This window comes from Thioalkalivibrio sp. ALE14 (assembly GCF_000376845.1).
Taxonomy (GTDB): Bacteria; Pseudomonadota; Gammaproteobacteria; order Ectothiorhodospirales; family Ectothiorhodospiraceae; genus Thioalkalivibrio.
Genome location: NZ_AQXY01000029.1, coordinates 168,780 through 347,993, shown reverse-complemented (window position 1 = coordinate 347,993; position 179,214 = coordinate 168,780). Strand labels below are relative to the sequence as shown.

Below are 179,214 nucleotides of genomic sequence, written 5' to 3'. Positions count from 1 at the left end.
TCCTCGCGCAGCCGCCGCAACTCCTGTTCCTGACCGTTCGAGGCCGGCTCAGTAACGGCTTCGCCGGCCGCCTTGCGCCGCGCCTCACGCTGCCAGCGGGACAGCATGCTCCGGTTGATCCCGAGCCGCCGGGCCGCCTCCGTGCAGCCATAGCCCTGGCTCTCGACCATCGCAATCGCGTTGGCCTTGAACTCCCGGCTGTATCGCGCTCGTCTCTGCTTGCTCACATTCACCTCCAGTTACCCATCTAGTGTGGCTTAACTGGGGTGTCCGCTGTCATTGGACCACTTCACTCCGTGTCCTTTGTGCCCTCTGTGGTGAAAAAGCCTTTCGCGGCCTTCAAGCCACAACGGGCGTCTATTTCTGGCAGGTGGGGCAGTAGCTGCTGGCGCGCTGGCCGATGCGGCGGGTGCGCAGGACGCCGGCGCAGACGTGGCAGGGCTCCCCGGCACGGCCGTAGACGCGCAGGGACTGGCGGAAATAGCCGTGGGTGCCGTCCTCGCGCAGGAAGTCGCGCAGGGTGGTCCCGCCCTGTTCGATGGCCTCGGCCAGTACCGCCTTGATGTGCAGCGCCAGGCGCTGGTACTCGGCGCGGGTGACCCGACCGGCCGCGCGCCCCGGGCGGATCCCGGCGAGGAACAGCGCCTCGGTGGCGTAGATGTTGCCGACCCCGACCACAATGGCCTGGTCCATCACGAAGGCCTTCACCGGGCCGCGCCGGCCGCGGCTGCGGCGGAACAGGTAGTCTCCGTCGAGTGCCGGCTCCAGGGGTTCGGGGCCGAGGTCCGCCAGGAGCGGATGCGGGGTGCCGTCGGACGGGAGCGGCAGGCAGCAGCCGAAACGGCGCGGGTCGTGGAAGCGGATCTGGTAGCCGTTGTCGAGGTGCAGGATCAGGTGGTCATGCCGCCGCAGTGGCGTCTCCGGCGTGCAGTGACGCAGGCTGCCGGACATTCCCAGGTGCAGCAGCAGGCCCGTGCGGTCCGTTTCCAGCAGCAGATACTTGGCACGCCGGGATAGGCGGCGGACCCGCGTACCCGCCAGCTGCTGCGCCAGTTCCGTCGGGACAGGCCAGCGCAGGCGGGGGTCGCGGACCTCGAAGGCGGTGATGTGGTGTCCTGTCAGCAGCGGCTCCAGTCCGCGCCGGGTGGTCTCGACCTCGGGGAGTTCAGGCATGCACGCCCTCGATCTCCAGCAGCAGTTCCCGCCGGCAGATGTCGCCGCGCACCCACTGCACGATCGGCCCCGGGTGGGCCGCGTTGTAGTGCTCCGCCAGCACGGCCGAGACGCGGGTGCGGTCCTCCGGATGGCGCAGGTAGACGCGCAGCCAGGACGGCCGGGGCAGTTCGCGCCCGGCCGTGTCATGCAGGGCCTGGAGATTGGACAGGGTCTCGCGGGCCTGGGCGGCTACGTCGTCGGGGTGCCGGCTCTCGTGGCCGACGATGCTGGCGGTGCCGGAGAGCAGGATCAGCGGGCCGCTGGCGGTGTCCAGGCGGGTCGCGCGGGCAAAGGTCGGGCTCTTCGGGCTGTAGCGTTCCGGGTAGTGGTAGGCGCTCACCTGCCGGGGATTCTCGATTGGTTCGGCCGGGTGGCGGGTGGCGATCAGGTAGATCACCAGCCGGTCCCGGTCGCTGCCAATGGCGGTGGCCGCGGGCATGCTCGCCTGCGGGATCTCCAGCGCTTCCAGCGCCTCGGCCCGGCCCATGCAGAAGGCCTGGTAGCGCTCGAGACCATCCTCCTCGGCGTGGATGTTGCCGAAGAAGTTCCAGATGCGGGCCAGGTGCCCGAACCCCCGTGTGCGGCAGGCGGCGAGCAGGGCGCGGTAGGCCTCCTCGGTCCGGCCCCGCAGATTACGGTCCGGTCCGACCCAGGTCGCGAACAGGACGTCGTCATACTCCAGCAGGTGGACGCCCCCTTCCTGGGCGGCCCGGGGTATGCCGTCCGCCGCCCAGTACTCGGCGTAGGCGTCCGGCGCCAGCGGGTGCAGGCCCGGGTGCACCTCGAGGGTGTGGCGGCCGGCCTCGACCCCCGCCGGATCGCGCAACCGGACATGCAGCCCCGAGTCGAGGCCCGTGGCGGCTTCCGGCCTGAGCTGGCAGCGAAGGGACAGGGACATCGTCTAGCTCTCTTCCAGTGACGCGAGGAGGTCCTCGGTCCAGCGTACGGCTTCCAGGTAGAGCCGGCTGGAGACCGGTTCGGGGACGGGGGTGCTCGTGTTGTCGGGCGGGACTGCCGGGTCCTCGAAGGCGGCGATGGTTGCCAGCAGGGGCGCCAGTGGGCCGCTCCCCTCCAGGAGGGCCTGTTCCATCTCGTCGGACAGGTGCAGTTCACCCAGGATGCGCCGCAGCGGCACGCCCAGTACACGATCCAGGCCGGACAGCATGCCCAGGGTGAAATAGCGTTCGCATTCCTCGGAGGGCAGGCCCAGGGCGCGTGCCATCAGCATGCCCATGCGCGCGCGGATCATGACCTGTTCGAGGCCCTGGGTCTGACCGCCGGAACCGCGCAAGACCATCAGCATGGCAAGGCGCTTGATGCGCCCCTGTCCCAGGCGCAGGATCGCATCGTGCAGGGAATCGGTCGCGCGCTGGCCGCGGTAGGCCGGGCTGTTGGCGATGCGCAATAGCTGGATAGCCAGCCCCGGTTCGGCGGCGATCAGACCCTCCAGCTCTTCCGGCGAGGGGTCGGGCGCCTGCAGTGCCTTCAGCAGCCGCAACAGGGCGAGTTCGAGGCTTTCCAGGCGCTGGCCTTCGATGACGTGGGGGAAGGACAGGTGAAACCCCTGAAAGAGGCTGAACCCGAGGCGCTGGCAGTGGGCATATGCCTCGGCGGTCTCCACCTTTTCGGCCAGCAGTTCGACACCGAAGCGACGCAGTTTGGCGACTTCCTCTTCCAGGCGTTCCCCTCCCAGGCTGAGCACGTCCAGCTTGACCAGGTCCGCCAGCTCGACCAGTTCGGCGTGACTTTCCTGAAACTGGTAGTCATCCAGTGCGATGCGAAAGCCCCGGTCCTTCAACCGGCGCACCGCGGCGATCACCTCGGCATCGATCTCGACATCCTCGAGGATTTCCAGGACCACCTGCTCCGGCGGCAGGCTGGTGATGACCTCGTGCTCGAGAAAGCCGCGCGTCAGGTTGACGAAGGCGAGGTGCTTGCCGACCAGGTGTTCCAGGCCGATGTCGATGAAGGCGCTGCGCAGGAGATCGGAGGTGGCCAGGTCGCCGTCGGTGACCGAAGCGGCATCCAGGTGACCCGCGCGGAACAGGAGTTCGAAGCCGACCAGATTCTCCTGATCGTCAAAGATGGGTTGCCGGCCGACAAAAATTGGTTGCATGCTTGCGCCAGGGAAAACACGGATGGGCGGCCACGACTGCGTGCGGCAGGCCGGCTCGGGAGGAACACACGCACCATGGATTCGATTGATGCACCATTTGGCGAAGTCGTGGAGTTGCGCCAGATTCTGCACGACTCGGGGGTTCCGCTGCTGCGGATTATTATCCGCGATGGCGGGCGTTATACCAAGATCGAACTGGATCCGGCGACGGCCCATCGTTGGGGCCGCGTGATGACGCGTTGGGCCGAGACCGCCGCCGAAGGCAACGCGACGCCCGGGGAGGGCGGGCAGCCCGATCCGGTCTGAGCGGGCGCCGAGGGCCCCGGGTGAATTCGGACATTCATCCGGGCCCTTCAGGCCGGTTCATTCAGGTACGGCCATACGAAAAGGGCCCGGCACCGCATCCGCGGGCCGGGCCCTTTTCTGCCCTTGATCGGGTAATCGTGCCGGAGGGCGCGATTACTTGATCTTGGCTTCCTTGTACATCACGTGCTTGCGGACGACGGGATCGAACTTCTTGATCTCCATCTTCTCGGGCATGTTCCGCTTGTTCTTGGACGTGGTGTAGAAGTGACCGGTGCCGGCGGAGGACACCAGGCGGATCTTGTCGCGTGCGGACTTGGCAGCCATCGTGAAGCCTCCTTAGACCTTTTCACCGCGGGCACGGCAGTCCGCCAGGACCGCGTCGATACCACGCTTGTCGATAATGCGCATGCCCTTGCTGCTGACGCGCAGGCGTACGAAACGGTTCTCGCTCTCCACCCAGAAACGGTGGGAGTGCAGATTGGGCAGGAAGCGCCGCCGCGTCTTGCGGTGGGCGTGCGAAACGTTGTTACCGGTCGCCGGGCGCTTGCCGGTCACCTGACATACTCGGGCCATCGGGGGACTCCGGAATTTGGGTCTACCAGAAAGACGGCGGACTATAGCGCAGCCCCGGAGACGGCGCAAGGGAGCCCCGGTGGAAAACCCGGCGCGGCCGGGATGGCGCCGTCAGCCGTTCGCCTCCTGCCGGTGCTCCGCGCACGGGGCGGGTACGGTGCCTCTCGTCTGCGCCCATTCAAGCATGGCCTCCAGCGGCATGGGGTGGGCGATGCCGAATCCCTGGGCGGCGTCGCAGCCGTATTCGCGCAGCCGATCGAGGGTCCGCGCGTCCTCCGCCCCTTCGGCGACGACCTTCAGGCCCAGGTCGCGTGCCAGGCTGATGCTGGCGCGGGTGATCTGCGCGTCGACTGGGTGCTCCAGCATCTGGCTTACGAAGGCCTGGTCGATCTTGAGGGTGGTGACCGGCATGCGCTTGATGTAGGCGAGCGACGAGTACCCGGTGCCGAAATCGTCGATGGCAAGCTCCATCCCGGTCGCGGTCAGCCGCCGCAGGGCATGTATCACCTCGTCCGGGTCGGCCATCAGGGCGGTTTCGGTGAATTCGAGTTCCACCGCGCAGGGCGGAAGACCCGAGGCCTGGACCTTCTCCAGCAGGCGGTCGGCAAAGGCGGGATCGAGAAAGTTGCGGGCCGAGATGTTCACGCTCACGGGCATGTCCAGGCCCTGGGCGCGCAGGCGGGCGATATCCGCCAGCGCCAGGTCGAGGACCCGATCGGTCAGATCGTGGATCAGCCCGGTGCGTTCGGCAGGTGGTATGAACTGCCCGGGCGCGATCCGGCCGCGGACGGGATGCTCCCAGCGCAGCAGGGCCTCAAGGCCCTGCACGCGTCCGTTCGCGAGTGCGACCTTGGGCTGGTAATGCAGGTGCAGCTGGCCGTCGTCCAGCGCGCTTTGCAACTGACCCAGCAACTCCACGGTGTCCAGACTGTGGTCGTCACTGTGCCGGTTGTAGCTGCGGTAGCGGCGGCCGGAGTGGCTGGCCTCGTGCATCGCCATCCAGGCCTTGGTGAGCAGGCGGGTCGGCTCGTCCTGTTCGTGGAAGGGGAAGGACGAGAGGCCCGCGTGGGCCCCGAGGTAGACCGGGATGTCCAGGACATCGAACGGGGTCTGCAGGCATTCGATTGCGCTGCGCGTGAGCGTCAGGGCGTCTTTGCGGCTGCGGTGCGGCAGGATCAGGGCGAAGTGGTCGTCGTGTACGTGGAACAACCTGGCGCCGGCGGGTTCGGTCACTGCCTGCAGGCGGTCGGCAATCGTGCGCAGCAGCGGACGTTCGGCGGCAAAGCCCAGTGCGCTAATACTGTCCTGATAGTTGGCCATTTCCAGACTGATCACGAATACGCGCGTCGCGGCTGCCTGCGGCGCATCTGCCTCCCGCATCAGCTGGCGCACGTACTGTTCCAGCGACTCGCGGTTGGGCAGGCCGGTGACGGGGTTGTGGTAGGCCTGCTCCAGGAGCCGGTCCGAGTGCCGGCGCAGGGTGTCGAACAGCCAGCCGGAGAATCCGCCCAGCACCACGTAGATACCCGTGCGCGTGAGCCAGTTCAGGGTGGGCTGGTCGATTCCGCCGGCGGTATCCAGGGGCATGAAGGGCCCCAGGATCAGACCCGCCAGCAAGCCAAAGGCCAGGCCACCCCACAGGCCGAACAGGGCGGCGCCCAGCAGCACGGGTATCAGGATGAAGTTGAGGTACGCGGTGGAGGTACCGCCGGTCTGGTATACCAGCAGGGCGACCAGCGTCATCAGCACCAGGGCGCCAGCAGCGCCCGCGAGTCGCCAGCGTCCAGGGATTCCTTGCGAGCGCACATGCGACCCGGCGTCGCTAGGCGGTTGCGTCATTCCAGTTCCTTCTGTGTGGGAGGTGACTCTTATGGGGGCGCTATAGACACATATGAATGACGAGCGCCAGGCCCGGTTCCCGGGGTGCGCCTGCCGGGCCCTGACCGCCCTCGTGGCTCGGCGGGACCGCTGTTGCCGGTTGCGGGGGCTTGGTAGCATCCGGGGTTGGCACGGATTTCTTTTCTCCAGGGTGGGGCGGCATGGCTGATCGGCGTTTGCAGGTCTTTCTTACGGTGGCGCGGCTGCTGTCCTTTACCCGGGCCGCCGAGGTGCTGCACATGACGCAGCCCGCGGTGACCTTTCAGGTACGTCAGCTGGAAGAGCAGCTGGACACCCGGTTGTTCGATCGCAATCACAATCGAGTGACACTGACGGACGCCGGTCGCCTGGTTCAACGATATGCCGAGCGCATCTTTGACACCTACGGCGAGCTGGAGGCGGCGTTGCGCGAGCTGAAGGGCGCGGACGGCGGGGCCCTGGTGATCGGCGCGAGTACGACAGTGGCCGAATACATGCTGCCGGCCCTGCTGGGGGCCTTCCGCCGCGAGCATCCGGATATCGGGATCCGCCTGCGCGTGGGCAATACCGAGAGTGTGGTGGTGATGGTCGAGGAGGGCAGTGTGGACCTCGGCATTGTCGAGGCCCCGGTGACCCACCGCAGCCTGCAGGTTCAGCCGTGCCTGGTGGACCAGTTGCGCCTGATCGTGCCGACGGACCACGAGCTGGCCGGGCGTGACAGCGTCAGCGTCGCGGACTTCATCGAGCGGCCATTCATATGCCGCGAGGAGGGTTCCGGGACCCGCGAAGTTATCATGGAGTACCTTGGGCGCGCCGGATACGACCGCAACAGCCTGCGCGGCTGCATGGAACTGGGCAGTTCGGAGGCGATCAAGGGTGCGGTGGTGGCCGGTATGGGGATCTCGGTGCTGTCCGAGGCGGTGGTGGCCAAGGAGCTCGAACTGGGGGAGCTGGTGGCGCTGCCACTTTCACCACCGCTGGAACGGCCGATCTCGCTGGTGCATGCGCGGCAGAAGTTCCGCGTGCCCACGCTGGAGGTGTTGATGCAGTTCCTGCGTGGTTACTGCACCGGCTAGTACCCGTCCGCCCCGGATCCGAATTCAAATCAGGACTGACGTGACATGAAAAACTACTGCGTGGTGCAGCATACCTATTCCGAGTTTCTCGGACTGATCGAGTCGCAACTGGAAAAACGCGATATCGGCTTTTCCTACTACCGCCCGTTTGTGGGGCAGGACCTGCCGGGCTCCGCGGCCCAGTTCGACGGGCTGTGGCTGCTGGGGGGCGCCTGGCCGACCGCGGATCACGAGGAGAACCCGCAGGTCCCGGACGAGCTGTCGCTGATCGATATCTTCCGGCGCTCGAAGCGTCCGGTGGTCGGGATTGGCATGGGCGGTTTGCTGGTGGCCGAGCAGGCTGGTGGTACCGCACAGGAGGACCCGATGTATCGGGCTCGCTTCGTGACCGCGCACAAGACCGCGGCCGGGGAAGGCGACGAACTGGCGGAGGCCCTGGACGGCCGCCGTGTCCTGCAGCTGGTCAACGGCCGGGTGGACCTGCCGGACGACGTCCAGCCGGTCCTGGTGGACGACGACGGCGACTGGCTGGCGATCCGGCCGGATGAACTGACCTATGGCATGCTGTTTCGGCCCGAGATGAAGCCCGGAATGCTCGAGGACATCATCATGGAGGCGCGCCACAATCCGCCGCCGAACATGGGCGAGCTCCTGGGCGAGGCGCGCATGGAATGGGGCGAGATGCAGAAGGTGACCGAGGACGTGATCGTGGCCCTGGTGAAGGCGCTGGGTCTGATGCAGGAACGCCGCAAAATGCCGGTGTTCAGCCTGAAGATCGAGGACGAGGGATGATCCCGCCGCTGGGCACGGGTAACCAGGGCGGCCTGCCCGGGGGTGACCTCGGGTCGGTGCTCGGCGGCGCGCGCAAGAAGGGGCGCGAGGACCCGGCCAGGGCGATCGCCGATATCGCCGCGCGGCTGTCGCCCGAGGACCAGGCCAGCCTGCTGAAGTTTGCCCGCTTCCTGGAGCAGGAGTCACCGGCCCCCGCTCCGGAGCCGGTGCCCGAGCCGGAGCCGATCCCGCGTCCGGAAAACGAGTCAGTGATCAAGGCCATGCGCCGGCTGTCCGCGACCTACCACATGCTGGATCGCTCCAAGTTGCTGAACGAGACCTCGGCCCTGATGGGCCAGCACGTGATGCAGGGGCGCCCGGCGGTGGAGGTGATCGACGAGCTGGAGGTGGTCTTCCGCACCCATTACGAGAAGAAAGTTGCCCAGGATCCGGCGCGCCAGGCGGATGCCGGTGACGATCCGGAATCGGGGACGTCCTCGCGATGATCGATATCCTGCGCCAGTGGTACCAGCGGCATTTCACCGACCCGCAGGTGGTGATTCTGGCGTTCCTGCTGCTCGCGGGCTTCCTGATTATCATCTTCGCCGGGCGCATCCTGGCGCCACTGCTGGCCTCGCTGATCATCGCCTATTTGCTCGAGGGCGCGGTGCAGAAGTTCATCCGCTTCCATATCCCGCGGATCCTCGCGGTGACCCTGGTGCTGCTGGCCTTCCTGGCGCTGACCGTTGCGGCGCTTTTCAGTGTCGTCCCGTTGATGTCGGCCCAGGTCACCCAGCTGGTGCGCGAACTACCGGGCATGATCTCGGAGGGCCAGAATCTGCTGCTGCAGCTGCCCGAGCGGTATCCGCAGCTGATCACGGACGAGCAGGTCCTTGAGCTGATGGGGGCCATCCGTGCCGAGGCGACCCTGCTGGGGCAGCGTGTGGTGTCGTTCTCGCTGTCCTCGGCGCGGCACATCGTGGACGTGGTGATCTACCTGGTCGTGGTCCCGCTGATGGTGTTCTTCATGCTGAAGGATCGCGACCTGATCCTCGGCTGGGTGCGTGGCTTCATGCCCCGGGACACTCACCTGGCCAGCCAGGTCTGGCGCGAGGTGAACCTGAAGATCGCCAGCTACGTCCGCGGCAAGTTCATCGAGATCGTGATCGTCTGGGCAGTCAGCTTCCTGACCTTCAACTGGTTCGGGCTGGAGTATGCGGTGCTGCTGTCGTTCATGGTGGGCATCTCGGTGATCATTCCCTATATCGGCGCGGCCGTGGTGACCATCCCGGTGGCCGCGGTCGCGTACTTCCAGTTCGGCCTGAGTTCCGAGTTCGCCTGGGTGCTGATTGCCTACGGGGTGATCCAGTTCCTCGACGGCAACGTGCTGGTGCCGTTGCTGTTCTCGGAGGTCGTCAACCTGCACCCGGTGGCGATCATCGCCGCGGTGTTCGTGTTCGGCGGTATCTGGGGCCTCTGGGGGGTGTTCTTCGCCATCCCGCTGGCCACGCTGGTACATGCGGTGATCAAGTCCTGGCCGCGCGCCGACCGGTCCCCGCCCGAGGCGGCGGTAGCCGAATCCGGGGGCGAAGCCGCCTCGAAGTAGGCCGACATTCCAGGGCGCTGCGCCGCGAATTGGCGGGGCGGCGCCCTGCTCCTTTAATCGATTCAATAACAAGAAGAACGCATGACCGGAACCGAGATCCTGATGAACGTGACGCCCCAGGAGAGCCGCGTGGCTCTGGTGGAAAACGGTGTCCTGACCGAACTGCATCTGGAGCGGACCCGCCGCCGCGGGATCGTGGGCAATATCTACAAGGGCCGGGTGGTGCGTGTGCTGCCGGGCATGGACGCGGCCTTTGTCGACATCGGCCTGGAACGCACGGCCTTCCTGCATGCCTCCGACGTGGCGCCGGTGGAGCGCGAGGAACTCAACGGCAATGCGCTGTCGGGCGGGGATGCCCCGGCGGCCCCCACGGGCAACGGGAACGCCAATGGAGGCGGGACGCCGCCTCGCGAGGGCATCCGCGAGCTGCTGCGCGAGGGGCAGGACATCCTGGTCCAGGCGGTCAAGGACCCGCTGGGGTCCAAGGGCGCGCGCCTGACGACCTACATCACGCTGCCGTCGCGCAACCTGGTGCTGATGCCGAACCAGGCCAACGTCGGCGTGAGCACGCGCATCGAGGACGAGGGCGTGCGCGCCCGGCTGCGCGAGTCCATCGAACAGCTGCGCGACGAGCTGGCTCCGCAGCACGGCTTCATCGTGCGAACCGCTGCGGAGCTGGCGGATTACGAGGCCATGTACAACGACACTGCGTTCCTGAAGAAGGTCTGGGACAGCCTGCAGGAGCAGGCCGCCGGAGCCCCGCCGGGGACCGAGGTCTACGCCGACCTCCCGCTGGTCGAGCGCATCCTGCGCGACATGGTGGGGGTGGACATCGAACGTATCCGCATCGATTCGCGCGAGACCTATCAGAAGGTCTGCAGCTTCGTCGAACGCTATCTCCCGGAGCTGATCGGACACATCGAGCACTATCCCGGCGAGCGGCCGATCTTCGATCTGTTCAACGTCGAAGAGGAGATCCACCGTGCCCTGGAGCGCAAGGTGGAGCTCAAATCCGGCGGCTACCTGATCTTCGACCAGACCGAGGCGATGACCACCGTCGACATCAACACCGGCGGGTTTGTCGGCCATCGCAAACTCGAGGAGACCATCTTCAAGACCAATCTGGAGGCGGCCCAGGCGATCGGCCGCCAGCTGCGCCTGCGCAACCTCGGCGGGATCATCATTATCGATTTCATCGACATGCAGGACGAGGAGCACAAGCGTCAGGTGATCCGCGCGCTGGAAAAGGCGCTGGAACGCGATCACGTGAAGACGCAGATCTGCGACGTCTCGCCGCTGGGGCTGGTGGAAATGACCCGCAAGCGCACGCGCGAGAGCCTGGAGCATCAGATGTGCGAGCCCTGCCAGGTCTGCGGCGGGCGCGGCTACCTGAAGTCGGCGGAGACGGTGTGCTACGAGCTGTTCCGCGAGATCCTGCGCGAGGTGCGCCAGTACGACGCGCGCGAGCTGCGGGTACTGGCCTCGCAGAACGTGATCGACCTGCTGCTGGACGAGGAGTCCGCCGCCCTGGCGGAGCTGCAGAGCTTTGTCGGTATCCCGATCCGCTTCCAGGTGGAGACGCTTTATACCCAGGAACAGTTCGACGTCGTCTTCGTCTGAACTACAGGGCCCCGGCCCCCATCTCCATCCGGGAGGGAGCGACGCCAAGATGAATCACACGTGCGGACCCAGCAAGGATCGGGGTCCCGGCCGGCCGGGCAGGCCGCGGCGTGATCGGGCGGGGCAAAAATGAGTATTGCGTCACACAGTGTGCGGGTCACGCTGGGCGTTCTCCTGGCCCTGGTGCTGGCGCTGTTGATCGCGATGCTCGCGCTGCGCCTGGCCCTCCCGCACTGGGACGGCATGCACGCCTGGGTGGAGGAAACCGCCAGCGAGCGGCTGGATCGCCGGGTGACGGCGGACGGCGTCGAGCTGGGTTGGGCCGGCTGGTCGCCGGCGCTCGTGGCCCGCGACGTGCGAGTCGAGATGCCGGGCGGCGAGCCGGTCGCCATCGAGCGCCTCGGGGTCTCCCTGAGCGCAGGCGCCAGCCTGCGCAGCCGCCACCCGGCGTTCGCGGTACGCATCGAGGGCGTGGAGTTGCGCCTGGTGCGTCACGCCGACGGCCAGTTTTCCCTGCACGGGCGCGAGATCGGCATGGGCGAGGGCCGGGTGCTCACCATCCCCGTGGCCCAGTGGCCGGATGTCGAGGCGGAGGCGGTCCGGCTGACCTGGGAGGATCGCGGGGCTGGCCTGGAGTCCTCCGCGCAACTGGCCCGCGCGGCCTTGCGTACGGCCCACGACGGTTCGCTGCGCCTCTATCTGGACGGAGCGCTGGATGCCGGCGGCTCGGGTGCCGCGGGCGGGGATTTCGAACTGGGCCTGCAGGCCCCGGCGGCGGATCTGCGTGATGGCCGTTTCTTCCTGCGGGCCGACGCGGTCGATCTGACAGCCTGGCAGCCGTGGCTGGCGTATCTGGGCTGGCCCGCCCCCGAGGGTTCGGCCTCGCTGCGCCTCTGGGGCGCGCTGGCGGATGGGCGCATGGTCTGGCTGCGCGGGGACCATGAAACCACCCTGAACCTGGCCGGGGAACCCGTCGGTCCGGCGATCGGCCACCGCTTCGACTGGCGCGTGCGTGACGGCCGGCACCAGTCTTCCTGGAGCGGGACGCGTCCGGGCTCGGGCGATCTGCGCCTGGCGTATCGCCTGGAAGGCGAGCCGCGCGAGCTGGTGGTCGATGGGGTGGAGCTGGCGGCGCGGGACGTGGAGGTGGAGCCCTATTCGCCGTTATTGACCCTCCTACGGGAGGCGGCGCCCGAGCTGGCGGAGCGCATCGCCGAGCTGCATCCGCGCGGGACTCTGAGTGTTGCCCGCTTCGAGGCGCGGCGCGAGGAGGGGCGGCTGCAGCCGGTCTGGGCCGAGGCCGACGTGCATGACCTTGGCTGGCGCGCGGCCGGTGTGGGCCTCGGGGTGCAGGGGGCGGCCGGCTACCTGCAGTGGCGCCGTGGGGGCGTGGAACTGCTGCTGGACAGTCGCGACCTGGAAGTGGTCCTCCCGCGCGTGCTGGCCGATCCGGTGGCGCTGGACGTCGCGCGCGGCCGGCTGCGCGCGGAGCGCGATGACGCCGGGCACTGGCATCTGGCCGGGGAGGGCCTGCAGGCCGCCAATTCCGATGCCGCGGTTCGCGGCCGCATGCGGATGCGCCTGGACGGGCACGAGGCGGGCCCGCGGGTGGACATTTCCATGGATATCCTGCGCGCTGATGGCGAGCGCACAGCGCACTACCTGCCGCTGTACCACCTGCCGGAAAACACCTATCAGTGGCTGGTGGACAGTATCGTGACCGGGGTCTCCACCGGCGGCGGCATGGTCTATCGCGGGCGCGGGAAGGACTTCCCGTTCGCCGACGGCGAGGGCGTGTTCGACCTGTGGGCGGATGTGGAGGCGGGCATCCTCGACTACCAGGAGGGCTGGCCGAGGGCCGAGGATCTTGCCGGACGCCTGCTGTTCCACAACGCGAGCTTCCGGGCCGAGGGCGCGCGTGGGCGGATCCTGGACACCGAGGTCAGCGATACCCGGATCGGCATCCGCGATATGGAGAACGCGGTGCTCGAGCTGGAGGGGGCGGCCGAGGGCGATGCCGCGGATCTGCTGACCTATCTGCGCCAGGCCGACCTGCTGGAGGATGCGGCCGAGCTGCGCGATCAGGCGCGGCTGGACGGGCCGACCCGGCTCGGGCTGTCCCTGACCCTTCCGCTGCAGGAGGGTCGCATGGACGAGACCCGCGTGGCCGGGGACCTGGACCTGCGGGGAACCCGCGCCGAGGTCCCGGGCTGGCCGGCGGTGCTGGAAGACGTGGAGGGCCGGGTCCGATTCGATACCGCCGATCGCATCCGCGCCGAGGGGGTGACCGCCCGCGTCCATAACGAGACCGTGACCCTGGGGGCCGACTGGCCGCTGGATGGCGAGATGGCACGGCTGACGGCGAGCGGCATGCAACCCCTGGGGCCCTGGCTGGAGGACTATCCCCAGCTTGCCCCCTATCTTGAAGGTTCGGCTCACTGGGAGGCCCGGCTGCGCCTCGGTCCGGCGGTGGACGGGGTACGGCTGGACCTGAATTCGGATCTGGCCGGGGTTGCGATCGACTGGCCTGAGCCCATCGGAAAGCCGGCGGAGGAGGTCCGTCCGCTGGAGCTGACGCTCCCGCTGGGGCATGACGGCGCCGGTATTGGTCATCTGACGCTGGGATCAGTTCTGCGGGCCCATATGCGCCTGTCGCCCACGGCCGCTCCCGAGGACCCGGCGGTACGCGGCGCCGAACCGCGCACGGCCGCGCGCGGGATCGCCCTGCAGTCCATGGCCCTGGAGATCGGCGCGCCCAGCGCCAGTGCCCTGGCCCTGCCGGGGGCGGGTGTCTCGGTGCGCGCGCGTCTGCCGGAACTGATGGTCGATCCCTGGCTGGAGGCCCTGAGCGAGGCGCCGTGGGACGGGGAGGTGGACCTCGGTGCGGGTGGCGAGGATGGCGGCCAGACCAACGGGGCCGTGGCGCTGACCCGGCTGGAGCTGGATATCCGCGACCGCGTCCGCTGGGGCGAGCATGCGCTGCCCGGTCTGCGCTTCCTGGGCCGGCGCGGGGCCGCCGGCTGGGACCTGGAAGTGGCCTCCGACTGGCTGGCGGGCGAGGCCCGCTGGCGGCCGATGGCGGCGGGGGGGCGTGATCGCTGGGAGGCGCATCTGAGCTATCTGGTCCTGGAGGACCTCGAATGGGACGGCGAGGCCCGGCCCGATCCGGAGGTGAAACCCGTCGCCGCCGGGACCTTCGAGGACCCACGGGTGTGGCCAGCGGTGGACCTGACACTCGACAGCCTGGTGCTGGGCGATTACCGTTTCGCGGACATCGAGTTGGGCCTGGAGCCGCAGACGGACGGACTGGTGGTCCGGGATCTCGAGGTACGGGCCCCGGACGGGGATCTGCACGCGGACGCCGTCGGGGTCTGGGAGATCGGCCACGACGGCCTTCCGGAGAGCCGCCTGGACGTGACCCTGTCCGGCGATGACTGGGGTGCGGCGATGCGCTCGGCGGGGCTGTCGCGGGCCCTGGTCGGGGGCTCCGGCGAGGGCTCGCTGTCACTCAACTGGCCGGGGCCGCTGTATGCCCCGCGCCTGGCCCTGCTGGCGGGCTCCATGGAGCTGGCCCTGGAGGACGGGCGCCTGGCGGATGTCGAGCCTGGGGCCGGACGCCTGCTGGGGCTGGTCAGCCTCGATGTGCTCCCGCGGCGACTGCGGCTGGATTTCCGCGACGTGTTCACCGAGGGCCTGACCTTTGGCGAGCTGACCGCGGATGCCACCCTGCGCGATGGGGACCTCTACGTGCCGGCCCTGCGCATGGAGGGGCCCTCGGCGCGGGTGCGCCTGAGCGGGCGTACCGGGCTGGTGGCGCGCGACTACGATCACGAGATCGTGGTTGTGCCCAGCCTGCGCACGGCGCTGCCGATTGTCGGGGCGCTGGTGGGCGGACCCGTTACCGGGGTCGTGGTGCTGCTTGCGGAACGCGTGCTGGGGATCGGGGATCAGATAGAAGAGGCGGCCCGTGTCGAGTATGCGGTGACGGGCCCCTGGGACGACCCGCAGGTGCGCGTGCTGGTGGAACCGGCCGCCGATACCGACGGGACCGACAACGACTGACACCAACCGGGGGCGCGGGCCCCTGGCTGGTCTCGCAACGGAAGAGCGAGGTGACATGACTCAGGTAGCGGCCATCCAGATGGCCTCCGGACCCCAGCCCCAGGCGAATCTCCTGGAGGCGAAGCGACTGCTGCAGGAGGCCGCCGACAAGGGCGCCCGCCTGGCCGTGCTGCCGGAGAACTTCGCCTTCATGGGCATGCAGGAGACCGACGTGCTCGGGATCGCGGAGGTCGCCGACGGCGCCGGCCCGCTGCAGGCCTTTCTCGCGGAGCAGGCCCGGCGGCTGGGGCTGTGGATTGTCGGCGGGACCATCCCGCTGCAGACGCAGGGCGGCGAGCGCGCGCGTTCGGCCTGCCTGGTGTTCGACGATCAGGGGCAGCAGGTGGCGCGCTACGACAAGATCCACCTGTTCGACGTGCGTCTGCCGGACAGCACCGAGGCCTACACCGAGTCGAAGGTCTTCGAGCGCGGGGATCAGGTCGTGGTGGTCGACACGCCGGTAGGGCGCATGGGACTGGCAATCTGCTACGACCTGCGTTTCCCCGAGCTGTTCCGGGCGCTGCTGGACCAGGGCGCGGAATGGGTTGCGCTGCCTGCGGCCTTCACGGCGCAGACCGGGCAGGCGCACTGGGACGTCCTGCTGCGGGCGCGGGCGATCGAGAACCAGTTCTACATGCTCTCCGCCGCCCAGGGTGGCTTCCACGTGAACGGCCGCGAGACTTACGGGCACAGTGCCCTGGTGGACCCCTGGGGCCGCGTGGTGGGACAGTTGCAGCGCAATCCCGGGGTGCTGCTGGCCGATCTGGACCCGGCCCAGGCCGAACGCATCCGCAACAGCTTTCCGGCCGTGGAGCACCGCCGCCTGCCGTGCCCCGGAGCCATCTGACGGCGGGCCCGCTCTAACCCGGATGTTTCATCAATTGCACGCGCCCTCGCGGGTCTCTTGTCCGCACAGGAGAGTTTTCCTCAGTCGGCCGTATCGCCAATACGCCACTCCTTCGAAAAATCCCCTGTGCGGCCAATATCCTGCGCGGTCATCACGCGAATTCATGAAACATCCGGGTTAAACCCGCAACGCCCGCGCGCTTGAAAGCGCGGGTGCTGCCCCAAGCTCCATACTGGATACCCAAACGCTGGTCCGTCCTCGATACAGACGGGGCAGCGGATCTCCGGAACCCGAGAGGACTCCATGATCGATCGCCTTGCACAACAGACCCTGCTCGACCCCGCCGGCCTCGGCGACAGCGAGCTGAGCACCCTTCTGGGCACCACCTTCGGTCACGGTATCGACGGGGGTGACTGCTACTTCCAGTTCGCCAGCCAGGAGGGCTGGTCACTGGAGGACGGCATCGTGAAATCGGCCAGCTTCAATATCGAGCGCGGGGTCGGCATCCGCGTGGTGCGCGGCGAGCAGACCGGGTTTGCCTACTCCGACGACATCGCGATGCCGGCCATGCTGGAGGCCGCGAAGACCGCCCGCAGCATTGCCAGTGCCGGCCAGAGCGGGCGCATCGCAGTGGCGTCGCGCTCGCCCTCGCGCCCGGCGCTTTATGCCCCCGACAACCCGCTGGATTCACTCGACGAGCAGACCAAGATCGACCTCCTCAAGGAGGTGGATGCCGTGGCCCGCGCCGAGGATTCCCGGGTGACCCAGGTGATGTGTTCGCTGGCCGGGGTGCACGAGGTCGTGCTGGTGCTGAATGCCCAGGGCGAGCTGACCACCGACGTGCGTCCCCTGGTGCGCCTGAACGTGCAGGTGATCGTCGAACAGGGCGGGCGCCGCGAGTCGGGCACCTCCGGCGGCGGTGGCCGCTTCGGTTACCAGTACTTCCGCGAGGGCGGCCGGGCGGCGGGCTACGCCCGCGAGGCCGTGCGCCAGGCCCTGGTGAACCTGGAGGCGCGCGAGGCCCCGGCCGGTACCATGAAGGTGGTGCTGGGGCCGGGATGGCCGGGCGTGCTGCTGCACGAGGCCATCGGCCACGGGCTGGAGGGGGATTTTAACCGCAAGGGGACCTCGGCGTTCTCCGGGCGCATCGGCGAGCAGGTCGCGGCGAAGGGCATCACCATCGTCGACGATGGCACCCTTGAAGGTCGCCGCGGCTCGCTGAACGTCGACGACGAAGGCAACCCGACCCAGCAGACGGTGCTGATCGAGGACGGCGTGCTGCGCGGCTACATGCAGGACGAGATGAATGCGCGCCTGATGGGCACACGGTCCACCGGCAACGGCCGCCGCGAGTCGTACGCCCGGCTGCCGATGCCGCGCATGACCAATACCTACATGCTCGGCGGAGACGCCGATCCGGAGGAGATCCTGGCCTCGGTGGACGACGGCCTGTACGCAGTCAATTTCGGCGGCGGGCAGGTGGATATCACCTCCGGCAAGTTCGTGTTCTCCGCCTCGGAGGCCTACCGGGTGGAGAACGGCAAGGTGACGTATCCGGTCAAGGGTGCGACCCTGATCGGGAATGGCCCGGATGTCCTGACCCGGGTGTCGATGATCGGGAACGACATGAAGCTCGATTCCGGTATCGGTACCTGCGGCAAGGAGGGCCAGGGCGTGCCGGTCGGCGTGGGTCAGCCCACGCTGCGTATTGATGGCATGACCGTGGGCGGTACCCAGGCGGCCTGAGCGCCGGGCACCGGATAGACGGCGACAAGGAGGCAGCAATGAATCTCGATTTCCTCGAACAGGAACGTTCCCTGCCGGAAGGGCATGGCCACGACAAGATCGTGCAGTGGCATGTTTTCCGTGCGCGTGAGAAGGCCGAGCAGTTTGCCCACCACGTCGAGCTAAGCGGCGGCCAGGAACTGGTGGGCGGCTGGACGCGCGACAGCGTCGGCATGCTCTACTGGGTCGGCGTGCACGTCGACGACCTCGAGCGCTGGGGTAACGCCGGCGCGGTTCACAAGCACGGCACCCGGTTCGACTAGAAGGCCCTCGACCGGTCCCCGCCCCGGGCCATACGGTCCGGGGCCTTTTCCTCAAGATCCCCGATCAGTCATCGAGTAGCGGAACCCTGCATGAGCACATCTCCCGAACGCGTGAGCCCGGAACCCGTGTCCCAGGACGGCGAGGTCCAGGCCCTGTCCCATTCGCCGGAATCCCTTCAGGCACGGGTGCAGCGCACACTGGAGGCCGCGCGCGAGCGCGGCGCCTCGGACGTCCAGACCGTGGTCAGCCACAGCGTCGGGCTGGAGCTGGGCGTGCGCAAGGGCGAGATCGAGACCCTGGAGCACGAGCGCGACCAGAGCCTGTCGCTGATCGTCTATTTCGGCCAGTCCAAGGGGGCGGCCTCTACCACCGATTTCAGTGACCAGGCCCTGATTGACACCGTCGAGGCGGCCTGCCGCATCGCCCGCTACACCGAGCCGGACCCGTACGCCGGCATGCCCGATCCCGCGTTCAAGGCGGCCGACTGGGACGACCTCGACCTGGATCACCCCTGGGACTGCAGCGCTGCCGAGGCCACCGAACTGGCCCGTACCATCGAGGCCGCCGGGTTCGCGGCCGACGAGCGCATCGAGAATTCCGAGGGCGCCAGCGTCAGCACCCGGCGGGCGATCGCCTTTCTGGGCGACAGCCAGGGGTTCATGGGGGGCTATCGCAGCACGCGGCACTCGCTGTCCTGTGCGCTGGTGGCGCGCGACGACGCCGGCATGCAGCGCGACTATGCCTATACCGTCGCGCGCCACGCGGACGATCTGACCGCGGCCGAGCAGATCGGGCGCGAGGCCGCCGAACGCACCGTGCGCCGGCTGGGCGGGCGCAAGTTGTCCACCCGCAACTGCCCGGTGCTGTTCGCGCCGGAGATGGCCCGCACCCTGATCGGCAGCTTCACCCGGGCGATCTCCGGCCCGGCGCAGTACCGCGAGAGCTCGTTCCTGCTGAACGCCGTTGGCGAGAACGTGTTCCCCGCCTGGATGCAGATCGAGGAGCGTCCGCTGACCCCGCGTGCGCTGGGCAGCGCGCCCTTCGACGGGGAGGGCGTGCGCACCCGCAATCGTCCCCTGATTGCCGACGGCGTGCTGCAGAGCTATACGCTCGACAGCTACGCCGCCCGCCGTCTGGGGCTCGAGAGCACCGGTAACGCCGGGGGCGCGCGCAACGTGACCGTGGCCCCGGGCGACAAGGACTTTGCCGCCCTGCTGGCCGAGATGGGAACCGGATTCCTGGTCACCGAACTGATTGGCCAGGGCGTGAACATGGTCACCGGCGACTACTCGCGGGGCGCGGCCGGCTTCTGGGTGGAGAACGGCGAGCTGCAGTACCCGGTGGAGGAGATCACCATCGCCGGCAGCCTGAAGGACATGTTCCAGCGGATGGCAGCCGTGGGCACCGACGTCGACCGCCGCGGCAACATCCACACCGGCTCTATCCTGATCGAATCCATGACGGTCGCCGGCGACTGACCCCGCCCCAACTGCGCTGTGGGTGCTCGTGCCGGGCACCGACAGCGCATTCCCCCGCATCACCCGCACTGCTACTCTCGTTTCGGGGCCGCGTGGCCCGGGACCCGCGACCGGCCTGTCCCCGTGGGGTAGGTGTCTCCCGATGGCGAGAAACGGCCATGAATTTCTTCGAACAGCAGGATCAGGTGCAGCGCAGGACCCGCTGGTTGCTGGTCCTTTTTGCGCTGGCGGTGCTGCTGGTCGTCGGGGCCCTGGGTGTCCTCGTCTGGTCCCTGGGCGGCGGGAGTATGGCCATCGCCTGGACCATGGGGATCACCGCGGGGCTGATGGTGCTGGCGAGTCTGTATCGCGGCTGGCAGCTGCGTAAGGGTGGCGGTGGCTTGATCGCGCGGGAGATGGGGGGTATCCGGCTCGCAGGCCATCCCGCGGACCCGCAGCAGCGGCAATTGCGCAACGTGGTCGAGGAGATGGCCATCGCCTCGGGGGTGCCGGTGCCCGAGGTGTACGTACTGGAGCAGGACCTGGGCATCAATGCCTTCGCCGCCGGCTTCGCGCCGAACGATGCGGTGGTCGCCGTTACCCGCGGCGCGCTGGACAGCCTGGAGCGTGCCGAGTTGAAGGGCGTGGTCGCGCACGAGTTCGGGCATATCCTCAATGGCGACATGCGTCTGAACATGCGCCTGATCGGCGTTCTCTACGGGATCGAGGTCCTGGCGCTGCTGGGGCAGGGCGGGCTGGCGCGCCGGCGGCGCCGCCACAAGGGGGATGTCACGGAAACCGGGGTCGGCGTGCTCAGCGTCACCCTGATCGTGGTCGGCTATGCGGGGTTGGCCCTGGCGCGCTGGATCCGGGCGGGGATCTCGCGCCAGCGCGAATACCTGGCGGATGCCCATGCAGTGCAGTTCACCCGCGAGCCGGACGGCCTGGCCGGGGCATTGAAGAAGGTCGCCGCGCGCTATGCCGGGCTGAACGGCAATACCGAGGAGATTACCCACATGCTGTTCGCCAGCGACGCGATCGGGCAGATCTTCGAGACCCACCCACCCCTGCTGGATCGCGTGCGCATCCTGCAGCCGCAGTTTGATCCGGAGGAGCTAAAGGGGCTGCGCGAGCGGCTCAATGCGCGGGTGCGCGAGCGCGCTCGCGAGCGGGCCGTGGACGGGATGCAGCGCGAGCGCGAGGGGACCCTGCCCGGTGCGGGGGCCGTGGGCGATGCCCTTGGCGGGCACCCGGCGCTGACCCACATCCTGGGGGCGGGCATGCTGCTCACGGCCATCCCGGGGCCGCTGGCCTGGGCGGCGCGCTCGGAGGCGCGGGCGATCGATGTGGTGTTGTATTTGCTCCTGAGCCGCGAGACGGAGGCGCGCGAGCGGCAGCTGGCGATGATTGGCGAGGCGCTGGGTGTGGAGCGCCAGGAGGCCGTGGGCCGCCTGCAGCACGTGGAACCGGTGCTGCGCGAGGACCTGCGCCTGCCACTGCTGGAACTCGCGTTTCCGGCACTGCGCCGGCTGGACCGTCACGAACGGGCCCGCCTTCGGGGGCTGGTCGATCGCCTGATCCATGCCGATGGCCGGGTGGCGGTGTTCGAGTACGCGCTGGGGCGTCTACTCGAGCGGCAGCTCCGGGACGTACAGGACCCCGAAGCCGCCTCACGCCCTCGCCATGCCTCGCTGGAGGCGCACCAGGAAAACGCGCACTACCTGCTGGCGGTGCTGGCGCATCACGGTCATCCGGACGACCCCGCCGCGGCCCGCGCCGCATTGACCGCCGGTGTCGGCGTGCTCACCGGCGCGCTGCCACTGGCGGCCGAGATCCCGGAGGCCCTGACCGGAGCGGCCGGGGCGCGCGCCTGGGCCCGGGTCCTGGACCGGGTGCTGGAACAGCTGGATGATCTGCGCATGCGCGACAAGGACCGCCTGATCCGCGCGATGGTGGCCACCGCGAGTCATGGCGGGCAGGTGGTCACGGCCGAGGTCGAGCTGCTGCGGGTGATGGCGGCCTCGCTGCACGTCCCATTGCCGCTGGCGCTGGACGACTTTGCCATCGGAACGTCGGCCGGGGAGGGGGCTGGTTGACGCCGATACCGACGGATCTTGTGGCGGCTGCCTGCCTGAAATCGGGTCGAAGCGTATAGGCCCGAAATTAAATTCGCAGGCAAGTGTCGGATAAAAAGGGGGTTTTGGTGCAGCGCACGAGAAAATCCGAAAAAACACTATCAATGCGCAGCCGTTTGGGCGGACAATGGCCGCGAGGTAACGGTAACAGGCTCCATGCAGCACCAGGCGACACCCCGCAAGGGGCGTTCAGATTCGCAGTTCCGGTCCCGGTTGGGGCCGCAGAGAATCACGATCAATCTTCACCGTCGTTCGGTTGCCCTCCAGTCTCTCCCCCTCGAAATCCCAATCTACTATGAACAATCAGAGGTAACCGAAATGGCTACAGGTACAGTGAAGTGGTTTAGCGACGAAAAAGGCTTTGGCTTTATTACCCCGACCGATGGCTCCAAGGACGTGTTCGTCCATCACAGCGCCATCCAGGGTAGCGGCTTCAAGTCGCTGGCCGAAGGCCAGAGCGTCTCGTTTGACGTCGAGCAGGGCCAGAAGGGTCCGGCTGCCGCGAACGTCGAAGCGCAGTAAGACAACCCCGGCGCTCAAGCGCCAGGTTGTCGGAGAGCCCCGCCTTGTGCGGGGCTTTTTTTGTGGTGCATTACGCGCTACGCGAGATGGACTGTGCGGTGATCGATACCCGTCTGCGTTGATCCAGACCGGTGGCTTTCATCGTGAGCATCCGCAAAATGTTCGCGAAAGGCCGATCCATGGGGGCGGACGTGTTGGTTTTCGGTTCAGAAAATCATTTCGACTCCAAGGCCAAGGGCCCAGGCCTCGCGCCGGTCGGGGTCGCGATCGCCGCGTGGCCAGAAATGCCCGAGTATGACCTCGCCGATCAGCCAGTCGCGGTAGACGGGCTGGCGATAGATCCCGCGCAGGCCGTATTCGCGTACTTTCACCGGTCGGGCGGTCTCGCCGTTGGCCAGTGCCTCCAGTGAGATCTCCCGCTCCGGCCCGAAGGTGTGAAACACCCCCAGGGCAGTGGACCAGGCCGCCCCCCGCGTCTCTGTGCTGACAGTGGCGGAATTGCGCCAGCGAAATGCGCGGCGCTCGGTGAGTGCGTGGGCCAGGTTGAGGGATGTGGTCGCGCCTAGCCCATCGCTGGAGGACACGAACAGGGTCTCGCGAAAATGCAGCGTGGTGGTGTCATTCGGCCAGAAGATCCGGCGGTAGCGCGCCTGGGCATACGGCTTGTAGCCGCTGCGGACGCCCAGACGCAGGTCGACGTGCTCGCGCAGGTGATAGCCAAGTCCGCCGAACCAGGTCTGGTCCTCGTCACGGTCCTCCGGAAGCAGGAGCCATGGGCGTGAAAAAGTCTCTGGCTGATCCTCGACCAGTTCGTCCTCCGCGCCGCGTCCGAGGAACAGGTAGGCACGCTCGTTGACGTTGGGCATGGTCACGTTCAGGCGGAATCGCGCGGAGGCCTCGAGACCCTTGTCTTCGCGGTGGAGGCCACTGATCCGGATGCGCCCTGAAACCTCGCCACCGTTGTCCTCGAAGGGCTTGTCGCCGAACCAGCCATCGATGCTGCGAACCAGCCAGTGGGTCAAGTCGCGGGTGCCCTCGCGTGTCTGGTGAAGCCATTGGGGGGCGAATTTTCCGACGTCTGTGTCCTCGGCGGCGTGAGCGGGCGCCAGGGACAGGAACAGCAGCAGGACGAGACTCGGACATCGGCGCATGTGGTGGTGGCTCGAAGGGCAGGGGCGGGCTCATTGGGCGCCTCGCCGGACGAAGCATTGCCCCTAATACTACGATCAGGCCCCTTGTTGGCGCCTGCGAAGGCGGCGGAACGAACACAAACCCGGGGGCTTGTCAGTCCCGCATGGCAGGCCGCGCGAATGGCGTGTCCGCCCGGTCTACGGGTGTTTTTGCCGGATCGACAATGCAGGGGGTGCTGGGTGAGTCGAACAAGGCGTGGCACAGTACCCGCATGACGGAAGACAGGATGGTATCCAGAGAACAATTGCCTGAGGTGCTCGATCGAGCCTCCGTGCTGGGCGAGGTCTGGCAGCATTTCCCGGAGAACATGTTTCTGATCCGGGTCGACGGGCCGGACTTCGTTGTGGAGGCGGCCAACGCGAAGATGCAGGAGCTGTTTGCGCAGGACTGCACGGGCAGGCGTCTGCATGACATTCTTCCGTGGCATGTCGCGGAGGAGGTGGTGGCGCACTATCGCGAGTGCCTGCGCAGAAACGCGCCGCTGCGTTACGAGGAGCATGCCGCCTTCCGCAATGCTCAGGGGAAGGAGAAGGAGGGACACTGGCTGACGCTGCTGCTGCCGGTGCATGATGGGCAGGGGGCGATCACGCACCTGTTCGGGGTTTCCCAGGACGTAACCGAGCTGCGCCTGGCGCGCGCCAGCCTGGAACGCTACAACCGGGACCTCGAGGCCGTGATCGAGGAGCGTACAAAGGCTCTGAACCAGGCCAACCGGGAACTTGAGGAAGCGAACCGGCGGCTGGAGACGCTCGCATCCTGTGACCCCCTCACCGGGGTCGGCAACCGCCGGCATTTCCAGGCGCGGGCCGAGAGCGAGATGGAGCGGGCACGCCGTCACGGCAGTCCGCTTTCACTGCTGATCTTCGACCTTGACGGCTTCAAGCGGATTAATGACGAATCCGGCCATGCCGCCGGCGACACGATCCTCAAGCGGGTTACCGAGACCGCGCAGGCAACGCTGCGCGAAGCGGACCTTCTGGGACGCTTTGGTGGCGACGAATTCGTGGTCCTGCTACCGCAAACAACCCTGGCCGCCGCGCGTCGGATGGGCGAGCGTCTGCAGGCACGGGTGCAGGACGAGGCGGGCGTCTCGATCAGCCTCGGGGCGGCCGGCTTCCTCGCCGACGACACGCACCTCGAACCCCTGGTCCACCGCGCGGACGCCGAACTCCTCGCTGCCAAGCGCGCCAGGGCCAGGCGCTAATTCAGGATCCCAGGTTCGTTACAGGCCCGGTCAGAGGCCGAAGATTTCGGACTTGAGGTTCCACTTGGAGGCGAGGGTCTCGGTGGCGTTGAGGAATTCTTCGGCGCGGGTCGGGTGGTTCCACTGTCCTTTGGCGATCCAGGCCAGGGCGGTGTCGCGGTCCGGGGCGAGGGACAGGATGTGGATCAGTTCGCCGGCGTCGGCGCCGATCACCTCGCCGCCCAGCAGGGCCCCGGTGTCCATGTCGCCGATCAGGCGGACGAAGCCCTCGGGCTCGTCCTGGCCCAGTGCGCGCGGGGAGGTCTCGAAGGCGGCGAAGCCGACCGCCGGTTCCAGTTCCTCGTCCTCGGCGTCGTCCTCGTCCATGCCCAGCCGGGCCATCTCGACCGCGGAGTAGATGGCGATCGGGACGAAGCGTTCGTCCTGCTCGCGGGTGTTGCCGTTCTGGATGTTCTCGACCGCGATGGTCGCATCGGCCAGGGCATGGTTGGCGGTCTGCCACTCGCTGGCGACGTCGCCGATGGCGTAGATGTTGTCGACGTCGGTCTGCAACGTGGGGCGACGCTTCACGAAGCCGCGGGCGTCGGTCTTCACCCCGATCGCGTCCAGGTTCAGGCCCTCGGTGTGTGGCGTGCGCCCGGTCCCGAGCAGGACCCAGTCGACCTCGAAGGTGTTGCCTTCGCTGTCGGTGATGGTGACGCCGTCGTCCGAAGCCTCGACGCTTTCGTAGCCCTTGACGCGGGTGGGCTCGACGCCGTCCTCGGCCAGGCGTTCCTTCAGGGTTCCCAGCGCCTGGGGGCTGAATTTCTGGCCGGACAGCGGCTTGGAGCGACTCAGCCAGGTCACGTCCTTGCCGAGATGGTGAAAGATCCAGGCGAACTCGGTGGCGACCACACCGGAGCCGATGAGGGCGACGCGCTGGCCGGCCGGCGGCTTGTCATCGAACAGCATGTCGGTGGTGAGCACGCGGCCGGGCGCCGCCTCGAAGGGCGCGGGCACGCTGGCGGTGGCGCCGGTGGCGATGATGGTGTGGCGGGCGCTGACGGTCTCGGCGCCGTCGTCGGTGACGACCTCCAGGGTCTCGGCGTCGCGGAAGCTCGCAGCTCCATGGCGGTACTGGATCTTCAGGTGTTTCATGTAGCCGAGGTAGGAGTTGCGCACCTCGGTGACGACGTCTTTCTGGTGGTCCCAGGCCTTGCCCATGTCGGCGCTGAGGCTGCCGCTGATGCCACGGCCTTCGAAGTGGCGCTGGGCGGCGACGGTGCGGGCGGTGTGGTACCAGTCCTTCTTGGGTACGCAGCCGCGGTTGAGGCAGCAGCCGCCCCAGTCGCCCTTCTCGATGATGACGACGTTCAGTCCGCGCAGGGCACCCAGGACGGCGGCACGATAGCCCCCGGGGCCACTGCCGATGATGGCCAGGTCAAAGGTTTCGCTCATGATGGTTACTCGTCGGTCAGATCAATGATCGGGTCGTGCCATTCCAGCTGCGTCAGGTTCAGCTCGAACACGCGGCCGTCGGCCTCGTAGTCGAAACGCACCGGGACATGGCGCAGTTCGCGGGCGAACCAGGCGGACAGGGCGACGTCGCTGTCCTGGCTGCGGCGGTCGATGCGGATGGTCTCCACGCGGCCGATCGGGGAGTCCATCGTTTCGCGCCCGGCGTATTCGAACTGGTATTCGCGCAGGCGGTCGCGTTCCAGGGCCTGGACGGTCACGCGATCGCCCTCGCTGGCCAGCTCGCCGGTCTCCAGACGCTGCATCATCAGGTACAGCGAGCCGAGGAAGTCCAGGGTCCGTTCCGGCACCTCGAGTTCGAAGCGCTCGCCGTTGATGGTGCCGATCGCGCGGTGGGTTTCCCAGTCGAAGCGGGTTTCGACCTTGCGTTCCCGGCGCGGGGTGATCTGCTGGCTGCGCGACTGGACCAGCTGCAGATCGCCGTTGCGGGTGTTCATCAGAGCCTCGCGGCTCAGCTCGAAGCGGCCCAGGATGCGCAGGAAGCCGGAGACATGGGCATCCATCGCCATGCGGGTCTGGACGTCCTCGTGGTTGAGGGTGATGCGCGCCTTGAGCGTGTTGCCCATGGCGCTGGCCTCGTAGCTGGCGGTGTAGGGCGGGATCGGCCGCAGGTCGCGGTCCGCGGCTGCCGGGGTGGCCAGCAGGGCCAGTAGCAGGGCCGGCACCAGGGCCAGCATCATGGAAACGGCACGCCGGGTCATCGCGCGGCTAGCTCCGGTCCTCAGGGCCTGAACGTTCATGGGTGTCCTCGTCGAGTTGCAGCGGTGCCTCAAGCGGCCTGCCGTCGCCCTGCAGGATCCGCCCGGACCACTGAATTTCGCCTGAACACACGCGGCGCACGACTTCGGGGTACAGCCGATGCTCGGCCCGCTGCACGCGGGCGGCCAGGGTGTCGGGCGTGTCGTCGGGCGCCACCGGCACGCGGGCCTGCATGATCACCGGCCCGCCGTCCAGCTCGGGGGTGACGAAGTGGACGCTGGCACCGTGCTCGGTCTCGCCATCGGCCAGGGCGCGGGCGTGGGTGTCCAGGCCGCGGTACTTGGGCAGCAGTGAGGGATGAATGTTCAGCATGCGGCCGGTGAAGCGGTCCACAAAACCGGGGGTCAGGATGCGCATGAAGCCGGCCAGGATGACCAGGTCGGGGGTGTAGTCCTCGATGGCATCGGCAAGATCGGCATCGAAGGCCTCGCGCGAGGGGTAGTCCCGGTGGTTCAGCACGCGGTGCGGGATGCCGTGGCGTTCGGCGAACTCCAGCCCGCCGGCATCCGGGCGGTTGCTGATGACCCCGACCACGCGCCCCGGGATGCGCCCCTGTTCGCAGGCCTCGATCAGCGCTCCGAGGTTGCTTCCGCGCCCGGAGATCAGTACTACCAGGCGCCGCGCGGTCGTGTCCGGTTGCTCGATGGGTCCGCTCATGCGGCGGCGTAGGTGACGCCGGGCTGGTACTCGTCGCGTTCGCGGATCACGCCGATCGGCCAGCTGCGGATGCCGGCCCGGGCGAGCTGCGAACTGGCGGCCTCGACCCGGTCCTCGGGAAGGATCACGGTCATGCCGATGCCGCAGTTGAAGGTGCGCAGCATCTCTTCATCGCTGATGTCGCCGGCCTGCTGCAGCCACTGGAACACCGGGGGGCGGGCCCAGCTGTCCGGGTCGATGCGCGCGCCGAGGGTGTCCGGCAGGACGCGCGGGAGGTTCTCGGTCAGGCCGCCGCCGGTGATGTGGGCCATGGCGTGCACCGGGAACTCCTCCAGCAGCTCCAGCAGCGGTCGCACGTAGATCCGGGTGGGGGCCATCAGGGCCTCCCCGAGGGTGACGCCGTCGCCATCCGGCAGCGGGGTGTCGAGGCGGGCGCCGGCGTGCTCCAGCACGCGCCGGATCAGGGAGTAGCCGTTGGAGTGCGGGCCGCTGGCCTCCAGACCGAGGACCACGTCCCCGGCCGCGACCCGGCTGCCGTCGATCAGGGCGTCCTTCTCGGCGATGCCGACCGCGAACCCGGCGACGTCGTAGTCCTCGCCCTGGTACATCCCGGGCATCTCGGCCGTCTCGCCGCCGATCAGGGCGCAGCCGGCCTGCTCGCAGCCCTCGGCAATGCCGGTGACTACGTCCGCGGCGATGTCCACGTCCAGGTGGCCGGTAGCGTAGTAGTCGAGGAAGAACAGCGGTTCGGCGCCCTGGACGACAATGTCATTGACGCACATCGCGACCAGGTCGATGCCGATACTGTCATGACGACCGCTCTCCTGGGCCAGGCGCAGCTTGGTGCCGACGCCGTCGGTGCCGGACACCAGCACCGGCTGCCGGTAGCGGTCCATCGGCAGCTCGAACAGGGCACCGAAGCCACCCAGGCCGGCCATCACGCCGGGGCGCCGGGTACGCGCCGCGTGCGGCTTGATGCGTTCGACCAGCTCGGCGCCGGCCTCGATGTCGACACCGGCCTCGCGGTAGGTCAGGCCTGAACGGGATTCGGACATGGGTTCCCCGATGTTGAGTAAGCGCGGGTGGAGGCCGCGCGCTGCGGCGGTCTCGCAGAACCCGGCATGGTAGCGAGCCGGCTGCGGGCGTGCAAAGCAGGCCGGGACCCGCGGACGCCCTCGCGCCCGGTTGTCGCGAGCTTTCCCGGGCCCCCGGCCCGGCGCTTCCGGTCAGGGAGGCTGTGGTATTTTGTGGCGCCTGTCGAACGACGGAACGAGACCATGTCCCTGCATCCCCGAGCCTATCCGCGCCTGGCCCTGTTGCTGGGTCTGCTTTTTCTCATGCTGGCGCCGCCTGCCGCGGCCGACGGTCCGCTGGTGGTAACGGTCTCGTCCGAGGACGAGACGCAGGCGCTGGAGGAGGGTCTGGAGCAGGCGCTGGTGCGGCTGGCCGGGCTGCGCTCGGAGCCGGTGCTGGCGCTGGTCGACGAGATGCTGGAGGCGCGCGACGACGCGGGCTGGATCGCGGCGCTGGAACGTCGCCAGCAGGTGGACGACGGTGCTTACCGCCTGGAGTTCGACCGCTTCCGCCTGCGCACCGCGCTGCGCGATGCCGGTGTGCCGGCCCTGCTCGGGGAGCGCCCGGCGCTGCTGGTCTGGGCCGTCCACGACGCGGGCGGGCAGCGTGACCTGCTGGGGGATACGGTGGACGGGCCGGGGGTCCTCGCCGCGCTGGGCGATCTGGCTGAGGCCCGCGACATGCCCCTGCTGTTCCCGCTGGGTGACCTGCAGGACCGCCGGGCCGCGCAGCCCTCCGATATCGTCGGCGGGGTGACCGAACCGCTGGTGGAGGCCGCCCGCCGCTACGAGGCCGACGGCGTCCTGCTGCTGCACGTGCGTGAGACGGCGGGCGGGGCCGAGGCGCGGGTGATCGCCGTGCACGACGCCCGTGAGTACCGCAGTTCCGCGCGCGGCGAGAGCCCCGCCGCGGCGGCGCGCGAGGCGGTGGCGATCGGCCTGGATCAGGTGGGTGAGTCCCTGGCGCGAGTCGCGGCCGAACCCGAATGGTTGCGCCTGGGCTTTGCGGGTATCCAGGGCTATGGCGCCTTCGAGCGGCTGCGCGCGGAGCTGACGCGGCTGCAGGCGGTGGAGGCGGCGCGCCTGGATTCCCTGGCCGGCGACAGCGTGGTGCTGCAGGTCCGCACCGGGCTGGACCGGGATGACCTGGTGGATCTGCTGCGCGGTTCCGGCTTCGCCCGGGCCGAGGTCCCGGACGCCACAGTCGAGGCCGACGCCTGGCTGAGCCGGCCCTGAGCGTTGCCGCGTCGAACCGGATGCTGCCTCGTCACCAGATCCCCAATGCCGTCACGATCGGCCGGATCCTCCTGATCCCGCCGATCGTCGTGCTGTTGGCGCTGGAGCACTACCTGGTGGCGGTCGTGTTGCTGGCGATCGCCGGGCTGAGTGACGCCCTGGATGGCTGGTTGGTGCGGCGCTACGGCTGGCACACGCAGCTGGGCGCCTGGCTGGATCCGGCGGCGGACAAGCTGCTGATGCTGGGGGTCTACGTGGCCGTGACCCTGTCGGGACTGCTGCCGTTGTGGCTGCTTTTGCTGGTGGTGGGACGTGATGTCTGGCTGACCGCCGGCTCCGCGCTGTACCGGCTGTTTGTCGGGCCCCTGGCGATCCGGCCGCTGCTGATCAGCAAGGTGAACACCTTTCTGCAGATCACGCTGGTGCTGGTGGCGATCGTGAAGGTCGGCCTGCTGGCGCTGGACCCGATCTGGGTGCAGCTGCTGATGATTGTCGTGGCCTTCACGACCCTGGCCAGCGGCCTGGCCTATACCGTGCAGTGGGGGTATTACGCCTGGCGCCACCTGCGTGGACATCCGTATGCGGCGGGAACATCGGGGAGAAAATCATGACGACGCCGGCCCTGGATCGAAGCTGGCCGCTATCGGCTGCGACCCTTGCCGCCCTGGTCGGGCTCCTTCTGCTGGGCGGGGCGCTGTACCTGCTCGCGCCGATCCTCACGCCCTTCGTCGTGGCGCTGCTGATCGGCTATCTGTTCAATCCGCTGGTGACCCGCCTGGCGGCGCGCACCGGGCGCTCGCGCACCCTGGCCACCGTGGTCATCTTCCTGCTGGTGATGCTGGGGCTGGCGGCGCTGATCCTGATCCTGATCCCGCTGGCGATTGCCCAGTTCGAGCGGCTCACGCTGGCGATGCCGCAGATCCTCGGCTGGTTCGACGGGCAGGTGCGTCCGTGGCTGGAGGACCTGGCCGGGGACAGCCTGCCGCCCCTGGACGCCGGCGCCCTCCAGGGGCTGGTCGCCGAGCACTGGCGCGAGGCCGGCGGGCTGGCCGGCGGCGTGCTGCAGTGGATCGGCAGTTCCACCGGCGCGCTGGTGCTGGGGGTGCTGAACCTGGTACTCATCCCGGTCGTGAGTTTCTATCTGCTGCGCGACTGGCCGCGCGTTCTGAACGGGTTGCGCGACCTGCTGCCGCAGACTTGGCGCCCGGCGGTGCTCACCTTTGCTGCGGAGTCGGACGAGACGCTCGGGGCCTTCCTGCGCGGGCAGCTGCTGGTGATGCTGGCACTGGGCCTGTTCTATGCGGTCACGCTGACCGTGGCCGGGGTCGAGATGGGGCTGGCGATCGGACTGATCGCGGGGCTGGTGAGCTTCATTCCCTATGTCGGCGTGATCGTGGGCGTGCTGCTGGCCAGCGCAGCGGCGCTGGTGCAGGGCGATGGCTGGACCCTGCTGCTGATCGTGCTGGCGATCTTCGCCGTCGCGCAGGTGCTGGAGTCCATGGTCCTTACGCCCTGGCTGGTGGGGGACCGGACCGGCCTGCATCCGGTCGCCGTGATCTTTGCCGTGCTCGCGGGTGGTCAGTTGTTCGGCTTCTTCGGCGTGCTGCTGGCGCTGCCGGTGGCGGCGATCCTGGCCGTCGGCGTGCGGCATCTTCTGGTGCATTACCGGCGCCTGAATGCCGGGGAAGCGTCCTCGAAGCGGGAGGCCCCCGGGGAATGAGTGCCGGTCAGGGTCGCGAGGCTGCCCCCCAGCGCCAGCTGCCGCTGGATCTACGCCTGCGGGACACGTCGCGCTTTGCCGGCTTCTATCCCGGCAGCAACCCGCTCGCCCGGGATGCGGTGGAGGCCCTGGCCGTCGGATTCGGGATGACCGAGCCGCAGATCCTGCTGCACGGCCCGTCCGGCGTTGGCAAGACCCACCTGCTGCAGGCGGCCTGCCATCAGGGCCACGAACGCGGCGAGCCGGTGGCGTACTTGCCGCTGGGCGAGGTCGCATCCGCCCCGCCGCTGGCCGTGCTGGACGGCCTGGAGCGTGCCCGCCTGGTGGCACTGGACGATCTCGACCAGGTGGTCGGGCAGGGTGACTGGGACGAAGCTCTGTTCGGGCTGCTGAACCGCCTGCGCGATGGCGGCTGCCGGGTGTTGTTGGCGGCGACTCACGCGCCGGACGGGCTGGACAGCCGCCTGCCGGACCTGACGTCGCGGCTGGCGTGGGGGCCGGTGTTCCGCATGCAGGCACCGGAGGAGGACGACCTCAAGCGCATCCTCGCCCAGCGCGCCGCACTGCGCGGGCTGGAGCTGCCGGAGGCGGTGGCCGACTACCTGCTGCGCCACTATCGCCGTGACCTGGTGGCGTTGCTGGAACTGCTGGACCGCCTGGACCTGGCCGCCCTGGCGGAACAGCGGCGCCTGACCATCCCCTTTGTCCGCGACCAGCTCGCGCGTTCCTGACGTTCACCACGAAGCGTCCGACGAAGGGCGAGGTCAAGGTCAAGGACGGCTTACAGGAAGGTGAGAAGACGGGAAGGTTCTGGATGGGGGCCGAGGGAGTAAGGACCTGTAGGGGTAGCACCCAAGGAGTTCGTCATCCCGGCCGGAGCGTAACGCAGAACCGGGATCTCCGGCGTCGGGAACACTGCCTCGGCGAGATCCCGGATCACCGCTGCGCGGTGTCCGGGGTGACGCGTGTAGGCGAGGCACTGCGCACTGCGGCGGTGTTCCGGGCTATCCGTTCCAGCCAATAAATGGCCTTTCTTCCAGCCTTCCCATCTTCCTGTGAATCGCCCTTGACCTTGCCCTTCTCCGTACGCTTCGTAGTGGGCCCAAAACGCTCAGGAAGCGATTTGGCGGGCGCGGCGGGCGTCCAGCTTGACGTAGAGCAGGCAGCCGGCGAACCAGGCGAGGCTGGCGGCCGTCATCAGCAGGCCGTACAGGCGTGCGTCCGCCGCCGCGGCCAGGGTGATCCCCAGGGTCACGTAGGCCAGCGCCAGCAGGCTGGACCAGGCGTGGGTGTAGCGGCGCCCGTGCAGCATCCCGCGCAGCGGGAACAGCAGCGGCAGGACCAGGATCACCAGTGCCACCGAGATCGGCACGATCTCCGGCGGGTCGATCCATGTGGTCCACACCAGGATCAGGCCGAGCAGGGCCAGGTAGGCGATCAGCGCCAGCCCGCGCGCCGCGAGGATCATGCCGGCTCCCCGGCCTGCAGGCGGCGCGTGATGCGGCCGACCCGCTCGCCCAGTGCCGCGGCGATGCGCTGTTCCTCGCGGGAGACCGGATGTTCGCCCTGGCCGCCGGCGACGTGGCTGGCCCCGTAGGGTGAGCCCCCGGAGGTCGTGGTGCTCAGTTCCGGCACGGTGTAGGGCACGCCGACCCAGAGCATCCCCTGATGGATCAGGGGCATGGCCATGGTCAGCAGCGTGGTTTCCTGGCCGCCGTGCTGGGTGGCGGTGCTGGTGAACAGGCCGAACGGCCGGTCGACGAGACCTCCACTGGCCCACAGGCCGCTGGTGCCGTCGAGGAAGTGCTTCAGCGGCGCGGCCATGTTGCCGAAGCGGGTGGGGGAGCCCATGACCAGCCCGGCGCATTCCTCCAAATCGCGGGTCTCCGCGTAGGGCGGGCCGTCGGCGGGAACCGCCGGGGCGTCGCCGGTGATGTTGGTGCTCACCGGGGGGACGGTGCGCACGCGTGCGACCGCACCGGCCCGCTCGACGCCGCTGGCGACGTGACGGGCCAGCTCGGCGGTCGCGCCGTAGCGGCTGTAGTACAGCACCAGGACCTCGGGGGCCGCGCTCACGACAGGATCTCCAGCACCTGCTCGGGGGGGCGCCCGATGCGCGCATGGTCGCCGTGCACGAGGATCGGCCGCTCGATCAGTCTCGGGTGCTGGACCATGGTCTGGATCAGGGCCTCGTCATCCAGCTCCGCATCCTTCAGGCCCAGTTCGCGGTACTCCGCCTCGCCGGTGCGCAGGAGATCGCGCGGGGCGATGCCCAGCCGGTCGACGATGGCGCGCAGGGTGGCGGCATCCGGCGGGGTCTTCAGGTATTCGACGATCTGCGGCTCCACGCCCTGCTCGCGCAGCAGTTCCAGGGTCGCGCGCGACTTGCTGCAGCGCGGGTTGTGGTACAGCGTAGGGGCATCGGACATGAATCCACTCCGGAGGACAACAAATGACGGAGGCCAATGATAACCATGCCCGCCGCTGGCGTGTCAGCGGCCGGGTACAGGGCGTGTTCTTCCGCGCCTCCACCCGCGACGAGGCCCGGCGGCTCGGGCTGACCGGTTATGCCCGCAACGAACCGGACGGCAGCGTCGAGGTGCTGGCCGTGGGCCCGCGCGAGGCGCTCGACACGCTGGAGGAATGGCTGGCGGACGGGCCGCGCATGGCGCGCGTGGACGCGGTGGAGGCCGAGGAGGTTGAGCCGCCCGAAACCCCGCCACGGGATTTCGCCACGGGTTGAGGCAATGATGCGTCCGTAGCGCCGGGTTGCGGTTGCGGGTATCGGCCCGAGTGGACCCGAAAGGTCGTGACCGGGCTCAGAAGAGCAGGTTGATGACAATCAGCGAGACGACCATGAATAGCAGCGTGACGCCGGCCCCGGCGCGCAGGTAGTCGGCCACGCGGTAGCCGCCCGGGTCCATGATCAGGGCATTGACCTGATGGGTGGGCAGGATGAAGGAGTTGGATGCCGCGATCGCGACGATCAGAGCAAATACCCGCGGGTCGGCGTCGATGCCCATGCCCTGGGCGACGCTCGCGAAGCTGACCGCCAGGGGCACCAGCAGGACCGTGGCGCCGACGTTGGACATCACCAGCGTGAAGAAGGTGGTCAGCAGGAAGACCGCGACCTGCAGCACCCATACCGGCATGCCCTGTAGCTGTTGCATGCCGTTGGTCGCGATCCACTCGCCAGCACCGGAGTTCTCCACCGCCAGACCCAGCGGGATCAGCGAGGCCAGCAGGAACACCGTTTTCCAGCTGATGCCGCGATAGGCCTCGTCCATGCTGATGACGCCGGTGAAGATCATCCCCAGCGCACCGCCCAGCAGGGCGAGCGCCAGGGGCAGGTCGGTGAACAGCACCAGCCCCAGCCCCAGCGCGAGCGAGCCGAGCGCCGCCAGCGGCCGGTGGGTCTTCGAGGCCTCCTGCTTGCGGCGCGGGTAGCGGCTGGTGACCACCACAAAGTCGCGGTCGTCCTCCAGCGCCTGCAGATTCTCCCAAGGGGTATGTACCACCAGGGTGTCGCCGGCCTTCAGCGGGGTATCCGGGACCTCGTCGATGATCAGGTCGTCGCCGCGCTGGATGCGCAGCACCGAGATGCCGTAGGTGCGGCGCATGCCCTTGTCGCGCACCGTTTGCCCGATCAGCTCGGAGCCCGGGGGCACGATGACCTCGGCGATGCCGCCATGGCGGGCGGACAGGGCGCGGGCGAACACGTCCAGTTCGTCCTTCAGCCTCAGGCCGGTCTGTTCGCAGGTCGTCTCGATCGTGGTCACCGGGCCGAGGATCGCCAGATGCGCGCTGCGTTCCAGCTCCACGTCCCGGTTCGGCTCGATGCGGGTTTCGTCGGCTGTCGTGACGCCGACGACATGCACGCCGAAGGTCGCCTCGAAGTCACCGACGCTGAGTCCGGTCAGCGAGCTGTCCTCGCCGAGGCGCGCCTCGCGCACGCCGAAGTCCATCCCGTAGACGTCGCGGAACCAGGCCGAGGTGGTCTGCACACGGCTCTCGTCCGGGTCCTCGCCCTGTGGATCGCGGGCGGGCAGCACCCATTTTCCGAACAGGGCGAAATACAGGATCAGCATGGTCAGCAGGGCCAGCCCGATCGGTGTCACGTCAAACAGCCCGAAACCGTCGACATGCTCCGGCAGCAGGTCGTTCAGCAGGATCAGCGGGCTGGAGGCGACCAGGGTGAGGGTGCCGCCGACGATCGCGGCGAAGCCCATCGGCATCAGCAGGCGCGAGCGCGGGATGCGCGCCGCGGCCCCGATGCGGTTGATCACCGGCATGAACAGCGCGGCGGCCCCGATGTTCTGCATGAAGCTGGTGATGATGCCCACCGCGCCAGAGGTGGTGGCCATCACCCGGCGCTCGGTATGCCCGCCAAAGCGCAGGATCAGGTCGGCCAGGCGGTTCATGACCCCGGAACGGTCCAGCCCGGTGCCGATGATCATCACCGCGATGATCGCGATCACCGCATTCGAGGCGAAGCCGGAGAACAGCGCCTCGCCCTCGACGATCGGGGCGACCCCCGGCACCAGCGCCACCATCCCCAGCAGGAACAGCACGCTCAGCGCCGCCAGGTCGATCCGGATCACCTCGGTCACGAACAGCAGGATTGTCAGCCCCAGCAGGCCGAACACGATCCCCATCTCCAGGGTGAACACGATGCTTTCCACAGCGGTTAGTGACCGCCGCGCACGACGCGATTACTGATCAGTGGTTCATGGGTGCGCATGGCGCGGCCGCTGCCTTCGTTCAGGCGACGTGCGGGCGAACTTCCTGATCGAGCCGATTGCCCAGTGCTTGCTGAGCGCACGCCAGCTCGTAGTGGTCCTGAAGGTTCATCCAGAACTCGGGCGAGGTGCCGAAGTATCGGCCCAGGCGCAGGGCTGTGTCCGCGGTGATAGCGCGCTTGCCGCGAACGATCTCGTTGATCCGGCGGGGCGGCACGCTGATATCCAGCGCCAGGCGATACTGGCTGATCCCGGTCTCTTCCAGGAATTCGGCCAAGTGTTCCCCTGGGTGGATCGGGTTATGCGAATTCTCATCATTCATGGTCGCCTCCAGCAGCCCGCCTATCGGTGGTAGTCCACGATTTCAACCTTGTACGCATGGCCGTCGTGCCATTCGAAACAGATCCGCCATTGCGCGTTGATGCGGATGCTGTACTGGCCCGCCCGGTTTCCTTTGAGCCGTTCCAGGTGGTGCGACGACGGAACCTTCAGGTCGTCCAGTTGGGTGGCGGCATGGATGCGTGCCAGCCGCATCCGCGCACGGCGTACGATGTCGGCCGGCAGCCGGCGAGATGTCCCGCCCTGCGCTACCTGCTCGGCGTCCTTGCCTCGGTAGCTCCTGATCATGAGTTAACATTAACGCGACGCGTTAATAGGTCGCAAGGTTCATGTCCTTGCAGGTCAAATCAGCGTTCAAGGCGTTCGCGCAGGCTGTTAATCAGGTTGTCGAGCGGCAGGTGTTCGGCCTCGGGGGCGCGGCGGTCCTGGTATTCGAGTTCGCCGGCGTCCAGGCCGCGTTCGCCGATGACGATTCGGTGCGGGATGCCGATCAGTTCCATGTCGGCGAACATCACACCGGGGCGCTGTCCGCGGTCGTCCAGCAGGACCTGGAAGCCGGCGGCCTCGAGGTCGTCGTGCAGCTTGTCGGCGGCCTCGCGCACGCGCTGGGATTTCTTCGCGCCGATCGGGCACAGGGCGATGTCGAACGGGGCGATGGCGGTGGGCCAGCAGATGCCGCGCTCGTCGGAGTTCTGCTCGATGGCCGCCGCCACGACGCGCGAGACGCCGATGCCGTAGCAGCCCATGGTCACGACCTGTTCGCGGCCGTCCTCGTCCAGAACCCGGGCGCCCAGGGCCTGGCTGTACTTGTCGCCCAGCTGGAAGATGTGGCCCACCTCGATGCCGCGGCGGATCTCGATCGCCCCGGAGCCGTCCGGCGCCGGCTCGCCCTCGGTGATGTTGCGCAGGTCGGCGGTCTCCGGCTGCGGCAGATCGCGGCCCCAGTTCACCCCGGTCAAGTGGTGGCCGTCCTCGTTGGCGCCGACCACGAAGTCGGCCATGCCCAGCATGGTCTGGTCGGCCAGCACCGGGATCGGGCTGCCCACCGGGCCCAGCGAACCCGGATCGGCGCCGAACGCGGCGCGGATCTCGGAGGCCTCGGCCATTCGCAGCGGTTCCGCGATCCACGGGTGCTTCTCGGCCTTGACCGCGTTCAGCTCGTGGTCGCCGCGCAGCACGATGGCGACCAGGTCGGCGTCGATCGCGTCGGAGGCGGCGACCACCAGGGTCTTCACCGTGCGCTCGGTCGGGATGTCCAGGAACTTCGCCAGATCGTCGATGGTGTGCACGTCGGGCGTGGCGATCTTCTCCATCGCCGCGCCGGGGGCCGGGGCCGGCCCCGGCTGCGGACAGGGGGCCAGTTCGACGTTGGCGGCGAACCCGGCCGGGGAGAACGCGATGGCGTCCTCGCCGGATCTGGCCAGTACGTGGAACTCGTGCGAGGCATTGCCGCCGATGGCGCCGGTGTCGGCCTCCACCGCGCGGAAGTCCAGCCCGCAGCGCTCGAAGATCCGGCTGTAGGCCGTGTGCATCTGCTGGTAGGTCTCGGCCAGCGAGTCGCCGTCGATATGGAAGGAGTAGGCGTCCTTCATCAGGAACTCGCGCGCGCGCATCACGCCGAAGCGCGGCCGGCGCTCGTCGCGGAACTTGGTCTGGATCTGGTAGTAGTTCACCGGCAGCTGGCGGTAGCTGCGGACCTCGCGGCGTACCAGGTCGGTGATGACCTCCTCGTGCGTCGGGCCGAAACAGAAGTCGCGCTCGTGGCGATCCTTGATGCGCAGCAGCTCGGCGCCGTAGAAGTCCCAGCGCCCGGATTCCTGCCACAGCTCGGCCGGCTGCACCGCCGGCATCAGCACCTCCAGGGCGCCGGCGCGGTTCATCTCCTCGCGTACGATGTTTTCCACCCGGCGCAGCACGCGCAGGCCCAGCGGCAGCCAGGTGTACAGCCCGGAGGCCAGCCGGCGGATGTAGCCGGCGCGCAGCATCAGCTGGTGGGAGATGATCTCGGCGTCGGCCGGGGTTTCCTTCAGGGTGTTCAGCGGGAATTGCGAGACGCGCATCGGGGGCAGTCCGTGGTTGATGGCTGGAAAGGGTTCAGAACGTGGTGCCGTTGGTGCCCCAGAAGTGGCGCGGGGCGTCGGCGAATTCGATGTAGACGCGGGCCGGCTCGAGGCCCAGTTCGGCCTGCAGGGCGTCGCACAGCTTCCGCGACAGCTCGCGGGTCAGACCTTCCGGCAGGCCGATGCTCTTCAGTTCGCAGTAGGCGAGCGGATCCGTGCTCCCGCCAAAGCACATGGCCGGGTTGTGGCGGCAGGCCACCATCACGTAGCCCTCGGGCTTGCCCAGCCAGTCGGCGACCTGCGCGGACAGGCGCTGGCACAGGCCGGCGGTGTCGTCGGGCAGGGCGGCATTGGTCTCGACTTGCAGCAGCGGCATGGCATCCTCCGGGTCGTTCCAGAAAGGCCGCCATGATACGGGGAGCGCGGGATTGCTGCAGCGTGCGTGCCTAGCCCGGATATTTCATGGATTCGCGTGATGATCGCGCAGGATATTGGCCGCACAGGGGATTTTTCGAAGGAGTGGCGTTGGCGATACGGCCGACTGGGGAAAATTCCCTGTGCGGACAAGAGACCCGCGAGGGCGCGTGCAATTTATGAAACATCCGGGCTGGGGCCGGGTGAAACCCTTGTCAGGGTGGCTATACTCGCTGCGAGGGAGGCGATCCGGGCGCGGATGGGTCCGTCCGGATTGCGTCGAACATCAGGAAATAATAAATTAGAGAAATCTAATATATGGAGGCCGGGGCGTGTGCGAGACTGCACGCGGCCAGGAACCTCACCAAGCAAGGACAGACGCCTCATGACACGAATCCCGATGCGCCACGCCCTGTGGGGCCTGCTGCTGTTGCCATTCGCGGCCCAGGCGGAACTGCCATTCGACACGGTAACCGCCGAACGCCAGACCATCGCCCAGGAACGGATCCTGGATGGCCGTGTCGAGGCGGTGCAGCGTTCCACGATCTCCGCCCAGACCTCCGGGCGCATCCGCGAGATCTATGTGGATGTGGACGACTTTGTCGAGACGGACGAACTCCTGGTCCGGGTCAGCGACACCGAGCAGCAGGCCCGGGTCAGCCAGGCCGAGGGCGACCTTGCCGAGGCCCGTGCCCGCTTCAACGAGGCCCGCTCGGAATTCGAGCGGATCCGCGACGTGTTCGATCGCGGGGTGGTTTCTCGGTCCGAGTTCGATCGCGCCGAGGCGGCGCTGGAGTCGGCCCGCGCCCGGCTGCGCTCCGCCGAGGGCCGGGTCGAAGAGGCCCGCGAACAGCTTGGCTACACCGAGGTGTATGCCCCGTACTCCGGTATCGTCACGGAGCGTCATATCGAGGTCGGCGAATCGGTCAACCCGGGTTCGCCGCTACTGTCCGGGATCAGTCTGGACCAGCTGCGCGTGGCCGTGGATGTGCCGCAGCGCCTGATCCACAACGTGCGCGAACGGCGCAGTGCCGAGGTCCTGCTGAACGGTGACCGGGTGGCGGCCGAGAGCCTGACCATCTTCCCCTATGCCGATCCGGCCAGTTCGACCTTCCGCATTCGCGTGAACCTGCCGGAGCAGCGGGACCTGGGGCTGTTCCCCGGCATGTTCGTGAAGACCGCGTTCGTGGTGGACGCCGTGGAGCGCCTGCTGGTGCCGGTGGAGGCGGTGGTGTATCGCAGCGAGGTGATCGCGGTCTATGTGGTCGACGAGGAGGACCGCGTGGCGTTTCGCCAGGTGCGGGTCGGGCGTCAGCATGACGGCATGATCGAGATCCTCGGCGGCCTGGATGCGGGCGAACGCGTCGCGCTGGATCCGGTGCACGCGCAGATCTATCTCAAGGAACATCAGCAGGTGAACCGATGAGCGATGCCAGCACGGACCCGGCGTCCGAGCGCATGGGGATCTCCGGACGCATTGCCAAGGCCTTTCTGACCACCCAGATCACGCCGCTGCTGGCCCTGATCGGTCTGCTGCTGGGCCTGTTCGCGATCCTGGTGACCCCGCGCGAGGAAGAACCGCAGATCAACGTGACCATGGCCGACGTGTTCATCCCGTTCCCCGGGGCGAGCGCGCAGGAAGTGGCGCAACTGGTCGCCACGCCGGCCGAGCAGGTGCTCTCGGAGATCGAGGGCATCGACGATATCTATTCCGTCTCGCGCCCGAACATGGCGCAGATCACCATCCAGTTCGAGGTCGGCGAGGACCGTACGGCGGCCTTGGTGCGCCTGTACAACCAGGTCTTCTCCAACCAGGACTGGCTGCCGCCGGGCCTGGGGGTGGGCGAGCCGATCATCAAGCCGATGGGCATCGATGACGTCCCCATCGTCAACGTGACCCTGTGGACCGAGGACGATGATCGCGGCGGGCATGACCTGCTGCGGGTGGCGCACGGTATCGAGGCCGAACTGAAACGTGTGCCCGGCACCCGCGACATCTACACCGTTGGCGGGCCGGACCACGTCGTGCATGTGCGCTTCAAGCCGGAGACCCTGGCGGCCTACAACCTGTCGGTGGAGGATCTGCGTACCAGCCTGCAGGCCTCCAACTTCTCGCGTGACGCCGGGCAGTTCTATCAGGACGACGAGGAGATCCTGGTCCAGGCGGGCGATTTCATTACCGAGCCCGAGGCCTTCGCCGGGCTAGTGGTCGGCATGCACGACGGCCGCCCCGTCTATCTGGAGGACGTCGCCGAGGTCGTGCAGGGCCCGGCTTATGCCACCGAACATGTGCGCTTCGCCCATGGGGCGGCGGCCGGGGATCGTGCGCGCTTGGGCGACAGCCATCCGGCGGTCACGGTGGCGATCGCCAAGCAGCCGGGCACCAATGCCCCGGATATCGCCGATGCCCTGGTCGAACGCCTGGAGCAGCTGCGCGGGACCTACATCCCGGACGGGATCGAGACGACGATTACCCGCAATTACGGCCAGACCGCCGACGCCAAGGCCAATACCCTGATCCAGAAGCTGATCCTGGCGACCGCGTCGGTGGTTATCCTGGTGTGGATCGCGCTGGGCTGGCGCGAGGCCTTTATCGTCGGCGTGGCGGTGGTGATCACCCTGGCGATCACGCTGTTCGCCTCCTGGGCCTACGGCTTCACGCTCAATCGGGTGTCGCTGTTCGCGCTGATCTTCTCCATCGGGATCCTGGTGGACGATGCCATCGTGGTGGTGGAGAACATCCACCGGCACATGGCCAAGGGCGGCAAGAAGTTCCTGGAAGCCATCCCGCTGGCGGTGGACGAGGTCGGTGGTCCGACCATCCTCGCGACCTTTGCGGTGATCGCGGCACTGCTGCCGATGGCCTTCGTGACCGGGCTGATGGGGCCGTACATGAGTCCGATCCCGATCAACGCCTCGATGGGGATGATCATCTCGCTGGCGGTCGCCTACGTGGTCACACCCTGGCTGACCTACAAGGTGCTGCGCCGCCAGGCCGAGAAGCATGAACACGCCGCCCCGTCGGGGGGCAGCCACGGCGCGGAGGGCGAGAGCGCCTCCGCCGGTCTGATGAAGCTCTTCAATACCCTGCTGCTGCCGTTTCTCGGTAGCGGCGGGCGCAAGAAGACCAACCGCCTGGTGCTGTGGGTGGGCACGCTGGTGCTGATCCTGGCTTCGGTGTCGCTGGCGTACTTCCAGCTGGTAGTCATGAAGATGCTGCCGTTTGACGACAAGTCGGAGTTCCAGGTGGTACTGGACATGCCGGAGGGCACCAGCCTGGAGCGGACCTCCCGCGTCCTGGCGGAGATGGGCGACTACCTGAAGACGGTCCCCGAGGTGCACAACGTGCAGACCTACGCGGGCACCGCAGCGCCGATCAACTTCAACGGCCTGGTGCGCCAGTACTACCTGCGCGAGGGCTCGCATGTCGGCGATATCCAGGTGAATCTGGTCGACTCCTCGGAGCGTGACCGCAAGAGCCACGCAGTGGCCCTGGGCGTGCGCGACGCGATCAACGCGATCGCCGACCGCCACAATGCCGCGGTCAAGGTGGTCGAGGTCCCGCCGGGGCCGCCGGTGATGTCGCCGATCGTCGCCGAGATCTACGGGCCGGACTACGACGGCCAGATCGAGATCGCCCGGCAGGTGCGCGAACGCTTCGAGAACACCGCAGGCCTTACGGACATCGACGACTCGGTCGAGTATCCGGGGCAGAAGAAGATCCTGCAGGTCGACCGCGAACGCGCCGCGCGCCTGGGTGTGTCGCAGCAGGCGGTGGTGCAGGCGATCGAGACCGCCCTGTCCGGCGAGGACGTGACCTATCTGTACGGCTCCAATGTGAAGTACGCGGTGCCCGTGCGGCTGGAGTTCGACCAGGCCGAGAAGGGCAGCCTGGACCCGGTACTGGGGCTCAAGGTGCGCTCGCGCGACGGCACGCTGGTGCCGCTGTCCGAGGTGGTCAACGTGGTGGATTCCAGCCTCGAGCACTCGATCCATCACAAGAACCTGCTGCCCGTGGTCTACGTGATGGGCGACCTGGCCGGTGGGCTGGACAGCCCGCTGTACGGCATGTTCGACATGTTCTTCGGCCTGCGCGACCAGCCGATGGCGTATGACGAGCCGCTGGAGCAGCTGTTCATCGCCCAGCCGGACAACCCGTACAACTTCTCCCTGAAGTGGGACGGCGAGTGGCAGGTGACCTACGAGACCTTCCGCGACATGGGCATCGCCTACTCGGTGGGCCTGCTCCTGATCTACCTGCTGGTGGTGGCACAGTTCCGGTCCTACATGGTGCCGCTGATCATCATGGCACCGATCCCGCTGACGGTGATCGGGGTGATGCCGGGGCATGCCTTCATGGATGCCTTCTTCATGGATGCCAAGTTCACCGCGACCTCGATGATCGGGATGATCGCGCTGGCCGGGATCATCGTGCGCAACTCCATCCTGCTGGTGGACTTCATCAACGAGGAGATCCGCCGCGGCGTGGACGTGATCGAGGCGGTGGTGCATGCTGGCGCGGTGCGCGCCAAGCCGATCGTCCTGACCGGGCTGGCGGCGATGGTCGGGGCCGGGTTCATCCTCGATGACCCGATCTTCTCCGGCCTGGCGATCTCGCTGATCTTCGGCGTGTTCGTCTCCACCCTGCTGACGCTGGTGATCATCCCGGTGCTGTACTACCTGTACGTGCGCAGCCGGGTCGATCTGATCCGCGCCCAGGCGGCGTAGGCCGTACCGGTCATCGCGAGGAGCGCAGCGACGTGGCGATCTCCGTGGCCGGCCCGGGCGCCGGTCGGAGCGAGCGTCGGGGGTTCGTTGGGAGGTTACTCGCTGCGCTCGCCCTTCGGGCCGGCCTGCGGCCGTTCGACGCGCTACGCGCTTTTGTGCCACGGCCCCTGCGGGGCCTCGCAATGACGCGGTCAGGGTCCGGTGTTTTCGCTGCGTGCAGGCATGTGACTACAATCGGTGCCACTTAACCGAACCGGAGATGCTCGATGGATGTCGAGATGGGAGAAGAGGGCCTGAACGTCCTCGGAATCAGCCGCGAGCAGTGCGCAACGCTAGTGGAAGTGCTGAAGGCCAGCGAGGATCAGCGCTTCATGGACGACCCCGAACTGCGCAAGCTGTTCAAGCTGCTGGCCGTGTTGCAGAGCGATCTGTGGGACGACATGACCGCCGGGCAGTTCGACTTCGCCCCCTACAAGAAGCAATAGCCCCATCCGGCGCCTTCCCGGGCGCCTGCACCGGAGCCCTCCATGCCCGACAATGATTCCCGCCGGCCGTCGAATTTCGTGATCGGCAATATCTTCCTTGGCGCTGCCGCCATTATGCTCTTCTTCTTTGTGACGCTCTGGGAGATTCTCGGGGTGTTCGCGCTCTTGATGTGGATGGGCCTGGCCGCCATCGGGGTCTACTTCATCGTCAAGGACAAGGACATCAATCCGGGCGGCCCGCCGAACTGATTGCGGTCAGTGGCTCGCTACAGGAACAAGTAGCCGACGATCGCGACCGCCGCGATCACCGCGACGGCGTCCGCCGTCAGCGCGGCGGCCAGGGTGTGGCGCACGCGCTTGACGCCGATGGCGCCGAAATACACCGCAAGCACGTAGAAGGTGGTCTCGGTCGAGCCCTGCAGCGTCGAGACCAGAATGCCGACGTGGGTGTCCGGTCCGGTCGTCGGATCCTGCATGATGCCGGCCATGATGCCGTAGGCGCCGGAGCCCGAGAGCGGGCGCAATAGCGCCATCGGCAGCGCCTCCGCCGGCAGGCCGAAGGGCGTGGTCAGCGGGCCGACCAGCCCGACGAACATCCCCAGCGCACCGCTCTCGCGCAGCATGCCCACGGCGACCAGGATGGCCACCAGATAGGGAATGATGCGCAGCGCGACATTGAAGCCCTCCTTGGCCCCCTCGACGAAGACCTCGTAGACCGGTACGCCGCGGATCACGCCGTAGGACAGGAAGCCGACTACCAGCCCGGGGATGATCCATGGTGCGATCGCCTGGCCGTAGAGGATGGTCAGCGGGATGATGGCGAGCACTCCGGCCAGCACGGTCAGCGAGACCCATGCGGGATAGCCCTCGGTGGGGACCTCGATGTTCATCGGTTGCTGGTTGGTCGTGTCCGCTGTCGGGTCGACGTCCTGGGTGGGCTCGGCGGTCGCCTCCCGGCCGGCCTCGCGCATTGTGTCGTCCAGCTCGCTCGCTGCATCCGCGGACGTCCGGCCCGGATCAATGGTGCGGGTCGCCGGCGGCGGCAGGAAGTAGCGCTGCAGGATCAGCGCGCTGGCGATGCCGGCGATGGTCGCGAACAGGGTCGCGAACAGCGTGGTCGGCAGGATGGCGGCAGGGGCCTCGGAACCCAGCGAGGCGCGCAGGGCGATCACGCCGGTGGGCAGCAGGGTGATGCTGGAGGTGTTGATCGCCAGGAACAGGGCCATCGCGTTGGTCGCGGTGCCCGGGTGCGGGTTGAGCTTCTCCAGTTCCTGCATCGCGCGGATGCCGAAGGGCGTGGCGGCGTTGCCCAGGCCCAGGATGTTCGCGGAGAAATTCAGGATCATCGCGCCCATCGCCGGGTGTTCGGGCGGGACGGACGGGAACAGCCGCACCATCAGCGGCCGCAGCAGCCGCGCCAGCACGGTGAGCAGGCCGCCGGCCTCGGCGATCTTCATCAGGCCCAGAAACAGGGCCATTACCCCCACCAGCCCCAGTGCCAGTTCCACCGCGGAGCCGGCGGCGTCGATGGCGCCCTCGGACAGGGCCTGCATCGGCTGCTCGTCGGGATCGGTGGAACGGATCTCGCGGATCGCGGCCGTGGCCACGGCGATCACGATCAGGGCGAGAAAGATCAGATTCATGCGGTACCGTGCGCCACGGTCAGCGGTTCTCCCCGCGTGATACACCGCGCAGCACCGCATCCATCCCGCGGGCCGGCAGTAGCCACTTGAGAAAGGCGAACAGCCGGGTGGGGAAAGTCACGTGGTAGCGCACCCGCGGGCGGCGGGCCTCCAGGGCGTGCACCACGCAGCGCGCGACCGCTTCGGGCCCCAGCGTGAACGGGGCATCGGCCTCGGCGTCCGCCATGCGCGCCTCGGCGGCGCGGTAGGTCTCCTGCCACGGGCTGTGTTCGCGCTGGATGTGATAGCGAAAGGCCTTCAGCGCGTTGGCGCGGAATTCACTGCGGATCGGCCCCGGCTCGATCAGTGCAACATGGATGCCGGTGCCGTGCAGTTCCTGGCGCAGGGTGTCGCTCATGCCCTCGATCGCGAACTTGGAGGTCACATAGGCCCCGCGCAGGCGCAGCGCGACCAGGCCCAGGACCGAGCTGTTCTGGATGATCCGGCCCTCGCCGGCACGGCGCATCGCGGGCAGCACCGCATTGGTCAGCTCCAGCCAGCCGAGCACGTTGGTCTCCAGCTGCGCGCGCAGGGTCGCACGGTTGAGGTCTTCCACCGCGCCGGGCTGGCCATAGGCGCCGTTGTTGAACAGGGCGTAGAGGTGGCCTTCGGTGCGGTGCAGGATCTCGGTGACCGCGCTGTGGATGCTGGCGGAGTCGTCAAGATCCAGCTGCAAGGCTTCGAAGCCGTCCTTCTTCAACCGGGCGACGTCCTCTCCGCGTCGGGCGGTCGCGAAGACCCGGTAGCCGCGTTCGCGCAGTACGCGGGCGGTGCAGGCCCCGATGCCGCTGGAGCAGCCGGTGATCAGGACCGCGCGCGAGGGGGATTCGCTCATGGCAACGGGGTCAGTAGGTCAGCGTGGCGACGTCGTCCTCGACGACCTCGCCAATGAAGGCGGCACCGCCGCGCATCCCGTCCAGTTCCGGTACCGCGTTGTCCAGGGTCAGCCCGTTTTCGTCCATCGCGCCGGCGCAGGCGTAGAAATGGCAGCCGGCCTCGTGGGCATCCTGCATGAAGCTGTAGACCGACTTCTCCCTGGCCTCGCCGGGATAGATCTTGTCCGCCACGCCCTGACGCAACAGGCGCGTGGTGCCGGCGGCGAAATAGATCTCGACTTCCAGGTCCATTGCGGCGGCGACGGTGGCCTGGAAGAACGGGGCGCCCAGCGTGCCGGGGCGGTCGAGGTCCAGGTTGAGCAGCATGATCACGATCTTTTCGGCCATGACGGGTCCTTGTGCGGTCGTTTCGGCGTTTCGTTGCTTGGGGGAATGATCCGCGCTGCGGCTTCCGGGCGCAAACACGGATTGTCGGCAGGGAAGGCCTTTTATTCCCGCGAAACGGCCGCATAATACGCCTCAACCCGTGTTTTCGCGGATGCATTCCGAGGATTCCAGCCATGCCCATTTACGAATACCAGTGCAAGGACTGCGGCGAGATTTCCGAGATCCTGCAGAAGATCTCCGACCCGCCGGCCACCACCTGCCCCGAGTGCGGCGCCGAGGCCCTGACCAAGCAGGTCTCCGCCGCCGGCTTCCGTCTGGCCGGGGGCGGCTGGTACGAGACCGATTTCAAGAAGGACGGCAAGCGCAACCTGAAGGAGGGCAGCAGTTCGAGCGCCAGCAGCGCGCCGAAGTCCGAGTCCTCGTCCTCCGGTAGCGCCAAGACCGGTACCGCCGCGACCGGTACCTGATCCGTGCTGGTCTCCCTGCGCCGCTACCTGATTGCAGGGCTGCTGGTCTGGCTGCCGCTGATCGTCACCGGCTTCATCATCAAGCTGCTGGTCGACCTGCTGGACTTCACCATCCTCCTCCTGCCGCCGGCCTGGCGGCCGGAGGCGATTCTCGGCTTCTCCATCCCGGGTGCCGGCATCGTGCTGGCCGTGGTGGTGGTGTTCGTCACCGGCGTGGTGGTGGCCAACATCGTCGGTCGCAAGCTGGTGTCGGTGGGCGAATCCATCGTGCGGCGCATTCCGCTGGTCAGTTCGATCTATGGCGCGGTCAAGCAGGTTACCGAGACCGTGTTGTCCGATGGCGGGCAGGCGTTTCGCAAGGTGATTCTGATCGAGTATCCGCGCCGCGGACTGTGGTCGGTCGGCTTCATGACCGGGATGGCGGCCGGCGAGGTGCAGGATCGGACCGAGCGCGATGTGGTCACCGTGTTTGTCCCGACCACCCCCAATCCGACGTCCGGCTTTGTGCTGATGGTCCCGCGCGAGGAGGCCATCGAACTGGACATGACGGTGGAGGACGGCCTCAAGTTCGTGATGTCCATGGGGGTCGTCACCCCCCTGAAAAGCCCCGAGGATGCCCCGGCTCCGGTTGCGCGGGAGCAGGGCAAATCGTAAGATTTCCGGCCTTTTCGCGGGCGCGAGCGGCATGTTCGCCCCGTTTTCCCGACTAACCGTGCAGCCCCAGGTGGGGTGCCCTTCGGCTGGAACAGCGCAATGCGAACTCATCTGTGTGGACGTGTCACCGAGAACGAACTCGACTCGGAGGTGACCCTCTGCGGCTGGGTCAACCGCCGGCGTGACCACGGCGGCGTGATCTTCGTCGACCTGCGCGACCACGCGGGGCTGGTGCAGGTGGTGTTCGACCCCGACCGCGAGGACGTCTTCGCGCGCGCCGAGCAGCTGCGCAGCGAGTACGTGATCCGCATGACCGGTCGCGTTCGCCGGCGCCCCGAGGGCACCGAGAATCCGGACCTGACCACCGGCGCGGTGGAGATCCTGGGCCTGGAGCTGGAGGTCCTGAATGCCGCGAAGACCCCGCCGTTCCCGCTGGACGACGAGGACGTCGGCGAGGACACCCGCCTGCGCTACCGCTACATGGACCTGCGTCGCCCGGTGATGCAGCAGCGCCTGCGCCTGCGCGCGCAGGTGACGGCCGCCATGCGCCGCTTCCTCGAGGAACGCGACTTCCTCGACCTCGAGACCCCGATGCTGACCAAGGCCACGCCGGAGGGTGCGCGCGACTACCTGGTGCCCAGCCGCACGCATCCTGGCAGCTTCTTTGCCCTGCCGCAGTCGCCGCAGCTGTTCAAGCAGCTGCTGATGATGTCCGGCATGGACCGCTACTACCAGATCACCCGCTGCTTCCGCGACGAGGACCTGCGCGCCGACCGCCAGCCGGAGTTCACCCAGCTGGACATGGAGATGGCCTTCGTCGACGAGGCCGACGTGATGGACGTGACCGAGGGCCTGATCCGCCACCTTTTCCGCGAGGTCCAGGGCGTGGAGCTGCCCGATCCGTTCCCGCGTATGGCCTATGCCGAGGCGATGGCCCGCTTCGGTTCCGACAAGCCGGATCTGCGCATCCCGCTGGAGTTCACCGAGCTGACCGAGGTGATGCAGCAGGTAGAGTTCAAGGTCTTCAACGGCCCGGCCAACGACCCCGAGGGCCGCGTGGCCGCGCTGCGCGTGCCGGGCGGGGCCAGGCTCACGCGCAAGGAGATCGACGTCTACACCGAGTACGTCGGCCGCTACGGCGCGAAGGGCCTGGCCTACATCAAGGTCAACGACCCGGCCGATCTCGCGGGCGGGCTGCAGTCGCCGATCCTCAAGTTCCTGCCCGAGGACGTGACCCGGCAGATTCTGGAAAAGACTGCGGCCGCCGCCGGCGACCTGATCTTCTTCGGCGCGGACAAGGCCTCGGTGGTCAACGAGGCGATCGGTGCGCTGCGCGTGAAGATCGGCCACGACCTGGAGCTGGTCGAGGCAGGCTGGCAGCCGCTGTGGGTGGTCGACTTTCCGATGTTCGAGTACGACGACGGGGACAAGCGCCTGTACGCCCTGCATCACCCGTTCACTGCCCCGGCGGTGGACAGCCCGGACGAACTGCGCGCCAACCCGCGCGAGGCCCTGTCCCGCGCCTACGACATGGTGCTCAACGGCACCGAGGTCGGTGGTGGCTCCATCCGTATCCACAACCCGGAGATGCAGTGGGCCGCGTTCGAGGCCCTCGGCATCGGTGAGGACGAGGCGCGCGAGAAGTTCGGCTTTCTGCTGGATGCGCTGGAGTTCGGCGCCCCGCCGCATGGCGGCCTGGCCTTCGGCCTCGATCGCCTGGTGATGCTGATGAGCGGTGCCCACTCGATCCGCGACGTGATGGCCTTCCCCAAGACCCAGACCGCCGCCTGCCTGCTGACCGATGCCCCGGCGCCGGTCGGCGAGAAACAGCTGCGCGAGCTGGGCATCCGCCTGCGCCCCAGCGCTACGCAACAGGCCGGGTAACGGCCCGGCCGGTCGCGCATCATGGCCGGCATGCGCACCAGCGTTGTTACCGTCCACGGCTGGCATATGTCCGGCCTGGAGATGGCCTTGTTACGGCGTCGACTGCGCGCCGGGGGCCACGCGGTGTACCCGTTTCGCTACGCCTCGCAGCGTCAGTCTCCGGAACAGGCGGCTCGCGCGCTGGCGGCCTTTCTGGAACAGGTCCCCGGGGACCTGGTGCACCTGGTGGCACACAGCCTGGGTGGCGTGGTGGTGCGTCACCTGTTCGAGGTCGCGCCGGTGCAGCGCCCGGGCCGCATCGTGATGCTGGGTTCGCCCCTGGCTGGCAGTCGCGTGGCGGCGCGGCTGGCGCGGAACCGGGCCGGGCGCTGGTGGCTGGGCGCGGCGCTGGATCGCGGCCTGCTCGGTGGCAGCCCGATCCTGCGCGGGCGTGACATCGGCATGCTGGCCGGCAGCCGCGCGATCGGGCCGGGCCCGCTGATCGCGCGCCTGCCGCATCCGCATGACGGCCTGGTCGCGGTAGACGAGACGCGGGGCCCCGACGTCTCGCGCCACCTGACCTTGCCGGTCACGCACATGGGCATGCTGTTCGACACCGTGGTGGTGCGCGAGACCCTGCACTTCCTGGAGGCGGGCGAGTTCCTGCCCTGACGCCTGGCGAACCCCGTCAGGGGCAACAAGAATCGTCATCGCGCGGCGCGAAGCGCCGTGGCGATCTCGCTGGGTGGCTCCGGCGGCGGGCCGAACGTTACGGTCCCGTCAAGCGATTGCTTCGCCGCTGCGCTTCTCGCAATGACGGCTTGAGGTTCACCGCGTGGGCACGTCGTGCGCATCCGTGATTAGCGCGGCCCCAGCGATTAGACTGTGCGCATTCCGGTGCCCGGCGGTATGCCGGGTCGGCACAACCGAACCCAACTCAAGGAGTCGTGACCGAATGGCAGGCCACAGCAAGTGGGCGAACATCCAGCATCGCAAGAATGCCCAGGACGCCAAGCGCGGCAAACTCTTCACCAAGCTGATCCGCGAGATCACCGTGGCCGCGCGCCACGGCGGCTCGGACCCGGAGACCAACCCGCGCCTGCGCCTGGCGATCGACAAGGCGCTGGGTTCCAACATGACTCGCGACACCATCGAACGGGCCGCCAAGCGCGGCGCTGGCGAGAGTGATGGCGACAATGTCGAGGAAATCCGCTATGAGGGCTATGGCCCGGGTGGCGCGGCGGTCCTGGTCGACTGCATGACCGACAACCGCAACCGCACGGTTGCCGAGGTCCGCCACGCCTTCTCCAAGATGGGCGGCAACCTCGGTACCGACGGCTCGGTCGCCTACCTGTTCCAGAACAAGGGTGTGATCCGTTTCGCCCCCGGGCTGGATGACGAGGTGGTGATGGAGGCCGCGCTGGAGGGCGGGGCCGAGGATGTGCAGGTCGAGGACGACGGTGCCATCGAGGTGATCACCGAGCCGGAGACCTACCAGGACGTGCGCGCCGCGCTGACGGAGCGCGGCCTGGAGCCGGAAAACGCCGAGGTCACCTGGCGCCCGGAGACCCTCGCACCCCTGGATGCGGAGACCGCCGAGTCGGTCCTCAAGCTGCTGGACATGCTCGATGACCTGGATGACGTGCAGAACGTCTACACCAACGCCGACTTCCCCGAAGAAGTCAGCGGTGACTGACGCGGCCGCGGTGTGAGCGGCGTGCGCATCCTCGGGATCGATCCTGGTTCCCGCGTCACCGGCTTCGCGGTAATCGAGTTTGATCGCAGCCGCGGCCGTTCCTGCGGCCACGGCGTGATCCGGCCGAAGGCGAAGACCTTCCCCGAGCGCCTGGGCGAGATCTTCGCCGGCGTAGTCGAGGTGATCGACGAGCTGAAGCCCGACGTACTGGCCATCGAGTCGGTGTTCGTCGCCCGCAATGCCCAGTCCGCGATCAAGCTGGGGCACGCCCGTGGCGCGGCCATCTGCGCCGCCACCCAGGCCGGTCTGCCGGTACACGAATACGCCCCGCGCGCGATCAAGCTGGCCGTGGTTGGTGTCGGCGGGGCGGACAAGGAACAGGTCCAGCACATGATGCAGCAACTGCTACGCCTGGCCGAACCGGCCAGCAGCGACGCCGCCGATGCCCTGGCTGTCGCGCTCTGCCACGCCCACACCGAGCAGAACGAGGCGCGCCTGCAAGGCTCGGCCGCCGCCATGATCGGGGGGCGTCCATGATCGCCCGCCTGGAAGGGCGGCTGATCAGCCGCGAGGTGAATGGTGTGGTGATCGACGCCGGCGGGGTCGGCTACGAGGTCGATGTCCCGCTGTCCACGCTGGCGGCCCTGCCGGAGCCGGGCGAGACGGTCGTGCTGGCGACCCACCTGGTCGTGCGCGAGGATGCCCACCAGCTGTTCGGTTTCCTGAACAAGCGCGACCGCGACCTGTTTCGCCGCCTGATCCGGGTGAACGGGATCGGCGCCAAGCTGGCACTGGCCATGCTCTCCACCTACGCCGGCGACGAGCTGGCGGGCCTGATCAGTGGAGGTGACGTGACGGGCCTGGCCAAGGTGCCGGGCATCGGCAAGCGCACCGCCGAGCGGGTGGTCCTGGAGCTGGGCGAGCGCCTCGCCGAGATGGGCTTTGCCGCCGCGCCGGCCGGGGGCGTGGCCGGCAGCGAGCCGACTCCGGCGGCCGCGATGGAGGGCGAGGCGCTGGCCGCGCTGGAGTCTCTCGGCTACCCGCGGGCCAGCGCCGAGAAGATGGTCGCGGCAGTCCGCGACCAGGCGGATTCGGTGGAGACCCTGGTACGCCTGGCCCTCCGCGCCACCGTCAAGCGCTAACGCGCACCAAGCCGCGCGGCTCGCTTGCTGCCGTTTGAGGTGTCTTCCGCCCTGGGGCATGTCTCGCCCAGTAGAGGCTGGCCCTGGTTCGTCCTCCGGTGTTTACGTGCTTTCGTCCGGCCGCCTGCCACGCGCTCTCTCGCGAGCGCACCGCGAGGTACTTCTTTGCTCGTGCAAAGAAGTACCCAAGAAACACGCCCGACTGCCGCGACCCCGGCCCGCTGCGCGGGCCGGGGTTTCCCTCGCTCCGAGGCTTTTCGCGGGCGGCGCTGAACTCGCTGCGCCTTCGGCTTCGCTCAGACATCCAGCGCCCCCGTTTCTATTTAGAATCGTCCCGCGAAAAGCCTCTCCACTCGGCGCGACGACAACGGGGAGGTAGGTCCAAGCAACGGCTATCCCAGCGTTCTTGCCAGTGGATGATGGCTAGGTCTTCGAGCATCTTCGGCACGCTCGGCCTTCGGCCATTGCGTGCCGCGCCCGCAGAGCGGGCGCCGAGGGTGCTCGGGCGGCATTGCCTATTGTTGTGTCCGGGGGGAGGGAACACCTTCTGTCTTGACCTACTCTTCCCGTATGGAGCCCCTTGCGGAAGGGTTCTCGGGCCGGGGGAAGGCGCTGGATGTCTGAGCGAAGCGCAGCGTAGCGAGTTCAGCGCCGCCGGCCCGAGGGCCCTGGAGCAAGGTTCCCGGGCGAAATCCGGGTGCCCTTCTTTGGGTACTTTCTTGGGCAAGCAAGAAAGTACCTCGCGGCGCGCTGGCGAGTCAGCGCCAGGCAGTATGCGGACCGAAGCCACCGTAAACACCCGAGGCCGAACCAGGACCAGCCACCACGAGGTAGGCGGCGGGCCGAAAGCATCATAAAGACCGGGCGTCGAACCAGGGCCATCCTTAACGGCGCGTGATGAATCACCGCCATTCCAGAACGGCGAGCCACATGACGCCGAAAGCGGGGGTCTCGTTGGACGCCGCGCGCGGCGCTCGCGTACACTTGAAGGCGTATCCGTACCCGTCCTGAAGCTCCGAACCGTTGTCCGTGAATGGGGTCCTGTCCCCAGTGAAACGGTGCGGGAAAGGCCGGGTCGAAGATCCCGAACGAATCGCAGTATCGCCGCCGGCAAAGACCTGGCGGCCCCGACCCAGACCATCCGGAGGTCCCCCCGTGTCCGCGCCTGCTCTGCTCGTCCTGGAAGATGGCACTGTGTTTCATGGTCAGGCGATTGGCGCCCTGGGCCAGACGGTTGGCGAGGTGGTGTTCAACACCGCGATGACCGGGTATCAGGAGATCCTCACGGATCCTTCCTATCATCGGCAGATGGTCACGCTGACCTATCCGCATATCGGCAATACCGGGACCACCCCGGAGGATGATGAATCCGCGCGCGCCCATGCCGCGGGGCTGATCATCCGCGATCTGCCGCCACTGGTGTCCAACTGGCGTTCGCGCGAGTCGCTGCCGGACTACCTGCTGCGTCACGGCATCGTGGCGATCAGCGGGATCGATACCCGCAAGCTGACCCGGATCCTGCGCGAGAAGGGCGCGCTGAACGGGTGCATCCAGGCCGGCGAGGTGGACGAGGCCGCGGCCCTGGAAGCGGCGCGCGAGTTTCCCGGCATCAAGGGCATGGACCTTGCGCGCGAAGTCACCACGCGCAGCCGCTACGAATGGCTGGAGGGCACCTGGCAGCTCGGCGAAGAGCCGGCCCGGGTGGACCCGGAGCAGGCCGAATTTCATGTGGTGGCCTACGACTTCGGCATGAAGCAGAACATCCTGCGCATGCTGGCGGACCGTGGCTGTCGCGTGACCGTGGTGCCGGCCGAGACGCCGGTGGACGAGGTGATGGAGCTGAAACCCGACGGCGTGTTCCTGTCCAACGGCCCGGGCGACCCCGAGCCCTGCACCTACGCGATCGACGCGATCCGCGACATCTGCGAACGCAAGCTGCCCTTGTTCGGGATTTGTCTGGGGCATCAGCTGCTGGGCATCGCCAGCGGCGGCAAGAGCGTGAAGATGAAGTTCGGCCACCACGGGGCCAACCACCCGATCCGCCACGAAGAAAGCGGGCGGGTGATGATCTCGTCGCAGAACCACGGCTTTGCGATCGACGAGGACAACCTGCCGGCGACGCTGACGCCGACCTACCGCTCGCTGTTCGACGGCACGCTGCAAGGCATTGCCCGCACCGACTGCCCGGCGTTCAGCCTGCAGGGCCACCCGGAGGCGAGCCCGGGCCCGCATGACGTGTCCCCGGCGTTCGACGACTTCGTCGAGATGATGCGCGCCGCGCGTAGCTAAGTCCCTTTCCTGAAAAGAATTCCTGATTTCGACAGCCTGCGAGAGCTGCTCTATGCCCAAGCGTAACGATATCCAGAGCATCCTGATCCTCGGGGCCGGCCCGATCGTGATCGGCCAGGCCTGCGAGTTCGACTACTCCGGTGCCCAGGCCTGCAAGGCCCTGCGCGAGGAGGGATTCCGGGTGATCCTGGTGAACTCCAACCCGGCGACGATCATGACCGACCCGGAGATGGCGGACGCCACCTATATCGAACCGGTGGAGTGGGAGACGGTCGCCAAGATCATCGAGAAGGAACGCCCGGACGCCGTGCTGCCGACCATGGGCGGGCAGACCGCGCTGAACTGCGCGCTGGACCTGTCGCGCGAAGGCGTGCTCGAGAAGTACGGCGTGGAGATGATCGGCGCCAACGAGGCCGCGATCGACATGGCCGAGGACCGCGATCACTTCAAGGCGGCGATGGCCGACATCGGCCTGGACACCCCGACCGCGATGCTCGCGCACTCCTGGGAGGAGGCGCAGGAGATCCAGCCGAAGATCGGCTTCCCGGTGATCATCCGGCCGTCGTTCACCCTCGGCGGTTCGGGCGGTGGTATCGCCTACAACCGCGAGGAGTTCGAGTACATCGTCAAGAACGGGATCGACCTCTCGCCGGTGAACCAGGTGCTGCTGGAGGAGTCCGCGCTTGGCTGGAAGGAGTTCGAGATGGAGGTGGTCCGCGACAAGGCGGACAACTGCATCATCATCTGCTCGATCGAGAACCTCGACCCGATGGGTATTCACACCGGGGACTCGATCACCGTGGCCCCGGCGCAGACCCTGACCGACAAGGAATACCAGATCATGCGCGACGCCTCGCTGGCGGTGCTGCGCAAGATCGGCGTGGAAACCGGCGGCTCCAACGTGCAGTTCGCGATCAACCCCGAGAACGGGCGCATGATCGTGATCGAGATGAACCCGCGGGTGTCGCGTTCCTCCGCGCTGGCCTCCAAGGCGACCGGCTTCCCGATCGCCAAGGTCGCGGCCAAGCTGGCGGTGGGCTACACCCTCGACGAGCTGAAAAACGAGATCACCGGCGGGCTGACCCCGGCCTCGTTCGAGCCGTCCATCGACTACGTGGTCACCAAGATCCCGCGTTTCACCTTCGAGAAATTCCCGCAGGCCGAGGCGCGGCTGACCACGCAGATGAAGGCGGTGGGCGAGGCGATGGCCATCGGCCGCACCTTCCAGGAGTCGTTCCAGAAGGCGCTGCGTTCGATGGAGACCGGCATGGACGGTCTCGACGAGCGCATTGACCTGGATGCCGACGACGTGGTCGATCAGCTGCGCACCCGGCTCGCCAACCCCAGCCCGGAGCAGGTGCTGTACGTGGCCGACGCCTTCCGCGCCGGCTTCTCGATCCAGGATATCTTCGACCTGACCGCGATTGACCCCTGGTTCCTGGCTCAGATCCAGGAACTGGTGGACGTCGAGAAGGGCCTGCGCGACCGCATCCTGGGCGACATCAAGGCCGAGGAGATGTACCGCCTGAAGCAGCGCGGCTTCTCCGACCTGCGCCTGGCGACGATCCTCAACGAAACCGAGAAGGCCGTGCGCAAGCACCGCCACGGCCTCGGCGTGCGCCCGGTCTACAAGCGGGTGGATACCTGCGCGGCCGAGTTCGCGACCACCACCGCCTACATGTACTCCTCGTACGAAGAGGAGAACGAGGCCGAGCCGACTCACAGGCAGAAGATCATGGTCCTGGGCGGCGGGCCGAACCGCATCGGTCAGGGCATCGAGTTCGACTACTGCTGCGTGCATGCGGCGCTGGCGATGCGCGAGGACGGCTACGAGACCATCATGGTCAACTGCAACCCGGAGACCGTCTCCACCGACTACGACACCTCGGATCGCCTGTACTTCGAGCCGCTGACGCTGGAAGACGTGCTGGAGGTCGTGGCGACCGAGAACCCGGCCGGCGTGATCGTGCAGTACGGCGGGCAGACCCCGCTGAAGCTGGCCCGCGACCTCGAGGCCGCGGGCGTGCCGATCATCGGCACCAGCCCGGACTCCATCGACCTGGCCGAGGACCGCGAACGCTTCCAGGCCCTGCTGAACAAGCTGGGACTCAAGCAGCCGCCGAACCGCACCGCGCGCAGCGAGGAAGAGGCGGAGAAGCTGGCCGACGAGATCGGCTACCCACTGGTGGTGCGTCCGTCCTACGTGCTCGGTGGCCGCGCGATGGAGATCGTCCGCGACCGCGAGGACCTGCGCAGCTACATGCAGAACGCCGTGTCCGTCTCCAACGATGCCCCAGTGCTGCTGGACCGCTTCCTGGATGATGCGATCGAGGTCGACGTCGACGCGATCTCGGACGGCGAGAACGTGATCATCGGCGGGATCATGGAGCACATCGAGCAGGCCGGCGTGCACTCGGGCGACTCGGCCTGTTCGCTTCCGCCGTTCTCGCTGTCCCTGGAGCTGCAGGACGAGATGGTCGAGCAGGTGCGCAAGATGGCGCTGGGGCTGAAGGTCGTGGGCCTGATGAACACCCAGTTCGCGATCAAGGGCAATGACATCTACGTGCTGGAGGTGAATCCGCGCGCCTCGCGCACCGTGCCGTACGTCTCCAAGAGCGTGGGCCGGCCGCTGGCCAAGATCGCCGCGCGCTGCATGGCGGGACAGACCCTGCCCGAACAGGGCGTGGGCGACGCCGTCTACCCCGACTACTACTCGGTGAAGGAGTCGGTCTTCCCGTTCGCCAAGTTCCAGGGCGTGGACCCGATCCTGGGGCCGGAGATGAAGTCCACCGGCGAGGTGATGGGGGTTGGCCGCAGTTTTGCCGAGGCCTTCGCCAAGAGCCAGCTGGGTGCAGGCGTGCTGCTGCCGTCCACCGGCAAGGCCTTCGTCTCCGTGCGCGAGATCGACAAGCCGCTGGTGGGCGAGGTCGCGCGGCGCCTGGTCGAGCTGGGCTTCGAGGTCCTGGCCACCCGGGGTACGGCAAACGTACTGGAGGAGGCCGGGATCGCGGTGACCCGCGTCAACAAAGTCACCGAAGGACGGCCGCATATCGTCGACATGATCAAGAACGACGAGATCAGCTTCATCATCAATACCGTGGAGGGCAAGCAGTCGACCTCGGACTCCTACACCATTCGCCGCGAGGCGCTGATGCACAAGGTGGGCTATACCACCACGATCGCCGGGGCCAAGGCCACGGTGCAGGCCCTGGATCACCTGGGGGCGAATGACGTCTTCCGGCTGCAGGACCTCCACCAGGAAAACCTCGGAGGGAAAAGCGCATGAACAAGACGCCCTTGACCGTGACCGGCGCGGAAAAGATGAAGGAAGAGCTGAAGAAGCTGAAGGGCGAGGACCGCCCGCGCGTGGTCAACGCGATCTCCGAGGCGCGCGAGCATGGCGACCTCAAGGAGAACGCCGAGTACCACGCTGCGCGCGAGCAGCAGAGCTTCATCGAGGGCCGCATCCGCGAACTGGAGGCGAAGCTCTCCAACGCCCAGATCATCGACGTGACCACCTTGCCGCAGACCGGGAAGGTGGTGTTCGGGACTACGGTGGTGCTGGAGGCGACCGAGGACGGGCGCCAGGTGACCTACAAGATCGTGGGCGAGGACGAGGCCGACATCAAGAACAATATGATCTCGGTATCGTCCCCGATCGCGCGGGCGCTGATCGGCAAGGAAGAAGGCGATGTCGTGACCGTGCAGGCCCCGGGCGGGGAGACGGAATACGAGATCCTGGAGGTCCGCTACGTCAACTGACGCAGCCGGACCCGTCTGTCAGGCCGGGTCCAGGGCCACCTTCGGGTCGTCCGGGTTGCGGCGGAACAGGGTGGCGACATAGCCAATGCGCTGCACCCGCTCGGCGCCGGTGCGTTCGCAGAGTTCTTCCACGGCCCCGTTGCGGGCCTCGCGGTCGCCGATGTTCACCTTGATCTTGACCAGTTCGTGGTGGGTCAGCGCCTGCTCCAGTTCCGCCAGCACCGCGTCGGTGAGCCCGTTGCGACCGATGGTCACGATGGGCTTGCGCGGATGGGCGAGGCTGCGCAGATGGCGGCGTTGCGCGTCGGTCAGATTCACGGGAGGCCGTTTTCGGTGTTGAAACGACAAAATTGTAGCACGCCGCACGCTGGCGCAAGGATCGGGTATGCCCAAGCGTAGCCGCTCCAGCCAGCGCTGGCTGAAGGAGCATTTCGACGACCCTTACGTGCAGCGGGCCCAGCAGGAGGGCTACCGCGGGCGTGCGGTCTACAAGCTCCAGGAGATCGACGAGCGTGACCGGCTGCTGAAGCCCGGGATGCGCGTCGTGGACCTGGGCGCGGCCCCCGGTGGCTGGAGCCAGTACGCCGCGCAGAAGATCGGTCGCAAGGGTGTGCTGGTGGCGACGGACATTCTCCCGATGGATCCGATCCCCGGTGCCGAGATCGTGATGGGTGATTTTCGCGAGGATGCGGTGCTGCAGGAGATCCTGGCGAAGCTGGGCGACGAGCCGGCCGACCTTGTGCTTTCCGATATGGCCCCCAACCTTACAGGTACGGATGCCGTGGATCAGCCGCGTTCGATCCATCTTTGTGAACTGGCGCTGGACCTGGCGACCCAGATTCTGAACCCGCGGGGGGCGTTTCTGGTCAAGCTGTTTCAGGGTGAAGGATCCGATGCATATCTGGCCGAGGTTCGCCGGCGCTTCGGATCGGTCAAGGTGCGCAAGCCGAAAGCGTCGCGCCCTCGATCACGTGAAGTGTATGTATTGGCGCGCGAGCCCAGGGATGTGTAAAGCTCCCTGTCATTGACGATTGATGTTTTTCGAGGTGTCGTTTTGAACGGTCTGGCCAAGAACCTGATCATCTGGGCGGTGATTGCCGTCGTCCTGATGTCTGTCTTCAACAACTTCGGCCCGCAGCAGCAGACGCAGGATGTGCGGAGTATTACCTACTCCGAGTTCATCCGCGATGTGCAGGGTGGTCGCGTGGACAACGTGACCATCGAGGGCGAGAAGATCAAGGGCACCACGATCGAGGGCCAGCAGTTCACGACGGTGAACCCCAATGACCCCGGCTTGATCGGCGACCTGCTGCAGAACAACGTGGAGGTCAATGCCCACGAGGAGGCCGAGCGTTCCCTGCTGATGAGCATCCTGATCAGCTGGTTCCCGATCCTGCTGCTGATCGCCGTGTGGATTTACTTTATGCGCCAGATGCAGGGCGGCGGTGCCGGTGGCAAGGGCGCGATGTCCTTCGGCAAGTCCAAGGCCAAGCTGATGTCCGAGGACCAGGTCAAGGTCGGCTTTGGCGACGTGGCGGGCTGCGACGAGGCGAAGGAGGAGGTGACCGAGCTGGTCGATTTCCTGCGCGATCCGTCCAAGTTCCAGAAGCTGGGCGGCCAGATCCCGCGTGGCGTGCTGATGGTCGGTTCGCCGGGTACCGGGAAGACGCTGCTGGCCAAGGCCATCGCCGGCGAGGCCAAGGTGCCGTTCTTCAGCATTTCCGGCTCCGACTTCGTCGAGATGTTTGTCGGCGTGGGCGCCTCGCGCGTGCGCGACATGTTCTCCGAGGCCAAGAAACACGCGCCCTGCATTATTTTCATCGACGAAATCGATGCGGTGGGTCGTCAGCGTGGTGCCGGCATGGGTGGCGGTCACGACGAGCGCGAGCAGACCCTGAACCAGCTGCTGGTCGAGATGGACGGCTTCGAGGGCACCGAAGGAGTCATCGTGATCGCGGCGACTAACCGCCCGGACGTGCTGGATCCGGCCCTGCTGCGGCCGGGCCGCTTCGACCGTCAGGTAGTGGTGCCGCCGCCGGATGTGCGCGGTCGCGAGCAGATCCTCAAGGTCCACATGAAGAAGACCCCGATTGCCGAGGATGTCCGGCCGGACCTGATCGCGCGCGGTACGCCGGGCTTCTCCGGCGCGGACCTCGCGAATCTGGTGAACGAGGCCGCGCTTTTCGCGGCACGCGCCAACAAGCGCCTGGTGGATATGTCCGACTTCGAGCGCGCCAAGGACAAGATCATGATGGGCGCCGAGCGCAAGTCCATGGTGATGTCCGAGGACGAAAAGAAGCTGACGGCCTACCACGAGGCCGGGCACGCGATCGTCGGCCTGACGGTGCCGGAGCACGACCCGGTGTACAAGGTCAGCATCATCCCGCGTGGCCGTGCCCTGGGTGTCACCATGTTCCTGCCCGAGGAAGACCGCTACAGCCATTCCAAGACTCGCTTGCAGAGCCAGTTGGCGAGCCTGTTCGGCGGACGCCTGGCGGAGGAGATCATCTTCGGCGACGAGAAGGTGACCACCGGGGCCTCGAACGATATCGAGCGCGCCACGCAGATCGCCCGCAACATGGTGACCAAGTGGGGGCTCTCGGAAAAACTGGGGCCGCTGGATTATGGCGAGGAAGAGGGTCAGCCCTTCCTCGGTGGTCAGATGGGCAAGTCCAAGCCGATGTCCGATGACACCGCGCGCCAGATCGACGCCGAGGTGCGCCAGATCATCGATACCAACTACCAGCATGCGAAGCAGATCCTGGTGGACAACGTCGACAAGCTGCACGCGATGGCTGGGGCGTTGATGAAGTACGAAACCATCGACGACAAGCAGATCGAGGACATCATGGCCGGGCGGGAACCCCGCGAGCCGGCTGACTGGGACAGTGGCGGCGGCTCCGGTGGCTCGGCGCAGGCCGGTGACGAGTCCGGCGCTGCGGATGCCGAGGAAGGCTCCGGCGATGGTTCCGATGGTCGTGACGACGACAACAAGGGCGTCGTAGGCGGCCCCGCACCGCAGTCCTGACGGGCGCGTCCCCGCTCGTGACCGGGTTCGTTCCCGGTCGCTTTATCCGGCCGCCAGGCCCTTTGTCTGGCGGCCTTTTTCGTTGGACTCTCCGGGAGAGTGACCGTGGCGATCGATCAAGCCGTTCTGCAATGCGGTGAGCGCACCCTGGATCTGGGGCGGGCGCGCATCATGGGGATTCTGAACGTGACCCCCGACTCCTTTTCCGACGGTGGCCAGAACGCCCGGATCGACGAGGCTCTGGCGCGTGCCCGGGCCATGGTCGTGGAGGGGGCGGACATCCTCGACATCGGCGGGGAATCCACGCGCCCCGGCGCGGAGCCGGTGCCGCTGGCGGAGGAGCGGCGTCGCGTACTGCCGGTGATCGAGGCCCTGCATGCGGAGCTCGATGTGCCACTTTCGGTGGATACGATGAAACCGGCGCTGATGCGCGAGGCGGTCGCGGCCGGCGCCGGGCTGCTGAACGACGTCAACGGCTTTCGCGCCGAGGGGGCGCTGGAGACAGCGGTGGAGGCGGGCCGCGAGCATGGCGTGGCCCTTTGCGTGATGCACATGCAGGGCGAGCCTCAGTCGATGCAGCGGTCTCCGCATTACGGCGACGTCGTGGCCGAGGTCGGTGCCTTTCTCGAACAGAGAGTCGCCGATCTCCAGGCCGCCGGTGTTCCGCGCAGGCAGATCCTGCTGGACCCGGGATTCGGCTTCGGCAAGACACTGGAGCACAATGTTGCGCTTTTCCGCGGGCTGCCGCGCCTGGCCTCCGGGGGGCTTCCGTTGCTGGTCGGGGTCTCGCGCAAGTCGATGATTGGCCAGTTGCTGGGGGCCCGTCCGGTCGCGGAGCGGGATCCGGGCAGCGCGGTCGCCGCGATGCTGGCGGCACAGGCCGGGGCGCGTGTCCTGCGTGTGCACAACGTCTCGGCGACCCGCGACGCCCTGGCGCTATACTCCGAATTGCACGACGGGCAGGACAATCGAGGGAACTGATGGGCAAGTATTTCGGGACCGACGGGATTCGCGGGCGCACCGGCGAGTGGCCGATGACGCCAGAGTTTGCACTGCGGCTGGGCTATGCCGTGGGCGAGGTGCTGGGCGAGAACGGGCAGCGCCAGGGCCCGGTGCTGGTGGGCAAGGACACGCGCGTCTCCGGCTACATGTTCGAGTCGGCGCTGGAGGCCGGGCTGTCTGCCGCCGGGCTGGACGTCGCGCTGCTGGGGCCGATGCCGACGCCGGCCATTGCGTACCTCACCCATACCTTCCGCGCCACGGCGGGCATCGTGATCAGTGCCTCGCACAACCCGTTCCATGACAATGGCTTCAAGTTCTTTACGCCCGAGGGCGACAAGCTGCCGGACGCGACCGAGGCGGCCATCGAGGCGCGGCTGGACCAGCCGGCACAGCCGATCGACGGCGCGCGCCTGGGCAAGGCCGTGCGCATTGCCGATGCGGCGGGCCGTTACGTGGAGTTCTGCAAGAGCGCGATCCCGGCGCGCTCCGAACTGCGCGGCATGAAAATCGTGATCGACTGCGCCCACGGGGCGACCTACAACGTCTCGCCGCACGTGTTCGAGGAGCTGGGCGCCCGAGTCGAGATTCTCGGGGCCAGCCCGGACGGCTACAACATCAACGAGGGCGTGGGCGCCCTGTACCCGGAAAAGGTGGCGGAACAGGTCCGGGCGAGCGGGGCTGATCTGGGGATCGCGCTGGACGGCGACGGCGACCGGGTGATCCTGGCCGATGCCGAGGGCACGGTAGTCGACGGCGACCAGATCCTGGGCATCCTGGCGCTGGCCCGGCAGCAGGCGGGTGGCTTCGACGGCGGCGTGGTCGGGACCCTGATGACCAACCTCGGTCTGGAACAGACCCTGAATGCCGCGGGCATCCCGTTCGTGCGCGCCAAGGTCGGGGACCGCTATGTGCTCGAAGAGCTCCGTCGCCGGGACTGGACCCTGGGCGGCGAGGGGTCGGGGCACATCGTCTGCCTCGAGCACACCACGACGGGGGACGGCACCGTCGCCGCCTTGCAGGTCGCGCATCTGATGCATCGCACCGGCCAGCCGCTTTCGGCCCTGGCTGCCGCCATTCCCCGGCTCCCGCAATGCCTGATCAACGTGCCGGTCAGCGGCGCCGCATCGGGCTGCCTGGAGGCCGATCCGGTACGCGCGGAGGTCGCCGCAGTCGAGGGGCAGCTGGGCGCGCGCGGCCGTGTGCTGCTGCGCCCTTCGGGCACCGAGCCCCTGGTCCGGGTCATGGTCGAGGGCCAGGACGCCGACGAGACCCGCTCGGCGGCCGAACGCATCGCCGACTGCATCCGGGCCGCGATCTGACCTTCGCGCTCGGCGCGGGGATGCGTCCCGGCGCCGCGCCCCCTGTTGGTCCCGCCCGCCTGCCGCGCGCCGGCTTGGTTGATTTGCTCCCGGTGCGCCGGTAACATCCCGCCGCTCTAACCATCATGATCGGACCCCGTGTATCCGCGGAGTCCGAACGACCGCAGGAGGAAGATCCGCATGCGCACGCCGCTGGTCGCCGGAAACTGGAAGATGAACGGTTCGCGGGATGCGAATCGCGCGCTCCTGTCCGCCCTGAAGGGCAGCCTGGGCGGCATCCAGAGTGTGGACGTGGCAGTGTGCCCGCCCGCGGTCTACCTTGCCGAGATCGCCGGTGAGCTCTCCGACAGCCCCATCGCGGTGGGTGCCCAGGATTGCTCGGACCAGGAAAAGGGTGCCTACACCGGTGAGCTTGCGGGCTCCATGCTGGCCGAGGCCGGTTGCCGCTACGTGATTGTCGGGCATTCCGAGCGCCGCGAGCGCCAGAACGAGTCCAGTGAGTGGGTGGCCGCCAAGTTCGTCGCGGCCCAGGCGGCGGGGCTCGTCCCGATCCTTTGCGTCGGCGAGCAGAAGGCGGATCGTGAAGGCGGGCGTACCGAGAGTGTCGTGTCCGAGCAGCTGGACGCGGTGCTGGACGCCGCCGGGGTCGAGGCCTTCGATCGCGCGGTCATCGCCTACGAGCCCGTGTGGGCTATCGGCACCGGCCTGACCGCCACGCCGGAGCAGGCCCAGGAAGTGCATGCCTTCATCCGTAACCGGGTCGCGGGTCGCGATCCGCGCGTCGCGGCGGACCTGCGGATCCTCTACGGCGGCAGTATGAAGGCCGACAACGCGGCTGGCCTGCTCGCGCTGGAGGACATCGATGGAGGGCTGATCGGTGGCGCCTCGCTGGATGCCGATGGCTTTGTCGCGATCGTCCGCGCCGCTGGCGAGCGAGTCGCAGCATGATTTACGGCCTGCTCCTGGTCGTCCAGGTCGCGGTCTCGATCGGCCTGATCGCGCTGATCCTGATGCAGCATGGCAAGGGGGCCGATGCCGGTGCTGCCTTTGGCAGCGGTGCCTCGGCAACCGTGTTCGGGGCGGCCGGGTCGGCCAACTTCCTGAGCCGCTCGACGGCCGTTCTGGCCGTGGTGTTCTTTCTGAACAGCCTGACGCTGGCCTTTCTGGCCGCGTCCAGCCCCGAGGCCGAGAGCCTGCTGGACCAGATGGAGGCCATGGAAGAGGAAGGCGACGGCCCGCCGGATCTTCCGCGCGAGGTCATTCCCGGCCAGGATCCCGCGGGCGACACCCCGCAGTCCGGTCGGCCGGCCGACGTACCCGACTGATCCCGGGTCTCTGTAGCAATCGGCAGATGTGGTGGAATTGGTAGACACGCTATCTTGAGGGGGTAGTGGCGCAAGCCGTGTGGGTTCGAGTCCCACCATCTGCACCAAAATTTGGTTGATCCGGGACGCTGGCATTCATGAGCGCCCGGATTAAATAACAATAAAATCAGCGTCTTATAAAATTACGAATACTTGACACCGTTTTTGGGCATCACCTAGACTCCGTGCCCGGTGTGCGGCCCTGTCTCGCCTTTGCGGGACCGGCACGTACCCGCGCTTTCAACCAGCAACGCTGAACGGCTCGCCGGCGCGCCCGATCCACGCGACGCCTCGCGAACCTGCCCGCCAGAGGCGGCGTACGGGAGAGAGAAATGCTGGAAGGTTATCTACCCATCCTGCTGTTCATCGCAGTAGGCATCGTGATCGGGATCGTGCCGCTGATCGTAGGTATGGCCGTGGGTCCGCGCAAACCGGACGCGGCGAAGAATTCGCCCTACGAGTGCGGCTTCGAGGCGTTCGAGGATTCCCGGCTCAAGTTCGACGTCCGCTTCTACCTGGTTGCGATCCTGTTCATCATCTTTGATCTCGAGATCGCGTTTCTCTTCCCGTGGGCCGTGTCGCTAGACACCATTGGCCTGTTCGGGCTTCTTGCGATGGCCCTGTTTCTTGTCATTCTGGTCGTCGGATTCATTTACGAGTGGAAGAAGGGGGCGCTGGAATGGGAATAGAAGGCGTTCTTGAGAAGGGCTTCGTCACCACCTCGGCCGACAAGCTCATCAACTGGGCCCGCACCGGCTCCCTGTGGCCGATGACCTTTGGTCTGGCCTGCTGTGCCGTCGAGATGATGCATGCCGGTGCGGCGCGCTACGACCTCGACCGCTTCGGGATTGTCTTCCGCCCGAGTCCCCGCCAGTCGGACGTGATGATCGTGGCGGGCACCCTGGTCAACAAGATGGCCCCGGCCCTGCGCAAGGTCTACGACCAGATGCCCGAGCCGCGCTGGGTCATCTCTATGGGCTCCTGCGCCAACGGGGGCGGCTACTACCACTACTCCTACGCCGTCGTGCGCGGCTGCGACCGCATCGTGCCGGTGGATGTCTACGTGCCGGGCTGTCCGCCAACGGCGGAGGCCCTGCTCTACGGCATTATCCAGCTGCAGAACAAGATCCGGCGCACGAACACCATCGCGCGCTGACGCACCCGGGGTTTCCGATGGCTGAACAAGACAACTGGATCGACGCCCTGCGGGCCGAACTGGGCGACGCCCTGGAGAGCCTGCATGAGGCGAACGACGAGATCACCGTCGACATCGTGCCCGGGTCCTGGCGCGCGGCGGGCGAGACGCTTCGCGATGCCCTGGGCTTCGAGATCCTGATCGACCTGTGCGGGGTGGACTACCTCGAATACGGGCAGGACGAATGGGGCACGGACTCCGCCACCAACACCGGTTTTTCCCGTGGTGTCGAGGCCGCGACCTCGGGGCGTTTTACCTTTGACGACGCCCCGGAAGATTCCAACTGGGACGGGCCACGCTTCACCGTGGTGGCCCACCTTCTGTCGGTGGCGCACAACCGCCGCGTCCGCATGCGGGCCTGGCTGGACGATGAGGAATTTCCCGAGATCGAGTCGCTGGTGGAGGTCTGGGCTTCGGCCAACTGGTTCGAGCGCGAGGCCTTCGATCTGTTCGGCATCCTGTTCTCCGGGCACCCGGACCTGCGCCGCATCCTCACTGACTACGGGTTTGTCGGCCACCCGTTCCGCAAGGACTTCCCGCTGATCGGCCACGTCGAGATGCGTTACGACGCCGAACAGGCGCGCGTGGTGTACCAGCCGGTGACGATCGAGCCGCGCGTGCTGGTGCCCAAGGTGATCCGCGACGACCATCGCTACAGCGAGGGCGAGAAGCCGGGCGAAGGAGCCGAGAATGCCTGAGATTCGCAACTTCACCCTGAACTTCGGGCCGCAGCATCCGTCCGCCCACGGCGTGCTGCGTCTGGTGCTGGAGATGGACGGCGAGGTCGTGCAGCGCGCCGACCCGCATATCGGCCTGCTGCACCGCGGCACCGAGAAGCTCGCCGAGAGCAAGCCCTACAACCAGTCCATCGGCTACATGGACCGTCTGGACTACGTGTCGATGATGGCCAACGAGCACGGCTACGTGCTGGCGATGGAAAAGCTGCTGGGCATCGAGGCCCCGCTGCGGGCGCAGTACATCCGGGTGATGTTCGACGAGATCACCCGCATCCTGAACCACCTGATGTGGCTGGGCGCGCACGCGCTGGACATCGGCGCGATGGCGGTCTTCCTGTATGCGTTCCGCGAGCGCGAGGACCTGATGGACTGCTACGAGGCGGTCTCGGGGGCGCGTATGCACGCGACCTACTACCGTCCGGGCGGCGTCGCCCGTGACCTGCCCGGCACGATGCCGAAGTACCAGCCGTCCTCCTGGAAGTCGCAGGAGGTCGTGGACGACCTCAACAAGATCCGCCAGGGTTCGCTGCTGGACTTCATCGAGGCCTTCACCGAGCGCTTCCCGGGCTGCGTCGACGAATACGAGACGCTGCTGACCGACAACCGGATCTGGAAGCAACGCACGGTCGGGATCGGTGTGGTCGACCCGGATCGCGCGAAGCAGCTGGGCTTTACCGGTCCGATGCTGCGCGGCTCCGGCATCGAGTGGGACCTGCGCAAGAAGCAGCCCTACGAGGTCTATGACCGACTGGACTTCGATATCCCGGTGGGCGTGAACGGCGACTGCTACGACCGCTATCTGGTGCGCATCGAGGAGATGCGCCAGTCCAACCGCATCATTCGTCAGTGCGTGGACTGGTTGCGCCAGAACCCGGGTCCGGTGCTGCTGGAGGATCACAAGATCACCCCGCCGAAGCGCGAGGAGATGAAGGCCGACATGGAGGCCCTGATCCACCACTTCAAGCTGTTCACCGAGGGCATGTGCCTGCCGGAAGGCGAGGCCTATGCCGCGGTGGAGCATCCCAAGGGCGAGTTCGGGGTCTATCTGGTCTCCGACGGCTCCAACAAGCCCTATCGTCTCAAGGTCCGTCCGCCGGGTTTCGTGCACCTGTCCGCGCTGGACGAGATGGCGCGCGGCCACATGCTGGCCGACGTGGTCGCCATCATCGGGACCCAGGACATCGTATTCGGGGAGATCGACCGCTGATGGCTGCCGAACAGAAAACCGTCGCCTTCCACAAGCCGGCCGGCAAGAATGTCGAGCTGAGTGATCACGAGCGCGAAGAGATCGACGCCTGGCTGGCGCGCTACCCGGAGGACCAGAAGCGCTCCGCGGTGCTGGGTGCCCTGCGGGCGGTGCAGCACGAGGATGGCTACCTCTCTACCGCCAAGATGGATGCGGTGGCCGACTACCTCGACCTGCCGGCGATCGCGGTCTACGAGGTCGGCTCGTTCTACTCGATGTACGCGCTGGAGCCGGTGGGCAAGCACACCATCATGGTGTGCAACAACATCTCCTGCATGCTGCGTGGCTCCGAGACGATCATCGAACACCTGGAAAACCGCCTGGGGGTCAAGCTGGGCGAGAGCACGCCCGACGGCAAGTTCTACCTGAAGAAGGAAGAAGAATGCCTGGCGGCCTGCTGCGGCGCGCCGATGATGCAGGTGGACCACGTCTACTACGAGAATCTCACGCCCGAGAAGGTGGACGAGATTCTCGACGGTCTGGAGAAGTAGCATGGCCAACCAGATCTGCTTTGCCACGCGTTACCTGGATGACCCCGCATCGCTCGAGACCTACAAGAGCGTGGGCGGCTACCAGGCGCTGGAAAAGGTCTACAAGGGCAAGATGGCCCCCGAGGACGTGATCGAGGAGGTCAAGACCTCCAACCTGCGCGGCCGCGGCGGTGCCGGGTTCCCGACCGGGCTCAAGTGGTCGTTCATGCCGCGCAATACCCCCGGGCAGAAGTACATCGTGTGCAACTCGGACGAATCCGAGCCGGGCACCTGCAAGGATCGCGAGATCCTGATGTACAACCCGCATGCCCTGATCGAGGGGATGGCCATCGCGGGCTACGCGATCGGCGCGACCGTGGGCTACAACTACATGCGCGGCGAGTTCATGGACGAGGTGAATACCCGCTTCACCGTTGCCCTGAAAGAGGCCTACGACGCCGGCTACCTGGGCAAGGATATCTTCGGCTCCGGGGTGGATTTCGATCTGCACCCGTCGCTGGGCGCGGGCGCCTACATCTGTGGCGAGGAGACCGCGCTGCTGGAGTCGCTGGAGGGCAAGAAGGGCCAGCCGCGCTTCAAGCCGCCGTTCCCCGCCAACTACGGCCTGTACGGCAAGCCGACCACCATCAACAACACCGAGTCGCTGGCCTCGATCCCGTCCATCATCCGCAATGGTGGCCAGTGGTTCGCGGACCTGGGCGTACCGAAGTCGGGTGGCGAAAAGCTGTTTTCCGTGTCCGGCCACGTCAACAAGCCGGGCAACTTCGAGATCCCGCTGGGCACACCGTTCAAGGATCTGCTGGAGATGGCCGGTGGCGTGCTGAATGGCCGCAAGCTGAAGGCGGTCATCCCGGGCGGATCGTCGGTGCCGGTGGTGCCGGGCGACGTCATGCTGCAGGCCAACATGGACTTTGACTCGATTGCCCACGCCGGGTCCATGCTGGGCTCCGGGGCGGTGATCGTGATGGACGAGACCGCCGACATGGTCAAGGCCCTGCAGCGGATCTCCCGTTTCTACTTCTCCGAGTCCTGCGGCCAGTGCACGCCCTGCCGCGAGGGGACCGGCTGGCTCTACCGCATGCTGACCCGCATCGTCGAGGGGCAGGGGCGTCCCGAGGATCTGGAACGCCTGGACGACGTGGCCAGCAAGATCGAGGGGCACACCATCTGCGCTCTGGGCGACGCCGCCGCCATGCCGGTGCGCAGCTTCGTCAAGCACTTCCGCCACGAATTCGAATATTACATCCAGCACGGCCGGAGCCCGGTGGCAGACGCCGCCTGACGCTCTACCGCGCCATCGCATCAGGAATCGAGCATGAGTCAGGATCAGAAACAGGATCTGGTCAGCATCGAGATTGACGGCCGTACGGTGGAGGCGCCCAAGGGCGCCATGCTCATCGACGTCGCCGATGATGCCGATATCCGCATCCCGCGCTTCTGCTATCACAAGAAGCTGTCGGTGGCGGCCAACTGCCGCATGTGCCTGGTGGAGGTGGAGAAGGCGCCGAAGCCGCTGCCGGCCTGTGCGACGCCCGTGATGGACGGGATGAAGGTGTACACCCAGTCCCCGCTGGCGCTGCGCGCGCAGAAGGGGACCATGGAGTTCCTGCTGATCAACCACCCGCTGGACTGCCCGATCTGCGACCAGGGGGGCGAGTGCGAGCTGCAGGACGTCGCCATGGGCTATGGCGAGAGTGTCTCCACCTACACCGAAGCCAAGCGCGTGGTGAAGGACAAGGACATCGGTCCGCTGATCGAGACCGAGATGACCCGCTGCATCCACTGCACCCGTTGTGTGCGCTTCGGCGAGGAAATCGCTGGGGTGCGCGAGCTGGGGGCGACCGGGCGCGGCGAGCACATGCGCATCGGCACCTATGTCGAGAAGACCGTCGCCCACGAGCTGTCGGGCAACGTGATCGACCTCTGCCCGGTGGGCGCGCTGACCGCCAAGCCGTCGCGCTATGGCGCGCGTGCCTGGGAATATGCCCAGGCCGCCACCATTGCCCCGCACGATGCCGTGGGCTCCAACCTGTTTTTGCATACCGATGACGGCCGCGCGATGCGCGTGGTCCCGCGCGAGAACGAGGCCGTCAACGAGACCTGGATCTCGGACCGCGACCGCTTCAGCTACACCGGGCTGTACGCCGAGGATCGGCTGACTCGCCCCCGTATCAAGGTCGACGGGCAGTGGCAGGAGGTCTCCTGGGAGACCGCACTGAGCTACGCCGTCGAGGGCCTGAAGGAAGTGGCCCCGGAACGCATTGGTGGGCTGCTGTCGCCCTCGCTTTCGCTGGAAGAGCACTACCTCGCGCAAAAGGTGCTGCGTGGCATGGGCGTGACCGACATCGACCACCGCGTGAACCAGCGCGATTTCCGCGACGAGGCCGCGGCGCCGTTGTTCCCCTACCTCGGGTCCGCGATCGCCGATCTGGAAAACGCCGATGCCGTCCTGCTGGTCGGCAGCAACCCGCGCCGCGAGCAGCCACTGATCGCCCACCGCCTGCGCAAGGCCGCCTCGCGCGGCGCTCAGGTCAGTCTGATCAACGACATGCTGCTGGACCTGACCTACCCGGTGCAGGCCCAGCTGGTCGGTGACGCGCACGACCAGGTCCTGGCGCTGGCGGGGATTGCCGGCCAGATCGCCGCGGCCGGCAAGGCACTGCCGAAGAAACTGGAGAAGGCGGTCAAGGCCGCCGAGACCGATGACGCCGCCACCCGCGAGGCATTCGAGCGCGCCGCGCGTGCACTGCTGGACGGGAAGCAGGGCCACGTGCTCCTGGGTGCCGCCGCCGTGAATGGCCCGGCCTTCGCGACCCTGCGTGCCCTGGCCGGCTGGATTGCCAAGCACACCGGCGCGAGCCTGGGCTATCTCCCGCAGGGTTCGAATACCGCTGGCGCCTGGCTGGCCGGCGTCGTGCCGCATCGGGGTGTGGCCGGCGCCGAGCTGGAGAAGGCCGGCGCGAATGCCGCCGAGATGATCGAGCAGGGCCGCGACGCCTTCGTGATCGCCGGGCTTGAACCGGGCCGCGACGGCGCCGACCCGGTCGCCTTCCGCGCGGCCCTGGAGCGGGCTGGCCTGGTCGTGGCGCTGACCAGTTTCGCGAACGACGACCTCGAGGCGGTGGCCGATGTACTGCTGCCGATCACCACGAGCTTCGAACACTCCGGGACCTTCGTGAATGCCGAAGGTCGCTGGCAGAGTTTCCGCGCCGCCTCGCGTGCGCCCGAGGATGCGCGGCCGGGTTGGAAGGTCTGGCGGGTGCTCGGCAACCTGCTCGAGCAGCGTGGCATTGACTACCTGGATTCGCCCGCGGTGCGGGACGAGCTGAAGGGACAGCTGGCGGACGCCAGCTTCGACACCGCCGTGAACCTGAACAAGGTGCATGTGGAACTGCCCGAGGCCGGCGCGCTGGACGGCCTGCAGCGTGTGCAGGCGGCTGCACTCTACAGTGGCGATCCGCTGGTACGCCGGGCCGAGCCGCTGCAGACCAGCCCCGAGGGCCTGCTGGCCGAGAGCGTGCTGGTGCATCCCGATTCGGCCGGCGGGCATGACCACGGCAGTCGCGTACGGCTGCGCCAGGGCAAGGCCGAGACCGAGCTGACCCTGCTGCTGGACGATTCGGTGCCGCCGGGCCTGGCCGTGACCTTCGCGGGTTCCGCGGCCATGGGGGCCCTCGGGCTGCCGAACACGACGGTCGCGCTGGCGCGGGCCTGAGGGACTTAAGACATGTTCGACTGGATGATGAACCTCTTCTACAGCCTGCCGACGGTCATGCAGATCCTGATCGGCATTCAGCTGATCGTGATCCCGCTGATGCTGGCCGTGGCCTACACGACCTTCGCGGAACGCAAGGTAATCGGCTACGCGCATGTGCGCGTGGGGCCGAACCGGGTCGGTCCGCGCGGCTGGCTGCAGCCGATCGCGGATGCTGTGAAGTTGCTGACCAAGGAGGTCATCCTTCCGACCAATGCCAACCGCTTCCTGTTTCTCAGCGCTCCGGTGCTGACCATTGCCCCGGCGCTGGCCGCCTGGGCGGTGATCCCGTTCTTCGACGGCGGGGCTCTGGCCAACGTGAATGCGGGGCTGCTGTATCTCTTCGCGATGACCTCGCTGGCCGTCTACGGGATCATCATCGCGGGCTGGGCGTCGAATTCGAAGTATGCCCTGCTGGGCTCACTGCGCTCCGCGGCGCAGTTGGTGTCCTACGAGATCGCGCTTGGCTTTGCCCTGGTGGGTGTATTGATGGCCGCCGGCACCCTGAATGTGGGCGGGATCATCGAGGCGCAGTCGGGGAGTATCTACCATTGGTTCGCGTTGCCGCTATTGCCGCTGTTCGCCGTGTTCTTTATTGCCGGAATCGCCGAGACCAACCGCGCGCCGTTCGACGTGGCCGAGGGCGAGTCGGAGATCGTGGCCGGCTTCCACGTCGAGTACTCGGGAATGGCTTTCGCCGTGTTCTTCCTGGCCGAGTACGCCAACATGATCCTGGTGTCGGCGCTGACCGCGATCCTGTTTCTCGGCGGCTGGCTGTCGCCGTTCCAGGGCATCCTGCCGGCCGGTGCCTTCGAGTTGCCGGTGATCGGCGCGCTGCTGGATCACGGGATTCACTGGTTCCTGTTCAAGACGGCCATCTTCCTGTTCGCCTTCCTGTGGTTCCGCGCCACCTTCCCGCGTTATCGCTACGACCAGATCATGCGTCTGGGCTGGAAGGTGCTGATCCCGGTGACCATCGTCTGGCTGTTCGTCGAGGGCATTCTGGTCGCCTTCAACGTCGGCCCGTGGTTCGCATGAGGAGTTCGTGATGAAAGCGATGCGCCGTTTCTTCAAGAGTTTCCTGTTCTATGAGCTGCTGCTGGGGCTGCGCCTGACCGGGCGCTACCTGCTGAGCCGCAAGTTCACCGTGCAGTATCCGGACGAGAAGACCCCGATGTCGCCGCGTTTCCGGGGCCTGCACGCCCTGCGTCGTTACCCCAACGGCGAGGAGCGGTGCATTGCCTGCAAGCTGTGCGAGGCGGTCTGCCCGGCGCTGGCGATCACCATCGATACCGAGGAGCGCGATGACGGTACGCGCCGGACCACGCGCTACGACATCGACCTGTTCAAGTGCATCTTCTGCGGTTTCTGCGAGGAGGCCTGTCCGGTGGATTCCATCGTCGAGACGCACATCTTCGAGTATCACTTCGAGAACCGGGGCGAGCAGATCATGACCAAGGACAAGCTCCTGGCCATTGGTGACCGCTTCGAAAAAGAGATCGCGCAGGCACGTGCGGTCGATGCCCCCTACCGGTAACGCAGGGAACGCCTCATGACCTTCGAGCTTCTCCTTTTCTACCTGTTCAGCGCGATCCTGCTGGGAGGCGCGCTGGCCATGATCAGCGTCCGCAATCCGGTCCATGCCGCCTTGTTCCTGGTGCTGTGCTTCATCGCCGCCGCGGCGCTGTGGATTCTGGCCGAGGCGGAGTTCCTTGGACTGTTGCTGGTAGTGGTTTACGTGGGGGCGGTGATGGTGCTGTTCCTGTTCGTGGTGATGATGCTGGACATCAACCTTGCCAAGCTGCGCGAAGGGTTCACCGAGTATCTGCCGGTGGGCATCGTCGTTGCACTGGCGATGGCGACGGTCCTGGTGCTGGTGATTACCCGCTACATCACCATGGAGGCGCCCGAGCGCGCCGGACCCGAGTACTCGAACACCGAGGCGCTGGGCGCGATCCTCTACACCGAGTACGTCTATCCGTTCGAGATCGCCGCGGTGATCTTGCTGGTCGCGATCATCGCCGCGATCTCGCTGACCATGCGCAAGCGGCCGGACAACAAGTCGATCGACCCGGGCAAGCAGATGGCGGTCTCGCGCGAGGGCCGGGTGCGCATGGTGCCGATGGCCTCCGAGAAGAAGAAGGCCCCGCGCCGCGGTGGGCAGGGGCCCGCGAGCACAACCGACGGCAACGACGATTCCAACAAGTAGGCGAACCGAGTGCAATCCCAATAATTGGGGCCCCCGGCCGCGCGCCGGGACCCGGACACCGGGGCGGTTACCGTCCCCGAAAGAACTCAGGGCTAGAACATGATTACGCTAGAGCACTACCTGGTGCTGGCCGCGCTTTTGTTTTCCATCAGCGTGGCCGGGATCTTCCTGAATCGGAAAAACGTGATCGTGCTGTTGATGTGCATCGAGCTGATGATGCTCTCGGTGAACATCAACTTCATTGCCTTCTCGTTCTTCCTGCAGGACCTTGCAGGCCAGGTATTCGTGTTCTTCATTCTGACCGTCGCCGCGGCAGAGGCGGCCATCGGCCTCGCCATCCTGGTGTTGCTGTTCCGTAATCGCGGAACCATCAACGTTCAGGACATGGACGCAATGAAGGGATAACGGGCCATGGATACGATTTATCTACTCATTGTTCTGGCGCCGCTGTTCGGCGCGATCGCCGCCGGCCTGTTCGGCCGCCAGATCGGCCGCACCGGGGCACATACGGTCACCATCCTCGGGGTGACGGTGTCCTTCATCCTGTCCGTGGTGGTGTTCTGGGCCCACGTGTTCGGCGATGCCGGGGTCTACAACGAGACCGTCTACACCTGGCTGGTGTCGGACGGCATCCAGTTCGAGGTCGGGTTCCTGGTCGATAACCTGACCGCGATGATGATGCTCGTGGTCACCTTCGTCTCGCTGATGGTGCATATCTACACCATCGGCTACATGCAGGACGATCCCGGCTACCAGCGCTTCTTCGCGTACATCTCGCTGTTCACCTTCTCCATGCTGATGCTGGTGATGGCGAACAACTTCATGCAGCTGTTCTTCGGCTGGGAGGCCGTGGGCCTGGTCTCGTACTTGCTGATCGGCTTCTGGTACAAGCGCCCGACTGCGACCTACGCCAACATGAAGGCGTTCATCGTGAACCGCGTCGGTGATTTCGGCTTCCTGATCGGGATCGCGGCGCTGGTGTTCTACACCGGCAGCCTGAACTACACCGAGGTGTTCGCGGAAGGTCAGGCGATGAGCGAGGCGACCATCACCATCTGGCCGGGCTGGACCTTCGGCCTGCTGGATCTGGCACTGATCTTCCTGTTCATCGGTGCGATGGGGAAATCCGCCCAGGTGCCGCTGCACGTCTGGCTGCCGGATTCCATGGAAGGCCCGACGCCGATCTCCGCGCTGATCCATGCGGCGACCATGGTCACCGCGGGGATCTTCATGGTGGCGCGCATGTCGCCGCTGTACGAGTTCTCGGTCGCGGCGCTGTCGTTCATCCTGATCATCGGCGCGATCACGGCCTTCTTCATGGGCCTGATCGGGCTGGTGCAGAACGACATCAAACGCGTGGTCGCGTACTCCACGCTCTCGCAGCTGGGTTACATGACGGTGGCCCTGGGCGCCTCGGCGTACGCTGCCGGCCTGTTCCACCTGATGACCCACGCCTTCTTCAAGGCGCTGCTGTTCCTGGCCGCGGGCTCGGTAATCATCGCGATGCACCACCTGCAGGACATGCGTGCGATGGGCGGTCTGCGTCGGCACATGCCGATTACCTACGTGACGGCACTGATCGGTTCGCTGGCACTGATCGGGTTCCCGTTCTTCTCCGGGTTCTTCTCCAAGGACGCGATCATCGAGGCGGTGGGCTACTCCCAGACCCCGGGCGCGACGTTTGCCTACTGGCTGGTGCTGGCCGGCGTGTTCGTGACCGCGCTGTATACCTTCCGCATGTTCTTCATGGTGTTCCATGGCGAGGAGCGCTACGACCAGGCGCACAAATACATGCCGGATCATGGCGATGACCACGATGACGATCATCACGACGATCACGGCCCGCTGCAGCCGAAGGAATCGCCCTGGGTGGTGACTGTCCCGCTGATCCTGCTGGCGATCCCGTCGGTGGTGGCCGGCTACTTCATCGGGCCGATGTTGTTCGGTGACTTCTTCGCCAACAGCCTGTTCGTGCTGCCGGAGCAGGACGTGCTGGCGACCAAGGGCGAGACCTACACCGGGGTGTTCGGATTCGTGCTGCACGGCCTGATGCTGCCGGCGTTCTGGCTGGCGATGGCGGGGCTTGCGACCGCCTGGTACCTGTACATGAAGCGGCCGGAACTGCCCGCGGTGATCGCCGAGCGCCTGAAGCTGGGCGTGCGCATCCTCGAGGACAAGTACGGCTTCGACCGCTTCAATGACTGGTTCTTCGCCGGCGGCACCGTCCGCCTGGGCCGGGCGCTGTGGCGCTATGGCGATGCGCTGATCATCGACGGGTTGCTGGTCAATGGCACCGCGCGCTCGATCGGCTGGATCTCGTCCCGCGTGCGCCACATGCAGTCCGGCTTCCTCTACCACTACGCGTTCGTGATGATCATCGGCCTGCTGGTCCTGATGTTCGCCTTCGTGATCTGAGCGGCTTCGACACCCATGCGCTCGAAGCCCATCGCTGTTTCAAGGAACGACCATGTTTGCTGACTGGCCTATCTTGAGTCTGTTGATCTGGCTGCCGATTCTCGGCGGCTTCCTGGTGCTCGCCGCCGGGCGCGATGCGCCCCACGTGGCGCGGCGCCTCGGGCTCGCGGTGGCCGTGGCGACCTTCGTGGCCAGTCTCCCGCTGTGGTTTGCCTTCGAGCGCGGCACCGCGGATATGCAGTTCCAGGAGCTGGCCTCGTGGATCCCGGCGTTCAACGTGAACTACCACCTGGGCGTGGATGGCATCTCCATGCCGCTGATCCTGCTGACCACGCTGATCACCGTGGTCGTGGTGATCGCCGCCTGGGAGTCGGTGAAGGACCGCATCGCCTACTACATGGCGGCGATGCTGGTGATGGAAGGCCTGATGATCGGCATGTTCGCTGCGATGGACGCGGTGCTGTTCTACGTGTTCTTCGAGGCGATGCTGATCCCGATGTTCCTGGTGATCGGGATCTGGGGCGGGCCGCGGCGCGTCTACGCGACGATCAAGTTTTTCCTCTACACCTTCCTTGGCTCGGTGTTCATGCTGGTCGCGCTGATCTGGATGTATATCCAGTCCGGCAGCTTCCTGATCCAGGACTTCCATGCCTTGCAGATCGGCCTGACCGCGCAGATCCTGATCTTCCTCGCGTTCTTCATGGCGTTCGCGGTGAAGATCCCGATGTTCCCGGTCCACACCTGGCTGCCGGACGCGCACGTGGAGGCGCCCACCGGTGGCTCGGTGATCCTGGCCGCGATCATGCTGAAGATCGGGGGCTACGGCTTCCTTCGCTTCTCGCTGCCGATCACCCCGGATGCCAGCGCGGTGCTGGATACCCTGATGATCGTGCTGTCGCTGATCGCGATCGTCTACATCGGGGTTGTGGCGCTGATCCAGAGCGACATGAAGAAGCTGATTGCCTACTCGTCGATCGCGCACATGGGCTTCGTGACCCTCGGCTTCTTCCTCGCGTTCTACATCTACTCGAACACCGGGGACTGGGAAGGCGCCTCGCTGGGTATCGCCGGCGGCATGGTGCAGATGATCTCGCACGGCTTTATCTCGGCGGCCATGTTCCTCGCGGTGGGCGTGCTCTATGACCGCCTGCACAGTCGCCAGATCGCCGACTACGGCGGTGTGGTGAACACCATGCCGTGGTTCGCTGCGTTCTTCGTGCTGTTCGCGATGGCCAACACCGGGCTGCCGGGCACCTCCGGGTTCGTCGGCGAGTTCATGGTCATCCTGGCGGCGTTCAAGGCGGATTTCTGGATCGCGTTCCTGGCCGCGACCACCCTGATCCTGGCGGCCGGCTACACCCTGTGGCTGGTCAAGCGCGTGATCTTCGGCGCGGTGGCCAACGACAACGTGGCCGGTCTCTCCGACATGAACCGCCGCGAGTTCTTCCTGATGGGCGTGCTGGCCTTCTTCACGCTGCTGCTGGGCGTGTGGCCGGCCCCGCTGCTGGATGTGATGAACGCGACCATCGACCACCTCGTGGCGCATATCGCGCAGTCGAAGCTCTGAAGGGACGCCTGACATGAATTTCGAGATCCCCAATTTCCTCCCCGCCGTGCCCGAGATGTTCGTGCTCGGGATGGCGTGCCTGATCCTGGTGATCGACGCGTTCCTGCCGGATTCGCGGCGCGATGTCACCTACGGCCTGGTGCAGGCGACGCTGGTGGCGGCGGCCGGCCTGACGCTGTGGCTGATGGGTCCGGAGACGGTCCTGACCTTCTCGGATACCTTCGTCAAGGACCCGATGGCGGACATCCTGAAGGTCGCGGTGTACGTGACCAGTTTCCTGGTATTCCTGTATTCCCGCCCGTACCTGATGGAACGCGGCATCCACAAGGGCGAGTTCTACGTGCTGGGCCTGTTTGCCGTGCTCGGCATGATGATTATGATCTCCGGGCACAATCTGCTGACCCTGTACCTGGGCCTGGAACTGCTGTCGCTGGCGTCCTACGCGCTGGTCGCCTTCTGGCGCGACAACTCGCGCGCCACCGAGGCGGCGATGAAGTACTTCGTGCTGGGTGCGCTGGCCTCGGGGCTGCTGCTGTACGGCATGTCCATGATCTACGGCATGACCGGCTCGCTGGATATCGCCGTTATCGCCGCCCAGCTGGTGGCCGCCGACGAGAGCCTGAACATCCCGCTGGTGTTCGGCCTGGTGTTCCTGGTCGTGGCGATCGCCTTCAAGCTGGGGGCGGTGCCGTTCCACATGTGGGTACCGGATGTGTATGACGGCGCACCCACGGCGGTGACGCTGTTTATCGCCACCGCGCCGAAGATCGCGGCGTTCGCCTTCCTGATGCGGCTGCTGGTGGAAGGCATGGGGCCGATGCACGCCGACTGGCAGGGCATGCTGATCATCCTGGCCGTGCTGTCGCTGGCCGTGGGGAACGTGATCGCGATCGCCCAGACCAGCATCAAGCGAATGCTGGCCTATTCGACCATTGCCCATATCGGCTTCCTGTTCATGGGCATCCTGGCGGGTACCGACAGCGGCTACGCCTCGGCGATGTTCTACGTGATCGTCTACGCGATTACCGCGGCCGGCGGCTTCGGGATGATCGTGTTCCTGTCGCGCAAGGGCTATGAGGCCGACCAGATCGACGACTTCAAGGGCTTGGCCAAGCGCAACCCCTGGTTCGCGTTCATCATGCTGCTGCTGCTGTTCTCGATGGCGGGTGTGCCGCCGACGGTCGGGTTCTACGCCAAGCTGGCGGTGATCCAGGCGGCCGTGGGCGCCGAGCTCGTCTGGCTGGCGATCGTTGCGGTGATCTTCTCGATCATTGGTGCCTTCTATTACCTGCGCGTGGTCAAGATGATGTTCTTCGACGACCCGCAGGAGGGGGCCGAGGAACCGGTGCAGCCCTCGGGCGCACTGGCCACCGCGCTCAGCATCAACGGGCTCGCGGTGCTGCTGCTGGGAATTTTCCCGGGGCTGCTGCTGTCTCTCACCCACTACGCAATCATCGGGTAACTTGTGACACAGTGGATTCCGTTTGAAGCGCTGGTCTGGGGGTTTGTGGTCGTCGCGTTCATCAGCGCGAACCTGCCCTGGCTCAGCGAACGCATCGGGTTGATGGTGCTGCCGGCGAGTGGCACCAAGGGCCCGTGGACCCGGATCGGGGAATGGCTGGTGCTGTATTTCCTGGTCGGCGCCATTGGCAAGGGTCTCGAATTCCAGGCGACTGGCGGGATTCATCCACAGGGCTGGGAGTTCTACGTGATCACCCTGTCGCTGTTCGCGATGTTCGCGTTGCCCGGCTATATCTGGCGCTATGACCTGCGCCCGCATCTGCGCGCGGGGCAGCGCCGCACCCGGTAAATAATCGCCGGCAACCCTTGCGGCGCCGGGCGTCGCTTTGGTATAGTTCTGCGTCTCGGATGCGGGGTGGAGCAGTCTGGCAGCTCGTCGGGCTCATAACCCGAAGGTCGCAGGTTCAAATCCTGCCCCCGCTACCAATTTTCAGAGAGGCCCCGTACGGGGCCTTTTTGTTAAGGACCCATGGTCCGGTCGCAACTGCTCGCGGTCGGCCCGCCGTCCTTAAGGCCGCGCTCCCGCGCGCCTCGCAGCGGACGTTTCGCTGCAGTCATCTTGAGAGGTGTACGAGGGGCGTTCGGCGCCCTTTTTTTGTTTCTGGGTCCCGCCCGCGGGACGGAGTCGATCGAGACGCCCTTGTCGCAGAAGGCTGAACAACTGAACACGCTGCTAACCCCGGTGGTCGAGGGGGAAGGCATGGAGCTGTGGGGGCTGGAGTATCACGCCGGCTCCAAACCGCCCGTGGTGCGTATCTTCATCGATGGCGAAAACGGCGTCACGGTGGATGATTGCGCACGTGTCAGTGAGCAGGTCGGTGCGGTGCTGGAAGTCGAACAGGCCCTCAAGGGAAACTACACGCTCGAAGTATCCAGCCCGGGGGTGGAACGCCCCCTTTTTACCCCCGAGCAGTTCCGGCGTTACATCGGCCATCCGGTGAAGGTGCGCCTTGCGTGGCCGGAGCACGACCGTCGCAATTTCCGTGGCGTGTTGCTGTCGGTGGACGAACCCATGATCGAAGTGGAAGTGGACGGCATGGCCTACGAGCTGCCGCTGGCCGCGATCCACAACGCGCGTGTCCTTGAACAGCTGTAGAGACGGCTGGCGTACAGGGCGCTGCTACGCTTTTGTTGAATCGGCAGGCGACTGCCGAGTGCGGAGAGGCAAGACATGAACAAGGAGATCCTGCTGGTCGCCGATGCCGTGGCGAACGAGAAGGGAGTGGAGAAGGACATCATCTTCGACGCCCTGGAATCGGCCCTGGCGATGGCGACCCGCAAGTACCACGGCGGCAAGATGGACGTCCGCGTGAGCATCGACCGCGAGGAAGGCGACTACGAGGCCTTCCGCCGCTGGACCGTGGTGGACGACGAGGACCCGGAGTTCGAATCCCCGGAGTACCAGATCCTGCTGTCCTATGCCCAGCAGAAGAATCCGGACGCCCAGATCGGCGACGTGATCGAGGAGCCGGTCGAGGCCGTGGACTTCGGCCGCATTGCGGCCCAGACCGCGAAGCAGGTGATCGTGCAGAAGGTGCGCGAGGCCGAGCGCGCGAAGGTCGTCGCGGAATATCAGGATCGTGTCGGCACGCTGGTGATGGGGATCGTCAAGCGGACCGACCGCAATGGCACCTATGTGGATCTCGGGAGCAACGCCGAGGCCCTGATCCCGCGTGAACACATGATTCCGCGCGAGACGGTACGCACCAATGACCGCCTGCGCGGGTTCCTGAAGGAGATCCGTCCGGAGGCGCGCGGGCCGCAGCTGATCCTGAGCCGCACCGCGCCGGAGTTCCTGATCGAGCTGTTCAAGCTCGAGGTGCCCGAGGTCGGTCAGAACATCATCGACATCATGGGCGCGGCCCGGGATCCGGGCATGCGCGCGAAGATTGCGGTGCGCTCCAACGACCCGCGGCTGGATCCGGTCGGGGCCTGTGTCGGCATGCGCGGTTCGCGGGTGCAGTCGGTGTCCAACGAGCTGGCCGGCGAGCGCATCGACATCATCGTCTGGGACGAAAACCCGGCGCAGTTCGTGATCAACGCGATGTCGCCGGCCGAGGTTCTTTCGATCGTGGTCGACGAGGACAAGCAGTCGATGGATATCGCGGTCGAGGAAGACAAGCTGTCCCTGGCCATCGGCCGCGGCGGCCAGAATATCCGCCTGGCCTCCCAGCTGACCGGCTGGGAGCTGAACGTGATGACCGAGGAGCAGGCGGCCGAGAAGAGCGAGGCCGAGGCCCAGCAGCTGGTCACGTTCTTCATGGGGGCCCTGGACGTCGACGAGGAAGTGGCCGGCATCCTGGTGCAGGAGGGCTTTACGACCCTGGACGAGGTGGCCTATGTGGATGAAGCCGAGCTGCTGGCGATCGAAGAGTTCGACCAGGACATGGTCGAGGAGCTGCGCAACCGCGCAAGCGATGCGCTTCTGACCAAGGCCATTGCGGCCGAAGACGGTCGCGAGGGCTTCGAGCCCGCCGAGGACCTCCTGAACATGGATGGCATGACCGCGGCACTGGCGAACACGCTGGCGTCACACGGGGTTTGCACCATGGAGGACCTGGCGGAGCAGGCATCCGACGATGTGGTCGAGATGACCGGGCTGGATACGGAGCAGGCGTCGGCGCTGATCATGACGGCGCGCGCCCCGTGGTTCGAGACCGGGGACTGATCCCCGGCCGTTCGACGTACGACCCCGTATCACAGGCTGTCGGTTGGCCTGAAAAGAATCTGGAATGGAGGTAGGCGCCATGGCGCAAATGACAGTGCAGCAATTCGCGGAATCGGTGGGGACGCCGGTTGACCGCCTCATGGTCCAGCTCAAGGAGGCGGGCGTCGAGGTTGATGGCCCCGAGGCGGCGATCACCGACGCGGAAAAGCGCAAGCTGCTCGATCACCTCCGCCAGTCGCACGGCGAGGGTGGCGAATCCGGACGCGTGACGCTGAAGCGCCGTACCCAGGCGCAGACCCTCAAGGTCAGTTCCGGGCAGGGGCGTTCCAAGACGGTCAACGTCGAAGTTCGCAAGAAGCGCACGCTGAAACGCAAGCCGACCGAGGCACAGCCGGAGGCGCCGGTGGAAGAAGCCCCGGCCGCCGAGGAACAGGCGCCGGCACCGGAGGCTCCGGAAGAGACGCGTGCCGCCACCCCGACGGAAGAGCCGGCTGCCGAGGCCCCGGTTGAGGAAACTCCGGCGGCCGAAGAGCCGCCCGTCGAGGAGCCGGAGGCCGAGACGCCGGCCGAGCCGGAGCCCGAGGTTGCCGAGGAGGCACCGGCCGAAGAGCCCGCGCCGGAACCGGAGCCCGAGGCGCCGGCCAAGCCGAAGCGCCCGCTGAGCCGGACCGAGCAGCTGGCGCTGCAGGTCGAAGCCGAACGCGAGGCCCAGCGCAAGGCATCCGAGGCCCGCAAGCAGGAGGCGGCCGAGCGCGAGGAGCGCCAGAAGCGCCGGCAGAAGGAGCTGGAGGCCCAGGAGGCCAAGCGCGAGAAGGAAGAACAGGCAAGGCTGGAACGCGAGGCCGCAGCCCGGCAGGCCGCACCGGCCGCCGCACCGGCGGCACCGGCGGGTGATGCCAAGGCCGGCAAGGGTGCTCGCAAGGGCGGCCGCAAGGATGACCGCAAGGAACTTCACGTGGCCGGCGACCGTCGTGGCCGTCGCAAGAAGGGCGAAGGCCGCAAGGCCCAGTCCGCCGCGGCCCAGGCGGTAACCAGCAAGCATGGTTTCGCCAAACCCACCGCGCCGGTGGTGCGGGATGTCGAGGTGCCGGAAACCATTACCGTGGCCGATCTGGCCCAGGCGATGGCGATCAAGGCCCCTCAGCTCATCAAGGCACTGATGGGCATGGGCGTGATGGCGACCATCAACCAGTCCATCGATCAGGACACCGCGATGCTGGTGGTCGAGGAGATGGGGCATAACCCGATCGCCGCGAAGGAGACCTCGGTCGAGGACGAGATCGATACCGGTCTCGAGCAGAACGCCGAAGCCAAGGCGCGCCCGCCGGTGGTGACCGTGATGGGGCATGTCGACCACGGCAAGACCTCGTTGCTGGACTACATCCGCAAGGAGAAGGTCGCTTCCGGCGAGGCGGGCGGGATTACCCAGCACATCGGCGCCTACCATGTGAAGAACAATCACGACGGCGTGACCTTCCTGGATACACCGGGGCATGCGGCGTTCACCGCCATGCGTGCCCGTGGTGCCCAGTCCACGGATATCGTGATCCTGGTGGTGGCCGCGGATGATGGCGTGATGCCGCAGACCATCGAGGCGATCCAGCATGCGAAGGCGGCTGGCGTGCCCGTTGTCGTCGCGGTCAACAAGGTCGACAAGCCGGAGGCCGAACCGGACCGGGTCATGAACGAGCTGGCCCAGCACGAAGTGATCCCGGAGGCCTGGGGCGGCGATACTCAGTTCATCCATGTCTCCGCCCATACCGGCCAGGGGATCGACGAACTGCTGGAGGCCCTGGGCCTGCAGGCCGAGGTGATGGAACTGAAGGCCCCGGACGAGGGTCCGGCCCGTGGCGTGGTGATCGAATCGCGTCTGGAGAAGGGGCGTGGCCCGGTGGCGACCATCCTGGTGCAGTCCGGCAAGCTCAAGCACGGTGACATCCTGCTTTCGGGCAAGGAGTACGGTCGCGTGCGGGCAATGTTCGACGACACCGGCGCGGCGGTGAAGGAAGTCGGTCCGTCGATGCCGGTGGAGGTCCTCGGCCTCTCCGGCGTGCCGGAGGCGGGCGACGAGGTCCTGGTGGTCGCGGACGACAAGACGGCCCGCGAGGTGGCCGAGCACCGTGACACCAAGCAGCGCGAGCGCAAGCTGGCCGCGCAGCAGGCGGCCAAGCTGGAGAACATCTTCAACCAGATGCAGGAAGGCGAGATCGCCACCGTGAACATCCTCATCAAGGCGGATGTGCAGGGATCGGCCGAGGCGCTGCGCGAGTCGCTGGTCAAGCTGTCGACCGACGAGGTCCGGGTGAAGGTGGTGTCCGCCGGTGTGGGCGGGATCTCCGAGTCCGACATGAACCTGGCGATGGCCTCCGAGGCAATCGTGATCGCGTTCAACGTGCGTGCCGATGCGGGTGCCAAGCGCCTGGCGGCCGAGAACGAGATCGACGTGCGCTATTACTCGGTGATCTACGAGGCCATCGACGACGTGAAACAGGCGCTGTCCGGCCTGTTGTCGGCGGAGATCCGCGAAGAGGTTATCGGCCTGGCCGAGGTGCGCGACGTGTTCAAGGCCTCGGGCTTTGGCCAGGTCGCGGGCTGCCTGGTGGTCGAGGGCTCGGTCAAGCGCGGCAACCCGATTCGCGTGCTGCGCGACAATGTCGTGATCTACGAGGGCGAGCTGGAGAGCCTGCGTCGCTTCAAGGAGGACGTGAACGAGGTCAAGGCGGGTACCGAGTGCGGTATCGCGGTGAAGAACTACAACGACGTGAAGGCGGGTGACCAGATCGAGGTCTTCCAGCGCGTCGAGGTGGCCCGGACGCTCTGATGCCTGCAAACCGCGACTTCCATCGTTCGGACCGGGTCGGCGAGCAGATCCAGCGCGAGCTGGCCGAGCTGATCCGCATGGAGGTCAAGGACCCGCGCGTGGGGATGATTACCCTGGCGGGTGTCGAGGTCTCGCGGGATCTCGCTCACGCCCGGGTGTTCTTTACCCAGCTGGAGGGTGCCGAGAAGGGCCAGGAGGCGCAGAAAGGGCTGAACAATGCGGCCGGCTTCCTGCGCCGGGCGCTCGGCCAGCGCATGCGGCTGCGCTCGGTGCCCCAGCTACGCTTTGTCTACGACGACACCCCGGAGCGTGGCGCCCATCTGTCGTCCCTGATCGATCGGGCGCTGGCCGAGGATCGGGCGCATCACGCGCACGATTCCGAGTCTCCGGAGGAAGGCGGCGTGGATGACGGGGCCGAGGACGACGGGGCCGAGGAAGATCGCGGGTCGGACCGGGGGCCGGAACGCGGGGCCTGAGCCCGGGCGTCTCCGGTTGAGTGACTTCCACATGGCGGGCAAGCGGCGCGAGGTCGACGGCATCCTGTTGCTGGACAAGCCGCGGGGGCGCAGTTCCAACCAGGCGCTGGGCCGGGTCAAGTATCTGCTGCAGGCGAAGAAGGCCGGTCACACCGGGGCACTGGACCCGCGGGCGACCGGCCTTCTGCCGTTGTGCTTCGGCCAGGCGACCAAGGTCTCCGGGTGGCTGCTGGACGCGGACAAGCGCTACGTCGCCGAGGCCCGTCTGGGGGTGGAGACCGACAGTGCCGATCTCGACGGCGCGGTGATCCGGGAGGCGGCCGTCCCCGCTATCGATCCGGCGACGCTGCGCGAACTGGAACAGCGCTTCAGCGGCGAGCAGGCGCAGGTGCCGCCCATGGTTTCGGCGCTGAAACATCAGGGCCGGCGGCTGTACGAACTCGCCCGCCAGGGCGTGGAGGTCGACCGGCCCCCGCGCGCGGTGCAGATCCATTCCCTCCACATCGAGCAGACGGCGCCGGATCGCCTGCGTCTGGAGGTGCACTGTTCGAAGGGGACCTACATCCGCTCGCTGGTCGCCGACATGGGTCATGCACTGGGTTGTGGCGCGGCGGTGGATACCCTGCACCGCGTGGGGCACGGTCACTTCGATGCGTCCGCGATGGTTTCGCTGGAGGCGATCGAGGCGGCCTTCGAGGCAGGTGGTGCACCCGCGATCGAGGCGCTGCTGCAACCCGCGGAGACGGCGCTGGCGCACTGGCCGGCCGTGACCCTGGATGCCGCCGCCAGCGCCGCGATGCGGCATGGCAACGCGGCGGCCGACACGGCGGTGATCGGGGCGTTGCCGGGAGCGCCCGATGCGCCGAACGAGGCCGAAACCGGCTGGCCGCTGGTGCGGGTGTTTGATCCCGATGGGCGGTTCCTGGCCGTAGGGGTGCGCGACGACCAGGGGCAGGTTCGCGCGCGGCGTCTGTTCGTCCCGGCGGCCTGAACCGGCCGGGTTGTTTTCTGTTCATGCCGGCGCGCGGCGTGCTACCATTACGCGCCTATCGCCAGCGCCACTGGTCGATTAACGGTCTAGAAATCTCAGGAGTCAGGTTTTCATGTCGCTCACTACCGAAGAAAAATCGGCCATCGTCGAGAAGCACAAGCGCGATGCCAACGACACCGGTTCGCCGGAGGTTCAGGTCGCGCTGCTGACGGCCCGCATCCAGCATCTGATGGGTCACTTCGACAAGCACAAGCAGGATCATCACTCGCGCCGCGGCCTGCTGAAGATGGTCAGCCAGCGTCGCAAGCTGCTGACCTATCTCAAGCGCCACGACCAGGACCGCTATCAGGCCTTGGTCAAGGAGCTTGGGCTGCGCCGCTAAGGCCGGTACAACGGGCCCGCGCCACTGGTGCGGGCCCGTTCGCTTTCGGGCCTGCGCAAGCGGGTCGCGGAGGCCAGAATTCAGGCATTACAGTCGTCAGAACACGGGAAACGGGAAAAAACGTGGCATACAAGAAGTCATTCCAGTACGGAAACCATACCGTCACCTTCGAGACCGGTGACATCGCCCGCCAGGCCAGTGGCGCCGTCCTCGTCAACATGGCCGAGACCGTGGTCCTGGTCACCGTGGTCGCCCGCAAGGATGCCGACCCGGGGCGCGACTTTTTCCCCCTGACCGTGAACTACCAGGAACGCACCTACGCGGCCGGCAAAATCCCCGGTGGTTTCTTCAAACGCGAAGGGCGTCCGAGCGAGAAGGAAACCCTGACCTGCCGTCTGATCGATCGCCCGATCCGTCCGCTGTTCCCCGAGGGGTTCAAGAACGAGACCCAGGTGGTCGCGACGGTGATGTCGATCAACCCCGAGGTGGATCCCGACATCCCCGCGATGCTGGGGACCTCGGCGGCCCTGGCACTGTCCGGCGTGCCGTTCGCGGGGCCCATTGGCGCCGCGCGTGTTGGCTACCGCGCCGGCGAGTACCTGCTGAACCCGACCTACAGCGCGCTCGATGAATCCGACCTCGACCTCGTCGTGGCCGGCACCGAAAACGCCGTGCTGATGGTGGAGTCCGAGGCCAATCAGCTTTCCGAAGAGGCGATGCTGGGTGCGGTGATGTTCGGCCACGAACAGATGCAGGCCGCGATCCAGGCGATCCGGGAACTGGCCTCCGAGGCGGGCAAGCCCGCCTGGGACTGGGAGCCGCCGGTGTCCATCGAGTCGCTGGAAGATCAGGTCAAGGGCGTGGTTGGCGACGAGCTGGTCGAGGCCTACCAGATCGCCGAGAAGCAGGCGCGCACCCAGCGCATCGGTGAGCTGCGCGGCAAGGCCGTGGAGGCGCTGGCCAGCGAGGAAGAATCCGGGCCCAGCGCGGATGACGTGAAGACCGCTTTCCACGATCTCGAGTACCGCCTGGTGCGTGATCGCATCCTGGACGGCAACCCGCGCATTGATGGCCGCGACACGAAGACCGTGCGTCCGATTACCGTGAACACGGGCGTGCTGCCGCGTGCACATGGCTCCGCGGTTTTCACCCGCGGTGAGACGCAGGCGCTGGTGGTCGCGACCCTCGGGACCGACCGCGACGCCCAGGTCATTGACGCCCTGGAAGGCGAGCGCCGCGACCGCTTCATGCTGCACTACAACTTCCCGCCCTACTGCACCGGCGAGACGGGCTTTGTCGGCACGCCCAAGCGCCGCGAGATCGGCCACGGGCGCCTCGCCAAGCGCGGGGTGCAGGCGGTGATGCCGAACGAGACCGACTTCCCCTACGTGATCCGCGTGGTTTCCGAGATCACCGAATCCAACGGCTCCAGCTCGATGGCCTCTGTCTGCGGCACCTCGCTGGCGCTGATGGATGCCGGCGTGCCGCTGAAGGCCCCGGTCGCGGGCATCGCGATGGGTCTGATCAAGGAAGGCGACCGCTTCGCGGTGCTCTCCGACATCCTGGGCGACGAGGACCATCTCGGTGACATGGACTTCAAGGTCGCCGGGACCTCGGACGGGGTCACCGCGCTGCAGATGGACATCAAGATCGACGGGATCACCCGCGAGATCATGGAGCAGGCGCTGGCCCAGGCCCGCGAGGGCCGGATGCATATCCTCGGCTGCATGAACGAGGCGCTGCCGCGCCACCGTGAAGAGATGTCGTCGCACGCGCCGCGCTTTATCACCATGAAGATCAACCCGGACAAGATCCGCGACGTGATCGGCAAGGGCGGGGCGACCATCCGCGCCCTGACCGAGGAGACCGGCGCGAGCATCGACATCCAGGACGACGGTACCGTGAAGGTGGCCTCCACCGACCAGGCCGCCGGGCTCGAGGCCAAGCGCCGGATCGAGGAGCTGACCGCGGATATCGAAGTCGGGCGTCAGTACACCGGCAAGGTCGCGAAGATCATGGACTTCGGGGCGTTCGTCTCGATCCTGCCGGGCCGCGACGGCCTGGTGCATATCTCGCAGATCTCCGACGAGCGGGTCGAGAACGTGGGGGACTTCCTCTCCGAGGGGGACTCCGTCACCGTGCGCGTCCTGGAAGTGGACAAGCAGGGGCGCATTCGCCTGAGCATGAAGGCGGTCGAACCGGAGTCCTGATCGGACTCGTTTCGTTCACGGGCACCGGATCGCGGTGCCTGGCCATTCAGATTCGGGACGCTTGGGCATGGATCTCGTCAGTATTCGCAAGAGTTACCGGCGCTACGCACGGCATTACGACGCGACGTTCGGACGGGTGTTCGCGACCGGGCGTGCGAGTGCACAGGAAACCTTGGCACCGCTTTCCGGCAAGCGCATCCTCGAAGTCGGGGTCGGGACCGGCATTTCGCTCCCGGATTATCCGGACGACTGCGAGGTCGTCGGGATCGACGTGTCCCGGGAGATGCTCGATGTGGCCCGCGGCCGCCTGAACGGCGGCCTTCCCGCCGTGTCGGGGCTGTGCGAGATGGACGCGGAACAACTGGGCTTCGCCGATGAAAGCTTTGACGCGGTGGTGGCGATGTACGTGGCCACCGTCGTGCCCAATCCCGATGCCCTGTTCGCCGAGATGTGGCGGGTCTGCCGCCCGGGTGGGCGGCTGCTGGTGGTCAACCACTTTGCCTCGCAGCAATGGCTGCTGCGGGGCTTCGAGCGTTGCCTGCGCCCGCTCTCCAAGGCCGTCGGTTTCCGCCCGGACATGGAATACGAGGACTTCGTCCGCGTGACGGGGCAGGAACCCTGCATGGTCGCGCCGGCCAGCCTGTTCGGGTACTGGAAGCAGGTCGAATTCCGCAAGCCCGCCTGAACGTCGTTCCTCGCAGGGCGCCGCCAGAGCGCCGTCAATGCAGGGCCGCGCAGGGGCCGACCACGAGATTGCCACGGCCCCTGCGGGGCCTCGCAATGACGAGGATCCGAGCACCGTCATCGCGAGGCGCGCAGCGCCGTGGCGATCTCCATGGAGCGCCCCGACGCCGGAGGGGACAAATGCCGGGGTTCCGTCAGAAGGGTCCTCCCTGCGCGCGCCCTTCAGGCCGATCTGCGGCTGTTCAACGCGCGTCGCGCTTTGGTGTCACGGTCCCCTGGCGGGACCTGGTGATGACGGTGTTTGTGGTAGTCGCGCCGGCAGTCAGCGGCGTGTGAACAGCGGCAGCTCGTGGCGCCGGGCATTGGCCGCGATGAAGCGGCCCCGCCCGCCCAGTTCCCGGTCCAGGGCCGCCTGTTGGGTCGAGGCCTCGCCGATGAGGGTCGCGAGGAAGACCTCGAGTTCGCGGCCATCCACCCGAAGATCGCCAAAGGGGGAGCCGTCCGCCGCCGGCTGCCAGAACAGGCGCGGTTGCCAGTTGCAGCCCTGGATCTTCGGGTGGTGGTACAGCTCGATCAGCCGTTGTTCGAGTGCGTCGGACATGGGAACCTCGGTTGGGGCATGGTGGACGAAAGCCTGTAGCCCTTTCGCCCGTTGTCGCGAAAAGGCGTTACTGTAGAGGAACCCCGCCCACCGCGTCAGAGGACCCGACGAATGGCCATCGACTGGAAGCGCTATGACCCCGCCCCGTTCTACGACGAACTGATCAATAAGCCCGGCAAGCCGCGCGGGCCGGGCAAGGCGCTGGCGGAATACCTGGCCTCGCTGGACGAGGGGGAGATCCACAGCCGCAAGCAGGCCGCGGACAGTGCGATCCTCGAGATGGGCATCAGCTTCACGGTCTATACCGAGGGCGAGAACATCGACCGCGCCTGGCCGTTCGACATCATTCCCCGGGTGATCGCGCGCAAGGAGTGGGACCAGGTCTCGGCCGGGCTGGAACAGCGCCTGAACGCGCTGAACCTGTTCATCGACGACATCTACAACGAGCAGCGGATCTTCCAGGACAAGGTGATCCCGCGCTATGTGCTGAACCAGTCGAAGAATTTCCGCGAGCAGTGCATCGGGATCAAGCCCCCGCAGGGCGTCTGGGCGCACATCTGCGGCAGCGACCTGGTGCGCGACGGATCGGGGCAGTTCTATGTCCTGGAGGACAACCTGCGCGTGCCTTCCGGGGTCTCCTACATGCTGGAGAACCGGCAGGTCACCAAGCGCGTGTTCCCGGAGATGTTCGAGAGTTCCAGCATCCTGCCGGTGGATGAATACCCCACCCAGCTGTTCGACATGCTGGCGTCGATCTCGCCGCGCCCGCAGGACTACCCGGAGATCGCGGTGCTGACCCCCGGCATCTACAACTCCGCGTACTTCGAGCACTCCTTCCTTGCCCAGCGCATGGGGGCCGAGCTGGTGGAGGGCGCGGACCTGGTGGTCGGGGACGACGACTGCGTCTACATGCGGACCATCGACGGCCTGGAGCGCGTCGACGTGATCTACCGCCGCATCGACGACGAGTTCCTCGACCCGGAGGTCTTCAACCCCGACTCGATGCTCGGCGTGCCCGGCCTGATGCGCGCCTGGCGCCAGGGCAATGTGGGACTGGCCAACGCCCCCGGCGCGGGCGTGGCCGACGACAAGGTGATGTATGCCTACGTCCCGGACATCATTCGCTACTACCTGGACCAGGAGCCGATCATCCCCAACGTGCCGACCTATCTCTGTGTGAACGAGAAGGACCGCGCCTACGTGCTGGACCACCTCGACGAGCTGGTGGTCAAGCCGGCCAACGAGTCCGGCGGTTACGGCATGCTGGTGGGCCCGCACGCGACCAAGAAGCAGCGGGCCGAGTTTGCCCAGCTGATCAAGAAGGACCCGCGCAACTACATCGCCCAGCCGACGCTGGATCTGTCCGTGGCCCCGACCCTGTGCGGTGACGAGATCGAGCCGCGCCATCTGGACCTGCGCCCGTTCATCCTCCAGGGGGTGCGCACCGACGTGACCGCCGGCGGGCTGACGCGCGTGGCCATGCGCAAGGGCTCGCTGGTGGTGAACTCCTCGCAGGGCGGGGGCAGCAAGGACACCTGGATCGTGGACGAGGAGAACTGAGATGCTCTCGAGAGTCGCCGAACGCGTTTACTGGATGGCGCGCTATGTCGAGCGCGCCGAGAATACGGCACGCATGGTCACGGCCTTCAATCTGTTGGCGCTGGACATGCCGAAATCGGTGCAGGTGTCGTGGAAGGGCCTGGTGGAGGTCACCGGCAACGAGGGCCTGTTCGACAATCACTATCAGCGGGACGATGAACGCAATTGTGTGAAATTCCTGCTGGCGGATGCCGACAACCCGAGTTCGGTGCTCAACTCCCTGCGGGCGGCGCGCGAGAATGTGCGTACCACCCGCGACCTGGTTCCCTCCGAGGCGTGGGAGGTGATGAACGAGCTGTACCTGTTCGCCCGTGACCATATCGATCAGGGCATCGGCAAGCGCGGCCGGTTCGAGTTTCTCTCCGAGGTGGTTCAGCGCTGCCAGACCCTGACGGGGCTGCTGGCCGGCACCATGAGTCATGATGCGGCCTATGACTTCATCCGCCTGGGGCGCAATCTGGAGCGGGCCGATATGTCCACTCGGCATGTCGATGTGGGCGCACTCAAGCTCCTGAAAAAGGACGGCGAGGATCCCGAACCCTACGAGGGACTGCTATGGACCAGCATCCTGCGCTCGGGGAGTGGCTTTCAGATGTACCGCCAGCATGTGAAGCGGCGGATCAACGGTGTGGACGTGGTGCGGTTTCTGCTGCAGGACACCGCCTTCCCGCGTTCGGTGACCCATGCCCTGACCCAGGTGCAGGATGCGCTGGAGAAGCTGCCACGCAACGAACTGCCGCTGCGTCTGGTGATCCAGGCGCGCCGCCACGCCTCCAGTGCGCATGTGGAGGAACTGATCGCGGAAGACGGCCTGCATGCCTTCATGGATGTGCTGCAGCGGGATATCGGGGATATCCACGCTGCGAACGTGGAGACCTGGTTCCGGATCGCGCCGGCGCAAACCCAGAGTCAGGCGGCATAGGGAGGTACTGGATGGATCGTGGGTGACGCTGCGATCCGTTCAGCGGCGGGACTTTTTCGGCTTGCCCGAAGAGGATGCGGCCGACTTGCCGGATCCGCGGCTGACGCGGGTCCCGCGCTGTTTGCGCGCGTGGGCGGACTCCCAGTCGAAGCGGGGCAGGTCGGTGAAGGCCTTCTTGATGTTGGTGTCCCAGGCCTGGGTGAGCGAGCGCAGGTAGGCGTCGTCGGTCTCCAGGCACAGGTAATGGTCGAAGGTCAGGGTGCCCCGCTCGTAGACCATTACCTCGATCGGCGGGCCCACGGTCAGGTTCGAGCGGATGGTCGAGTCGATGGAGACCAGGGCGCAGCGCGCCGCATCACCCAGCGGGGTGGCCGGTTCGATGATGCGATCCAGGATCGGCTTGCCGTACTTGCTCTCGCCGATCTGCAAAAAGCGCGTCTGCTGCGAGGTGGTGATGTAGTTGCCCTGGGGATAGACGAGGAAGATCGCCGGGGCGTCGTCGCCGATCTGGCCCCCGATGATCAGCGTGGCCTCGGCCTTGATGCCGGAGCGGGACAATGCCTCGGAGTGCTTCTCCGCTTCCTCGCGGTTGAGCCGTCCGAGGTATTCGGCGGCATCCGACATGCGTTCCACCGTTGCCAGGCTTTCCTCGGCGCCTTCCTCCATGTCGCGCTTGAGTTGTTGCACCACCGACTGCGTGGTGGCCAGATTGCCCGCGGCGAGGACCACGAAGACCCGTTGCCCCTCGATTTCGAAGGTGTGCATCTTGCTGTAGGTGCTCACCTGGTCCACGCCCGCGTTGGTGCGGGAGTCGGAGGCGAAGACGAGGCCGTCGTCCAGATCGATGGCGACACAGTAGGTCATGGGGGCGCGGGTTTCCGGGCAAGGCAGTGACGGCATACTAGGGCTGGGGTCGGGGGGCGTCAACGCGGCGCAGCGTTGAGCCCTGCCGGCGAATGCACCGAACCGGTGCCCCCGAACGGTGGTCTGTTACGGCATTGGACCCCCATTCCTCGAGGAGATTGCGATGTTCCGGTCGGGCCTGTGGCTGTTGCTGATCCTGCTGTTTCTGCCCTCGGTGGCTGGGGCCGATGCCCTTGAGCCCGACGCCCTGATCGAGCGCATGCAGGCCGGCGGGCTGGTGATCTACTGGCGCCACGCGGCCACGGATCGCAGCCGCCGTGACCGGGACCTCAGCGACATGAGTCGCTGCGAACTGCAGCGCAATCTGGACGACGGCGGGCGCGAACAGGCACGTCGGGTGGGCGAGGGGTTCGAACGCCACGCGATCCCGGTGGAGCGCATCCTGAGCTCGGCGTTCTGCCGCAATATCGATACCGCCCGGATCGCCTTCGGTGAGGACTCCTGGGATGTGCGGGACGATCTGTTCAACGTGCCGCCGGTACGTGACCGCCAGCGTCAGCAGGCCCTGGTGGGCGCCCTGCGGGACTACCTCGTGACACCGCCGGAGGATGGCGCAAAGAACGTGGTCATCGTGGGCCACAACATCAATCTGCAACGCGCCGCACGCGTGCGCATCGACGAGGGCGAGATCGCGGTGTTCGAGCCGGGCGGCGACAGGCCTCGTGTGATGGGCGTCCTTACCCCCGCGGATTTCGACTGACAGACGGCGGGCCCGGGCAGCGGCGCTGCGGCTCGTCTATCTAGGAGTCAGACGCGCACGTACCTGGAGGGCGGGATGCGAAGCATGATCGCGAGCGGGATGCTGGTGCTGTTGCTGGGGGGGTTCACCACGGTGAACGCCGACATGCTCGCGGCGGGCCCCCTGATCGAGCGGCTGCAGGCGGGCGGGCTCGTTGTCTACTGGCGGCATGCAGCGACAGATCGATCGCACGACGATTACGACCTGTCGGACATGGATGACTGCGAAGGGCAGCGTAACCTGAGCACGCGCGGACGAGAACAGGCGCGGCACGTAGGCAAGGGCTTCGAGCGTCACGCGATCCCGGTGGAGCAGGTGCTTTCGAGCGAGTTCTGCCGCAACTGGGAGACCGCCCACTACGGTTTCGGCGAATACGAGATCCGGACCGAACTCTACAACCTTCCCATCATTCGGGATGACGAACGCCGCGAGGATTTGGTCGAGGGCCTGCGGCGCCACCTGAACACACCGCCCGAGGACCCGCGCAAGAACATTGTCATCGTCGGTCACGACCTGAACCTGCGTCATGCCGCGGACGTAGAGATCGAGGAGGCCGAGATGGCCGTGTTCGAGCCACACGCCGATGGTCCGCGCCTGTTGGGGACGTTGCAGCCCGATGATCTGTAACCCTGCGAACCGGTGTCGGGCCAGCGCGGGTCATTGGCGGCCGGCCCGGCAGGGCCCCGGTCCCGCGAGGCAGGGCCGGGGCGGGGTCAACCGAGGGGCCTAGTAGAGGAAGTCGGGCAGGTGCTTGCGCAGGGTGGCAGCGTCGGTGGACTTGGTCACGTTCTTGGCGACCTCGGCACTGACGCTCTGTGCAACCGCCGGGTCCAGCATGTCGCGCAGAACCCCCAGGAATGCGGGGGCAGCGACGATCACCAGCTTCTTGAAGCTTCCGTTGTGGTAGGCGGACTTGAGGCGTTCGGCCACCTGGCGGGCAAAGCGGTTCCGCTCGTTGGCGGCGGGGTCGGTGCTGTCCTGCATGGCGTGGCGGGCATCACCGCTGGCACTGCTCCAGCTGCGCCCGGGGCGATCCGAGACAAGATCCTGATTGTGGGCGCGGGACTCGCTGTGCGAGAGCGTCTCGCTCTCGTGCATCCCCTGGCAGGCGCGGCCCTCGCAGGAAAAGATGCGGGCGCGCGCGGCATCGGCGACAACGATCCAGACAGTATCCATGCAGATCCTCCTGTGGCGTAGACGGTGGTCCCGCATGACCCGTTTTCGGGCCGCGGTGACCGCTGCGAGGCCGGCCCGGCAGGCACCGGCCCCATTTCCGAGTGTAGATGCTTTGCCGGGCTGCGGGGTGGGGTGGCCGGTAATGGATCGCGCGTTCCGTGCGGGCGCGCACGTACCGCCGCGCGCGGTACCCTGAACGTCTCTGCATGCCAAGGAAGACCCCATGAGCCTCCTGACCTGGCTGGGTATCCTCGTCTGCCTGTCTCAATCGGCGATCCTGTCCGGGCTCAATCTCGGGCTGTTCTCGCGCAGCAAGCTGGAGCTGGAGGTCGAGGCGCAGAAGGGCGATGCGCGCGCGGAACGCCTGCTGGCCCTGAGGGGGGATGCGAACTTCGCGCTGGTGACGATCCTGTGGGGCAATGTCGCCGTCAACGTCCTGCTGGCACTGCTGTCCGGATCGGTGATGGGGGGTGTGGCGGCGTTCCTGTTCTCCACCGTGGTGATCACGATCTTTGCCGAGATCCTGCCGCAGTCCTACTTTTCGCGGCACGCGCTCAAGGTGGCCGGGGCGCTTTATCCGCTGCTGCGTTTCTATCAGGTCCTGATGTATCCGGTGGCACGGCCCACGGCCTGGGTGCTGGACCGCTGGCTGGGCGGGGAGGAGATCCGCTTCTTCCCGGAGCGTGACCTGCACCACCTGATCGATCTGCACATGCAGGCCCACGGGAGCGAGATCACGCGCGTGGAAGGGCGCGGTGCGCGCAATTTCCTCGAGCTGGACGATATTCTGGTGCAGCACGAGGGCGAGGCCCTGGACCCGGACAGCGTGATCGCGCTCGATTTCGAGGACGGGCGTCCGGTATTCCCGGCAATCGAGCCCCGCACCGACGATCCGTTCCTGCGCCGTCTCAACCGGCCGGGGCGGAGCTGGACGGTCATCACCGACCCCGAGGGCGAGCCGCGCACGGTGATCCGGGTGGCGGAGTTTACCCGCGAAGCCCTGTTTGCCCCGGATCGCTTCGACCCCCACCATCTCTGTCACCACCCGCTGGTGGTGCACGATGCTGGCCGCCGTCTGGGAGGGCTGGTGCCGTATTTCAAGGTGCGACCGGCCAGCAGCGGCGATACGGTTGTCGGCGATGACGTGATACTGCTGTGGACCGACGACCAGCGCCGCATCCTGAGCGGGACCGACATCCTGGGACGACTGCTGCGGGGCGTGGGACGACCGGTGCCGGCGGAGACGCCCGGGCCGGCCTGACGAGGCGTTCGAGGAGTTCGAGACGAATGGAGTTCAGGACCGTCAGCGGCGCGGGGATCGCGCCCTACCTGGAAGACGTGGCGCGCCTGCGCATCGCGGTGTTCCGCGAGTGGCCGTATCTCTACGAGGGCAGCGCGGAGTACGAGGCGCGTTATTTGCAGGACTACGTGGACTGCCCGGACAGCACGCTGGTGCTGGCGCTGGACGGCGATCGGGTCGTCGGCGCCTCCACGGCGCTGCCGCTGGTCGCGGCCGAGCCGGAGTTCCAGGCACCGTTCCGCGCGCAGGGCCTGGACCCTGTCGCGTATTACTACCTCGCGGAGTCAGTGCTGGAGCCGGCGTTCCGCGGTCAGGGAGCCGGGCACCGGTTTTTCGACGAGCGCGAGGCAGCCGCCCGGCGCCTGGGATTTTCCCATGCCACTTTCTGCGCCGTGGTGCGTCCGGACGACCACCCGCGGCGCCCGCCCCGTTACCGCTCCCTGGACGGGTTCTGGGAGAAACGCGGCTATAGCCGCGCCGAGGGGGTGATTGGCTACTTCCCCTGGCCGGACATTGGCGAGGCGCAGGAAAGTCTCAAGCCATTGCAGTTCTGGTGGCGCCGGCTCTGACCCGGTCGTGGTCACTGGCGCCGGCTACGACTTCGAGGAGTCGCCGCCACCCTGTTCGTCATTCCCGCTGAGCAGGCCGGCCAGTCCGGCGAAGGGGTTGTGCGTGGCCGCGGTCCCGCTCGTCTTGCCGCTGCCCGGCGTGGCATCGGTGTAGCGCTGGTGTTCGTTGTCGTGGCAGTACAGGCACAGCAGCTCCCAGTTGCTGCCGTCGGCGGGGTTATTGTCGTGATTGTGGTCACGGTGGTGCACCGTCAATTCGCGCAGGTTGGCGCGGGTGAACTCCCGCCCGCAGCGCCCGCACACCCATGGATACATCTTCAGCGCCTGCTCGCGGTAGCCACGTTCGCGCTCCGCCTGGTCGCGCCGGCTGCGGGCAACCAGATTGTCCAGGCGATTGGGGGTCGATTGGCTCATGGGTCGTTCTCCAGAGATTGGATGGGTCCACCGTAGCGCCGATGCGCGGCCGCGGCCAGTCAGTCCAGCTCCCGCAGGTGTTGCGCCAGGGCGTCGGGCGAGCGCTCGTGGCCGGAGGGCAAAGCGGCGCGCGGATCCCGCAGCCAGGTGGCGATGTCCTCGAAGGTGGTTTCGGCACCGGTGTAGCGGGTCAGCATGTGGTAGCCCTCCGGATAGAGCACGGCGCGATGCGCGCTGGATTCCGGTGCGGACAGGCCCTCCAGCAGGCGCGCCAGGGGGAGTGGCGGCACCAGGTCGTCGCGCGCCCCGTACAGCGTCAGGCTGGGCGGGGGCAGGTTGGGGCCGACCTCCAGTGCGCGGGTCATCAGGGTGGTCAGGCCGTCCAGGGCGTCGATGCGGGCATCGCGCAGGACCAGTGGATCGTCGCGCATCTGTCGCAGCACGGCGGGATCATCCGTGGGACGGATATCCAGTTCCGCGGCCATTTCCCCATCCAGACGCCAGCCGGGTGCCAGGCGCGCCCCCAGCCAGAGGCCGAAGCGTTGATACCAGGGCATGTCGCCACGGCTCCAGACCGCCGGTGCGATCAGCACGGTACCGGCCACGAGCGACGACGCATCCGACGCACCGTTCGCCTCGCCCACGGCGAGGAGCGCGACGGCTCCGCCCATGCTCTTGCCGACCAGATACGGCGTCTGCCCGGGATAGCGCGCCTCCAGCAGCCGCAGCACGGTGCGGGCGTCCTCGGCCATCAGCCGGTGGCCGGACCAGTAGCCGACGTTGCGCGTGGCGCCGAAACCACGCTGATCGTAGGCATAGACTGCAATGTCGTGCTCGGCGAGGGCCTCGCCGAGGGCCTGCATGCTGCCCCCGTGATCGTTGAAGCCGTGCAGGGCGAGCACCACCTGCTCCGGGTTCTCTGGACCCCAGCGATGCAGTGGCAGTGGATCGCCATCGGCGGCCTGGATGGCCTCCGGGGTGAGCGTCGGAGCGCGGGTGTCACCGCCGGAGGGACTGGGGACCGCTCCGGCACAGCCGGCCACCCACAGGCCGACCAGCGGCATCAGCAGATGCAGGGCGGGGCTACCGCGCATCGGGGTCGTTGTCGCCACCGTTGGCCGTGGCCTGGGCACTCGGGGGGAACAGGAATTCGCCGGGGCGTTCGCGCAGATGGCGGCCATAGGCGCGGAACACGCGGCCGAAGGCCCCCATGCGTACCCCGCGGGCGCGCAGTGCGACGTACAGCGCCAGCCCGAAACTGACCCACAGGTTGACCGCCCCGATCAGCAGCACGAATACCAGGAACAGCGCGAACGTGGCCAGGCCCGGGGCCTCGCTGGCCGTCACATAGCCGAGGTTGGCCGAGGCGAAGGCCACGTGCTGGATGTCCAGCGGCAGGCTCAGCAGGTAGCCGATGTAGCCGGTCACGCCCAGCAGGACGCCGAACAGGAAGTTCCCGATCAGCGCCCCGTAGTTGTAGCCGATCCAGTCGGCCAGGCGGTGGCGTGCGCCGGTCGGGAGCAGCCGTTGCAGCAGCGGGTGTTCGCGCAGCCGGCCCGGCAGGTCGAGATAGGCGCAGCGGTTGTCGAAGAAGCCGGCGATCAGCCCGGAGACGAACAGCCAGATCCCGGCGATGGCGGCAAAGAACAGGGCCAGTCCCATGATCGGGCGCAGTCCGTCCATCAGGTAGTCGGCCTCGGGGCCTGACAGGATCGGGGCGTCGAACAGGCGGGTCGTGACCAGTCCGATCAGGATGGCGGTCGGCAGCGCGATGCCCACGTTGCCCAGCACCGCGGCGAACTGCGAGCGTCCCACCCGCATCAGGAGGTCCGCCATCTTGCGCGGGTCGGCGGTACCACGTTCGCTCTCCTCGATGGCGGCGGCCAGGCGTGCGGCGGTCATGGCCGGCTGCTTGGTGGCCACGGTGAAATGCAGGATGTGGATCAGCACGAAACCGAGGCCGTAGTTCAGGCTGGTCCACAGCGTGTAGGACGCCTGGGACAGGTCCATGGCCCCGATCTGAATCTTGATCAACGCCATGACCGCGATGATGAGCCCGGCGCCGGCCCCGGAACGCAGCATCTGCAGGTATTCGCCCCGCGACTGGGTGATGTAGTGCTCGCCGGTATCGCTGACGTGCTGGGTGATGCTGCGCGAGACCAGTTTAATGTTGTCCTGCCAGAGCGCGCGCACGCCGTGCTGGCGGGCGCTGATGGTGATGAGCTCGCGGAACACCCCGACCGAGGCCTTGCGCGTGTCACGTTTCGCATCGGGTTCCAGCAGGTCGAGCAGCTTGTGGATACGCCGGAGGGTCTGGTCCAGTCGTTCCAGCAGGTGGGTCAGCGACAGGCTGTTGCCATGGGTAATCGCCAGCCGCCGCAGGTGCGCGATCTGTTCGCTGCACTGTTCCAGCAGCACCCGGGCATGACGGTCGTCCATGCGCTCGCGGTTGGGATCCTCCAGCGCCGCGCGGTAGTCCCGCACATAGGCCGAGATTTCGCGCTCCTGCGCGACAAAGGCCGAGTTGCGTTCGGCGATCGACGGGTCCAGGCGCAGCAGCTCCGGCTCCAGTTCCTCCGCCGCGACCCAGATGGAGAGCATCTCCAGGGCATAAAGGATTTCCTCCCGGGCCCGTTGCAGTACCCCCGGGTGTTCGCCGGACAGACAGCCCAGCGCTTCCAGCAGGCGCCACCAGGCATCGTCGGGGAGGGCCGCGACCCAGGTAGCGTCATCGGTCTGGTGAAAGACGTGAAACAGCACGTCCTTCAGATCCTGGCGATCCATTGGCCGCGGGTTGATGCGCTCGTAGATCAGCTCGGCTGCCTCGCGGAAGAACCCCTTGCGCGAGAACAGCCCGATACCCGTGTACAGCGTCAGGTGCCGGGCGTCCTCCAGCCCGTCCTCCAGCCGGGCGCGTAGCCGGTCCTGCAGGCTTGGGTTGTCCGCGAGCGCCAGCGTCAGTTGTTCGATCCGGTTGATCACCGGGGCGACGTTCCGGGGGTCTTCCGGGCGCAGCCAGTCGACGATCTCGCGCAGGGTCTCGGCGAGGTCGAGATCGGTGTCTTCCACGCAGGCGAGAAGGTGTTCCGCATCCTGCTTTGGCATGGCAATCCCTGGGCTCGTGGGCGTGACCGCGACATTATACGAACGCAGGGCCGGGTGGTGCTGCCCGCGGTGCCGGTACGGCCGCACGGGGCGCCGCGCGCGTTGCGGACCGGTGCCGGACATTGAGCTTGAGGCCCGCTGCGTTCACAATACGCTCTCCAATTCTCCCATGTACCCGCGCAGGCCGGCGTGAAAATGGCGGCCCGCCGTGTGCGTGCGCGGACTCCCGTGCGGGTTCGGGCCGCGACGTGCGGGAACCATGGGACCCCGGGTCCCGGCCCAGAGTGAATCGATGATCCAGCTGCGTACCTACGTCTACATGGATTCCCTCCAGCCGCAGCTGGCGGAATACATGGCTACGGTCTCCCAGGGCTTTCTGCCCGTTCCGGGGGACTCCTGCCTGTGGGTGGAGGTTTCGCCGGGGATGGCGGTGCACCGCCTGACCGACGTCGCGCTGAAGGCGACCAACGTGCACCTGGCGCAGCAGGTTGTGGAGCGCGAATTCGGCTCCATGGTGATCCACCATCGCAGCCAGAGCGAGGTGATCGAGGCCGGCCGGGTGCTGCTGGAGCGTCTCGGTGCCAGCCAGGATGACCGCCAGCCCTGTCGCATCCCGTGGCAGGAGACCATCCGTGGAATGACCCCGGACCACACCGTGCTGATCAACCGCCAGAACCGCCGCGGGAACATGATCCTGCCGGACCAGAGCATGTTCATCCTCGAGGCGGAACCGGCCGGCTACATCATTTATGCCGCGAACCAGGCACTGAAGGCATCCAATGTTTCGCTGATCGACGTGCGCGCTGTCGGCGCCTTTGGTCGCTTGACCCTCGCGGGACGGGAAGGCGATGTGGACGAGGCGGCGCGTGCGGCCATCCACGCGCTGCACAATCCGGCCGGGACCTGAGATGCATCGCTCGCAGCTGCTGGATCTGCTCGCCCGGCACCAGACGACCTTTATCGAGGAGGCCGGTTTCGTGCGCCGGGCGCTGGATTTCATCAACGACCACCCGGACTGCTTCCATTGTGACTTGACCCCGGCGCATGTGACCGGCTCCGCCTGGGTGGTCAGCCCGGACCGCGAGCAGGCGCTGTTGCTGCTGCACGGCAAGCACCATCGGTGGTTCCAGCCGGGCGGCCATGCCGACGGCCAGGCCGACATCCTGCAGGTGGCCCTGCGCGAGACCCATGAGGAAACCGGCCTGGCCCCCGAGCAGATCCGGCTTGTCGAGGAAGACGTCTTCGACCTGGATATCCACACCATCCCGGCCAGGCCGGATTTCCCGATGCACGAGCACATCGACGTGCGCTTCCTGCTGGAGATCGACGACCGTTTGCCGGTGCCCGGAAGTCACGAGTCGCACGATATCCTCTGGGTGCCGCTGCAGCATGTCTCGCGCTACAACAACAGCCGTTCCCTCTGGCGCATGGTGGAGAAGACCCGCCGCCTGCGAACCTACCGGCACACGCACCCGCGCTGATCCTGTACGCCCGGCAAGCCCACGCCGTTTTCGCCGATACGGCGGGGCGCTATAGTCGCGATCCGTCTCCCTGATCCTTGCGTGCGTGTCGATGAGCGTTCTGCCGCGTCTTTGCCTGCTCCTGTGCCTGTTCGTTCTGTCTACGCCGGTGCCGGCCGACACGCTGGAGCCGCACACAGTCACCGTGACCGACCCCGCCGGCGTGGAGCTGGATGTGACCGTTTACCCGGCTGCCGGCGACCGCATCTTCCTCTGGCTGCTGCCACAGGCGGGCGTACACGCCAATCATGCGGTGTTTGGCCGCGAGCTGGCCGCGATGGGCATCGAGGTCTGGCAAATCGACCTGCTGCATGCCCATTTCCTCCCCCGCACCAACGAGAGCATGCGCAGCCTAGGGAAACACTGATCAATGTACACACTCGCGTTGGCACCCCAGGTTTTCCGAGACAAGGCGCGTCGCGCAGCGGGTAGTGGTTCTACCCACAAGCGGCGCAACGCCGGATCGGGGAACCTGGGGTGCCAACCCCACAATTGATTGAACGCAGGGGCTCGGCCGCCCGTTGTTATCAAAAACGGGCGCGCGCACGGCGTTGCGGCTCCCTTGTGCAGAATGACTGCACGGCAGTCACCGCGCCTTGTTCGCACGCAAAAGCGACTCGAGCGCGAGCGTGTACATTGATCAGTGTTTCCCTAGACGGGGTCAGCGTGGCCGCTTTGCTGCGAGCGGCGCATGCGCAGACGGGCAAGGACGTGATGCTGGTGGCCTCCGGCCGCCCGGCCATCACGGCCCTGCGTGGCCTGCGCCAGTGGCAGGAAGACGGACCCGAATCGGGCTATGTGCTCGGTGCGGCACTGGCCTTCCCCAACCTGATGGTCGATACCCCGGTGGCCGGTGCGCCCGCGGAGTTCGTGGACGTCGTGCGGGCCACCAGCCTGCCCGTATTCCTGTTGCAGCCGACCCAGGGCGTCTATCGCTGGCACCTCGACGAGATCCTGGCCGACCTGCGCCGTGGCGGCAGCGCGGTGTTCGTGCAGATGGTCCCGGGGGTGCGCGATTTCTACTGCCTGCGCCGTTCCGAACCCGAACCGGAAGAGGCCGCCGCGGCCGCGCGTCTGCCCGTGCAGTTGCTGCAGGCGGGCCGGCTGCTGGCCAGCGTCCCGCGACCGCTGGCGGCGGCGCCGATGCCGGAAATCGCACGCGAGGTCGAGGCCGGCCGGGGACTGGTCGAGCGCGATCACCCGCCACCGGTCGACGATTTCACGCTCACCGATCACCTAGGCGATGAGCAGTCGCTGTCCGATTACGAAGGGCAGGTGGTCCTGCTGAACTTCTGGGCCAGCTGGTGCCCGCCCTGCGTGCACGAGATCCCGTCGATGAACCGCATGGCCGAGACCCTGGGCGATAGCTTCGCGATCGTATCGGTCAACTACCAGGAGAGCGCCGAGCACATCACCGCCTTCATGGGCGAGGTGCAGGTGGACTTCCCGGTCCTGATGGATTTCGACGGGCGGGTCGCCGCTGACTGGCGCGTGTTTGCCTTCCCCAGCTCGTTCATCCTCGGCCGCGACGGCCGCGTGCGCTATTCGGTCAACAGCGCCATCGAATGGGATGATCCCGACGTTATCGCCACGGTCCGCGCCCTGATGGCGGAGCCCGAATAGCCCGTCGGCGGGCGGAATGGGGCGTCCATCGCCTGGCGTGCCCTTGCAACACCAGCTGTAGCTGCCGGGTACCGAGGACCATGTTTGGACGCCAGCGGCGGGGAAAGTGGGAATATCGGTTTTGCTGAATGTCCCGTGTGATAGAGTTCACAAAATAAAAAGAGCGGTGGGCGCAGGGGCTGATGGACAGGGACGTGGCGTATGGTCGGGCACACCTGCCTCACCGCTCCATTGGACGGTGGGTGCAATTCGCGTGTCTCCTCGTGCTGCCATGGGCCTTGCCGCTTCCTGGGTACGCTTCTGCTCTGGACCATCAGCGAGAACAGGCGGTCGAGCTTGCCCAGCAGGGGCGGGTGACCGAGGCTGCTGATCGTCTGCTTGAGCTGGATGCCCGTTTCCCCGGCGCGCCCCGCCTGCAAGCGGACCTGATCGTTGTATTGCGTCTGGCTGGAGACAACGCGGCGATCGCCTCTCGAACCCAGGGGTTCGATCCCGAATCCGTTCCGGACTATGCCCACATGAGCTGGGCCTTTGCCATGCGTGACGAAGGCAAGTTCGCGGCAGCGGCGGATGTCCTGCGCCAATCCAGGAAGCGGCTGGGTACCTCCGCGGAAATTCTGTTCGCCGTCGCCAGTGCCGAGGCCGGTGACGCAGAAACGGCGCGTCAGGCCCTCGCAGAAGTCGCCCCCTTGCCCGAATCCGCTCAGGAGTTGGCGCTGATGGCGTATGGCTTGCGCCAGTCGGGTGTTCCGCGGCAGGCCCTGGCGATGGCCAATCGCGCGCGTGCCCGCGATCCCCAGCATCCCCTGGCATTCCAGGAGCAGATCCTGGCCCTGTGGACGCTTGGCGCCAGCCACCGGGCGTGGGCCGCGATACAGGAACGCCCGGACCTGTTCGAGGACGACGTTCGCTATCAGGCCGAGGCAGATGCCATTGCGTCGGACATCCGGCAGGCGCTGGATGTGCGCTCTCGGATGGAGGCCGAGGGCCGCCATGAAGAGAGAAACCGGGCACTGAATCGGGCACTGGTGAGGGCAGACGAGTTTCTTTCGCGTATTCCGGAGGCGCACCCACAACATTTGCGGGTTCGCTTCGACCGCATCGCGCTGTTGCGTGAACTCGAGCGAATGCCGGAGACGATTGGGTCATTCGAGGCACTTCCGGACGACCTGATCGCCCCCGCCTATGTGCGCCGGGCGGCGGCAGATGCCTACCTGTCTGAAGAACAGCCCGAAAAGGCTCTCCCGCTGTACGAGTCCCTGGTTTCCGAGAACGAACCTCCGGACGTCTCGTTGCTGCTGGATCTCTATTACACACACCTCGCGCTGGAGGATTATTCCGCAGCGGCGGACCAACTTGAACGTGCCCATCACCACACGCCGGTCTGGCTGAGCATCGACCCGGATCGCGACCCGATCCCCAACTGGGAACGTGTCGATGTCGACCAGCTTCGGGTGTACGACGCGGCCTATCGACAGGATCTCGCACTGGCCTGGGAGCGCAGTGGGGAACTGGTCCGCCAGGCGCCGGCTCACGCCGGGCTGCGTAACACCCAGGCCCGCATGGCCCGCTGGCGCGGCTGGCCGGTGCGCTCGCGGGACATTACTGACATTGCCGAGCGCTGGGCACCCGATGCCCGGGATACGCGGCTCAATCGGGCGGAGAACGCGCGCGACCTCGGCGAGCACGATATCTGGGCGCAGGAGGTCGATTCCCTGCGGTCCGACTTCCCCCGGTCGCCGGATGTTCAGCGCCTGTCCGAAGAGCTGGAGGACCGCGGTCGCCCATCCATCGAGAGCGAGGTGATTTTTGGCCGCACATCGGGCGGCGACGGACTGGTCAGCGGTGATCGCGACCGGGAATGGCGTACACGACTGAATTCGCCCTGGTCCGATCATCCACTTCGGGCCTTTCTGGAACACCGCTATACCACGGCGACTTTCGGCGATGCAGAAGGTCGCTATGACCGCATTGGTGCGGGAATCGAGTGGGACGCCCGTCGCAAACAGGCCTGGGTGCGGTTAGACCGCGATCTCAAGGGCGATGCCAACCCCGGCATCGCGGCGGGGTGGTCGCAGTGGCTCGGGGACCACTGGCGGATCGGGATTGAAGCGGACAGTTACTCGATGCAAACGCCCCTGAGGGCAATCGATGCGGGTCTCGAAGGCTGGTCTGCCTCGGCTTCCGTGGACTGGCGGGCCAACGAATCCCTTTCGGCCTATGCCAATGTGGGTCTGCTGTCGATTGATGACGGCAATCGCCGAAGCTCGTTGGGCGGGGGCGTGACACGGCGGGTGTATGCCAGAGCCCACCACGCGACCGATGTGGGCGCCGATCTCTTTTTCCAGCAGAACAGCCAGCCGGGCGGACCCTATTTCAATCCGGAGCGGTCGGCCAGCTCCTCGGTTCGGGTGGACCACGACTGGATTACCTGGCGCGACTATGACCGGGCCTTTACTCAACATTTTCACGCGGCCGTCGGTGTCGGTTACCAGTCTGGCTTCGGCAATGATCCGACCGTGGCGCTTCGCTACGAGCATCGCTGGGACCTGGATCGTCGCTGGTCCATCGATTATGGCGTGGGCTGGGGTTCCACGACGTACGACGGCAACCGGGAAGACCGGCTCTTCGGGCTTGTGCGCCTGCGAGGGACCTTCTGATGCAACGGCTTTTCATGATCCTGCTGATGCTTGCGGGTATAGGGCATGGCCCGGTGCATGCGCAGGAGGCCTTCACCATCCCGGAGGGGCACTTCCTGGCGCTGTCCTATCACGATGTGCGCGACGACGTGGTTCCGGGAAGGGACCCGGATCCGTACGCCGTCAGCACGCGGCGTCTGGTGGAATGGTTTGACTGGATGCAGCGGCATGGCTGGCAGCCGGTTTCGTTGCAGCAGATTCTGGATGCCCGCGAGGGGCGGGAACCACTGCCGGCCAATGCCGTTCTGCTGACCTTCGACGACGGCCTGGCCAGTGTTTACAGCCACGTGTTCCCGTTGTTGCAGGCCTATGAATACCCCGCGCTGGTCGCGCTGCAGACCGGCTGGCTGGAGACGGTCTGGGCCGGCGAGGATGTGACCTACAATCCCGAGACCTTCGCCGATGGCTCGGGTCCCGGGGTGGCTGCGGACCAAGCCCCGCCAGGGACCGTCCAGTACAACGAGGCACCGCTCGGGGCCGAGGGGTTTTTGGCGCTGTCCGAGCTGCGCGAGATGCAGGCATCGGGACTGGTGGAATTCGCCAGCCACAGTCACGATCTGCATCGCGGAATCCTGGCCAATCCGCAGGGTAACGAGCAGCCAGCAGCCATTACGCGGCGTTATGACCCGGAACACGGCCGTTACGAGGATCACGACGCGTTTCGCCAGCGAATTCTCGATGACATGAGGGCCAGCAGTGCCTTGCTGGAGGCGATGGTGGGTGTGGCACCGCGGGCCATCGTCTGGCCGTACGGCGCGCACAGTCAGGAGGTGGACGCGCTCGCGAGCGAGGCCGGAATGCTCTGGTCGATCTCGCTGGGTGCGGAGCCGGTCAACCACCCCGAACAATCGCGCTTCAATCGGCTGCTGATCAGCGAAGATCCACGGCCGGTCGAGATCGCACAGAGTGTACGCCCCGAGTCCGCGAGGCGGGCCGCATCACCGCAGCCCCAGCGGGTGATCCATGTCGACCTGGATTACGTCTACGATCCTGATCCGGAACAGGCCAATCGCAATCTTGGTGTGCTCCTGGACCGCATCCAGCGCATGCAGGTCCGCACGGTCTACCTGCAGGCCTTCGCCGACCCGAACGGTGATGGCAACGCGGATGCCCTGTATTTCCCGAACCGGCATCTGCCCATGCGCGCAGATTTGTTCAATCGCGTCGCCTGGCAGCTCCGGACGCGAGCCGGGGTGCGCGTGTATGCCTGGATGCCGTTGCTCGCCTTCGATTTGCCCGATCAGGATCTCCACGCCGAACTGTCAGTTCAGCGGCCCGGCCCGGAAGGCGATCCTGTGCCGGCCGATCGTGACTATCGCCGCCTGAGCCCGTTCCTTCCCCGGTCGCTGGAGATTGTTGGGGATATCTACGAGGACCTCGGCATGGCGGCGAGCGGTATTGCCGGCGTGCTGATCCACGACGACGCTTACCTGGCCGCCGACGAGGATCTGGCCGCCTGTCAGGACGCGGCGCGCTGGCCCGGAACGGACCGCCCGCTTGCGGAATGCATCCTGAGACCGGAGGAGAAGACCCAGGCCCTGATCGATTTCGGGGACGAGGTGATCGGCCGACTGCGCACCTTTACCAACCTGTCGCTCGATTTTCGCACCGCACGCAACCTGTATGCGCGAGTAATTCTCGACCCGGAAGCCGAGGCCCGGTTCGCCCAGGCGCTGCCCGCTGCCGTTGAGGCGTACGACGAGGTGGCCATCATGGCCATGCCCTGGCTGGATGGGACCGAGCTTCCGCCGGATGTCTGGCTGGCCCGACTCGCGGATGCTGTGGAGGAGCAGGTCGGGGGCTTCGAGGACGTAGTGTTCGAGTTGCAGGCGCGTGACTGGCGCGGCGAAGGCCGCTGGCTGGAGGCGACGCTCCTGCGCGACTGGATGGAACAGCTTGTGCGGCGCGGGGTGCTGAATTTCGGGTACTACCCGGACGATTTCCTTCGGAATCAGCCGGAGTTTGGCCCAACGTTCGAAGGCATGTCGCTGAATGCCTTCCCTCATGCGCGATAGGAGCCTCCTGGCATGACCTTCAACGCCCTGATGAACTTTGCCTTCTTCTATCCGCTGATCATGGCGTGGGTCTGGATCATCGGGGGCGTCTGGTATTACCTCCATTGGGAAGGTCGTAACAAGACCGATCCGGATCATCCGATCGACAGCGGCAATCCGGCTTCGTGCAGCATCATCATCCCTTGCTTCAACGAGGCCGAGGTGATTCGCGACACCATCCATTACGCCCATGCCAGCGAATACCACGACTTCGAGATCATTGCCGTCAATGATGGCAGTAGCGACGCTAGCCCCGAGATCCTCGAACAACTGACCCACGAGTATCCCCGCCTGCGCGTGGTGCATCTGGCCACGAATCAGGGCAAGGCCGTGGCCCTGCGGACCGGAGCACTGGCGGCGAAGCACGACTTCCTGATCTGCATCGATGGCGACGCGCTGCTGCATCCGAACGCCGTCGCCTGGATGATGTTCCACCTGACCTCGGGTCCCCGAGTGGGCGCCGTTACCGGGAATCCGCGGATCGTTAATCGCAGCAGCCTGCTTGGCAAGCTCCAGGTGGGGGAGTTTTCGGCCACCATCGGACTGATCAAGCGCGCGCAGCGGGTGTACGGGCGCATATTCACTGTCTCGGGCGTGATCGCGGGCTTTCGCCGTACGGCGCTCGATCGTGTCGGGTACTGGAGCAGTGACATGGTCACCGAAGATATTGATATTTCCTGGCGCCTGCAGCTGGATCACTGGGACATCCGATACGAGCCCAATGCACTTTCATACATTTACATGCCGGAGACCCTGAGGGGCCTCTGGCGCCAGCGCCTGCGCTGGGCTCAAGGCGGGGTGGAAACGATCCTTCGCCACGGTACCAGCCTGTTCCATTGGCCCAAGCGGCGATTGTGGGGTGTAGCGCTCGAGTACGTGGCCAGTATCGTCTGGGCCTATGTGATGTTTGCCATCATTCTGGTGGCTTTCCTGGGCCTGGTGATCGAGCTTCCGGAAGGCTGGATCCAGCCGGGGTTGTTGCCGCAATGGGCGGGCGTGATTCTCGGGCTGACGGCGCTAGTACAGTTCTCTGTCAGCTTGATGATCGACCGCCGCTACGAATCTGACCGCCGATTCTTTCGCAATTACTTCTGGGTGATCTGGTATCCGCTGGCGTTCTGGCTATTGTCGATGGCGACCACGGTCGCGGCCGTTCCGCGCGCCCTCCTCAAGCGTTCCGGGGAGCGTGCTCGATGGATCAGCCCGGATCGCGGGTTGCGGCCGCCGGAAAAATGAACCCATGAAGCACTTGCGGCCGCGTGTTCCCAGGGTGATCGACCGCTCGGACCTGGAGCCGAGTGGAAAGCGCTATGTGGGTCAGTTGATCAGTATCGTGGGTTGGGGTATCTGGATCTACTTGTTTATGCCCCTGATCGCGTTGATCGGGTGGGCCCTGGGCGTCGAGTTGTTCGAACGCCATATTCTGGATGACCCCATGGGCACGTTGCGTGCGATCCAGGTGTACGGCCTCGCCATTTTCTCGGCGGGCGTGATCTTTATTGGTTGGGCCGGTTACAACTGGTTCCGCTTCCACAACAAGGAACGGCGACATGCCCCGGACCCGGTCGGGACTGAGGAGCTCGCCCGGCATTTCGGCATCGATCGTCTGGCGGCCGAGACGATCGCGACGGCGAATATCGTGACGGTTCATTTTGATGAAGCCGCGCGGATCATCGATGTCCAGTGTGTGGCTCCGGGGGCGCCTCCCGAACTCGAGAGTGGCGCCGGTGAATCCGATGACGCTGATCCAGCGGATCCGGACGGTGAACGCCGCTACGGTTGACCGGTCGGGGTTGCCAGACGGCCCGCCGGTCGCGGCGTAGGCAATGACGGGGTGGATGGGGTCGGCTAGTCGTGGGGCGTGCCTTCGACGGTAGTCAGGCCGAAGGCGTGCCACATCTGCATGCCGCCGCGGTACCACTTGATGCGTTCGGCCGGGTAGCCGAGGTTGGTCAGGGTGCGAATGTTGGTGGGGGACTGCCCGCACCAGGGACCATTGCAAAACAGCACCAGGGTCTTCGCGTTGCTGAAGTCGTAGAAGTCGCCGTCGAAGATCACCCCGAACTCGTCGACCAGTACATTCCGTACATCGTCCGGGTCGGCTCCGGAGGCAAAGTGCAGGCGGTCCCAGGGGATGTTGATGGCGCCGGGGATGGTGCCGCGGCGGTATTCCCGCGGGGTGCGCGAATCGATGATCAACAGGTCGTCGCGCTCGGTGGTCTGCTTCAGGTAGTCGATGAACTCAAGCTCGCCGAGCGTCTCGATGCCGCGACCCAGGCTCATTGGCTGGATGCAGAAGGGCGGGCAGGGGCGCGCGATCTGGGCGTAGTCAAGGTCGATCGTGGCGAAGGTGTCCTGATCCCGGGACACCGTCACGCGCTCGTCACCGTGGCGTACCTCGAACTCGCTCATGTCCGTAGTGATGCCCACCTCCACCTCCGCGAAGGCCGGTGTGGCCAGGAGCAGGCCCGCAATCGCGAGTAGTGGGTATACGGCGGTTCGCGTATTCCGAGGTGTCTTCATGGCCGTCTCCGGTCGTCGTCCCCCGTATCCTGAAGATAGGCCGGGCCGGCCGTGACCGCACGCAAGACCGCACAGCCGGAAGGGCTCGCAGGAGCGGTTTGGTGAGTGTTTGCCGGCTGCCGCTCGCTAGGCGTCCTCGCCAAGGAGTTCGCGGATCTGGTCGATCACGCCGGGTTCGGTCCACTCGATGGCGCCGAACAGGTAATAGCGCAGGCGGCCCTCGCGGTCGACGACGTAGCTGGTCGGGTAGGCCATGGCACGCCAGTCGTCGAGCGAGTCCTGTTCCGGATCGAGGAGGATGGTGAACTCCGTCTGGACCTCCTCCTCGATGAACCGGCGGATGGTGTCCTCGTCCTCGCCGAGATTCACCGCCAGGATGCGGAAGCCCTCCTCGCGCAGCTCGTCTTCCAGAAGTTGCATGGAGGGCATCTCGTGTACGCAGGGCGGGCACCAGCTGGCCCAGAAGTTGATCAGCACCACCTCGCCCCGGTAGTCCTCGAGGCGGTGGAAGTCGCCGGCGAGGTCGGGACGCTCCAGCGCCGGGGCGGCCACCGGTTCGTTCAGGGTGTTGAGTTGCGCGTCGCTGCCGCTGGGAGTGCGCACGGCCAGGTCCGCGTCGGCATCGGCGACGGCCGGTATCCTCTGGCGCGGCAGGCGTGACAGCAGGTCCATGCCGAAGACGATTTCGTGGTGGAAGGTCTCGCTTGCCTGCCGTTCGCCCTCGGTGGCGTCCGGGCGGAAGAAGAAGCGGTCGCGGATGTCCGGGAGCAGGCGGGCGCCCACGGTGCTGCCGCCCTCGGCGAGCGCGGCGCGTACCCGGCCGAGCTGCTGGTGCTGGGGCGACTGGACGGGTTGCAGGATGTACACCGGCAGGTTGGTCAGCCCGACGATGGGCTGGAGTTCGGTGGCTTCGGTATCCACTCCGGTATGCAGGAAGGGACTGGCCATCAGGAGGCCGGCCAGGTGATCCGCATCGGGGTGGGTCTGCTGCCACTGATAGAGCCCGGTGAGCAGCCAGGGCAGGGCGCGGTCATGCCCGAACGCGAACACCGGTCGGCCGGTGTCGGCGTGCGCCGCCTCGATCAGGTCCACCACCGTGGCGGTGGGCATGTCGTCAAAGCTCGACGCCGCCTCCGGCAGGAAGTGGCCGGTGAACGGATCGGCCAGCCAGACCTCTACCCCGACGGCCTGCAGCGCCAGGGCCTGTTCCCGATGACCGTCACGCAGGCCGTGTTCGGAGGGGAACCACACCAGCACGGCGTCGCCGTCGGCGCGATAGCGTTCCACCGGGATCTCGGCGCCGCCGGCTTCGATCGGGGCGGCTGCATCCACGGCGCCTGCCGACACGCCGTCGTCCTGCGCCAGAGCGATAAATGGGCTCGAAAGCAGTGGGACCAGGGCGACAAACAGGATGGCAAAACAGCGGACCATTGAAACCTTGTGGGATGGGTTTCAAAAAGAGACGCGCCAGGCTCCGATATTGATCCAATTGATTCCCGTGACGGGCCATATTCAGAGGTGCGAGAGAGTGACCACCCGTCCGGGGCGGCCTGCGACCCGATGCATCAACGCCGGCCTACAGGGTTAACGGGACGCGGCGATAGAGTTCGGGCGGTGGCGGAAGATGGTCGCCGCTTTCGGGGAAGCGCTGGATCAACTTGTCGTAATAGCTGCGGATGTTCTGCACATAGACCACCGGCTCCCAGCCCCGAGCGTAGCCGTAGCGGGTCTGTTCGTACCATTCCGGTTCGGCCAGCCGGGGTAGCCAGTGCATCACGTCGAGCCAGCGGTCGGGGTCGTCGCCGTGGGCGTCGGCTAGGCGGCGGGCATCATGGAGGTGTCCCAGTCCCACGTTGTAGGCGGCCAGGGTCATCCAGGTACGGTCGGGTTCCGGGATGCGATCGGGCAGGCGTTCGCGCAAATCCAGCAGATAGCGGGTGCCGCCATCCACGCTGGATGCAGGATCGGTGCGGTCCTCGACGCCCAGCCCGGACGCGGTATTCTGGGTTAGCATCATCAGTCCTCGGACCCCGGTCGGCGAGATGGCGTCCGCATTCCAGTGGGATTCCTGGTAGGCCACCGCGGCAATGAATCGCCAGTCCAGTCCGTATTCCTCGCCGGCGCGTTCGAACAGGTCGCGAAAGCGGTCCAGGCGGTTCTCCACCCGCTGGGCGAAGGTCAGGGCGTCCACCAGGTCATGGATCTCCAGATGCCCCAGATAACGGTCGATCATCAGCTCCAGATCGCGGTTTTCGCGCAGGCGGTTGATGTAGTTCTCCGTCGCTTCGATCAGGCTCTGATCGAAGCCCGACGGGAAGAGCCAGGTGACGGCCGCCCCGTGTTCGAATCCATACGCGGTGCGCAGTTCGGGATGCAGGCGGCGCAGACGACCGAATTCCAGCGAGTTCATCAGGGCGTAGTCGATCTCGCCCGCGGCCAGCGCCTGGCGCAGCGCCTCGGCGGTCCCCATTGGTACCAGTTCGACTGGCGGGTCCCGCGGCACGTACCCCAGCGTTTCGAAGGGTTCCGCGTCCGGTTGGTCGGTTTCCGGTCGCACTGACGCGCCGGAACCGTGCTGCCTGGCCGCTTCGGCATGGGCTAGATGGGCCTTCAGGCGCTCGGGCAGGGGCGACTGCGCGGTGAGCCCCAGGCGGGCACCGGCGGGCAGTTCGGCGAGGGAGGACAGGGCGCGGGTGGATTCATTACTGCGCCAGAAGGCAAGAACCTGTTCGACGGCGAGGATCTCCGGGCCCGTCTTGATGGCCGGATCGGCGGGATCCACCAGAAGTCCGGCGGCCAGGTCCACGCGCTGCTCGCGCAAGCGCCGGTGGGCCTCGTCCGCTGTTTCCACGCGAGTCACGCGGATGCGGGTACCCAGTTCTCGGGCGAAGCCGTGCAGCAGGTCCAGTTCCAGCTGGTCATGGCCGTTGGTGGCCGCCAGTTCGGAACGCCCCAGGGGGTTATCGACCAGGACCACCTGGAGTTCCTCGCGGAACGTCAGTTGCTCCAGGGCGGAGGGTGGCTGGAACCACACGCGCAGGCCGATCATGACCAGCAGAACGATGAAGATGCCCAGCTCGATCTGGCGCCAGGTGGTACTCGGGGGGCGGAGGTGGAGGTGCGGGGCCATGGGCTCGATCATACCCAATCGGCCGTGCGGGCAGCGTGGGAACGGGACCTGTGCGACGTTCCTAGCGCCAGTTCAGTACCAGCCCCTGGGCGCGGAGGATCTGCAGGGCCGGATCAACACAGGTGTCGATGAAGTCGGCACGGCGAGGGTTGTCGCGGGCAAGGCGGCGATAATTCGGGCCCGCAGGCAGGCCCGCGAGCTGGTAGATGTCCGCCGTGGGGTAGTAGAAGGCGTGCACGAACTGCCGGAATACGCGGCGCATCAACGGGCGGTAGGTCGCCTTCTGCCAGGCTGGAAGGGTTTCCAGGTAGCTTTCGAGGGTATCGCGGGCATGCGCCATGTGGCGCGCCTCGTCGATCATGTGGGTGGTCACCACGTCATGCACCGTGGGGCTGATCTGGTCGCGGCGCTGGTGGATCAGGCGGTTCATCCGGTCCGGGACCTCTTCGCCGATCATCACCGCAATCCAGAAGACCGAAGACTCGAACGGGGCAAAGCGGCCGACCAGGGTGGCGAGCCGGGGCTTCGGGAACCGTTTCTCCGGCAGGTCCAGGCCACTGCGGCGCATGAACTCGATGAACATCAGGCTGTGCCCGGCCTCTTCGCGCAGTTCGTGCAGGCGGTAGTTCAGCCGGTCCAGACGGCCGGTCGAATGCATGGAGATGCGCGAGATGCGCTCCATGAACAGGCCTTCCAGCCACAGCGCGCCGCTGATGAAGTAGAGGAATTCGTACTGCGACAGGCGACGTTTCTGTTCGCCGGACAGCGCCGAGTATTCCGGGGTGCCGAACAGCGAGATGGCCTCTTCCGGGATCCAGTAGTCCTCCGACGACAGCGCATCCCAGCGAATCCGCGTGAGCGGATCCTGGTACGGCGAGCTGTTGCGGCTCAAGTGATCGAGCAGCTCCTGGGAGGAATCCATCGTTGGCGTGCCGGCGGCCCATGCGGATGACGGCGGGAATCATACCGACTCTGTCCGCATGGACCAACGCCAACCCGTTGCAATCTGCGGTTGCTCCCCCATGATGGGACCCATGGAAAAGAACATACGCTACCGAATCAGCTTTCTGAACAACGGCAAGACGTACGAGCTGTTTGCCCGTGACGTCTACCAGGACGAGCTCTACGGGTTCGTCACCATCGAGGGCCTGCTGTTCGGTGAGCGCACGCAAATGGTGGTGGATCCCTCGGAGGAACGGCTGCGCACCGAGTTCGAGGGCGTGGAGCGCTTCCACGTACCGATGCACGCGCTGATCCGCATCGACGAAGTCACGGCCGTGGGGACGCCGCGCATCCACGACGCGGGCACTGGCGGTGGCAACGTGCATGCCTTTCCCGGCCTGCCGGGCAAGTGTGGTTCCTGAACCCGCAAGCGCCTGTTTTGTGACCATCCATTGCGCCGATGCCGTGCCTGGTTTAGGATTCCGCGCTCTGTGGCCGTCCAGCGGTCGCGGAAAACGGAGAGGTGGCCGAGCGGTCGAAGGCGCACGCCTGGAAAGTGTGTATACGGTAACCCCGTATCGAGGGTTCGAATCCCTCCCTCTCCGCCAGATTCAGCAAAGGGGCCCGTGTGGCCCCTTTTGCATGTCTGGCCCCAGAGGTGCCGGGATTCGAAACCTCGATTGATAGACACGGGGGTTCGACCGGTGGCGCGTAGCGACGCCGGAACGCCGAAGCGGAGCGGAGGCGGCCCGCAGGGCGGCGACTCCGTCGCCGCAATCCCTCCCTCTCCGCCAGATTCAGCAAAGGGGCCCGTGTGGCCCCTTTTGCATGTCTGGCCCCGGAAGTGCCGGGATTGGAATCCTCGATCAATGAATACGGTGGTTCGACCGGTGGCTGGTCCTGGTTCGTCACTTGGTGTTTACGGTAGCTTCGGCCCGCATACTGCCAGGCGCTGACTCGCCAGCGCGCCGCGAGGTACTTCTTTGCTCGTGCAAAGAAGTACCCAAGAAACACGCCCGACTGCCGCGACCCCGGCCCGCTGCGCGGGCCGGGGTTTCCCTCGCTCCGAGGCTTTTCGCGGGCGGCGCTGAACTCGCTGCGCCTGCGGCTTCGCTCAGACATCCAGCGCCTCTTCTCCCGCGAAAAGCCTCTCCACTCGGCGCGACGACAACGGGGAGGAAGGTCCAAACAACGGCTATCCCGGCGTTGTTGCCAGTGGATGATGGCTAGGCTTTCGGACATCTTCGGCACGCTCGGCCTTCGGCCGTTGCGTGCCGCGCCCGCAAAGCGGGCGCCGGGGGCCTTCAGACGGCAATGACTGTTGTCATGCTGCGGGGCTGGGATACCTCCTGTTTTGACCTTCGCCTCCCGTATGGAGCCCCTCGCGGAGGGCGTGATGGGCCGGCCCGTTTTCTACAAATTCGGGGCGCTGGATGTCTGAGCGGAGCCGAAGGCGCAGCGAGTTCAGCGCCGCCGGCCCAGCGCGTCCGGAGCGAGGTTCCCGGGCGGAATCCGGGTGCCCTTCTTTGGGTACTTTCTTGGGCAAGCAAGAAAGTACCTCGCGGTGCGCTCGCGAGAGAGCGTGTGGCAGGCGGCGGACCGAAGCCACCGTAAACTCCGAAGGATGAACCAGGCCCGGTCCCAGACGGTAAGCGGAGCGCCGTAAACGCCGGGATCGCAACCGCTGGGCTAGTCCAGGCGTAGGGAGTAGTCGATGGCGTGGAGGTGTTTGGTGAGGGCGCCGACCGAGATGTAGTCCACGCCGGTGGCCGCGATAGCCGCCAGGCTGTCCGGCGTGATCCCGCCCGAGGCCTCGGAGATCGCGCGGCCACGGATGCGCTGCACGGCAGTCGCCAGGTCCTCCAGCGACAGCTCGTCGAGCATGATGACGTCGGCACCGGCGGCCAGGGCCTGATCGACCTCGTCGAGGGTCTCGGTCTCCACCTCCACCCAGCGTCCAGCCCCCAGGGCGCGTGCACGCTCGACTGCGGCGGCGATGGAGCCGCAGGCGGCGATGTGGTTCTCCTTGATCAGGACCGCATCCCACAGCGCGAGGCGGTGGTTGTAGCCGCCGCCGCAGCGCACGGCGTACTTCTGCCCGTGCCGCAGGCCCGGCAGGGTCTTGCGGGTATCGAGGATGCGGCTGTCCGTGCCCGCCAGGCGGGCGACCCAGCGGGCGGTCTCGGTGGCGGTCCCAGACAGGGTCTGCAGCAGGTTGAGGGCCGCGCGTTCGGCCGCCAGAACGGCCCGCGCGGGACCTTCCAGTGTGGCGACCACGGTTGGTTCAAGTCCTGCGTCCAGATGGGTGCCCTCGGCGGCCTGCCAGTCGATCCGGGTCTCCGGCGCCAGGCTGGCGAAGACGCGATCGAACCACGCCTGACCGCAGAGGACCGCGGGTTCCTTCAGCAGCAGTGTGGCGCGTGCGACACGCTCGGAGGGGACCAGGGCCGCGGTCAGGTCGCCGTCCAGTCCGTTGGGGCCCAGGTCCTCCGCGAGGGCGGCCTCGACCTCGCGCACGAGCATGGCGGCATCCGGCCGCGCGGGGCCCTGGGCGAACGGGTCGACCGGTCCACCGGCAATGGGTTGCCTATCGCTCATGACGATCCGGCATCGGGCGGTAGGCCACATAGTCGTCGCGCAGCTTCTTGACCAGGCCGGCCAGCAGGATCAGCGCAATCAGGTTGGGGGCCGCCATGGCGATGTTGGCGATGTCGGAGAAATTCCAGACCACGCCCAGCGGGATGGTGGCGCCGATCACGATCAGGATGACGAACACGACGCGGTAGGGCAGCACCGCGCGTTCCCCGAACAGGAAGTAGGCCGAGCGATCGCCGTAGTAGGACCAGGCGATCATGGTGGAGAAGGCGAACAGCATCAGGCTGATGCCGACCACCATGGCACCGAACGGACCCAGCGTGGAGCTGAAGGCAGTGGCGGTCAGGGACGCGCCGACCACGTCGTCGGCGCGGTCGATATAGGCCCCGGTAACCACGATGGCCAGACCGGTCAAGGTGCAGACCACGATGGTATCGATGAACGGCTCGAGCATGGCCACCGAGCCTTCGCGGGGCGGATCGCCGTTCTTGGCCGCGGCGTGGGCCATGGCCGAGGAGCCCAGGCCCGCCTCGTTCGAGAACATGCCGCGGGCGACGCCGTACTGGATGGCGAGGCCGATGGCACCGCCGCCGGCCGCCCAGGGGTTGAGCGCGAGGTTCAGGATGGTGCCGACTGCGGCCGGAACGGCGTTGATGTTGGCGACGATGACCACGAAGGCGCCCAGCATGTAGATCACCGCCATGAACGGGACGATGGTCGAGGCGATCATGGCGATGCGCTTGACGCCGCCGATGATGACCAGCGCCACGAGCACGGCCATGGTCAGGCCGATGATCAGGGCCATCCAGCCCATGATGTCGTCGTCGGCGCGCAGGTCCGGCACGATGAAGGTCAGGCCGTCGACCACCGAGTTGGCCTGCACCATGTTGCCGATGCCGAACGAGGCGATCAGCGTGAAGGCGGCGAACAGGATCGCCAGCTTCTTCATCTTGAGGCCGTTGAGCAGGGTAAACATCGGCCCGCCGGCGATGCTGCCGTCCGGGGCGATCTCGCGGTAGCGAACGGCCAGGGTCGTCTCGGCGAACTTGGTGGCCATGCCGAAAAAGGCAGTGACCCACATCCAGAACAACGCCCCGGGGCCACCCAGCGCGATGGCCGTGGCCACGCCGGCGATGTTCCCGGTACCGATGGTGCCGGACAGCGCGGTCGACAGCGCCTGGAACGGCGAGATCTGCCCGGTGCCGCCGGCGCGCCCGTCGGAACCGCGCAGGGCGCGCCAGCCCTCGCGGAAGGCCACCACCTGGACCAGGCCCAGGCGGATGGTGAGATAGAGCCCGGTGCCCAGCAGCAGGATCAGGGTGATCGGGTTGCCCCAAAGCAGGCCGGCGGTGTCGCCGAGGAACTGGTCGATGGTGTCGAGCATCGGAGGGTCCTTGTGGTCCGGGGTGGGCCGGTGCGGTTGTGGCTCAAAACTCTACCGCGCACGAAGGGTGTTGACGATAGGTTTTGTCGAACCTGGGCATAGGGCGCGTCTGTGGAACGCCGCCGTGGACCCTGTTTCAATACCGGTATCGACTCTCAAGGACGACGCATGACCGAATCCTCTTCCGCCGCTTCCGAACCGGAGCACGGCAAACCGGTACCCCGGATCTTCCTCGTGGGATCGCTGATCGCCCTGGCGGTCTTCATCTGGCTGGTCAGTCTTCTGTGGCCGATGCTGGAAGATCGCATCGCCGATCTGAGTACGCTGCAGATCGGGCTGCTGGCGAGCTTCGTCGCCGGGCTGATGACCGCGGTGGGAGCGATCCCGATCTTTTTCCTGCGCCGGATCAGTCAGTCGGTCGAGGATGCAATGATGGGCTTCGGCGCCGGCGTGATGCTGTCGGCCACGGCCTTCGAGCTGGTGCTGCCCTCGGTGGAGCAGGCGGAAGCGCAGTACGGCGGCGTGGGCATGGCCATTGTCGTGCTCGCGGTGGGTATCGGCCTGGGCGGTGGCGCGTTGCTGGCACTGCACAAGCTGGTGCCCCACGAGCATTTCTTTATCGGCCCGCAAAGCGGGGCGGACCCGCAAAAGATCCGCCGCGTCTGGCTGTTCATCTTCGCCATCGCCCTGCACAACTTGCCGGAAGGTCTGGCCGTGGGCGTGGGCTTCGGCGGCGATGACGTGAGCGACGGTATCGCCCTGGCCATCGGGATCGGGCTGCAGAATATGCCCGAGGGGCTGGTGGTCGCCATCGCCCTGCTGTCGCTGGGCTACAGCAAGTGGGCGGCATTCGGGGTGACGTTGCTGACGGGCCTGGTGCAGCCGATCGGCGGCCTGATCGGGGCCGGAGCGATCACGCTGATGGAGTTCCTGCTGCCCTGGGGGCTGGCGTTCGCGGCTGGAGCGATGCTGTTCGTGATCAGTCACGAGATCATCCCCGAGTCGCACCGCAAGGGGCACGAGGCGCAGGCCACGGTCGGCGTGCTGGTCGGTTTCGTCGTCCTGCTGGCGATCGACCTGGCGCTGTAGGGCATAGTCGCCACTGGCACCGTCATTGCGAGGAGCGCAGCGACGAAGCAACCTCCTTACGAAACCAGCGGATGCTGACGCTCTGCCAGCTTCCGGAGGTTGCCGCGTCGCCTTCGGCGCCTCGCAATGACGGTGCCCCGGTTGCGCGAAGGGGGCGCGGGTCGAGCGGTTGCTCCGGGCCGGAAAGTCGCCGCCGGGCGTCCGGGCTTTCGCTCCGGAGATATTTTGGTCTACAATTAGTTTCGTCTGCGGGTGCCCGACAATGCCCGCACACTGTTCTGGAAGAGATCTGCGATCGCAAGTCGATTGGCAGACGCCGAAGGCGCAACATCCGCCCGGAATCGCTCAGGCTACAGGACCGGAACGGTGCAGGAGACACACTCTGGAGAGCGGCCGGAAACGGCCCACCGAAGGGGGCGGTCACGCAGTCCGGCAACGGGCTGACGCGACGCAAACTCTCAGGTTTCAGGACAGAGGGGCGGCTGGCAGATTATCCCTGCTGGCCGCCCCTTTTTTTATGCCCGGCGCACGGCGCCCGGGCCTCGCGGTTCCACCGGCGGAAGCCGGCGAGCCGACCACGACACGCAAGCAAGGCGAGAATCACATGACGACGTTGAAGACAACTCCGCTCCATGCCGCGCATCAGCGCGCGGGGGCCAAGCTGGTCGATTTCGCCGGTTGGGAGATGCCGCTGCATTACGGCTCCCAGATGGAGGAGCACAAGCGGGTACGCGAATCCGCCGGCATGTTCGATGTCTCGCACATGCAGGTCGTGGATATCCACGGCCCGCAGGCGCAGGCGTTCCTGCGCTACCTGCTGGCCAACGACGTAGCCAAGCTGAAGACCGAAGGCCGCGCGCTGTACAGCTGCATGCTGAACGAGGCCGGCGGGGTGATCGATGACCTGATCATCTACTGGACCGGGGGTGCCAGTTACCGCGCGGTGGTCAATGCCGCGACCGCCGAGGGCGATATCGCCCACATGCAAAAGGTGGCGAAGGATTTCGACGTGAACGTCGAGCCGCGCCCGGAGTTCGCGCTGATCGCGATCCAGGGCCCGCAGGCGGTGGAGAAGACCCTGCCGCTGCTGCCGGATGACCTGCGTAGTGCCGGGGATCTCAAGCCGTTCTCCGCGGTCTGGAATGACACATGGTTTGTCGCCCGCACCGGCTATACCGGGGAGGACGGCTTCGAGGTGATGCTGCCGGCGGAACAGGCCGACGGCTTCTGGGAGAAGCTGAAGGCCGCCGGCGTGCACCCCATCGGTCTCGGCGCGCGCGACACCCTGCGTCTGGAGGCCGGGATGAATCTCTACGGCACGGACATGGACGACCAGACCAATCCGCTGACCGCCAACCTCGGCTGGACGATCGCGCTGAAGGATGTCGAGCGCGACTTCATCGGCCGCGCGCCGATCGAGCAGTCGAAGGCCGAGGGCGTGAAGGAACGCATGGTCGGGCTGGTGCTGGACGGTCGCGGGGTGCTGCGTGGCGGCACCCGCATCGAGACCGAGGCCGGTGACGGCGTGGTCACCTCCGGCAGTTTCTCGCCCAGCCTCGGGGTGTCGGTCGCGTTCGCGCGGATCCCGGCCGGGGTCGAGGCCGAGCAGCTGCACGCGGACATCCGCGGACGCAAGCTGCCGGTGCGTGTGGTCAAGCCGGTGTTCGTCCGCAATGGCGAGCCGCAGATCGAGCTGCCGAGCGCCGGATAGTGCACATTTCCAGTGCGCAGTGACTACACTGCGGCTGCGGGTTCAATCGAGATAAGGAAGACGTCATGAGCGAAGCACCGAAGGATCTGAAGTACACCAAGAGCCACGAGTGGGTACGCAGCGAGGCCGATGGCAGCGTGACCGTGGGCATCACCGATCACGCACAGGAACTGCTGGGCGATCTGGTGTTCGTCGAGGCCCCGGAAGCGGGCAGCAGCATCGAGGCCGGCACGGCCTGTGCCACCGTGGAATCGGTCAAGGCCGCCTCGGATATCTATGCGCCGATCTCCGGCGAGGTGACCGAGGTCAACGAGGAGCTGGCGGACAGCCCCGAGAAGGTCAACGAGTCGCCCTTCGAGGACGGCTGGCTGTTCAAGGTGCAGCCCTCGGATGCCGGCGAGCTGGACGCCCTGATGGACGCGGATGCCTATGCCGCGCACGTCGAGGCCGAATCCTGAGCGTAGCCGCGCATTACCGGTCCCGGCCGCGTCCGGCCGGGACCCAACCGAAGTTCGCCGCAATCGGCGAAAGCGAGACCTGACATGCCGTTTATCCCGCATACCGAAGAAGACATCCGCGCCATGCTCGACAGCATCGGTGCCGATTCCGTCGAGGACCTGTTCGACGAGATCCCCGCCGATCTGCGCTCGCCGCCGCTCACGGGGATCCCCGAGGGCGAGAACGAGATGGGCATCACCCGCCTGATGCAGGAGCGGGCCGCGAAGGACGGCATGCCATCCAATTTCATCGGGGCCGGTGCCTACGAGCACCATATCCCGGCCGCCGTGTGGCAGATCGCCACCCGCGGCGAGTTCTACAGCGCCTACACGCCGTACCAGGCGGAGGCCAGCCAGGGCACGCTGCAGCTAATCTACGAATACCAGACGATGATCAGTCGCCTGACCGGGATGGAGGTATCCAACGCCTCCCTGTATGACGGCGCCTCCGCGCTTGCCGAGGCTGTGCTGATGGCGGTGCGCGTGAATCGCCGTTCCAAGGCCAAGCGCGTGCTGTTGCCGGGCGCGCTGCATCCGGACTACCGCAAGGTGGTGAAGACGCTGATCGGCAACCAGGGCATCGAGCTGGTGGAGCTGCCGTTCGACGAGACCACCGGACAGACCCCGATGGACGCCCTGGCGCCGCACGCCGACGAGGACGTCACCGCCATGGTGATCAGTCAGCCGAACTTCTTCGGCATCCTCGAAGACGTGGACGCCCTGACGGGCTGGGCCGAGGAGCGCGGCATCCCGGTGATCGCCGTGGTGAACCCGGTCTCGCTGGCGCTGCTGAAGCCGCCGGGCGAATGGGGCACCAGCGGCGTCGACATCGTGGTCGGCGAGGGCCAGCCGCTGGGGGCGCCGCTGTCCTCCGGGGGGCCGTACTTCGGCTTCATGACCACGCTGAAGAAGCATATCCGGCAGATGCCGGGGCGCATCGTCGGCCGTGCCGAGGACGCCGACGGCAAGCCCGGCTTCGTGCTGACCCTGCAGGCGCGCGAGCAGCATATCCGCCGCTCCAAGGCGACCTCGAATATCTGCACCAACCAGGGTCTGGTGGTGACCGCCGCGACCATCCACATGTCCATGCTGGGTGACGAGGGCCTGACCCGCGTGGCCGAGGCCTGCTACGCCAACACCCATGCGCTGGTGGAGAAACTCGCCGCCAAGGGCATCAAGCCGCGCTTTACCGGCGAGTACTTCCACGAAGTCGCGCTGGACTTCGGCGGCGATGCCGCGAGCCGCGTGCAGGCGATGGCCGACGCGGGTGTGCTGGCGGGCTTCGAACTGGGCCGCGACTACGCCCAGCTGGACGGCTGCGTGCTGGTCTGCGCCACCGAGACCAAGACCGAATCCGACCTCGAGCAGTACGTGACCACCTGGGAGCAGGCCGCCTGAGACGGCCCGCCACCCTCGGTCAACGACACCACGCGCCATACACACCAAGCCGGGAGGCAACCATGGCCGAAATCAAGCTGCAAGGTAATCCGATCAACACCAACGGCGACCTGCCACACGTGGGCTCGCCGGCCCCGGACTTCAAGCTGACCAACAAGGATCTGCAGGACGTCTCGCTGGGCGACTTCGGCGACAAGCGCAAGCTGATCTCCATCGTGCCCAGCCTGGATACCCCGGTCTGTGCCGACTCCACCAAGAAGTTCAACGAGATGGTCGCCAGCCGTCCGGATCTCGAGATCCTGATCGTCTCCGCCGACCTGCCGTTCGCGATGAGCCGCTTTTGCGCCGCCGAGAACCTGGAGCGCGTGACCGTGCTGTCGATGATGCGCGATCGTAACTTCGCCAAGGACTACGGCGTGCTCATCCAGGACGGTCCGCTGGCCGGGATCACCGCCCGCGGCGTAGTCGTGCTGGATACCGACAACCTGGTGATGCACGCCGAGCTGGTCTCCGAAATCGGCGACGAGCCGGACTACGATGCCGCGTTCGCGGCCCTGGATGACCGGGCCAACCTGAGCCCGACCCAGTAACCGGCCGGACAAACTCCGCGCCGCCGGCGGCCGAGCCCAGCCCGGTCGCCGTCACCCGAATACGCAAGCGAGAAACCGCTATGAGCACCACAGACGCCCATCTGATCTTCGAACGTTCCCGTGCCGGTCGCTCGGCCGTGGCCCAGGCGCCGCGCGACCATGCCGCGACCCGTATCCCCGCGAACCTGCAGCGCAAGTCCGCGCCGGGTCTGCCGGCCGCCTCGGAACTGGACGTGGTGCGGCACTACACGCGATTGTCGCAGAAGAACTTCTCCATCGATACCGAGTTCTATCCGCTGGGCTCGTGCACGATGAAATACAACCCGCGCGCCTGTAACAGCCTGGCGATGCTGCCCGGGTTCCTGAATCGGCATCCGCATGCCCCGGCCAGCCACAGCCAGGGCTTCCTGCAGACCATGTTCGAGCTGCAGGAGATGCTGAAGGAAGTGACCGGCATGAAGGCCGTGTCGCTGGCGCCGATGGCGGGTGCCCAGGGCGAGTACACCGGCGTGGCCATGATCCGCGCCTACCACGACGCCCGCGGCGATACCGAGCGCCGCGAGATCATTGTCCCGGACGCCGCGCACGGCACCAACCCGGCCACCGCGATCATGTGCGGCTACGAGGTGCGCGAGATCCCCACCGACGAGACCGGCGACGTGAATATCGAGGCCCTGAAGGCCGCGGTGGGCCCGCAGACGGCCGGGATCATGCTGACCAATCCGTCCACCGTGGGCGTGTTCGAGCGGCGGATCTCCGAGATCGCGAAGATCGTCCATGACGCCGGCGGCCTGCTGTACTACGACGGCGCGAACCTGAACGCGATCCTTGGCAAGGTGCGCCCGGGGGACATGGGCTTCGACGTGATCCACATGAACCTGCACAAGACCTTCTCCACGCCGCATGGCGGGGGTGGTCCGGGTTCCGGTGCCGTGGGCGTCTCCGAGCGCCTGCTGCCGTTCATGCCGATCCCGCACGTGATCGAAGCGGAGCAGGGCGGTTACCGTTTTGCCGAGGAGTCCGACCGCCCGCAGAGCATCGGCCGCCTGTCCGCGTTTGCCGGTAATGCCGGCGTGCTGCTGCGCGCCTATGTGTACATGCGCATGCTGGGCCGCGAGGGCATGGTGCGGGTCTCCGAGTTTTCTACCCTGAACGCCAACTACCTGGCCCGGGAACTGGCCGCGGCCGGTTTCGATCTGGCCTATCCCAAGCGCCGCGCCACCCACGAGTTCATCGTCACGCTGAAGAAGCAGGCGAAGGAACGCGGCCTGACCGCGGGCGACGTCGCCAAGCGCCTGCTGGACCACGGTTACCACGCGCCGACGACGTACTTCCCGCTGCTGGTGCCGGAGTGCCTGCTGGTGGAGCCGACCGAGACCGAATCGAAGGAGACGCTGGACGGCTTCGTCGAGGCGATGGCCTGCATCCTGGCCGAGTCGGAGAACGACATGGAGACCATCAAGGCCGCCCCGCACACGCTGCCCAATCGACGTTTCAACGAGGTGGCCGCGGCCAAGGCGCTGGATGTGGTGTTCCAGCCCACCGACGAGGGGGGCGAAAGCGCGCCCCGGACCGGTACTCACGGCTAGGGTCGGATCCACCCCGGGCGCTTCGGCGCCCTGCTCGAGACGCCCCCGCTCGCCGGGGGCGTTCTCGTTTTGCACGGCAGTAATCGCGATTTTGTAGGGTCAAGCAGAAACCAGACTCGGCATCTGGTAGTTTCTGGATTCAGTCTACTCAAGCACTGTCAGGCCCGAGGGCAGCCGGCACCGCGAGCGTGTGTCGATCAAGTCTCCGCCAAGAGAGACCAAGACGGGCAAGGAATGCAATCCAATGAGCGAGATTTGTGGCATCCACGGCTATGCGGCGCTGTTCGAACATGCGCCGGTGGGGCTGGCCGAGATGGATACCGAGGGGCGCATCCTGCGCGCCAATCTCCGCCTTGGGGCCCTGCTGGCTTTTGATCCGGCGGATCTGGCCGGTGCCACGCTGGAAGCGCACGTCTGCCCGGACGACCGCGAGCGGGTGGAGGCTCATCGCCATGCCCTGCTGAATGGCGGGTGCGGCAACGGCAAGGTCGAGGCTCGGCTGCTGGATGCCACCGACCAGGCCCAGTGGGTGGAGTTGACGACCAGCCGCATCCCGGCCACCGAGGACAGCCCCGAGGCGCTGCTCGTGGTGGTCAACGATATCGGCACGCGCAAGGCGGCCGAGCAGCGCACCGAGACCCTCCTGCGGGCCAGCCCGGCGGTGATCTACACCATGGATCCGTCGGATCTGGGCACCATGACCTGGCTCAGCCGCAACGTGCAGACGGTGACCGGCTGGAGTCCGGAGCAGATCACGCGCGAGCCGGACTGGCTCCTCACCCATCTCGCCCCCGAGGACTATCGGCGCTGCGCAAGCCAGATCAAACGCTGGTTGGCGGAAGGCGCCCGCGGATTCTGTCGCCTGAACTATCGCCAGCGCATGCCCGGCGGACACTGGCAGTGGCTGGAGGACCAGGTCACCGCGATCCGGGACGATCAGGGGGCGGTGGTCGAGCTGATCGGCGCCTTCCAGGACGTGGGCGCCCGGGTGGAAACCGAGCGTCACCTCGAGAAGATCGCGCAGAACCTGCCGGGGGTGATCTATCAGTACCGTCAGTCCCCGGACGGGCATGCGACGTTCCCGTATGCCAGCGAGGGGATCGTGGATGTCTACGGGGTCACGCCCGAGGCAGTGATGCGGGACGCCCGTTGCGTCTTTGAGGTGGTCCATCCGGAGGACTTGGACCGCGTGACGGTGAGCATCGAGGCGTCCATGCGCTGTCTGACCCCCTGGCGCCAGCGCTACCGAGTGCACCATCCCGACCGCGGTGAAATCTGGCTGGAAGGGCACTCCAGCCCCGAGGCCCTGGACGACGGCAGTGTGCTCTGGAATGGCGTGATCCTGGATATCACCGAGCAGGTGCGGGCCGAGGAGGCGCTCCATCAGCGTGAGCGCGAGCTGGCCGAGGCCCAGCGCATTGCCCATATCGGCAACTGGGTGTCGGACTTCGTGCGCAACGAGATTCGCTGGTCCGACGAGGTCTTCCGGATCTTCGGCCTGCGGCGGGGCCAGTGGGGCGGGACGCACGAGGCCTTCATGCAGTCCGTCCATCCCGACGATCGTGACCGCATCCAGGCCGAGGTGGATGCGGCGATGGCCGGGGAGGGAACGCTCGATACCATCCATCGCGTGTTGCGCCCCGGCGGCGAGGAACGCGTGGTGCACGAGCGCGGCTACGTCGAATTCGCCGAGGACGGCCGGGCCTTGCGCATGATCGGGACGGTGCAGGACATCACCGAGCGTCACCAGCTGGAGCGCGAGCAGCGCCTGCTGGCGGCGACCTTCGACAGCAGTCAGGCGATCTTCATCACCGACGTCGAGGGGACGATCCAGCGTGTCAACGCCACCTTCACCGAGCTGACCGGCTTCACCGAGGCCGATGCGCTGGGCCGGAACCCCCGGATCATGAACTCCGGCCGCCAGGACCGCAGCTTCTACGAGGAGATGTTCCGAGCCGTGCGCGAGCAGGGGCACTGGTCGGGCGAGGTATGGAACCGGCGCAAGGACGGCCGCGTCTTCCCGCTGCACGAGATCGTCACCGCGATCCGGGATGCCACCGGGGCGATCGAGTATTACGTCGCCATGTTTCACGATATCTCGCGGCAGAAGGAGCTGGAGGCGGCGCTGGAACACCAGGCCTTCTACGATCCGCTGACCGATGCGGCCAATCGCGGCCACTTCGAGGCCCTGCTGGAACAGGAGGCCCGGCGCGCCGATCGCTACGCCGATCCCTGTTCGCTGGTGATGCTCGATCTGGACCACTTCAAGCGGATCAACGACAGTTACGGCCATGACGTCGGTGACGAGGTCCTGCGGCGGGTTGTGGCGGTGGCGAGCGACCGGCTGCGTCAGTCGGATGTGCTGGGCCGCTGGGGTGGCGAGGAGTTCATGGTCCTGCTCCCGAGTACCCGTGCCGAGGCGGCCTGCCGCCTGGCGGAGGATCTGCGGCGGCAGGTCGCGGCGCTGGAGCTGTCGCATGTGGGGCATGTGACCATCAGCCTCGGGGTGGCCGAGTGTCACCGCGGCGAGGCCATCAAGGACTGGATCAAACGCGCGGACGACGCGATGTATGCCGCCAAGCGGCACGGTCGCGATCGTGTGGAAGTGCAGCGGTGAACATGCGTTCTGGAACGGCGCGCGTCTCGGGAAGGTTCTGTGGCGCATAGCGGGCGCCGCGGTCTGGCCCGGGTGTGGCACGCATTCGGCTATTCCTGGCGCGGGCTGCGCGACGCGTACCGACACGAGGCCGCGTTTCGCCAGGAGCTGGTGCTGGTGGCGGTGTTGCTGCCGCTGGGTATCTGGCTGGGTGACAGCGGCGTGGAACGGGCCCTTCTGGCGGGGAGCGTGCTGCTGATCCTGGTCGTGGAGCTGTTGAATTCCGCGGTGGAGGCGGCGATCGACCGCTTCGGCGATGAGCATCACCCGCTGTCGGCCCGCGCCAAGGACATGGCCTCGGCCGCGGTGCTGGCGAGTTTCCTGCTGGCGGCTATGGTCTGGGGACTGATCCTGCTCTGACCGCCGTGGTTCATCCGTGCCGAAGCGAGGCGCAGAGCCGGGACCTCCGGTGCCGGGGCTACCCATGGGTGGCAGATCCCCGCTAACCGCTGCGCAGTGTCCGGGATGACGGCATGGGGTGGGCGGTGCCCGGGATGATGGGAATGAGGCGGGGTTCTCCCCGTTGGCGATACAGGGCCGTCCGTGGCCCGTATGGCGGGGAGGAAGCCCGGCGGCGTTGGTCCCGCGCCGGTGCGCGGGGCATGCAGGCCCGTCAGGAGTCGATGGAGCTCATGCAGTCCGTGAAGCCGGCGGCCATGCCCCGCATCAGCTGGAACCAGGCATCGGGACCGGGTTCGAGGTTCGCGCCGATCGGGTCCAGAACGCCGAGGCGGCTGCCAGTGCCTTCGGCTACGGTCTCCGCCAGCGCCGGGCGGAACTGCGGTTCGGTGAACAGGCAGGTGACATCGCCCTCGGCCAGACGCGTGCGCAGTTCGGACAGGCGGCGTGCCCCGGGCATGCGCGACGGGTCGACGCTGATGGAACCGGCCGCATTCAGGCCGTAGTGCCGTTCGAAGTACTGGTAGGCGTCGTGGAACACCATGAAGCGCTGGTCGCGCACCGGGGCCAGTTGTTCCGCGATGTCGGCATCCAGGTCGGCGATGCGCTGGAGCAGTTGCTCCTGGTTCTCCCGGATCGTTGCGGCCTGGTCCGGGGCGTGTTCCGCGAGGCGGTCGGCCAGCTGTTCGACAATCGCGCGAGCCACCGCCGGCGACAGCCACAGGTGGCTGTCGACATCGCCATGCGCATGCCCGTGGTCGTCGTCATGCGCGCCACGCCCGTGATCGTCCGATCGGTGAGCACCGTGGTCGTGCGTGCCATGATCGTGTCCGTGATGATCGTCGCCGTGAGCGTGCGCGTCCTGGGCATGATGGTCATGTCCGTGATCGCCGTGACGGTGATCGTCATGCTCAGGACCGTCATGATCGCCGTGGTCATGGTGGCCTTCCCAGACGCCACCGCTGCGACCCTCCAGCAGGGGCAGATCCAGATCGTGCATCAGGCTGATGACGGTCGCGCGGTCGGAGGCCCCGTGCAGAGACCGTTCCAGGAAGCCTTCCAGTTCCGGGCCCACCCAGATGACGATGTCCGCCTGTTGCAGGCGGCGCGCCTCGGAGGGCCGCATGGCGTAGCCGTGGGGCGAGGCGCTGGCCGGTACCAGGAGTTCGACCTGGTGGGTGTCGCCGGCCAGCGCGGACACGAGGCTGTGGACCGGTAGAATCGAGGCGACGATACGCGAGTTCTCCGCCTGGACCGGTGCAGCCAGTGCCACCAGCGCGGCCAGAGCCAGCAGCAGGGCGGGGAAGGTCGGACGGCGTGCAGCGGAACGCATGGGCGGATTCTCCATTGGGTCTAATTAACGTTATAGTATACCAATATGATGCGAAAAACCCCCTCCCTGCCGGCCGAACCCGATTCCGATGCCGTCCCGTTGCTGTCGGCCCGGGATGTGTCGCTGGAACGCGCCGGACGGGTGATCCTGGATCACGTCTCGGTCCAGGTGCGGCCGGCCGAGGTGACCGTGGTCATCGGTCCCAACGGGGCGGGCAAGACCTCGTTGTTGCGGGTCCTGCTGGGGCTGTGGAAGCCGGGGCAGGGCCGGGTACAGCGCCGGCGCGGTCTGCGCATCGGCTACATGCCGCAGCGGCTGCAGATCGAGCCGGTGCTGCCGCTGTCGGTGCGGCGCTTTCTGACGCTGCGCCAGCGGGCGCCGGAGGGTGTCCTTCTAGAACGCCTGGAGCGGGTCGGTGTGCCGCATCTTCTGCACAAGCCGGTGCAGTCGCTCTCCGGCGGCGAGATGCAGCGAGTCCTGCTGGCGCGCGCCCTGCTCAATCGACCGAACCTGCTGGTCCTGGACGAGCCTGCCCAGGGCGTGGATATCGTCGGCCAGGGCGAGGTGTTCAAGCTGATCGATGATATCCGCCACGAGACCGGCTGCGGGGTGCTGATGGTGTCGCACGACCTGCACCTGGTGATGGCCGGAGCCGACGCGGTGATCTGCCTGAACCAGCATGTCTGCTGTACCGGACGCCCGGAGGAGGTGTCACGGCATCCCGAGTACCAGCGTCTGTTCCCGGAGACGGACATGCAGGGGATCGGCGTCTACCGGCACGATCACGACCACGTGCACGATGTGGCCGGGGAGGTGCATGAACATCACGCCGGCTGTGCCCATGGCCACCGGCCCGGTCCCGGGGGCGATTCGCGATGATGGGTGGCCTGCTCGACGATTTCCTGATGCGTGCCCTGCTGGCGGGGCTGATGGTGGCCGCCGTCGCGGGGCCGCTGGGGGCCTTCGTGGTCTGGCGGCGCATGGCGTACTTCGGCGATACCGTGTCGCATTCCGCGCTACTGGGCGTGGCGCTCGGCGTCTTGCTCGGACTGAACCTGAACCTGATGGTCACGCTGGTGTGCGTGGCGATCGCGATCCTGCTGGTCCTGCTGCAGCGGCGCCAGGAACTGGCGTCGGACACCCTGCTCGGGATCCTGGCGCACAGCGCGCTGTCGTTGGGGATCGTCGCGGTGACGTTCATCGAGGGGCTGCGGGTGGACCTGATGGCCTACCTGTTCGGTGACATCCTCGCGGTGGGCACTGGGGACCTGCTGTCCATCGCCATTGGCGGGGGCGTGGCCCTGCTGTTGCTGATCCTGCTGTGGCGCCCGCTGCTGGCGCTGACGGTGCACGAGGAGCTCGCCCAGGTGGAGGGTGTGCCGGTGCTGCTGGTGCGGCTGGGCCTGATGCTGCTGATCGCGCTGGTGATCGCGGCGGCGATGCAGGTGGTCGGCGTGCTGCTGATCACGGCGCTGATGATCATCCCCGCGGCCAGTGCGCGGCGCTTCGCGGCCACCCCCGAGCAGATGGCGATCCTCGCCGGCATCATCGGCATGCTGGCCGTGGGGGCCGGGCTGTGGGGTTCCTTCCAGTACGACACGCCGACCGGCCCGACCATCGTGGTCGCCGCGATGCTCGGCTTCATCCTGGTCCACCTGCTGCCCGGCCGCCTGATCCCCCACTTCGGCGGCCGCTGAAACCCCTGTATTCACCACGAAGCGCACGAAGGCACGAAGAAAACCCAGGTCAAGAGCATTCACAGGAAGACGAGAAGACGCGAAGAATGATCTGAATGGGGGGCGAATCGGCGGGCACAGACCCGCACCGCAGGCACAGATCCATTTCAGAATACTTCCATACTTCCTTTCTTCCTGTTCAGGCTCTTTGGTTTTGACCTTGGCTTTCTTCGTGCCTTCGTGTGCTTCGTGGTGAATAAAAGGGCGCCGCCCAGCGGTCAGCGGCGGCGTTCGAGGCGTTCGAAGGTGAAGGGGCAGGCGTGGCGGTCGTCGGCCTCGTGGTGTTCGTACCAGACGACGTCCCAGTCGGCGGGGTCGAGGGCGGGGAAGAAGGTGTCCCCGGCGTGGCACTCGTGCACGCGTGTCAGGTGCAGCACGTCGGCGCGCGGCAGGGCCTCCTCGAACAGGCCGGCGCCGCCGATCACGAAGGCCGGGCCGGCGTCGATGGTCGCTAGGGCCGCGTCCAGGTCGCGGTAGACCTCGACTCCCTCCGCCTGCCAGTCCGGCTGGCGGGTCAGCACCAGGTTGCGACGCCCGGGCAATGGCCGGCCGATGGATTCGAAGGTGCGTCGACCCATGATCATTGGGTGGCCGTCGGTGACCCGCTTGAAGTGCTGCAGGTCCTTCGGCAGGCGCCAGGGCAGGTCGTTGTCGCGCCCGATCACGTGATCCGGATCGAGCGCGACCATCAGATGAATCTCGGGCTGGGGCATGCGGACTCCGGAAACGCTCAGATGGCGATGGGGGCCTTGATCGGGGGGTGCGACTGGTAGTCGCGCACCTCGATGTCGTCGAAGGTGAAGGCGAACAGGTCGGTGATGTCCGGGTTCAGGTGCAGGGTGGGCAACGGCAGCGGCTCCCGCCCGAGCAGTTCTTCGACCTGCTCCTGGTGGTTGCGGTAGAGGTGGGCGTCGCCGAAGGTATGGACGAACTCGCCGGGCTTCAGGCCCACCACCTGCGCGAGCATGTGGGTCAGCAGGGCGTAGCTGGCGATGTTGAACGGCACCCCGAGAAAGACATCCGCGCTGCGCTGGTAGAGCTGGCAGGATAGCCGGCCCTCGGCCACGTAGAACTGGAACAGGGTGTGGCAGGGCGCCAGGGCCATGCGCCCGGCCTCCGCGTTGGCCTGCGGCGATACGGATTCGTCCGGCAGGTCGGCCACGTTCCAGGCGCTGATGATGTGGCGCCGGGAGTGGGGGCGGTTCTTCAGGTTGTCGATCAGTTCGGCAAGCTGGTCGTGGCCGGCCCAGTTGCGCCACTGCGCGCCGTAGACGGGGCCCAGGTCGCCGGCCGCGGTGGCCCACTCGTCCCAGATGCGGACCTTGTGCTCGCGCAGGTAGCCGACATTGGTATCGCCGGCGATGAACCACAGCAGTTCGTGGATCACCGAGCGCAGGTGGGTGCGCTTGGTGGTAACCAGCGGGAAGCCGTCGGCCAGGTCGAAGCGCATCTGGTAGCCGAAGACCGAGCGTGTGCCGGTGCCGGTGCGGTCCGGTCGATCCGTGCCGTGGTCGCGGATGTACCGGACCAGGTCCAGGTATTGCTGCATCTCAGGAGGCCTCCGGGGCCGGACGGGGTGCGGGCAGGGGGTTGCGCCGTGACCAGACGATCAGGGCAACCCCGAACAGGATCACCGGCAGGCTGAGGGCCTGGCCCATGGTGAGCCAGTCGAAGGCGAGGTAGCCGATGTGTGCATCCGGCACGCGAACGAACTCGACCGCGAACCGGAAGCTGCCGTAGAGCGTCAGGAACAGCCCGGAGATCAGTCCGGTACGCCGCGGCTGGCGCGAGACGACCCACAGCACCACGAACAGCACCAGCCCTTCGAGGAAGGCTTGGTACAGCTGCGACGGATGACGGGGGATGTAGTCCGCCGCCGGGAAGACCATCGCCCAGGGCAGGTCGGTTGGCTTGCCCCACAGCTCGCCGTTGATCCAGTTGCCGATGCGCCCGGCCCCGAGACCGATCGGGATCAGCGGGGCGATGAAGTCGGTCAGGCGAAAGAACGGCTGGCCGATCTTGCGGGCGTACAGCCAGCAGGTGACCAGTACCCCGGCGAGTCCGCCGTGGAAGGCCATGCCGCCCTCCCAGATGCGGAACAGGCTCAGCGGGTCGGCCAGCGTGGTGTCCAGGTTGTAGAACAGGGCATACCCGAGGCGCCCGCCGATTACGACGCCGATCACGCCCCAGAACAGCAGGTCGCCCACCTGCCACGGGTGCAGGGGGTCCCAGTCGCGGGTACGCGTGCGCCAGACGCCGAGTGCCCAGAAGGCGATGAAGCCGACCAGGTACATCAGGCCATACCAGTACAGGGTCAGCGGGCCGATGGACAGCGCGACCGGGTCGATAAACGGGTGTGTGGGCATGGGCGCTTGCGGATGAAAAACCGGCTGCACATGCTACCCGGCCTGACCCTGGCATGCACCTGCATGCGGGCAGCCGGATCCACTTTCCAGGAGGTCGCGCGATGAATCGACTGGCCGGGGCCAGCAGCCCTTATCTGTTGCAGCACGCCGACAACCCCGTGGACTGGTACCCCTGGGGCGAGGAGGCGCTGGAACGCGCCCGCCGCGAGGGCAAGCCGATCCTGCTCTCGATCGGCTACTCCGCCTGCCACTGGTGCCATGTGATGGCGCACGAGTCCTTCGAGGACCCGGACACCGCCGCGGTGATGAACGAGCGCTTCGTCAACATCAAGGTGGATCGCGAGGAGCGTCCCGACCTTGACCGCATCTACCAGAATGCGCACATGTTGCTGTCGCAGCGCCCCGGTGGCTGGCCATTGACGGTCTTCCTGACGCCGGACCAGGTGCCGTTCTTTGCCGGGACGTATTTCCCGAGCACCCCGCGCCACGGCCTGCCGTCGTTCGTGGATCTGATGACACGGGTGGCCGACTTCCTCGCCGAGCACCCCGACGAGATCCAGCGCCAGAACGAATCGCTGCAGCAGGCGCTGGGCCGGATCTACCGCCCCGCGGGTGCTGCGGTTCCCGCGCTCAGTGTCATCGACAAGGGGCGCGCGGAACTGGCGCAGACCTTCGACGGTCAGTTCGGTGGCTTCGGGGATGCCCCCAAGTTCCCCCACCCGGCCTCGCTCGAGTGGCTGGCCTGGCACGCGGCCCGTCATGGCGATGGCGAGGCCGAACGCATGCTGGGGCGCACCCTGGACGCGATGGCCTCGGGCGGCATCTTCGATCAGGTGGGGGGCGGCTTCTGCCGCTATTCGGTGGATGCCCGCTGGATGATCCCGCACTTCGAGAAGATGCTCTACGACAACGGTCCCCTGTTGGGGCTCTACGCCGAGCGCGCGGCCAACGGCGATACCCGGGCCCGACGGGTCGTGGAGCAGACGGTGGCCTGGTTGGAGCGCGAAATGCGGGATGCATCCGGGGCCTTCTACTCGAGCCTGGACGCGGACTCCGAGGGCGAGGAGGGACGCTTCTATGTCTGGGACCCGGAGACGGTCCAGGCGCTCCTGACGGAGGACGAGTGGGCCGTCGCCAGCCGGGTCTGGGGACTGAACGGCCCGGCCAATTTCGAGGGGCGCTGGCATCTGCACGAGGTGGCACCAGCGGCGACCGTCGCGGATGCGCTGGGGATCGACGAGGCGGAGGCGAACACGCGCCTGGACCGGGCCCGCGAACGCCTGCTCGCGGCACGCCAGGACCGGGTGCGACCGCATCGCGACGAGAAGATCCTGGGCGCCTGGAATGCCCTGATGATCTCGGGCCTGGCGCGTGCCGCGCGCGCCCTGGAGCGCCCGGAATGGTTGCGCCTGGCACGCGAGGCGATGACCGCCGTGCGCGAGCGTCTGTGGCGCGACGGCCGCTTGTACGCCAGCGTGCGCGAGGGGGCGACCGGCGCGATGCCGCGCGCCTATCTGGACGATCACGCCCTGTTGCTGGAGGCCACGCTGACGCTGCTGGAGGCCGAGTGGGACAGCGAGTTGCTGGCCTGGGCCACCACGCTAGCCGACACCCTGTTGGCGGAGTTCGAGGATTCCGGGCACGGCGGTTTCTTCTTCACCGCCCGCGACCACGAGGCCTTGATCCAGCGGCCGAAGGTCTATGCGGACGATGCCATGGCCAACGGCAACGGTGTCGCGGCGCAGGCCTTGCAGAAGCTGGGGTTCCTGCTGGCCGAGCCACGGTACCTCGAGGCGGCCGAGCGCACCCTCGCCAACGCCGGACCGATGATCGAGCAGGCCCCGGTGGGACACATGAGCCTGCTGATGGCGCTGGACATCCACTACCAGCCGCCGGCCCTGGTCGTGCTGCGCGGGACGGCCGCTGACCTGCCCGACTGGCAGCAGCGCCTGCGGGCGCAGGATGTCCCGGTCTGGGCCTTCGCGATTCCCGCACAGTCCGGAAACCTGCCGGACGCGCTGGCGGAGAAGGCGGCCCCGGAGACGGGCGTGCGCGCCTATCTCTGTCGCGGCCTGCAATGCGAAGCGCCCGTGACCGATCCCGCTGCGCTGGAAGGCGCACTTGCACCGGGTTGAATCACCCGGTCGCGCACCCACGGTAGAATAGAGAAGTCCGGTGTGTAGGAGCCTGCTTGCAGGCGAATGCCCCTGCCAGAGTCGGATGCGGGCAGGGGCATTCGCCTGCAAGCAGGCTCTACAAAGACATCCAGATCATTGCAAAAGGGAATGTTCGAATGAGCGAGAAGAAACTGATGGATTTCGTCGCCGAGGCGCGGCAGAACGTGAAGGAGATCGCCCCGGCGGATCTCGCCGAGAAGATGGAGAACGGCGAGGACTGGCTGGTGGTCGATGTGCGCGAGCCCTACGAGTTCGAAAAGATGCACGCGCCGAAGTCCATCCTCGTCCCGCGCGGCCTGCTGGAAGGCGCGGCCGATCCCAACACCCCGCACCGCATCGACGCCCTGGTGAATGCGCGCGAGAAGCCGGTGGCCGTGATGTGCGCGACCGGCGGCCGTGCCGCGATGTCCGTGCAGCGGCTGCAGGACATGGGCTTTACCAACGTGGTGAACATTGCCGGCGGCATCAAGGGCTGGGAAGCCGAGGACCTGCCGGTGGAATCCGGCGCCTACGACGGCCCGCTGCCGTAGGACTCGCGCCCCAACAGCCGTAATCCCTGCGGGGTTCGGGCCGCCGTGGCCCGCACCCCGCAGGGTATTGTTGCCGGCCATTGGTACGGCAACGGATTCACGCGGCTGTCATCGTTCCTACACGGGGTGGTCAACCACGCGGCGTAGTCTCCGGGACAGTTCAACCGGAGGTCGCCACCATGACCGCACCGCTTCGCTCCCCGTCCGCATTGCCCGCGGATGCCGAAACTGCCTACCAGGTTCATCTGGCCTCCAGTCCCGGCGACCTGGAAGCGGCCCAGCGCCTGCGCCACGAGGTCTTCGCCGGCGAGATGGGTGCGGCACTTCCGGATACCGCCTCGGGCCTGGATCGCGATCCCCTGGACCCGTACTGCCATCACCTGCTGGTGCGCGAACGGCGTTCCGGCTGTGTGGTGGCCTGCACGCGCATCCTGACGGAGGAGAGCGCGAGCACCGCCGGCGGCTTCTATTCATTGTCGGAGTTCGAGCTGGGCCCGCTGATGAACCTGCCCGGCCGGACCCTGGAAGTCGGTCGTACCTGCGTGCGCGCCGACCATCGCCAGGGCGCTGCGATCAACGCGCTGTGGACCGGTCTGGCGCGCTTCATGAACGCCCATCGCTTCGACTATCTGATGGGCTGTGCGAGCCTGCCGCTGACCGACAAGACGCCGGCCCAGCTGGCCTGGCTGCGCATGTTCCACCGGGCCCCGTCGCGCCTGCGGGTCACGCCGCGCCGGCCGCTCCCGAATGCCCTGACCATCTGCCACGGGACGCCCAGTCGCAGCGGCATGCCGCCGCTGCTGAAGGCCTACCTGCGCCTGGGGGCCCGGGTCTGCGGCGAGGCCTGTTTCGATCCCGACTTCAACGTGGCGGACGTGCTCGTCCTGCTGGATGTGCGCGCCATGCCGGACCGTTACCATCGGCACTTCCTGGGCGCCGCGGCGCCCGCAAGCCGAGGAACGGAGCATGACCGGAACACTGCGGGCCCTGGGTAGACTGATGCGCATCGTGCTGCACATGCTGGCAGGGGTCTGGCTGACCTGGCGGATGGCCCGTCGCGAAGCCGGTTTCGAGGAGCGCAGTCGCGTCCGCCGGGCCTGGTATGACCGCGCCCTGTGGATTGCGGGTGTGCGTTTCCGGGTCCACGGCGAGCCACCCCGGCAGCCCTCGCTGGTGGTGGCGAATCACGTCTCCTGGCTGGACATCCCGCTGATCGGGGCGGCGGTGGATCCGTGCTTCCTGTCCAAGGCGGAGATCGCGCGCTGGCCAATCATCGGCTGGCTGGCGCGTCAGCACGACACCCGTTTCATCGAGCGCGGCGCGCACCAGGCCTCCGCCCACGTAGAAGCCATGCAGGCCGGCCTGGAAGAGGGGCGTCACTTCGTGGTGTTCCCTGAGGGCACGACCAGCCGCGGCGAGTTCGTGCGCCGCTTTCATCCGCGACTGTTCGCGGCCGTGACCGGCACCCGCCACCCGGTGCAGCCGGTGGCGCTGGCCTACGAACGCCTGCCCGACGGCCCGGTGCCTGTCTCCTATGCCGATCGCGACCGCCTGATCCCCAATGTCTGGCAGTTGCTGTGCCGCCGCGAGACGCACGTGGATCTGCACTTCCTGGCGCCGCTGGAAACCCTGGACCAGGAGCGGCGTGCCCTCGCGGACGGGTCTCGCAGCGCCATCGTCGAGGTCCTCGGCCTGCCGGTCGATCCGCCATCGGGCCGCGCAACCGCCCGCGCTTCTGCATAGCGACGGGCGGAGAGGGATTCATCATGTCGCCCCGGTCCGGCACCGAATCCCGCCGCCCGCCCCGAATTTCGCTTCACCTGGCCCTGGTCACCGAGACCTGGCCGCCGGAGGTCAATGGCGTCGCCCATACCCTCGCGCGCCTGGTCGAAGGGATGCGCGATCGCGGTCATCGCGTGCAGGTGTTCCGTCCCCGGCAGCCGGGCGAGGCCTTGGCGCTGCGTGACGATCCGGATGCCCGCGATCCCGGGGACCGGCTGCTGCCCGGCCTGCCGATCCCGGGTTACAGCGGCCTGCGCATGGGGCTCCCCGCCCGCCGTCGCCTGCAGGGCCTGTGGACGGAAAACCGGCCGGACGCGGTGTACATCGCCACCGAAGGCCCCCTGGGCCACTCGGCCCTGGGCGCGGCGCGGCGTCTCGGGATCCCGGTGATCGCGGGGTTTCACACCCACTTTGATGGCTATGCGCGCTACTACGGCGTCGGCTGGTTGACGCCCGCAGTGCGGTCGATTCTCCGGCGCTTTCACAACCGCTGCGACGTGACGCTGGCCCCGACGCAGGCGCTGGCGGCCACGCTCGCGGCGCAAGGCTTCGAACGGGTACGGGTCATGGCGCGGGGCGTCGATACCCGGCGCTTCACCCCGGCGCGACGCTCGTCGCGCCTGCGCCGCCAGTGGGGCGCCGGAACCGCCACACCGGTGGTGCTGTACGTGGGCCGGCTGGCACCGGAGAAGAACCTCGCGCTGGTCATCGAAGCCTTTCGCGCGCTACAGCCGCAGTTGCCGGAGGCGCGCCTGGTCCTGGTTGGGGACGGTCCTTCGCGGGCCGCACTGGAACGGGCGCATACGGACGTGATCTTTACCGGGCAGCAGGTGGGGCAGGCCCTGGCCCAGCACTACGCCAGCGCTGACCTGTTCCTGTTCCCGTCGACCTCCGAGACCTTCGGCAACGTGGTGATCGAGGCCATGGCCAGCGGGCTTCCGGTGCTGGCCTTCGACACCGCTGCGGCGCACGAGCACGTGACGACCGCGGTGAGTGGGGTGCGGGTGCCCCTTACGGGCGAAGCGAGCGTGGATGCGGCCGCGTTTGCCGGAGCGGCTGCCGCGCTCGCGCAGGATTCGGAGGCCTGGGGCGAGATGGGGCGAAATGCCCGGGCGCATGCCCGCGGGCTCGACTGGGTCGAGGTGGTGGCCGGGTTCGAGGCGCATTGTCTGGGAACCCTGAAGGAGGCGCGTGATGCGAGTCCTGCAATGGATGGATGAGCTGGAGCTGGCGGTCTGCCGGCAGTTCAACCACTACAATCGGCGCCGTGCCGTGAGCGGCTTCTTCGGGGCGGTGAGCCGGCTCGGGGACGGGGTGGCCTGGTATGTCCTGATGCTGGCGCTGCCGTTGTTGCACGGCCCGCAGGCGGTATGGGTCAGCCTGCAGATGGCGGTGGTCGGTCTGCTGTCGTTGCCGGTGTACAAGTGGCTGAAGCGGCGCACCAGCCGGCGGCGTCCCTGCCATCGCGACCGTCCGTTCGCACGCACGGTGGACCCGCTGGACGAGTTCAGCTTCCCGTCCGGCCACACCATGCACGCGGTGGGATTCACCGTAGTCCTGGTGGCCTGGCTCCCGGTCTGGGCCTGGCTGGTGGTGCCGTTTGCGACGCTGGTAGCCGCCTCGCGGCTGGTGCTGGCGTTGCACTATCCCAGTGACATCGCCATGGGCGCGCTGATCGGGGCCTCGATGGCGGGTGCGGTGCTCTGGGTCGCGGGGCTGTTCTAGGGAAACACTGATTCATGCACGCGCTCGCGCTCGATCGCTTTTGCGTGCGAACAAGGCGCGGCGACTGCCGTGCAGTCATTCTGCACAAAGGACCCGCAACGCCGTGCGCGCGCAAAAGCGGCCGAGCCCCTTCGTTCATTAAGTTGTGGGGTTGGTACCCCAGGTTCCCCGATCCTGCGTTGCACCGCTTGCGGGTAGAACCACTACCCGCTGCACGGCGCGCCTTGTCTCGGAAAACCTGGCGTGCCAACGCGAGCGTGTGCATTAATCAGTGTTTCCCTAGCCCTTCCGGAAGGCTCGCCCGGCCCGTCATCCCGGCTGCAGCGAAGCGCGGAGCCGGGAGCTTCCGCGTCCACAATTCTCCTCCGCCTTGGTCTGTTCCGGCGTCGGAGATCCCGGATAACCGCTGCGCGGTTTCCGGGATGATGGCAGGGCAGGTGGGGTCAGCCGCGCGAGGCGAGGGCCTCCTCGTTGTAGGCGGCGTCGATCGTGACGATGGTCTTCTCCACCAGGCGGAAGCCCTCCACCGGGGCGTCATCCCCCATGTATTTCAGGCGCGTCGGGCCGATGGACTTGACCGCCTCGGCGCGCTCCAGGGTGGTGTCCGGGCTGTCGGCGCCGGCCCCGTCCATCAGCGCGACGACGACCTCGGCCGCGATGGGGTTGCGGTGTTCGCCGCTACGCGCCTTTTCCAGCGACGCGGCGGGGTCGCCGTCCAGGAACACGCCGTCCATGTGTTCATCCAGATACTGCAGCAGTTCACTCAGCGTCATCGTGCGCCTCCCGTTGGGTCTCGCGGGGCCGCCCGCGTGCACGGACGCGGTGGCCCCTGGTGGTATGTGGATTCAGCCCTGCTGCGCGTAGGCGGCCCGGGCGGCGGGCATGGCGCGACCCGGGGTGACGGCCCCCATGTCGGCCAGCACGGCCTCCAGCGCGGACAGGCACAACAGCACGTTCTTCTCGTTGGCGCCGTAGCCCATCAGGCCGATGCGCCAGACCTTGCCGGCGTACGGGCCGAGTCCGGCGCCGATCTCCAGGCCGTAGCGGTTCAGCAGTTCGCTGCGTACCGCGGCCTCGTCCACGCCCTCGGGCACGTGGATGGTGTTCAGCTGCGGCAGGCGATGCTCGGCATCGACCAGGAAGCTCAGACCCATGGCCTCGAGGCCGGCGCGCAGGGCATCGTGATGACGATCGTGGCGCGACCAGCTGTTCTCCAGGCCTTCCTCGGCGAGGATCACCAGCGATTCATGCAGGGCATACAGGGCGTTGATCGGCGCGGTGTGGTGGTAGGCGCGCTTGCCGCCGCCACCCCAGTAGCCCATGACCAGGTTCAGGTCGAGGAACCAGCTCTGGACCTTGTGGCTGCGCGCCTGGATGCGTTCCACCGCGCGCTCGCTGAAGCTGACCGGCGACAGGCCGGGGGTGCAGGAGAGGCACTTCTGCGAGCCGGAGTAGATCGCGTCCACGCCCCAGTCGTCCACGTACAGCGGGCTGCCGGCGAGGCCGGTGACCGAGTCGACGATGCTCAGGCAGTCATGCTCGCGGGCCAGGCGGCACAGGGTCTCGACATCCGAGCGCGCCCCGGTGGAGGTCTCGGCGTGCACAAAGGCCAGGATCTTCGCATCCGGGTTGCCCTTCAGCGCGTCCTCGACCTTCTGCGGGGAGACCGGGGCGCCCCAGTCGTCCTCGACCACCACGGCGGTGCCGCCGCAGCGCTCGACGTTCTCCTTCATGCGGGTACCGAACACGCCGTTGATGCAGACGATGACCTTGTCGCCCGGCTCGACCAGGTTCACGAAGCAGGTCTCCATGCCGGCGGACCCGGGGGCGGAGACCGGCAGGGTCAGGGCGTTGCTGGTCTGGAAGGCGTACTGCAGCAGGCCCTTCATCTCCTCCATCATGCCGACGAACACCGGGTCCAGGTGGCCGATAATCGGGCGGCTCATCGCGCTCAGCACGCGCGGGTTCACGTCGGAGGGGCCGGGGCCCATCAGGGTGCGCTGTGGGGGGAGAAAGGATTTTGCCTGCATGGATGCGTCTACCGGATTGGAAAAGGGGGAATCTAGATCGCGGGCCGGGCGCGGGCAAGCGCCCCTACGCACCGGCGGGAGTTGCGGGGCAATGGCGCTCGAGCAGTGTGAGCCAGTGCTCGACCGGGGTGTCCGTGCCGCTTTGCAGATGGGTCTGGCAGCCGATGTTGGCGGTGACGATGCGCGCGGGGCCGCCGGCCTCGAGGTTGTCCAGCTTGCGCTGGCGCAAGCGCCCGGCCATTTCGGGCTGCAGGATCGAGTAGGTACCGGCGGAGCCGCAGCACAGGTGCGGCTCGATGACCGGCACCAGATCGAAGCCGGCAGCCTGCAGCAGGGGTTCCACGCGCCCCGCCAGGCCTTGGCCGTGTTGCAGGGTGCAGGGAGCGTGCCAGGCCACGGGTGGGTGGTCGGCCGACGCGCGGATCCCGAGTTCGCGGATGCTGTCGGCGTCGAACAGTTCCACCGGGTCGCGAACCCGAGCCGCCAGCCGGGCCGCGCGGTCGGCGTAGGCCGGGTCGTCGGCCAGAAGGTACCCGTAGTCGCGCAGCAGCACGCCACAGCCGCTCGCGGTGCTGACGACCGCGTCCACGCCGCGGTCCAGGGTCGGTTCCCAGGCGTCGAGGTTGGCGCGGACTCGGGCGCGGGTGCGTTCCTCGAAGGCTAGATGGTGTTCCACGGCCCCGCAGCACCGGGCCTCTCCTGCTTCGACGACCTCAACGCCGAGACGTGCCAGCAGGCGGCGCAGGGCGGCGTTGATACGGGCGTCGATGGCGTCATGGACACAGCCGCTCAGCAGCAGGACCCGGCCATGCTCGAAGCCGGATGCTGCGGCGGGCGCGGACGAACGGGCCGTATCTTCCTTGGTGGCGTGAGCGCGCGGCACGCGCCGCTTGAGCCCGGCCGGAAGGACCGGGCGGGCAAGGCGTCCCAGGCCCAGGGCCAGACGGAATGGCCAGCCTGCCGGCAGGGCGCGCACCAGCAGGCCGCGCAGCAGCCGCTCGCGCCAGGGGCGGTCGAGGTCCCGTTCAACGACCTCGCGGCCCACCGCCACCAGGTGGTTGTAGTCCACGCCGGAAGGGCAGGTGGTCATGCAGTTGAGGCAGGTCAGGCAGCGGTCCAGGTGGGTGCGGGTGGTGGCATTGGCCTCGCCGCTCTCCAGGACCTCCTTGATCTGGTAGATGCGTCCACGCGGACCGTCCAGCTCGTCGCCCTGTTCCTGGTAGGTCGGGCAGGTGGCGTTGCAGAAGCCACAGTGCACGCAGGCGCGGAGCGCATCCTCGGCGATACGGGCCGCCGGGTCGTTCTCGAAGCGGGGGTGCAGGCGGGTTTGCATGGTCTCAGCTCGGGTTCCGGGTCGGCTGGGCGGTACGCGGATGGGGAGCGATCAGCGGGGCGAAGAACACCCCGTCCGGGTCCAGGGCTGCACGGACCTCGCCTTCCAGGCGTGCGTGGGCCGCTGGCCGTGGATGCAGCCAGGACGCGCCGGCCGGATCGCCGAACCACAGCCGGGCGTGACCGCCCGCGTCTTCGACCGCCGCGCGAACGGCTTCGGGGCGGGCGGTGGAACGCAGCCAGCGTTCGCCGCCGCCCCAGTTGAGCAGCCACTCGCCGGGCAGGTCCAGGGGCGGGGTCGCCGGTGGCAGGCTCAGGCGCCACAGGCGTTCGTCGCCGCTTGTCGTTCGGGTCAGGAAAGGCATGTGGCGGTCTCGCAGCTGTGACCAGAAGGCCGGGCCGTCGATGTCCGCCTCCGCGCCGAGTCGCTCGGCGGCCTCCTGTACAGCCTCCTGGCCGCCCCCCAGGCGGATGTGGCTGACGCCATCGGCCCAGGCCAGGCCCGAGAACGGCAAGGCGGTGCGGCCCCAGTCGCGGGCCTGCTCGATGAAGGCGGTGGCGGTCGCCTCGCGGCGCAGCCAGGCCTGGTAGGCGGGGGCGGGCAGCAGCTTGAAACTGATCTCCAGCAGCAGGCCCAGGCTGCCGAGGCTGCCGGCCATCAGGCGCGAGACATCGAAGCCGGCGACGTTCTTCATGACCTCGCCGCCGAAACGCAGGATCTCGCCGCGCCCGTTGACGATCCGGGTGCCGAGCACGGCATCACGCAGGCTGGCGGTCCACGGGCGCCGGGCGCCGGACAGGCCCAGAGCCACCATGCCGCCGACGGTGCTGGACGGTGTGGGCATGGCCGGTTCGAAGGGGAGCATCATGCCAACCTCCTCCAGCGCGGCCTGCAGTTCCATGACCGGGGTTCCGGCGCGCACCGTCACCACCAACTCGCTGGGGGCCAGATTGACGATCCCCTGGTGGCCGCTGGCCTCCAGCGGCCGGACGTCCGGCTCGAACCCCGCGGGGAACGCGAGCGCGCGCTGGCTCCCGCCACCGGCAATGGCCAGGCGGTGCCCGGCGGCGCTGGCCGAGCGGATGCGCTCGGCCAGCATGGCGGACTGGTCGGTTCCGGTCTCCATCGGGGGCTTGCGGAAGCGGGCGCTAGCCCGTCTCCAGGGCCAGGCGCACACGCTCCAGACGGTGGCGCACATCGGTGGCCAGGTCCTCGACGCCGGGCTTGTCGACCAGGCCCATCACCGCGACCGGGTCCATGAAGCCGACGGTGCAGGAGCCGTTTCCGTTGTCCTGAACCAGCACGTTGCACGGCAGCAGCAGGCCGATGTTGGGATCGGCCTCGATCGCCTGCCGGGCGAGGTTCGGGTTGCAGGCACCAAGGATGCGGTAGGGGCGATGATCCAGGTCCAGTTTCTTCTTGAAGGCGCCGGCGACGTCGATGTCGCTGAGAATGCCGAAGCCTTCCTCACCGAGGGCCGCCGTGGTGCGCTCGATCACGCTGGTGATGTCGCCCCGGACGATGACGTTGAATCCGTACTTGGGTTGTTCCATGGCGGGTACTCCGTTGGCAATGGATATGGCTACGCCGAAAGCGCGGGTGCGCCGGCCGTCGGGCCGCCGCCCGGCGGCTCCGAACGGCGGCGCTGGTTCCAGGCGACCAGGAGCCCGAGACCCAGCGCGGGGAGATAGAACCAGTAGGGACTCGGGCGGTCCGTGGGCACCAGCACGCCGGTAATGGTCCAGCCACCCTCCAAGCCTACTCGGCCGGCCGGGCTGCCGAAAGCAACCGTCTGAATCTGCGCCTTCTGGTCCTCCGGATCGAAGCGCACATCCAGCCCGGCATCGGCCAGGCGCTCGCGCGGGGCCAGGTCGGGGTCACCCAGCGGGAACATCACGGTGCGGGTGATCTCGCGGCCCTCGAGGTCGATGCCGGTGGCCTCCAGGCGCAAGGAATCGCGGTCCGGGATGGTCTGGACGACCTCGAACAGGGTCTCCGGCGGCTGGTGCTGGTGGGGCGGCACGAGGCGGTCCATCAGCACCGTGGGTACCAGCAGCACGAAGGCGATGACCATCAGCGCGGCGGATTCCCAGTAGCGGCTGCGGGTCAGGAACCAGCCCTGGGTGGCCGCGGTAAAGGCGAGGATGCCGGCCAGCGAGCCGAGGAAGACCAGCGCCAGCTGGAACACGTTGTCCACCCCGATCAACAGCAACTGGCTGTTGAAGATGAAGAAGAACGGCAACGCGATGGTGCGCAGGCTGTAGGCGAAGGCCTGGATCCCGGTGCGGATCGGGTCGGCCTTCGCGATTGCCGCGCCGGCGAAGGAGGCCAGGCCCACCGGTGGCGTCACGTCGGCCATGATGCCGAAATAGAACACGAACAGGTGGGCCGCGATCAGCGGGATCAGGATGTCGTGCTGGGCCCCCAGATCGACGATGATCGGCGCCATCAGGGTGGCCACGATGATGTAGTTCGCAGTGGTCGGCAGGCCCAGGCCAAGGACCAGGCTGATCACCGCGGTCAGCACCAGTACCAGCAGCAGGTTGCCGCCGGACAGGGTGTCCACCAGGTCGGTCAGCACCAGCCCGACGCCGGTCATCGCGACCGTGCCGACGATGATCCCGGCCGCGGCGGTGGCCAGGCCGATACCGATCATGTTGCGCGCGCCGGTCTCGAAGCCCTGGAACAGTTCCCAGACCCCGACCCAGGCGGCCTGGACGAGCCGCCCCTGGCGCCGGAACAGGGCCACCAGCGGGCGCTGGGTCAGCACGATGAAGATCATGAAGGCCACCGCCCAGAAGGCCGCCAGCCCCGGCGACAGGCGTTCCACCACCAGGGCCCAGACCAGCACCACCAGCGGCAGCAGGTAGTGCAGGCCGCTCAGGACCGTGGGGGCGACGCGCGGCAGCGGGCGTTCGGTATCCAGGGCCTCGGGGTCCGGCTCGTGCGCGACGATCCAGACCAGTACCAGGTAGGTGGCGAACAACAGGCCGGCGATGATCCAGGCCGCGGCATCCCCGGCGACGGTCTTGATCCAGCCCAGTCCCCAGTACACCGCGCCGGCCAGGATGATCAGGCTGGCCACGGTCAGGGCGAAGCTGATCAGGCGCCCGCGCCAGGTCGTGGCCGTCGCGCGCTGGAGGCCCTCCATGCCGTTCTTGCAGGCCTCCAGGTGGACGATATAGATCAGTGCGATATAGGCGATCAGGGCCGGCAGGATGGCGTGCTTGAGCACCTCGACATAGGGGATGCCGACATACTCGACCATCAGGAAGGCCGCGGCGCCCATTACGGGCGGCATCAGCTGGCCGTTGACCGAGCTGGCCACCTCCACCGCGCCTGCCTTGTGCGGGGCGAAGCCCACCCGCTTCATCAGCGGAACAGTGAAGGTGCCGGTGGTGACCACGTTGGCGATCGAGGAGCCGGAGACCACGCCGGTCATCCCGGAGGCCAGCACCGCCGCCTTGGCCGGGCCGCCACGCAGATGCCCGAGCAGGGCAAACGCGACGCGGATGAAGTAGTCGCCAGCCCCGGCGCGCTCCAGCAGCGCGCCGAACAGCACGAACAGGAACACGAAGCTGGTGGAGACCCCCAGCGCGATGCCGAACACCCCCTCGTTGGACAGCCACTGCTGGGCCATCGCGCGCGGGTAGCTGGCGCCGCGATGGGCGATCAGGTCCGGCATCAGGGGGCCGGCGAAGGTATAGAACAGGAAGATCGCGGCGATGATGGTCAGCGCCGGCCCGAGCACGCGGCGGGTCGCCTCCAGCAGCAGGATCAGACCGACCCCGGCCATGATCAGGTCCAGCTCGGTGGGGGCGCCGGGGCGTGCCGCCAGGGCCTCGTGGAACAGGTACAGGTACAGGGCACTGAAGGCCGCGACCACGGCGAATACCCAGTCGCCCACCGGTACGCGATGTACGGGGTCATTTCCGTGCAGCAGCGGCCACGCGACTCCCACCAGGGCGATGCCGAGCGCCAGGTAGACTTCTCCCAGGCGTTCCAGGCCGAGGAATTGCCACAGCCCCAGTGCAATCAGGGCCAGCCCGCCCAGCGCATACAGGATGCCGATCGCGTGCTGCCAGCCCTTGCCGCGGGCGGTGGCGCGGACCGCCGGGAACAGCAGGTAGCCGAGGAAGATCGCGAACGCCAGGTGGATGGAGCGAGCCTCGGTCTCGGAGACGACGAAGATGTCCACCCAGTCGGCGATCGGTGAGGCGATCCAGATCTGGAACAGCGACCAGGCGACGGCCGTGAGCCAGATCAGGGTGCGGGTCGCGCGGCCGGGGTGGCGGCCGCCGGTCTCCAGTTCGGCGACCTGGCGGTCCTCCGAAGTGGCGGGATCCTGTGCTCGGGTCTCAGTCATCGATCAGTCCTGCCTCGCGGAAGTAGCGCCGGGCACCGGGGTGCATGGGGGCGGACAGGCCCTCGTCGACCATGCTCTTGCGTTCGAGGCCGCTGAAGGCCGGGTGCAAGCCGCGGAAGGTCTCGAAGTTTTCGAACACGGCGCGGGTCAGCTCGTAGGCGGCGGTATTCGAGGTGCGGTCCGAGGTGACCAGGGTGGCGCCCACGCCGTAGGTGTGGATGTCCTCGTCCTGCCCCGGGTAGGTGTCGGCGGGGATCACGGCGGTGAGGTAGTACGGGGTCGAGCGGATCAGCTCCTCGATGGCCGCGCCTTCGATGGACACCAGGCGCGCGTCGCAGGTGGCGATCGGCTCCTGGATCGCCGCCGAGGGATGGCCCACCGAGAAGACGAAGGCGTCGATCCGGTTGTCGCACAGCGCCTGCGCCTGCTCGCGCGAGGGCAGCTCGCTGACGCGGCGGAAGGTGTCGTGGTCCCAGCCGAGCTCCGCCATCAGTTGTTCCATCAGGGTGCGCTGGCCGGAGCCGGGATTGCCGATGTTCACCCGTTTGCCCGGCAGGTCGTCCAGACCCTGGATGTCCGCATCCGGGCGCACCACCAGGGTCAGTGGCTCGGGGTGCAGGCTGAACATCGCCCGCAGGTGGTCGCCGGGTCCGAAGGCCTCGAAGCGGCCACTGCCGTGATAGGCGTGGTACTGCAGGTCCGACTGGGCCACCCCGAAGTCCATGTCGCCGGAACGCACCATGTTCAGGTTGAATACCGAACCGCCGGTGCTCTCCGCGGTGCAGCGCATCCCGTGGCTGTCGCGGCGGGTGTTGAACAGCCGGCACAGGTGCTGGCCGGCGGGGTAGTACACTCCGGTGACGCCGCCGGTGCCGATGTTGATGAAGCGTTGTTCGGCCGCAGCCATGGGTGCAAGCAGCAACAGGCCGAGGGCCAGCAGTCCGCCGGTCAGGGCGCGTTTCGGGGTGCAGCGCACGGGGATTGCTCGCATGTGTGCTCCGGGGAACAGGCGGTACCGCGAGTGTAGGGAATTGCCGCCCAATGTACACGCTCGCCCGGGTAGCCCGGACACGTGAATTTGCTGGTTCTGACGCGGGCGGGCGCGTAGGGTGGGAGTTTCACCCGACGCAGGCATTGCCCCCATGTGGCTTGAAACCCGCTGTGACTTCGAGTTCGAGATCCCGGTCCCGACGCCGTTCGTGCTGATGCTGCGCCCCCGCAGCGGCCCGCTGCAGTGGGTGGCCCGCGAGGAATATCGCCTGGTGCCGAACGCACAGGTGACCGAGTTCGTGGACGTATACGGCAACCTCTGCCAGCGTCTGGTGGCACCACCGGGGCCATTCTCGATCCACACCGCCGCCGAGGTACAGACGGCCGATGCCCTGGATCGGGCACCCGGCGCTCCGTTCATCGAGGTGCAGTCCTTGCCGGATGCGGTACTGGGTTACCTCCTGCCCAGCCGCTTCTGCGAATCGGACCGGTTCAACCTGATGGCGACCGAGATCACCGCGGGCCAGTGGCTGGGCTACGACCAGGTGGCTGCGATCACGCAGTGGCTGCGCGAGCGCATCGAGTATCTCCCGGGTACCAGCGATATCCCGATTTCGGCGGTGGAGGTGAACCAGCGCGGGAGCGGGGTGTGCCGTGACCTGGCGCATCTGGGCATCGCGCTTTGCCGCAGTCTCAGCATCCCGGCGCGCATGGTGGTCGGATACCTGCACGGCCTGCAGCCGATGGATATGCATGCCTGGTTCGAGGCCTTTGTCGGTGGGCGCTGGTACAGCTTCGATCCCACCCAGTCCGAGTTGCGCGGTGGCTACGTGGTGGTGGGCTACGGTCGCGACGCGGCGGACGTGGCGATCTACAACCAGTTCGGCCTGCCGGTCTATCCCATTCGCCACGAGGTGGGTGTCCAGCGGATCGACGGACCCGCCTGAGGCGCGCTGGGCGCGGTATTCCACGGTTGCGGGCAGGGGCTTGAGTCGGCCCTGTCCCGGCCGGGTGGGCCGGCATCAAAGTACTTGATCAAACTTGCGAAACCCGTCTTTCCGCGCCGTTCGGGAGGCGTCGTGGTGGGCGCCCCGGGAGCCGCCCGGCCTGAAAACAGGGGCCGGATGACGTATGATAAGCGGCCTTTTTGACGGCAGTGCCGCCTTCCGGCGGGCGCGCCGCAATCCGCCGAATCCGAAGCCTTGAACGGGAGAACCGAATGTTTTCGATCGACATGAGTATCCACGGTTACGACGACGAACTCTGGGGCGCCATCAGCAAGGAGGCGCAGCGCCAGGAAGAGCACATCGAGCTGATCGCGTCGGAGAACTACACCAGCCCGCGCGTGATGGAGGCCCAGGGCTCCGTGCTGACCAACAAGTACGCCGAGGGCTACCCGGGTAAGCGCTACTACGGTGGCTGCGAGCATGTCGACGTGGTTGAGCAGCTGGCGATCGATCGCCTGAAGCAGCTCTACGGCGCGGACTACGCCAATGTGCAGCCGCATTCCGGTTCGCAGGCCAACGCAGCCGTGTACATGGCCCTGCTGCAGCCGCATGACACCGTCTTGGGCATGAGCCTGGATGCCGGCGGCCACCTCACCCACGGGGCCAAGCCGAACTTCTCCGGCAAGATCTACAATGCCGTGCAGTACGGCATCACCGACGAAGGCCTGATCGATTACGACGAGGTCCAGCGCCTGGCCACCGAACACCAGCCGAAGATGATCGTCGCGGGTTTCTCCGCCTACTCCCGCGTGGTGGACTGGAAGCGTTTCCGCGAGATCGCCGATTCCGTCGGTGCCTACCTGATGGTGGACATGGCCCACGTCTCCGGCCTGATCGCCGCCGGCGAGTACCCGAACCCGATCGACCACGCCCACGTGGTCACCTCCACCACGCACAAGTCCCTGCGCGGTCCGCGTGGCGGTTTCATCATCTCCAAGGGCCAGCCGGAACTGAACAAGAAGTTCCAGTCGCTGATCTTCCCGGGCACCCAGGGTGGTCCGCTGATGCACGTGATCGCCGGCAAGGCGGTGGCGTTCAAGGAGGCCCTGGAACCCGAGTTCACGACCTACCAGAAGCAGGTGATCGCCAACGCCCGTGCGATGGCCGAGGTGCTGGTGGAGCGCGGCTTTGACATCGTCTCCGGTGGTACCGATAACCACCTGTTCCTGCTGAGCCTGGTTGCCAAGGGCATCACGGGCAAGGCGGCGGACGCCGCGCTGGGTCGTGCCAACATCACGGTCAACAAGAACGCGGTACCGAACGACCCGCAGTCCCCGTTCGTCACCTCCGGCATCCGCATTGGTACGGCCGCGCTGACCACCCGTGGCTTCACCGAAGCCGAGTCGCGCGAGCTGGCCGGCTGGATCGCCGACGTGCTGGACGATGTCGAGAATGAGCAGGTGATCGACGCGACGCGCGAAAAGGTGCTGGAGATCTGCCGTCGCTTCCCGGTGTACGGCGCCGGCGAATAACCACGGCGAGCCGCGGGCTGCGGGCGCGGGATGCGCTGTCCGTCCTGTCATGACCAGGACACCCGCGTGGTCGATTCGCGGGTGGCCGGCCCGGAGCAGGAACAGATCCGGCGCCGGCGTCAGTGCCGCGCCTGCGGGGCGCGCTTCACCACCTTCGAGCGGGCGGAGTTCAGCCTGCCGCGGGTGGTCAAGCGTTCCGGCGAACGGGTCGCCTTCGACGAGGAAAAGCTGCGCAGCGGTCTGCGCCGGGCCCTGCACAAGCGCCCGGTGAAGACCGACGATGTCGAGCGGGTGATCGACGACATCAAGCGCCAGCTCTCCGCACTCACGGCCCCCGAGGTGAAGTCCGACCGGATCGGCGAAATGGTGCTGGCGGCCTTGCACGGGCTCGACCATGTGGCCTATATCCGGTTTGCCTCCATTTATCTCAGCTTCGCCAGTGTGCAGTCCTTCCGCGAGGCGATCGAACGGCTGGAGGAAGATCTCAGCCCGGAGATGCGCCGGTCGCAGATGCGCCTGATCGACGAGGAGGCGACCGGCATCGTCCCGGAACCGACGGCGGATGGACGGGCCACTCCGGAGACCGGGAGCGGCTCGGAGAAGGGGGAGTAATGGAGACGCCCACGACCGAGCAGGTGATCGCCGACCGCCGCCACATGGCGCGGGCCCTGGAACTGGCGGACTATGGTCGGTTCACCGCGGACCCCAACCCGCGGGTGGGTTGCGTGATCGTGCGTGACGGGCGCGAGGTCGGCGCGGGCCTGCACTGGAAGGCCGGCGAGCCCCATGCCGAGGTGAACGCACTGCAGGCGGCTGGCGAGGCCGCGCGCGGCGCCACCGCCTACGTCACCCTGGAACCCTGCAGCCATCACGGTCGGACCCCGCCCTGCACCGACGCCCTGATCGCCGCCGGTGTGGCGCGGGTCGTGATCGCGATGCAGGACCCGAACCCGCAGGTCTGCGGCGGCGGGATCGAGGCCCTGCGGGCGGCGGACATTCCGGTCCACAGCGGTGTGCTGGAGGCCGAGGCGCGAGCCCTGAATCCCGGATTCGTGCAGCGCATGGAGCAGGGGCGTCCCTGGGTGCGGGTCAAGCTTGCGGCGAGCCTGGACGGACGCACGGCCATGGCCTCCGGCGAGTCGCAGTGGATTACCGGCGAGGTGGCGCGCCGCGACGTGCAGCTGTGGCGCGCGCGGGCCGGGGCGATCCTGACCGGCAGTGGTACCGTGGTCGGCGACGATCCGCGCCTGAACGTGCGCATGAAGCCGTTTGACCTGGCGGCCCACGCCGGCTTTCCGGACGACCCGCACTATCAAAACCTGCCGGCGCGCCAGCCCCTGCGGGTGATCCTGGATGCCCGCCTGCGCACGCCACCGGGCGCGCAGATCCTGCGCGAGAGCCCGGTGTGGATCCTCACGGAGCCCGAAGTGGCCGACTCGCCCGCAGCGGACGCGCTGCGCGGCAAGGGTGCGGAGGTTCGTGCGGTGCCGCTGGCGGAGGAATCGGCCGAGGGCGGTCTGGATCTGGGCGCCGTGCTGAGCGAGCTGGCACGCGCCGAGATCAACGAGCTGCACGTGGAATCCGGCCCCGGCCTGGCGGGGGCGCTGGCCCGCGGGGGCTGGGTGGACGAATGGCTGATCTATCAGGCGCCTCTGCTGCTGGGTTCCAGTGCCCGCCCCCTGGTGGAATGGCCCCTGACCCGGATGTCGGAACGCGCCGAGCTCGAGATCGTCGACACCCGCTGGGTCGGCGAGACCCTGCGCCTGCGCGCCTACCCACGTCCGTAAGGGCTTTGTGTACCACGGAGGACACAGAGAACACGGAGAAGGTCAAAGGCGGTTCACACGAAGGTTGGAAGATGGGAAGAGGTTTACAGTAAAGACGGATGACCGCTGCTCCCGGTATGCCCCTGCGTGGCGTTGGGCGTCTGTCCCAAAACATCATCATTCTTCCAATCTTCGCGTCTTCCTGTTGATCGCTCTTGACCCTGACTGGCCGTCCTCCGTGTTCTCTGTGCCCTCCGTGGTGAACCGAGATTTTTCTTGATAGAACCGGGCAACCGGCCGGGGCGTGGTGCGAATTCATTAGGGTTTCCCTATGATGGGCGGCGAGCAGCCCGGCGCGGTCCGTCCGGGCACCCCGGAACGAGCGGACGTCCATGTTTACCGGAATCATCGAGACCCTAGGCAGCCTGGAACGCCTGACCCCCAGCGGTGGCGACGTGCGACTGCACGTAAACGCCACCGGGATGGACCTGTCCGACACCCGGCTGGGGGATTCCATCGCGGTCAACGGGGTCTGCCTGACGGTGACCGATCTCGCCCGTGATGGCTTTGCCGCCGACGTCTCGCGCGAGTCGCTGGATGTCACCACGCTGGGCGGGCTCGGCCCAAGAGACCGGGTGAATCTTGAACGCGCGCTGGCGCTGGGCGATCGCCTGGGGGGGCACATGGTCTCCGGGCACGTCGACGGCGTGGGCGAGGTTGTCGCAATGGAGCCCGATGCACGTTCGACCCGGGTGCGCTTTCGCGCGCCCGCGCCGCTGGCGCGCTACATCGCCGCCAAGGGCTCGATTACCATCGACGGCACCAGCCTGACCGTGAACCGGGTGGACGGCGCCGAGTTCGAGGTGAACATCATCCCGCATACCTGGTCGCTGACCCGGTTCGCCATCTATGCGGTGGGCACACCGGTCAATCTCGAGGTGGACCTGATCGCCCGCTACCTGGAACGCCTGATGCTGGGCGATCGTGCGGCCGAGCCGGGTACAAAGGCGGGTGATCTGTCCGAGGCCTGGCTTGCCGAGCAGGGCTTTCCCAATCAATCCGGTCCGCGCGACTAGCCCCGCGGCCGAAAGCAGGAATCTATGGAATTTTCCGATACCGAAACCATTCTGGAAGAGCTGCAGGCCGGGCGCATGGTGGTCATCGTCGATGACGAGGACCGCGAGAACGAGGGCGACCTCTTGATGCTCGCCTCGCACGCGCGGCCGGAGGACATCAACTTCATGGCCAAGTACGGCCGCGGACTGATCTGCCTGACGCTGACCCGCGAGCGCTGCAAGCAGCTGGCGCTGCCGTTGATGGTGACCGACACCAACGACGTGCACGGCACCAACTTCACCCTGTCGATCGAGGCGGCCGAGGGCGTGACCACCGGCATCTCGGCCTACGACCGGGCCCACACCATCCGCACGGCCGTGGCCCCCAATGCGAAGCCCGAGGACATCGTCCAGCCGGGTCACGTGTTCCCGCTGATGGCGCAGCCGGGCGGGGTGATTGTGCGTGCTGGCCATACCGAGGCGGGCTGCGATCTGGCGCGCCTGGCCGGGGCCGAGCCGGCGGCGGTGATCGTGGAGATCCTGAACGAAGACGGCAGCATGGCGCGGCGGTCCGATCTCGAACGTTTCTGCGCCGAGCATGACCTGAAGATGGGGACGATCGAGGACCTCATCCGCTACCGCATCGAGAACGAAAAGACCGTGCAGAGGGTTTCCGAGCGCCCCTTCCCGACCGAGTACGGCGATTTCCGCCTGCTGGCGTTCGAGGACGAGGTGGATCACGAGCTCCACTTCGCGCTGGTGCGTGGCGAGCCGAAACCGGACAAGGACACCCTGGTGCGCGTGCATCTGGAGAGCACCCTGTACGACACGCTCGGCTATGCCGGCCCGGATCGTGGCTGGCCGCTGGATGATGCCCTGCGCCGGATCGACGAGGCGGGCGAGGGCGTCGTGGTGGTGCTGCGCAAACACGAGAGCGCAGACGCCCTGGCCCAGCGTCTGGAGCATATCGGGCAGCCTGCGCCAGAGGAGAGCAGCGGGCGCGAGAACTCCGCCGAATGGCGTATGTATGGCATCGGCGCGCAGATTCTGGCCGATTGCGGTGTGGGCCGCATGAAGCTGATGTCCGCGCCCAAGCGCTTCCACGGCCTCGGCGGTTTTGGCCTGGAGGTGGTGGACTACGTCCACGAGTAGGCTCCCGCGGCCAGGCACCGCGAGCGGGGCAACGCCGCGGCGAGCCGTTTGCTGCGGCCCGTGGCATAGCAGGGCCCGCCGGCCGCCCGGGGGGGGCAATCCTCAAGAAGTCTTCCGCGCTGCAGTCATCGGCGGGCTTGGCGCAGGGCCGCGGCCGTATGACCGGCCCCGCCCAAGGGGCGACGCGGCGCATTCCCGGTTGAAAGGATCATTCACCATGTAGGAATCTTCCTGCTAAGCTCGATGAGCGGGAGGTGAGCCGACAATGGTGAATCGATGATCGAGCTGCAGTGGCTGATACCCCTGCTGCCCTTTGTCGCAGCGCTGCTGGTGCACCTCCTTTCGGGGCGGTTGGGCCAGCGGGTCGCACGCCTCAGTGTGGGGCTCAACCTGGTCGTTCTGATCCTCGCGGCCTACCAGCTGTTTCACTACATCGCGGCGGATTCCGGGCCCCAGTGGGTGGCTCTGACGGGTGGCTGGGGCAGTCTGCAGATCGACCCGCTGAGCGCCATCATGGCGCTGGTGGTGTCGGGCATCAGCCTGGTGGTGCACATCTACTCGGTGCGCTACATGGTCGAGGAGCCCGGGTACGGCCGCTTCTTCATGTTGCTCGACCTGATGACCGGGTCGATCCTGCTCATGGTCATGGCCGGCGATCTGATTACCTTGCTGGTCGCCTGGCACCTGATCGGGGTGATGCTCTACTTCCTGCTCGGGCACAACACCGAGCCGCCGCGTACGCAGCGGTACGCGTTCTGGACGTTCATTGCCTACCGGCTGGGCGACCTGCCACTGGTCCTGGCGGCGGTAATCCTGTTCCAGACCTATGGCGTGCTGGACTTCCCGACCCTGTTCGAACGCATCGCCGCGACGCCGGACGCGCGTACGTTCCTGGATCTTCCGGTCACCGGCGCCGTCGCCTTCCTGGTGGCCCTGGCCGCCTTCGCCAAGTCCGCCCAGTTCCCGCTGCACACCTGGCTGCCCTATACCATGGAGGGGCCGACCCCAGTCTCGGCCTTGATGCATGCGGGGGTCGTGAACGCCGGCGGCATCATCATCAATCGCTTCGCCCCGGTGTTTGTCCACAGTGGCGAGGTCTTGCATCTGCTGTTCGTGGTGGGCCTGCTGACGGCGCTGATCGGCTCGGTGCTGATGCTCACGCAGAACGACATCAAGAAGGCGCTGGGCTACTCCACCATGGGGCAGATGGGGTTCATGGTGATGGAGGCCGGCGCCGGGGCCTTTGCCCTCGCGATCTTCCATCTCATCGCCCACGGCCTGTTCAAGGGCACCCTGTTTCTCAACGCCGGCAATGTCATCAACGCCGCGCGCCGGCACGATGGCGTCCCCAACGACCCGCTCTACGACTTCCTGGTCGAGCGCAAGTCCGCTCCGGCGAGCCTGCCATGGCTGATGATTGCGGCGATCACCCTGATCGTGCCGCTGGCCATCCTGGTGATCGTCCATGCCTGGGTGGCACCCGGTTTCTTCCAGCAGCAGGGTGCCATTGTCCTGCTGTTCTTCGGCTGGGTGGCCGGCGTCCAGGTGCTGTTTTCCGCTTATCGCCTGGACACCGAAAACCCGCTACGCATGATGGCGCTGATCATCCTGTCGTTCGCGGTGATCGTGGTGGGCTACGTGATGGTCGGCCATACCTTCGAGGCCTTCCTGTACCCCGATGCCGCGTTCCGCGCCGCGCTTTACTCGGCCGCCGGCATCCATGAGCTGACCTTCAACATGCTGGTGGTCCTGCTGGCCGTCCTGATGGTACTGGGCTGGCTGGGCGCCTACTTCACCCGGGTGCGCCGCCAGCCCGTCGACGACGGGCGCGGCGGTGTCTGGCTGAGCATGTATTCGCTGTTCTCGCGCGAGCTGTACGTGGCCGACATTTACGAGCGTGGGACGGCGCGGTTGCTGGATCTCTCCAAACGTCTGAACGTCTGGTTGAGGTGGAGCTGACATGTCCATCCTCGTGTTGCTCCTCGCCGTGTTCTTTCTTCCCCTGTTCCCGGCCAGTGTCGTGTTCAATCGCCTGGCCGCCGCCAGTGACCACCTCGCGGCGCGGGTGGCCTTGTTCGTTATCTGGCCCCAGATCGGAGTGGTACTGATCCTGTGGGGCGATCTTGCAGTCGGGCCCGGGGTGATCGCGGCCTGGGCGGTGCTCAGCGCGATCCTCTACGCGTTTAGGATGCTGACCGTGCGTGAGGTAGGCCGCTGGAGCGCCATGCTGGCGAGTTCCGCCTGGCCGTTGGCGTGGCTGTATGCCCTGCAGGCCCCGACCGCGCCGAGTCTCGTTGCCTTCACCCTGGCGCTGACGGCCGCCCCCGTGCTGATACTGGTGGTGCGTGCGGCCCTCGCAAGCCGCCTCGAGGCCGCGTACACGGGCCTGCACGGCGGACTGGCACGGGACCTGCCGCGGCTGTCGGGGTTGATTGTGGTGACGACGCTGGCGGCAATGGCCCTGCCGCTGTTCCCGGGATTCTTCGCCCTGCTCGCCGTGCTGAGTGGGGCGACCCTATGGGTGGCGATCGGCATCCTGCTGACCTGGCTGCTGTGGAGCTGGGCAGGTGCGCGTCTGCTGGAGGGCACGGTGTTCGGTCCGCGCAGCGGCCCCGTCGCGCCGGATTTGTCCGCTTTTGCGGCCTGGTGGGCGGCCTTGCTGATCGGTTTGATCGTGGCCGCCGGCCTGGTCTGGACCGGAGGTGCCCTGTGACCCTTTCCCTCGGACGCCGATTGAAGATTCGGTCGATGGTGCACATGGCCGCCGAGCCGATCCCGAACTTCTGGCCAATGCGCACGTTCATTCACCACAACCCGCTGCACGGGCTGGAGGAGCTGCCATTTCCCCAAGCGGTCGCGCGCGGCGAAGCGCTGTTCCATGGTCGCGGGTTCCTCAGGCGCGCCGACTACCAGCGGTGGCTTGCCGATGGGCGGATCGATCGCGATTCGCTGGAGGCCAGCATCCACTCGGCCCTTGGCGAATACCCGACGCTGCAATCGATCGCGGGTGGCGCGCTGGTCCATGCCCTGCTGACTCGCCGGCGCGACCCGGTCATCTGTCAACGCAAGGTCGCCCGCCTCGATGACGTCGCAGCAGCCCTTGCCGGCAAGACACCGCACGCCGCACCGGACGCCGTGAATGTCGAAGCGCTCGCGGATCACCTGCGCGGCGAATTCCCGCCCGAACGCCCGTTTTACGAGGCCCTGGACGCACTTTACGGGACTCGGGCAGGGGAGACCCTCGACGAGCTGTTGATCAAGACCTGCCTGGATTTCTTCGACGAGGGCCAGTCTGCCTGGCAGATGCCTGGTCGGGAGAAGGGGCTGTTTGCAGCCTGGAGTCGCCTGGCCCGGCGCAATCTGCGGTTGTTCCTGCGTGGGCTGCACGTGCAAAAGATCGTCGCGCAGGCCGATTCGCCCGAGGGGGTCATCGCCTTCATCCTCGACGAACTGGGTATCCCCGAGGAGGCCTGGCCGGACTTGATTGTGCGGGAACTGACGCACATGCGTGGCTGGGCGGGCTTCATCCGCTGGCGTTCGACGGCCAGTCACTACCACTGGGCCCGCGCGTACCCCGCCGATCTGGTGGACTTTCTGGCCATTCGCCTGGTTCTCGCGCTGGCGCTCGTCCGCGAGCATGCGTTGCGCTGGCGGATGCCCGCAAACCGGACCGAGCTGGAGGCTTTGCTCACCGAGTGCCCGGCCGAGTGCTACCTGCGCCACGAGTTGTTCACCGGTGCAGTGCTTCCGGCGCAGGCAGAACACGTCGAGGATGTCGTCGCCCGCGGTCGACCCGACGAGGTCGCCACATTGCTCAGCCGGTATATCCCGGCCCGGCGGAACGCCGAGAGTCAGCGCCAGGCCCGGGCACTCGACGATCTGGCGGAACATGCCGGCATGCCGGAGGTGTTCCACCAGCTGGATCGGGAGCATTTGGGCCGGGTGCTGAAGGAGCTGGCCGCGTTCGAACAGCGCGAGGGCATGGTCTGGCTGGAGGCCATGGAGGCGGGTTATCGGCGTTCGCTGCTCGCGCGGTTGCGTCGCGGGTCACCCGCACCACGCGCAAAGCGCCCGTTCGCCCAACTGCTGTTCTGTATCGATGTGCGCTCCGAACGGATCCGCCGCCAGCTCGAGACCATCGGGGATTACCAGACCTACGGCATTGCCGGGTTCTTCGGCGTTCCGGTCAGCTTCATCGCGCTCGGCAAGGGGAGCGAGGACCATCTCTGCCCCGTGGTGGTCACGCCGAAGAATCTGGTGCTGGAGGTGAGCACGGGCGCCGAAAAGCTGGATACCGACCTGTATTCGTCGGCCGAGCATCTTCTGCACGACCTCAAGCACTCGGTGCTCTCGCCCTACTTCACGGTGGAGGCGATCGGTCTGTTGTTCGGGTTCGACCTGGTCGGCAAGACCATCGCCCCGCGCGCCTACAATCGCTGGCGTCACAAGATCGAGAACGACAAGCCCTCGACGCGGCTGCTGGTCGACAAGCTCACTCGGGAACAGGCGGATTCGGTGGTTCGTGCGCTCCAGCGGGTCATCATCGTCGAGGCGATCCACAAGGAATTCGGTATTGAGCGCGAGGCGATTACCGACTCGATCATTCGCGAACTGCGCGAGGCGGCGATGGAAAATCATGCCGGCCAGACCCAATTCGCTCGTGACTTCGCCCTGAGCGAGACTGCCGAATCCAGGTTCATCCGCACGCTGCAGGCCGACTACCGCATCAACCGTTCCTATGCGCAAATGCAGCTAGAGCGCCTGGGCCGGATCGGCTTCTCGCTCGAGGAACAGACCTACTTCGTGGCCCAGGCACTGCGCTCGATCGGTCTGACCGAAGGGTTCTCGCGCTTTGTGATCCTCACCGGCCATGGCAGCCATTCGCACAACAATCCCTACGAGTCGGCGCTCGATTGTGGTGCTTGTGGCGGCAGCCACGGGCTCGTGAGTGCCCGTGTGCTGGCGCATATGGCCAACAAGCCGGCGGTGCGTCGCCGCATACGACAACAAGGTATCCATATTCCGGACGATGCGTGGTTTCTGCCGGCGTTCCATAACACCACCTCCGACCAGATCCAGTTACACGACCTGGACCTGCTGCCGGCCAGCCACCTGGTCTACCTGGAGCGTCTGCGCAACGGGCTGCAGGCGGCGAAGCGGCGGTCCGCCGCCGAGCGGGTTCCGACGCTCCTGCCGGAGGGTTCGCCGGCGCTCGACCCGATCGGGGCTGCGCGCATCGCCGAACGCAACACCGTGGACTGGGCGCAGGTGCGCCCGGAATGGGGACTGGCGCGCAACGCCGGCTTCATCATCGGGCGTCGCCACCTGACCGAGGCCTCGGACCTCGAGGGCCGTGCCTTCCTGCATTCCTACGACTACCGGCTCGACCCCCGGGGACGCCTGCTCGAGAGCATCCTGACCGGCCCGCTGGTGGTCGCCCAGTGGATCAACATGGAGCACTACTTCTCGGCGGTCGACAATGAACGCTACGGCAGCGGCAGCAAGGTGTACCACAACGTGGCCTGCCGGCTTGGCGTCATCACCGGGAACCTCAGTGACCTGCGTACCGGACTCCCCTCGCAAACGGTGTTGCAGGATGGGTGGCCCTACCATGACCCGGTGCGCCTGCTGACCCTGATCGAGGCCCCTTTCGAACATGCCCGCGCGGCGATCGAGGGTGTCGCCAAGGTCAGGAGCCTGGTCGTCAATGGCTGGATTCTGGTCATGATCCTGGATCCCGCGACGGATCGGGTATACCGGTTCGTGGAGGGCGAGTGGCGCGAGGAAGCCCTGCCGGATGCCGGGCACGATGCAACTGACGAATCTGCTGCGGAGGGGGCCCCTTCATGAACGACTTGAATCTCAATCCACTGAAAAAGCTCGAGATCATCCTGGAGGGTGAGCACCAGGCCTTTGCCACCGATCTGCTCGACCGGGCCGGCGTCAAGGGCTACACCATCATCGGCAACCTCTCCGGAAAGGGGAGCCAGGGGTTCCACGAGGGGCACCTGATGTTCAACGAGGACGAGGTACTGATCATGATCATCGCCGCCGTGCCCGAGGAATTGGTGGAGCCGATCCTCGAGGGCTTTACCCCGTTCTTCAACAAGCACAGCGGCGTGGTGTTCATCTCGGATATCCAGGTCAGCCGGCTGGTGAAGTTCAAGGGGTGATCGCGCCGGGTTGTCGCGCCCGGGTCCTACGATGCCGGGTCCGGGTGCGCTACACTAGGGCGGCTCTGAACCCATCGCACGATCACGCCCGAGCCGATGTCGCGCGTTGAAACATTGAGGGATCCCCGCGAACGCGCGATTCGTTCAGGGCGTCCTGTATCCACCATCCCGGGCGTGCGGCCCGGCCTTGTCCCAACCGGAATCACACCATGTCCGAGATCAAGACCCTGGAAGGCGACTTCATCGACGTTGCCGATCACCGTTATGGCCTGCTGCTGGCGCGATTCAACAGCCTGATCGTCGAGCGCCTGCTGGAAGGCGCGGTGGATACCCTGAAACGCCACGGGGCGCAGGAAAAGAACCTGACCATCGTCCGCGTTCCGGGTGCCTACGAACTGCCGCTGGCGGCGCAGGCCATGGCGCGCTCCGGGCAGTACGACGGCGTGATCGCGCTGGGCTGCGTGATCCGCGGCTCGACCCCGCATTTCGACTATGTCGCCGGCGAGGCGGCCAAGGGCCTGGCTCAGGTGCAGATGGCCGAAGACCTGCCGATCAGCTTCGGCGTGCTGACCACCGACTCCATCGAGCAGGCCATCGAGCGCGCCGGCACCAAGGCCGGCAACAAGGGCGCGGATGCCGCAATGGGCGCGATCGAGATGGTCAGCCTGATGCGCCAGCTGCGCGGCGCTTGAGCGACCACGAGCACGAAACCGACGTGACCGAACCCGGCAACCCCTCTCAATCCGACCGTCCGGCCGCCAAGGGCGCCGCGCGCGGCAAGCGTCCGCGCAGCACGCCCGAGCAGCGGGCGCGGCATGCGCGCTCGTTCGCGCGGCGGCGGGCCATGCAGGCCCTGTACTCCTGGCAGATGACCGGAGCCCACCCGAAAGACATCCTGGCCGAGTTCCGCGACGACGAGGAACACGCCAAGGCCGATGCCGAGTACTTCCGCGAGCTCCTGATCGGCGTGACCCGCGACCGCGAGGCGCTGGATGCCCGCATGGAACCGTATCTTGGCCGTCCGCTGGATCAGCTCGATCCGGTGGAACATGCCCTGCTGTGGCTGGGGCAGTGGGAGCTGGCCGAGCGCTTCGAGGTGCCCTACCGCGTGGTGATCAACGAGGCCGTGGATCTCGCCAAGCGCTACGGCGCCGAGCAGTCGCATCGCTACATCAACGGCGTGCTGGACCGGCTCTCCGCCGACCTGCGCGGTCCCGAACGCCCCGCGCCGCGCTGACCCCGCGCGGGTCAGCAACACGGCCATGGCCGGCCCCGATTCCGAATTCGACCTGATCCAGCGCTACTTCGGTGCGCCGGCGGCGGCCGCGTCTGCCGAAGGCGTCCGGCTGGGCATCGGGGACGATGCCGCCCTGCTGGCCGTGCCGGGGGGGCACGAGCTGGTTGTCACTGTCGACACCCTGGTCGAAGGTACCCATTTCTTTCCCGACCATCCGCCGGCGAGCGTCGGCCACAAGGCCCTGGCCTCCAACCTCAGTGACCTGGCCGCGATGGGGGCCGAGCCGCTGGGCGCCGTGCTGTCGCTTACCTTGCCACGGGTGGACCATGACTGGCTGGCGGGTTTCAGCCAGGGCTTCCTGGCGCTGGCCAAAGAGGCCGGGATCCCGCTGGTCGGCGGGGACACCAACCGTGGCCCGCTGGCCATCAGCGTGACCGTACTGGGCGCCGTGCCCGCGGGCCAGGCCCTGCGGCGCGACGGGGCCCGGCCCGGCGATCGCCTGGTGGTGTCCGGTGCGCTCGGCGGGGCGGCCTTCGGGCTGGCGCACGAGACCGCCCGGCGGGCACGGGGCGCTACGAGTGGCATGCCGCCCGCCAATGCCGGCGAGCCGGCCTGCGAGCGCCTGTTCTGGCCCCGAGCGCGCCTGGCGCTGGGCCGGGGCCTGCGCAACCGGGCCCGGGCGGCGATCGACATCTCCGACGGCCTGCTGGCGGACCTGGGGCATCTGTGTGCCGCCTCGGGCTGTGGCGCGCGGATCGACTGGCCCACCGTTCCCCGGGACCCGTTGCTGGCGCAGATTCCGGACGCGCAGGCGCGTGACTACGCGCTCGGCGGTGGCGAGGACTACGAGCTGCTGTTCGCCCTCCCGGCCGGGGAATCGCTGGACCTTCTGGCGTTCAGCGTGGACGTGCCGCTGACCGTGATTGGCGAGTGCACCGAGGGTGACGCCGTGGTCGTCGAGGACGCGGACGGGCAGCGACTGGACGTGGCGCGGGCGGGCCACGATCATTTCGCGGACAACATGGGAAACACTGATTAATGTACACACTCGCGTTGGTACCCCAGGTTTTCCGAGACAAGGCGCGGTGCGCAGCCGGTAGTGGTTCTACCGGCAAGGGCCGCAACGCAGGATCGGGGAACCTGGGGTACCAGCCCCGAAGGGGCTCGGCCGCCCGTTGTTATCAAAAACGGGCGCGCGCACGGCGTTGCGGCTCCCTTGTGCAGAATGCTGCACGGCCGTCGCCGCGCCTTGTTCGCACGCAAAAGCGACTCGAGCGCGAGCGTGTACATTGATCAGTGTTTCCCAAGGAACACTAGGGACAGGGGAGCCACACCGGACATGTCGGAGCAGAAGAACCGCAAACCGCAGATGCCGTCGGTGAAGACCGTCTTCGGCGATCCGATCCACCTGCTGGCCTTCGGCTTCGGCAGTGGTCTGTCGCGCTGGGCGCCGGGGACCACAGGCTCGCTGGGTGCTCTGGTGCTGTACTTCGCGATCATGAATTTCCCCGAATGGGCCTATATCGCGATCACCGTGATCGTGGTGATGGCCGGCTTCCATATCTGTGGCGAGAGTGCTCGCAAACTGGGGGTGCACGACCACCCCGGCATCGTCTGGGACGAATGGGCGGGCATGCTGATCACGCTCGCCTTTGCCCCGGCGGGGCTGATGTGGGTGGTCGTCGGCTTCCTGCTGTTCCGGATCTTCGACATCCTCAAGCCCTGGCCGGCGAACTACTTCGATCACAAGTGGCAGGACGGCCACGGGATCATGATGGACGACGTGGTCGCCGGCCTGTACGCGGGCTTCGCCCTGGTGATCCTCGGCGGGTTGTTCCAGCAGCTGGTGGTACAGGGATAGCGAAACGCCGGTCCATGGTGTGACGGCCTTGGCAGAGTCGAATGCCGCCGTGAACCATGGGCCCGCACGACCGCCTCAGGGGCAGGCAACCACAAAAGGAGTGTGTGGCATGAAGACCCCCTTTCGTTCCCTGATGCAGGCCTCGTTCGTGAGCGCCCTCCTGGCGTTCGGCAGTGCCCAGGCGCAGCCGGCGGGCGGCCCGCCGACGGGCGCCCCGGGGGCCAGTGGAGGCACGCCGGCTGCGGGTGACCTGCCGCCCGGCCATGGCGGCACCCCGCCCGGGCAGCGCCGTGGCGACCCGCGTCCGGATCAGCGTCCCGATCTCCCGCGGGCCCCGGAGCCTTCCTCGCCACCGTCCCCGGATGATGCGCCGTTGCCGGACCCGTCCGATCTCCCGCAACCGCCAGCGCCACCGACGCCCGACCTGCCGGGCTGACTCAGGGGAGCTATTTCGCCTGGCGGCCGAGTTCGCGAAGGTGGTGGAGCCAGCGTTCGCGGGCTGCGGTGTCGCCGCCGTTCCGGCCAATCAGGGTGTGCCGGACCGGGCCGAAGCCGCAGAAGCGCAGCACGTTGCGTTCCAGGCTCTTCAGACTGTGGGCGCCGAACCACCAGCGGTAGGCGAGGGCGGGCATTCCCATGGTGACGACGATGCGAACCGACCGGCCCTTCAGCCGCGTGTGGCGCAGGCGGTTCATGTCGCCATCGGCGACAAATGAGGGTCGCAGGGTCTGTTCGAGGAACCCCTTCACCAGGGCGGGCATGTCGCCCAGCCAGAGGGGGTAGACGAGGACCAGATGATGGGCGGTCTCGATCAGTTCCTGGGCCTCCAGGATGGCCGGCGGCACCGTCTCGTCGAGGAATTCGGCCTGGCTCTTGAGCAGCGGGAAGTCGCGATGGGCGATGGTGTAGGTGTCCACGGCGAGGCCGGCTTGTTCGGCCCCCTCGCGATAGGCGTTGGCGAGCGCGTGGTCCAGGTGACCCCCGGCCGGGTCCGGGTGGCCCTGCAGGATCAGGATTCGGGTCATGCGGCTGTCCTCGTGAAAACGGGGCCCTTCCTCCGAGCGTAGATCAGCGGACCCCGCAGGTGGGGGGGGTGACGGATGCCCGTGATACCGGAGCCACCACGATGCGGGCTCGCGCGGCTTCGCCGCGGTTTCCTCCGCTCCCGGTCTCGCCTACGATACTGAACCGATTCGCATACGGTTTTTTTGGTCAGGGCAGGTGGAGGTGAGATGGCGTTCGATCCGGTCGTACTGTTCTTCCTGCTGGGCGCGATTGCCGGGCTCGCCAAGTCGGATCTGAAGATCCCGATGGCGATCTATGAGGCGCTGTCGATCTACCTGTTGCTGGCGATCGGCCTGATGGGCGGGGTGAAACTGGCGGAAAGCGAACTGCTCCCGCTGTTGCTGCCCGGCCTGGCGGTGCTGGCCGTGGGTTCGCTGATCCCGCTGATTGCGTTCCCGGTGCTGCGCTGGTTGGGGCGCATGCCGCTGGCGGATTCGGCCTCGATCGCGGCGCACTACGGCTCGGTGTCGGTGGTGACCTTCTCGGTCGCGGTGGCGCTGCTGGCCTCGCGCGGGATCGACTACGAGGGGCACATGGTGGTGTTCCTGGTGCTGCTGGAGATGCCGGCCCTGATCATCGGCATCCTGCTGGCGCGCATGGGCAGCAAGGGGCCGACCCGCTGGGGCAAGACCCTGCACGAGGTCTTCTTTGGCAAGAGTATCTTCCTGCTGGCCGGTGGTCTGGTGATCGGTTTCATTGCCGGTCCGGTACACATCGAGCCGCTGGAGCCGATGTTCTTCGATCTGTTCAAGGGGGTGCTGGCGCTGTTCCTGCTGGAGATGGGCCTGGTCGCCTCCAGCCGCATCGCGGACGTGCGCCAGTACGGGTTCTTTCTGGTGGCCTTCGCGATCGTGATGCCGATCGTCTCGGCCGTGCTGGGGATGCTGCTGGGATATGCGCTGGGGATGTCGGTGGGCGGTACGCTGTTGCTCGCCACCCTGTACGCCAGCGCGTCATACATCGCGGCGCCGGCGGCGATGCGCATTGCCGTCCCACAGGCCAATCCGGCGCTTTCGATCGGCGCCTCGCTGGGTATCACGTTCCCGTTCAACATCTTCGTGGGGGTGCCGCTCTATTTCTGGATGGCCCAGACCCTCTATTCGCTGGGAGGCTAGTTCGATGCAAGGCGATGATATGTACCTGCTGACCGTGGTGGCCGAGGCGATCCTGGAAGAGATGCTGATCGACGAGGTACGCGCCATGGGTGCCGCCGGTTACACCGTCACCGATGCGCGCGGCTGGGGCCGGCATGGCAAGCGTCGGGGCAACTGGCGGGCCGGGGGCAACATCAAGCTGGAGGTCGTGGCTTCGGCCGATTTGTGCGACCGGATCGCGGCCCGGTTCAAGGAACAGTACGAGTCCGACTACGGGTTGCTGATGTTCACCATGCCGGTCGCCCTGAAGAATTGATCGGCTGGTGTGTTTCTCGTTCCTTGAAGTGAAGGACTTCACGAAAATCCGGGGAACTCGTTCACAGGCCTTGGGACAACCTCCGCTGGCTGCTATCTCCGGGGCGTGAACCAATGGCTTCAACGTTTCAAGGAGTTCCCCATGACGAGATTCCGCAGTACGGCACTGATCATCGCCCTCGGCTCCCTCTTCGCCGCGGGTTCGGCCCATGCCCAGGCCCCGCAGCAGGGGGGGCAGCAGGATGGCATGGGTCAGGGCATGCCGCCCGCCGAGCGGGGTGCCCCGCCGGCCGGTGGACAAGACGTGCCGGGCCAGGGCGGAATGCCGCGCGGCCAGGGGCAGGAACACCGCGGTCAGGGTATGCCCCCGGAACAGCGTCAGCAGGCCCCCGGCCAGCCACCGGGTCAGGGGCAACAGCCCCGGGGCCAGATGGAGCGCGGCGGTCAGCCGGCCCCCGGCCAGGGTGGCGCGCCGACCGCGCCCCGGGGGCAGGGCCAGCCACCGGGTGGTCAGGGGCAACCGCAGGGACAGGGCCAGCCCCAGGACGCGCCGCCGCTGGGCCAGCAGCGTCAGCCCCGAGGCGAGGATGCCCCTCCGCTGGGTGATCGAACCCCGACGTGGCCTGACACCGGTAACCGCCCGGCCGAGCCGGCAGATCCCGCGGACCCGGCATCGCCGGCGGATCCGGCTGAAACGGGCAATCTCCCCCCTGTGGACTGATCACTGCCAAGGGGTGTCCCTCTCGCCCGGGAGGATTTCCTCCCGGTTGCAGTGGCGCGCTGCAGAAGCGATGCCGCCTACGTCCGGGCGAGGATGCGGTAGGACCCTGGATGTCCGTCGCGGCCGGATTCGATCAGGACAATCGTGTCTGCTGCCCAGTGCAGCGGCGTCTCAATACGTTCGTGGACCGGCGGTGCCGCGTGGCGGCGCAGGGACACGTGAGGTCGGAAGGGGCGTGGTGGGCCGGTGTCGATGCCGCACTCCCGGCACAGGGCCTGAGCCCGGTCGGCGAGGGCGAGGAGGGCCGCCGGTGGTTCGCTGGGTCCGATCCAGGTGATGCGCGGCCGCGCGAAGTGGCCGAGGTGGTCCAGGGTCAGGTCCAGCGGGGGGCACGCCAGTGCCTCGATGCGATCGGACAGGCAATCGGCCTGGCCGGCGGGAATCGTACCGGCGAAGGCCAGTGTCAGATGCAGGTGCTCGCGCGGGACCGGCCGACCGGGGCCGTCCAGCCCGCGTCCCAGTCGGTCCAGCATCTCGCGTGTCTGCTCGTCGGGCCACAGGGCCAGGAAGACACGCCGGACAGCGGGCTGCTCCCCCATGGCGAGGTGTTCAGTTACGCGGCCGCGGCAGGTTCTCGCGCTGCCGGCGTTCCCACAGGGTCTTGCGGCTGATGCCCAGTGCCCGGGCGAGCTCCGTCTCGGTCATCTGCTCCTGGTGCTCCTGCACGAACTGGCGGAAGTATTCGTTCAGGCTCGCGCCGGCGCCCTTGCGCCGTGTGGGGAAGGCCGGGTTCGGGAGGTCGTCGCTGCCGCCGGCATCGCGGGTGTCCAGGCCCATGTGTTCCGGCCCGATGTGTCCGTCCGGGCTCAAGACCCAGCCGCGCTCCAGGGCGTTGGCCAGCTCGCGCACGTTTCCGGGCCAGTCCTGGGCCTCCAGCGCGTCCTTCGCGGCCTGGGTCAGGCGGGGAACTGATCCTGCTCCGGCCAGGCCCTCGAGGAAGTGCTGTGCCAGCGGCAGGATGTCCTCGCGCCGCTCGCGCAGAGGCGGAATGGCCAGTTCCAGCACCCGCAGGCGGTAGTACAGGTCGGCGCGAAAGGCCTGCTCCTCGATCATCGCCTCGAGGTCGCGGTGGGTCGCGGCCAGCAGGCGCACGTCTACCTTCAGGTTCTCGTTGGCCCCGACCGGGCGGATCTCGCCGTCCTGCAGGACACGCAGCAGGCGCGCCTGGGCGGCGGGGGCGAGTTCGCCGATCTCGTCCAGGAACAGGGTGCCGCCGTGGGCGCTCTGGATCAGGCCGGTGCGGGCCTTGACCGCGCCGGTATAGGCGCCCTGGGCATGGCCGAACAGTTCGGCCTCGACCAGGCCCTCGGGGATGGTGGCGCAGTTGACCGCGACGAACGGGCCGCCGGCACGCGGGCTCAGTTCGTGCAGGGCGCGCGCGGCGAGCTCCTTGCCGGTACCGGACTCGCCACGCAGGAGCACAGTGGAATGCGTGGCGGCGACCCGCCGGATCTGGTCGCGCAGCTGCTGCATGGCGGGGCTGTCGCCCACCAGCCCCAGCCCCGGGTGGGTCCGTGCTTCGGTCGCCTCCTCCGGCGTGGCGGGCGTGGGCCGCTCGCGTTCCTCGCGTTCGCGCAGGGCGGCGCGCAGGGTCAGCAGCAGGGCGTCGTGATCGAAGGGCTTGGCGATGTAGTCGGCCGCGCCCTCTTTTATGGCGTTCACGGCCGAGGGGACCGAGGCATAGCTGGTCATGATCACCGTGGGCGAGCGGGTGAACTCCGGCAGCAGTTCGATCCCCTCGCCGTCCGGCAGGCGCAGATCCACCAGCTGCAGGTCGTAGGGGTCGGCGGCCGCCAGGGCCCGCGCCTCGGCCAGGTTCTCGGCGACACCGACCTCGAAGCCGTGATGCTCCAGGAACCGGCGCACGGCGCGGCGGATCGGGGCTTCGTCGTCAACGAGCAGGATGCGGGTCATGAGTCGTCGTGTGGCAGAGTGAGCAAGAACCGGGCCCCGCCCTCGGGGCGGTTGGCGGCCATCAGGGTACCACCGTGGTCGCGCACGATGCTGTAGGCCACCGGCAGGCCGAGGCCGGTGCCCTGACCAGCCGGCTTGGTGGTGAAGAACGGCTCGAACAGGCGCTCCAGGCTGGCTTCGTCGATCCCGGGCCCGGCGTCGTCGATGGTGATCTGGATGTGGCGGCCATGCAGCCGGGCGGCGATGGCGACCGTTGAGCCTTCGGGCGAGGCCTGCTCGGCGTTGGTCAGCAGGTTGATGAAGACCTGCAGCAGGGTGGCGTGGGAGCCGCGGACATGCAGCCCTTCCAGGCCGGTGGCGGTGAACTGGAGGTCCTTGCGCCCGGCCAGTCGTGTCAGGCGGATGGCTTCGGCCAGCAGATCGTCCAGCGCGATGGTCTCGAAGTGCCCGGCCGAGGGCCCCTCGTCGGCATGGGCGAAGGTGATCAGCGACTGGACAATCGCGTTGATCCGCCGGGTCTGGGCGAGGATGTCGTCGGCAATACCGCGGATCTCCTCCGGGTCGTCCTCCAGGGGCAGGGTCTGCGCCAGCGAGGCGATACCGGTCAGTGGGTTGCCGATCTCGTGGGCGACCCCAGCGGCAAAGCGGCCGATGGAGGCGAGGCGGTCGCCGTGGGCGATCTCGGATTCAAGCTGCGCGCGCTCGGTCACGTCTTCGATCAGGACCACGCGGCCCTCCACCTGACCCTGGGCATCCTGCAGCTCGGAGCGGTGCAGGTTCAGGCGGCGATTGCCGGCGGGCAGGTCCACGTTCAGCTTGTACCACTGACGGTCAGGACTCTCGAGAAAGGCCGTCAGCAGACCGCTCCAGGGGCTGTCGAGCTGGCCGATGTTCTGACCCACCGCATCCTCCGTGGCGACCTGCGTGAGCTGCGCCAGGGCCTGGTTCCAGCCGGTGATCTCGCCGGTGTTGGTCAGGCTGGCGACCCCCAGGGGCAGCTCGTGCAGGATCTGGCGGTGGAAGCGGCGCAGGGCATCCAGTTCGGCCGCCAAGCCGGAAAGCGGCAGGGAGCGGGTCTCCAGCTGTTCCTCGATTCGGCGCAGGCTCTCGCTGAGGGTGTGGCGTCCTGCGGCATCCAGGCGCAGGTGCTGGTCGACGATCATCCGTGCCAGCACCGGGCCGAGCAGGCCGGACAGGTTGCGTTCGATCCGCTCGCGCAGGTGGCGCAGGTCGCCGCGCGAGCGCGTGTGGCGCGGCAGGCCGAGCTCGTCCAGGGCGCGCTGGACCTCGTGGCGTGCCGCACCTGGGCCCAGAGTGGCCGCCAGAGCGGTCTCCATCTCGGTCACGTCGCCGGCCAGGGGGAGCCCCGCGCCGGAACCGGGGGATTCGTTGGGGCAGCAGGCACGCCCGGCCTCGGCCTCCTCGCGGTTGGGACGGGTCAGCAGCGAGCCGACCACGAACAGCACGGCATTGGTGCCCAGGCTCAGCATCAGGGCGAAGGTCCAGGGGTCCAGCATCTCGGCTTGCAGCAGGCGTTGCGGATCCGGCAGGCCCGTGGCGATGCCGGCATCCGACAGCAGGGGCATGACCAGGGTAAAGGTCCAGCCGGCGATGCCCGCCGCCAGCCCCAGCAGGAAGCCGACGCGGGTCGCCTGTTTCCACAGCATCAGGCCGATCAGGCCCGGCAGGAGCTGGGCGACCGCCGCGAAGGAGATCAGGCCCAGTTGCGCCAGGCCTTCGACCACCTGGAGGAGTCCGTAGAAGGCGTAGCCCAGACCGATGATGAAGACAATCCAGATGCGCCGGCCCCACAGCAGGCGGGTGTAGAGGTTGGCGCTGCGCTCCTCCTCGTGCAGCCGGGTCAGCGGCGACAGGTAGTTGGTGCCCATGTGGGCGAGCGCGAGGGTGGTCACGATCATCATTGCGCTGGCCGCGGACAGCCCGCCGACGAAGACCAGAAGGGCCAGGCTGGGCGACTCCAGCAGCCCGGCGATCCCGATTGCGTAGTAGTTGGGCGAGATGCCGAGCCCGACGGCCTCGCCGGCCCAGTAGAGCACCGGCATCGGCAGGTTCAGCAGGAGCAGGAAGGCGGGGAAGGCCCAGGCGGCGGTGTTCAGGGCCTGCGGGTTGATGTTCTCGGTGAACAGCATGTGGAACTGGCGCGGCAGCAGGAAGGCGGCGGCGAAGGCGAGGATCATCATCGCGAACCAGCCACCCTCGCGGACCGGCGCGTATAGCGCGTCGACCGCCTCGGGATGTTCAGCCAGCCAGTTGTTGAGGCCGCCGAAACCACCGAACACGGCATACAGCGCCACGCCCGCGATGCCGAGGATGGCGATCAGCTTGACGATGGATTCGAAGGCGATGGCCAGGACCAGCCCGGCGTGCTTCTCGCGCGGGGCGATGTGCCGCGCGCCGAACAGGATGGCGAATAGCGCGATGGTGGCGCTGAAGGTCAGGGCGAGCAAGTGCGGCGGGGTCTCTGCCGTCAGGACCGCGGCGGACTCGGCCACGGCCTTGATCTGCAGGGCGATGTAGGGGAGCACGCCGGCCAGCATGAACAGCGCCACCACCGGCCCGGTGAACCGGCTGCGGTAGCGAAAGGCGAACAGGTCAGCCAGCGAGGTCAGCTGCTGCTCGCGGGTCAGGCGCAGGATGGGGCGCAGCAGCCAGGGCGTGGCGGCGAATGCCAGGGTCACGCCCAGGTAGATGGTCAGGTACAGATAGCCCTGATCGGCGAGGAAGCCGAGGTTGCCGTAGAAGGTCCAGGAGGTCGCGTAGACCCCCAGGGACAGGCTGAAGATCCAGCCGTTGGCCGCCAGTCGACCGACCCGGGGTACCCGGTCGGCCAGGAAGGCGATGCCGAACAGCAACGCCAGGTACGCCACCCCGACGGCGTAGAGCAGGCCGAGGCTAAGGGTCACGGCGCTCCCTCCGGGTCAGCGCCGCAATGGCCAGGATGAACAGCCCCCAGGCCGCAAACGGCCACCACCAGGCGGGGCTCAGGTGGGCGACCCAGATGACCAGAGGGCTCAGGAACAGCAGCACGCCCAGTAGGGCGATCAGGATGGCGCGCGGGGCATTCATGAGCCGGCGTGTGTCGCCACTGGCGTGCGCACAGGCGGGTGCGCCTGCGGGGCCGTCCGGGTTGGCGCGCGAAGGGAAGGCATGCGGCGAGTCTACACCGCGTGCAGGTCTCCGGGCAGTGCCGATTCCACGGGCAGGCAGTCGGCGAGGTCGCGTCGCCGCAGGTGCTCCAGGGCCTCGTTCAGCTGGGTCGCCGGGGTGTCCGGTGTCTGCGGGTCGCTGGGTGGCAGGCCGGCCCGCGCGAGGGTGCGGGCCAGCTCGCGCCGGGCGATGTCCGGATTGATGGCGGCGGCCCCGGTCGCCTTGGCGAGCTTGTCGCCCCCGAGGGCGACCAGGACCGGGTGATGGGCATACGCCGGCGGGGTGGCGCCCAGTCCCTGGTACAGCTGCATCTGGCGCGGCGTGGAGCCCAGCAGGTCGATCCCGCGCACCACCTGGTTCACGCCCAGGGCCATGTCGTCCACCACCGTCGCGAGCTGATAGGCCACGAGGCCGTCGGCGCGGCGGATGACAAAGTCGCTGCCCAGGGCCTCCAGGTCGAAGGCGACCGCGCCGAGAAAGCGATCCTCGATCGTCCAGTAGCGGGTGGTGGCGCGGGCGCGCAGGGCCCGGGGCTCGCGGCCGGGTGGCAGGCCATGGCGGCAGGTGCCCGGATAGACGGGGCCTTCCCAACCGGTCCGGCCGTGGGCAGCCAGGTCCTTGCGGGTGCACCCGCAGGGGAAGGCGCGGTCCGTGTCCAGCAGGGTATCCAGGGCGTGCTGGTAGGCCGGTCCATGCCGGCTTTGCCAGGTGACCGGGCCATCCCATCCCAGGCCGAAGACCTCCAGCGTGTGGAGAATGGCATCGGCCGCCCCCGGACGAACCCGGGGGGCGTCGATGTCGTCGATACGCAGATGCCAGCGCCCGTCAGCGCTCCGGGCATCCAGCCAGGAGATGACGGCGGCCAGCAGCGAGCCCGCGTGGAGCGGGCCCGAAGGGGTAGGGGCGAACCGGCCGACATAGCCGTCGGCCGGGGCAATCCGTTCGGGCGTGATGGTCACGGCCCGGTCGTGATCAGGCGCGCTGCTTTTCCTTGATCTCGTCGAGCTGCTTGCAGTCGATGCACATGGTGGCCGTGGGGCGGGCCTCCAGGCGACGGATGCCGATCTCCACGCCGCAGGTCTCGCAGTAGCCGTAGTCGTGGGTCTCGATCTTGCGCAGGGCTTCGTCGATCTTCTTCGACAGCTTGCGTTCGCGATCCCGGGCACGCAGTTCCAGTCCGAATTCCTCTTCCTGCGTGGCGCGGTCGGCCGGATCGGCGAAGTTGGCCGCGTCCTGACGCATGTGCCCCACGGTGCGATCGACTTCCTCGGCCAGCTCCTGGCGCCATGCCCGCAGCAGGCTGCGGAAATGTTCCAGCTGATCCGGGTTCATGTACTCTTCGTCCGGCTTTGGCACGTAGGGCGCAATCCCCCCGGCGACCATATGCTGGGTGGAGGGCTTGTCGGTGTTTTCGTCTGCAGCCATGCGGGCTTTCTCCGGCTGGAAAAATGAGGCGCACTTAGTACCAGAGTCGGACGGGGCGGGCAAGTCCCGTGCCATAACAGTTTGCGCGCGACCCCACCCGCCCGTTGGTGAATCGGGCCGCGCGGCGTGCGATATCAGCGAGATACAGGGCGAGGCAGGGAAATACGGATGAAGGAACTGCAGGCATTGATCTTCGACGTGGACGGCACGCTGGCGGACACCGAACGCGATGGTCACCGGGTCGCGTTCAACAAGGCGTTCGCGGAGGCCGGCCTGGACTGGGAATGGAGTGTCGCGCGCTATGGCGAACTGCTGCGGGTAACGGGCGGCAAGGAGCGTATTCGCCAGTACCTCTCCGAAGATCATCCCGAAATCCTCGAGGAGCCGGGGATCGACGACCGCATTCGCGAGCTGCACGCGGCCAAGACCCGCCACTATGTAGCCCTGCTGGAGACCGGCTCGATTCCATTGCGCCCGGGGGTTCGCCGCCTGCTGGACGAGGCCGAAGCCGAAGGGCTGCGTCTGGCGATCGCGACGACCACTACGCCGGAGAATGTCACCGCCCTGCTGGAGGCCACGCTGGGCAGCGAGGGTCCGTACCGCTTCGAGGTGATCTCCGCCGGTGACGTGGTCCCGGCCAAGAAGCCGGCCCCGGACATCTTCACCCACGCACTGGAGGCGATGAACCTGCCCGCAGAGGCCTGTCTGGCGCTGGAGGATTCCGACAACGGGGTGCGTTCGGCGCGCGGCGCCGGACTGGAGGTCGTCGTCACCACCAATGACTACACCCGCGATCAGGATTTCAAAGGTGCCCTGGCCGTGCTGGACGGGTTCGGCGAGCCGGATCAGCCGGCGACGGTGCTGGCCGGGCCCGAACTGCGGGGGCCGGTGGTCGACGTGGCCACGCTGCGCGCCTGGCTCGCCGGGGCCCGCTAGCGGGCACGGCCCCCAGCGGCTTCAGTCGAGTTCGCGCGGGGGAACGCGCGGATCCTCGACCTCGGTCTCGTCAAGCATTTGCGTGTCCAGCATGAAGCCGACGGCGGCATCGCTGACGCCGTTGATTACGAACTGCACGGCCAGCACCGCGAGGATCAGGCCGAAGACCTTGGTCAGGATGTCCTTCCCGGTGTCCCCGAGGTACTTCACGATCAAGCGCGAGTACACCATCGCGTAGTAGCAGGCGACCATGCAGGCCAGCACGGCGAGGAACACCAGCCCCGTGTGATAGACCGTCGGCGCCTCGCTGGTCAGGATCATCACCGTGGCGATCGCCCCCGGACCGCTCATGAACGGGATGGCCAGCGGGATCACCGAGATGTCCTCGGTCACGTGTCCCTTGTCGGCCTTGACCTCCTCGGCCGTTTCCTTCTCGGTCGCGCCCTTCTGCCGGATCATGCCGATGGCGATCCCGAACAGGATGATGCCGCCGGCAATACGAAACGCCGCCAGGGTGATCCCGAACAGCTGGAAGATCACCCCGCCCAGCAGGGCGAAGGCGAACAGCAGGGAGGTGGCCACCTTCACCGAGCGCAGCGCGATCGCCCGGCGCTTCTCCTCCGATGCGCGCGGCAGCATCGCCATGAAGATGAAGGCAGTGGTCAGCGGGTTCACGATCACGAACACCGCAAGGAAGGTGACGACCAGGTATTCCAGTAGCACGAGCATGACCCGAGCTTAGGCCGGAACGTGTGTCGTTGCGAGGGGCACGGGTGCCATGGCGGTGAATGGACGGCTCTCAGTGCCGGGGAGCCTCGTGCGGCAGTGAGAGGCGCGTGGGCAGGGACGGGGCCCGGTCGTTATACTCTGCGCGCATGAAGAAACGACTGCATCCGGAATCCTTCCCGACCCTCGAGCACTTCGTCGGCAACACGCCGCTGGTGCGCCTGCAGCGCATGGCGGCGGATCTGCCGTCCACCGTGCTGGTCAAGCTCGAGGGCAACAACCCCGCCGGTTCGGTCAAGGACCGGCCCGCGCTGAACATGATCCAGGCGGCCGAGCGCCGTGGCGACATCCAGCCTGGCGACACCCTGATCGAGGCCACCAGCGGCAACACCGGCATTGCGCTGGCGATGGTCGCGGCGATGAAGGGCTACCGGATGATCCTGGTGATGCCGGACAACATGTCGGCCGAGCGCCGCGCCTCGATGAAGGCCTTCGGCGCCGAGCTGGTGCTGGTCTCGCGCGAGGAGAGCATGGAGGGCGCGCGCGACCTGGCGGACCGCATGGAAGCCGAGGGCAAGGGGCGGGTGCTGAACCAGTTCGGCAACCCGGACAACCCGGATGCCCACTACCTCGGCACCGGTCCGGAGATCTGGCGCGACACCGAGGGCACGGTCACCCACTTCGTCTCTGCGATGGGGACCACCGGGACCATCATGGGCGTG

At 67.2% G+C, this 179,214-nt stretch carries 166 protein-coding genes, 3 tRNA genes, 4 pseudogenes and 2 riboswitches (1 of these 175 cut by a window edge); of the genes and pseudogenes, 118 read left to right on the top strand and 55 right to left on the bottom strand.

The window, feature by feature from the left end; all coding sequences use genetic code 11:
• The 4 genes from F572_RS0111110 to F572_RS0111095 form a co-directional block, all read right to left on the bottom strand.
• The coding region (locus F572_RS0111110) for a transposase (RefSeq protein ID WP_018158312.1) at positions 1 to 227 on the bottom strand (227 nt) is incomplete at its 3' end.
• A gap of 130 nt (positions 228 to 357) precedes the next feature.
• On the bottom strand, positions 358 to 1,173 hold the full coding sequence (mutM, locus tag F572_RS0111105; protein WP_017941414.1) for a bifunctional DNA-formamidopyrimidine glycosylase/DNA-(apurinic or apyrimidinic site) lyase: 816 nt from the start codon (positions 1,171 to 1,173) through the stop codon (positions 358 to 360).
• Complete coding sequence (locus F572_RS0111100) at positions 1,166 to 2,113, bottom strand: hypothetical protein (RefSeq protein ID WP_017941413.1); 948 nt, start codon at positions 2,111 to 2,113, stop codon at positions 1,166 to 1,168. Before F572_RS0111100 ends, mutM begins: the two co-directional genes overlap by 8 nt.
• 3 nt (positions 2,114 to 2,116) lie before the next feature.
• Positions 2,117 to 3,331 carry an EAL and HDOD domain-containing protein gene (locus F572_RS0111095; protein ID WP_017941412.1) on the bottom strand — a complete coding sequence of 405 codons (1,215 nt, stop codon included), beginning with the start codon at positions 3,329 to 3,331 and terminating at the stop codon, positions 2,117 to 2,119.
• 75 nt (positions 3,332 to 3,406) lie between these two features.
• On the opposite strand from F572_RS0111095, the gene F572_RS0111090 reads away from it, so the two are divergent.
• Positions 3,407 to 3,637 carry a hypothetical protein gene (locus F572_RS0111090; RefSeq protein WP_017941411.1) on the top strand — a complete coding sequence of 77 codons (231 nt, stop codon included), beginning with the start codon at positions 3,407 to 3,409 and terminating at the stop codon, positions 3,635 to 3,637.
• A gap of 153 nt (positions 3,638 to 3,790) precedes the next feature.
• Here the strand turns inward: F572_RS0111090 and rpmG are convergent, their stop codons facing one another.
• From rpmG to F572_RS0111075, 3 genes are all read right to left on the bottom strand, one after another.
• Positions 3,791 to 3,961, bottom strand: a complete 171-nt coding sequence (gene rpmG, locus F572_RS0111085) for a 50S ribosomal protein L33 (RefSeq protein ID WP_017941410.1) — start codon at positions 3,959 to 3,961, stop codon at positions 3,791 to 3,793.
• Positions 3,962 to 3,973: 12 nt separating this feature from the next.
• Positions 3,974 to 4,210: a 50S ribosomal protein L28 gene (rpmB, locus tag F572_RS0111080; RefSeq protein ID WP_017941409.1), complete on the bottom strand. Its 237-nt coding sequence runs from the start codon at positions 4,208 to 4,210 to the stop codon at positions 3,974 to 3,976.
• Positions 4,211 to 4,321: 111 nt separating this feature from the next.
• Entirely contained in the window at positions 4,322 to 6,049 is a 1,728-nt protein-coding gene (locus F572_RS0111075; RefSeq protein WP_026142956.1) for a bifunctional diguanylate cyclase/phosphodiesterase, read from the bottom strand.
• 200 nt (positions 6,050 to 6,249) lie between these two features.
• Between F572_RS0111075 and F572_RS0111070 the strand changes: the two genes are divergently transcribed.
• From F572_RS0111070 to F572_RS0111015, 12 genes are all read left to right on the top strand, one after another.
• Positions 6,250 to 7,143, top strand: a complete 894-nt coding sequence (locus F572_RS0111070) for a LysR family transcriptional regulator (RefSeq protein ID WP_017941407.1) — start codon at positions 6,250 to 6,252, stop codon at positions 7,141 to 7,143.
• 45 nt (positions 7,144 to 7,188) lie between these two features.
• Complete coding sequence (locus F572_RS0111065; protein WP_017941406.1) at positions 7,189 to 7,935, top strand: type 1 glutamine amidotransferase; 747 nt, start codon at positions 7,189 to 7,191, stop codon at positions 7,933 to 7,935.
• Positions 7,932 to 8,420: a hypothetical protein gene (locus tag F572_RS0111060; protein ID WP_017941405.1), complete on the top strand. Its 489-nt coding sequence runs from the start codon at positions 7,932 to 7,934 to the stop codon at positions 8,418 to 8,420. Before F572_RS0111065 ends, F572_RS0111060 begins: the two co-directional genes overlap by 4 nt.
• Positions 8,417 to 9,520, top strand: a complete 1,104-nt coding sequence (locus F572_RS0111055; RefSeq protein ID WP_017941404.1) for an AI-2E family transporter — start codon at positions 8,417 to 8,419, stop codon at positions 9,518 to 9,520. The genes F572_RS0111060 and F572_RS0111055 overlap by 4 nt, the downstream gene beginning before the upstream one ends.
• An 81-nt stretch (positions 9,521 to 9,601) precedes the next feature.
• Complete coding sequence (locus tag F572_RS0111050; protein WP_017941403.1) at positions 9,602 to 11,140, top strand: Rne/Rng family ribonuclease; 1,539 nt, start codon at positions 9,602 to 9,604, stop codon at positions 11,138 to 11,140.
• Positions 11,141 to 11,269: 129 nt separating this feature from the next.
• Entirely contained in the window at positions 11,270 to 15,202 is a 3,933-nt protein-coding gene (locus F572_RS0111045) for a YhdP family protein (RefSeq protein ID WP_038034304.1), read from the top strand.
• Between the two features lie 55 nt (positions 15,203 to 15,257).
• The gene (locus F572_RS0111040; RefSeq protein WP_017941401.1) at positions 15,258 to 16,088 is read left to right on the top strand and encodes a carbon-nitrogen hydrolase family protein; all 831 of its coding nucleotides are present in this window, start codon (positions 15,258 to 15,260) and stop codon (positions 16,086 to 16,088) included.
• Positions 16,089 to 16,391: 303 nt separating this feature from the next.
• A complete protein-coding gene (gene tldD, locus F572_RS0111035; protein ID WP_017941400.1) occupies positions 16,392 to 17,834 on the top strand; it encodes a metalloprotease TldD in 1,443 nt (480 codons plus the stop codon).
• Between the two features lie 38 nt (positions 17,835 to 17,872).
• A complete protein-coding gene (locus F572_RS0111030; protein ID WP_017941399.1) occupies positions 17,873 to 18,136 on the top strand; it encodes a hypothetical protein in 264 nt (87 codons plus the stop codon).
• Between the two features lie 90 nt (positions 18,137 to 18,226).
• Positions 18,227 to 19,615, top strand: coding sequence for a metalloprotease PmbA (gene pmbA, locus F572_RS0111025; protein WP_017941398.1), 1,389 nt, complete (start codon positions 18,227 to 18,229; stop codon positions 19,613 to 19,615).
• Positions 19,616 to 19,773: 158 nt separating this feature from the next.
• A complete protein-coding gene (locus F572_RS0111020; protein WP_017941397.1) occupies positions 19,774 to 21,690 on the top strand; it encodes a M48 family metalloprotease in 1,917 nt (638 codons plus the stop codon).
• A 357-nt stretch (positions 21,691 to 22,047) separates the two neighbouring features.
• Positions 22,048 to 22,251: a cold-shock protein gene (locus F572_RS0111015; RefSeq protein ID WP_018140642.1), complete on the top strand. Its 204-nt coding sequence runs from the start codon at positions 22,048 to 22,050 to the stop codon at positions 22,249 to 22,251.
• Between the two features lie 206 nt (positions 22,252 to 22,457).
• On the opposite strand, the gene F572_RS0111010 is transcribed toward F572_RS0111015, so the two are convergent.
• A complete protein-coding gene (locus tag F572_RS0111010; protein WP_017941395.1) occupies positions 22,458 to 23,402 on the bottom strand; it encodes a hypothetical protein in 945 nt (314 codons plus the stop codon).
• 266 nt (positions 23,403 to 23,668) lie between these two features.
• Here F572_RS0111010 and F572_RS0111005 point away from each other — a divergent pair, with 266 nt between their 5' ends.
• A complete protein-coding gene (locus F572_RS0111005) occupies positions 23,669 to 24,646 on the top strand; it encodes a GGDEF domain-containing protein (protein WP_026142954.1) in 978 nt (325 codons plus the stop codon).
• 30 nt (positions 24,647 to 24,676) lie between these two features.
• On the opposite strand, the gene F572_RS0111000 is transcribed toward F572_RS0111005, so the two are convergent.
• The 4 genes from F572_RS0111000 to purM are packed head-to-tail and all read right to left on the bottom strand — an operon-like array spanning position 24,677 to position 28,632.
• Complete coding sequence (locus tag F572_RS0111000) at positions 24,677 to 26,083, bottom strand: NAD(P)/FAD-dependent oxidoreductase (RefSeq protein ID WP_017941393.1); 1,407 nt, start codon at positions 26,081 to 26,083, stop codon at positions 24,677 to 24,679.
• Between the two features lie 5 nt (positions 26,084 to 26,088).
• The gene (locus F572_RS0110995; RefSeq protein WP_026142953.1) at positions 26,089 to 26,838 is read right to left on the bottom strand and encodes a DUF3108 domain-containing protein; all 750 of its coding nucleotides are present in this window, start codon (positions 26,836 to 26,838) and stop codon (positions 26,089 to 26,091) included.
• Positions 26,839 to 26,869: 31 nt separating this feature from the next.
• A complete protein-coding gene (gene purN, locus F572_RS0110990; RefSeq protein ID WP_017941391.1) occupies positions 26,870 to 27,577 on the bottom strand; it encodes a phosphoribosylglycinamide formyltransferase in 708 nt (235 codons plus the stop codon).
• Complete coding sequence (gene purM, locus F572_RS0110985) at positions 27,574 to 28,632, bottom strand: phosphoribosylformylglycinamidine cyclo-ligase (RefSeq protein WP_017941390.1); 1,059 nt, start codon at positions 28,630 to 28,632, stop codon at positions 27,574 to 27,576. Before purM ends, purN begins: the two co-directional genes overlap by 4 nt.
• A 222-nt stretch (positions 28,633 to 28,854) precedes the next feature.
• Between purM and F572_RS0110980 the strand changes: the two genes are divergently transcribed.
• The 4 genes from F572_RS0110980 to hda are packed head-to-tail and all read left to right on the top strand — an operon-like array spanning position 28,855 to position 32,337.
• Positions 28,855 to 29,886, top strand: coding sequence for a DUF2066 domain-containing protein (locus tag F572_RS0110980; RefSeq protein WP_017941389.1), 1,032 nt, complete (start codon positions 28,855 to 28,857; stop codon positions 29,884 to 29,886).
• Positions 29,887 to 29,906: 20 nt separating this feature from the next.
• A complete protein-coding gene (locus F572_RS0110975; RefSeq protein ID WP_017941388.1) occupies positions 29,907 to 30,497 on the top strand; it encodes a CDP-alcohol phosphatidyltransferase family protein in 591 nt (196 codons plus the stop codon).
• Positions 30,494 to 31,606 carry an AI-2E family transporter gene (locus F572_RS0110970; protein WP_017941387.1) on the top strand — a complete coding sequence of 371 codons (1,113 nt, stop codon included), beginning with the start codon at positions 30,494 to 30,496 and terminating at the stop codon, positions 31,604 to 31,606. Before F572_RS0110975 ends, F572_RS0110970 begins: the two co-directional genes overlap by 4 nt.
• The gene (gene hda / locus F572_RS0110965) at positions 31,603 to 32,337 is read left to right on the top strand and encodes a DnaA regulatory inactivator Hda (protein ID WP_017941386.1); all 735 of its coding nucleotides are present in this window, start codon (positions 31,603 to 31,605) and stop codon (positions 32,335 to 32,337) included. The genes F572_RS0110970 and hda overlap by 4 nt, the downstream gene beginning before the upstream one ends.
• 380 nt (positions 32,338 to 32,717) lie before the next feature.
• On the opposite strand, the gene F572_RS0110960 is transcribed toward hda, so the two are convergent.
• From F572_RS0110960 to arsC, 3 genes are read right to left on the bottom strand one after another with little or no spacing between them, the layout of a single operon-like run.
• Positions 32,718 to 33,074, bottom strand: a complete 357-nt coding sequence (locus F572_RS0110960; RefSeq protein WP_017941385.1) for a DUF2069 domain-containing protein — start codon at positions 33,072 to 33,074, stop codon at positions 32,718 to 32,720.
• Entirely contained in the window at positions 33,071 to 33,682 is a 612-nt protein-coding gene (gene wrbA / locus F572_RS0110955) for an NAD(P)H:quinone oxidoreductase (protein ID WP_017941384.1), read from the bottom strand. The genes F572_RS0110960 and wrbA overlap by 4 nt, the downstream gene beginning before the upstream one ends.
• Positions 33,679 to 34,035 carry an arsenate reductase (glutaredoxin) gene (gene arsC, locus F572_RS0110950; RefSeq protein WP_017941383.1) on the bottom strand — a complete coding sequence of 119 codons (357 nt, stop codon included), beginning with the start codon at positions 34,033 to 34,035 and terminating at the stop codon, positions 33,679 to 33,681. Before arsC ends, wrbA begins: the two co-directional genes overlap by 4 nt.
• A 23-nt stretch (positions 34,036 to 34,058) precedes the next feature.
• On the opposite strand from arsC, the gene yccX reads away from it, so the two are divergent.
• Complete coding sequence (gene yccX, locus F572_RS0110945) at positions 34,059 to 34,349, top strand: acylphosphatase (RefSeq protein WP_017941382.1); 291 nt, start codon at positions 34,059 to 34,061, stop codon at positions 34,347 to 34,349.
• A gap of 76 nt (positions 34,350 to 34,425) precedes the next feature.
• Here the strand turns inward: yccX and F572_RS0110940 are convergent, their stop codons facing one another.
• The 5 genes from F572_RS0110940 to F572_RS0110920 all read right to left on the bottom strand — a co-directional run bounded on the left by F572_RS0110940 (position 34,426) and on the right by F572_RS0110920 (position 39,120).
• Positions 34,426 to 36,288 carry an SLC13 family permease gene (locus F572_RS0110940; protein WP_017941381.1) on the bottom strand — a complete coding sequence of 621 codons (1,863 nt, stop codon included), beginning with the start codon at positions 36,286 to 36,288 and terminating at the stop codon, positions 34,426 to 34,428.
• 79 nt (positions 36,289 to 36,367) lie between these two features.
• Complete coding sequence (locus F572_RS0110935; RefSeq protein ID WP_017941380.1) at positions 36,368 to 36,667, bottom strand: HigA family addiction module antitoxin; 300 nt, start codon at positions 36,665 to 36,667, stop codon at positions 36,368 to 36,370.
• A gap of 20 nt (positions 36,668 to 36,687) precedes the next feature.
• Entirely contained in the window at positions 36,688 to 36,972 is a 285-nt protein-coding gene (locus tag F572_RS0110930; protein WP_017941379.1) for a type II toxin-antitoxin system RelE/ParE family toxin, read from the bottom strand.
• A 59-nt stretch (positions 36,973 to 37,031) separates the two neighbouring features.
• The gene (locus tag F572_RS0110925) at positions 37,032 to 38,744 is read right to left on the bottom strand and encodes a proline--tRNA ligase (protein ID WP_017941378.1); all 1,713 of its coding nucleotides are present in this window, start codon (positions 38,742 to 38,744) and stop codon (positions 37,032 to 37,034) included.
• A 34-nt stretch (positions 38,745 to 38,778) separates the two neighbouring features.
• The gene (locus F572_RS0110920; RefSeq protein WP_017941377.1) at positions 38,779 to 39,120 is read right to left on the bottom strand and encodes a phenylpyruvate tautomerase MIF-related protein; all 342 of its coding nucleotides are present in this window, start codon (positions 39,118 to 39,120) and stop codon (positions 38,779 to 38,781) included.
• Positions 39,121 to 39,543: 423 nt separating this feature from the next.
• On the opposite strand from F572_RS0110920, the gene F572_RS0110915 reads away from it, so the two are divergent.
• From F572_RS0110915 to F572_RS0110900, 4 genes are all read left to right on the top strand, one after another.
• Positions 39,544 to 40,584 (top strand): efflux RND transporter periplasmic adaptor subunit, encoded by a 1,041-nt coding sequence (locus F572_RS0110915; protein WP_038034299.1) that lies wholly within the window; start codon positions 39,544 to 39,546, stop codon positions 40,582 to 40,584.
• A complete protein-coding gene (locus tag F572_RS0110910) occupies positions 40,581 to 43,886 on the top strand; it encodes an efflux RND transporter permease subunit (protein WP_017941375.1) in 3,306 nt (1,101 codons plus the stop codon). The genes F572_RS0110915 and F572_RS0110910 overlap by 4 nt, the downstream gene beginning before the upstream one ends.
• 266 nt (positions 43,887 to 44,152) lie before the next feature.
• On the top strand, positions 44,153 to 44,371 hold the full coding sequence (locus tag F572_RS0110905; RefSeq protein WP_012981920.1) for a hypothetical protein: 219 nt from the start codon (positions 44,153 to 44,155) through the stop codon (positions 44,369 to 44,371).
• Positions 44,372 to 44,413: 42 nt separating this feature from the next.
• On the top strand, positions 44,414 to 44,620 hold the full coding sequence (locus F572_RS0110900) for a hypothetical protein (protein WP_017941374.1): 207 nt from the start codon (positions 44,414 to 44,416) through the stop codon (positions 44,618 to 44,620).
• Between the two features lie 17 nt (positions 44,621 to 44,637).
• On the opposite strand, the gene F572_RS0110895 is transcribed toward F572_RS0110900, so the two are convergent.
• The 3 genes from F572_RS0110895 to F572_RS0110885 are packed head-to-tail and all read right to left on the bottom strand — an operon-like array spanning position 44,638 to position 47,276.
• Complete coding sequence (locus F572_RS0110895) at positions 44,638 to 46,014, bottom strand: nucleoside recognition domain-containing protein (RefSeq protein ID WP_017941373.1); 1,377 nt, start codon at positions 46,012 to 46,014, stop codon at positions 44,638 to 44,640.
• A 19-nt stretch (positions 46,015 to 46,033) separates the two neighbouring features.
• A complete protein-coding gene (locus F572_RS0110890; protein ID WP_017941372.1) occupies positions 46,034 to 46,888 on the bottom strand; it encodes an SDR family oxidoreductase in 855 nt (284 codons plus the stop codon).
• Between the two features lie 10 nt (positions 46,889 to 46,898).
• Positions 46,899 to 47,276 carry a DsrE family protein gene (locus F572_RS0110885; protein ID WP_017941371.1) on the bottom strand — a complete coding sequence of 126 codons (378 nt, stop codon included), beginning with the start codon at positions 47,274 to 47,276 and terminating at the stop codon, positions 46,899 to 46,901.
• Between the two features lie 173 nt (positions 47,277 to 47,449).
• Here F572_RS0110885 and F572_RS0110880 point away from each other — a divergent pair, with 173 nt between their 5' ends.
• The 11 genes and pseudogenes from F572_RS0110880 to greA all read left to right on the top strand — a co-directional run bounded on the left by F572_RS0110880 (position 47,450) and on the right by greA (position 59,149).
• Positions 47,450 to 47,743: an FmdB family zinc ribbon protein gene (locus F572_RS0110880; protein WP_017941370.1), complete on the top strand. Its 294-nt coding sequence runs from the start codon at positions 47,450 to 47,452 to the stop codon at positions 47,741 to 47,743.
• Positions 47,744 to 47,746: 3 nt separating this feature from the next.
• Complete coding sequence (locus F572_RS0110875; RefSeq protein ID WP_017941369.1) at positions 47,747 to 48,397, top strand: DUF502 domain-containing protein; 651 nt, start codon at positions 47,747 to 47,749, stop codon at positions 48,395 to 48,397.
• A 99-nt stretch (positions 48,398 to 48,496) separates the two neighbouring features.
• A complete protein-coding gene (gene aspS, locus F572_RS0110870; RefSeq protein WP_017941368.1) occupies positions 48,497 to 50,281 on the top strand; it encodes an aspartate--tRNA ligase in 1,785 nt (594 codons plus the stop codon).
• A 21-nt stretch (positions 50,282 to 50,302) separates the two neighbouring features.
• Complete coding sequence (locus tag F572_RS0110865; protein ID WP_017941367.1) at positions 50,303 to 50,932, top strand: triacylglycerol lipase; 630 nt, start codon at positions 50,303 to 50,305, stop codon at positions 50,930 to 50,932.
• A 283-nt stretch (positions 50,933 to 51,215) separates the two neighbouring features.
• A complete protein-coding gene (locus tag F572_RS0110860) occupies positions 51,216 to 51,956 on the top strand; it encodes a YebC/PmpR family DNA-binding transcriptional regulator (protein WP_017941366.1) in 741 nt (246 codons plus the stop codon).
• Between the two features lie 21 nt (positions 51,957 to 51,977).
• Positions 51,978 to 52,493, top strand: coding sequence for a crossover junction endodeoxyribonuclease RuvC (gene ruvC, locus F572_RS0110855; protein WP_026142952.1), 516 nt, complete (start codon positions 51,978 to 51,980; stop codon positions 52,491 to 52,493).
• A complete protein-coding gene (gene ruvA, locus F572_RS0110850; protein ID WP_017941364.1) occupies positions 52,490 to 53,098 on the top strand; it encodes a Holliday junction branch migration protein RuvA in 609 nt (202 codons plus the stop codon). Before ruvC ends, ruvA begins: the two co-directional genes overlap by 4 nt.
• A 416-nt stretch (positions 53,099 to 53,514) precedes the next feature.
• Positions 53,515 to 53,722: pseudogene (locus F572_RS16075) on the top strand (hypothetical protein).
• A gap of 531 nt (positions 53,723 to 54,253) precedes the next feature.
• Positions 54,254 to 55,387, top strand: a complete 1,134-nt coding sequence (gene carA, locus F572_RS0110845; protein ID WP_017941363.1) for a glutamine-hydrolyzing carbamoyl-phosphate synthase small subunit — start codon at positions 54,254 to 54,256, stop codon at positions 55,385 to 55,387.
• A gap of 52 nt (positions 55,388 to 55,439) precedes the next feature.
• Entirely contained in the window at positions 55,440 to 58,673 is a 3,234-nt protein-coding gene (gene carB, locus F572_RS0110840) for a carbamoyl-phosphate synthase large subunit (RefSeq protein WP_017941362.1), read from the top strand.
• Positions 58,670 to 59,149: a transcription elongation factor GreA gene (gene greA / locus F572_RS0110835; protein WP_017941361.1), complete on the top strand. Its 480-nt coding sequence runs from the start codon at positions 58,670 to 58,672 to the stop codon at positions 59,147 to 59,149. Before carB ends, greA begins: the two co-directional genes overlap by 4 nt.
• 18 nt (positions 59,150 to 59,167) lie before the next feature.
• Here greA and yhbY read toward each other — a convergent pair whose 3' ends face one another.
• On the bottom strand, positions 59,168 to 59,467 hold the full coding sequence (gene yhbY, locus F572_RS0110830; RefSeq protein ID WP_017941360.1) for a ribosome assembly RNA-binding protein YhbY: 300 nt from the start codon (positions 59,465 to 59,467) through the stop codon (positions 59,168 to 59,170).
• 67 nt (positions 59,468 to 59,534) lie between these two features.
• Here yhbY and rlmE point away from each other — a divergent pair, with 67 nt between their 5' ends.
• From rlmE to F572_RS0110675, 31 genes are all read left to right on the top strand, one after another.
• Positions 59,535 to 60,161: a 23S rRNA (uridine(2552)-2'-O)-methyltransferase RlmE gene (rlmE, locus tag F572_RS0110825; RefSeq protein WP_017941359.1), complete on the top strand. Its 627-nt coding sequence runs from the start codon at positions 59,535 to 59,537 to the stop codon at positions 60,159 to 60,161.
• A gap of 42 nt (positions 60,162 to 60,203) precedes the next feature.
• Complete coding sequence (gene ftsH, locus F572_RS0110820) at positions 60,204 to 62,177, top strand: ATP-dependent zinc metalloprotease FtsH (protein ID WP_017941358.1); 1,974 nt, start codon at positions 60,204 to 60,206, stop codon at positions 62,175 to 62,177.
• Between the two features lie 171 nt (positions 62,178 to 62,348).
• Positions 62,349 to 63,158 (top strand): dihydropteroate synthase, encoded by an 810-nt coding sequence (gene folP / locus F572_RS0110815; RefSeq protein WP_231291100.1) that lies wholly within the window; start codon positions 62,349 to 62,351, stop codon positions 63,156 to 63,158.
• The gene (glmM, locus tag F572_RS0110810; protein WP_017941356.1) at positions 63,158 to 64,498 is read left to right on the top strand and encodes a phosphoglucosamine mutase; all 1,341 of its coding nucleotides are present in this window, start codon (positions 63,158 to 63,160) and stop codon (positions 64,496 to 64,498) included. Before folP ends, glmM begins: the two co-directional genes overlap by 1 nt.
• A gap of 180 nt (positions 64,499 to 64,678) precedes the next feature.
• Positions 64,679 to 65,446: a triose-phosphate isomerase gene (gene tpiA, locus F572_RS0110805; RefSeq protein ID WP_017941355.1), complete on the top strand. Its 768-nt coding sequence runs from the start codon at positions 64,679 to 64,681 to the stop codon at positions 65,444 to 65,446.
• Positions 65,443 to 65,823: a preprotein translocase subunit SecG gene (secG, locus tag F572_RS0110800; RefSeq protein ID WP_017941354.1), complete on the top strand. Its 381-nt coding sequence runs from the start codon at positions 65,443 to 65,445 to the stop codon at positions 65,821 to 65,823. Before tpiA ends, secG begins: the two co-directional genes overlap by 4 nt.
• Before the next feature lie 22 nt (positions 65,824 to 65,845).
• Positions 65,846 to 65,930 (top strand) — tRNA-Leu (locus tag F572_RS0110795).
• A gap of 264 nt (positions 65,931 to 66,194) precedes the next feature.
• Positions 66,195 to 66,551, top strand: a complete 357-nt coding sequence (locus F572_RS0110790) for an NADH-quinone oxidoreductase subunit A (protein WP_017941353.1) — start codon at positions 66,195 to 66,197, stop codon at positions 66,549 to 66,551.
• Positions 66,542 to 67,018 carry an NADH-quinone oxidoreductase subunit B family protein gene (locus F572_RS0110785; RefSeq protein WP_017941352.1) on the top strand — a complete coding sequence of 159 codons (477 nt, stop codon included), beginning with the start codon at positions 66,542 to 66,544 and terminating at the stop codon, positions 67,016 to 67,018. The genes F572_RS0110790 and F572_RS0110785 overlap by 10 nt, the downstream gene beginning before the upstream one ends.
• Before the next feature lie 17 nt (positions 67,019 to 67,035).
• Entirely contained in the window at positions 67,036 to 67,755 is a 720-nt protein-coding gene (locus F572_RS0110780; protein ID WP_017941351.1) for an NADH-quinone oxidoreductase subunit C, read from the top strand.
• A complete protein-coding gene (locus F572_RS0110775) occupies positions 67,748 to 69,001 on the top strand; it encodes an NADH-quinone oxidoreductase subunit D (protein WP_017941350.1) in 1,254 nt (417 codons plus the stop codon). Before F572_RS0110780 ends, F572_RS0110775 begins: the two co-directional genes overlap by 8 nt.
• A complete protein-coding gene (nuoE, locus tag F572_RS0110770) occupies positions 69,001 to 69,531 on the top strand; it encodes an NAD(P)H-dependent oxidoreductase subunit E (protein WP_017941349.1) in 531 nt (176 codons plus the stop codon). Before F572_RS0110775 ends, nuoE begins: the two co-directional genes overlap by 1 nt.
• A gap of 1 nt (position 69,532) precedes the next feature.
• Positions 69,533 to 70,813 carry an NADH-quinone oxidoreductase subunit NuoF gene (nuoF, locus tag F572_RS0110765; protein ID WP_017941348.1) on the top strand — a complete coding sequence of 427 codons (1,281 nt, stop codon included), beginning with the start codon at positions 69,533 to 69,535 and terminating at the stop codon, positions 70,811 to 70,813.
• A 33-nt stretch (positions 70,814 to 70,846) separates the two neighbouring features.
• Positions 70,847 to 73,246 carry an NADH-quinone oxidoreductase subunit NuoG gene (gene nuoG / locus F572_RS0110760; RefSeq protein ID WP_017941347.1) on the top strand — a complete coding sequence of 800 codons (2,400 nt, stop codon included), beginning with the start codon at positions 70,847 to 70,849 and terminating at the stop codon, positions 73,244 to 73,246.
• A 12-nt stretch (positions 73,247 to 73,258) separates the two neighbouring features.
• A complete protein-coding gene (nuoH, locus tag F572_RS0110755) occupies positions 73,259 to 74,323 on the top strand; it encodes an NADH-quinone oxidoreductase subunit NuoH (protein WP_017941346.1) in 1,065 nt (354 codons plus the stop codon).
• 10 nt (positions 74,324 to 74,333) lie between these two features.
• A complete protein-coding gene (gene nuoI / locus F572_RS0110750; RefSeq protein ID WP_017941345.1) occupies positions 74,334 to 74,822 on the top strand; it encodes an NADH-quinone oxidoreductase subunit NuoI in 489 nt (162 codons plus the stop codon).
• 15 nt (positions 74,823 to 74,837) lie between these two features.
• Positions 74,838 to 75,494 (top strand): NADH-quinone oxidoreductase subunit J, encoded by a 657-nt coding sequence (locus F572_RS0110745; protein ID WP_017941344.1) that lies wholly within the window; start codon positions 74,838 to 74,840, stop codon positions 75,492 to 75,494.
• A 99-nt stretch (positions 75,495 to 75,593) separates the two neighbouring features.
• Positions 75,594 to 75,899: an NADH-quinone oxidoreductase subunit NuoK gene (gene nuoK, locus F572_RS0110740; RefSeq protein ID WP_017941343.1), complete on the top strand. Its 306-nt coding sequence runs from the start codon at positions 75,594 to 75,596 to the stop codon at positions 75,897 to 75,899.
• A gap of 6 nt (positions 75,900 to 75,905) precedes the next feature.
• Positions 75,906 to 77,909, top strand: coding sequence for an NADH-quinone oxidoreductase subunit L (gene nuoL, locus F572_RS0110735; protein ID WP_017941342.1), 2,004 nt, complete (start codon positions 75,906 to 75,908; stop codon positions 77,907 to 77,909).
• Between the two features lie 52 nt (positions 77,910 to 77,961).
• Positions 77,962 to 79,476 carry an NADH-quinone oxidoreductase subunit M gene (locus F572_RS0110730; protein WP_017941341.1) on the top strand — a complete coding sequence of 505 codons (1,515 nt, stop codon included), beginning with the start codon at positions 77,962 to 77,964 and terminating at the stop codon, positions 79,474 to 79,476.
• A 13-nt stretch (positions 79,477 to 79,489) separates the two neighbouring features.
• The gene (nuoN, locus tag F572_RS0110725) at positions 79,490 to 80,938 is read left to right on the top strand and encodes an NADH-quinone oxidoreductase subunit NuoN (protein WP_017941340.1); all 1,449 of its coding nucleotides are present in this window, start codon (positions 79,490 to 79,492) and stop codon (positions 80,936 to 80,938) included.
• Positions 80,939 to 80,941: 3 nt separating this feature from the next.
• The gene (locus F572_RS0110720; RefSeq protein ID WP_017941339.1) at positions 80,942 to 81,286 is read left to right on the top strand and encodes a DUF2818 family protein; all 345 of its coding nucleotides are present in this window, start codon (positions 80,942 to 80,944) and stop codon (positions 81,284 to 81,286) included.
• Between the two features lie 60 nt (positions 81,287 to 81,346).
• A tRNA-Met gene (locus F572_RS0110715) sits at positions 81,347 to 81,423 on the top strand.
• Positions 81,424 to 81,637: 214 nt separating this feature from the next.
• Entirely contained in the window at positions 81,638 to 82,093 is a 456-nt protein-coding gene (rimP, locus tag F572_RS0110710; protein ID WP_026142951.1) for a ribosome maturation factor RimP, read from the top strand.
• 75 nt (positions 82,094 to 82,168) lie between these two features.
• Positions 82,169 to 83,665 carry a transcription termination factor NusA gene (nusA, locus tag F572_RS0110705; protein ID WP_017941337.1) on the top strand — a complete coding sequence of 499 codons (1,497 nt, stop codon included), beginning with the start codon at positions 82,169 to 82,171 and terminating at the stop codon, positions 83,663 to 83,665.
• Positions 83,666 to 83,729: 64 nt separating this feature from the next.
• Complete coding sequence (gene infB, locus F572_RS0110700; RefSeq protein ID WP_017941336.1) at positions 83,730 to 86,486, top strand: translation initiation factor IF-2; 2,757 nt, start codon at positions 83,730 to 83,732, stop codon at positions 86,484 to 86,486.
• Positions 86,486 to 86,962, top strand: coding sequence for a 30S ribosome-binding factor RbfA (gene rbfA, locus F572_RS0110695; protein ID WP_017941335.1), 477 nt, complete (start codon positions 86,486 to 86,488; stop codon positions 86,960 to 86,962). Before infB ends, rbfA begins: the two co-directional genes overlap by 1 nt.
• A 31-nt stretch (positions 86,963 to 86,993) precedes the next feature.
• Positions 86,994 to 87,953 (top strand): tRNA pseudouridine(55) synthase TruB, encoded by a 960-nt coding sequence (gene truB / locus F572_RS0110690; protein ID WP_017941334.1) that lies wholly within the window; start codon positions 86,994 to 86,996, stop codon positions 87,951 to 87,953.
• Between the two features lie 112 nt (positions 87,954 to 88,065).
• A complete protein-coding gene (rpsO, locus tag F572_RS0110685; protein WP_017941333.1) occupies positions 88,066 to 88,335 on the top strand; it encodes a 30S ribosomal protein S15 in 270 nt (89 codons plus the stop codon).
• Positions 88,336 to 88,457: 122 nt separating this feature from the next.
• Positions 88,458 to 90,545 (top strand): polyribonucleotide nucleotidyltransferase, encoded by a 2,088-nt coding sequence (pnp, locus tag F572_RS0110680; protein WP_017941332.1) that lies wholly within the window; start codon positions 88,458 to 88,460, stop codon positions 90,543 to 90,545.
• A 67-nt stretch (positions 90,546 to 90,612) separates the two neighbouring features.
• On the top strand, positions 90,613 to 91,230 hold the full coding sequence (locus F572_RS0110675; protein WP_017941331.1) for a class I SAM-dependent methyltransferase: 618 nt from the start codon (positions 90,613 to 90,615) through the stop codon (positions 91,228 to 91,230).
• Between the two features lie 321 nt (positions 91,231 to 91,551).
• Here F572_RS0110675 and F572_RS0110670 read toward each other — a convergent pair whose 3' ends face one another.
• Positions 91,552 to 91,830, bottom strand: a complete 279-nt coding sequence (locus F572_RS0110670) for a hypothetical protein (RefSeq protein ID WP_017941330.1) — start codon at positions 91,828 to 91,830, stop codon at positions 91,552 to 91,554.
• Between the two features lie 111 nt (positions 91,831 to 91,941).
• Here F572_RS0110670 and F572_RS0110665 point away from each other — a divergent pair, with 111 nt between their 5' ends.
• Complete coding sequence (locus F572_RS0110665) at positions 91,942 to 93,390, top strand: circularly permuted type 2 ATP-grasp protein (protein ID WP_017941329.1); 1,449 nt, start codon at positions 91,942 to 91,944, stop codon at positions 93,388 to 93,390.
• Position 93,391: 1 nt separating this feature from the next.
• A complete protein-coding gene (locus F572_RS0110660; RefSeq protein ID WP_038034292.1) occupies positions 93,392 to 94,351 on the top strand; it encodes an alpha-E domain-containing protein in 960 nt (319 codons plus the stop codon).
• Between the two features lie 39 nt (positions 94,352 to 94,390).
• On the opposite strand, the gene F572_RS0110655 is transcribed toward F572_RS0110660, so the two are convergent.
• Positions 94,391 to 95,215 (bottom strand): proteasome-type protease, encoded by an 825-nt coding sequence (locus F572_RS0110655; RefSeq protein WP_017941327.1) that lies wholly within the window; start codon positions 95,213 to 95,215, stop codon positions 94,391 to 94,393.
• A gap of 163 nt (positions 95,216 to 95,378) precedes the next feature.
• Here F572_RS0110655 and F572_RS0110650 point away from each other — a divergent pair, with 163 nt between their 5' ends.
• Together F572_RS0110650 and F572_RS0110645 are read left to right on the top strand one after the other, a co-directional pair.
• The gene (locus F572_RS0110650) at positions 95,379 to 95,975 is read left to right on the top strand and encodes a histidine phosphatase family protein (protein ID WP_017941326.1); all 597 of its coding nucleotides are present in this window, start codon (positions 95,379 to 95,381) and stop codon (positions 95,973 to 95,975) included.
• A 75-nt stretch (positions 95,976 to 96,050) separates the two neighbouring features.
• Positions 96,051 to 96,641 (top strand): histidine phosphatase family protein, encoded by a 591-nt coding sequence (locus F572_RS0110645; RefSeq protein WP_017941325.1) that lies wholly within the window; start codon positions 96,051 to 96,053, stop codon positions 96,639 to 96,641.
• A 99-nt stretch (positions 96,642 to 96,740) separates the two neighbouring features.
• Here F572_RS0110645 and F572_RS0110640 read toward each other — a convergent pair whose 3' ends face one another.
• Positions 96,741 to 97,190, bottom strand: coding sequence for a host attachment protein (locus tag F572_RS0110640; protein WP_017941324.1), 450 nt, complete (start codon positions 97,188 to 97,190; stop codon positions 96,741 to 96,743).
• 223 nt (positions 97,191 to 97,413) lie between these two features.
• Here F572_RS0110640 and F572_RS0110635 point away from each other — a divergent pair, with 223 nt between their 5' ends.
• Together F572_RS0110635 and F572_RS0110630 are read left to right on the top strand one after the other, a co-directional pair.
• Complete coding sequence (locus tag F572_RS0110635; protein WP_017941323.1) at positions 97,414 to 98,451, top strand: DUF21 domain-containing protein; 1,038 nt, start codon at positions 97,414 to 97,416, stop codon at positions 98,449 to 98,451.
• A 26-nt stretch (positions 98,452 to 98,477) separates the two neighbouring features.
• Positions 98,478 to 99,059 (top strand): GNAT family N-acetyltransferase, encoded by a 582-nt coding sequence (locus tag F572_RS0110630; RefSeq protein ID WP_017941322.1) that lies wholly within the window; start codon positions 98,478 to 98,480, stop codon positions 99,057 to 99,059.
• Between the two features lie 24 nt (positions 99,060 to 99,083).
• On the opposite strand, the gene F572_RS0110625 is transcribed toward F572_RS0110630, so the two are convergent.
• The 3 genes from F572_RS0110625 to F572_RS0110615 are packed head-to-tail and all read right to left on the bottom strand — an operon-like array spanning position 99,084 to position 102,578.
• The gene (locus F572_RS0110625) at positions 99,084 to 99,473 is read right to left on the bottom strand and encodes a YajD family HNH nuclease (protein WP_017941321.1); all 390 of its coding nucleotides are present in this window, start codon (positions 99,471 to 99,473) and stop codon (positions 99,084 to 99,086) included.
• 59 nt (positions 99,474 to 99,532) lie between these two features.
• On the bottom strand, positions 99,533 to 100,567 hold the full coding sequence (locus tag F572_RS0110620; protein WP_017941320.1) for an alpha/beta fold hydrolase: 1,035 nt from the start codon (positions 100,565 to 100,567) through the stop codon (positions 99,533 to 99,535).
• Positions 100,557 to 102,578, bottom strand: a complete 2,022-nt coding sequence (locus F572_RS0110615) for a site-specific recombinase (protein ID WP_017941319.1) — start codon at positions 102,576 to 102,578, stop codon at positions 100,557 to 100,559. Before F572_RS0110615 ends, F572_RS0110620 begins: the two co-directional genes overlap by 11 nt.
• A 292-nt stretch (positions 102,579 to 102,870) precedes the next feature.
• Here F572_RS0110615 and F572_RS0110610 point away from each other — a divergent pair, with 292 nt between their 5' ends.
• The 8 genes and pseudogenes from F572_RS0110610 to pgaD all read left to right on the top strand — a co-directional run bounded on the left by F572_RS0110610 (position 102,871) and on the right by pgaD (position 112,257).
• Positions 102,871 to 103,485, top strand: a complete 615-nt coding sequence (locus F572_RS0110610; protein WP_017941318.1) for a BMC domain-containing protein — start codon at positions 102,871 to 102,873, stop codon at positions 103,483 to 103,485.
• 1 nt (position 103,486) lies between these two features.
• Positions 103,487 to 104,059, top strand: coding sequence for an NUDIX hydrolase (locus F572_RS0110605; RefSeq protein WP_017941317.1), 573 nt, complete (start codon positions 103,487 to 103,489; stop codon positions 104,057 to 104,059).
• Positions 104,060 to 104,186: 127 nt separating this feature from the next.
• Positions 104,187 to 104,447: pseudogene (locus tag F572_RS0110600) on the top strand (hypothetical protein); the annotation flags it as partial.
• 299 nt (positions 104,448 to 104,746) lie between these two features.
• Positions 104,747 to 105,721 (top strand): annotated as a pseudogene (locus tag F572_RS0110595) (TlpA family protein disulfide reductase); the annotation flags it as partial.
• 242 nt (positions 105,722 to 105,963) lie between these two features.
• Positions 105,964 to 108,381 carry a poly-beta-1,6 N-acetyl-D-glucosamine export porin PgaA gene (gene pgaA / locus F572_RS0110590; RefSeq protein WP_369772147.1) on the top strand — a complete coding sequence of 806 codons (2,418 nt, stop codon included), beginning with the start codon at positions 105,964 to 105,966 and terminating at the stop codon, positions 108,379 to 108,381.
• Positions 108,381 to 110,435 (top strand): poly-beta-1,6-N-acetyl-D-glucosamine N-deacetylase PgaB, encoded by a 2,055-nt coding sequence (gene pgaB / locus F572_RS0110585; RefSeq protein ID WP_017940422.1) that lies wholly within the window; start codon positions 108,381 to 108,383, stop codon positions 110,433 to 110,435. Before pgaA ends, pgaB begins: the two co-directional genes overlap by 1 nt.
• Before the next feature lie 12 nt (positions 110,436 to 110,447).
• Complete coding sequence (gene pgaC / locus F572_RS0110580; RefSeq protein ID WP_017940421.1) at positions 110,448 to 111,710, top strand: poly-beta-1,6-N-acetyl-D-glucosamine synthase; 1,263 nt, start codon at positions 110,448 to 110,450, stop codon at positions 111,708 to 111,710.
• Between the two features lie 4 nt (positions 111,711 to 111,714).
• The gene (pgaD, locus tag F572_RS0110575; RefSeq protein ID WP_231291059.1) at positions 111,715 to 112,257 is read left to right on the top strand and encodes a poly-beta-1,6-N-acetyl-D-glucosamine biosynthesis protein PgaD; all 543 of its coding nucleotides are present in this window, start codon (positions 111,715 to 111,717) and stop codon (positions 112,255 to 112,257) included.
• A gap of 65 nt (positions 112,258 to 112,322) precedes the next feature.
• Here the strand turns inward: pgaD and F572_RS0110570 are convergent, their stop codons facing one another.
• The 4 genes from F572_RS0110570 to F572_RS0110555 form a co-directional block, all read right to left on the bottom strand.
• The gene (locus F572_RS0110570) at positions 112,323 to 112,997 is read right to left on the bottom strand and encodes a rhodanese-like domain-containing protein (protein ID WP_017940419.1); all 675 of its coding nucleotides are present in this window, start codon (positions 112,995 to 112,997) and stop codon (positions 112,323 to 112,325) included.
• A 126-nt stretch (positions 112,998 to 113,123) separates the two neighbouring features.
• Positions 113,124 to 114,428, bottom strand: coding sequence for a TlpA disulfide reductase family protein (locus F572_RS0110565; protein ID WP_017940418.1), 1,305 nt, complete (start codon positions 114,426 to 114,428; stop codon positions 113,124 to 113,126).
• Between the two features lie 145 nt (positions 114,429 to 114,573).
• Positions 114,574 to 116,127 carry a membrane-bound lytic murein transglycosylase MltF gene (gene mltF / locus F572_RS0110560; RefSeq protein ID WP_026142862.1) on the bottom strand — a complete coding sequence of 518 codons (1,554 nt, stop codon included), beginning with the start codon at positions 116,125 to 116,127 and terminating at the stop codon, positions 114,574 to 114,576.
• Between the two features lie 61 nt (positions 116,128 to 116,188).
• Complete coding sequence (locus F572_RS0110555; RefSeq protein ID WP_017940416.1) at positions 116,189 to 117,049, bottom strand: diiron oxygenase; 861 nt, start codon at positions 117,047 to 117,049, stop codon at positions 116,189 to 116,191.
• Positions 117,050 to 117,161: 112 nt separating this feature from the next.
• Here F572_RS0110555 and F572_RS0110550 point away from each other — a divergent pair, with 112 nt between their 5' ends.
• The 3 genes and pseudogenes from F572_RS0110550 to F572_RS15945 all read left to right on the top strand — a co-directional run bounded on the left by F572_RS0110550 (position 117,162) and on the right by F572_RS15945 (position 118,510).
• Positions 117,162 to 117,491, top strand: a complete 330-nt coding sequence (locus F572_RS0110550) for a DUF1820 family protein (protein ID WP_017940415.1) — start codon at positions 117,162 to 117,164, stop codon at positions 117,489 to 117,491.
• Positions 117,492 to 117,586: 95 nt separating this feature from the next.
• Positions 117,587 to 117,677: transfer RNA gene (locus tag F572_RS0110545), tRNA-Ser, on the top strand.
• A gap of 611 nt (positions 117,678 to 118,288) precedes the next feature.
• A pseudogene (locus F572_RS15945) lies at positions 118,289 to 118,510 on the top strand (hypothetical protein).
• A 248-nt stretch (positions 118,511 to 118,758) separates the two neighbouring features.
• On the opposite strand, the gene nadC reads toward F572_RS15945, so the two are convergent.
• Positions 118,759 to 119,667, bottom strand: a complete 909-nt coding sequence (gene nadC / locus F572_RS0110540) for a carboxylating nicotinate-nucleotide diphosphorylase (protein ID WP_026142949.1) — start codon at positions 119,665 to 119,667, stop codon at positions 118,759 to 118,761.
• Positions 119,657 to 121,048, bottom strand: coding sequence for a sodium:alanine symporter family protein (locus F572_RS0110535; protein WP_017941314.1), 1,392 nt, complete (start codon positions 121,046 to 121,048; stop codon positions 119,657 to 119,659). Before F572_RS0110535 ends, nadC begins: the two co-directional genes overlap by 11 nt.
• Positions 121,049 to 121,216: 168 nt before the next feature.
• Between F572_RS0110535 and F572_RS0110530 the strand changes: the two genes are divergently transcribed.
• The 8 genes from F572_RS0110530 (at position 121,217) to F572_RS0110495 (ending at position 130,938) form a co-directional block, all read left to right on the top strand.
• Complete coding sequence (locus tag F572_RS0110530; protein ID WP_017941313.1) at positions 121,217 to 122,137, top strand: ZIP family metal transporter; 921 nt, start codon at positions 121,217 to 121,219, stop codon at positions 122,135 to 122,137.
• A 269-nt stretch (positions 122,138 to 122,406) separates the two neighbouring features.
• A riboswitch (glycine riboswitch) is annotated at positions 122,407 to 122,508 on the top strand.
• Between the two features lies 1 nt (position 122,509).
• Positions 122,510 to 122,621, top strand: a riboswitch (glycine riboswitch).
• A gap of 120 nt (positions 122,622 to 122,741) precedes the next feature.
• Complete coding sequence (gcvT, locus tag F572_RS0110525; protein ID WP_017941312.1) at positions 122,742 to 123,848, top strand: glycine cleavage system aminomethyltransferase GcvT; 1,107 nt, start codon at positions 122,742 to 122,744, stop codon at positions 123,846 to 123,848.
• Positions 123,849 to 123,913: 65 nt separating this feature from the next.
• A complete protein-coding gene (gcvH, locus tag F572_RS0110520; RefSeq protein ID WP_017941311.1) occupies positions 123,914 to 124,306 on the top strand; it encodes a glycine cleavage system protein GcvH in 393 nt (130 codons plus the stop codon).
• Positions 124,307 to 124,390: 84 nt separating this feature from the next.
• Complete coding sequence (gene gcvPA, locus F572_RS0110515) at positions 124,391 to 125,743, top strand: aminomethyl-transferring glycine dehydrogenase subunit GcvPA (RefSeq protein ID WP_017941310.1); 1,353 nt, start codon at positions 124,391 to 124,393, stop codon at positions 125,741 to 125,743.
• Between the two features lie 62 nt (positions 125,744 to 125,805).
• A complete protein-coding gene (gene tpx, locus F572_RS0110510; RefSeq protein ID WP_017941309.1) occupies positions 125,806 to 126,333 on the top strand; it encodes a thiol peroxidase in 528 nt (175 codons plus the stop codon).
• Between the two features lie 80 nt (positions 126,334 to 126,413).
• Positions 126,414 to 127,922, top strand: a complete 1,509-nt coding sequence (gcvPB, locus tag F572_RS0110505) for an aminomethyl-transferring glycine dehydrogenase subunit GcvPB (RefSeq protein WP_017941308.1) — start codon at positions 126,414 to 126,416, stop codon at positions 127,920 to 127,922.
• A gap of 244 nt (positions 127,923 to 128,166) precedes the next feature.
• Complete coding sequence (locus F572_RS0110500; RefSeq protein ID WP_017941307.1) at positions 128,167 to 130,539, top strand: sensor domain-containing diguanylate cyclase; 2,373 nt, start codon at positions 128,167 to 128,169, stop codon at positions 130,537 to 130,539.
• Positions 130,540 to 130,578: 39 nt separating this feature from the next.
• Positions 130,579 to 130,938, top strand: coding sequence for a diacylglycerol kinase (locus tag F572_RS0110495; protein ID WP_017941306.1), 360 nt, complete (start codon positions 130,579 to 130,581; stop codon positions 130,936 to 130,938).
• A 253-nt stretch (positions 130,939 to 131,191) separates the two neighbouring features.
• Here F572_RS0110495 and F572_RS0110490 read toward each other — a convergent pair whose 3' ends face one another.
• Positions 131,192 to 132,310: a zinc ABC transporter substrate-binding protein ZnuA gene (locus tag F572_RS0110490; protein ID WP_017941305.1), complete on the bottom strand. Its 1,119-nt coding sequence runs from the start codon at positions 132,308 to 132,310 to the stop codon at positions 131,192 to 131,194.
• 99 nt (positions 132,311 to 132,409) lie between these two features.
• On the opposite strand from F572_RS0110490, the gene F572_RS0110485 reads away from it, so the two are divergent.
• Together F572_RS0110485 and znuB are read left to right on the top strand one after the other, a co-directional pair.
• Entirely contained in the window at positions 132,410 to 133,189 is a 780-nt protein-coding gene (locus F572_RS0110485) for an ATP-binding cassette domain-containing protein (RefSeq protein WP_026142947.1), read from the top strand.
• Entirely contained in the window at positions 133,186 to 134,007 is an 822-nt protein-coding gene (gene znuB / locus F572_RS0110480) for a zinc ABC transporter permease subunit ZnuB (RefSeq protein ID WP_017941303.1), read from the top strand. The genes F572_RS0110485 and znuB overlap by 4 nt, the downstream gene beginning before the upstream one ends.
• Before the next feature lie 257 nt (positions 134,008 to 134,264).
• Here znuB and F572_RS0110475 read toward each other — a convergent pair whose 3' ends face one another.
• Genes F572_RS0110475 through lgt form a run of 3 tightly spaced genes read right to left on the bottom strand, consistent with a single transcriptional unit; the run spans position 134,265 to position 136,412 of the window.
• Positions 134,265 to 134,759 (bottom strand): dihydrofolate reductase, encoded by a 495-nt coding sequence (locus tag F572_RS0110475; RefSeq protein ID WP_017941302.1) that lies wholly within the window; start codon positions 134,757 to 134,759, stop codon positions 134,265 to 134,267.
• A 17-nt stretch (positions 134,760 to 134,776) separates the two neighbouring features.
• A complete protein-coding gene (locus tag F572_RS0110470; RefSeq protein WP_017941301.1) occupies positions 134,777 to 135,595 on the bottom strand; it encodes a thymidylate synthase in 819 nt (272 codons plus the stop codon).
• A gap of 1 nt (position 135,596) precedes the next feature.
• Positions 135,597 to 136,412: a prolipoprotein diacylglyceryl transferase gene (gene lgt / locus F572_RS0110465; protein ID WP_017941300.1), complete on the bottom strand. Its 816-nt coding sequence runs from the start codon at positions 136,410 to 136,412 to the stop codon at positions 135,597 to 135,599.
• A 101-nt stretch (positions 136,413 to 136,513) separates the two neighbouring features.
• Between lgt and F572_RS0110460 the strand changes: the two genes are divergently transcribed.
• The 6 genes from F572_RS0110460 to F572_RS0110435 all read left to right on the top strand — a co-directional run bounded on the left by F572_RS0110460 (position 136,514) and on the right by F572_RS0110435 (position 142,626).
• A complete protein-coding gene (locus F572_RS0110460; RefSeq protein ID WP_017941299.1) occupies positions 136,514 to 138,547 on the top strand; it encodes a thioredoxin domain-containing protein in 2,034 nt (677 codons plus the stop codon).
• Between the two features lie 158 nt (positions 138,548 to 138,705).
• Complete coding sequence (locus tag F572_RS0110455) at positions 138,706 to 139,119, top strand: rhodanese-like domain-containing protein (RefSeq protein ID WP_017941298.1); 414 nt, start codon at positions 138,706 to 138,708, stop codon at positions 139,117 to 139,119.
• 179 nt (positions 139,120 to 139,298) lie between these two features.
• Positions 139,299 to 140,114: a GNAT family N-acetyltransferase gene (locus tag F572_RS0110450; RefSeq protein WP_017941297.1), complete on the top strand. Its 816-nt coding sequence runs from the start codon at positions 139,299 to 139,301 to the stop codon at positions 140,112 to 140,114.
• Positions 140,115 to 140,118: 4 nt separating this feature from the next.
• Complete coding sequence (locus tag F572_RS0110445) at positions 140,119 to 140,862, top strand: 1-acyl-sn-glycerol-3-phosphate acyltransferase (RefSeq protein WP_017941296.1); 744 nt, start codon at positions 140,119 to 140,121, stop codon at positions 140,860 to 140,862.
• 23 nt (positions 140,863 to 140,885) lie between these two features.
• Complete coding sequence (locus F572_RS0110440; protein WP_017941295.1) at positions 140,886 to 142,121, top strand: glycosyltransferase family 1 protein; 1,236 nt, start codon at positions 140,886 to 140,888, stop codon at positions 142,119 to 142,121.
• On the top strand, positions 142,096 to 142,626 hold the full coding sequence (locus F572_RS0110435) for a phosphatase PAP2 family protein (RefSeq protein ID WP_026142946.1): 531 nt from the start codon (positions 142,096 to 142,098) through the stop codon (positions 142,624 to 142,626). The genes F572_RS0110440 and F572_RS0110435 overlap by 26 nt, the downstream gene beginning before the upstream one ends.
• Positions 142,627 to 143,069: 443 nt before the next feature.
• Here the strand turns inward: F572_RS0110435 and F572_RS0110430 are convergent, their stop codons facing one another.
• The 7 genes from F572_RS0110430 to F572_RS0110400 all read right to left on the bottom strand — a co-directional run bounded on the left by F572_RS0110430 (position 143,070) and on the right by F572_RS0110400 (position 151,346).
• Entirely contained in the window at positions 143,070 to 143,399 is a 330-nt protein-coding gene (locus tag F572_RS0110430; RefSeq protein WP_017941293.1) for a hypothetical protein, read from the bottom strand.
• 72 nt (positions 143,400 to 143,471) lie between these two features.
• Positions 143,472 to 144,656 carry an alanine--glyoxylate aminotransferase family protein gene (locus tag F572_RS0110425; protein ID WP_026142945.1) on the bottom strand — a complete coding sequence of 395 codons (1,185 nt, stop codon included), beginning with the start codon at positions 144,654 to 144,656 and terminating at the stop codon, positions 143,472 to 143,474.
• 64 nt (positions 144,657 to 144,720) lie between these two features.
• Positions 144,721 to 145,989 (bottom strand): glycolate oxidase subunit GlcF, encoded by a 1,269-nt coding sequence (glcF, locus tag F572_RS0110420; RefSeq protein ID WP_017941291.1) that lies wholly within the window; start codon positions 145,987 to 145,989, stop codon positions 144,721 to 144,723.
• Positions 145,990 to 145,993: 4 nt separating this feature from the next.
• Positions 145,994 to 147,115, bottom strand: coding sequence for a glycolate oxidase subunit GlcE (gene glcE, locus F572_RS0110415; protein WP_017941290.1), 1,122 nt, complete (start codon positions 147,113 to 147,115; stop codon positions 145,994 to 145,996).
• Positions 147,116 to 147,137: 22 nt separating this feature from the next.
• Positions 147,138 to 147,542, bottom strand: a complete 405-nt coding sequence (locus F572_RS0110410) for a DUF302 domain-containing protein (RefSeq protein ID WP_017941289.1) — start codon at positions 147,540 to 147,542, stop codon at positions 147,138 to 147,140.
• A gap of 29 nt (positions 147,543 to 147,571) precedes the next feature.
• Complete coding sequence (locus F572_RS0110405) at positions 147,572 to 150,355, bottom strand: TRAP transporter permease (RefSeq protein WP_017941288.1); 2,784 nt, start codon at positions 150,353 to 150,355, stop codon at positions 147,572 to 147,574.
• On the bottom strand, positions 150,348 to 151,346 hold the full coding sequence (locus F572_RS0110400) for a TAXI family TRAP transporter solute-binding subunit (protein ID WP_017941287.1): 999 nt from the start codon (positions 151,344 to 151,346) through the stop codon (positions 150,348 to 150,350). The genes F572_RS0110405 and F572_RS0110400 overlap by 8 nt, the downstream gene beginning before the upstream one ends.
• A 151-nt stretch (positions 151,347 to 151,497) precedes the next feature.
• Between F572_RS0110400 and F572_RS0110395 the strand changes: the two genes are divergently transcribed.
• The 15 genes from F572_RS0110395 (at position 151,498) to F572_RS0110325 (ending at position 167,504) form a co-directional block, all read left to right on the top strand.
• Complete coding sequence (locus F572_RS0110395) at positions 151,498 to 152,292, top strand: transglutaminase family protein (RefSeq protein ID WP_017941286.1); 795 nt, start codon at positions 151,498 to 151,500, stop codon at positions 152,290 to 152,292.
• Positions 152,293 to 152,564: 272 nt separating this feature from the next.
• On the top strand, positions 152,565 to 153,824 hold the full coding sequence (gene glyA, locus F572_RS0110390) for a serine hydroxymethyltransferase (protein WP_017941285.1): 1,260 nt from the start codon (positions 152,565 to 152,567) through the stop codon (positions 153,822 to 153,824).
• 30 nt (positions 153,825 to 153,854) lie between these two features.
• Positions 153,855 to 154,436 carry a transcriptional regulator NrdR gene (gene nrdR / locus F572_RS0110385; protein ID WP_026142944.1) on the top strand — a complete coding sequence of 194 codons (582 nt, stop codon included), beginning with the start codon at positions 153,855 to 153,857 and terminating at the stop codon, positions 154,434 to 154,436.
• Positions 154,436 to 155,611, top strand: coding sequence for a bifunctional diaminohydroxyphosphoribosylaminopyrimidine deaminase/5-amino-6-(5-phosphoribosylamino)uracil reductase RibD (gene ribD, locus F572_RS0110380; RefSeq protein WP_017941283.1), 1,176 nt, complete (start codon positions 154,436 to 154,438; stop codon positions 155,609 to 155,611). Before nrdR ends, ribD begins: the two co-directional genes overlap by 1 nt.
• Before the next feature lie 371 nt (positions 155,612 to 155,982).
• Positions 155,983 to 156,666, top strand: a complete 684-nt coding sequence (locus F572_RS0110375) for a riboflavin synthase (protein ID WP_017941282.1) — start codon at positions 155,983 to 155,985, stop codon at positions 156,664 to 156,666.
• A gap of 24 nt (positions 156,667 to 156,690) precedes the next feature.
• Positions 156,691 to 157,797, top strand: a complete 1,107-nt coding sequence (gene ribBA, locus F572_RS0110370; protein WP_017941281.1) for a bifunctional 3,4-dihydroxy-2-butanone-4-phosphate synthase/GTP cyclohydrolase II — start codon at positions 156,691 to 156,693, stop codon at positions 157,795 to 157,797.
• A 276-nt stretch (positions 157,798 to 158,073) separates the two neighbouring features.
• Positions 158,074 to 159,756 (top strand): NADH-quinone oxidoreductase subunit L, encoded by a 1,683-nt coding sequence (locus F572_RS0110365; RefSeq protein WP_017941280.1) that lies wholly within the window; start codon positions 158,074 to 158,076, stop codon positions 159,754 to 159,756.
• 1 nt (position 159,757) lies between these two features.
• Positions 159,758 to 160,510 carry a hypothetical protein gene (locus F572_RS0110360; protein ID WP_017941279.1) on the top strand — a complete coding sequence of 251 codons (753 nt, stop codon included), beginning with the start codon at positions 159,758 to 159,760 and terminating at the stop codon, positions 160,508 to 160,510.
• Positions 160,507 to 163,647, top strand: a complete 3,141-nt coding sequence (locus F572_RS0110355) for a DUF2309 domain-containing protein (protein ID WP_026142943.1) — start codon at positions 160,507 to 160,509, stop codon at positions 163,645 to 163,647. The genes F572_RS0110360 and F572_RS0110355 overlap by 4 nt, the downstream gene beginning before the upstream one ends.
• On the top strand, positions 163,644 to 163,970 hold the full coding sequence (locus F572_RS0110350; protein ID WP_017941277.1) for a P-II family nitrogen regulator: 327 nt from the start codon (positions 163,644 to 163,646) through the stop codon (positions 163,968 to 163,970). The genes F572_RS0110355 and F572_RS0110350 overlap by 4 nt, the downstream gene beginning before the upstream one ends.
• Positions 163,971 to 164,179: 209 nt before the next feature.
• Positions 164,180 to 164,662: a 6,7-dimethyl-8-ribityllumazine synthase gene (gene ribE, locus F572_RS0110345; RefSeq protein ID WP_017941276.1), complete on the top strand. Its 483-nt coding sequence runs from the start codon at positions 164,180 to 164,182 to the stop codon at positions 164,660 to 164,662.
• A gap of 23 nt (positions 164,663 to 164,685) precedes the next feature.
• The gene (gene nusB, locus F572_RS0110340) at positions 164,686 to 165,207 is read left to right on the top strand and encodes a transcription antitermination factor NusB (RefSeq protein ID WP_081602003.1); all 522 of its coding nucleotides are present in this window, start codon (positions 164,686 to 164,688) and stop codon (positions 165,205 to 165,207) included.
• A 25-nt stretch (positions 165,208 to 165,232) separates the two neighbouring features.
• The gene (thiL, locus tag F572_RS0110335; protein WP_017941274.1) at positions 165,233 to 166,246 is read left to right on the top strand and encodes a thiamine-phosphate kinase; all 1,014 of its coding nucleotides are present in this window, start codon (positions 165,233 to 165,235) and stop codon (positions 166,244 to 166,246) included.
• A 300-nt stretch (positions 166,247 to 166,546) separates the two neighbouring features.
• Entirely contained in the window at positions 166,547 to 167,068 is a 522-nt protein-coding gene (locus F572_RS0110330; protein ID WP_017942297.1) for a phosphatidylglycerophosphatase A, read from the top strand.
• 109 nt (positions 167,069 to 167,177) lie between these two features.
• Positions 167,178 to 167,504 carry a hypothetical protein gene (locus F572_RS0110325; RefSeq protein WP_017942298.1) on the top strand — a complete coding sequence of 109 codons (327 nt, stop codon included), beginning with the start codon at positions 167,178 to 167,180 and terminating at the stop codon, positions 167,502 to 167,504.
• A gap of 10 nt (positions 167,505 to 167,514) precedes the next feature.
• Here F572_RS0110325 and F572_RS0110320 read toward each other — a convergent pair whose 3' ends face one another.
• The gene (locus F572_RS0110320) at positions 167,515 to 168,093 is read right to left on the bottom strand and encodes an NAD(P)H-dependent oxidoreductase (RefSeq protein WP_017942299.1); all 579 of its coding nucleotides are present in this window, start codon (positions 168,091 to 168,093) and stop codon (positions 167,515 to 167,517) included.
• A gap of 207 nt (positions 168,094 to 168,300) precedes the next feature.
• Between F572_RS0110320 and F572_RS0110315 the strand changes: the two genes are divergently transcribed.
• The 3 genes from F572_RS0110315 to F572_RS0110305 all read left to right on the top strand — a co-directional run bounded on the left by F572_RS0110315 (position 168,301) and on the right by F572_RS0110305 (position 170,263).
• Positions 168,301 to 169,248 carry a sodium-dependent bicarbonate transport family permease gene (locus F572_RS0110315; protein WP_017942300.1) on the top strand — a complete coding sequence of 316 codons (948 nt, stop codon included), beginning with the start codon at positions 168,301 to 168,303 and terminating at the stop codon, positions 169,246 to 169,248.
• A gap of 4 nt (positions 169,249 to 169,252) precedes the next feature.
• Positions 169,253 to 169,543: a nitrogen regulatory protein P-II gene (locus F572_RS0110310; RefSeq protein ID WP_026143068.1), complete on the top strand. Its 291-nt coding sequence runs from the start codon at positions 169,253 to 169,255 to the stop codon at positions 169,541 to 169,543.
• Positions 169,544 to 169,684: 141 nt separating this feature from the next.
• Positions 169,685 to 170,263 (top strand): hypothetical protein, encoded by a 579-nt coding sequence (locus F572_RS0110305; RefSeq protein WP_017942302.1) that lies wholly within the window; start codon positions 169,685 to 169,687, stop codon positions 170,261 to 170,263.
• A gap of 77 nt (positions 170,264 to 170,340) precedes the next feature.
• Here F572_RS0110305 and thpR read toward each other — a convergent pair whose 3' ends face one another.
• From thpR to dksA, 6 genes are all read right to left on the bottom strand, one after another.
• Entirely contained in the window at positions 170,341 to 170,862 is a 522-nt protein-coding gene (thpR, locus tag F572_RS0110300) for an RNA 2',3'-cyclic phosphodiesterase (protein ID WP_017942303.1), read from the bottom strand.
• Between the two features lie 10 nt (positions 170,863 to 170,872).
• Entirely contained in the window at positions 170,873 to 172,237 is a 1,365-nt protein-coding gene (locus F572_RS0110295) for a sigma-54 dependent transcriptional regulator (RefSeq protein WP_017942304.1), read from the bottom strand.
• Positions 172,234 to 175,161, bottom strand: coding sequence for a sensor histidine kinase (locus F572_RS0110290; RefSeq protein WP_017942305.1), 2,928 nt, complete (start codon positions 175,159 to 175,161; stop codon positions 172,234 to 172,236). The genes F572_RS0110295 and F572_RS0110290 overlap by 4 nt, the downstream gene beginning before the upstream one ends.
• Positions 175,151 to 175,324, bottom strand: a complete 174-nt coding sequence (locus F572_RS15805) for a hypothetical protein (protein WP_017942306.1) — start codon at positions 175,322 to 175,324, stop codon at positions 175,151 to 175,153. The genes F572_RS0110290 and F572_RS15805 overlap by 11 nt, the downstream gene beginning before the upstream one ends.
• A 92-nt stretch (positions 175,325 to 175,416) precedes the next feature.
• On the bottom strand, positions 175,417 to 176,364 hold the full coding sequence (gluQRS, locus tag F572_RS0110280) for a tRNA glutamyl-Q(34) synthetase GluQRS (RefSeq protein WP_017942307.1): 948 nt from the start codon (positions 176,362 to 176,364) through the stop codon (positions 175,417 to 175,419).
• A gap of 13 nt (positions 176,365 to 176,377) precedes the next feature.
• Positions 176,378 to 176,830, bottom strand: a complete 453-nt coding sequence (dksA, locus tag F572_RS0110275) for an RNA polymerase-binding protein DksA (RefSeq protein WP_017942308.1) — start codon at positions 176,828 to 176,830, stop codon at positions 176,378 to 176,380.
• A 168-nt stretch (positions 176,831 to 176,998) separates the two neighbouring features.
• Here dksA and F572_RS0110270 point away from each other — a divergent pair, with 168 nt between their 5' ends.
• Complete coding sequence (locus F572_RS0110270) at positions 176,999 to 177,766, top strand: HAD family hydrolase (RefSeq protein ID WP_017942309.1); 768 nt, start codon at positions 176,999 to 177,001, stop codon at positions 177,764 to 177,766.
• 21 nt (positions 177,767 to 177,787) lie between these two features.
• On the opposite strand, the gene F572_RS0110265 is transcribed toward F572_RS0110270, so the two are convergent.
• Positions 177,788 to 178,495: a MarC family protein gene (locus F572_RS0110265; RefSeq protein ID WP_017942310.1), complete on the bottom strand. Its 708-nt coding sequence runs from the start codon at positions 178,493 to 178,495 to the stop codon at positions 177,788 to 177,790.
• 146 nt (positions 178,496 to 178,641) lie between these two features.
• On the opposite strand from F572_RS0110265, the gene cysM reads away from it, so the two are divergent.
• On the top strand, positions 178,642 to 179,214 hold the 5' portion of the coding sequence (cysM, locus tag F572_RS0110260) for a cysteine synthase CysM (protein ID WP_017942311.1). It continues 339 nt past the right edge of the window; 573 of the gene's 912 nt are visible here — the first part of the coding sequence; the start codon lies at positions 178,642 to 178,644; the stop codon falls past the right edge of the window.

Bases quoted from the DNA above. Each gene is read 5' to 3' on its own strand.
- mutM (WP_017941414.1), bottom strand. From the start codon at position 1,173: ATGCCTGAACTCCCCGAGGTCGAGACCACCCGGCGCGGACTGGAGCCG.
- F572_RS0111100 (WP_017941413.1), bottom strand. From the start codon at position 2,113: ATGTCCCTGTCCCTTCGCTGCCAGCTCAGGCCGGAAGCCGCCACGGGC.
- F572_RS0111095 (WP_017941412.1), bottom strand. From the start codon at position 3,331: ATGCAACCAATTTTTGTCGGCCGGCAACCCATCTTTGACGATCAGGAG.
- F572_RS0111090 (WP_017941411.1), top strand. From the start codon at position 3,407: ATGGATTCGATTGATGCACCATTTGGCGAAGTCGTGGAGTTGCGCCAG.
- rpmG (WP_017941410.1), bottom strand. From the start codon at position 3,961: ATGGCTGCCAAGTCCGCACGCGACAAGATCCGCCTGGTGTCCTCCGCC.
- rpmB (WP_017941409.1), bottom strand. From the start codon at position 4,210: ATGGCCCGAGTATGTCAGGTGACCGGCAAGCGCCCGGCGACCGGTAAC.
- F572_RS0111075 (WP_026142956.1), bottom strand. From the start codon at position 6,049: ATGACGCAACCGCCTAGCGACGCCGGGTCGCATGTGCGCTCGCAAGGA.
- F572_RS0111070 (WP_017941407.1), top strand. From the start codon at position 6,250: ATGGCTGATCGGCGTTTGCAGGTCTTTCTTACGGTGGCGCGGCTGCTG.
- F572_RS0111065 (WP_017941406.1), top strand. From the start codon at position 7,189: ATGAAAAACTACTGCGTGGTGCAGCATACCTATTCCGAGTTTCTCGGA.
- F572_RS0111060 (WP_017941405.1), top strand. From the start codon at position 7,932: ATGATCCCGCCGCTGGGCACGGGTAACCAGGGCGGCCTGCCCGGGGGT.
- F572_RS0111055 (WP_017941404.1), top strand. From the start codon at position 8,417: ATGATCGATATCCTGCGCCAGTGGTACCAGCGGCATTTCACCGACCCG.
- F572_RS0111050 (WP_017941403.1), top strand. From the start codon at position 9,602: ATGACCGGAACCGAGATCCTGATGAACGTGACGCCCCAGGAGAGCCGC.
- F572_RS0111045 (WP_038034304.1), top strand. From the start codon at position 11,270: ATGAGTATTGCGTCACACAGTGTGCGGGTCACGCTGGGCGTTCTCCTG.
- F572_RS0111040 (WP_017941401.1), top strand. From the start codon at position 15,258: ATGACTCAGGTAGCGGCCATCCAGATGGCCTCCGGACCCCAGCCCCAG.
- tldD (WP_017941400.1), top strand. From the start codon at position 16,392: ATGATCGATCGCCTTGCACAACAGACCCTGCTCGACCCCGCCGGCCTC.
- F572_RS0111030 (WP_017941399.1), top strand. From the start codon at position 17,873: ATGAATCTCGATTTCCTCGAACAGGAACGTTCCCTGCCGGAAGGGCAT.
- pmbA (WP_017941398.1), top strand. From the start codon at position 18,227: ATGAGCACATCTCCCGAACGCGTGAGCCCGGAACCCGTGTCCCAGGAC.
- F572_RS0111020 (WP_017941397.1), top strand. From the start codon at position 19,774: ATGAATTTCTTCGAACAGCAGGATCAGGTGCAGCGCAGGACCCGCTGG.
- F572_RS0111015 (WP_018140642.1), top strand. From the start codon at position 22,048: ATGGCTACAGGTACAGTGAAGTGGTTTAGCGACGAAAAAGGCTTTGGC.
- F572_RS0111010 (WP_017941395.1), bottom strand. From the start codon at position 23,402: ATGCGCCGATGTCCGAGTCTCGTCCTGCTGCTGTTCCTGTCCCTGGCG.
- F572_RS0111005 (WP_026142954.1), top strand. From the start codon at position 23,669: ATGGTATCCAGAGAACAATTGCCTGAGGTGCTCGATCGAGCCTCCGTG.
- F572_RS0111000 (WP_017941393.1), bottom strand. From the start codon at position 26,083: ATGAGCGAAACCTTTGACCTGGCCATCATCGGCAGTGGCCCCGGGGGC.
- F572_RS0110995 (WP_026142953.1), bottom strand. From the start codon at position 26,838: ATGCTGGCCCTGGTGCCGGCCCTGCTACTGGCCCTGCTGGCCACCCCG.
- purN (WP_017941391.1), bottom strand. From the start codon at position 27,577: ATGAGCGGACCCATCGAGCAACCGGACACGACCGCGCGGCGCCTGGTA.
- purM (WP_017941390.1), bottom strand. From the start codon at position 28,632: ATGTCCGAATCCCGTTCAGGCCTGACCTACCGCGAGGCCGGTGTCGAC.
- F572_RS0110980 (WP_017941389.1), top strand. From the start codon at position 28,855: ATGTCCCTGCATCCCCGAGCCTATCCGCGCCTGGCCCTGTTGCTGGGT.
- F572_RS0110975 (WP_017941388.1), top strand. From the start codon at position 29,907: ATGCTGCCTCGTCACCAGATCCCCAATGCCGTCACGATCGGCCGGATC.
- F572_RS0110970 (WP_017941387.1), top strand. From the start codon at position 30,494: ATGACGACGCCGGCCCTGGATCGAAGCTGGCCGCTATCGGCTGCGACC.
- hda (WP_017941386.1), top strand. From the start codon at position 31,603: ATGAGTGCCGGTCAGGGTCGCGAGGCTGCCCCCCAGCGCCAGCTGCCG.
- F572_RS0110960 (WP_017941385.1), bottom strand. From the start codon at position 33,074: ATGATCCTCGCGGCGCGCGGGCTGGCGCTGATCGCCTACCTGGCCCTG.
- arsC (WP_017941383.1), bottom strand. From the start codon at position 34,035: ATGTCCGATGCCCCTACGCTGTACCACAACCCGCGCTGCAGCAAGTCG.
- yccX (WP_017941382.1), top strand. From the start codon at position 34,059: ATGACGGAGGCCAATGATAACCATGCCCGCCGCTGGCGTGTCAGCGGC.
- F572_RS0110935 (WP_017941380.1), bottom strand. From the start codon at position 36,667: ATGAATGATGAGAATTCGCATAACCCGATCCACCCAGGGGAACACTTG.
- F572_RS0110930 (WP_017941379.1), bottom strand. From the start codon at position 36,972: ATGATCAGGAGCTACCGAGGCAAGGACGCCGAGCAGGTAGCGCAGGGC.
- F572_RS0110925 (WP_017941378.1), bottom strand. From the start codon at position 38,744: ATGCGCGTCTCGCAATTCCCGCTGAACACCCTGAAGGAAACCCCGGCC.
- F572_RS0110920 (WP_017941377.1), bottom strand. From the start codon at position 39,120: ATGCCGCTGCTGCAAGTCGAGACCAATGCCGCCCTGCCCGACGACACC.
- F572_RS0110915 (WP_038034299.1), top strand. From the start codon at position 39,544: ATGACACGAATCCCGATGCGCCACGCCCTGTGGGGCCTGCTGCTGTTG.
- F572_RS0110910 (WP_017941375.1), top strand. From the start codon at position 40,581: ATGAGCGATGCCAGCACGGACCCGGCGTCCGAGCGCATGGGGATCTCC.
- F572_RS0110905 (WP_012981920.1), top strand. From the start codon at position 44,153: ATGGATGTCGAGATGGGAGAAGAGGGCCTGAACGTCCTCGGAATCAGC.
- F572_RS0110900 (WP_017941374.1), top strand. From the start codon at position 44,414: ATGCCCGACAATGATTCCCGCCGGCCGTCGAATTTCGTGATCGGCAAT.
- F572_RS0110895 (WP_017941373.1), bottom strand. From the start codon at position 46,014: ATGAATCTGATCTTTCTCGCCCTGATCGTGATCGCCGTGGCCACGGCC.
- F572_RS0110890 (WP_017941372.1), bottom strand. From the start codon at position 46,888: ATGAGCGAATCCCCCTCGCGCGCGGTCCTGATCACCGGCTGCTCCAGC.
- F572_RS0110885 (WP_017941371.1), bottom strand. From the start codon at position 47,276: ATGGCCGAAAAGATCGTGATCATGCTGCTCAACCTGGACCTCGACCGC.
- F572_RS0110880 (WP_017941370.1), top strand. From the start codon at position 47,450: ATGCCCATTTACGAATACCAGTGCAAGGACTGCGGCGAGATTTCCGAG.
- aspS (WP_017941368.1), top strand. From the start codon at position 48,497: ATGCGAACTCATCTGTGTGGACGTGTCACCGAGAACGAACTCGACTCG.
- F572_RS0110865 (WP_017941367.1), top strand. From the start codon at position 50,303: ATGGCCGGCATGCGCACCAGCGTTGTTACCGTCCACGGCTGGCATATG.
- F572_RS0110860 (WP_017941366.1), top strand. From the start codon at position 51,216: ATGGCAGGCCACAGCAAGTGGGCGAACATCCAGCATCGCAAGAATGCC.
- ruvA (WP_017941364.1), top strand. From the start codon at position 52,490: ATGATCGCCCGCCTGGAAGGGCGGCTGATCAGCCGCGAGGTGAATGGT.
- carB (WP_017941362.1), top strand. From the start codon at position 55,440: ATGCCCAAGCGTAACGATATCCAGAGCATCCTGATCCTCGGGGCCGGC.
- greA (WP_017941361.1), top strand. From the start codon at position 58,670: ATGAACAAGACGCCCTTGACCGTGACCGGCGCGGAAAAGATGAAGGAA.
- rlmE (WP_017941359.1), top strand. From the start codon at position 59,535: ATGCCCAAGCGTAGCCGCTCCAGCCAGCGCTGGCTGAAGGAGCATTTC.
- folP (WP_231291100.1), top strand. From the start codon at position 62,349: ATGGGGATTCTGAACGTGACCCCCGACTCCTTTTCCGACGGTGGCCAG.
- glmM (WP_017941356.1), top strand. From the start codon at position 63,158: ATGGGCAAGTATTTCGGGACCGACGGGATTCGCGGGCGCACCGGCGAG.
- tpiA (WP_017941355.1), top strand. From the start codon at position 64,679: ATGCGCACGCCGCTGGTCGCCGGAAACTGGAAGATGAACGGTTCGCGG.
- secG (WP_017941354.1), top strand. From the start codon at position 65,443: ATGATTTACGGCCTGCTCCTGGTCGTCCAGGTCGCGGTCTCGATCGGC.
- F572_RS0110790 (WP_017941353.1), top strand. From the start codon at position 66,195: ATGCTGGAAGGTTATCTACCCATCCTGCTGTTCATCGCAGTAGGCATC.
- F572_RS0110785 (WP_017941352.1), top strand. From the start codon at position 66,542: ATGGGAATAGAAGGCGTTCTTGAGAAGGGCTTCGTCACCACCTCGGCC.
- F572_RS0110780 (WP_017941351.1), top strand. From the start codon at position 67,036: ATGGCTGAACAAGACAACTGGATCGACGCCCTGCGGGCCGAACTGGGC.
- F572_RS0110775 (WP_017941350.1), top strand. From the start codon at position 67,748: ATGCCTGAGATTCGCAACTTCACCCTGAACTTCGGGCCGCAGCATCCG.
- nuoE (WP_017941349.1), top strand. From the start codon at position 69,001: ATGGCTGCCGAACAGAAAACCGTCGCCTTCCACAAGCCGGCCGGCAAG.
- nuoF (WP_017941348.1), top strand. From the start codon at position 69,533: ATGGCCAACCAGATCTGCTTTGCCACGCGTTACCTGGATGACCCCGCA.
- nuoG (WP_017941347.1), top strand. From the start codon at position 70,847: ATGAGTCAGGATCAGAAACAGGATCTGGTCAGCATCGAGATTGACGGC.
- nuoH (WP_017941346.1), top strand. From the start codon at position 73,259: ATGTTCGACTGGATGATGAACCTCTTCTACAGCCTGCCGACGGTCATG.
- nuoI (WP_017941345.1), top strand. From the start codon at position 74,334: ATGAAAGCGATGCGCCGTTTCTTCAAGAGTTTCCTGTTCTATGAGCTG.
- F572_RS0110745 (WP_017941344.1), top strand. From the start codon at position 74,838: ATGACCTTCGAGCTTCTCCTTTTCTACCTGTTCAGCGCGATCCTGCTG.
- nuoK (WP_017941343.1), top strand. From the start codon at position 75,594: ATGATTACGCTAGAGCACTACCTGGTGCTGGCCGCGCTTTTGTTTTCC.
- nuoL (WP_017941342.1), top strand. From the start codon at position 75,906: ATGGATACGATTTATCTACTCATTGTTCTGGCGCCGCTGTTCGGCGCG.
- F572_RS0110730 (WP_017941341.1), top strand. From the start codon at position 77,962: ATGTTTGCTGACTGGCCTATCTTGAGTCTGTTGATCTGGCTGCCGATT.
- nuoN (WP_017941340.1), top strand. From the start codon at position 79,490: ATGAATTTCGAGATCCCCAATTTCCTCCCCGCCGTGCCCGAGATGTTC.
- nusA (WP_017941337.1), top strand. From the start codon at position 82,169: ATGAACAAGGAGATCCTGCTGGTCGCCGATGCCGTGGCGAACGAGAAG.
- infB (WP_017941336.1), top strand. From the start codon at position 83,730: ATGGAGGTAGGCGCCATGGCGCAAATGACAGTGCAGCAATTCGCGGAA.
- rbfA (WP_017941335.1), top strand. From the start codon at position 86,486: ATGCCTGCAAACCGCGACTTCCATCGTTCGGACCGGGTCGGCGAGCAG.
- truB (WP_017941334.1), top strand. From the start codon at position 86,994: ATGGCGGGCAAGCGGCGCGAGGTCGACGGCATCCTGTTGCTGGACAAG.
- rpsO (WP_017941333.1), top strand. From the start codon at position 88,066: ATGTCGCTCACTACCGAAGAAAAATCGGCCATCGTCGAGAAGCACAAG.
- F572_RS0110675 (WP_017941331.1), top strand. From the start codon at position 90,613: ATGGATCTCGTCAGTATTCGCAAGAGTTACCGGCGCTACGCACGGCAT.
- F572_RS0110670 (WP_017941330.1), bottom strand. From the start codon at position 91,830: ATGTCCGACGCACTCGAACAACGGCTGATCGAGCTGTACCACCACCCG.
- F572_RS0110665 (WP_017941329.1), top strand. From the start codon at position 91,942: ATGGCCATCGACTGGAAGCGCTATGACCCCGCCCCGTTCTACGACGAA.
- F572_RS0110660 (WP_038034292.1), top strand. From the start codon at position 93,392: ATGCTCTCGAGAGTCGCCGAACGCGTTTACTGGATGGCGCGCTATGTC.
- F572_RS0110655 (WP_017941327.1), bottom strand. From the start codon at position 95,215: ATGACCTACTGTGTCGCCATCGATCTGGACGACGGCCTCGTCTTCGCC.
- F572_RS0110650 (WP_017941326.1), top strand. From the start codon at position 95,379: ATGTTCCGGTCGGGCCTGTGGCTGTTGCTGATCCTGCTGTTTCTGCCC.
- F572_RS0110645 (WP_017941325.1), top strand. From the start codon at position 96,051: ATGCGAAGCATGATCGCGAGCGGGATGCTGGTGCTGTTGCTGGGGGGG.
- F572_RS0110640 (WP_017941324.1), bottom strand. From the start codon at position 97,190: ATGGATACTGTCTGGATCGTTGTCGCCGATGCCGCGCGCGCCCGCATC.
- F572_RS0110635 (WP_017941323.1), top strand. From the start codon at position 97,414: ATGAGCCTCCTGACCTGGCTGGGTATCCTCGTCTGCCTGTCTCAATCG.
- F572_RS0110630 (WP_017941322.1), top strand. From the start codon at position 98,478: ATGGAGTTCAGGACCGTCAGCGGCGCGGGGATCGCGCCCTACCTGGAA.
- F572_RS0110625 (WP_017941321.1), bottom strand. From the start codon at position 99,473: ATGAGCCAATCGACCCCCAATCGCCTGGACAATCTGGTTGCCCGCAGC.
- F572_RS0110620 (WP_017941320.1), bottom strand. From the start codon at position 100,567: ATGCGCGGTAGCCCCGCCCTGCATCTGCTGATGCCGCTGGTCGGCCTG.
- F572_RS0110615 (WP_017941319.1), bottom strand. From the start codon at position 102,578: ATGCCAAAGCAGGATGCGGAACACCTTCTCGCCTGCGTGGAAGACACC.
- F572_RS0110610 (WP_017941318.1), top strand. From the start codon at position 102,871: ATGATCCAGCTGCGTACCTACGTCTACATGGATTCCCTCCAGCCGCAG.
- F572_RS0110605 (WP_017941317.1), top strand. From the start codon at position 103,487: ATGCATCGCTCGCAGCTGCTGGATCTGCTCGCCCGGCACCAGACGACC.
- pgaB (WP_017940422.1), top strand. From the start codon at position 108,381: ATGCAACGGCTTTTCATGATCCTGCTGATGCTTGCGGGTATAGGGCAT.
- pgaC (WP_017940421.1), top strand. From the start codon at position 110,448: ATGACCTTCAACGCCCTGATGAACTTTGCCTTCTTCTATCCGCTGATC.
- pgaD (WP_231291059.1), top strand. From the start codon at position 111,715: ATGAAGCACTTGCGGCCGCGTGTTCCCAGGGTGATCGACCGCTCGGAC.
- F572_RS0110570 (WP_017940419.1), bottom strand. From the start codon at position 112,997: ATGAAGACACCTCGGAATACGCGAACCGCCGTATACCCACTACTCGCG.
- F572_RS0110565 (WP_017940418.1), bottom strand. From the start codon at position 114,428: ATGGTCCGCTGTTTTGCCATCCTGTTTGTCGCCCTGGTCCCACTGCTT.
- mltF (WP_026142862.1), bottom strand. From the start codon at position 116,127: ATGGCCCCGCACCTCCACCTCCGCCCCCCGAGTACCACCTGGCGCCAG.
- F572_RS0110555 (WP_017940416.1), bottom strand. From the start codon at position 117,049: ATGGATTCCTCCCAGGAGCTGCTCGATCACTTGAGCCGCAACAGCTCG.
- F572_RS0110550 (WP_017940415.1), top strand. From the start codon at position 117,162: ATGGAAAAGAACATACGCTACCGAATCAGCTTTCTGAACAACGGCAAG.
- nadC (WP_026142949.1), bottom strand. From the start codon at position 119,667: ATGAGCGATAGGCAACCCATTGCCGGTGGACCGGTCGACCCGTTCGCC.
- F572_RS0110535 (WP_017941314.1), bottom strand. From the start codon at position 121,048: ATGCTCGACACCATCGACCAGTTCCTCGGCGACACCGCCGGCCTGCTT.
- F572_RS0110530 (WP_017941313.1), top strand. From the start codon at position 121,217: ATGACCGAATCCTCTTCCGCCGCTTCCGAACCGGAGCACGGCAAACCG.
- gcvT (WP_017941312.1), top strand. From the start codon at position 122,742: ATGACGACGTTGAAGACAACTCCGCTCCATGCCGCGCATCAGCGCGCG.
- gcvH (WP_017941311.1), top strand. From the start codon at position 123,914: ATGAGCGAAGCACCGAAGGATCTGAAGTACACCAAGAGCCACGAGTGG.
- gcvPA (WP_017941310.1), top strand. From the start codon at position 124,391: ATGCCGTTTATCCCGCATACCGAAGAAGACATCCGCGCCATGCTCGAC.
- tpx (WP_017941309.1), top strand. From the start codon at position 125,806: ATGGCCGAAATCAAGCTGCAAGGTAATCCGATCAACACCAACGGCGAC.
- gcvPB (WP_017941308.1), top strand. From the start codon at position 126,414: ATGAGCACCACAGACGCCCATCTGATCTTCGAACGTTCCCGTGCCGGT.
- F572_RS0110500 (WP_017941307.1), top strand. From the start codon at position 128,167: ATGAGCGAGATTTGTGGCATCCACGGCTATGCGGCGCTGTTCGAACAT.
- F572_RS0110490 (WP_017941305.1), bottom strand. From the start codon at position 132,310: ATGCGTTCCGCTGCACGCCGTCCGACCTTCCCCGCCCTGCTGCTGGCT.
- znuB (WP_017941303.1), top strand. From the start codon at position 133,186: ATGATGGGTGGCCTGCTCGACGATTTCCTGATGCGTGCCCTGCTGGCG.
- F572_RS0110475 (WP_017941302.1), bottom strand. From the start codon at position 134,759: ATGCCCCAGCCCGAGATTCATCTGATGGTCGCGCTCGATCCGGATCAC.
- F572_RS0110470 (WP_017941301.1), bottom strand. From the start codon at position 135,595: ATGCAGCAATACCTGGACCTGGTCCGGTACATCCGCGACCACGGCACG.
- lgt (WP_017941300.1), bottom strand. From the start codon at position 136,412: ATGCCCACACACCCGTTTATCGACCCGGTCGCGCTGTCCATCGGCCCG.
- F572_RS0110460 (WP_017941299.1), top strand. From the start codon at position 136,514: ATGAATCGACTGGCCGGGGCCAGCAGCCCTTATCTGTTGCAGCACGCC.
- F572_RS0110455 (WP_017941298.1), top strand. From the start codon at position 138,706: ATGAGCGAGAAGAAACTGATGGATTTCGTCGCCGAGGCGCGGCAGAAC.
- F572_RS0110450 (WP_017941297.1), top strand. From the start codon at position 139,299: ATGACCGCACCGCTTCGCTCCCCGTCCGCATTGCCCGCGGATGCCGAA.
- F572_RS0110445 (WP_017941296.1), top strand. From the start codon at position 140,119: ATGCGCATCGTGCTGCACATGCTGGCAGGGGTCTGGCTGACCTGGCGG.
- F572_RS0110440 (WP_017941295.1), top strand. From the start codon at position 140,886: ATGTCGCCCCGGTCCGGCACCGAATCCCGCCGCCCGCCCCGAATTTCG.
- F572_RS0110435 (WP_026142946.1), top strand. From the start codon at position 142,096: ATGCGAGTCCTGCAATGGATGGATGAGCTGGAGCTGGCGGTCTGCCGG.
- F572_RS0110430 (WP_017941293.1), bottom strand. From the start codon at position 143,399: ATGACGCTGAGTGAACTGCTGCAGTATCTGGATGAACACATGGACGGC.
- F572_RS0110425 (WP_026142945.1), bottom strand. From the start codon at position 144,656: ATGCAGGCAAAATCCTTTCTCCCCCCACAGCGCACCCTGATGGGCCCC.
- glcF (WP_017941291.1), bottom strand. From the start codon at position 145,989: ATGCAAACCCGCCTGCACCCCCGCTTCGAGAACGACCCGGCGGCCCGT.
- glcE (WP_017941290.1), bottom strand. From the start codon at position 147,115: ATGGAGACCGGAACCGACCAGTCCGCCATGCTGGCCGAGCGCATCCGC.
- F572_RS0110410 (WP_017941289.1), bottom strand. From the start codon at position 147,542: ATGGAACAACCCAAGTACGGATTCAACGTCATCGTCCGGGGCGACATC.
- F572_RS0110405 (WP_017941288.1), bottom strand. From the start codon at position 150,355: ATGACTGAGACCCGAGCACAGGATCCCGCCACTTCGGAGGACCGCCAG.
- F572_RS0110400 (WP_017941287.1), bottom strand. From the start codon at position 151,346: ATGCGAGCAATCCCCGTGCGCTGCACCCCGAAACGCGCCCTGACCGGC.
- F572_RS0110395 (WP_017941286.1), top strand. From the start codon at position 151,498: ATGTGGCTTGAAACCCGCTGTGACTTCGAGTTCGAGATCCCGGTCCCG.
- glyA (WP_017941285.1), top strand. From the start codon at position 152,565: ATGTTTTCGATCGACATGAGTATCCACGGTTACGACGACGAACTCTGG.
- nrdR (WP_026142944.1), top strand. From the start codon at position 153,855: ATGCGCTGTCCGTCCTGTCATGACCAGGACACCCGCGTGGTCGATTCG.
- ribD (WP_017941283.1), top strand. From the start codon at position 154,436: ATGGAGACGCCCACGACCGAGCAGGTGATCGCCGACCGCCGCCACATG.
- F572_RS0110375 (WP_017941282.1), top strand. From the start codon at position 155,983: ATGTTTACCGGAATCATCGAGACCCTAGGCAGCCTGGAACGCCTGACC.
- ribBA (WP_017941281.1), top strand. From the start codon at position 156,691: ATGGAATTTTCCGATACCGAAACCATTCTGGAAGAGCTGCAGGCCGGG.
- F572_RS0110365 (WP_017941280.1), top strand. From the start codon at position 158,074: ATGATCGAGCTGCAGTGGCTGATACCCCTGCTGCCCTTTGTCGCAGCG.
- F572_RS0110360 (WP_017941279.1), top strand. From the start codon at position 159,758: ATGTCCATCCTCGTGTTGCTCCTCGCCGTGTTCTTTCTTCCCCTGTTC.
- F572_RS0110350 (WP_017941277.1), top strand. From the start codon at position 163,644: ATGAACGACTTGAATCTCAATCCACTGAAAAAGCTCGAGATCATCCTG.
- ribE (WP_017941276.1), top strand. From the start codon at position 164,180: ATGTCCGAGATCAAGACCCTGGAAGGCGACTTCATCGACGTTGCCGAT.
- thiL (WP_017941274.1), top strand. From the start codon at position 165,233: ATGGCCGGCCCCGATTCCGAATTCGACCTGATCCAGCGCTACTTCGGT.
- F572_RS0110330 (WP_017942297.1), top strand. From the start codon at position 166,547: ATGTCGGAGCAGAAGAACCGCAAACCGCAGATGCCGTCGGTGAAGACC.
- F572_RS0110325 (WP_017942298.1), top strand. From the start codon at position 167,178: ATGAAGACCCCCTTTCGTTCCCTGATGCAGGCCTCGTTCGTGAGCGCC.
- F572_RS0110320 (WP_017942299.1), bottom strand. From the start codon at position 168,093: ATGACCCGAATCCTGATCCTGCAGGGCCACCCGGACCCGGCCGGGGGT.
- F572_RS0110315 (WP_017942300.1), top strand. From the start codon at position 168,301: ATGGCGTTCGATCCGGTCGTACTGTTCTTCCTGCTGGGCGCGATTGCC.
- F572_RS0110310 (WP_026143068.1), top strand. From the start codon at position 169,253: ATGCAAGGCGATGATATGTACCTGCTGACCGTGGTGGCCGAGGCGATC.
- F572_RS0110305 (WP_017942302.1), top strand. From the start codon at position 169,685: ATGACGAGATTCCGCAGTACGGCACTGATCATCGCCCTCGGCTCCCTC.
- thpR (WP_017942303.1), bottom strand. From the start codon at position 170,862: ATGGGGGAGCAGCCCGCTGTCCGGCGTGTCTTCCTGGCCCTGTGGCCC.
- F572_RS0110295 (WP_017942304.1), bottom strand. From the start codon at position 172,237: ATGACCCGCATCCTGCTCGTTGACGACGAAGCCCCGATCCGCCGCGCC.
- F572_RS15805 (WP_017942306.1), bottom strand. From the start codon at position 175,324: ATGAATGCCCCGCGCGCCATCCTGATCGCCCTACTGGGCGTGCTGCTG.
- dksA (WP_017942308.1), bottom strand. From the start codon at position 176,830: ATGGCTGCAGACGAAAACACCGACAAGCCCTCCACCCAGCATATGGTC.
- F572_RS0110270 (WP_017942309.1), top strand. From the start codon at position 176,999: ATGAAGGAACTGCAGGCATTGATCTTCGACGTGGACGGCACGCTGGCG.
- F572_RS0110265 (WP_017942310.1), bottom strand. From the start codon at position 178,495: ATGCTCGTGCTACTGGAATACCTGGTCGTCACCTTCCTTGCGGTGTTC.